The 230686-nt window shown below is 37.6% G+C and carries 193 protein-coding genes, 4 tRNA genes, 1 other RNA gene and 1 other annotated feature (1 of these 199 cut by a window edge); of the genes, 35 read left to right on the plus strand and 163 right to left on the minus strand.

The features are described 5' to 3' along the window. The 5 genes in view from BR73_RS0123605 to BR73_RS0123625 are tightly spaced (at most 44 nt apart) and all read right to left on the minus strand, a layout consistent with a single transcriptional unit that may run on beyond the window. Window positions 1-631, minus strand: partial view of a radical SAM/SPASM domain-containing protein gene (locus BR73_RS0123605; RefSeq protein ID WP_051685528.1) — the 5' portion only. Its footprint begins 290 nt before the window's first position; the window shows 631 of its 921 coding nt (coding positions 1-631); its start codon is at window positions 629-631; its stop codon lies off the left edge, out of view. Beyond that, entirely contained in the window at window positions 628-1563 is a 936-nt protein-coding gene (locus BR73_RS0123610) for a radical SAM protein (protein WP_051685529.1), read from the minus strand. Before BR73_RS0123610 ends, BR73_RS0123605 begins: the two co-directional genes overlap by 4 nt. A 44-nt stretch (window positions 1564-1607) precedes the next feature. Continuing rightward, the gene (locus tag BR73_RS0123615) at window positions 1608-2573 is read right to left on the minus strand and encodes a radical SAM protein (RefSeq protein WP_051685530.1); all 966 of its coding nucleotides are present in this window, start codon (window positions 2571-2573) and stop codon (window positions 1608-1610) included. 4 nt (window positions 2574-2577) lie between these two features. Beyond that, window positions 2578-3474, minus strand: a complete 897-nt coding sequence (locus BR73_RS0123620; protein ID WP_033168272.1) for a radical SAM protein — start codon at window positions 3472-3474, stop codon at window positions 2578-2580. A gap of 18 nt (window positions 3475-3492) precedes the next feature. Beyond that, window positions 3493-4119: a hypothetical protein gene (locus BR73_RS0123625; protein WP_033168273.1), complete on the minus strand. Its 627-nt coding sequence runs from the start codon at window positions 4117-4119 to the stop codon at window positions 3493-3495. 506 nt (window positions 4120-4625) lie between these two features. Here BR73_RS0123625 and BR73_RS27890 point away from each other — a divergent pair. Continuing rightward, a complete protein-coding gene (locus BR73_RS27890) occupies window positions 4626-5600 on the plus strand; it encodes a type II CAAX endopeptidase family protein (RefSeq protein ID WP_051685531.1) in 975 nt (324 codons plus the stop codon). 327 nt (window positions 5601-5927) lie between these two features. On the opposite strand, the gene BR73_RS0123635 is transcribed toward BR73_RS27890, so the two are convergent. Continuing rightward, entirely contained in the window at window positions 5928-6881 is a 954-nt protein-coding gene (locus BR73_RS0123635; protein ID WP_156034917.1) for an alpha/beta hydrolase, read from the minus strand. 97 nt (window positions 6882-6978) lie between these two features. On the opposite strand from BR73_RS0123635, the gene BR73_RS0123640 reads away from it, so the two are divergent. Beyond that, window positions 6979-8172 carry a S8 family peptidase gene (locus tag BR73_RS0123640; protein WP_081848856.1) on the plus strand — a complete coding sequence of 398 codons (1194 nt, stop codon included), beginning with the start codon at window positions 6979-6981 and terminating at the stop codon, window positions 8170-8172. Between the two features lie 120 nt (window positions 8173-8292). Here BR73_RS0123640 and BR73_RS0123645 read toward each other — a convergent pair whose 3' ends face one another. From BR73_RS0123645 to BR73_RS0123655, 3 genes are all read right to left on the minus strand, one after another. Continuing rightward, on the minus strand, window positions 8293-8757 hold the full coding sequence (locus BR73_RS0123645) for a hypothetical protein (RefSeq protein ID WP_033168275.1): 465 nt from the start codon (window positions 8755-8757) through the stop codon (window positions 8293-8295). 187 nt (window positions 8758-8944) lie between these two features. Continuing rightward, window positions 8945-9361: a hypothetical protein gene (locus tag BR73_RS0123650; protein WP_033168276.1), complete on the minus strand. Its 417-nt coding sequence runs from the start codon at window positions 9359-9361 to the stop codon at window positions 8945-8947. 117 nt (window positions 9362-9478) lie between these two features. Further along, window positions 9479-10015 (minus strand): hypothetical protein, encoded by a 537-nt coding sequence (locus tag BR73_RS0123655; RefSeq protein ID WP_033168277.1) that lies wholly within the window; start codon window positions 10013-10015, stop codon window positions 9479-9481. Between the two features lie 754 nt (window positions 10016-10769). On the opposite strand from BR73_RS0123655, the gene BR73_RS0123660 reads away from it, so the two are divergent. The 3 genes from BR73_RS0123660 (at window position 10770) to BR73_RS0123670 (ending at window position 12530) form a co-directional block, all read left to right on the plus strand. Beyond that, on the plus strand, window positions 10770-11021 hold the full coding sequence (locus tag BR73_RS0123660; protein ID WP_033168278.1) for a hypothetical protein: 252 nt from the start codon (window positions 10770-10772) through the stop codon (window positions 11019-11021). A 37-nt stretch (window positions 11022-11058) separates the two neighbouring features. Continuing rightward, window positions 11059-11376 (plus strand): hypothetical protein, encoded by a 318-nt coding sequence (locus BR73_RS0123665; protein WP_033168279.1) that lies wholly within the window; start codon window positions 11059-11061, stop codon window positions 11374-11376. Between the two features lie 341 nt (window positions 11377-11717). Further along, window positions 11718-12530, plus strand: coding sequence for a cell wall hydrolase (locus BR73_RS0123670; protein WP_033168280.1), 813 nt, complete (start codon window positions 11718-11720; stop codon window positions 12528-12530). Window positions 12531-12875: 345 nt separating this feature from the next. Here the strand turns inward: BR73_RS0123670 and BR73_RS0123675 are convergent, their stop codons facing one another. The 5 genes from BR73_RS0123675 to eno form a co-directional block, all read right to left on the minus strand. Beyond that, window positions 12876-13688: an ABC transporter ATP-binding protein gene (locus BR73_RS0123675; protein ID WP_033168281.1), complete on the minus strand. Its 813-nt coding sequence runs from the start codon at window positions 13686-13688 to the stop codon at window positions 12876-12878. Window positions 13689-13799: 111 nt separating this feature from the next. Continuing rightward, entirely contained in the window at window positions 13800-13952 is a 153-nt protein-coding gene (locus BR73_RS28925) for a hypothetical protein (protein WP_156034919.1), read from the minus strand. A gap of 15 nt (window positions 13953-13967) precedes the next feature. Beyond that, window positions 13968-14222, minus strand: a complete 255-nt coding sequence (locus BR73_RS29530) for a DUF6365 family protein (RefSeq protein WP_347463694.1) — start codon at window positions 14220-14222, stop codon at window positions 13968-13970. A 31-nt stretch (window positions 14223-14253) separates the two neighbouring features. After that, on the minus strand, window positions 14254-14883 hold the full coding sequence (locus BR73_RS0123685) for a hypothetical protein (RefSeq protein ID WP_033168283.1): 630 nt from the start codon (window positions 14881-14883) through the stop codon (window positions 14254-14256). A 773-nt stretch (window positions 14884-15656) separates the two neighbouring features. Continuing rightward, window positions 15657-16952 carry a phosphopyruvate hydratase gene (gene eno, locus BR73_RS0123690; protein ID WP_033168284.1) on the minus strand — a complete coding sequence of 432 codons (1296 nt, stop codon included), beginning with the start codon at window positions 16950-16952 and terminating at the stop codon, window positions 15657-15659. Window positions 16953-17351: 399 nt separating this feature from the next. Between eno and BR73_RS0123695 the strand changes: the two genes are divergently transcribed. Beyond that, a complete protein-coding gene (locus BR73_RS0123695; RefSeq protein WP_033168285.1) occupies window positions 17352-18386 on the plus strand; it encodes a LacI family DNA-binding transcriptional regulator in 1035 nt (344 codons plus the stop codon). A gap of 23 nt (window positions 18387-18409) precedes the next feature. Here BR73_RS0123695 and BR73_RS28935 read toward each other — a convergent pair whose 3' ends face one another. The 4 genes from BR73_RS28935 to BR73_RS0123710 all read right to left on the minus strand — a co-directional run bounded on the left by BR73_RS28935 (window position 18410) and on the right by BR73_RS0123710 (window position 21366). After that, window positions 18410-18583: a hypothetical protein gene (locus tag BR73_RS28935; RefSeq protein WP_156034923.1), complete on the minus strand. Its 174-nt coding sequence runs from the start codon at window positions 18581-18583 to the stop codon at window positions 18410-18412. Window positions 18584-18609: 26 nt separating this feature from the next. Further along, a complete protein-coding gene (locus BR73_RS0123700) occupies window positions 18610-19404 on the minus strand; it encodes an ABC-2 family transporter protein (protein WP_033168286.1) in 795 nt (264 codons plus the stop codon). Then, the gene (locus BR73_RS0123705) at window positions 19388-20179 is read right to left on the minus strand and encodes an ABC transporter permease (protein ID WP_033168287.1); all 792 of its coding nucleotides are present in this window, start codon (window positions 20177-20179) and stop codon (window positions 19388-19390) included. The genes BR73_RS0123700 and BR73_RS0123705 overlap by 17 nt, the downstream gene beginning before the upstream one ends. A gap of 185 nt (window positions 20180-20364) precedes the next feature. Then, complete coding sequence (locus tag BR73_RS0123710) at window positions 20365-21366, minus strand: ATP-binding cassette domain-containing protein (RefSeq protein ID WP_033168288.1); 1002 nt, start codon at window positions 21364-21366, stop codon at window positions 20365-20367. A 905-nt stretch (window positions 21367-22271) separates the two neighbouring features. On the opposite strand from BR73_RS0123710, the gene BR73_RS0123715 reads away from it, so the two are divergent. Beyond that, window positions 22272-24695: a glycoside hydrolase family 2 TIM barrel-domain containing protein gene (locus BR73_RS0123715; RefSeq protein WP_033168289.1), complete on the plus strand. Its 2424-nt coding sequence runs from the start codon at window positions 22272-22274 to the stop codon at window positions 24693-24695. Between the two features lie 18 nt (window positions 24696-24713). On the opposite strand, the gene BR73_RS0123720 is transcribed toward BR73_RS0123715, so the two are convergent. Next, window positions 24714-25619: an AraC family transcriptional regulator gene (locus BR73_RS0123720; RefSeq protein WP_033168290.1), complete on the minus strand. Its 906-nt coding sequence runs from the start codon at window positions 25617-25619 to the stop codon at window positions 24714-24716. A 99-nt stretch (window positions 25620-25718) separates the two neighbouring features. Here BR73_RS0123720 and BR73_RS0123725 point away from each other — a divergent pair, with 99 nt between their 5' ends. Next, entirely contained in the window at window positions 25719-27086 is a 1368-nt protein-coding gene (locus BR73_RS0123725; protein WP_033168291.1) for an MATE family efflux transporter, read from the plus strand. A gap of 95 nt (window positions 27087-27181) precedes the next feature. On the opposite strand, the gene BR73_RS0123730 is transcribed toward BR73_RS0123725, so the two are convergent. From BR73_RS0123730 to BR73_RS0123745, 4 genes are all read right to left on the minus strand, one after another. After that, window positions 27182-28927 carry a beta-galactosidase family protein gene (locus tag BR73_RS0123730; RefSeq protein WP_033168292.1) on the minus strand — a complete coding sequence of 582 codons (1746 nt, stop codon included), beginning with the start codon at window positions 28925-28927 and terminating at the stop codon, window positions 27182-27184. Between the two features lie 756 nt (window positions 28928-29683). Next, entirely contained in the window at window positions 29684-31300 is a 1617-nt protein-coding gene (locus tag BR73_RS0123735; RefSeq protein WP_033168293.1) for an extracellular solute-binding protein, read from the minus strand. Between the two features lie 76 nt (window positions 31301-31376). Beyond that, entirely contained in the window at window positions 31377-32279 is a 903-nt protein-coding gene (locus BR73_RS0123740) for a carbohydrate ABC transporter permease (protein WP_033168294.1), read from the minus strand. A 43-nt stretch (window positions 32280-32322) separates the two neighbouring features. After that, on the minus strand, window positions 32323-33288 hold the full coding sequence (locus tag BR73_RS0123745) for an ABC transporter permease subunit (RefSeq protein WP_033168295.1): 966 nt from the start codon (window positions 33286-33288) through the stop codon (window positions 32323-32325). A gap of 805 nt (window positions 33289-34093) precedes the next feature. On the opposite strand from BR73_RS0123745, the gene BR73_RS0123750 reads away from it, so the two are divergent. Further along, window positions 34094-34381 (plus strand): hypothetical protein, encoded by a 288-nt coding sequence (locus tag BR73_RS0123750; protein WP_033168296.1) that lies wholly within the window; start codon window positions 34094-34096, stop codon window positions 34379-34381. Window positions 34382-34539: 158 nt separating this feature from the next. On the opposite strand, the gene BR73_RS0123755 is transcribed toward BR73_RS0123750, so the two are convergent. Then, the gene (locus BR73_RS0123755; protein ID WP_033168297.1) at window positions 34540-35565 is read right to left on the minus strand and encodes a LacI family DNA-binding transcriptional regulator; all 1026 of its coding nucleotides are present in this window, start codon (window positions 35563-35565) and stop codon (window positions 34540-34542) included. A 269-nt stretch (window positions 35566-35834) separates the two neighbouring features. Here BR73_RS0123755 and BR73_RS0123760 point away from each other — a divergent pair, with 269 nt between their 5' ends. Next, window positions 35835-37082, plus strand: a complete 1248-nt coding sequence (locus BR73_RS0123760) for an NAD(P)-dependent oxidoreductase (protein ID WP_033168298.1) — start codon at window positions 35835-35837, stop codon at window positions 37080-37082. 425 nt (window positions 37083-37507) lie between these two features. On the opposite strand, the gene BR73_RS0123765 is transcribed toward BR73_RS0123760, so the two are convergent. From BR73_RS0123765 to BR73_RS0123815, 11 genes are all read right to left on the minus strand, one after another. Continuing rightward, window positions 37508-38383: a methionyl aminopeptidase gene (locus BR73_RS0123765; protein WP_033168299.1), complete on the minus strand. Its 876-nt coding sequence runs from the start codon at window positions 38381-38383 to the stop codon at window positions 37508-37510. 65 nt (window positions 38384-38448) lie between these two features. After that, window positions 38449-38778 (minus strand): AraC family transcriptional regulator, encoded by a 330-nt coding sequence (locus tag BR73_RS0123770; protein WP_033168300.1) that lies wholly within the window; start codon window positions 38776-38778, stop codon window positions 38449-38451. An 81-nt stretch (window positions 38779-38859) separates the two neighbouring features. Next, window positions 38860-39321 carry a peptide-methionine (R)-S-oxide reductase MsrB gene (gene msrB / locus BR73_RS0123775; RefSeq protein ID WP_033168301.1) on the minus strand — a complete coding sequence of 154 codons (462 nt, stop codon included), beginning with the start codon at window positions 39319-39321 and terminating at the stop codon, window positions 38860-38862. Window positions 39322-39381: 60 nt separating this feature from the next. Then, on the minus strand, window positions 39382-40788 hold the full coding sequence (locus tag BR73_RS0123780; RefSeq protein WP_033168302.1) for a GNAT family N-acetyltransferase: 1407 nt from the start codon (window positions 40786-40788) through the stop codon (window positions 39382-39384). Between the two features lie 129 nt (window positions 40789-40917). After that, on the minus strand, window positions 40918-42054 hold the full coding sequence (locus BR73_RS0123785; RefSeq protein ID WP_033168303.1) for a sodium ion-translocating decarboxylase subunit beta: 1137 nt from the start codon (window positions 42052-42054) through the stop codon (window positions 40918-40920). Window positions 42055-42866: 812 nt separating this feature from the next. Further along, window positions 42867-44774, minus strand: coding sequence for an ABC transporter ATP-binding protein (locus BR73_RS0123790; RefSeq protein ID WP_033168908.1), 1908 nt, complete (start codon window positions 44772-44774; stop codon window positions 42867-42869). A 50-nt stretch (window positions 44775-44824) separates the two neighbouring features. Beyond that, window positions 44825-46552 carry an ABC transporter ATP-binding protein gene (locus tag BR73_RS0123795; protein ID WP_033168304.1) on the minus strand — a complete coding sequence of 576 codons (1728 nt, stop codon included), beginning with the start codon at window positions 46550-46552 and terminating at the stop codon, window positions 44825-44827. A 17-nt stretch (window positions 46553-46569) separates the two neighbouring features. Next, on the minus strand, window positions 46570-47037 hold the full coding sequence (locus BR73_RS27895; RefSeq protein ID WP_051685533.1) for a MarR family transcriptional regulator: 468 nt from the start codon (window positions 47035-47037) through the stop codon (window positions 46570-46572). 136 nt (window positions 47038-47173) lie between these two features. Beyond that, a complete protein-coding gene (locus tag BR73_RS0123805) occupies window positions 47174-47890 on the minus strand; it encodes a DnaJ domain-containing protein (RefSeq protein ID WP_242860751.1) in 717 nt (238 codons plus the stop codon). A gap of 75 nt (window positions 47891-47965) precedes the next feature. Beyond that, entirely contained in the window at window positions 47966-48784 is an 819-nt protein-coding gene (locus tag BR73_RS0123810; RefSeq protein WP_033168305.1) for a DUF5685 family protein, read from the minus strand. A 185-nt stretch (window positions 48785-48969) separates the two neighbouring features. After that, window positions 48970-49365: a hypothetical protein gene (locus BR73_RS0123815; protein ID WP_033168306.1), complete on the minus strand. Its 396-nt coding sequence runs from the start codon at window positions 49363-49365 to the stop codon at window positions 48970-48972. Window positions 49366-50232: 867 nt separating this feature from the next. Between BR73_RS0123815 and BR73_RS0123820 the strand changes: the two genes are divergently transcribed. After that, the gene (locus BR73_RS0123820; protein WP_033168307.1) at window positions 50233-50487 is read left to right on the plus strand and encodes a YkgJ family cysteine cluster protein; all 255 of its coding nucleotides are present in this window, start codon (window positions 50233-50235) and stop codon (window positions 50485-50487) included. Window positions 50488-50574: 87 nt separating this feature from the next. After that, a complete protein-coding gene (locus BR73_RS0123825) occupies window positions 50575-51843 on the plus strand; it encodes a peptidoglycan-binding protein (protein WP_051685534.1) in 1269 nt (422 codons plus the stop codon). Between the two features lie 247 nt (window positions 51844-52090). Here the strand turns inward: BR73_RS0123825 and BR73_RS0123830 are convergent, their stop codons facing one another. Both BR73_RS0123830 and BR73_RS27900 read right to left on the minus strand, forming a co-directional pair. After that, window positions 52091-54301: a 3'-5' exonuclease gene (locus BR73_RS0123830; protein ID WP_051685535.1), complete on the minus strand. Its 2211-nt coding sequence runs from the start codon at window positions 54299-54301 to the stop codon at window positions 52091-52093. A 384-nt stretch (window positions 54302-54685) separates the two neighbouring features. Beyond that, a complete protein-coding gene (locus BR73_RS27900) occupies window positions 54686-55492 on the minus strand; it encodes an FHIPEP family type III secretion protein (protein ID WP_051685536.1) in 807 nt (268 codons plus the stop codon). Window positions 55493-56097: 605 nt separating this feature from the next. Between BR73_RS27900 and BR73_RS0123840 the strand changes: the two genes are divergently transcribed. Then, window positions 56098-57270: an iron-containing alcohol dehydrogenase gene (locus BR73_RS0123840; RefSeq protein WP_033168308.1), complete on the plus strand. Its 1173-nt coding sequence runs from the start codon at window positions 56098-56100 to the stop codon at window positions 57268-57270. A gap of 505 nt (window positions 57271-57775) precedes the next feature. Here the strand turns inward: BR73_RS0123840 and BR73_RS0123845 are convergent. From BR73_RS0123845 to BR73_RS0123895, 11 genes are all read right to left on the minus strand, one after another. Further along, entirely contained in the window at window positions 57776-58993 is a 1218-nt protein-coding gene (locus BR73_RS0123845) for a nitrogenase component 1 (protein ID WP_033168309.1), read from the minus strand. Then, window positions 58980-60389 carry a nitrogenase component 1 gene (locus BR73_RS0123850; protein ID WP_033168310.1) on the minus strand — a complete coding sequence of 470 codons (1410 nt, stop codon included), beginning with the start codon at window positions 60387-60389 and terminating at the stop codon, window positions 58980-58982. Before BR73_RS0123850 ends, BR73_RS0123845 begins: the two co-directional genes overlap by 14 nt. A 105-nt stretch (window positions 60390-60494) precedes the next feature. Further along, a complete protein-coding gene (locus BR73_RS0123855) occupies window positions 60495-61262 on the minus strand; it encodes a nitrogenase iron protein NifH (RefSeq protein WP_347463696.1) in 768 nt (255 codons plus the stop codon). Between the two features lie 86 nt (window positions 61263-61348). Further along, window positions 61349-62167: an ABC transporter ATP-binding protein gene (locus BR73_RS0123860; RefSeq protein WP_033168312.1), complete on the minus strand. Its 819-nt coding sequence runs from the start codon at window positions 62165-62167 to the stop codon at window positions 61349-61351. A gap of 39 nt (window positions 62168-62206) precedes the next feature. Further along, window positions 62207-63223 carry an iron ABC transporter permease gene (locus BR73_RS0123865; RefSeq protein WP_033168313.1) on the minus strand — a complete coding sequence of 339 codons (1017 nt, stop codon included), beginning with the start codon at window positions 63221-63223 and terminating at the stop codon, window positions 62207-62209. Then, entirely contained in the window at window positions 63223-64251 is a 1029-nt protein-coding gene (locus BR73_RS0123870) for an iron ABC transporter permease (RefSeq protein ID WP_033168314.1), read from the minus strand. Before BR73_RS0123870 ends, BR73_RS0123865 begins: the two co-directional genes overlap by 1 nt. Window positions 64252-64341: 90 nt before the next feature. Then, a complete protein-coding gene (locus BR73_RS0123875; protein WP_033168315.1) occupies window positions 64342-65403 on the minus strand; it encodes an iron-siderophore ABC transporter substrate-binding protein in 1062 nt (353 codons plus the stop codon). 90 nt (window positions 65404-65493) lie between these two features. Continuing rightward, window positions 65494-66324, minus strand: coding sequence for a helix-turn-helix domain-containing protein (locus BR73_RS0123880; protein WP_033168316.1), 831 nt, complete (start codon window positions 66322-66324; stop codon window positions 65494-65496). A 313-nt stretch (window positions 66325-66637) separates the two neighbouring features. Next, entirely contained in the window at window positions 66638-68332 is a 1695-nt protein-coding gene (locus tag BR73_RS0123885; protein WP_033168317.1) for an extracellular solute-binding protein, read from the minus strand. Window positions 68333-68392: 60 nt separating this feature from the next. Then, a complete protein-coding gene (locus tag BR73_RS0123890; RefSeq protein ID WP_033168318.1) occupies window positions 68393-69262 on the minus strand; it encodes a carbohydrate ABC transporter permease in 870 nt (289 codons plus the stop codon). Window positions 69263-69283: 21 nt separating this feature from the next. Continuing rightward, a complete protein-coding gene (locus BR73_RS0123895; RefSeq protein ID WP_033168319.1) occupies window positions 69284-70231 on the minus strand; it encodes an ABC transporter permease subunit in 948 nt (315 codons plus the stop codon). A gap of 368 nt (window positions 70232-70599) precedes the next feature. Here BR73_RS0123895 and BR73_RS0123900 point away from each other — a divergent pair, with 368 nt between their 5' ends. Beyond that, entirely contained in the window at window positions 70600-70980 is a 381-nt protein-coding gene (locus tag BR73_RS0123900) for a hypothetical protein (protein WP_033168320.1), read from the plus strand. Window positions 70981-71132: 152 nt separating this feature from the next. Here BR73_RS0123900 and BR73_RS0123905 read toward each other — a convergent pair whose 3' ends face one another. The 3 genes from BR73_RS0123905 to BR73_RS0123915 all read right to left on the minus strand — a co-directional run bounded on the left by BR73_RS0123905 (window position 71133) and on the right by BR73_RS0123915 (window position 75105). After that, a complete protein-coding gene (locus BR73_RS0123905) occupies window positions 71133-72767 on the minus strand; it encodes an ABC transporter substrate-binding protein (protein ID WP_033168321.1) in 1635 nt (544 codons plus the stop codon). Window positions 72768-73080: 313 nt separating this feature from the next. Continuing rightward, complete coding sequence (locus tag BR73_RS0123910) at window positions 73081-74019, minus strand: carbohydrate ABC transporter permease (protein WP_081848861.1); 939 nt, start codon at window positions 74017-74019, stop codon at window positions 73081-73083. Window positions 74020-74139: 120 nt separating this feature from the next. Next, on the minus strand, window positions 74140-75105 hold the full coding sequence (locus tag BR73_RS0123915; RefSeq protein WP_033168322.1) for an ABC transporter permease subunit: 966 nt from the start codon (window positions 75103-75105) through the stop codon (window positions 74140-74142). Between the two features lie 716 nt (window positions 75106-75821). Here BR73_RS0123915 and BR73_RS0123920 point away from each other — a divergent pair. Both BR73_RS0123920 and BR73_RS27905 read left to right on the plus strand, forming a co-directional pair. Further along, on the plus strand, window positions 75822-77738 hold the full coding sequence (locus BR73_RS0123920; RefSeq protein ID WP_081848862.1) for a nucleoside-diphosphate sugar epimerase/dehydratase: 1917 nt from the start codon (window positions 75822-75824) through the stop codon (window positions 77736-77738). Between the two features lie 122 nt (window positions 77739-77860). Then, the gene (locus tag BR73_RS27905; RefSeq protein WP_051685537.1) at window positions 77861-78199 is read left to right on the plus strand and encodes a hypothetical protein; all 339 of its coding nucleotides are present in this window, start codon (window positions 77861-77863) and stop codon (window positions 78197-78199) included. Window positions 78200-78623: 424 nt separating this feature from the next. Here BR73_RS27905 and BR73_RS0123930 read toward each other — a convergent pair whose 3' ends face one another. After that, window positions 78624-80327 carry a VWA domain-containing protein gene (locus BR73_RS0123930; protein WP_033168323.1) on the minus strand — a complete coding sequence of 568 codons (1704 nt, stop codon included), beginning with the start codon at window positions 80325-80327 and terminating at the stop codon, window positions 78624-78626. A 108-nt stretch (window positions 80328-80435) separates the two neighbouring features. Next, window positions 80436-81161: a hypothetical protein gene (locus BR73_RS0123935; RefSeq protein WP_033168324.1), complete on the minus strand. Its 726-nt coding sequence runs from the start codon at window positions 81159-81161 to the stop codon at window positions 80436-80438. A 743-nt stretch (window positions 81162-81904) separates the two neighbouring features. On the opposite strand from BR73_RS0123935, the gene BR73_RS0123940 reads away from it, so the two are divergent. Next, a complete protein-coding gene (locus tag BR73_RS0123940) occupies window positions 81905-85117 on the plus strand; it encodes a X2-like carbohydrate binding domain-containing protein (protein ID WP_033168325.1) in 3213 nt (1070 codons plus the stop codon). Between the two features lie 337 nt (window positions 85118-85454). Here BR73_RS0123940 and BR73_RS0123945 read toward each other — a convergent pair whose 3' ends face one another. The 10 genes from BR73_RS0123945 to BR73_RS0123990 all read right to left on the minus strand — a co-directional run bounded on the left by BR73_RS0123945 (window position 85455) and on the right by BR73_RS0123990 (window position 99574). Further along, window positions 85455-88385, minus strand: coding sequence for an alkaline phosphatase family protein (locus tag BR73_RS0123945; protein ID WP_033168326.1), 2931 nt, complete (start codon window positions 88383-88385; stop codon window positions 85455-85457). A gap of 48 nt (window positions 88386-88433) precedes the next feature. Next, window positions 88434-91526 (minus strand): HAD-IA family hydrolase, encoded by a 3093-nt coding sequence (locus BR73_RS0123950; protein WP_033168327.1) that lies wholly within the window; start codon window positions 91524-91526, stop codon window positions 88434-88436. Between the two features lie 43 nt (window positions 91527-91569). After that, window positions 91570-92607, minus strand: a complete 1038-nt coding sequence (locus BR73_RS27910) for a class I SAM-dependent methyltransferase (RefSeq protein WP_051685538.1) — start codon at window positions 92605-92607, stop codon at window positions 91570-91572. 15 nt (window positions 92608-92622) lie between these two features. Further along, window positions 92623-93873 carry an ABC transporter ATP-binding protein gene (locus BR73_RS0123960; protein ID WP_033168328.1) on the minus strand — a complete coding sequence of 417 codons (1251 nt, stop codon included), beginning with the start codon at window positions 93871-93873 and terminating at the stop codon, window positions 92623-92625. A 29-nt stretch (window positions 93874-93902) separates the two neighbouring features. Further along, window positions 93903-94688, minus strand: coding sequence for an ABC transporter permease (locus BR73_RS0123965; RefSeq protein ID WP_033168329.1), 786 nt, complete (start codon window positions 94686-94688; stop codon window positions 93903-93905). Window positions 94689-94708: 20 nt separating this feature from the next. Further along, window positions 94709-96073 (minus strand): hypothetical protein, encoded by a 1365-nt coding sequence (locus BR73_RS0123970; protein WP_033168330.1) that lies wholly within the window; start codon window positions 96071-96073, stop codon window positions 94709-94711. 13 nt (window positions 96074-96086) lie between these two features. Next, complete coding sequence (locus tag BR73_RS0123975; protein ID WP_033168331.1) at window positions 96087-96893, minus strand: glycosyltransferase; 807 nt, start codon at window positions 96891-96893, stop codon at window positions 96087-96089. Between the two features lie 43 nt (window positions 96894-96936). Next, window positions 96937-98061, minus strand: coding sequence for a glycosyltransferase family 4 protein (locus tag BR73_RS0123980; protein ID WP_033168332.1), 1125 nt, complete (start codon window positions 98059-98061; stop codon window positions 96937-96939). 132 nt (window positions 98062-98193) lie between these two features. Then, complete coding sequence (locus BR73_RS0123985; protein WP_033168333.1) at window positions 98194-98973, minus strand: NAD-dependent epimerase/dehydratase family protein; 780 nt, start codon at window positions 98971-98973, stop codon at window positions 98194-98196. Then, on the minus strand, window positions 98945-99574 hold the full coding sequence (locus BR73_RS0123990; RefSeq protein ID WP_033168334.1) for a sugar transferase: 630 nt from the start codon (window positions 99572-99574) through the stop codon (window positions 98945-98947). Before BR73_RS0123990 ends, BR73_RS0123985 begins: the two co-directional genes overlap by 29 nt. A 214-nt stretch (window positions 99575-99788) precedes the next feature. Between BR73_RS0123990 and BR73_RS0123995 the strand changes: the two genes are divergently transcribed. Beyond that, entirely contained in the window at window positions 99789-101621 is a 1833-nt protein-coding gene (locus BR73_RS0123995; protein WP_033168335.1) for an O-antigen ligase family protein, read from the plus strand. Between the two features lie 55 nt (window positions 101622-101676). Here BR73_RS0123995 and BR73_RS0124000 read toward each other — a convergent pair whose 3' ends face one another. From BR73_RS0124000 to BR73_RS29535, 7 genes are all read right to left on the minus strand, one after another. Next, complete coding sequence (locus BR73_RS0124000; protein ID WP_033168336.1) at window positions 101677-102414, minus strand: ABC transporter ATP-binding protein; 738 nt, start codon at window positions 102412-102414, stop codon at window positions 101677-101679. 96 nt (window positions 102415-102510) lie between these two features. Continuing rightward, window positions 102511-103287 carry an ABC transporter permease gene (locus tag BR73_RS0124005; RefSeq protein ID WP_033168337.1) on the minus strand — a complete coding sequence of 259 codons (777 nt, stop codon included), beginning with the start codon at window positions 103285-103287 and terminating at the stop codon, window positions 102511-102513. Between the two features lie 245 nt (window positions 103288-103532). After that, window positions 103533-105812 (minus strand): polysaccharide pyruvyl transferase family protein, encoded by a 2280-nt coding sequence (locus BR73_RS27915; protein ID WP_051685540.1) that lies wholly within the window; start codon window positions 105810-105812, stop codon window positions 103533-103535. 95 nt (window positions 105813-105907) lie between these two features. After that, on the minus strand, window positions 105908-108289 hold the full coding sequence (locus tag BR73_RS0124015; protein WP_033168338.1) for a CDP-glycerol glycerophosphotransferase family protein: 2382 nt from the start codon (window positions 108287-108289) through the stop codon (window positions 105908-105910). 192 nt (window positions 108290-108481) lie between these two features. Then, window positions 108482-110854: an Ig-like domain-containing protein gene (locus tag BR73_RS0124020; protein WP_033168339.1), complete on the minus strand. Its 2373-nt coding sequence runs from the start codon at window positions 110852-110854 to the stop codon at window positions 108482-108484. A gap of 730 nt (window positions 110855-111584) precedes the next feature. Next, window positions 111585-113069, minus strand: coding sequence for a threonine synthase (thrC, locus tag BR73_RS0124025; protein WP_033168340.1), 1485 nt, complete (start codon window positions 113067-113069; stop codon window positions 111585-111587). Window positions 113070-113519: 450 nt separating this feature from the next. Next, window positions 113520-114785 carry a cell wall hydrolase gene (locus BR73_RS29535; RefSeq protein ID WP_051685541.1) on the minus strand — a complete coding sequence of 422 codons (1266 nt, stop codon included), beginning with the start codon at window positions 114783-114785 and terminating at the stop codon, window positions 113520-113522. Between the two features lie 1135 nt (window positions 114786-115920). On the opposite strand from BR73_RS29535, the gene BR73_RS0124035 reads away from it, so the two are divergent. Beyond that, complete coding sequence (locus BR73_RS0124035) at window positions 115921-116745, plus strand: hypothetical protein (RefSeq protein ID WP_347463548.1); 825 nt, start codon at window positions 115921-115923, stop codon at window positions 116743-116745. Between the two features lie 165 nt (window positions 116746-116910). Here the strand turns inward: BR73_RS0124035 and BR73_RS0124040 are convergent, their stop codons facing one another. From BR73_RS0124040 to BR73_RS0124095, 13 genes are all read right to left on the minus strand, one after another. Then, complete coding sequence (locus tag BR73_RS0124040; protein ID WP_033168342.1) at window positions 116911-117807, minus strand: ABC transporter permease subunit; 897 nt, start codon at window positions 117805-117807, stop codon at window positions 116911-116913. Between the two features lie 2 nt (window positions 117808-117809). Then, entirely contained in the window at window positions 117810-118736 is a 927-nt protein-coding gene (locus BR73_RS0124045) for an ABC transporter ATP-binding protein (RefSeq protein WP_033168343.1), read from the minus strand. A gap of 1 nt (window position 118737) precedes the next feature. Next, on the minus strand, window positions 118738-121347 hold the full coding sequence (locus BR73_RS0124050; RefSeq protein ID WP_033168344.1) for a hypothetical protein: 2610 nt from the start codon (window positions 121345-121347) through the stop codon (window positions 118738-118740). Beyond that, a complete protein-coding gene (locus BR73_RS0124055) occupies window positions 121344-122576 on the minus strand; it encodes a HAMP domain-containing sensor histidine kinase (protein WP_051685542.1) in 1233 nt (410 codons plus the stop codon). Before BR73_RS0124055 ends, BR73_RS0124050 begins: the two co-directional genes overlap by 4 nt. Continuing rightward, window positions 122566-123267 (minus strand): response regulator transcription factor, encoded by a 702-nt coding sequence (locus tag BR73_RS0124060; RefSeq protein WP_033168345.1) that lies wholly within the window; start codon window positions 123265-123267, stop codon window positions 122566-122568. Before BR73_RS0124060 ends, BR73_RS0124055 begins: the two co-directional genes overlap by 11 nt. 646 nt (window positions 123268-123913) lie before the next feature. After that, window positions 123914-124297, minus strand: an RNA gene (rnpB, locus tag BR73_RS28040) — RNase P RNA component class A. Between the two features lie 110 nt (window positions 124298-124407). Beyond that, complete coding sequence (locus BR73_RS0124065) at window positions 124408-126081, minus strand: nucleoside kinase (RefSeq protein ID WP_242860752.1); 1674 nt, start codon at window positions 126079-126081, stop codon at window positions 124408-124410. A gap of 146 nt (window positions 126082-126227) precedes the next feature. Then, window positions 126228-126929: a class I SAM-dependent methyltransferase gene (locus BR73_RS0124070; RefSeq protein ID WP_033168346.1), complete on the minus strand. Its 702-nt coding sequence runs from the start codon at window positions 126927-126929 to the stop codon at window positions 126228-126230. Window positions 126930-127451: 522 nt separating this feature from the next. Beyond that, on the minus strand, window positions 127452-128540 hold the full coding sequence (gene rpoD, locus BR73_RS0124075; protein WP_033168347.1) for an RNA polymerase sigma factor RpoD: 1089 nt from the start codon (window positions 128538-128540) through the stop codon (window positions 127452-127454). 58 nt (window positions 128541-128598) lie between these two features. After that, window positions 128599-130383 carry a DNA primase gene (gene dnaG / locus BR73_RS0124080; RefSeq protein ID WP_033168348.1) on the minus strand — a complete coding sequence of 595 codons (1785 nt, stop codon included), beginning with the start codon at window positions 130381-130383 and terminating at the stop codon, window positions 128599-128601. 554 nt (window positions 130384-130937) lie between these two features. Continuing rightward, window positions 130938-131984: a deoxyguanosinetriphosphate triphosphohydrolase gene (locus BR73_RS0124085; RefSeq protein WP_081848899.1), complete on the minus strand. Its 1047-nt coding sequence runs from the start codon at window positions 131982-131984 to the stop codon at window positions 130938-130940. Between the two features lie 103 nt (window positions 131985-132087). Next, window positions 132088-132825 carry an SDR family oxidoreductase gene (locus BR73_RS0124090; RefSeq protein ID WP_033168349.1) on the minus strand — a complete coding sequence of 246 codons (738 nt, stop codon included), beginning with the start codon at window positions 132823-132825 and terminating at the stop codon, window positions 132088-132090. Between the two features lie 605 nt (window positions 132826-133430). Next, a tRNA-Pro gene (locus BR73_RS0124095) sits at window positions 133431-133505 on the minus strand. A 192-nt stretch (window positions 133506-133697) separates the two neighbouring features. Here BR73_RS0124095 and BR73_RS0124100 point away from each other — a divergent pair. Next, window positions 133698-134345, plus strand: a complete 648-nt coding sequence (locus BR73_RS0124100; protein WP_033168350.1) for an epoxyqueuosine reductase QueH — start codon at window positions 133698-133700, stop codon at window positions 134343-134345. Between the two features lie 113 nt (window positions 134346-134458). Here the strand turns inward: BR73_RS0124100 and BR73_RS0124105 are convergent, their stop codons facing one another. After that, window positions 134459-135520, minus strand: a complete 1062-nt coding sequence (locus BR73_RS0124105; RefSeq protein ID WP_033168351.1) for a GNAT family N-acetyltransferase — start codon at window positions 135518-135520, stop codon at window positions 134459-134461. 221 nt (window positions 135521-135741) lie between these two features. Between BR73_RS0124105 and BR73_RS0124110 the strand changes: the two genes are divergently transcribed. Next, complete coding sequence (locus BR73_RS0124110) at window positions 135742-136044, plus strand: hypothetical protein (protein WP_033168352.1); 303 nt, start codon at window positions 135742-135744, stop codon at window positions 136042-136044. A gap of 145 nt (window positions 136045-136189) precedes the next feature. Here BR73_RS0124110 and BR73_RS27925 read toward each other — a convergent pair whose 3' ends face one another. The 22 genes from BR73_RS27925 to BR73_RS0124220 form a co-directional block, all read right to left on the minus strand. Then, a complete protein-coding gene (locus tag BR73_RS27925; protein WP_051685543.1) occupies window positions 136190-136915 on the minus strand; it encodes a glucosaminidase domain-containing protein in 726 nt (241 codons plus the stop codon). After that, window positions 136905-137192: a phage holin family protein gene (locus tag BR73_RS0124120; RefSeq protein ID WP_033168353.1), complete on the minus strand. Its 288-nt coding sequence runs from the start codon at window positions 137190-137192 to the stop codon at window positions 136905-136907. Before BR73_RS0124120 ends, BR73_RS27925 begins: the two co-directional genes overlap by 11 nt. A gap of 410 nt (window positions 137193-137602) precedes the next feature. Then, a complete protein-coding gene (locus tag BR73_RS0124125; RefSeq protein ID WP_033168354.1) occupies window positions 137603-137914 on the minus strand; it encodes a hypothetical protein in 312 nt (103 codons plus the stop codon). A gap of 40 nt (window positions 137915-137954) precedes the next feature. Beyond that, a complete protein-coding gene (locus tag BR73_RS28945; RefSeq protein WP_156034927.1) occupies window positions 137955-138095 on the minus strand; it encodes a hypothetical protein in 141 nt (46 codons plus the stop codon). Between the two features lie 3 nt (window positions 138096-138098). Continuing rightward, window positions 138099-138419, minus strand: a complete 321-nt coding sequence (locus BR73_RS0124130) for a hypothetical protein (RefSeq protein WP_051685544.1) — start codon at window positions 138417-138419, stop codon at window positions 138099-138101. Window positions 138420-138432: 13 nt separating this feature from the next. Next, window positions 138433-139374 (minus strand): glycine-rich domain-containing protein, encoded by a 942-nt coding sequence (locus tag BR73_RS0124135; protein WP_051685545.1) that lies wholly within the window; start codon window positions 139372-139374, stop codon window positions 138433-138435. A gap of 9 nt (window positions 139375-139383) precedes the next feature. Beyond that, window positions 139384-140109, minus strand: coding sequence for a pyocin knob domain-containing protein (locus BR73_RS0124140; protein ID WP_033168355.1), 726 nt, complete (start codon window positions 140107-140109; stop codon window positions 139384-139386). After that, window positions 140109-140657 (minus strand): putative phage tail protein, encoded by a 549-nt coding sequence (locus BR73_RS0124145; protein ID WP_033168356.1) that lies wholly within the window; start codon window positions 140655-140657, stop codon window positions 140109-140111. The genes BR73_RS0124140 and BR73_RS0124145 overlap by 1 nt, the downstream gene beginning before the upstream one ends. Continuing rightward, entirely contained in the window at window positions 140650-141705 is a 1056-nt protein-coding gene (locus BR73_RS0124150) for a baseplate J/gp47 family protein (RefSeq protein ID WP_033168357.1), read from the minus strand. Before BR73_RS0124150 ends, BR73_RS0124145 begins: the two co-directional genes overlap by 8 nt. Next, entirely contained in the window at window positions 141705-142094 is a 390-nt protein-coding gene (locus tag BR73_RS0124155) for a DUF2634 domain-containing protein (RefSeq protein WP_033168358.1), read from the minus strand. The genes BR73_RS0124150 and BR73_RS0124155 overlap by 1 nt, the downstream gene beginning before the upstream one ends. Continuing rightward, on the minus strand, window positions 142087-142353 hold the full coding sequence (locus BR73_RS0124160; RefSeq protein ID WP_033168359.1) for a DUF2577 domain-containing protein: 267 nt from the start codon (window positions 142351-142353) through the stop codon (window positions 142087-142089). Before BR73_RS0124160 ends, BR73_RS0124155 begins: the two co-directional genes overlap by 8 nt. Next, a complete protein-coding gene (locus BR73_RS0124165; protein ID WP_033168360.1) occupies window positions 142343-143326 on the minus strand; it encodes a hypothetical protein in 984 nt (327 codons plus the stop codon). Before BR73_RS0124165 ends, BR73_RS0124160 begins: the two co-directional genes overlap by 11 nt. A 26-nt stretch (window positions 143327-143352) precedes the next feature. Next, complete coding sequence (locus tag BR73_RS0124170; protein ID WP_051685546.1) at window positions 143353-144267, minus strand: LysM peptidoglycan-binding domain-containing protein; 915 nt, start codon at window positions 144265-144267, stop codon at window positions 143353-143355. A 1-nt stretch (window position 144268) separates the two neighbouring features. Continuing rightward, on the minus strand, window positions 144269-146539 hold the full coding sequence (locus BR73_RS27930) for a tape measure protein (RefSeq protein ID WP_051685547.1): 2271 nt from the start codon (window positions 146537-146539) through the stop codon (window positions 144269-144271). A gap of 183 nt (window positions 146540-146722) precedes the next feature. Beyond that, complete coding sequence (locus tag BR73_RS0124180; protein ID WP_033168361.1) at window positions 146723-147151, minus strand: phage portal protein; 429 nt, start codon at window positions 147149-147151, stop codon at window positions 146723-146725. 332 nt (window positions 147152-147483) lie between these two features. After that, entirely contained in the window at window positions 147484-147960 is a 477-nt protein-coding gene (locus BR73_RS0124185) for a phage tail tube protein (RefSeq protein WP_033168362.1), read from the minus strand. 20 nt (window positions 147961-147980) lie between these two features. Next, window positions 147981-149291, minus strand: a complete 1311-nt coding sequence (locus tag BR73_RS0124190) for a phage tail sheath family protein (RefSeq protein WP_033168363.1) — start codon at window positions 149289-149291, stop codon at window positions 147981-147983. Further along, entirely contained in the window at window positions 149285-149494 is a 210-nt protein-coding gene (locus BR73_RS0124195; protein ID WP_033168364.1) for a hypothetical protein, read from the minus strand. The genes BR73_RS0124190 and BR73_RS0124195 overlap by 7 nt, the downstream gene beginning before the upstream one ends. 197 nt (window positions 149495-149691) lie before the next feature. Next, entirely contained in the window at window positions 149692-150114 is a 423-nt protein-coding gene (locus tag BR73_RS0124200) for a DUF6838 family protein (RefSeq protein WP_051685548.1), read from the minus strand. Further along, window positions 150095-150544 (minus strand): hypothetical protein, encoded by a 450-nt coding sequence (locus tag BR73_RS0124205; protein WP_156034929.1) that lies wholly within the window; start codon window positions 150542-150544, stop codon window positions 150095-150097. Before BR73_RS0124205 ends, BR73_RS0124200 begins: the two co-directional genes overlap by 20 nt. A 278-nt stretch (window positions 150545-150822) precedes the next feature. Continuing rightward, the gene (locus tag BR73_RS0124215) at window positions 150823-151317 is read right to left on the minus strand and encodes a hypothetical protein (protein ID WP_033168366.1); all 495 of its coding nucleotides are present in this window, start codon (window positions 151315-151317) and stop codon (window positions 150823-150825) included. Window positions 151318-151422: 105 nt separating this feature from the next. Then, window positions 151423-151749 (minus strand): hypothetical protein, encoded by a 327-nt coding sequence (locus BR73_RS0124220; RefSeq protein WP_033168367.1) that lies wholly within the window; start codon window positions 151747-151749, stop codon window positions 151423-151425. A 222-nt stretch (window positions 151750-151971) separates the two neighbouring features. Between BR73_RS0124220 and BR73_RS28950 the strand changes: the two genes are divergently transcribed. Both BR73_RS28950 and BR73_RS0124230 read left to right on the plus strand, forming a co-directional pair. Beyond that, window positions 151972-152880 (plus strand): helix-turn-helix domain-containing protein, encoded by a 909-nt coding sequence (locus tag BR73_RS28950; RefSeq protein ID WP_156034931.1) that lies wholly within the window; start codon window positions 151972-151974, stop codon window positions 152878-152880. Window positions 152881-152896: 16 nt separating this feature from the next. Further along, entirely contained in the window at window positions 152897-153598 is a 702-nt protein-coding gene (locus BR73_RS0124230) for an ImmA/IrrE family metallo-endopeptidase (RefSeq protein ID WP_033168931.1), read from the plus strand. Between the two features lie 124 nt (window positions 153599-153722). On the opposite strand, the gene BR73_RS0124235 is transcribed toward BR73_RS0124230, so the two are convergent. Then, entirely contained in the window at window positions 153723-154673 is a 951-nt protein-coding gene (locus BR73_RS0124235) for a sigma-70 family RNA polymerase sigma factor (protein ID WP_033168368.1), read from the minus strand. Between the two features lie 438 nt (window positions 154674-155111). Between BR73_RS0124235 and BR73_RS27935 the strand changes: the two genes are divergently transcribed. Beyond that, the gene (locus tag BR73_RS27935; protein WP_051685551.1) at window positions 155112-155738 is read left to right on the plus strand and encodes a helix-turn-helix transcriptional regulator; all 627 of its coding nucleotides are present in this window, start codon (window positions 155112-155114) and stop codon (window positions 155736-155738) included. A gap of 55 nt (window positions 155739-155793) precedes the next feature. Here BR73_RS27935 and BR73_RS0124245 read toward each other — a convergent pair whose 3' ends face one another. Both BR73_RS0124245 and BR73_RS0124250 read right to left on the minus strand, forming a co-directional pair. After that, the gene (locus tag BR73_RS0124245; protein ID WP_033168369.1) at window positions 155794-156483 is read right to left on the minus strand and encodes an ABC transporter ATP-binding protein; all 690 of its coding nucleotides are present in this window, start codon (window positions 156481-156483) and stop codon (window positions 155794-155796) included. Window positions 156484-156502: 19 nt separating this feature from the next. After that, a complete protein-coding gene (locus BR73_RS0124250) occupies window positions 156503-157669 on the minus strand; it encodes an FtsX-like permease family protein (protein WP_033168370.1) in 1167 nt (388 codons plus the stop codon). A 699-nt stretch (window positions 157670-158368) separates the two neighbouring features. Here BR73_RS0124250 and BR73_RS0124255 point away from each other — a divergent pair. Continuing rightward, window positions 158369-158740: a PH domain-containing protein gene (locus BR73_RS0124255; protein WP_033168371.1), complete on the plus strand. Its 372-nt coding sequence runs from the start codon at window positions 158369-158371 to the stop codon at window positions 158738-158740. 821 nt (window positions 158741-159561) lie between these two features. Here BR73_RS0124255 and BR73_RS0124260 read toward each other — a convergent pair. The 3 genes from BR73_RS0124260 to BR73_RS0124270 form a co-directional block, all read right to left on the minus strand. Continuing rightward, window positions 159562-159634 (minus strand) — tRNA-Thr (locus tag BR73_RS0124260). Window positions 159635-159644: 10 nt separating this feature from the next. Continuing rightward, window positions 159645-160277: an RNA polymerase sporulation sigma factor SigH gene (sigH, locus tag BR73_RS0124265; protein WP_033168372.1), complete on the minus strand. Its 633-nt coding sequence runs from the start codon at window positions 160275-160277 to the stop codon at window positions 159645-159647. 264 nt (window positions 160278-160541) lie between these two features. Beyond that, window positions 160542-160811 (minus strand): CD3324 family protein, encoded by a 270-nt coding sequence (locus tag BR73_RS0124270; protein WP_033168373.1) that lies wholly within the window; start codon window positions 160809-160811, stop codon window positions 160542-160544. Between the two features lie 318 nt (window positions 160812-161129). On the opposite strand from BR73_RS0124270, the gene BR73_RS0124275 reads away from it, so the two are divergent. Next, entirely contained in the window at window positions 161130-161948 is an 819-nt protein-coding gene (locus tag BR73_RS0124275) for an EcsC family protein (RefSeq protein ID WP_033168374.1), read from the plus strand. A gap of 108 nt (window positions 161949-162056) precedes the next feature. Here the strand turns inward: BR73_RS0124275 and rlmB are convergent, their stop codons facing one another. The 9 genes from rlmB to BR73_RS0124320 all read right to left on the minus strand — a co-directional run bounded on the left by rlmB (window position 162057) and on the right by BR73_RS0124320 (window position 169026). After that, window positions 162057-162797: a 23S rRNA (guanosine(2251)-2'-O)-methyltransferase RlmB gene (gene rlmB / locus BR73_RS0124280; protein ID WP_033168375.1), complete on the minus strand. Its 741-nt coding sequence runs from the start codon at window positions 162795-162797 to the stop codon at window positions 162057-162059. A gap of 151 nt (window positions 162798-162948) precedes the next feature. Continuing rightward, entirely contained in the window at window positions 162949-163407 is a 459-nt protein-coding gene (locus BR73_RS0124285) for a ribonuclease III domain-containing protein (protein WP_033168376.1), read from the minus strand. Continuing rightward, window positions 163392-164822 (minus strand): cysteine--tRNA ligase, encoded by a 1431-nt coding sequence (gene cysS / locus BR73_RS0124290; RefSeq protein WP_033168377.1) that lies wholly within the window; start codon window positions 164820-164822, stop codon window positions 163392-163394. Before cysS ends, BR73_RS0124285 begins: the two co-directional genes overlap by 16 nt. 187 nt (window positions 164823-165009) lie before the next feature. Beyond that, window positions 165010-165720, minus strand: coding sequence for a serine O-acetyltransferase EpsC (epsC, locus tag BR73_RS0124295; protein WP_033168378.1), 711 nt, complete (start codon window positions 165718-165720; stop codon window positions 165010-165012). A 261-nt stretch (window positions 165721-165981) separates the two neighbouring features. Continuing rightward, window positions 165982-166207, minus strand: a binding site (T-box leader). An 83-nt stretch (window positions 166208-166290) separates the two neighbouring features. After that, window positions 166291-167433 carry a GNAT family N-acetyltransferase gene (locus tag BR73_RS0124300; protein ID WP_033168379.1) on the minus strand — a complete coding sequence of 381 codons (1143 nt, stop codon included), beginning with the start codon at window positions 167431-167433 and terminating at the stop codon, window positions 166291-166293. 42 nt (window positions 167434-167475) lie between these two features. Further along, window positions 167476-168039 (minus strand): 2-C-methyl-D-erythritol 2,4-cyclodiphosphate synthase, encoded by a 564-nt coding sequence (gene ispF / locus BR73_RS0124305; protein WP_033168933.1) that lies wholly within the window; start codon window positions 168037-168039, stop codon window positions 167476-167478. 113 nt (window positions 168040-168152) lie between these two features. Then, window positions 168153-168226: transfer RNA gene (locus BR73_RS0124310), tRNA-Met, on the minus strand. Window positions 168227-168298: 72 nt separating this feature from the next. Then, window positions 168299-168371, minus strand: a tRNA-Val gene (locus BR73_RS0124315). Window positions 168372-168507: 136 nt separating this feature from the next. Further along, window positions 168508-169026 (minus strand): cytidine deaminase, encoded by a 519-nt coding sequence (locus BR73_RS0124320; protein WP_081848867.1) that lies wholly within the window; start codon window positions 169024-169026, stop codon window positions 168508-168510. Between the two features lie 355 nt (window positions 169027-169381). Here BR73_RS0124320 and BR73_RS0124325 point away from each other — a divergent pair, with 355 nt between their 5' ends. Together BR73_RS0124325 and BR73_RS0124330 are read left to right on the plus strand one after the other, a co-directional pair. After that, entirely contained in the window at window positions 169382-169819 is a 438-nt protein-coding gene (locus BR73_RS0124325; RefSeq protein ID WP_033168380.1) for an Rrf2 family transcriptional regulator, read from the plus strand. A gap of 369 nt (window positions 169820-170188) precedes the next feature. After that, entirely contained in the window at window positions 170189-171475 is a 1287-nt protein-coding gene (locus tag BR73_RS0124330; RefSeq protein ID WP_033168381.1) for an O-acetylhomoserine aminocarboxypropyltransferase/cysteine synthase family protein, read from the plus strand. A gap of 243 nt (window positions 171476-171718) precedes the next feature. On the opposite strand, the gene BR73_RS0124335 is transcribed toward BR73_RS0124330, so the two are convergent. From BR73_RS0124335 to kduI, 17 genes are all read right to left on the minus strand, one after another. Beyond that, window positions 171719-172468 carry a hypothetical protein gene (locus BR73_RS0124335; RefSeq protein WP_033168382.1) on the minus strand — a complete coding sequence of 250 codons (750 nt, stop codon included), beginning with the start codon at window positions 172466-172468 and terminating at the stop codon, window positions 171719-171721. 257 nt (window positions 172469-172725) lie between these two features. Continuing rightward, complete coding sequence (locus tag BR73_RS0124340; protein ID WP_033168383.1) at window positions 172726-173331, minus strand: HAD family phosphatase; 606 nt, start codon at window positions 173329-173331, stop codon at window positions 172726-172728. 126 nt (window positions 173332-173457) lie between these two features. Next, entirely contained in the window at window positions 173458-174987 is a 1530-nt protein-coding gene (locus tag BR73_RS0124345; protein WP_033168384.1) for an ATP-binding cassette domain-containing protein, read from the minus strand. A 1637-nt stretch (window positions 174988-176624) separates the two neighbouring features. After that, window positions 176625-178541, minus strand: coding sequence for a glycoside hydrolase family 13 protein (locus BR73_RS0124350; RefSeq protein ID WP_242860753.1), 1917 nt, complete (start codon window positions 178539-178541; stop codon window positions 176625-176627). Continuing rightward, the gene (locus BR73_RS0124355) at window positions 178519-179862 is read right to left on the minus strand and encodes a maltose ABC transporter substrate-binding protein (RefSeq protein ID WP_033168385.1); all 1344 of its coding nucleotides are present in this window, start codon (window positions 179860-179862) and stop codon (window positions 178519-178521) included. The genes BR73_RS0124350 and BR73_RS0124355 overlap by 23 nt, the downstream gene beginning before the upstream one ends. A 79-nt stretch (window positions 179863-179941) precedes the next feature. Continuing rightward, window positions 179942-180763, minus strand: a complete 822-nt coding sequence (locus tag BR73_RS0124360; RefSeq protein ID WP_033168936.1) for a sugar ABC transporter permease — start codon at window positions 180761-180763, stop codon at window positions 179942-179944. Window positions 180764-180879: 116 nt separating this feature from the next. Further along, window positions 180880-182217: a sugar ABC transporter permease gene (locus tag BR73_RS0124365; protein ID WP_033168386.1), complete on the minus strand. Its 1338-nt coding sequence runs from the start codon at window positions 182215-182217 to the stop codon at window positions 180880-180882. 409 nt (window positions 182218-182626) lie between these two features. Beyond that, window positions 182627-183538 carry a LacI family DNA-binding transcriptional regulator gene (locus tag BR73_RS0124370; RefSeq protein WP_033168387.1) on the minus strand — a complete coding sequence of 304 codons (912 nt, stop codon included), beginning with the start codon at window positions 183536-183538 and terminating at the stop codon, window positions 182627-182629. Between the two features lie 270 nt (window positions 183539-183808). Next, on the minus strand, window positions 183809-184636 hold the full coding sequence (locus BR73_RS27940) for a cell wall hydrolase (protein ID WP_051685552.1): 828 nt from the start codon (window positions 184634-184636) through the stop codon (window positions 183809-183811). 203 nt (window positions 184637-184839) lie between these two features. Continuing rightward, the gene (rfbB, locus tag BR73_RS0124380) at window positions 184840-185913 is read right to left on the minus strand and encodes a dTDP-glucose 4,6-dehydratase (protein ID WP_033168388.1); all 1074 of its coding nucleotides are present in this window, start codon (window positions 185911-185913) and stop codon (window positions 184840-184842) included. A 95-nt stretch (window positions 185914-186008) separates the two neighbouring features. After that, window positions 186009-186878 (minus strand): dTDP-4-dehydrorhamnose reductase, encoded by an 870-nt coding sequence (gene rfbD, locus BR73_RS0124385; protein WP_033168389.1) that lies wholly within the window; start codon window positions 186876-186878, stop codon window positions 186009-186011. Between the two features lie 78 nt (window positions 186879-186956). Beyond that, window positions 186957-187505 (minus strand): dTDP-4-dehydrorhamnose 3,5-epimerase, encoded by a 549-nt coding sequence (gene rfbC, locus BR73_RS0124390; protein WP_033168390.1) that lies wholly within the window; start codon window positions 187503-187505, stop codon window positions 186957-186959. 27 nt (window positions 187506-187532) lie between these two features. Next, the gene (gene rfbA / locus BR73_RS0124395; RefSeq protein ID WP_033168391.1) at window positions 187533-188402 is read right to left on the minus strand and encodes a glucose-1-phosphate thymidylyltransferase RfbA; all 870 of its coding nucleotides are present in this window, start codon (window positions 188400-188402) and stop codon (window positions 187533-187535) included. 394 nt (window positions 188403-188796) lie between these two features. Continuing rightward, window positions 188797-189108 (minus strand): L-rhamnose mutarotase, encoded by a 312-nt coding sequence (gene rhaM / locus BR73_RS0124400; protein ID WP_033168392.1) that lies wholly within the window; start codon window positions 189106-189108, stop codon window positions 188797-188799. Between the two features lie 132 nt (window positions 189109-189240). Further along, window positions 189241-190029 (minus strand): hypothetical protein, encoded by a 789-nt coding sequence (locus BR73_RS0124405; RefSeq protein ID WP_033168393.1) that lies wholly within the window; start codon window positions 190027-190029, stop codon window positions 189241-189243. An 89-nt stretch (window positions 190030-190118) separates the two neighbouring features. Further along, complete coding sequence (locus BR73_RS0124410; protein ID WP_033168394.1) at window positions 190119-190907, minus strand: gluconate 5-dehydrogenase; 789 nt, start codon at window positions 190905-190907, stop codon at window positions 190119-190121. A 119-nt stretch (window positions 190908-191026) separates the two neighbouring features. Then, entirely contained in the window at window positions 191027-191854 is an 828-nt protein-coding gene (gene kduI / locus BR73_RS0124415) for a 5-dehydro-4-deoxy-D-glucuronate isomerase (RefSeq protein ID WP_033168395.1), read from the minus strand. Window positions 191855-192246: 392 nt separating this feature from the next. On the opposite strand from kduI, the gene BR73_RS0124420 reads away from it, so the two are divergent. Then, complete coding sequence (locus tag BR73_RS0124420) at window positions 192247-193107, plus strand: helix-turn-helix domain-containing protein (RefSeq protein WP_033168396.1); 861 nt, start codon at window positions 192247-192249, stop codon at window positions 193105-193107. Window positions 193108-193657: 550 nt separating this feature from the next. On the opposite strand, the gene acnA is transcribed toward BR73_RS0124420, so the two are convergent. The 6 genes from acnA to BR73_RS0124450 all read right to left on the minus strand — a co-directional run bounded on the left by acnA (window position 193658) and on the right by BR73_RS0124450 (window position 200462). Beyond that, window positions 193658-196360: an aconitate hydratase AcnA gene (acnA, locus tag BR73_RS0124425; protein WP_033168397.1), complete on the minus strand. Its 2703-nt coding sequence runs from the start codon at window positions 196358-196360 to the stop codon at window positions 193658-193660. Window positions 196361-196856: 496 nt separating this feature from the next. Continuing rightward, window positions 196857-197288, minus strand: coding sequence for a flavodoxin (locus BR73_RS0124430; RefSeq protein ID WP_033168398.1), 432 nt, complete (start codon window positions 197286-197288; stop codon window positions 196857-196859). 17 nt (window positions 197289-197305) lie between these two features. Next, entirely contained in the window at window positions 197306-197599 is a 294-nt protein-coding gene (locus tag BR73_RS0124435) for a DUF2325 domain-containing protein (protein WP_033168399.1), read from the minus strand. A 640-nt stretch (window positions 197600-198239) separates the two neighbouring features. Beyond that, on the minus strand, window positions 198240-199439 hold the full coding sequence (locus BR73_RS0124440; RefSeq protein ID WP_033168400.1) for a DUF4097 family beta strand repeat-containing protein: 1200 nt from the start codon (window positions 199437-199439) through the stop codon (window positions 198240-198242). Next, window positions 199436-200122 (minus strand): permease prefix domain 1-containing protein, encoded by a 687-nt coding sequence (locus BR73_RS0124445; protein WP_033168401.1) that lies wholly within the window; start codon window positions 200120-200122, stop codon window positions 199436-199438. Before BR73_RS0124445 ends, BR73_RS0124440 begins: the two co-directional genes overlap by 4 nt. A 16-nt stretch (window positions 200123-200138) precedes the next feature. Then, window positions 200139-200462, minus strand: coding sequence for a PadR family transcriptional regulator (locus BR73_RS0124450; protein ID WP_033168402.1), 324 nt, complete (start codon window positions 200460-200462; stop codon window positions 200139-200141). 300 nt (window positions 200463-200762) lie between these two features. Here BR73_RS0124450 and BR73_RS0124455 point away from each other — a divergent pair, with 300 nt between their 5' ends. Next, the gene (locus tag BR73_RS0124455) at window positions 200763-201644 is read left to right on the plus strand and encodes a DUF4299 family protein (RefSeq protein WP_033168403.1); all 882 of its coding nucleotides are present in this window, start codon (window positions 200763-200765) and stop codon (window positions 201642-201644) included. A gap of 196 nt (window positions 201645-201840) precedes the next feature. Here the strand turns inward: BR73_RS0124455 and hydG are convergent, their stop codons facing one another. Beyond that, complete coding sequence (hydG, locus tag BR73_RS0124460; RefSeq protein ID WP_033168404.1) at window positions 201841-203259, minus strand: [FeFe] hydrogenase H-cluster radical SAM maturase HydG; 1419 nt, start codon at window positions 203257-203259, stop codon at window positions 201841-201843. Beyond that, window positions 203247-204329, minus strand: a complete 1083-nt coding sequence (gene hydE / locus BR73_RS0124465) for a [FeFe] hydrogenase H-cluster radical SAM maturase HydE (protein WP_033168405.1) — start codon at window positions 204327-204329, stop codon at window positions 203247-203249. The genes hydG and hydE overlap by 13 nt, the downstream gene beginning before the upstream one ends. A 629-nt stretch (window positions 204330-204958) precedes the next feature. On the opposite strand from hydE, the gene BR73_RS0124470 reads away from it, so the two are divergent. After that, the gene (locus BR73_RS0124470; protein WP_156034933.1) at window positions 204959-205276 is read left to right on the plus strand and encodes a transporter; all 318 of its coding nucleotides are present in this window, start codon (window positions 204959-204961) and stop codon (window positions 205274-205276) included. A gap of 118 nt (window positions 205277-205394) precedes the next feature. Here the strand turns inward: BR73_RS0124470 and BR73_RS0124475 are convergent, their stop codons facing one another. Then, on the minus strand, window positions 205395-206756 hold the full coding sequence (locus BR73_RS0124475) for an MATE family efflux transporter (RefSeq protein WP_033168407.1): 1362 nt from the start codon (window positions 206754-206756) through the stop codon (window positions 205395-205397). A 785-nt stretch (window positions 206757-207541) separates the two neighbouring features. On the opposite strand from BR73_RS0124475, the gene BR73_RS0124480 reads away from it, so the two are divergent. Beyond that, complete coding sequence (locus tag BR73_RS0124480) at window positions 207542-208657, plus strand: IS110 family transposase (protein ID WP_033164370.1); 1116 nt, start codon at window positions 207542-207544, stop codon at window positions 208655-208657. A 684-nt stretch (window positions 208658-209341) separates the two neighbouring features. Here BR73_RS0124480 and BR73_RS0124485 read toward each other — a convergent pair. Both BR73_RS0124485 and BR73_RS0124490 read right to left on the minus strand, forming a co-directional pair. After that, a complete protein-coding gene (locus BR73_RS0124485; RefSeq protein ID WP_033168408.1) occupies window positions 209342-210457 on the minus strand; it encodes a M20/M25/M40 family metallo-hydrolase in 1116 nt (371 codons plus the stop codon). A 122-nt stretch (window positions 210458-210579) separates the two neighbouring features. Further along, entirely contained in the window at window positions 210580-212022 is a 1443-nt protein-coding gene (locus BR73_RS0124490; RefSeq protein ID WP_242860768.1) for an aspartate ammonia-lyase, read from the minus strand. Window positions 212023-212412: 390 nt separating this feature from the next. Between BR73_RS0124490 and BR73_RS0124495 the strand changes: the two genes are divergently transcribed. After that, window positions 212413-212877, plus strand: a complete 465-nt coding sequence (locus BR73_RS0124495; protein ID WP_033168939.1) for an Lrp/AsnC family transcriptional regulator — start codon at window positions 212413-212415, stop codon at window positions 212875-212877. A gap of 51 nt (window positions 212878-212928) precedes the next feature. Here the strand turns inward: BR73_RS0124495 and BR73_RS0124500 are convergent, their stop codons facing one another. Both BR73_RS0124500 and BR73_RS0124505 read right to left on the minus strand, forming a co-directional pair. Continuing rightward, window positions 212929-213549 (minus strand): HD-GYP domain-containing protein, encoded by a 621-nt coding sequence (locus BR73_RS0124500; RefSeq protein WP_033168409.1) that lies wholly within the window; start codon window positions 213547-213549, stop codon window positions 212929-212931. A 94-nt stretch (window positions 213550-213643) separates the two neighbouring features. Continuing rightward, window positions 213644-213961 carry a cyclic-di-AMP receptor gene (locus BR73_RS0124505; protein ID WP_033168410.1) on the minus strand — a complete coding sequence of 106 codons (318 nt, stop codon included), beginning with the start codon at window positions 213959-213961 and terminating at the stop codon, window positions 213644-213646. Between the two features lie 359 nt (window positions 213962-214320). Here BR73_RS0124505 and BR73_RS0124510 point away from each other — a divergent pair, with 359 nt between their 5' ends. Then, entirely contained in the window at window positions 214321-215196 is an 876-nt protein-coding gene (locus BR73_RS0124510) for a radical SAM protein (RefSeq protein WP_033168411.1), read from the plus strand. Between the two features lie 157 nt (window positions 215197-215353). Here BR73_RS0124510 and BR73_RS0124515 read toward each other — a convergent pair whose 3' ends face one another. The 8 genes from BR73_RS0124515 to BR73_RS0124545 all read right to left on the minus strand — a co-directional run bounded on the left by BR73_RS0124515 (window position 215354) and on the right by BR73_RS0124545 (window position 225883). Continuing rightward, window positions 215354-216640 (minus strand): hypothetical protein, encoded by a 1287-nt coding sequence (locus tag BR73_RS0124515; protein WP_033168412.1) that lies wholly within the window; start codon window positions 216638-216640, stop codon window positions 215354-215356. A 92-nt stretch (window positions 216641-216732) separates the two neighbouring features. Continuing rightward, entirely contained in the window at window positions 216733-218922 is a 2190-nt protein-coding gene (locus BR73_RS0124520; protein WP_033168413.1) for a hypothetical protein, read from the minus strand. Further along, window positions 218919-219710, minus strand: coding sequence for an ATP-binding cassette domain-containing protein (locus BR73_RS0124525; protein WP_242860754.1), 792 nt, complete (start codon window positions 219708-219710; stop codon window positions 218919-218921). Before BR73_RS0124525 ends, BR73_RS0124520 begins: the two co-directional genes overlap by 4 nt. Before the next feature lie 11 nt (window positions 219711-219721). Beyond that, window positions 219722-221251: a DUF3502 domain-containing protein gene (locus tag BR73_RS0124530; protein WP_033168414.1), complete on the minus strand. Its 1530-nt coding sequence runs from the start codon at window positions 221249-221251 to the stop codon at window positions 219722-219724. A gap of 54 nt (window positions 221252-221305) precedes the next feature. Next, the gene (locus tag BR73_RS28955; RefSeq protein WP_156034937.1) at window positions 221306-221713 is read right to left on the minus strand and encodes a hypothetical protein; all 408 of its coding nucleotides are present in this window, start codon (window positions 221711-221713) and stop codon (window positions 221306-221308) included. 522 nt (window positions 221714-222235) lie between these two features. Further along, window positions 222236-223618 carry an ABC transporter permease gene (locus BR73_RS0124535; RefSeq protein ID WP_033168415.1) on the minus strand — a complete coding sequence of 461 codons (1383 nt, stop codon included), beginning with the start codon at window positions 223616-223618 and terminating at the stop codon, window positions 222236-222238. Continuing rightward, window positions 223615-224955: an ABC transporter permease gene (locus tag BR73_RS0124540; RefSeq protein WP_051685553.1), complete on the minus strand. Its 1341-nt coding sequence runs from the start codon at window positions 224953-224955 to the stop codon at window positions 223615-223617. The genes BR73_RS0124535 and BR73_RS0124540 overlap by 4 nt, the downstream gene beginning before the upstream one ends. Beyond that, the gene (locus tag BR73_RS0124545) at window positions 224942-225883 is read right to left on the minus strand and encodes an ATP-binding cassette domain-containing protein (protein ID WP_033168417.1); all 942 of its coding nucleotides are present in this window, start codon (window positions 225881-225883) and stop codon (window positions 224942-224944) included. Before BR73_RS0124545 ends, BR73_RS0124540 begins: the two co-directional genes overlap by 14 nt. 287 nt (window positions 225884-226170) lie before the next feature. Here BR73_RS0124545 and BR73_RS0124550 point away from each other — a divergent pair, with 287 nt between their 5' ends. Continuing rightward, on the plus strand, window positions 226171-227520 hold the full coding sequence (locus BR73_RS0124550) for an APC family permease (protein ID WP_033168418.1): 1350 nt from the start codon (window positions 226171-226173) through the stop codon (window positions 227518-227520). Window positions 227521-227649: 129 nt separating this feature from the next. On the opposite strand, the gene BR73_RS0124555 is transcribed toward BR73_RS0124550, so the two are convergent. From BR73_RS0124555 to BR73_RS0124570, 4 genes are all read right to left on the minus strand, one after another. After that, window positions 227650-227973 (minus strand): hypothetical protein, encoded by a 324-nt coding sequence (locus tag BR73_RS0124555; protein ID WP_033168419.1) that lies wholly within the window; start codon window positions 227971-227973, stop codon window positions 227650-227652. Further along, window positions 227966-228178 carry a helix-turn-helix transcriptional regulator gene (locus tag BR73_RS0124560; protein WP_033168420.1) on the minus strand — a complete coding sequence of 71 codons (213 nt, stop codon included), beginning with the start codon at window positions 228176-228178 and terminating at the stop codon, window positions 227966-227968. Before BR73_RS0124560 ends, BR73_RS0124555 begins: the two co-directional genes overlap by 8 nt. Window positions 228179-228392: 214 nt before the next feature. Further along, on the minus strand, window positions 228393-229928 hold the full coding sequence (locus tag BR73_RS0124565; RefSeq protein WP_051685554.1) for a L,D-transpeptidase family protein: 1536 nt from the start codon (window positions 229926-229928) through the stop codon (window positions 228393-228395). A 166-nt stretch (window positions 229929-230094) separates the two neighbouring features. Beyond that, window positions 230095-230559: a low molecular weight protein-tyrosine-phosphatase gene (locus tag BR73_RS0124570; RefSeq protein WP_033168421.1), complete on the minus strand. Its 465-nt coding sequence runs from the start codon at window positions 230557-230559 to the stop codon at window positions 230095-230097. Window positions 230560-230686 lie beyond the last annotated feature (127 nt).

Here is a 230686-nt window from a genome sequence, read left to right on the forward strand (position 1 = left end):
TATTAATAAAATAGTTGCCAATCCAACAGAATTTAGGGGTTCTTGTAGGCTTTTGAAAATAGCAGTGCTTGACAATTTTCTCAGCCTCTGGGCCATCAAAGGGCATCGTTTTTACTACTTGAATAAAAATTCGATCGGTATAAGCGCTAAAAAGACTGTTCATATACTCGATATCCGATTTTTCTATGTAAGTAACATTCATAATTACATTCTTTTTATGCTCTAAGCCAGCTTCTATTGCATTCTTTACCGTATCCGCATCAATATATTCAAGATGGAATCGGTCGGAACTTATGATTAAATTATTTAAATCCGGAAGTGTTTCCAGCACCTTATGGGCATTTACTTTGGTCCTTGCCCATGAAGCATTGGTTACTACCGTACTTTCCATACCTAATTCTTTGATACGTCTTACATAAACTTGTAAGTCAGGAAGTACAAGGAAGGGTTCCCCTCCGACAAAGCGAATTGATTTTATTCCGATTTCTGCTATTTGATCAATCCAATCCATTATTTCCGACCGCTCTACATCAGAAAGCTCCGGCTGGTCATCCTGTGCGACACAATGCCTGCACCCTGCATTGCATCTTGAGGTAGGACTGATGTATATCCCTTCTTCAAAAAATTTCATACTTCACGCTCCCCCTGGCTTGATTTATTGAAAAGCTGATCATCAAATTTGATATTCCTTAATATATCAATACAGGCATCACACTCACAGGTATAATATTTATGCATAAAATCATCGCTTTTGCCGCTGAACTCCAGAAGCTTTTTAAGACCTCTCGGGCCGGCTTTAACCATGTACTGATATAAACCGTCTTTTTCCATAAGCTCTGCTGCTTCTGATAAAGAAGTTTTATAGAGGTTTCCGTAATATAAGAAGGTTTCGTCACCCAGGCAGGCGTTACAGCATCCATATACATCACCGCCGGTATCCACATATAACTTTCCAGCTCCACAAAACCTCATTAACGAATCTATCTTCTCTCCCAGCATAAACCGTTCAATATTCAGTGTTTTTGCTGCTCCTATGGGCATTAATTGATTGGTATTAATAAAAATACAGTTCATCAGATCTTTGTAGATATTCCTTACTTTTTTTGCATCGGCTCTGCTGGCACAGGACGCATGAATGGATATGTCAATATGGAGCAACCGGCAAAGCTCAACAACATTACGCACCGCTTCTTCTGACACGTATTCAAGATGATATAGATCACTGCTCACAATTATACTTGTAATTCCAGGCAGCTTTGAGAGAAGTTCGGCTCCGCGTTCCCTGTCCCTGGCCCAGGAACCATTGGTGATGATACATAGCTTTCTTCCATGAATCCGGGCAATGTTACAGGCTTCTGATAAAACCTCTAATTCGTCAAAAGGTTCACCACCTACAATGGTTATTTCCTCAATTCCCATCGCCGCAGCCTCAGAAATACATTTATGAACCAACTCGGCGTCTATTTTCCGTGAATCCCTTAAGGTATCTGTATTACTGCAGTGCCTGCAACGCATATGACAGGTTGTACAAATATTAATAACAATCCCTTTCAGCTGTTTCATTAATTTATTCTCCCCTATTGCAGCATCCTGTGAACTTTTGCAGGTCAGGTATACAATACCTTTTCCAGCTCATTAACAAGCAGTAAGTCATTTAACACAGTAACGCAAAATTCGCATTGAGAACTGTATAGTTTCTGAAGATAAGGACCGGCATGCTCGCATTGAGAAAGTGCCTCCACCAACCCCTTGATACCTTTATTTGAAATCAAATTATATACTGAATTCGTTTCCTTCTTCCTGAGAATCGTAGCAACTTCGTCTGTTTGCAGATTTCCTAACCGCAGCTGCTTCGTATCCGTACACAGAGTAGACATGCAACAGGTAAATATATCTCCCTGGCTGTCCACATAATGCTCCTCCACATCACAAAAATCAGGTATATTATCCGTATCCTCCGGTGAAAACTCTCGTTCCACCGACTCCGATAGCTTTGCTGCTGCTCCAAAGGGCATAAGAATATTAATATTAACAAATACTTCCTTGGGAAGTTCCTGTAATAACCTCTGTAAAGAATCTGCTTCCTGTTTTGTGCAACATACTGCATTGACTGCCGTAAAAACAGAATTCTTCCTGCAGGCACTCACAGCATTCCTTATATTCTCTAATGATATATGCTCCATATGAAAAAAATCAGTACTGATCAGCAATTGTTTCATCCCATGCAGCTCAGATACGGCTTTTTCAGCCTCCTCCATGGTATCTGCCCAATATGCATTGGTAGTAACTCCCGGTAAAAGACCTTGCTCCTTCGCTTTATCAATAACTATTCTCAGCATATCTCTTTTTAGAAAGGGTTCTCCCCCGACAATATTAATTTTTTTATAGCCAAGTCCTTTTACTTTAGTGAGCCATTGCAGAAGCTTTTCTTCCCCGACTTCCCCTAATACGGTTTTACTACCAATGTTAATGCAATGCCTGCACCTCATATTACACTGATTTGTAATATTAAAATGAATTGTCTTGTTTTTCTTACGGATTTTATCGAGTAGTCCTCGCTCTATTCCAATCATTTAATCACCGGCTTTGCTTTCCAATATATGTATTTTGTAAGAAACCGCAATTTTTGCAGCTTAATCCGCCTTGAAATTCCTTATATTCTTTGTCATGTATGATATCCTCAAAGGGTGTTTCATAAATATTTCCTAACGGAAGTGACTGATATAAAGTTTCCGCACATGCGTAGACATTCCCATCCAAAGTGATATATGGAGTGATGCAGTCGTAAAACACACAACAGACATCAAATGGATTTACATATAACAGACCGTATTTATTTGCCAGTTTTTTTGCTTCTTGGAGTTTGGATAATAATTTATCCTTATGCTGATGAATGAATTGCTCCCTGCCTCTTGGTAATGAAAAATGGATTGCGCCAATTTTATGGACATATGCAAATTCTACAAGTTTTATGATTTGATCAAGATTATATTCATTAAGAGTACAATTTAAGACGTGATTTATTTTCTTATTATGTTTATTGCTATAATCACCCATGGACACTAAATTCTTTAACAGGTTGTCCAATCGATAGGTACCGCTTATTTTATTAAGTACTGGCTCATCTACTGCATCTATCGAATAAATAATCTGTTCCACATTATCAGAACGATACAGTCTATCATAGTCGATAATGATAGTGCCGTTAGTTACAATGCAGAATTTTTGATTGGAAAAATGCGATATTAAGTTGTATAAACCGGGATATAAAAAGCTCTCACCTATTCCGCATACTATAATTCTTTTTTTACTGCCGATCGTTGCAGCCAACTGGTTTAACAATTCAATTGGTATATCTTTATGCCCCTCTCCCTCTTCTCTCTTAGTGCAATATACGCAATTCAAATTACATTTGTAGGTCAATTCAAGAGCCACGGCATTTGGATCGTTCATAATTGCTTTCATATAATTCATAATCTCCCCCTAAAAACATTAGAAATAAACGACTGCAATTTTTTTTATTAATCTAAGTATCCGGTCTTTATTTTCCTGCCTTGTCTGATAGGAAAATCTCTCTAATACCTCTTTGAAGTGTCCGTACAAAACCTTGTTGACTTTCCCCTCGTTACAGAATTCCAACCCCTTTTCCAAAGCAGCCGCAACCAGTTCATCCTGACCGTTCTGGTAATCGAATAATGCTTTAAATATGTAAGTAATAATAAATTCCGGTCTGTTATCCGATGAAGTTTCCTGCAGTTTAAGCATTCTTTCAATGGATACCCTGCAACCATCGGCTTCCTGAAGGCGGTCATAGCACTTTTCATAGAGCATCACCTTCAGACATTCAATGAACCAGTCTTCGTCTTCCCCTGTTACCAGTTCATTATACATATCTAAAACTTGTAATAAACCTTCATGATATAAATCCTCTGTCATGAAGATCCTGGTTAAGGTATAATATTGATAAAAAGCATATGTTAATTTTGTGGTATAATTATATTCCTGGTTATGTACTAAATTCTCCAGCATCTGTTCAAAACTATATTTAGCACTTTTAAATTTAACAATGAAATGAACCCCTTCAATCGCAGATTCTTGTGTAGCAGTAAAACAAGACACAAATTCACCTCCCATAGATAAAATCATTTAATCAATAACTTTACTGTATAGCTGAATTTTGTAAATTGCATACTATATGTTACATAATTAACTAATTTAAGTTAATTATTTATAATCTGGTTAAATTATACAGCAGATTCTTTAACTAATCAACATTTTTATTAAACATTTTCCAAATAATGTTTTAGCTCTTATAAAAACTCAATAAACACCGGCATAAAAAAAGTATGAAAACTGCTGCTTTTAACCATTGTCTTAATGAAACTAAAAATAACTAATATAGTTTATTTACCAATTGTTACAAGGATTACTTTCCTGTATAATTAATATAAGTTTATTATGCGGTTTCTTTCAAGTATCAGATTATTTGGATTTTATTATTTTATAACAGCACGAGCTTTAAAAATTTAACTGAACATAGATATACCAGTATATCATCAATAGCTTTTAGGATAAAACAAGCAGCTAATTTTTACAGAAGGATAAAAGAATAGGAGACCTCCTGAATGGAACCTGATATCAATGTGACAGAGGTTAAAAAGAACCTTAAGAAAGAAATCAACTATACCGCCCGTTCACTCTTTTTATATGAACTTGTAATGTTTTCGACAGTTGTTGTATGTTCTGTGTTTTCAATATTAATAACTATGATGAGAAATAAGAATATGAGTGATAGCGATTATGATGCATTTATTGCTTCAATAGGAGAAAACGCCTGGTCCAGTATACTGGGAATTGCCCTTGGATTGATAGTTATTCTTATTTATCGAAAAAAAGAATTGCTTAAACATGATTTGACCGTCGTTCAAAACAAAATGACTACAAGTACCTTTGTTGGGCTTTTATTTATTTTCATGTCCGTTCAAACCCTTTTTGGACTTTTAGGTATGCTGGCGGAATTCCTCTTGAATACCTTTGGTTATACCATGTTAGGGCAGATTGAAACAGCCACTGCAACCAGCACTACCCTCTCCATGTTCTTATATGCCAGTTTTTTGGGACCGATAGCGGAAGAGATTGTTTTTCGCGGAGCTATGCTGCGGTCCTTTCAAAAGTTCGGAAAGCTTTATGCCATCGTAATATCTGCTATATTATTCGGCGTTTTTCATTCGAATTTCATACAGGGGATATTCGCTGCAGTGGTTGGTCTAATATTAGGCTATGTAGCCATGGAATATTCTTTTAAATGGGCGGTGCTCTTACACATAATAAATAATTTTATCTTTAGTGATGTAATGGGCTTCCTGATAAAAGGTCTTTCAGAAGATCAGCAGAACTTAATAACTACATTCATTAATTCAATTTTCTTTCTTGTGGGTATGATTATTTTATTTATTAATAGAAAGAAACTGTTTATTTATCTGCGTGATAACAAATCACCCAAACATCAATATAAATATACCTTTACCACCATATGGATCATACTTTTTATAGCGGTGAACATATTTTTAGCTCTCGATGGCATTGAGAAACTTACATGAGCAATTATATAATTGGAAGAAAGGCTGGATGAAATCCCTTGATTTTCTTCCAGCCTTTCCTTTATATTACATACCTTTAATTATATTTTCAGTATCTCTAATTCTTTTCTATACTATTATAATATTTCTAATCCGTCCTTATATATCATATTTATTATGCTTGTACCTTCCACAGATTTTGATATAATCCAACCTCTTTTACCAACTTCTCATGGCTTCCGGGCTGTAGGATATTACCTGCAGCAAATACGAGACAACAATATTAATATTACAGCTGCCTGCCTAAAAGGTAATCTGTCAAAATATATCTAATCGCTTCTTTAACGATTACTTACACCCTTTATTAATTTCTTTCAACATGTTTTTTATAGCATTAACTACATACTGAGGCTGGTCTTTCATAATATAATGACTTGTGTCAGGCACAAATATAAGTTTTGAATAATCCGACCAGGTTAGCCAGTCTCTCATGACTTCATCTGACATCTGTTGGTATTCTGGACCACTTCCGCTATCTGAAGGGTGAAGTATTGTAAAGGGTATATCTCTTAAAACATCACCTGCGTTCATTACCTGCTGAGAACTTTGAATTATCTCACTTAAAGTACCATCATTCTCTTGAAACTGTCCTAAAAATAAATCTTCCGCATCAGGAGCATACGTTCTAAAAAACTCGATGTTTTTTTGCATGGTAACTGCCGAGGTACCATCAACGCTAACAATCCCTGCTACTTCACCAGGATATTCCTTGACAAACTCTACCGCTTCTAACATTGCGACAGAATGAACAACTAATAAATATGGTCCATCTACCTCAGCTGCTTCTAGCAATGCATGCAGGTCTCTTGCCCTGTCTATAGCTGTTTTCCCAGAACCATTCTCAAATACCGACTCATCATAGGGCATGTCCTCACCATTAAGAAAAGAAGCAATATATTCTTCACTTAATGGATTTCTGTTAACACCCTTATCGCTTTGTCCCAAGCCGGCTCTGTCGTAGGTTATTGTTTTAGCATATTTAGCTATCTTTGATTGAATATTGCTCCATGTTTCATAAGTCGTATCTTCTGAATATGTATAAATTCCATCACCATATCCGGAATCAAAAATAACAGATACATTACTGTCATTACCCATAATTTTGGCATATAAGCTTTTGTCACCTATATCCACCAAGCCTTTATTTACCGCAGTCTTTGCCGCTACTGAAACAGTAGCTGTTAATATAAGGCTTGTTGCAAGCACCAGTGTTGCTATTTTACGAATAATATTCTTTTTCATTTTTCTTACTCCTTCTGCTATTGATGTAGTTAACTGTTCTGATATCTTATGCTTCATTATTTTACTTTTATTGGTTATTATAACACATTTTGGCGGTATGTCAAATTTCCCCTGGGCTTTCGATTTCGACCACGGGATACATGTGACCGGCATAGCTGCAGGAAACGGCAGAGCCAGCAATGGTCTGTACCGCGGCGTGGCTTCCCAGAGTGAGCTGCTGATAGTAAAGCTTGGTTCCTCCATCAGTAACTCTTTCCCAAGAACAACTCAGTTAATGCAGGGGATTGATTACTGCGTAAAACGCTCTCTGGCTTTAAACAGGCCTATGGCTATCAATATCAGTTTTGGCACCAACTATGGTTCCCATACGGGAAATTCTCTTCTGGAGACCTACATGAGCGATATTGCTAACAGGGGTCGTATAAATATCTGTGTTGGAACTGGAAATGAAGGCACAGCAGCAAAACATACAAGCGGAGTCTTAAGTATGACTCCGGGTGCCTCAAGAGAGCTGGTAGAGCTGGCTGTAGGAGAATATGAATTCACCTTTAATCTGCAGATCTGGAAAAATTTCTATGATCAGTTTGATATTTCAATAACTTCTCCTGGAGGTACCAGGGTAGGACCAATCCCTGAGCGGCTTGGAACACAGCAATTTCGTATTGGTCCCACAGAAATCTATCTATTTTACGGAAAACCAGTACCCTTTAACAGCCAGCAGGAAATTTATCTGGAGTTTATACCGGTGAATGATTACGTGGAATCGGGTATATGGACGATTGAACTGGTTCCGCGTAGTATCGTAGTAGGAAATTACGATATGTGGCTTCCGTCAGGAGGCGTATTAAATCCTCAAACAGCTTTTCTAAGACCCACCGAAGTAACTACTCTTACTATCCCCTCAACCGCTGTAAGAGTAATCTCTGTAGGCGCCTATGACGGCTCCAATGACAGCCTTGCTTACTTTTCAGGAAGAGGTTTTCCAAGGGGTGGTTTTCCCATTAAACCGGATCTGGTAGCGCCCGGTGTAAATATAAATTCCTGTTCGCCCGGAGGAGGTTATACCGTACGCTCCGGTACCAGTATGGCAACTCCTTTTGTTACCGGCAGTTGTGCCCTTATGATGCAGTGGGGAATCGTAGATGGCCATGACCTTTTTATGTACGGTGAGAAGATGCGTGCCTATCTTATTGCTGGGGCCAGAGAGCTTCCTTTCGAACCGGTGTATCCCAACCCAACCTTCGGCTATGGTGCCTTGTGTTTAAGAAATACATTTATGTTGACGCAATAACCAGACCATTTTGGCTTAATTATAATACACAAAATCCATGAAACACTGTCAAGGCAAAGGTTTCAGCCTTTACTGTGATTCATGGATTTTAAATAACATCCCTTTACTCCTTCTTCATAATTACGTTCCATCCGCAAGGTCACTAAGAATATCTTCATAAGAAGTATCAGGTGACCAGTACTTTATGGCAATATTGTCTTCTGTATGGTATATATAAGCACAGATACTTTTATTATCCTGCATCCAGATGTCTGCCTTGAGCTTTTTACTGAGACCTTCCTGCATCAGGTCAAAGGAATACTTTCGAAAAACTTCTCCTTCATAATGCCTTGGATCAAGACCTATCTGCACAGATGCAGCAATCTGCAGTTTGGTAATATCCTGATTCAAAAAGTCCTTAGATATTATCGGCGCAGTTTTGCTAAACTTATCACTGCCTGCAATATCCCAGCCATATTCTCTCAGGACCTTTTCACTATGCAGTACCGGATAGTAGGTTTTGTAAGTAAGTACAATAAATAGGCAGATTAATAAAACCGTTACACTAACTGCAAAGTATAATTTACCTCTGGATATTTTAGTCATACTTTCCTCTCTTTCGCCGTCTTAAGCGGCACCAATATGAAATTTCCTGTAATTCTAAACTCTTTCTTACCAATTACAATGTCTCTGCTGCCTATACATTAATCCCCGTTAGCACAAAAATTTCCAGCCCCTGCATTCTTAGTATATTATATTCTGGTTATCTGAATAAAATTATGTCCTTTTACTATCAGGGAGAAATAGTCCATATAGTAAAATACTTCAGATATATCCTTCCTGTTAATACTCTGTTCTCTGATGCACCTTCGAATATGTACCCTCCCCCTACCTGTTCTTTGAATTTAACTTGATACGTATCTTCTATATAAGAAAACAACGCTTCACTATCTGCCTTCTTCGTAAGAAATACCGTTTCTTGCTCTCCCTTAGCGCCGGCCCTTTCCGCCTGGGCATATTCATCGCCAATTGTCAGCATAAAAATAGCCTTAACATATTGGAGCGGATTTCCCTCCTGAAAAATCGTATCCTTCCCCATAACAAAAAGCGCGCTAAAAATCACAAGCAACAGAATAATCATGTCATGTTTCTTGAATCTTTTCATTCTGTTTCCATTTGTATTTCTGTTTAATTTCGTATTTCCGTACATCTATTTTCTCTCAATCTGCTGCTAACGCAGCATAAATATTTTCAATCATTATTTCTTTCAAAAAGAGGGCATTAAAAATACGGTATGCAGCTACCTGAAAGGTATTAAGAACTTAGTTCAGTTAATGATATTCTCCGACCAGATAAATACAGCCTCTTCACTTTTCGTACCTTTAAAATAAACATTCTCGTCAAACTCAACGTAGATCTGGCAGATAAATTCATAGGCATCTGCATCCTCTCCTCCTCCACCCTTACCAGGCTTTAAGGTTATCAGCGGTTTACGAATGCTTACAAAAACATCATTGCTATTGCGTTTATAGGATACAATGCTATAATTCTCCGCTAAAGGAGTATCGCTGCTGATCTTTAGGGTAAGCATTTTGTCTTTCTTAGAATATTCCAACACCTGAAATTCCAACCCCCTGGCAGGCTGGTAAGATAAATTCATATCAAAAATCAGATAATAAAGACTAGCCACTACAATAACTGCCAATAAAATAGCGAGAACTGCCTTTCCTAACCCAGCAACAAATGATTTACCACCATTATCTTCATTAAAATCATCAAGATATTCCCTGTTATTAATCTCATTATTCTTCTCAGGAATTATTTGCTTGTTAATACTTGAAGGTTCTGTTAAACGATTATACATAAAATTTACTCCCAATATAGATACATCGTTAACCTGACTACAATTTCTGTAATTATTATACTATTTCTAATAATTTCTAACAACATAAATTTAATGCTCTACAAGTTAAATAAAAACATTGAACAAATCAAAAGAATATATCTTCACAATTCAAGAGAATAATCTATACAAATCAAACATTTAAAGATTAAAAGAATAAATCTATACAAATCGAAATAATAAATCTGCACAATCAAAAGAAAAAATTTGCACAAACCTATATAATCTCCATACACTATATATGACAGCCATACCTAAAATACTGTAAACCATTAAAAATATTAGAAATCACACTAATTATATACTATTTTTCCTCTCCACCCTCCAACAAAAAACACACAACATACGCAACACGCAACAACCAACACGCAGAGGATTTATGGTTCTGTTTAGCAGTATTGCCTTGAGAGAATCCTTATGACACTTAAGTGACAGAAACTATGAATAGGTAAAACAGTGCCATTGTCTGAGCAAAATACACCTCCATCCCCAAAGAGATACAGCGAGTTTGGCACTTTTTTACCTGCCATGAATAGTTCCTGTCACTTTAGTGGAATAGGGATTCTTGAAGAAAATACAGCGAAACAGAACCACAAATCCTCGTCCGTTAGCATTTCACCAGCATTTTAAAAGCCCATTCCCGTTTTATATCCCAACTTGTCTAATTTCCACACATCATATATAATAGAAAAAACTGCCAAGAAAGGAGATTCCCATGCTAAGATTTTTAGTCAATATCCGTGACCTCAACTTTAACGAGGCTGCTGAAAAGTTTCTTCCCGAGGATCTGGCTGGTATTTTGCTTAAAGCCGGTATACGCATACTTCCTGCCAAAGAACAGCTTACCGCTTTCCTTATTAATGCAAACAGGGACAAGATAATCCGGGAAATCAATAAAAACACTGCAAAGAAGTCCCTTCCCCTTAAAGTAAATAATATTCAATTAAAATATCAAAAAGAGTTATAGAGCAAGGCGTGGCAAAACACGCAGATAGGAGCCAGCTATGTTAAAATTAGAAGTAACCTTTGATGAAATCAATTACGGTGAGTTAGTGGCAGGACTTATTCCTATGATACTTGAAAATCTGTCCTCCAGAGACGAGAAATCGAAAGAAGTCGTAAACCTCATTAACGGGTTGGGTGATGCCCCTGCCAGAATGCTTACGGCTGCCTTTTCCGAACTTCCCGGCCAGGATATTAATAAACTGCTCTCCGGTATTTTCTCTATCTACCGTGAGGATGTGCTAAAGATTATCAACGATAAGCTGAAGGAACAGAAATTAACCGGAGCAGTAACTGATATCCGCCTCCAAAATGTTTAAACAACCAATCTTAACAAATTTTTTTCTAATTAGCTGTTAGCTATCCCTTTATACAAGGAAGAAATATCAATTAGCCACGCTGCAGACTTACAGAAAGCAGTTCTGTCTAATTGACCTTAATTCCAGTATAAACGGGAAGTTTAACAGCTTTTTATAATTCTCCAGGGGTTCCCTCATATGACTACCCTCTCACCTTTTCCTTCCAAACTCTCCTGTTATCTGTAGTTCTGTTTAGATCTGGCTCTATTTCCAGTAATGACATATTGCTTAATTGTGACAATTTTATTACAATATTGTTAACCCGTTGACGCCAAGCTTTGGTCCACCAATAGGAGGCTTTTATGATAAAATTGAAATCTGTACGAGTTGTGTTAGCTGCATCTTTACTATCCCTTGTACTTTGCCAGGCAAATGTATCTGCCGCCACTTACAAGGTTGCAGCAAACGATTCTTTATATAAAATCAGTAAACTGTTCAAGACTACTGTATCTGCCATAAAGAAAACCAACAACTTAAAAAGCGATACAATACAGAAGGGACAGAAATTAACGATTTCCGCTAAGATATATACAGTAAAGCAAGGGGATACCCTTAATAATATTGCAAAAGCAAACAAGATTTCCCTTTCTAACTTAAGAAAAGCCAATAATAAATACAATGATACTTTAAAAATAGGTCAGAAGCTGATACTTCCAGGCATTAAAGCCACAGCAAAAACTACAGCTGTTGCAAAAACTACCGCTACTTCCGCTAAGGTAGAAGCTGCTTCATCAAAAGCAGTAATTAAATATACTCAGAAAGAAAAAGATTTACTGGCAAGACTGATTACTGCAGAAGCTACCGGACAGCCTTACAAGGCAATGGTCGCAATTGGAGGAGTCGTAGTTAATCGTGTACAAAGTAAAGAATGGCCAGATACCATAACTGCTGTAATAAATGATGTTCCAGGCGGTTACTATCAGTTTACACCCGTTAAGAATGGTTATATTAAGAAACCTGCTTCCGATATAGCAATCAAAGCCGCAGGAGAGGCCCTGTTAGGAGCTGATCCTTCTAAAGGTGCAATGTTCTATTTCGATGACAGTTCCACCAACGAGTGGTTATGGGCTAAACCCCAGACAGCTAAATTCGGTAACATGGTTTTTGTTAAATAATTTAAGCTTACAACGTAATAATCATAGATTTCCTTTCAATAAAAGCTGCGGCAGATTACTGCCGCAGCTTTCAGACTGTAGAGTCTACTATAATATTCTGAATTTTTAAATCTTGAAGAACTGAATTAACTAATTTCTAATTTACATATTATATTATTTATCTCCGCTTTCTTCATAGACATTAAAGAGTTTTCAAATAGTAGTTTAGGAGCTTCAACTCCAGGAATTAACACTGGCAATAATTCCTTTATTACTAATTCCTCTTTCATGAATTCTATTACTAAAGTATTACTTATCCATTATAGTGCTTCCATTGTAATCCCAATCCATATAAAAATGCACCCATCAGTCATTCCCCCTTGATATATTAATAAAATGTTCTTCCAGTGTTCCTCTGTCAATCTTGATATCTTGAATGCTAACTTCACTTTGCTTATATTGTTCAAGTATTTTCAACATTGTATCGCTGATATTATCTGAATCATATTGTTCAACCCCTTGGATTGTCTTAATAGTGATTGTAAAATGTTGACCAATTTCGGTAGTTAACTCTTCAGCAGTACCGATAAATGCAATTTCACCATTTCTAAGAATAGCGATTCGATCACATAAACTTTCTACTTCTGTCATATCGTGACTAGACAAAATAATAGTCTTTCCACGTTCTTTAAGCTTACGAATCTCTTCATGAAAGAATATTCTAGCCTCTACATCAAGTCCTGCTGTTGGTTCATCAAGGAACACGATTTCCGGGTCGCGTACTAAAGCAAGTGCTAATTGCAAACGATTCTTTTGTCCGGTAGACATTTCTCCATAACGCTTTCTTGCCAACTTAGTAATTCCTAATGCTTCAAGCATGGAATAGTCAATCTCAACTTTATTCCATTTTGCAAATAATTTCACTGCTTCCATTGCCTTCATATGTTCAGGAAGTGATGAAGTCTGTAATTGAATTCCCATTTTACCATTTACAATTATATTTCCGCTATCGTATTTTCTTAACCCCTCAATGCATTCCAAGGTTGTTGTTTTGCCTGCGCCGTTAATGCCAAGCAAGGCAAATATTTCACCTTTTCTCACTTCAAAATTCAAACCTTTTAAGACAGTATTATTGTTATAGCTCTTCTTAAGATTTTCTACCTGCACAGCATTATTCATTTTACTCCTCCTTAAGCCGATTAGTGCTGATTTTACTTTCATTATCCTAAGTCTTCCAGCCTATGTTTATATACTTATATAATTTATATTCATTTAACCAATAACAAGTATTTATTCTTGTGTAACGGCTATATTCGCCATAATATCTGTTGATTCTTGAGTTTTGGGTATAACATTTTCAATATTTTGTACACTCTGCATCCATTGAATTAAATCATTAATCAGTTTATTTCCACTTTCACATAAAGATCTTAACTTCTTCAAATTATGCTCCTCCATTCATAAAGATTCAATAAACAAAATAATTGATTCAATACTTGATAACTCCGACCACTCTTTCTTAAATTTATTAAGGCGGTCTAATGACTGTTCAAGACTCTGGGAAGCTGCACTTTTAACAGCCTCCAATATTTCATTATCATCAAACACTTCAATACATCTTGTCAGTTTATAAAAAGAATTATTTCGTACTGCAGGTTCCAGAAATGAATACCATCCTACTGGAAACATACGAAATGGATAGATAAAACTAATATTCCCAGTCTATCAAGTTTCTTATGACCTATTAACGAACGAAATTCTCCCGGTCGTTTAAAAATGAATTTCCTCCAAAGCAACTGGTATGCCACGAAGTGCAGCACGTATCATTGAGGTTGATATATAATTTGTAGAGACAAGTAATCTTTCTCCAGGTCCTACACAAATATATAAATCTACATTGAATAATGCATCCAACAATTCCATTTTTAAACTGTAATAAGTAATGCACATTATTACCACCAATCTCAACCGGAACTTTATACTTGTCATGAATCCACTTTACCAGCAGCATACCTCCATGCATCTCTAACCATGAGAAATCCGCTCCCATAGATATTCCGATTAAATCATAGACTGTAAAATCAATTCCTGATACAAGACGACTAAGCGCATTATCAATCTCTTGGTCACTCTCTCCCTTAAGATAGCTCATAACCCTTTGTGAGTCGTAGACAAAACTCCAAATCGTCAATGGTAGTTTACTGGCACATTTACTCAGTGTTACATTCAAGTCGTAGATTTCTGTACGTATTCCCTTCTCTGTGAGATACCCCTTGAGAACGCCAAGAGCTAAAGGTGGAATGTTAGATATTTGTTGATATGCAGATTCGTTTGGCGCTAACATTATTAATACTTGTCCATTTAAATTATTCATTATTTCTCTCCTTGTAGAAAATTGAAATCAATCCATGTTTTTAATATCCTGCAGAAGAACTTTACATAATGTGATTACAAATCATATCCTGCAAAAAGCTACTTTCATAATTAGAATGCTATTTAAAAGATTGCAATTAAGCATGCTATCTCGTATCGAAATAACTAGATGAATGAATGTCTACGAAGCAGTTTTGTATTTCATATATCCTTATTATAAATCCTACCATATCTTGTTAATCTTTCCAATGTTTTCCTAACTTTTTTCCTCTTAATATTTTATGCGCAGATATAATGCAAATATCGTGCATCTTTATCAGCAGATATTATTCTCTCACCTGTACAACGATTACTATTTTTTGTAACATGCAAAAAATCCCACAACCGTTTATTTCTCTTTGGTTGCGAGACTATAATTGTATCACTAATACCCAGGACCTTTCGGTACTGCGGGTCCGAATTTATCTTGGAAATCGTGCGGGGATTGTCATAATTATCATAGAACAGGGAGGGCTGACAATGGCTTCTGTTTTTCTCCATCCAATGAATCATACAACTTTTCAAATAATGCAAGACTAGTGCCATGCCTGGCACACCAAATAATCAGGACCACCAGCTTAGCTGGTGGTCCTGATTATAAATATCACAGATAAGTTTTACACCTATTTTTTTACATTAGAATAATAAACAGATTGTATAATTTAATGTTTAATAACTTATTATTTTAAATTTTATCATTTGACTAATTTACAGATGTAAGTATTTTTTATCTTATTACTTTTTGATGTTAAAAGCATCGAATCCAGGATACTGAGCACTTGTTCCAAGTTCTTCTTCAATCCTGAGCAGCTGATTATATTTCGCAACACGCTCACTTCTGCTGGGTGCTCCGGTCTTAATCTGGCAGGTATTAAGGGCTACAGCCAGGTCAGCAATGGTAGTATCCTCTGTTTCACCGGAACGGTGGGAGGAGATTGCTGTATAGCCTGCTTTGTGTGCCATCTTAATAGCTTCCAGTGTTTCAGATACGGAACCGATCTGATTCAGCTTGATCAGAATGGAATTACCGCAGCCAAGTTCAATGCCTTTTTTCAGTCTGCTGGTATTGGTAACGAACAGATCATCACCAACTAACTGTACTTTACTTCCAAGCTCTTTGGTAAGCAACTCCCAGCCTTCCCAGTCTTCTTCATCCAGAGCATCTTCGATGGAGTAGATAGGATATTTCTCTGTAAGCTCTTTCCAGTGAGCTATCAATTCTTTGTTTGTAAAATGTGTTCCTGCTTTGGGAAGAACATATTCTCCCTTTTCTTTACCTTTCCATTCACTGGAGGCAGCATCCATAGCAAGTACGAAGTCTTTACCGGGTACATATCCGGCTTTTTCAATTGCAAGCAGGATTAACTGAATTGCCTCTTCATCACTGGCAAGGTCAGGTGCAAAACCACCTTCATCACCAACGGAAGTAGCAAGCCCCTTTTCCTTTAATATCTTGGCAAGTGCATGGAATACTTCTGTACACTGACGAAGTCCTTCCTTGAAGCTTTCTGCGCCGGTAGGCATAACCATGAATTCCTGAACGTCAACAGTATTAGCGGCATGAGCACCACCGTTTAAGATGTTCATCATAGGAACCGGAAGTTTGTTGCCTGCACTTCCGCCTAAGAATTTATATAAAGGAAGTTCAAGTGCAGTTGCTGCTGCTCTTGCTGCTGCGATGGATACTGCGAGAATAGCATTGGCACCAAGACCTGATTTGTCTTTGGTTCCATCAAGAGCGATCATTGCTGCATCTACTGCATAGATATCAGCAGCATTCTTACCCTTTAAAGCCTCGCTGATGGGTCCGTTGATATTGGCAACTGCCTTTAATACACCTTTTCCGCCAAATCTTTTTTTATCCTCATCCCTTAATTCCAATGCTTCAAAGATTCCGGTGGATGCACCGCTTGGAGCTGCTCCTCTTCCTATTGTACCATCCTTTAACACCACTTCTGCTTCCACAGTAGGATTACCTCTGGAGTCAATAATTTCTCTGCCTGTTACCTTCTCAATTTCTAAGTATTTCATTTGGTGTTCCTCCTTTTATAATTAGTCGTCGTGGCCGTTAAGCCCTTCAGATGTTTCTTACATTTCCTATATAGACCGGCTGAGCCTGAACAGTCACATTTACCTTAGACCTACCCAAATACTACCACAAAAGAAAACGGAATACAAGATACAATTTGATAATGGTTATCAATAAAAACCATTTTAATATTACAGTTAATTGTTAAGTTCCTTTAGGTAAATGAAATTTTTTCCATTATTTTTATCTAACAGCTGCACAAAAACCGAAAAAATTCAGAAAATATTCTTGCTTTTTCTAGTAAAATATTATACACTAAACGTATCCTTAATCGTTTACGTTGGTCAAAATATACATATAAATTGTTATTATATTGAGAGAATTACTGGGAGGATTAGAGCATGGTCTCCATGAAAGATATATCCATTGCCTGTAAAGTATCCGTAGCCACCGTCAGTAAAGCACTGAATGGCCATAAAGATATTGGCGAAGATACCAGGGAACTGATACGAAAAACCGCCAAGGAAATGGGCTATTTTCCCAATTCATCAGCCCGGGCACTCAAAACCAACAAGAGCTTTAATATTGGCGTATTATTCATTGATGAAGCAAGAAGCGGCTTGACCCATGATTATTTTGGTAATGTCTTAGAAAGCTTTAAGGTGACAGTAGAACAGCAGGGATATGATATTACCTTCATCAGCGGCAGCAAGCAGCGTAAAGATAAGATGTCTTATCTGGAGCATTGCAGATACAGAGGTTTTGACGGTGTGATCATTGCCTGCATCGATTATGATAATCCGGAGGTTACGGAGCTGATACAAAGCGATCTGCCGGTTGTAACCATTGATCATATATTCAATGGAAGAACTGGTATCATGTCTGATAATATTAAAGGTATGCAGGATTTGTTTACATATGTCTATGAATGCGGCCATCGCAAAATAGCATACATTCACGGCGAAAGAAACAACTATGTAACCACCATAAGGCTCACTGCCCTTTACCGGACAGCAGAGGAATATGGAGTAGAGATTCCCGACGAATATATCAAGGCCTCAGCCTTCCGTGATATCTTTACTACTGCCGAGATGACCAGTCAGCTGTTAGAACTGCCTGATCCGCCAACCTGTATTCTCTTTCCGGATGATTTTGCATGTCTTGGAGGAATTAATGCCATTAAATCCAAGGGTTTAAAAATTCCAAGGGATATCTCCATAGCAGGTTATGATGGGATTAAGACCACCAAATACCTGGAACCCCAGCTTACCACCATCAGCCAGGACACTGATAAAATTGGCAGATATGCCGGTCTGAAGCTTATTGAATTAATCGAGAAGCCCAAAACAGCACTTGCAGAGTATATTAATGTGCCGGGTGAACTTGATAAAGGAGCTACGGTTTCCGTTATACACCCAATTGATGCTTTAAGATAAATTTAGTTACCTTATCAATTAACCTATCTCTTACCCTGCAGCTCTTTTACCCTTTCCCTGCTGCAGGGCTTTTTGTTCTTTTCGTCTTTTCTTTTAGTCCTTTTTTGTCCTTTTCTTTTTCTCCTTTTCTTTTTCTCCTTTTCTTTTTCTCCTTTTCTTTTTCTCCTTTTCTTTTTCTCCTTTTCTTTTTCTTTCAAAATTCTCCTGCTTCCAGGAAACTACATTATATCCTGGCACTCATGAGATTCCCCGAAGAATACCGCTTGAGTCCTTTATGGAATACCAGAAAGGCAAGAAGCACGATAAACATTGCGACAAACAGAATTCCCAACAGATAAGGCAGCTGGAAGGCAATCATGGTCTTTACCGGCAGGTAATTATAGAAGCCGATGGGAATGATGGTAAATAACATCACCTTAACCGCACCTTTGAAGATTCCGTCAGGGTAGGTAGAGAAATTCACCATAATACCTGTAAGGTTACCTGCTATATAATCTCCTCTTACAATCCAAAAGGAAAGACTGCCTGCAATAACAGCAAAAGCGGTAAAAATGAATCCTCCCGTTATGGTAAATAACGTAAACAAAAGGAACTTCCGTAAAGATATTCCTGTGAAAAAAATAAGAACAAAACCATATGCAAGGTCACCTATGGCAGAAATACTGGTTGTAGAGGTTATGGCACTTACCAGAACATTCTTCGGCTGCACCAGAAATGCATCCAGCTTACCTTCCGTAATCAGTTCTGAGAGGCTAAAGGCTCTGTGAAAGAATATATGAGCAAAGCCGTAAGCACTGGCAGAAAGTGCCCATAAGGTCATAATTTCCCTGATTCCATAACCGCCGATCTCTTTCTTTAAATGTAAGATAACCATCCACTGTATAATAAAAGTTGAATTGTTTAACATCATAAACAGGACATTCATGATAAACGCTGTTCTATTGGTCATCTCCCGCATGATATTATACTTAACTGTAGTAAGCAAAAGACTCCCTTGATTCTTAACCGCCGTTAACATTTAATTTTCTTACCCCCTTGCCATATGCCAAGACCATAATAAGTGTAAGTATGCACAGATAACTCCCCTGTACCAGCAGAATCTTAACTAAAACTTCTGCCGAAAAATCCACTATCAGTTTGGCCGGTCCATAAGTAACCGCATAAATTGGCAGCACACGTATCACAGGCTGCAGAAGATCAGGAAAAACTTCCACGGGAAACATAATGCCAAGAACAATCAACAGCTTATCATAAATCCACTGAAAGGGTAAGGCATCCTCCACCCAGAAGGATAAAATACTGATATTTATGCGGATAAGACTATTAATCAGTAACCCAAAGAACATTACGGGAATTACTGCCCCAATGGTCAGGAAATGAAATCCCGGAATACCTCCAAGAAGTATCAGCCCCAATAAACTTCCTGCTATTAAATAAAATAGAAAGCGAAAGCCTATTTCCCCTAAATACTTAGCAAGAACATGGAAAGGATAATAATATGGCTTATTAATCGAATAAGCTACAGTACCGCTCTTGATATCCCTGCTCATGTCTCCTGTTAAGGTAGCACTTCTGGTACCATACCACATAATCTCAGTAAATATGACATACCAGATCATCTGCTGCCTGGTGTACCCGGCAATGATAGCCGAGGGATCCGTATAGATATAATTCCACAATTGAAAAAATACGAAAATCATAAAAAAATAACTGATAAACCCAAGAATACTATTCATGGGATATTGAAGATTCTCCATAAAACTGACACGGAAAATATAATAATATTTTTTCATAACTCCTCCCTGACGAGTTCAGTATTTAAACCAGTACTCAATTATTTTAAATCCGAATTTCTTTGTACCTTTGTACCCTTTGTGCGGGGAGAGATAACAAAGGAAGAAGAAGCAGGAAGCCAATTTCTTCGTATCTTTGTCCCCTTTGTGCTGCACAATATGAGCCTGGCAAGTTTAACGATAGCTTAAGGCTGCCCTTTATAAATCTCTGTAATTATCTGTTCCAATGGTATATTAGCGATATTAACATCCAGGATGCTCTCCCCATTCATAAGGCTTAACAGCTCATTCACCTGGCAAATCTTCGTATCCACCTCCAGCTTCATCTCATTTTCTCTGACCTTAAGAATCCGAACTCCTTCTCTGTTCATTTCCCTTATCCGAATTTCATTCTCTGCATCAGCCTCCTCCTTAAACCTTATCTCCATCTGTTTGCGGTTTAAATACTGGTATTTTAAGCTGTCCATGGAATCATTCATTACTATTCGCCCGTCATTTACAATAATAATTCGTTTACATAATTTCTCGATGTCTCCCACATCATGGCTGGTTAAAAACACTGTTGTGTTGTATGACCGGTTAAGCTTTTTTATAAAGCTGCGGACATTCTCCTTTACAACCGGATCCAGCCCTATGGTTGGTTCATCCAGAAAGAGAATCTTCGGGCTGTGTATAAGGGAAGCTGCAATTTCACATCGAATTCTCTGCCCTAAAGACAGATTTCTGACGGGAGTATTCATAAAGCTCTCCAGTTCAAAGCTTTCCTTCATTTCATCAATGCGCTTTATGACCTCCTCTTTCTTTCGGTCGTAGACCTTTCCAAAGAACATAAAATTATCGTAGGGGGTTAGGTGTGTCCACAATTGCTCTTTCTGTCCAAATACAGTACCTATCTCATAGGCCAGTTTCTTTCTGTCAGTGGTTGGAGACAGCCCAAGTACCTTCATCTCCCCGCTGTCAGGGTAGAGAATACCTGTCAGCATCTTTATAGTAGTACTCTTACCGGCTCCGTTAGGACCGATAAAAGCAAGGACCTCTCCTTCTCCTACCTGAAAGCTAATGTCCTTAACCGCCTCCACTTCTTTGTACTCCTGCTTAAAAAATGAAGAAAAGCTTCCTCCCAGACCGCCTTTTTTCTGCTTTACCTTAAAGTTCTTGCGCAGTTCTTTCGCTGTGATTACATCCATTACCAAACCTCCCTTTCTGCCTCTTGTACTTACGCGTCTGGTTTGTCAGACTCTAACACTAACATGCTGCCACGATAGAGACAACCTTCCTTAAGCCCGTCATGTGCCTTCCACCTGACAGGGTTCTTTCTGTAATAGGACGCAAACATAATTTCCTATTATATAAAAAATGCCGCATATAAAATTCCCGAATAAGGAAAAATTATAATGCGGCATTGCTTTAAATATTCATTCACCGCATAGATACAAAAGAAAGCAGTCCTCTGTATCTATGGGATATCCCAGCTACAGAAAACGGCTTTTCATAATAATATATGGATAACATAGTGAATGAATAAACATGGTTTTTTTCTCCAGTAAAAGTTTTCAAGTAGTATAACATAGGGATTTATCAAATGCAACACCCATATGATAATTTTTCTCCTTTAAAGCTTGCTGCCTCTGCTGAAAAGTTCTTAAAGTTGCCTGTACCATGTTTTTTTAAGTAGTCCTGCTTCGGTTTTTCAGCATTAAGCTTTATGCAATATTGACAAATATCCATTTTTCATATTTTCATAAAAAATCACATTATCCACTGTTTATGAAACCGAATTCATTCTTTATTATAATGTATTCTAGGGAATATTTGTGCAATACCACGAAATTGCTTGAAAACTCATCAAAAAGTCGCTATATTACAATTTACACATTTATTAGCCATTGTATTAAGCGCTGAAAAAACTATAATAAAAGTATCATTTGTGTATGTATGTAAACACAGATTTACAAAGCATAGCTTGCTGATAAGTAATTTATACAAACCTGCATTATGCAAAGGTTGTAGTGTGAAAATAAAAGTCAATTTTCACACCTAAGTCTATGCCTGAGTTTAAACGCGTGCTAAAGCATGCAGATGGGAGCAAAATATGAATACACAACTATTAAGCAATTGGAAATTTCAATATAATGACTGCCCGGAGGCCTGGTATAAGGGCTATGATGACAGCAGCTGGGAAGGGGTTACCGTACCCCATGACTGGTCCGTGCATATGCCTTTTTCCAAGGAATATTCCAGTGGTACCGGTTATCTGGCAGGAGGAATCGGCTGGTATCGTGGTTCCTTTTATCTTCCGGAGGAATTAAAGGGAAAGAAAATCTTTATTACCTTTGACGGAGTTTATAAGAACAGCCAGGTGTGGTGCAACAGTTATTATCTTGGTAAGCGTCCCTTCGGTTATGCTACCTTTCGTTATGACATCACCGAGCAGGCCGTCTTTGGCGACACCCCTAATGTTATGGCTGTCAGAGTAGACCACAAGGATATTTCTGATTCCCGCTGGTTTACAGGTTCCGGTATCACCCGAAAAGTCACTGTCACTGCTGAAGAACCCGTTTACGCAGAGTATAACAGCATTTTCTTTACCACTCCTGAGGTTTCAAAAGAGGAGGCCTCTGTAAAGATAACCTCCACTATTATAAATGAAGCTGCTGAAGCTGCTGAAGTCACAGTGAAGCAAACTCTTGGTTTTCAGGCAAAAGAAGCTCTTACTGTCACCAGCTCCTTACGACTAAGTCCTAATGAGAAGAAGGAGATAACTGTAGAAGGTCTGCTCTCCTCTCCTATGCTGTGGTCAGTAAATGAACCAAATCTTTATAAACTTACTACTGAAATCAAAGCTCAATCGATTACGGGTACAAGCAGTACTCAGCAAAACTACGAATCCATGGTAGGAATCAGAAGTTTCCGTTTCACACCGGATAATGGCTTCTACTTAAACGATGAACCTCTGAAACTAAAAGGTGTCTGCGTTCATCATGATGCCGGTTGTCTTGGTGCTGCCGTTCTGCCCTCCGTATGGCTTAGAAGACTGGAGGCTTTAAAGGAAATGGGCTGTAATTCCATCCGTATGAGCCATAATCCTCATATGCCTGAGCTTTATGACTTTTGTGACGCTTTAGGTTTCCTTGTAATGGATGAAGCTTTTGACGAGTGGGAAAGTCCTAAAAATAAATGGTGGACGGGACATAATGTGTATCCTCCCAGACATCAGGGTTATGCAGAGGATTTCCCTCAGTGGCATGAGCAGGATCTGACCGATCTGATTAAAAGAGACAGAAATCATCCCAGCATCATTATGTGGAGCATCGGCAATGAAATAGATTATCCCAATGATCCTTACTGCCACCCTCTCTTTACAACCATGACCGGAAATAATGATAAAGACAAACCCTCTGCTGAAAGAGAGTATAACCCTAATAAGCCTAACGCAGAAAGACTTTCCGTAATTGCAGCTAATTTAACCAGGATTGTAAAAGCCTCGGATACTACCAGACCTGTTACTGCCGCCGTAGCTTTTCCTGAGCTTTCAACCTTCTTAGGCTACATCGATTCTTTTGATGTGGTAGGCTACAATTATAAGGAAGAGTGGTATAAAAGAGATCATGGACGTTTTCCTGAGAAACCTTTCCTTGGCAGTGAGAACAGTCACTCTTTAAGTGCCTGGAAAGCAGTAAGAGACTGCGACTATATCTCCGGTCAATATCTATGGACAGGAATCGATTACCTTGGAGAAGCTCACGGCTGGCCTGTAAGAGGCTCCTATGCCGGACTGCTTACAACCGCAGGGTTTAAGAAGACTTCCTTTTACCGCAGAAAGAGCTTCTGGCAGTCAGAGCCTACGGTATATTTAACAACAGCCAGAGCCGCAGAAACAGAGAAAGAAGCCACTACCGAATGGGAATGGAAAGAGATGTTCCGCAGTTATAATTACCTTACGGAAGAAAAGGTTGAAATAAGATGCTATACAAATCTTTCCGGTATCGAATTGTTCGTTAATGGTAAGAGCCAGGGAAGAAAAGCTTATGATGACAGTCTGGGTTATATCCCTTTTACCATTGCCTTCGAAGCCGGAGAATTAAAAGCGGTCGGTTATTCAACGGATAACGAAACGGAGGAAATCGCTGCAGATGTTCTTCTTACAAATGGTGCACCCTGCGATATTTCCCTTACAAGCTGGGAACCTTCTGCAGAAATCTTAGCCTTTAATAAAGCTTATGTAGAAGATATCCTAACCTTTGATGGCCTTATCTTAAAACAGATAGAGGTGACCCTCCTTGACGGTAATGGTCTTCCTTGCTTAACAGACAGCAGCTTATTACATGTATCCTTAGAGGGTGGTAAGATCCTTGGTCTTGAAAATGGTAATCTGGCTGATGTAAGAGAATATACTGCCTTAGAACGTCGTGCTTATAACGGAAAGCTTCTTATCTATGCGGCCCTTAGCGAAGATAACAAAGGGGTCCTTACCGTAAAAGGCAGCAGCCTTAAGACAAGAAGCATAACTCTGTAAAAGCTTTTAAGAATTACTTCAGCCTTCTCTGTTGTAATTAGATGGAGATACCCCTACCGCTTTTTTGAATACCTTACTGAAATAATATAAATCCGTAAATCCAACGGACTGACCCACCTCAGACATTTTCATGTTTGTGGTGGTGATCAGCTCCATAGCATGATTAATACGCACAGAATTCAGATAAGTAAAAATCGTTTTATGAGTCATTTTCTTAAATATGCGGTTTATGTAATCAAAATTACTGCCCGATATTTCTTCTATATCATGACTGGTAATCTTTCTGGCATATTCCGTGTTAAGATATTCCAACAGCTTTTGAACCTTATGATAGGATTTGGGCATAACAGAGGTGCTTTTCTGAAGTGTGTACAGTAAATAACTTCGATATATTTCTATAAAAGCCTCCATTACCTTTATGGAACACATAATTTTGTAATTGTCCATATGGTCTTTATTATGTTTTATGGCCTCATCCAAAAGACAGCTCACCTTAATAAAATCCGCCGTACTGTTAAAATGATAATATTTGGGCAGCAGCAAGACATCATTTTCTATGGTCTTATAAGAAAAAGGATCGCTTTTAAGAGAATCGTTGTGTCTTGACAAGATAAATTTAATAAATTCCTCTTCCGGAGGCATGGGAAATCTTCTGATATCTTCCTGTTTAAAATGCAGATAATAATATTCACAGTGAGAAGCCTTGTAGCCTTCATGGAAGTACTCTTTGTCAAGAAGAAGAAAATCACCTGTTTGAAGCACGTAATTAACATTGCCTTCTTTCAGATACATCTCACCTTTTTTTATTACATAGATGATATACTCCTCTGCCCTTCTTTTGTTATGTACAAAAGGCGGTTGTATGGCTGCTGTATTCATTAATCGCACTCTTGGAATCTGTCTGGAATTCAATTCATAGAACATATTACATCTGCCTTTCTTTTTACTATTATTTTTCCACAATCCCAACGCAGTATACTACAAAGTGGGTGGGTCAGAACGATGCAATGAAAGGATCCTGATATGGCTTTGTTTTCTTATGATAAACAGTTGAATAAAATTGAGACCCCCTCGGGTACCATAACTTTATCCTCACTGTTTCTCCCGTTTTTTATTGAAATGGTTCTTATTAATACCATGGGTACCATTAATACACTTTCCTTAAGCCACTATTCCCAAAACTCTGTTGCAGCTGTTGGTGCAGCAACACAGCTTATTAATATGATATTCACCTTCTATGGTGTGGTCAGTGCCGGCTCTTCCATCGTCATCAGCCAGAATCTGGGGGCAGGCAAGAAGGAAACTGCAGGTGATGCAAGTATTATATCAATCTTCTTCAGCGCTGCCCTAAGCCTGGTAATCGGAATTAGCCTTGCCTTGTCCGCCAGACCTATACTTACCATGATGAACCTGAAAGGCGAGCTTTTGTCAGATGCAATCCTATACTTCCGTATCTGCATCACCTTTTCCTTCTTTCAGGCAGTGTATTCCGCCTTATCCAGCATTTTCAGGAGTTATGGCAAGCCAAAAACAGCTGTTAAAATCTCATTGCTTGTTAATTTGATCAATGCTCTGTTAAATATCCTGGTGGTATTCAGACCTTTTGAAATTCCTCTAAGAGGGGTCTGGGGAATCGCAGTATCCTCTGTAATCAGCCAATGTTTTGGTATGATACTTATGTTCTTCCTGCTAAAACGCTCCGGTTTCTTTCCTCATTTTCACAAAGAAATCTTTAGAAAGCTAAACCTTATAACGAAAATACTCTACATCGGTGTCCCGGGAGGCATAGCCAATCTGTCCTATTCACTTTCCCAGGTGGTCTCTACTTCTATTGTAGCCTTCATCGGAACTGAAGCAGTGTCCACCAAAATATATCTGGATAACATATTCTTCTATGTGTATGTTATCGGACTGGCTCTGGGACAGGCAACCTCTCTTATTATCAGCCGTTTGGCGGGTGCCCGGAAATATACACAGGCTATGCAGCTGAATAAGCAGAATCTGAAAATAACCTTGCTGTGTAACATCTTCTTCTCCGTGGTTATTTTTCTGCTGGGGAAACCTCTGCTTGGTATATTCACGGACGATCCTGCCATTATTGCAGTCGGTCATCAGATTATGCTCTTTGACATACTGGTAGAAATAGGCCGGGGATTTAACCACATTGAAAATAGTTCCTTAAGAGGAGCAGGAGATGTCTTCTATCCTATGATAATTTCCCTCACCTCCTGTTGGTTCATAAGTATCCTCTTTGCTTATCTCCTGGGTATTGTTTTTGGTTTAGGGCTCTTAGGCTGTTGGATTGCTTTTGCTATGGATGAGCTGTTCCGGGGAATACTATACTTCAGACGCTTTCAAAGCGGTAAGTGGAAGGCAAAAACCATTGTTTAGCTGCCTCTTATTCTCCTCCAGATAGAAAAAGCACCATGTCATTCTACTTCGGTCAGAAAGCCATGGTGCTTCTTTTTTCTTCATATATTTAAGAACTATCCGATATCCGGCTCACTGCTCAGAAATATTTCATCTTTCCATTTGCCTTCTGTCTCAAACAGCACAATTTCATTCTTACCTTTTTTAATCAAAGGTGCTGGTATATAGAGTCTTTTCTGAGGGCCGATTTCCCAATACCTTCCCAGATTAAAGCCATTGATAAAAGCACAGCCTTTGCCCCATCCGGTAAAATCAAGGTAGGTGTCCCCTGCTTCTTCTGCTTCAAAGAAGAATCTATAAAACCCTGGTCTGCCTTCCTCATACTCCTTCTCATAATCTACTTTATCAATATCCTTTAAAGGTAATGTGTACATCTCCCAATCAAAGATAAGATGACCATTTACCTGAACACCACTGTCAATTCCTTTTCTCTGTTTCTCTAATCTGGGACCGAAATTCACACGTCCCATATTTTCTACCAGAATATCAAGCTGACTATTAGCCGATAACTCTATAGAAAGCTCACTCTCTGTTAAAAGTTCTCTGTCATAAAGCGTTAATACCGACTCCTGGTTCACAAATATCTGAGCTCTGTCGTTTGCATCGTAGAGTCTGATTTTTTCTATGTTTTTTTCTTTCTTGAGAGTTGAACGGTACAGGATATATCCGTAATTCTGACCAGCTCTTTCCATTGATACAGGATATTTACCGGTTTGTTTCTCCGTCAGATTATCAAGGTTTGCAAACAGACCGGTCTTACTGTGAAGTTTGACTGTACCATATTCCTTTTCTTTTATATCTGTAGTTAAGGTCACCTCCGGAAGTTCTTTGTATCTTCCGATGATTTCTTTAAAGGCTTCATATTTTGGTGTAAGCTTACCACTCTCAGTGAGAACTGCATCATAATCATAAGAAGTAACATCCGGGGTCAGCACATCATAATAATTGGAGCCGTTCATAAATCCGAAATTCGTGCCGCCTTCAAACATATATATATTGACATTTCCGGTCTTCATAATTTCTTCCAGGTCCTTCTTATTCTCTTCCAGATCTGAAGTCTGATGCTTGTCCACTCCCCAATTATCAAACCAGCCTACCCAGAATTCCATACACATTAAAGGACCGTCTGTATGCTTTTTAAGAATCTCAAACTGCTGTGCCACCTTGGAACCAAAGTTAGCGGTGGGATGTACACCTTCTACTTTTCCGCATTCCAGGGCATCTCCCCAGGGTCCGTCTGAGGTTACAAGAGGAACTACAGTACCTTCCTCTCTCATTACCTGTGCCATCCACTTAAGATATTCTGTATCATCCCCGTAATAACCATATTCGTTTTCTACCTGCATCATTATTACAGGACCGCCGTAATTAATCTGTAGAGGGGTCAGTATCTTAAACAATTCCTTGTAATAACTCTTCACATGGTTCAAGAAAGGCTCATAAAGTCCGCGCAGGCGCATACCATCCTCTTTTAGCAGCCAGGCCGGAAGCCCGCCAAACTCCCATTCTGCGCAGATATAAGGTGAGGGTCTTACAATAACCCAGAGTCCCAGTTCTCCTGCTATTTCAATAAATTTCTTTATATCAAGAATACCGTTAAAATTAAATTTCCCCTTCTCTTCCTCATGAAGATTCCAGGGCACATAAGTTTCAACAGTGTTACATCCCATGGCCTTTAATTTTTCCAATCTGTCTTTCCAATACTCAGGTACAACACGAAAATAATGTATTCCACCTGAAATTATTTGTATTTCATCTCCATTAAGGTAAAATTTATCCCTTATGTCAAACTTGTTCTGCATGCTAGATAACCTTCCTTTCTGCAACTGGATATTTCTTTATGTTAAGCAGCATTCACCTGTGTATGTTCTTGCGCTTATATCCTGATTTATGATTATATAAATATCTAAAAGTATTTTAAGATGTATAAAGATATTGGGATTATACTTCTGCTAACATATCTATAATTGACAAATTATAACGATGTTTACAACTTAAACTTAACTTTCAAAAATTACTTATTATTACACCAGTTCAGTGAAATTAATTACTACTGATGTATCCCATATTTAATGTATTTTCATATTTGTTGTATTCCATATTTGTTGTATTCCATATTTGATGTATTTCATATTCTGATGTATTTCATATTTGTTGTATTTCATATTTGTTGTATTTCATATTTGTTGTATTACATATTTGTTGTATTACATATTGTTGTATTCCATATTTGATGTATTTCATATTTAATGTATTTCATATTCTGATGCATTTCATATTTGTTGTATTCTATATTTTACATTCATATTTGATGTATTATTGTTTTTACCTCTTCCAGATACAAATAGGCTTGACATATGAGCTATTTATAACTGGAAGAAGCAAAAAATATTATTTAAGTGGAATTTAATATCACAAATATTTACTTAGTATAACATTATTCTACCTGTAAAGTTGTAAAGCTCCATACAAGCCACAAATTAACATTGCAACTTGTATGAAGCTTTTGGGTCAACTTATTTATTCACAGGTTACATTAATCAGTAACTCCGTAATTATTATTTGCCTAAATACTCTTTGTAAGCAGTTAACTGATCCTGAAGTACTTTATACACTTCATCATATCCTGCATCTTTCATTGCTTTTCTGAAATCAGCAACAGCTTTCTCAGGATCTCCGGCTTTACCGAAAGCAATAGCAGTTACATAACTTGCAAATACATCAGACATATTAGCCATATAAGATGCAATGTCGTCAGTTTCAAATACAAGCTGTGAGTAAGGTGAGTCAATTGCATAAGAATCATAGTTTGCAAAGATATCAGCTTTTCCTGAATACCAGGTTTCGTTATCAAGCTCTAAGTTATCATTACGTCCATACCAGAAGTTAGTACCAAGAGCATCAGTAGAATCATCATATCCTTCAGGACGGCCAAGTTTACCATCATCTGTTACTACATAATCTGTACCTTCAATACCATAGTTGAATAAACGGTAGATTTCTTCATCATTACGAAGTAAGTCATATACCATTAAAGCTCTTTCAGGATGCTTGGAGTTAGCACCTACTGCTAAAGCACCATGTGTGATAATAAGGTTTACAAGGTTCTTGCTTGGCTCTGAGAAAGAGAAGAACTGTACATCAGAACCGGGTTGTTTGATATCCATCTGAGGACGTACTGTTGTGTAGTAAGTCTGAGTATGATGCTGATCTGCACCAGTCTGACCTGCATAGAACTCTTCACGTGTATCTCCTGTGTAGTTGAGAACGTCTTCTCTCCAGTATCCGGCATCGCCCCACTGTTTCATCAGCTTAGCAAAGTCGATGTATTCCTGACCTTCCATGTAAGGAGAAACAAGTGTAAAAGGATCATCTTTGGAAGCACCGAAGAAAACAGGAACTTCTAAACCGTCAAGGAAAAGAGTCTGTGTATTGGACTGGAAGTAACCACCAGCTAACTGAGAACCAAATGCCTGGCCGCTTGCTGCTGCATCCCAGGGAATAACATCAGGATAGTTGTCTTTGATACCCTGGAAGTACTTACCAAGATCAGCAAAGCTGTTAACACCATTTGTTAAACCGAACTGTTTAGCCCAGTCTCCACGGTACATAAAGCCGTGATTTGTCCACTGTTTATAGTTATCTTCAGGTATTAAATAAATCTTACCGTCATATTTGCACATGTTCCAATGATCTTCTGAAACGGAAGCATAGGTCTGAGGTGCATAAGTCTTTAACATATCATCTGTTAATTCTAAGAAAGCACCTTTCTTGGAGTTAGGCCATGCATCTAACCAGTCAGTAGCTGTACCGATTAAGTCAATTGTGGAATCTCCGGATGCTAAGAGAAGGTTATACTGTGTCTGCCAGTCAGCCCACTCTACATAATATAACTCAAGTTCTGCGTTAACTTTTTCTGTAAGCTTTTTGTTAAGCTCTGTCATCATTGCTTCTAAGCGGCCGTTGGTAGGTTTGTTACCAAGTACGACGAATTTAATAACTTCATGTTTTGATGTATCAATTGCGCCGGTTGATCCGCCATCTGTCGGAGCAGTTGTTGTACCGCCATCTGTTCCCTGTCCGGAATTGTTACTTTTTGGACCACATGCAGCAAGGCTGACAGCCATGCTTAAAATAAGGCAGAGGCTAAGTAGTTTCTTAAATGTTTTCCCCATAAATTTCCTCCTGTTATATAATTAATATATGTTTACTTCGCCTTGCGAAGAAAAACACCACCGGGTTACTTGCTCTTTAGCCCTTTACGGCACCAACTGTGATACCTGCGATAAAGTACTTCTGTACAAAAGGGTAAAGTAAAATGATAGGACCAGTTGCCACAACCGCTGTAGACATTTTGAGCGTTTCCAGAGGAAGTGAAGTTACTACTACATTGGAACCTGCAACGGAGTTCTTTAAGGAAGCAACCTCGTTGACTATTTTATACAAGTGATACTGTAAGGGTCTGTATTCTACCTTAGCGGAAAGGAACAACATGGAGTTATACCATTCATTCCAGTAACCAAGAGCCAGGAATAAACCGATTGTTGCAAGGGCCGGTTTTAACATCGGCAGAATCAGCTTGACAAAGATGGTAATATCACCGGCACCGTCAATCTTTCCGGATTCGGTAATCTCAAAGGGTATGGCCTTAATAAAATTCTTCATAAGAATAATCAGCCAGGGTGACATCAGCAGCGGCAGGAATACTGCCAGGTAATTGTCTTTTAATCCAAGATATTTGGATATCAACAGGTAGAAAGGAACTAAACCACCTGAAAATAGTGTTGTAAAGTAAATATAGAAGGATATCTGATTACGGAAAGGGAAATCCTTTCTCTGCAGTGCGTATCCTGTCATGGAAATAATGAACAAACCAAGTAAGGTACCGCCTACTGTCATTAATATTGTTACCACATAAGAACCGAATAGCTGCTTGGAGTTTCTTAATACCAGTTCATATGCGTAGGTGGTGAAACCCTTCGGTATAATTGCAAAACCTGTTTTTCTGATCAGTCCTTCCGTACTGAAGGAAGTGGATATCATCAATATGAAGGGCAACAGGCAGGCTAAGGAAAACAGCCCGATAAATATATAAGCAACAGTTTTTATGATAATATCTGATGAACCCAGTTTAATTTTACTATTCTCTTGCATTTTGACCTCTTTTCTGCATTATTACTTTTAGCAACAACGAAATTTAGAATAATGAATAATCACTGTCAATCTTCTTTACAATCCAGTTACAGAAAAGTACCAGAGCAAAACCAAAAACTGACTGATAAAGACCTACCGCACTTGCCTGAGTAAAGTTAAAGTTATTCATCATGGTACGGAATACATAGGTTTCAATAATATCTGTTGTAGGGAACAGCATGGAGTTGGATGGTCCGATGATATTATAGAACAATCCAAAGTTTCCTTTTAAGATGCTGCCCATGGAGAACAGTAATAATATGATAATAGTAGGTTTTAAGCCAGGAAGAATAATGTATCTGATCTTCTGGAAAGCATTTGCACCGTCTACCCTTGCAGCCTCAACTGTTTCTGCATCAATACCCATAATTGCCGCAAAGTAAACGATGGAACCATAACCGGTCTGCTGCCATAAATGAACAAGTACTATGATAAAGGGCCAAACCGTCTTGTTGGCGTAAACTTTAATGGGTTCTCCGCCGAACTGTCTGATAATACTGTTGATAAAACCAAAATCATAATTTAACAGGTTATAAACTAAAAGACCTACAAGTACTGCCGAAATAAAGTAAGGCAGGAACATAAATGTCTGAGTGACCTTTTTAAAGTGTTTATTTCTAATCTCATTTAAGAGGATAGCTACAAAAATCTGAAGTGTATTTCCTATCAATATAAATGCCAGATTATAAAGGAGCGTATTCCTTGTCAGCATTGTAATCTTGCCGGAAGTAAACAGGAACTTAAAATTGTCGAAACCAACAAATTCACTGCCGAAGATTCCTTTGGCATAATTGAAATTGGTAAAGGCAATGTACGCACCTGGCATAGGTATGTAGGAAAATACCAGGAAAAATAAAATGGCAGGAAGACACATAAAGCAAAGTACCCTGTATTTCCATAAATTTTTGATAAATGATGTCTTTCCCACTGTCGATACACTAGCTGCTTCTGCTTTTTGTTTTCTTTTCATGCTTCTTCTCCTTATCCAACTTTCAATTCCAGCCTCTCTCCTTAATATCTGTAAAATCAGATATTAAAATTCATAGACGAAAAATATTCTCTGCTGCTTATAGCCTTGTATACTTTTCATAATAGCTTTTTAGGCATTTATACTGTATATCATATTATCAGCAATTCTGCCCTATTAATGCCTTATAAGAAACCGCTTTCATAGTGATTATTAAAAAAATGCGATTTATCTTCAAATAACATGTTTACCTCTATCGTGCTTTGTATTGTGCATTCTGTTGTAATGGTAGTTATTGAAATCGCTTTCATATCACGATTATAACAATAAGCTTTTTTCTTGTCAAGAGGTATATTTGTGATTTTTAACATTTTATTTATGAATGCTTTATAAATGCTGATATTTCCTTCACATATTCTACATTGTTAGTAAAATAACGTTTTACACTTATCAGCATAATAACCATTGATTCAGTATTTTTGCACTCTTATGATAGTAATATACTTTCTTTATGTTTTAGCAATTGCAGTTTATTCTTTTATTAACCTTATAAATCTTTGTTATTTTACTACAATAATCGATCAACAACAGGACAAAATTGTTGATATTTTCCATTAGATATATTATTATTTAATTACTATCGTAGTAGTTGCTTTTTGAATACTTTATTAGACATTAAAGGAGGAATCTATGAATAAGAAAAAAGTTTTAAATTTATTGGTTACAGTAGTTCTACATACTATTCGATGACACTATTACAGTTAACAAAGAAGGAGGACTTTCAAAGGATTCCTCTTACTATATACTTATGGAGGATGATATTCTGCCTATTGAAAATCAGTATTATGTGTTTAATGTTAGAGAACGGGTTGAAGATGGTTCCTATACGGCTTCCGGTATTAATACTACTGTTTTAATAAATGATGTTGATCTGGAAAAAGCTACAGATAAAGGAAACGCAAATACAATAGATCAAGATAGTATAAGCCAAGAAAATTCAACAGAAAAAGTAAGAGATACTCTAAAAGAATCAAATATTTATCAAACATATCAAGATGCTTACGCAAATCAAATACTTTTTGACCCCAATAGATAAATAATAATATAATCGAAATAATAAAGCTCACTGAATCTTAATTTAAGTTCAGCGAGCTTTATTTTATTAATAGTATGAGGTTTCTTCAATCAATTATTTGAAGTAAACAGTAATCATGTTTATAATATCTCAAAAAAGTTGCAATACTCTCATTACCACTATACATTCCTACAGGATTCACGGATTGTCAGATAAGTATCCACCGACTTTACCTTTTCTGTTTCACTGCCGCTGATTATATCAATTATCGTTTTCATCATTTTCTCAGAATGCATTTTCAAATTGTAGTTAACTGAGGTTAACTGAGGCGTTGCTATTTCAGAAAAGGACGTATCATCATAGGCTACCAAAGAAATATCAGCAGGAATTTTAATTTTCATTTCCTGACAGGCTTTCAGAATACCCATTGCTACCTGGTCATTCACTGCAATAATGACTTCCGGCAGATTATGACTGCTAAGAAGCTGTTTCATCGCTGCATATCCGCCATCTATATCATATTTACAGTCAATTATAAGTTCATCGGCCAACTCAAGATTATGAAGCTTCAGGCAGTTTTTTAAGGACTCCCTCTTTCTTACGGTAGGTATAACCGTATTACGTCCTCCCACCAGATTAACCTTCTTATGACCGCAGCTTAACAGGTAATCAATCAGTTCTTTCATTCCATGCTCTTTTTCTGTGTAGACCTTGTAGCATTCCGCTCCTGGAAATTCACCACCAACTACCACGGGCATCTTTTTCGCTGTTTTATTAATTAATTTCACATACTCTTCATCCGGTCTGATTTCATCGGCATTGCCCCCTACCTGTATAATAGCGTCTACATGCTTTTCACACAGATTCTTAAGATGGCTCAATTCGGAAGAAAGATCGTTCATAGTATTGCATAAAATCATATTATAGCCATATTGGCTGGCAACCATCTCGCACTCAATAAATATATTAGAGAAGTACGGATTGCGGATATCAGGAACCATCATTCCAATGGTTTTTGTTTCCTGTTTGCTCAGACTTCTGGCTAAGCCGTTTGGTTCGAAATCATATTTTTTAATGATTTCCTCAATTCTTACTCTTTTCTCTTCGCTAACCCTGGCATTATTTGTTAACACCCTTGATACCGTAGCCGGAGATACACCCGCTTCTCTGGCTATGTCATATACAGTTATTGCCTTCTCACTCATTACCTGACCCCTTATTATGTAACATTTTCATGACCATCTTCAGTAAATAGTCATTGCATAAGCAGAATTCAGCTTATATTTCTCCATTTTCGCTTTCGCACTGTAATAATAATATAATTTACATCATCAAGTCAAGTCCTTTAATTTTTCGCTGCTTTTCGTAAAGGTTTACTGGTTATTTTACTTCATATGTGATAGAATTACTATAGTTTCAAATTTATTACATGTAATTAAATTGTTTACGTTTTAAAATCTAAGAGGAGGACCTAATGTCTGATATAACAATTTCCGAAGCAAAAAGATGCCTGCAATGCAAACGTCCCTTGTGTAAAGAAGGATGTCCCGTTCATACTCCGGTAAATGAAGTGATTCATATGCTGCTTGACGGAAACATCGTAGAGGCGGGAGAAAAGCTGTTTCTCAATAATCCACTTTCCGTTGTATGTTCACTTGTCTGCCCACATGAGAAACAATGTGAAGGACATTGTATACTTAACAGAAAAGGCGACCCCATAAAATTCGGTATGATTGAAAACTATATCTCTGATTATTACCTGAATTATGTTGAAAGCCCTAAGGTGCCAAGATCCGGTAAAAAGGCAGCTATAGTCGGCTCCGGCCCTGCCGGAATCACCATTGCCATTATTCTTGCCTCCAAAGGTTACGATATAACGATTTTTGAAGCTCACGATAAGATCGGCGGTGTACTGCGTTACGGTATTCCGGAGTTCCGCCTGCCGAAATCTGTATTGGATAAGCTTAAAGATAAATTGATTGAAATGGGAATTAAAATCCGCCCCAACACTTTAATTGGACCTATTATAACGGTAGAAGATCTGTTCCGGGATGGTTATAGTGCTGTATTTATCGGAACGGGTGTATGGAACCCTAATACCTTAAGAATAAAGGGCGAGACACTGGGACATGTACATTTTGCCATCGATTATCTCAAGAGTCCCGATGCTTATTCACTGGGTAAAAGAGTCTGCATCATTGGTGCCGGTAACGTTGCTATGGATGTTGCCCGGACTGCCTTAAGAAACGGCTCCAGAGAAGTAACGATTCTCTACCGAAAAGGAGAAACAAGTATAGAAGCAGAGCCTGTTGAGATTGAATATGCAAAACTTGACGGCGTTAAGTTCAGTTTCTACAGAGCGCCTTTTGAGATTACCGATTCTGGTGTTAAATACCATGAAACAGAAGTAATCGATAAGGATGAAAAAGGAAAAGAGACGGTTAAAATTCTGGAAGATAATGAAGGACTCTTTCCCTGCGATTCCGTTATACTTGCAGTTGGCCAGAGTCCAAGAAGAAATATAGTTAATAATTCCAAGGGTATTGATGTAAATAACAGAGGTCTGCTGGTAACCGATGAATTTGGCCGGACCACCAGAGAAGGTGTCTTTGCTTCCGGTGATGTTGTTACCGGTGCTAAGACTGTAGTAGAGGCCGTTCGGGTATCTAAAGTCGTAGCTGAAGCTATGATAAAGTATATGGAGCAGACGTCTAATGCATAATTCAATACTTATAGGCAATTAAATCGTCAGTCAATTTCTTTCAGACACTCCAAGCTTTTTTACGGCGTTTTTCCCAGAACCAAACGTATAAACTTAAAGCATTGCAATACAAAAGCTCTCCCCGACAGAAATATTCATAAATGTCAGGAAGAGCTTCTTTCTACTTCTAATACGTTACTTACACAAAACACCTGTTTAGACTGCTTTACTAAAAAAATTCAGTGTTAAAGCATTGTTTCCATACAATTTCAGGGAATTACACAGAACAGAAAGAACGAATATGCCTATGGAAAGTCATTAGAATTCCTTTCTCTGGAGATTCCAGAGAATTAAGAACTCTTACGCCTTGGAATCGAAGCATGAGTTTTTCTGTTTTGTGTAATTTGCAGTCCCCTTGTGAAATATTACATTTTAACCTTTCACTCCTAATAACAAAGCACTTCATAACCTTCTTCAGTTACCAGCACCATAATCTCCCACTGTGCAGAGGGTGCACCATCTGCCGTGTAAACAGTCCAGTCATCTGCTTCATCGATAAAAATCTCATTTGTCCCCATATTCACCATAGGTTCAATAGTAAAGATCATTCCCGGAGCCAAAAGCATTTCCTTGCCTTTTCTGCTGACATAGCTTACCCAGGGTTCTTCGTGAAATTCAATACCCACACCATGACCGCCGATTTCCCTTACTATTGTATAACCATTTTTCTTAGCATGATCATTAACGGCTTGCCCCATATCTCCTAAAAAGCCCCAGGGCTTCACCTGCTCCAGCCCTTTTTCCAGGCATTCCCTGGCAACCTGGACCAGCTTCTGCTTCTCCTCACTGACCTCACCAATCATATACATTCTGGAGGAATCTGAGAAGTAACCATTATAGATAGTGGACACGTCAACATTAATGATATCTCCCTCTTCTAAAATGTCTTCTTCTGACGGAATGCCGTGGCATACCTGACTGTTAATGGAGGTACATACACTCTTTGGAAAACCATTGTAATTCAGGGGTGCAGGAATTCCTCCCAGTTGGAGAGTCTTCTCATGTACCATTCGGTTTATATCCTCCGTGGACATCCCGCTTTTAAGATTCTCACCAACATAATCCAGTACAGCAATATTGACCTTGCAGCTTTCCTTGATTCCTTCTATCTGCTCCGGCGTTTTTATTATTTTCCTTGGCGGAACCTTATGGCCGTTTCTTCTGTATACCTCAAGCTTATCATCAAAGCTTGCATGACAGAATTTGTATTTATTTCCACTGCCGCACCAGCAGGGATCATTTTTACCTATTTTTTTTTCCATACTAACTCCCATCTGTGTGCCTTTACACACTTACCTATCAGGATAATAAAAACATAATTTAGCTTTTACATCCTATCCGCATCTCTCCTGCATTGATTCGGTGTATATCCGAAATTGCTGACAAAAGCCCTGGTAAAGGCTGCCTGAGAAGAATAGCCGTATTTCACTGCTATATCCAAAAGCTTTTCTCTGGATTGGGTGATATCGGTAATAGCGTGGGTTAATCTTCTTTCCGATACATACTGTTTAAAGGTCATTCCTACCGCTTCATGAAATTGTGAGGAACAGTAATAATGGGAGTAACCGATAAAATCTGCCATTCTCTCCAGAGTGGGATCATTTGTTATATTTTCATCTATCCAGTTTACCATAGTTTCAATTACTTTTGCTGACATACACTCACTCCTTTAGTCTATTATATTATACCGGTCAGACATTTTCTTGATATAAGTTGCAGATTTTATCTATTTTTTATCTTATAAGGGAAGCAAATGCCCATACCCTTCCTTTTCCATTTCTTCAACAGGAACAAAACGAACTGCCGCACTGTTAATGCAATAACGCAATCCCCCCTTCTCCTTCGGTCCATCGGTAAATACATGCCCCATATGTGCATCTCCTAAACGGCTGCGTACTTCCGTCCGGTGCATTCCATGGGTGGTATCCGTTTTTTCCAGCAGTATCTCTGAGTCAATGGGTTTCGTAAAACTAGGCCAGCCGCAGCCGGATTCAAATTTGTCCCTGGAGGTAAAAAGAGGTTCGCCGGTAGTAATATCAACATAAATACCTTCGCGAAAGTTATTCCAGTATTCATTCTGAAAAGGAGGTTCCGTACCATTCTCCATAACAACCTTGTATTGAAGGGAGGTCAGGTTATCTTTTAGGCTTTCTTTGTCTGCTTTTTTATATTTTTTTGGGTTTCCATTATTCTTATCCATATGCGTTGTCCTTTCTACAATGACCATTGTTAATAAATATGTTTGTTTCTACTGTCTCTTCTATTGCTGATAATCTATAAATATCGGTACACCGGACATCCCTGTTTCACCATCAAGACTTGAAGCACCCTCTTTATTCCGACTTAATAAAAATACATTGCTTACGTTATCATAGTAATAACTTCCAGCCATTAAGTAGGAAAATCTGGCATTGACTATATCTGGATTAACACCGGAAAATATATAATAACCACCTTTATAATAAAATAGATCTATAAACCTTTCCAAAGAAGTATTATTTTTATCAAAATAACCAATTCTTATAAAACTATTTTTTTTATCTTTTGCTTTCTGCATGAAAGCTTCCATATACTCTACACCTTCACTTGTGATTCCGGTATAGACTCCTCCATCATATGTGACCCCATTATTGATTTCCTTGTAATATGGAATCTTATCCTCTATTGCCTGCTCCACGGAATAATCAGCGGGTATTTCCTTTAGTGGGATAGCATCTTTATCACCGCAGGCTTTCAAGAGCATCCCATAAAAACCATTACTGTAATTGTTATTTGCCACTGTAAATTCCTGGCTAAAGGTAAGGTAATTCTGACTCTCGTCCTTTATATAAGCTTTACCAAGATTAGAATCAAGATAAACTTTCTCGCCTTTTAACTTTTTAGAGATTCCTACCGCCTCCATTTCCTTTGAAGGCCAAATATAGTCTTTTAAAACTTCCGCAATCTTTCCTGCTTCTGTGGCGCCATAAGGCAGTTCGGTAAGAATGCTCCCCTCCTCCTGCCAATAAACTGTATTTCCAACAACAATCGCTGGATTCAAAGGAATCTTCTGATGAAAGACATTATCCCACATCCAAAAACCACCGGTAATCAGCATAAGGAAGAAGACTGTTAGCAAAGACCATTTAGCAATCTGCAGTTCCTTCTGTCTTCTTTTACAGGTATTACGGAAGCGATTCTTAGCCGGGGTATCCTTCTGCCATAGAAATCGAAAGACACTGACCAGATAATTTTCTTCCGGGTAATCCCCCTGATAATAAAAGCCTGCCTTTTCATAAAATTGTCTTAACTTCTTATTCCCCTGATAGCAGTCCAGATAGATATTTTTCTTGTGCTTAACACTAAATTTCTGTACATAGCGCAGGATCTTCTCACCAATCCCTTTTCCTTGATATTCCGGCAAGACTGCAATCCGATGCAGATAATAATCCTCTTTGCTTTGAGACTCATGATCAAAACATCTATCAAGAGGTTTGAGTGAGAATACTGCTATGACTCTTCCTTCTTCTCTTACAACATACTGTGACTGAAGGTCTTTTTCTATTTCTTCCCTATACCAGGGATAATTCCATTGAGGGATTCCTTTCTCAAGAAGTCTCAAAGTCACTTCATCAAGTACTGTAATAATATTATCTAAATCCCCCAGTACAGCTTTCTCTATTTTCATACCTCGTTCCTATCTGTATGCTTTTACACACCTAAAGTCACTGAATAAACCCCTTATATTTAAGGATATTCCAAGTAGATTATATCCCATCTTATGTAATTTACAATTTTTTCAAGTGCTTTCTTACAATTAACCGAATAAGGACAATAATATACCGGCTGCAACAGCAGATCCTATAACCCCTGCTACATTTGGTCCCATAGCATGCATTAGCAGGTAATTCCTGGGGTTGCTTTTCTGACCTTCAATTTGTGAAACACGTGCAGCCATCGGTACTGCCGACACACCGGCTGACCCAATGAGTGGATTGATTCTGCCGCCTGTAAGAACACTCATTACTTTCGCTATCAGCAGACCGCCAGTTGTACTGAATATAAAGGCAATTAAACCAAGCAATATAATCTTAACCGTCTCTGGTTGTAAAAATTTCTCCCCTTGCGCTGTTGCTCCAACTGTAACGCCCAAAAAAATAGTGACAATATTAATCATTGCATTCTGCACCGTATCCGACAGCCTTTCCGCTACCCCTGATTCTTTTAATAAATTCCCAAGCATTAACATTCCAATAAGGGGTGCAACTGAAGGAAGCAGTAAAATACACAGTGTAGCGACAATCACAGGAAAACATATTTTTTCAAGCTTTGATACTTTACGAGCCTGCTCCATCATTATTTCCCGCTCTTTCTTTGTCGTCAGCATTCTCATTAAGGGAGGCTGAATCATTGGTATAAGAGCCATATAAGAGTAGGCGGCCACTGAAATAGGTGCCAATAGTGCCGGTGCCAGTCTCGTTGCAAGATAAATTGCAGTAGGTCCGTCAGCTCCGCCTATAATTGCAATGGAAGCTGCTTCCCCTGGAAGAAATTTAAGTGTTATTGCCAGTATAAAAGCTATGGCAATTCCAAATTGTGCACCTGCGCCGATTAACAGGCTGCTGGGTCTTGCAATAAGCGGCCCAAAATCTGTCATAGCTCCAATTCCGAGAAAAATCAGCGAAGGATATATCCCAAGCTTTACACCTTGATATAAATAATAAAGTAATCCGCCTGGTTCTGAACTGCTTAAAGGTCCATTCATTAGACCTGTCAAAGGCAGATTAGCAAGCAGTATTCCAAAAGCAATCGGCAAAAGCAGCAGAGGTTCAAATTTCTTTGCAATTGCCAGATAGATTAAAACACATGAAATAACTAGCATAACGCACCCTTGCCAGGTTAAGTGGGTAAATCCTGATTGATTCCATAATTTTAATAATGCATCGATTAACATACTAACCTCTTTCCTGAAGTTCCAAACTATGATTGAATCTTCTCTAATGTGTATGTGAAATTTTATATATTATTTATTTTATTCTGCTCAAGGCTCTGTTTAATCCATTTAATAAAGCTTTATTTCTTTTGTTGCTTTTCGATGAAACATATAATAGCTGAAAAAGCTTTAATTACTACCCATAACATAATAAGAACAATAAAAACGATTAACATACAAAAAAATGCATATATTAAGCTATCTCCCACAGGCATCTTTCTTACCTCCTTTTCCCAAAATAGGTTTATAATTAAAAAAAAGCTTCCTGAAAGGAAGCTACCACCCTGAAGCCGAAACTTGAAACAGCATTAGCAGCTGCCAACCGGATAAAAATCTGTTTTTCTAAATAATACCTAAAAACTATACTAATTGTCAATCTTATTTTAATTAATTGCATTCCATCACACGAATCGCTGTATCCATTTACTTAGATAATTACTACAATTAATTATTACTGCCTCTAATTATTTCTTCCATCCTTAATAGCCACTCTGCTTCACACTTAATGCCTCCAACTCTAAGTAAACCATAGAGCAACAATCAGATGATAAGGGATTTATGTTTCCTCGTTTTGCTTGGAGAGATTCCTTCTGACACTTAAGAGTCAGAAACCGCGACCAGGTAAAACAGTGCCAATAGCTGAGCGTAATGCCCTCCATCCTCACAAACTAGCAGTGAGTCTGGCACTTTTTTACCTTCCAGGAACGGTTACTGGCACTTTAGTGGAATAAGGCTCCTCCCTTATCATCATCCGCTGCCACACCCAATTCTTTCTACGACAATTCAAACATCCCTGTATAAAGCTGATAATACTTACCTTTCTGACTTATCAGGCTCTCATGGTTTCCTCTTTCAATGATCTGACCATTTTCCAAAACCATAATGGCATGAGAATTACGTACAGTAGACAATCTGTGAGCTATTACAAATACCGTTCTTCCCTCCATCAGTCCGTCCATGCCTTTTTCAATAAGGGCTTCTGTACGTGTATCAATAGAGGAAGTAGCTTCATCCAGTATGAGTACCGGAGGATCTGCCACAGCAGCTCTTGCTATGGTAAGCAGCTGTCTCTGTCCCTGAGACAGGTTTGCGCCATCAGCTGTCAGAAGGGTATCATAACCCTTTGGCAGATGCTTGATAAAGGAATGGGCATTGGCTAATTTGGCTGCTGCCTTCACTTCCTCATCCGTTGCATCAGGTCTTCCATAACGAATATTTTCAAGAACCGTTCCTGTAAACAGGTGGGAATCCTGTAATACCATGGCAAGGGAACGTCTTAGATCATCTTTCTTAATCTTATTGATATTGATGCCATCATAACGAATCTTACCATCTGGTACATCATAGAAACGGTTAATCAGGTTCGTAATGGTGGTCTTACCGGCACCGGTAGAGCCTACAAAGGCGATTTTCTGTCCAACCTTTGCATAAAGGGATACTCCATTTAATACTGTCTTTTCCGGTACATAACCAAAGGTTACATTATCGAATTCCACTTCACCTTTTACCCTGGTATAAGTTATGGTACCATCCTGGTGAGGATGCTTCCAAGCCCAGATTCCAGTCTTTTCACTGGCTTCTGAGAGAGTTCCGTCACTGTTTTCTTTTGCATAGATAAGCGTTACGTAACCGTCATCCACTTCCGGTTCTTCATCGATCATATCAAAGATTCTCTCCGCACCCGCTAAGGCTGACAGTATGGAGTTAAACTGCTGTGACATCTGTGTAATGGGCATGGAGAAATTTCTGGTATATTGAAGAAACGCAACTACCGCACCAATGGTCAATTGTCCGCCAAGTGAGAGAATACCTCCAAATATTGCTGTTATTGCATACAGCGCATAAGAAAGGTTACCCATAATAGGCATCAATACGCTGGCAGAGGCATTGGCGCTGGTTGCAGCCTCACAAAGCTTATCATTCATTTCTCTGAATTGCTCTTTGGATTCTTCCTCATGGCAGAATACCTTAACAACCCTCTGTCCTTCGAACATTTCTTCAATATAGCCGTTTACTTCACCTAAATATTTCTGTTGTGCTTTAAAGCGTGAGCCGCTTCGTTTACCTATGTTCTTGATAATAAATACCATAAGAATTACCATAAGGATTACCAGTATGGTCAATTGCCAACTTAAGTAGAGCATCATGATGAATACACCTGTCACACTGATAGCAGATGCAATAAAGTTTGCAACGGTATTGCTGAAAAGCTCTCTGATCGTATCCGTATCATTGGTGTAACGGCTCATAACATCGCCATGGGGATGGGTATCAAAATATTTAACCGGCAGAGATTCCATCTTTTTAAACAGGTCCGTACGGATACGGTATAGAGTGCCTGTCGAAATACTGAGCATTATCCTGCTGTAAATATACGTTGATAAGATACCGGCCAGATAAATACCAGCCATAATGAACAGTGTCCTAATAAAACCCTGAAATAAGGAGCTGTCATATTCCTTTAACAGTGGTGCCAGATATTCATCCACCACTGTCTTCAGATAAGCAGTTCCTGCTATCTGTGCCAGGGAACTGATGGCTATACCTACTAACACCAAGCCTAAACGGAATCGATAAGCAGACATGTATAGAAAGATTCTCTTTAAGGTTTTACCTGCATTTTTAGGTCTGCTGCCGGGTTTTATCATCTTCTTATTCTTCTTTTTATCCTCTATTCCCATAGAGCCTTCTGTCAGAAATCCATTCTGTTGTTCTTTTTGTTTTTCCATCTTTATGCTCCTTTCTGCTGGGATTCATATACTTCTTTGTAGATTGCATTGGTTTCCATCAGCGCTGCCGGAGTATCAAAGGCATTCACCTCACCGTCATCCAATACCAGCACTCTGTCGGCCTCACTGACAGATGAGATTCTCTGTGCAATGATAATGGTTGTGGTATTCTTTAGCTTACTCTTTAAAGCATCTCTTATTTTCTTATCTGTTGCCGTATCGACCGCACTTGTGGAGTCATCCAGAATAATGATTTTAGGATTCTTAAGTAATGCCCTTGCAATACATAGTCTCTGTTTCTGTCCGCCTGACACATTGACACCACCCTGACCCAGCCAGGTATCGTACCCCTCAGGAAAGGAGGATATAAAGTCATGGGCTTGTGCTGCCTTACAGGCTTCAATTATTTCTTCTTTGGTAGCTTCCTTGTTACCCCATCTCAAATTGTCAATGATAGTACCAGAGAATAACACATTCTTTTGTAATACCATAGCAACTTCACTTCGCAGATGCTCTAAGGTATAATCTTTTACATTATTTCCGCCAACAAGTATTTCTCCCGACAGCACGTCGTAAAGTCTTGGAATAAGCTGTACCAGTGTAGTCTTTGATGAACCGGTGCCTCCAATGATACCGATGGTCTCACCGGGTTTAATGGTAAAGTTAGCGCCTGAAAGAGTCGTGTTCTCTTTATCCCTGGAATAACTAAAGGATACATTCTTAAATTCTATGGAACCGTCAGCAACCTTTAACTCCTTATCAGCCCCTGCATCTGTAAGGTCTATCTCTTCTGCCAGGACTTCATGAATACGTGTCATGGAGGCTCGTGAGATTACAATCATAATAAATATCATGGAAATTAACATAAGTGAGATTAGAATCTGTGAGATATAACTAATAAAGCTTGATAGCTGACCAAGTTCAAACTGACCGTCAATAACCATATTTCCGCCAAACCAAAGAATGGCTATCATACAGCCATACATACTTAACTGCATGATAGGGCTGTTTAATATAATCAGCTTCTCAGCAAAAACCTGAGCTTTTCTGACAGCGTCCGCAGAAGCTTCAAATTTCTTAATTTCCTGTGGCTCCCGGACAAAAGCTTTCACAACGCGGATACCAGTCAGGTTCTCCTGTACGTCTCCGTTCATTCGGTCGTACAACCCAAGCATGGCAACAAACCTTGGATGCGCTTTCACCAGAATAATTCCAAGTGCAATTCCAAGAAATGGAACAGCTACCAGGAATACCACTGACAGGCTTCTGTTAATGATAACTGCCATTATGGTTGCTCCAACAAGCATTACCGGCGCTCTGGCTGCCATACGGATTATCATCATAAAAGCATTCTGTGTATTTGTTACGTCTGTCGTAAGTCTTGTGATTAGCGATGAGGTAGAATACTTATCTACATTTGAAAAGGAAAAATCCTGTACCTTGTCAAACATAGTCTTTCTTAGATTCTTGGCAAAACCCATTCCGGCCTTTGCTCCAAATTTTGCTCCCATCCTTCCGAAATTTAAGGAGATAAGGGCCATAGCTACCATAAGCGCCCCCATTTTAACAATATAGCTGATGCCCCCATCTCCCAAAATACCTTTATCAATCATGCTGGCCATAACAAAAGGGATAAGAATTTCCATTACTACTTCCCCAATCATAACCAGCGGTGTTAAAATGGTGTATTTCTTATATTCACCAACACAGCCAAGTATTTTCTTATACATTGACATTCTCCTTCCTGCTATTTCATAAAAGTCTCTACATTCTGGATGCTCTTTTTTAGCAGAAGCCGAAACATATCTTTTTCTTCTTCCGTCATTCCCTGAACGATAACTTCTTCTAACTTAACCAGATAACTTCTTAAATGCAGGTATAGGTCTTTCCCTTTCTCCGTCAGCCAGACTTTTTTCATTCTTCCGTCTAACGCATCTCCGCTTCGTGTGACTAATCCGTTCTTCTCCATGTTTTGAAGAATATTAGTGACACTGGAGCGTTTCAGTTCAAACATAATCTCAACATCCTTCTGATTAGCCGGATTATCACTGCTATAGCTGTCAAGAAAACGCATTACCCTGACTTGTTCAAAGGTAATGCCGTGTTTTATCAGATTTTCATCTGCCAGATATTTTATATTTTTCCCGAGCTTTTGAATATGATATCCGTAATCTTCCGGACGTCCCTTATTACACATAGCTTTACCTATATCCATTTCTTTTTTTGTTATCTAATTAGTTAGATGTCTAACAACTATTCTATAAAATATTTTTTATAAAGTCAATACCTCATTCTTTACTATACTGCGGTAAGTACAGAAAGTAAGCAATTGCCCGGTGCATGTCGTACCGTCAATACGGCCTGCAGCAGCAATTACATAACAAGGTCATCCAGCATAAGGTGGTACAGACACTGCCTGCTCCCTGTGCTGCCCTTCCGTATCCGCTTCCCATATTTTCATACCAGATTCCGCCGCCTTCCATTCTCTGCAGCAGCATACGATAAGAGGGGTTTCCAGGATCTAGTGCAACTGCCTGTCTGGCAGCATTTAATGCCCCTATGTTATTGCCAAGTCCCTGATTGGCAACTGCGGTATAATAATACCAGATGGCACCCCTTTCCCCTATGGAATCCAGTACTGCCATAGCTTCCCTGTAATTACCTGCATTGATATAATTAGCCGCAGCCCTGAGTCTTCTCATATCCTCCGGGTTCTGATAGGAGGAGCTGCTGCCGGTATTCGCAGAACCAAAAGGACCGTAGTTCTGTCCGCCTGCTCCCTGGCCAAAACCTCCTGTTCCGAAACCTCCTGCCCCATAAGCCCCCTGACCATAGGTATTTCCACCGTATGCACTGCCGCCTGAATAATTACCATTTTCACGGTCCTTCATAATTCGGTCATAAGCTACCTGTATTTCTTTAAATCGCTCTTCTGCCTGAGCTTTATTGGGGTTATTGATATTGGCATCAGGATGATATTTGCGGCTTAAGGTACGATAGGCTTTCTTTATATCATCGGCAGTTGCATCCGGTGCTACTCCCAGGATTTTATATGGATCATATATCATAAATTACCTCCATTGCATATCTCAGGCTCACCCGGGATATTGCCAATTACTATAGAATACAGGAAAATCTGCCGATTATGCATCCTTTTTCGTTTCTCCCTGGGACCTCTCGAATTTGACCCAGACTCCTGCGTAAAGAATATTCCGAAGTATATCTGCATTCATCAATACCGGAAGCCTCTCAAACTCTCTGGCACATTCTGCCATCATAAGATTTAAGACTTCTCTTGCGGAAATCTCTTCTGTTTGCAAAAGAAAGGGGTTATAACTGCCGCTTTCCCTATCCTTATCCATATCTTCAAAGGCATCGCAGAGGTAGATGAACTTTCCAAGATAGAAACCGAGGTTTCTGACAGTCTGTGCCCACTCATCTTCCTGATATACAAAGATTTCACCTAACATTCTGCCGGTAAGACCTGATGCAAGGTCAATATCTGTTTCTTTCTTCTCTTCACAAAGCTTTAGGTCTTCCATGTATTTCTCAACTGCCTGTGCCTGTCTTGGATACTTGACTTTAAGTTTCTTATAATCTTTTTCCATCAGTTTGGCTAAGGAAAACTTTCCAATATGTTTATCATCCACCCAATCGTCCATAAGATTATGATATGCCAGTAAGATATTCATATCAGCTGCATATTCGGAGATATCATTCATCCTCATATTGTGTTTTTTTGTGGGATGAGCTACGCAGCGATGGCTTTCAGCCTTTTCCTTCGGTTCATATAAGCCGCTTAAGAGTACTACAAGAAAAGTCATATCATAGGTTAAGGTAGCCTGTCCCATTACACCATGATTCTTTTTTAGTGCCTGACAAAGACCGCAATAATAGGAATGGTATTTCTCAAAATCCTTTATTTTAAGTTCCGGTTTATTTATGGTGATATAACCAAACATGATGACTCCTTTGTTTATATATTGTTTATATAATATTGAATCAAATACAAAAACTGAAATGAGCTACTTCTGTAAGCTCATTTCAGACTTCTTCCATCTTAGTTTTCTCTTTGGCATTAGGGCTTGCTTGAATATTCTCCTACAGGGTGTCCCTGGCATTAATAAGCGGCCAAATATTTTGTAAGTTAGCTTTTTCTTATAAATTCTGCATGGCATTTGGGACAGGTAATGCAGATTTTCCCTTTGCCTTTTGGTATTCTGATTTTCTGCTTACAGGTAGGGCAGGAATATATATGGTAATTCTTATTTTTCTCTCTGCGGTTTTTAAAGTTCTTAAAATATCCGAGAAATTTCTCTTTGTGCATCAGATACTTCTGATTCTCGCTGTACCTTTTGCCTGTATCCTTTGAGAACATTCTGATATAACAAAGTATCAGCAATAGAAAGGAAAGGGATGATAAGATAGCATTTGTAAGAAAGGTAGACAAAAGCATTATAATAACACCTATCCATAACAAGAACTGGCCTAATTGATCCATCCCATATCTGCCAACCATAAACTGCCTGAATTTTTCTTTCATAATGACCTCCATCTGCTTCTTTGCGGTTCTATTTTAAGTTCCGTTCCTTTTAACAGCACGGAATATTGTTTATAATTAATTAATCCAGTTACAACCTTACAGTAGTAAATGAGTCTTGTCAATGGATTGAGGACATTCTTAATTTACTTTTTATACATATCAGACTTTTTTCATGAATTGGGGTGTGTTATACTGTGATTTGAGGGTTGGAGGGGGAGGTTTTCGCTAGGGGGGGGACGGCTAATTGAACCAAACGGAAAGAACTCATGCTTCAATTCCAAGGTATAAGAAGTCCTAATTCTCTGGAGATTTTGTGCTATAATATGAAACAGATAACTCGCTGCGCTCAGACAATCTGTTTCATATTATAGCACAAAATCTCCAGAGAAAAGGACTTCTAATACCTTTCCATAGGCGCATTCGTTCTTTCCGTTTGGTTCAATTAGCCTGAAATCCTGGAGAAACAAGACTTGATAATGCTCAAAGCATACAATTTAAAGATAATAAGTAGATCAGAGATACAAATGGGAGTTTGAGAATTACGAAAAACCTTATTCTCCTCCTGTTCTAATACGTGCTATGGTAAGCAGATGAGTGTTTGTTATATTAGTAAATACTTTATTTTCTTCCTGTTTTAATACGGTCCAAGGTACTCATGTAAGAGTTTGGTGTATTGTATAAAACTTTATTCTCTTCCTGTTTTATACCTACTGCCGCACACTAATAGGTGTTTGGGGAATTATTATAAATTTTAATTTTTTCTTGTTTTAATGCATGTAATTGCATACAAAATAGAGTCAGGCGAATTGTAAAAATTAATTTGCATCTTGCTATAATGCGTGCCAATGCACGCAGAAGGGAGTTCATATGAATTGCAGAATTGGCTGCGGTGCGTGCTGCATCGCTCCTTCCATATCTTCCCCCATACCCGGTATGCCTGATGGTAAGCCGGCAGGTGTACGCTGTATCCAGCTGACAAGTGATAATAAATGTAAGATCTTCGGTTTGGATACCAGACCAAAGGTATGCGAAAGTTTAACACCTACCGATGAAATCTGTGGTATTAATTCACAGGAAGCCCTTGCTTTCTGGGATAAACTGGAGTCCCTTACAAAAGGCTGAATCCCTGCATTTTTTTGTGTTTCCCTGCATATATAAAAGTAATTTGTAATATTCTTTTTATGGATGCATTTATAGCGGGAGAAGGCAATGGATAATACCGATAAAATTTTACTTCCTAAAAACAAAGGCCCCTACTTTGGTAAGCTTCAGGTACAGGTTATTTGTGAAGCAGGTTCCAGACCTATTGATATAGCTACCGTTAAAATTTATAACCGCGACGATCCCGATACTTTAATAGACACTCTTACTACCGATTATTCCGGCCTGACGAAACAAATCGACCTCCCTGCTCCTTCACTTGATTACAGCATGGAGCCTCCCGGTGAAAGACCTTATTCTGAATATATTCTTATCGTAACTGCACAGGGTCTCAAAACAGTTATTATTGATGGTGTTCAGATATTTCCCGAATCTTCCTCCAGGCAAAGAGTCGTTATGCCGCGTAATACGGATTCTGATGAAAGCTCAATGGTCATCGTGATACAGCCACATTATCTCTATGGAAATTATCCTCTTAAGGTTTACGAAGATGAAGTAAAGGAAATGCCTGAGTCGAATAATCTTCCCCCCATAGTAGTACCGGAGTTTTTGGTAGTACGAAACGGTATACCCAGTGATTTTAACGCAGAGGATTATTTTGTTGAATACAGGGATTATATAAAAAATGTTGTCTCCAGTATCTGTTATCCCAATTGGACCGCTGACACCATTAACGCCATTATTTTAACAACCCTGTCCTTTGCCATGAACCGCTTTTATACAAACTGGTATCAAAGACAGGGCTATACCTTTAATATTACCTCCTCTCCGGCTTATGACCAGCTATGGATCTATGGGCGTAATATTTATGATAATATCAGTGTTGCGGTGGATTACATGTTTAATTTATTTTTAGCAAGACCAGGGATTCTGCAGCCTATATTAACCCAGAGCTGTAGAGGAACCCTTACCGACTGCTCTAAAATGTTATCTATCTGGGGGGCAAAACTGTTAGGAGATACTGGTTATGATGTTATGTTCATCCTGCATTTTTATTATGGTGATGATCTGTATATCAGTTATACCGACGAGATAGCCAGTGTAATATATCCCTGGCAGGGCACAGACCTTAGTATTGGTTCCAGCGGTGGAAATGTTAACGCCCTACAGAAAATGCTGGATTTGATAGCAAGGGCCTATCTGGTCATACCAACCCTTGAAGAAGATGGAATTTTTGGACCTGTAACAGAACGTGCAGTGAAAAATTATCAGAATCTTGTGCTGCTGCCTGCCACCGGAATTGTGGATGCTGCTACCTGGTATTCAATGTTCAGAACCTATAGCCAGCTGTTAAATGCTGAACGGAAATGCGTGTAATAAAGGATATTGCCGATTTTGTGTAATCTTTTAGTTGAAATTACTCCGCGCAAAATCGGCAAATATAATTTATATATTGCTTGGAAAGTCCTTTCATTTCTTTGGCTGCCACTTCTTTAACCGACATTTCTATGACTGCTACCTTCTTTGACCACCATTTCTTTGATCTTCATTTTTTTATCTTCATTTTTTCGTTTCTTTGCCCTTTATTTTAGTCCATTTCTTGCAACAGCTTTTCAGACTTTTATTATACCAGAAGTTCTGCCAGTTCACCCATATAAACTATATGGAGTTCATGGAGTGCCCGTGTAATCGCTACATATAAAAGTTTGGCATCGGCATCACTCTTTTCATAATTGTTTACATCGGGGTTCCATAATAAAACACTGTCAAATTCCAGACCTTTGGTCATATGAATTGGTAATACCATGATTCCATTGGTAAAGTTCATCTGTTCCATATCCTCATTTAAAGGCTCAACCTCGATTAATTCCTTAAGCTTCTGATATACCTCCTTGGTCTCCTCTTCAGTTCTGCAAATAACCGCCTGTGTGGTATACCCGGTTTCTCTGCTGTCTCTTAGAATCTGAGCTGTTTTCTTTAGCATTTCATCTTCGTTTTTTGCTTTATATACCTCTACCTCCTTACCATGTCGTATTATAGGCTCAATATCATAAGTTTTAAAGGTACAGTGCTTTAACACCCGGCTGGCATAGTTTGAGATTTCTACTGTATTACGGTAACTTTTCGCAAGTACATAGAATTTATCTTTGTCTATAGAGAAAACATCGCTGCGCAGAGCTTCCCAGTCATTCATACCTGTATCAAAGTGAATATTCTGTGTAATATCCCCCATTATGGTATAAGTACAGCCGGAAAAAAGCTGTTTCATACAATAAAATACCGATACACCGAAATCCTGCGCTTCATCAACAATTATATGACTTACATATTCAAAATCCTTGGTTTCTTTGATCCTTCTTTTCAGATAGGCAAACATGGAAAGGTCGTACAGATCAATTTCTTTTTTCAGAAAACCCGCCTGCAGCTCTTTCACCACTTCCTCCTCCGGAAGCTTATGTGTAAATTCCTTATAAAGTTCCTTCTGCAGAAGACTTTCCATGAAATTCAGGTACATGGTTTCATAATCGAACTTCGATACTTTCTTTCCGAAATAGTCTTTGTATTTCTTGGTTTCTATGCTTATGATTTCTTTTTCCTGCTGTTCTCTTTCATTGATAAGCCTTATCTTACTGACCAGACGTTTATTTAAGAGCTCTTGTTTTTCCTGCAACGGCTTCTCTTTAAAGATTGTGAGAAAGTCCTTTATTTCTGTTTCTGAGTACACCTTCTTGCCATGATAGTTAATATCCTCTGCCTTAATGATTGTGGTTTCATACCAGTCCAGGTAGTATTCTAGGGCTTTAATAAAATCCAGAGAGCCTTTGTACCTTTTCAGGCGGGTTTTTATATGATTGTTTCTGTCTCCTATTGTACGGCTTCTGGCAAAAGGATTGGTAAGCTTGTACTTTTTCCTGAGCTTATCGAATTCCTTATCCAGAAGAGATATCAGAAATTCCTCCAGCGTCATCTGGTTAATATTATATACATCAAGGTTTGGCAGTACTCCTGTGATATAATTAAGCAGCATTTTATTACTGCCTATAATATAAAATTCATCGGAGCGGCATCTTTCTTTGTAGTTATACAAAATATATGAAATACGGTGCATTGCCACAGTAGTCTTTCCGCTGCCCGCAACTCCCTGTACGATAACGCTGTGCCAGGGTGTATCTCTGATAATTTCATTCTGCTCCTTCTGAATGGTTGCAATGATTTCCCCTAATACCACTTCTTTGTTCTTCCCAAGGTATTTGGTTAAAAATTCATCGTTGGCGATAACATCCGTATCATAAAAATCCACCAGGCTGCTATCCTGTATTTCAAAGGTTCTCTTTAAGTCCAGACCAATCAGTATTCTGTCTCCATAGGGTGACAGATAAGAACTCTCTCCAACATCACTGTCGTAATAAACACTGGATACCGGTGCTCTCCAGTCAATAATAACAATTTCTGTGCTGCTTTTGCTTACTCCGTTCTTACCAATGTATAAAGAAAAGTCCTTTTTTTCTTCCTCTAATTCCTCTCCGTTTGTTACGACTCCAAGCTCTCTGTAATCGATTCTTCCGAAAAAAGGCTTTTTCAAGGCAGCCAGATTCTTACTTAAGGATTTCTCCAAATCCGACTGCATACTAAGTCCGATAACCAGATCATTATGCAGCTCCGGATTATTGGAACGGTAATTATCATAGAGCTCTTTGGTTTCAGAACGGACTCTGGCTAATTCCGCACTCTGGGTATCTACATTAAACCTGATAAGCTCAACGCATTCCTTTAAATGTTCCTCTTCTCTTTCCCACTCACTTCTTAGCTCTTCATGTCTTTCACTATTTTCCATGATACCTCCTTCAGGTCTTTTGCGAACTAATGGTTTAAGTCCGTTTAACAGGTTACCTGTATCATATTAATGGAAAATTTTAAAAAATACTAGACTTTTATTTTCAATTATGGTATCATATATAATGAAGTATGCATAAAAATAAGCAACTAAATTATCTGACAATTCAACAAATAATTTGCCGCATTGGAACTAAGGTTTCAATGTTTTTTTATTTTATACCATTCCTTCAATAATCACTTTTAACAAACTATATAGTAAGAAAAAACTGCAAGAACACTAAATATCTTAGTTTTCCTGCAGCTCAGACAATTATACTGTTTATGATACTCTTAATTTATGATTCCCTTTAAATTAATAATTCCCTTTAATTTATGATTCTCTTTAATTTAGTCTTCTTATAATTTCCTCTCCCAATTCTTTCGTTCTCTTACCTCTCTCAGCCATATCATCCAGCAGCTCTATTATTTTAATCAGATTATGTATGGTTCCCTTTTTCTCATAAATATTAATTAAAATATTCTGAAATTGAATGAGTGAGAGCTTATCCGGTATCACTCCTTTTATAACCTCTGGATATTTCTCCTCCAAATTATCAACCAGTTGTTTTGTAAGCTGTTTATTTAATATCTTACCATAATTCCTTATACAGTTCTCTTCCAGAGCCTTGTAAATCTTCCCAAAGGCTGCATCTTCTTCTTTTTCAAAGGTGAATTCAAACAGAATTGTGTCATAAACCCAGATACGGTATGTGAACTGCCCTAATTCAGTATTATCACGAATCCTGACTTGAGGAATCAGTATACCAAAGGAAGCTGCTGCCCTTTTACGTATTTCATTTACCTCTGGGAAGCCTTTGCTGCTCTCTTCAGCCGCAGCCCCAAGGAGACCGGTACCGATTTCTAGCAACACCGGCTCTGCAAGCAGGTTATTCAGAATTTCCAGGGAGGGTCTTAAGCCGGCACCCTCACAAAAATCCACCTTATTCTCACCCTCCAGCAGATAATCAATGGAACAGTTTAATATACGGCAAAGAAATACTAACAGCTCAATATCCGGATATCCCATACCCCTTTCCCATTTGGAGACAGCCTGGGGAGTGACACCAAGGCGCACTGCTAATTCCTCCTGGGTATAATTACCGTCTTTTCTTAAATTCATTAGTCTTTCTTCAAATCCGCTCACAGCCATATCATTTTCCTCCTCAAGATTTATCTTTCCTGGCAATGATACCATTGTGTTCAAGAAATGTAAAACAACCGGATGTTTATCCTTAGCTCAACAACAGGTACTCAGTAGCAGAATACAAAAAGCTTTATTTTATGATGCTATCTACAGCCTTATATAACCAAATTATTGCTGGGGTGTGTCTGAAAACTCATTGTACCGTTCTGAAGACCCCACTTTGCGGTATACTGCGTTGCAATTTAGGGAACTAACACCACTACATCCCCAAAATCTCTCCTTGCTGAATTTCGCAAATTGCCTCCCACAAAGTGGAACCTCCAGCCCAGCACAAGCATTTTTCAGATACGCCCTGGCGTAAATATTCTCAAACAATATCATGGCAGAATAAGCAATTATTCATATAGATTCAAAAGGGCCTTGTTATTTTTATTAAATTATATACAAATATCCGGAAGAATATTGTTAAAATTTATGATTGTGTTAATTCTTTAACAATATTATAATAGATATAGAAATAAAAACAATGTGCCAGTTAACAGATATTACAATAAATAATATTATGTTGAAGCAACTGCTCACATTTGGCTAATAATAAGGAGGATTTTCATATGATGAGATACACACTGCCCAGAGATATGTATTATGGCAAAGGTGCATTAGAACAGTTAAAACACATTGAAGGTAAAAAAGCTATCCTTGTTTTAGGAGGCGGTTCCATGAAACGCTTTGGTTTTGTGGACAGAGTAGTTAATTATTTAACAGAGGCCGGCATTGAAACGAAACTTTTTGAAAATGTAGAACCCGATCCGTCAGTAGAAACCGTTATGAAGGGTGCTGAAATGATGCGTGAGTTCCAGCCTGATTGGATTATTTCCATGGGCGGCGGTTCACCAATAGACGCAGCAAAAGCAATGTGGGTATTTTATGAGTATCCCGAGACCTCCTTTGAAGCAATTATTCAGCCTTTCTCTTTCCCTACTTTAAGACAGAAAGCTAAATTCATTGCCATTCCTTCCACCTCCGGTACTGCTACTGAGGTTACTGCTTTCTCCGTAATCACTGATTATGCAAAAGGAATCAAATATCCTCTTGCAGATTTTAATATAACTCCTGATATTGCTATTGTAGATCCTGACCTTGCAGAAACCATGCCTAAGACTTTAACAGCTCATACCGGTATGGATGCTCTGACACATGCAGTGGAAGCATATGTATCCACTCTAAACAGTCCATTTACAGATCCCCTTGCTATCAAGGCTATCCAGATGGTATTTGAGTATCTGCCCGCTTCCTATGAAGGTGATATGTCAGCCAGAGAGCAGATGCATTACGGACAATGTCTTGCAGGACAGGCATTTTCAAATGCTCTTCTTGGTATTGTACATTCCATGGCTCATAAGACTGGTGCTGCTTTCTCAACCGGACATATTCCTCACGGCTGTGCAAATGCAATTTATCTGCCTTATGTAATCAAATTCAATGCAAAAACTGCTGAAAAACGCTATGCTGAAATTGCAAGAAGCGTAGGAATCACAGGAACAGATGCTGAATGTGTGAAAGCACTTTGTGATAAGATCGATGCGTACAACGCTAATTTAAGCATTCCAAAAACCTTAAAAGAGTTCGGTGTTAACGAAGCTGAATTTAAAGAAAAAGTAGCCAATATTGCAGAGCTTGCTGTAGGTGATGCATGTACAGGTTCCAATCCAAGAACTATTACTCCTGCAGAGATGGAGAAGCTCTTAACAGCTACTTATTACGGAACTGAAGTTGATTTCTAAAAAGATCCTTACATAAATTTAAATAGAATTCTCAATCTCTTTTAAGAATAGTAACGTCTTCTTAGAAAGCATAGCTTCCTCAGCCTAATAAGAGACGGAAACAATTTAAATCTATAGTTTAAGGTAACGTATATAAATAAAAATATCTAAAGGCTGCACCTTCCACTTGGGAGTTTTACCCGGAAAGAACTGGGAACCTTTCCGGGAACAAAGCTCCTAACTGGAAGGTGCAGCCTTTTGTTATATCATCATTTTATAACGATTTGAGTATCAAAATCTTATATCCATAAGAGCACAGGCAAATTTCATAAAATAGAAAGAACGAATACGCCTATGGAAAGGTATTAGAAGTCCTTTTCTCTGGGGATTTTATTTCCAGAGAATTAGGACTTCTTATACCTTGGAATTGAAGTATGAGTCTTTCTATTTTATGTAATTTGCCGTCCCCTTGCGAGAAACTTACCTTTTAACACTTAAATCTTTTATATAATGCTGCATATTGATATTACTGTATTTCCTCAAACCATCTGGCACATAAATTTAAAGCACCACGAAATCCTACATAAGGTGGTGTATGCGGGTTAAAGTTCCATTCATTTATGCTTCTTTCAGTAAATAGCTCAGAAGTATTTCCCTGCACTTTCTTCTGAACCTCCTTACGTGCCATTAGAATTCCTGTTCTCATATCCTCCAATACTTCCTGCAGCTCATTTTCTGTTTTAAAGGGAAGGTTATCCTGTTCATATTCTTTGGAATCGCACCAGAAAATTCCTTCTTTTATAGACAGTTCACCGCAGGCAAATTCTCTTAAGCCCTGAACCACATCTGCATTGCCACCGGCATGAAAGACTGCCCTGTCACCGAAGTATTCCAGCATATGTCCAATATTCTCAAATACTCTTCTACCTTCTCTTAGCTCTTCCTCGATAAATTTATGGTCAGCCGTCAGACCGGTCAGCTCTTCCAATTGCTTTATCCATCTCAGGGTTCCTTTATAGCCATAGGGTCTGCCAAGGAGATAAGGGGTTCCAAATTTTTTCTTTAATAGCTCTGCCCCTTTCCTGCCTTCGCTTCTGATTACAAGATTGACCTGTGCGGCTCCCATTGACTGGACGCTCTTTACGTCTGCTTTTGTTGACAATACACAGGATACTTTCATTCCGAAGGCTCCCTTAACGATTCTCTCTATTTCTCTTGCATCCTGCTCAAATAAATGCAGGTCAATACAGGAACCAATAATATTGCAGGTAAGCTCTTCTGTCTTATCAGCCTTTACCGGCAGATGTTTCAGAAGCTCATACAGTGCGGTCTCAATACCTTTATGATAATTATAGGAAAAGCTTCCGCATGGAAAGAATAATATAGGCAGATCCTCGTACTGATAGCTTAATTCTTCACAGATGGCCTCCATATCAATTCCAATAACTTCAGGTACGGAGGACGGTATCAGAAATACTGCCTCAGCTCTATACTCAGCCAATATCTCATCCAAAGCCCTGCCAATGCGGTCCGTGATACCAAGGGCAATATCCTTCTCATCAAGATGTGTAACGTATAGCTTGACATCTTCCTCATTATAGCCGGCCTGTTCAAACCATCTCCTGGCATATATCATATGCCCCATGGAACCGAATTCCAGCACAACTGCACCTTTAATGGTTCCAAGAGTCCAGAGGGCACCCATCCTTCCGGAGGGCAGCGGCTGCTGTTTATATAGACCCATGACTATCCCCTCCTTTTAGTTGTACATTTTCCGGTTGTTCTAATGCTTGCGGCTCTGATCTATGCGGCTCAACAACTGGCTTTGCTGCTGACTGCTGCCCGGAATTTATCTGCAATTTCACTGGAACTTCAACCACATCTTTAGCCAATTCCATGAGCCGGTCAAGCAACACAATACTTCGCTCATAGCCGGTCAGTGAAAAAATTCTTTGAACAGTTGGATTTATCAGTAATCTTGCCTCTGGTATATGTAAACAGTATCCAATGGAAAGCAGATTATAATCCACTGCCCAATGACCGATATTATTGTTTTCTGTTATAGTTACAAGATAAGGATCATATCCATGCTTTAGGATATCATCTTTCCAGGGAATATCTTTTTCATACAGATTCTCTACCGAAAGAAGTTTCGGCTCCATCCCTAACTCAGACAGATAGGCTGCAACAGGCAAAGCCAGGAGCTCCTGGCTGGTCATGATAAAAGAAATGCCCTTTAATACCTCTTTCGCCTGTTTTTCCCTCTCTTTTAACGCCAGGTAAGAAGAATGGAGAAATTCCTGCCCGTTATTTTCTATGTCCAGTTGTTTGAATAAATTCTGATAATCTGCTCTGATGGCTTCTGCTCCAAAGCTTTTGCAGGAGATAATTTCAGGCATATTAAGCTTCTCCGACAACAGACTTTGATTGGCATCCAGAAGTACATTCAGTGTACCCTTACAGATTTGTTCCGCGGCTTTAACGATAGTCTTCAGATTCACTTCTAACAGATTACATCCGGCTTCCTGAAGACAACTCTTAAGAGCCAAACCTTCTTTACCCAATAAAACGCCAAGAAGGTTTACGTTTCTTTCACTGTTATTTCTCTCCTCCTCTATCGGGGCTGCCTTCTTATAAAGCAGTCCTAAACCACTATATGTATCTAAAAACCCCGGATAATAGCCGTTATATTTAAAATGGGCTCCATCAACAAAGAAAAGCTTTGCGGTAATCTTACCCTCCAGCTCCTTTATAACAGCTTCCATATCTTCTCCAATTAAAGCAGGTACACAGGTCAGAATTAACATTATTATCTCTGCACCTTCCCTGTCCATTTCCTTAAGGGCTTCCAGCAATCCCTTTCTGCAGCCAAAAACCACCTCTCCCGCATCCAATTCATATACATAATGGAGCTCGCCATTTCTTCCTCTCTGATCGGTCATGACATAACGGCTGTAATACCCGCATTCTGCACTTCCAACTACGAGGGTGGAAACCCCGTTTATATTTCTTGTCAGGGATAAAGCTGTATGCATCGGGCAGTGCCTGCCGGGATCCTCAGGAATACCGGAAAAGGGTATAACCGTTCTTGCATTTATTTTGGAAAGAGGTAACCAGCCATGCTTGTTTCTTTCTTTCATTTCTTTTCTCCTACTGCTTCTTGTGCTATGTTTGGTTATATAGTTTATAAAAATTTAATTAAGTCATTAAAACCTTTGTAACGAAAGCGAATTACAACTCAGATGTTAAGGGAATATAATTCTTGATAACTTATTATATTCCTCTGCCAGGGCACTGTCCGGAAAAGCTGCCACTACTGTTTTTCCAAGGTCCTCAGCTTTTTGTATCATTGGATTTCGGTCAATCTTAAACAGGATATCTGTCTCGATTTCTCTGGCGGCATCTCTTACCAGCTCATCCTCTCTCTCAATATTCTTAGCATTAAAGATTAAGCCTTTAAGGGAGGCATATCCTCTCTTGCCAAAGCTTTTCACTGCGTAGGCAATGTTTGAGGCAGCATAGAGAGCCATCATTTCACCTGAGGTCACGATACAGACTTCTTCCGCATAACCGCCTCTTATTGGCATAGCAAATCCACCACATACAACATCACCTAATACGTCATACAATACAATATCCGGTTGATACCGTTCATAAGCTTCTAACTCGCTGAGTTTCTCAAAGGCTGTTATAATACCTCTGCCCGCACAGCCTACACCAGGCACCGGCCCTCCCGCTTCAACACACAGTACTCCCAGATCTCCCTCTACAACGATATCCTCAAGGGTAATGTCTGTATTATCTCTTAAAACATCCAGAACCGTCTGAATTTTGGTTCCTCCCGTAAGGTTTCTGGTAGAGTCTGCTTTGGGATCGCAGCCTATCTGCATTACCTTAAGACCTCTGGCTGCCATGGCAGCTGAGAGATTCGAAACGGTAGTAGATTTACCAATTCCGCCTTTGCCGTATATTGCTATCTTTTTCATAAAACCTCTTTTCTTCTTTCCACGTATGGTAATTTCTTCACTTATAGAAAATAATCTGTTGTTTAAAATTATAAAACTTCATCAAAGCGTGTTGAAAACTTCTTTAGGGTAATCTATGCACCTTTTTTTACTGCTTTCTTAAGCCTGTTTAACAGCTTATAGGAAATGCAGATAGGCCGTCCGGAATCCGGATCGTTTATAATATTTGCATCTATTTCAAATACCTCTTTCAGTATTTCCTTATTCATTACTTCAAAGGGTGTACCTGCTTTAATTACTCTTCCTTCTCTGAAAGCAATCATATGATCTGCAAATTTGGAGGCAAGGTTTAAGTCATGCAATACCATCAGAATGGTGCAGCCATGCCTCTTATTCAATTCCTCCAATAATTCCAGTATCTCTAACTGGTATGCCATATCCAGGTAAGTAGTAGGCTCATCCAAGAGAATAATTTCCGTCTCCTGTGCAAGTGCCATAGCAATCCAGACTCTCTGCCTCTGGCCGCCGGACAAATCAGAAGTTGCTCTGTCCTCCAGCCCATTTAAGCCGGTAGCATCAATTGCCCAGGCTACTATTTCTTTATCCTCTTTGGTCAGTCTTCCAAGACCTTTCTGATAAGGGAATCTGCCGTATGCCACCAGTTCCTCCACGGTCAGCCCATCGGGGGCCTGTGGTGTCTGTGGAAGGATTGCCATTTTCTTCGCCAGCTCCTTGGTGGGAAGTTTATGTATTTCTTCCCCATCCAGGTAAATACATCCCTTTTTTATCCCCAAAATTCTTCCAAGGGTCTTTAAAAAGGTGGATTTTCCGCAGCCATTGGGACCGATAATGGTAGTGACCTGTCCCATGGGAATGGAAATACTTAAATCTTCTATAATAACTTTCTCTCCATATGCTGCTACAATTTTCTCCGTCTGAATTCCGCTTTTCATATCAACCTCTCAATCTGCCGCTTAAACGGCATAAAATCCTTACACTTTTACGGTTTTCTTTCTCTCTTTTACCAGCAGGAATACGAAATAAGGTGCTCCCAGAAGGGATACCACGATACCCGTAGGTATTTCCGAAGGTTCAATGATAGTTCTCGCTATGGTATCGGATATCAATACCAGCAAGCCTCCCACCAGGGCACACACAGGAATCAGAATTCTGTGAGCTGAACCAACAAGCTTTCTGGATAAATGGGGAGCCATCAGACCCACAAAACTTATACTTCCGCTGACGGCTACACATGCAGCTGCAAGAGCTACTGCAGTAAAAAGTAATCTGTATTTCTCTTTTGCCACTCTTACACCCAGTCCAAAGGAAATCTCATCCCCCATGGTGAGAATGTCAAGATGTCTTGCCCGGAGCATTAAATATATAATTCCTAAAACAATCCAGGGCAGAAGGGCAGTAACAAACTTCCAGTTGGAATTCCAGATACTCCCTGCCTGCCATTTGGCCAGGAATTCATGCTGGGAATCGTCCAGTCGAATAATTATCATAGTCATTACCGAGTTAATACCTGCCTGTATTGCCACACCATTGAGTACTAACCGCATGGAGGATACACCGCTTGTCTTTCTGGTGGACAGTGAATAGATCAGACCTCCCGTAACCAGCGCACCTGCCAGTGACAGGAAGGGCAGTCCGAATACCGAACTAAAGGATACCGCTCCATTAAGTACTACATAGATAACTACCATAACTCCCGCACCGGCATTAATACCAAGAATACCAGGGTCAGCCAGCGGATTTCTTGTGATTCCCTGTATGATACAACCGGACAAGGCAAATCCTGCCCCTATTAATACTGCTACCATAATTCTTGGCAGCCGAAACTGAAGCACCACCAGATTTTCCTTTGCAGAACCTCCACCTGTAAGAATTCTTAAGATATCCGGTAAGCTTAAATCCGTATAACCGGCATTGATACTGATAAAGAACATAAGGGGAATTGATAAGAGCAGGAGCAGCAATATGTATTTCCTGTTATTCTTCTTCATTAGAGCTCTCCCTTCTGTCTTCTGGCAAAGTATAGGAATACCGGAACTCCGATTAAGGAAATCAAGGCACCAATAGGTATTTCACTGGGTGCACTTAAGGTTTTGGCTCCAATGTCTGCTATAACCAGGAGGAAACCTCCCATTACCGCGCTAAGAGGAATAATCCGTCTGTAATCCGGTCCTACTAAAAATCTGGCAAAGTGAGGTATCAGCATACCGACAAAGGTTATGCTGCCGGCAAGTGCCACAGAGGTTCCGGCCAGCAGAACTACTACAATAGTACCTACCGTTTTTACGAAATTCAGTTTAACACCTAAGCCTAATGCAACTTCTTCTCCCATATTCATAATGGATATCTTTCTTGAGAGAACAATTGCAATGATCAATCCACCGATTATTACGGGAACACTTACCTTTAACTGATTCCAGCTGTTACCGGATACACTTCCCATGGTCCAGAAATTAAGATTCTGACTCATTTTATTACCAATTGCTATGGCCTGGCTCATGGCTACCAAAAAGGTACTGACAGCTGCTCCGGCCAAAACCAGCTTCATGGGTTTATTTCCTCCCGGCACCAGATTACTGATGGCATAAACCGCCAGGGCTCCAATTGCCGCGCCGATAAAGGAACTGATTATTATCTGACTATAAGAAACATTTGTTACATATGCCAGGCAGACGGCAATAGCAAGAGCAGCACCGGAATTAAGCCCCATTAACCCTGCGTCTGCCAGTGGATTTCTTGTCATTCCCTGCATCACCGCACCTGCTACCGCCAGCGCTGAACCAACCAATGCTGCGCTTATTACCCTGGGAAGTCTTAAATCCACGACCATAAGGTGCTGTAAATTATCTGTATCAAAATGCAGCAGGGCATCCACTACTGTAGACAGCGGGATAGCCGCCGCTCCCAGCGTTATTGATATCACCATGGATAAAATAAGAAAAAAGCAGCCGGCTATAATTAAGAACATAGCCTGTACTCCTCTCTTCCCTTTCATTTCATTTTCAACCTTCTGTTTCATTTATGCCTCCGCATATAAAAGGGGCTGTCGAATAAACCTTATTGTTTTATTCGACACCCCTGCCTTTATACAGCTTTTTCTGATTTTTATTTATTCACTGCCCAGTAATGTCTCAATAATGGTATCTACTGTATATACAGTTGAAATTGCACTGGCAGCATGGCCGGAACCGTCAAGACGGTAAATATGTCCTTCCTTGGAAGCAGTTAAGGATTTCCATACGGAATTGTTATTGTTCAACTCCTCAAAATAAGCTTCGTCACCATCAAAAACATTGACAAACAGGTAATCAGGATTCATCTGGGCAAGTGCCTCCATGGATACCTGCTCATATTGAGTATTGGTTGTAAATCCTTCCGGCACATTTAATCCAAGACCAGTCTCACTGTCATATAAATCAGGGCGGTACGCCATGTAGTATTCATCTTCGCTCATTAAGGAAAGCAGCATAACAGTCTTACCGTTATATTTTTCCTGAAGTTTAACTCTTGCATCTGCAAGTTTCTGATCGATTTCCGCAATAACTTCCTCTGCTTTCTGTGCTTTACCGATTACTTTACCGATTTCTCTTAAGCTGAATCTCCAGTCCATTTTAACCTGAGGACCAAATACTACAACAGGTGCGATCTTCTCCAGATTCTCAATTGCCTCTTTGTTGTAGCTCTGCTGTAAGATAATATCCGGCTCTAATTCAGCTAACAGCTCCAGATTGATATCTGTATCTCCAAGATTCACTACGGAACTTAAATCGTATCCCTGGAAAGCATCCCAGGTCTTTGCATAGTTCTCAGCATTTGTAGTACCGATAGGCATTGCATCCAGAAGAATTAAGGACTCCCAGTGAGGCAGATAGTTGATTGCTATTTTAGTTGGCTGCTTCTCTATGGTTACTTCTCTGCCCTCACCATCTGTATATGTATAGGGATAGGTGGTTTCCTCCACCTGAAGCGGTGTAACAGTTGATTCAGAAGTATCTGCTGTCTCTTCCGGTGCTTCAGTTGCTGCCGGTTCTTCTGTTGCCGGTACTTCCGTTGCTTCTGCTTCTGTACTGTTGTTTGCAGCTGTCTGTGCGTTGTCATTGGCTTTACCGCATCCTGCTAATACCATAGCTGAAAGGGCTGTTACAGCCACTATCCTAAATAATTTTCTCATTATGTCCTCCATGTATCTATGAATATGATTGTCATTATCATCAGAAATATATCATACCCTGTACCAAAAGGAAATAGACATAATTTTAATTCACCATGGATTTTTTCCGAAGGTCTCACGGAAACTGCTTGGTGAATAATCTGTATACTTCTTAAATAAGCGGCTGAAATACAGCGAATCTTCTATTCCGACCATGGTACTGATCTCCGATACAGAGATGGTATCATGTATCAGCAGCTCTTTGGCCCGGTTAATCTTAAAACCGGTTATGTATTTTTTGGGGCACTCTCCCATGAGTTTTCGAAACAGATAGGAAAAACGTTTGACATCCATATCTGCCATTTCTGACAGTTCCAGGACAGTTATATTCCTGTCATACTGATTATTTATATAATCAACCAGTTCTTTTACGGTATCTTCGTCTGTATTTTTCTTTTTATCCATTCCATGGGACAGTAACTGCTCCATAATGGAATAAAGCAGGGCTTTGCTTCGAAATTCATTTAGAGCTCCCGGGCTTCTCCTTACCTGATGCAGTTGTTTTACCAGGGTCATCAGATCATTATAGCAGGCGGGACTTAAGTACAGCCTGCCATGTAGATTTTCAAGGTATTCTTTCACTTCTTTGGGCCCGCTTACATAATAATGCAGCAAAGCGAATTCCCATATCCCGTCTCCTACTACCTTTTTATCAAGCTCCATACTGGGTCCGGCATGAAGGACTACTCCCGGTTCCAGTTCATGTGCAACCCCTTTAAGGGTAAATACAGCTTTTCCTTTGATGGGAATAACAAGACCACAAACCTCTGGTTTTGTATAATTATCATATATTTTTGTAAAGGGTTGAACTGATATGATAAAAAAGTCGTCTACCTCGAAAATACCTTCTGAATAACTTTTTATGAGTTTATCTTTATCCATATTCACATTAATCCCCTGAATAGCTATTTATGCATTTGAGTTTCATTATCATTATATGGACATATTTCTAAATTGTCAAGAGATCGAAAGAGGGGGTTACGGCAAAACAAGGTAAGAATTCCCCAAAACCTAGGTAAGCCCTCTGACCTTTCTGTTATGTACTGTTGAATGATATATGGATTTCGTTTCAGAAGCATACTTTAATTGCACGTTTCTGTACTAAATCGATACTTGTGTCTTTCAACCTGTTCACAAAGGAATGTCTGAGGGCTGCTTCCTATAACACTTTTAAGCTACAGCAGTTTCTGTTACTTTATTTTTCAAAGGTCTTTTCCCAAGCCGCCTTGCGTTCATCAATAATTGCCTGACCGCCGGAATTTAAATAATCTACATATCCGCTGTCAAAGACAGAATCAAATTTACCGCTTTCAGCTACGATTGATTGGGTCAACAACGTATTACGTTTCTCACTGAGCGCTGTTCCCATTCCTTCTTCGGACTTAATTTCACCTACATTATATTTATTATCATAAACACCGTCATAGGTGGAAAGTTTGAAGGCTTTCTCAATATAGCTGGGATCCACTCCCACGTAACTTAAAGCAATGGATTTCACTGTCAGTTCCTCATTTCCAAGATCCAGTCCATTTATGGTTATGGTATAGTCAATGTTATTCTGGGAATTCATGATCTTTTCACCGGTAGCTGCCATTGTCTTTATACTTCCGTCTTCCATTTTTTCATGGGTAACGCCTTCTTCACCGGTCTGTAAAAAGATACGGTTTTCAAGGTTACTGATCCAATCCAGATATAACATGGAAGCAACCGGCTCATCATTGGTTGCAGGGAAGAAGATTTTTCGGTCAACAGGTCCCGGCAGGAACTTCGTATAAAGGCCTGCCTCATTCTTAAAGGGCATTACCGCTACATAACCTGCATCTTCTCCTACAAGACGTTTCAGATTATTGTTTATACTGTCTTCTCCGTTACGATAAGGGTAATCCCAGTTATGTATAAAAGCTCCTACATATCCTGCCTTCATCATGTTATCTTCCGTAGGATCACCGGAACCGTATAAAGGGAAATCCTTCCATACCAAGCCTTCGTTGTACCATTTGTTTAATACCTGTATACCGCTCTTAATGCCCGGATACAACAGCTTTCTGTCATCAAATCCATTAATGAATTTATCTTTGTCGGATATTCCATTTGGTACAAAGGAGGAAATCAGATGGTCTGCTCTCCAGCCGACATCAAAGCTGATGGAAAAAGGCACCATTTTATCTGCTTCTGCACCAAGGAGGGTTGAAGCATTCTCCTTAAAGGCTTTTAGCATACTTTCAAACTCTTCCAGGGTGGTGGGTTCTGAAAGCTTCAACTTCTTTAGCCAGTCTTCTCTTACAAAGGTATTGATACGGGCGGAATTGGCCAGTCTGGCCTCCAATGCCCAGAGTGTTCCGGCCTGGGGATCTTTATCCCAGTTGATATTCGTTTCCTGTAACAACCCCCAAAGATTTGGAAGTATATCTTTGTTATCATTTACATAGGAATTTAAATCGGTAACACCACCCATGTTGGCATAGGTCTGAATAGTAGAATAATCATAGGTAACACAGATATCCGGTGCATCTCCTGCTGCCAGCAGGTTGTTTATCTGCTCTACCTCTGTCCATCGGGGTACCGGCACAAAAGTTACTTCAACATTATGGTCTCTTAGCATACCCTCTTTGATAAAATCTGTGTAAAAATTATCTTCCGGTTTGGAGCCGCCGTCATTGCCGCGATCAAATACTTCCACCGTAATTTTTCTGGTAGTCGTAAATTTTCCGTCCACTATTTCAGCATTCTCTTCTTCTGCTTCTTTTGTCGGAGTTACTTCTCCTTTTTTATCCGTATTCGTTTCCTGGGATACCGCCGGCGTATTGTTTGAGTTCCCCTTTCCGCCGCATGCCGTAAGTGAAAGGACTATCAGTATACTTACAAGCAAAACAGAAATCAGCTTTTTCATTGAAACCTCCTATAATATATATAATTTGACTTATTACGTCCAACCATAAGGGTACCTTCGCTACTCCTTTACCGCACCTAAGGTTACACCCGATATAAAATACTTCTGCAGCCAGGGATAGACCAGCAATATGGGCACCGTTGCAAAGATTACCGTAGCTGCCTTTAAGGTTTCTGACAGACCTGGCGCACTAAAGCCTTCCTGGGTCGCAACCTCGACCTGCATCATATTGTTTAAAATATTATACAGAAGCAGCTGTATTGGATAAAACTTCCGGTTATTCATATACATTAAGGCATCTGAGAAGCCATTCCAGCGTCCCACCGCATAAAAAAGGGAAAGGGTAGCAATTACAGGAGTGGACAAGGGCAGATAAATTTTCACCAGCACCTGAATAAAGCCTGCTCCATCAATCTGAGCGGATTCTCTGAGACTGTCGGGTATTCCATAAAAGAAACTTCTCATTATGATCATGTTAAATACACTTAAACATCCGGGGATTATCAATACCATTGGGGTATTTAACAGATTCAGATCCTTTATCAGCAGATAGCTGGGGATAGCTCCGGCATTAAAATACATGGTCAGAATAATCACCGTATTAAAAAATGCCTTTCCTTTCAAATTATCGTAGATCAGAGGATACGCACATAATACTGTCATCAGCATGGATACAACCGTAAATACCACTGCTAATATTGCAGTCCATGCAATAGACCAGATATACTTGGCATCCACTAATACGGTTTTATATGCCTCCAGATTAAATCCTACGGGTATCAAAAGCACCTTATTGCGGATTAAGGCATCCGGGGAGCTTAAGGAACGTGCAAGTACACTTAAGAGCGGAACAAGGCATATTAAAATTACCACTACACATATTGCTGCAATAATCCAGTCACCTAATTTTGTAGTCTTAGATTTTATCATCTTAACCTCTCTCTCCTTTCTCTACCAGATTCCCCGTTCGCCAAATTTCCTGGCAATTGAATTAGCCATCAGAAGGAAAATTACGCAAATGACTGACTGGAACAGACCAACTGCTGTGGTCAGCGAGAATTGCAGACCTCTGATACCATAAGTGTAAACAAAGGTGGATATTACATTTGATACACTTATTACTAATTTATTCGTTAAAGCAAAGGGCCTGTCAAACTCACTGCCAAGAATTCTTCCAAGGCTCATAATAAGTAAGATTACGATGGTAGGTCTTAACCCCGGCAGTGTAATATGCCAGATTTTTTTCAGTCTGCTTGCTCCGTCAACAGCTGCGGCTTCATAAAGCTCCGGGTTTATACCGGTAATGGCTGCCAGATAAATTATGGTATTCCAGCCTACACTTTGCCAGATACCAAGGAAAATATATGTAAATATCCAATGGGTCGGATCGTTTAAAAACGGAATGGCTTCTAATCCCAGCTTGTTCAAGAGGATATTTACAAATCCGTTGGTAGGTGCAAACAGCTGCAGGGCAAGGCCGGATATGATTATCCAGGACAGGAAATGGGGCATGTATACAATCGTCTGGGTAATACGTTTAAAACGCTTAAATACCAGCTCATTTAACAGAAGTGCCAATATAATGGGTGCCGGAAAACCCAGTACCAGGTCAAGAAGGTTAAGAGTCAGGGTATTACGCAGGGCATAGAGAAAGTCTCTGTTTGAAAAGGCCTTTATAAAATATTCAAAACCGTGATTAGCAGCCCATTCCATGTCCCAGACATTTTGAACAATGCTGTATTTTTTAAAGGCAATCTGGATATAGATCATAGGAGTATACTTAAATACCAAAAAGTATGTCAGGGGAATTGCAAGAAGCAGATACAAGGTCCAGTAACGCTTTATATATGCGGCAGTCTTTCTGGTTCTTAAGGATAATTTATCTGTTGAAGTTTTCATTGAACACCTCTTTCTTTGAAATATACACATGCAGAAGTATCCCTGAGAATGGGATACTTTGTTTTATCTCCTTATGGTATTGGTTGAGGTTATTCGACTGTCTGATGGAAAAACATAGTAATATAACTATGTATCAGACGTTTTCTCGATAGTATCTTTTGATAGTGGTTAGAATGGAAACAGAATGCAGTGATTTTATGTAAATAATTACCATTTAGATTTATTATAACTTATAACCTTTCTTTTTACTTCTTAAATATTGCTATGAGCTTGCCACATATTGCTAAAACTAATTTAAAATCATAGTAACAATTACTATTCACAATTAAGGTATCTATATTTATTATGATAATGCAGCAATATTCTTTATGAAAAATATTCATTATCAAAACGCTGCAATATTCTTTATGAAAAATATTCATTATAAAAACGTCGCAATATTATTCATTATGAAAATGATTCATTATGAAAACATAGCAATATTTGTTATGAAAATTATTCATTATAAAAACGCTGCAATTATCATTATGAAAATTATTCGCTATGAAAACGCAGCAATATTTGTTATGAAAATTATTCATTATAAAAACGCTGCAATTATCATTATGAAAATTATTCGCTATGAAAACACAGCAATATTCTTTATGAAAATTATTCATTATAAAAACGCTGCAATATTTGTCATGAAAATTATTCATTATCAAAACACAGCAATATTTGTTATGAATAATGCTGCAATATTGCTATAAATAATGAAGCACCTTAAAGTATGTTCTGTAGCAGATTCACCTGTCTTAATGTTCTGCTGTGTATGAGAAAACAATACTTCTGTACGGACAAAAAAACAGCCCCATCGGCTGTTAATATTATCAGGCCTGATGGGGCTGTGGGTTAAAACTCTTTATTTTCCTTTTGCTGCAAGATAATCCGTTAACTGGGTATTAGCATCTTCTACTACTCCATCGATTCCGTTATCTTTTAATTTCTTGATAAACTCAGGTAATGCCTGTGCCGGATCAACAGTTCCGGTACTTAAGGCAAGCGCATATTCTGCAGCTACATTTGCCAGAGCAGCCATTTCAGTCTGCTTGTTTATAGGATCATATGCCCAGCCTAAAGCAGGTATACTCTTGGCAGAGCCATAATAAGCTTTGAAATCCTCCCAGAAGTTGATATCCTGACCGTCCAGAGGAGGCAGCTGGGTTACATTACCCATACCATTGGTCCAGGGTGTATATTCAGCACGTTTATCTGTAAATTCAACCTTACCGTCTTTTAAGTTATAATGTACACCTTCTACACCGTATTCTAACAGTGTGAAAAGGTAAGGATCTGTATTTAACAGGTTTAAGAACATCATGGCACGTTCCGGATTCTTGGAAGAAGTTGAAATTGCCATCATGGCACCCTGGGATGATGTTGTATCAACATATGCAGGTGTACAGGGAACCATATCAACTTTAAAGCCGCGCTCTGTGGTAGCCTGCACTTCATAACCAAGTGCATAACTCTGTGTTCCGATCAGATATCCACCGGTAAGCTGTTTTGCACTGCGGGTATCGTTTGCCTGGTTTGCATTACCCATAGCAGGATCAATATAACCGGCCAGGAAATATTCACGGGTCTTTTCTACGAATTTCTTATATTCAGGTGTTTCAAATTTGCTTAAGATCTTGTTGCCGTAAATGCCTTCAGCTGAAGGATCCTCAGGGTTCATATAATAGGATAACAGGTTGATGGTTCCAGAGTCACCGGTTACTATAATAGAGTTATTTACCATTCTCTCTAATACGGCACCTTCAACTAACAGAGGATAAAAGTCTGCGCCTTCTCCTTCTTTTACCTTCTTAAGGATATCTCCGAAGCTGTAATAATCTGCATTCTTAATATCATCAACAGTATATCCATATTTCTCAAGAAGAGGCACATTTATGTCCCAGCAATTCTGTGTTGCAATATCTTTATAGCCGGGTACTGCATATACACCATAACCGTCAGAACCATTGATCTTGGCACCATCTGTAAGTACGGTAGGCAGCTGTTTCCAAAGATCCGGCGCATACTTCTCAATCAGGTTGTTATTCGGATCATCCAGACGAACCCATGCACCTTTTTTTGCAAAGGCATTGTATTCATCAGCACTCCAGGAACAGGTAAAATAAATGTCTACGTCATCACCACCGTTAATGGCAAGAGTTACGTTGTCATTAAAATCACCCCAGGTTCCCCAGATAGGTTCAAGAGTTACATTGAGCTTTTCTTTTAAATATTCGTTGGCTTTTGCAAGAACTTCTGTGTCATCGGTAACATTACTTCCATGGAGATACCATTTTAAGGTAACCGGCTGGGAAATGTCTGCAGCAGCTGATTCCGTTTCAGTGCCTGCAGTATCTGTCTCACTGCCGGACTCCGTAGAAGAGCCCTTATTTGTACTTCCCGTGTCATTTCCGGAAGTCTTTTCGGTGTTGCTCTTTCCGCAGGCCGCCAGAGAAAATACCAGCACCAGGACAAGAAGCATTGATAGTACCTTTTTCATAAATATAATCCTCCTTTATATTCTTTATTATAGGAACAAAAAATCATCCCTGTAATCAACTTTATGACAGAGCTAAGTCTGCCTTTTACCGGAAACAAGCACAATTCCGATAATTTAAAAGGATAAGGAACCTCCATATCTTTATAACTCCCAACTGTACCTTGGCACACAGACAGTTATGAGGTTAATGATTTATCTTTTCATACAAACCCTTATGGGTATGCTATAGCACTCGCTTAAATCTAATATAATATCTACGGTTTGCCGGGATAACGCATACAATGCTTGTAAGGCTTGTGTTGGATTATGTCTTTTATCCCTTTACCGATCCCACTGTAAGTCCTGATATGATGTAACGCTGGAAAAACGGATAAGCACAGGCAATAGGCAGTACGATTAATACAACCAGGGACATACGTAAGGTATCCTGAGGGATGGAGCTCATGATCTTGGCTGCTTCAGCACCTATAATGGAACTATTTTTCACCAGGAAGTCCGCTTGATTCTGCATTCTCATCAAAAGATATTGAAGAGGAATATAATGAGCATCCCTGACGTAAAGCATGGGAATAAACCATTCATTCCAGAATGCCAGTGCATTTAACAACGCTATGGTGGCAATGCCGGGTTTTGATATGGGTACAATTATCTTAAACAAGGTATTGTACTCTCCGCTTCCGTCAATAGCCGCAGACTCAATTAATTCTGTAGGAACTGAGGACTGAAAAAAGGTCCTCATAATGATTATGTTAAAAGGGTTTACTAACATGGGTACAATCATTGCCGCATAATTATCACTTAAACCGAGCATTATCTTACACACCATATAGGTAGGTGCAAGTCCTCCGCCAAAAAGCATGGTGAAGAAGCTGAAGAAAGTGAAAAAGGTACGGTATTTAAAATCCTTACGAAACAGTGCGTAAGAATATAATACGCACATTAAGACACTAAGCCCGGTACCAAGAATTGTTACAAAGAAACTGTTAAAATAGGATCTCCATAGCTGATCGCCTAAATCGATCACATACTTATAGGCTTCCAGGGACCAGGTCTGCGGGATAAAGGAGAACCCGATGTTTCTGATACTGTCCTGGGAGCTGAAGGATATGATTACTACAAATAGAAATGGGATAATGCACATAAGGCAGAATAACCCCAGAATGATATTTATAATTACTTCAGCTGTCAGGCTAACTGAATTCAATCTTCTTTTCCTGCCGCTAATATTGACTGTATCTCTAGCAGAACTCATAATATTACCCCCAACCTGCCTTTAAATAAACCGGCAGGGCCATAACTTTCGCTTCAGAAAGTATACAGCATCCTTTCTTTCTTTTATCCAAATCTGTCAATCTCAGCAAAGTTACTTGTTTTAGAACAGGCTGCTCTCTTTGTCTACTTTTCTAACAATTGTATTAGTAACCATAATACAGATAAAACCGATGATATTCTGCATAAGGCTGGCAGCGGTACTCATGCCTTCACTGTGAGTGGACATTAAGGTACGGTATACATAAGTATCAATAACCTGTGTGGCAGGAAACAGAGGTCCTGAATTCATAGGAACACTATAGAAAAGTCCAAAATCCGCATTAAAGATCTTACCTACATTCATAATAAACAGGATGATTATCATTGTTTTCAGATGAGGAACCGTAACATACCAAACCTGCTGCCATTTACTGGCACCGTCGATTCCTGCTGCTTCATATTGTGAGGTGTCAATACCCGTAATGGCTGCCAGGTACAGGATTGTTGAATAACCGATATTCTTCCACAAGCTTGCCAGGGTCAGTATAAAAGGCCAATAGGAGGGGTTATTATACCAGTTAATAACCTCCATTCCGTGTGACTTCTGGAAATTTACGATTAAACCTCTGGTGGGGTCTAAAAATGCCAGGACAAAATAACTTGCTACTACCCAGCTAAGAAAATAAGGAAAGAACATTAAGGTCTGATATGTCTTTGCCAGAAATTTTTTCGTTATTTCATTTAACATAACGGCAAAGCTCACAGCTATGAGAATTCCAAGTAAAATCCAGAGTGCATTATATCCCAGTGTATTGCGTATCATTACCCAGGAATCCGATGTAGCGAACAGGAATTTAAAATTCTTAAAACCCACCCATTCACTATGCAGGATATTATTAATCAGCGAAGGGTCCTTGCTATATATTTTGTACTCCTTAAAGGCAATTACAATACCAAACATCGGCAAGTAACGCAGCAGAATGAGCCAAATGGCTCCGGGAGCTACCATACTGAGCAGCACTAAGGTTTTTTTATATTTGGTAAAACCTTTTAATTTCTCTCCTGCTCCGGCTGTTAACTTAAGCATATTTTGTCCTCCTGTAGTCTTTTATTGATATCTGACGCAAACCACTGTTTACACTAAGTTTACATGATTTATTCGTAATAGTAACGGTATGCATTTGTTATTATTTGTTTATATATGTGAATAGTGATATATTTGATTGATTAGTTAAAATATTTTTGTGCTTATTTAACAGAACACCAGGTAATTATTGTAATTCGTACCAATTTATTTGAAATTCCTGTGAATCGATTGTAAGAAATAAGAAAATATGATAAGATACTATCTTGTAGGTATTATATAGCAATTTGTTTTTAGAAATCTGTTTGGATAAACCAGAGAGAGCCTGAATAGTTTATGCCGGGCTGGATATTCCATTTAGCGGAATTTTTCGAGATACCTCAAGTGTGATTATAACTGCCGGGTGATGTTGGTTTTTATAACGCAGGAGGCTGCTGAATATGGCGTTCAATACAGTGCAATAATTCTCCCAAATATCAGGAGCGTGGTTTTTGGACTGCTGGGTAGTGCTGAGTTTTTAAGCCATCGTATAGAAGGCTGCTAAGTATGGAATTCAATATGGTGCAATGATTCTCCCAAATATCAGGAGCGTGGTTTTTGACTGCTGGGTGGTTCTAGGTTTTTAAACGCCGCATAGAAGGCTGCTAGTATGGCATTCAGTACGGTGCCCTAAATTTCAGTCACGCCCTAAGAAAAGAAAATAATATAAGGTGAAATAGATGAAGAAATTTATAGCAGATCGAAAGCTTTTTATAAGGAGACTTTTTCTTATAATATTGGATGCTCTGTTCATTAACCTGGCATCTTTTGTGGCGTTAATGATACGTTTTGATTTTCGTATCAGTCAGGTGCCGACTAATTATTCAGAAGCAGTTCTTAGTTATGTGTTTATTAATACCCTGCTGACTATTGGTATTTTTGCGGTTTTCAGGCTTTATAACAGTTTGTGGAAATATGCAGGTATTGACGAGCTTACCAATATTCTTTTTGCCTGTGTAACAGCTGGTGCTGTACAGTTAACAGCCATGCACTTTTTCTTAAAGATTCATGTTCCAAGAAGCTTTTACCCTTTAAGTACTCTCTTTTTATTACTATTTGTTACTCTCGGACGTTTCTTTTATCGTTATGTCAGAAGACTGTCCAGACGAAATTTTGGCGTGGTAAAGGAACGTATTATGATAATCGGTGCCGGTGAGGCCGGCAGTTATATCATTCGTGAAATTACCAGCAGCGTATATATAAACGGCAGTGTTGTCTGTGCCATTGACGATGATAAGAATAAATTAGGCAGCTATATTCAGGGTGTTAAGGTCGTAGGCGACAGAACTAAGATCCTTGAGTCCGTTGAAAAATATGAGATTACAAATATCATTATTGCAATTCCTTCAGCCAGTCAGAAAACCATCCGCCAGATACTGGAGGTCTGTAAGCAGACTAATTGTAAGCTTAAGATCCTCCCCGGCATGTATCAGCTAATTAACGAAGATATCAGCATTACGAAATTAAGAGATGTTGAAATCGAAGACCTTCTTGGCCGCGATCCGGTTAAAATTGATATGGACGAGGTTATGGGTTATGTTAGTGGAAAGGTCATATTAGTTACAGGGGGCGGCGGTTCCATCGGAAGTGAGCTGTGCAGGCAGTTAGCAGGCCATAAACCAAAACACCTGATTATACTTGATATCTATGAAAACAATGCCTATTCTATTGAACAGGAGCTAAAGAATACACATCCTGAGCTGAATCTGACTGTGCTTATTGCCTCTGTTAGAAATACCAAACGAATACATACAATAATGGACAGATTCCGCCCTGATATCATTTATCATGCTGCTGCTCACAAGCATGTACCTTTAATGGAGGCAAGCCCCAACGAAGCGGTTAAGAATAATGTTGGAGGTACCTATAAGATGGCAATGGCGGCTCATCTGTTTGGAGTAAAGAAGTTTATACTTATATCCTCTGATAAAGCTGTTAATCCTACAAATGTCATGGGTGCCTCAAAGCGTATCTGTGAGCTTATAATTCAATCTTTTCAAAAGAAATCCGATACCGAATTCGTTGCCGTAAGATTTGGTAACGTGCTGGGCAGTAACGGCAGTGTTATTCCTCTGTTCAAGGAACAGATATTAAGAGGCGGACCCGTGACGGTTACCCATCCGGATATTATACGTTATTTTATGATTATACCTGAAGCAGTATCACTGGTGCTGCAAGCAGGTGCTTATGCCAAAGGCGGAGAAATCTTTGTTCTTGATATGGGTGAGCCGGTAAGGATTGCTGATCTTGCAGAGAATCTTATTCGCTTATCGGGCTATGAACCCGGAAGGGATATTGAAATTGAGTATACGGGTCTTCGACCCGGTGAGAAATTGTATGAAGAGCTCTTAATGGATGAAGAAGGACTTACTACAACTGCTAATAAATTAATTTATATTGGAAAGCAAATTGATATTGATGCGGAGGATTTTCTAAAGAAAGTCCTGGAACTGGACAATGCCGCAAAAGAGGAAGCGGAGGATATCAGAGAGCGGATTATGGAGTTGATACCTACTTACCATCCAGAGAATGCAGGTGCTGAGGGTGGAAGCGGTGATAGAATTGCAATGACTTATGTGGCAGCAAGCAGAGAATAATTTATTCTACTTGCCGTCAGTGTTTTTATGAAAAATAATTACGTGAGAATTCTTAAGAATAATTCTTTTGCATCATTTCAGGCTTGTATGATACAATGTTTATGAAAGGAGGTAAAGATAAAATGGAAGCAGAATTAAAGAGTATGTTAACTCAGATAATGCAAGATGTCAGAAGTACAAAAGATGATGTTGCTTCTTTGAAGGAAGACGTTTCGGCTTTGAAGGAAGACGTTTTTGTTTTGAAGGAAGACGTTTTTGTTTTGAAGGAAGACGTAGGTTCCTTAAGAAAAGAAATGGATATTGTAAATTATAAGCTCGACATGCACAGTGACAAGATTGAGAGTCTTGAACTTCGAGTACGTATGTCAGAATCTAATGTCCGAAAGGATATCAAAAAGCTGTCTGATGAAAATGAGACTATCATTGAAGTATTAAAACAAAGTCAACTATTACCCCGATAATATAATTTTCAAAAAGCCGGCTGCTTCTCTTAACAAGTGCAACCGGCTTTTCATATCCTATATACCAAGTATATTTCATAATCTATTTCGTACTATTTAAATAACTATATATCCTAAATAACTATATCTGTCTACTAACTTTATCTGTTTTACTAACCTTATCTGTTTTACTAACTATAGCTGCTTTACTTAGACTTGTGTCAATAACGTAGACACAGAAGTTTAACTTCAGATGCCGCTTAGGCAATCTCATGAGCAGCCTGTGAGTCAAATAATTAATGGCACCATGAATCATTTTTCTATTGTAATAAGAATTCAATATATAACAACAATTAAACCTTATCTGCTTTACTAAACTTTATCTGCTTTCTAACGTTATCTGCTTTCTAACGTTATCTACTTTACTAGCTTTATCTGCTAAATACTACATCTGTGCATTGAACAAACTTTTAATCTTATAGATAACATCATCTGAATCAGCATTAATACTGGAGGCTTCATTTATATCAGAGATTGTTTTAAGCGCTTCAATGTCTGCGTTGTAACCTATGGTATAGATTGGAATACCGGATTCTTTAATTACCGGAGATACATAATCAATAGAGTTACCTTCGTTGGTTGCTCCATCACTTAAAAGAAACAGCATGAGCTTGGCATTGGGATTACTTTTCTTTGCCTCCAGCAGCATATTGACACCAACAGTTATACCATCATAGGAAGCTGTCCCACCTGCTGCCTGTAAGTCCTCTACCGCTCCTTGAAAATATGCTCTCTGATTCAAATCAAACTTTGCAATAGGAACTTCTACCACTACATCAGAACTATAGCTTACAAGACCTATACTGTTATTATCCTTAATATACTCTGCTCCGTTAATCAGACTCTTCTTAAGCTGTAAGAGAGGGTCGCCGTCCATGCTGCCGCTGGTGTCGGCTACGAATACGGCTATAATATCCTTTCCCCCGTCTTTGTTCTCTTTCCAAAGTTTCTGTGCTTCCAGAATACCTCTTCCGGTAGTATCATAGGACTCACCGGCATAGTCATTGTTTCCATTAAAGCCATATTCCGCCGCTAAATTCTGGGCTTTACTACCTGTAGCATATTTTATAAACTCCTTTATGGCAGCTGTTTTATCAGAAGAAAGATTGCCTACTGCATAAAGTGGATTATCATGTCTTATACCAAAAGGAATGAATTCATATTTGGAAAGCTCTTTGTCATTGATGTAGGTCTGATATTCCATGATCATACCCTCCAGCTTACCGGAGGAGGCACTGTCTCGCATCTGCATGGTGGTATAAGCTACATACGGTATATTATTCTGAAACTTAGTAAATCCTTCTTTTGCTGTATTGCTTAACATATCATTGGAATCAAAATTATGCAGGGTACTTAATAAGAAATTAAGGCCTGTTGCACTTGCCAGGGGATTGGTATAACCCATGATCAGGTTGTTATCCACTACCGCTTTAACAACGGTACTAAAGTCTGCTTTACCGTAGTTTTGCTCCAGTTTGGCTTTGGCGTCTTTGCTGATCAGGATACCGGCAACATTGCCAAGCAGCCTGTCTGCCGCAACCTCTACTTTTCCGCCCTGAGAAGCTACAAGCTCTCCCCATAGCTTGGAAGAAGGTGTATAAGCCTCCGGAAGATACTTACCGGAGATAATATAATCTGCTCCCTGGCCGGAGGATACATTTCTGACAGATACCGAAACTGTCTTCCCATCTATCTCTATGTTTTCCTTATTAAAATCCTCTGCCGTTTCGATCAGCCAGCCATCTTTGTCAGCTCCTGCCTTTTCCGGACTGGAAAAAATTTCAATATCGATATCTCCTGTTCCGGTTACGGTTAAGGGATATTTATCTATTTCCGGTAATTCGTCATACAGACTGGGCGGTGTAAGTTCCACCGAAGCTTTTCTTGGTGTGGAGGTAGTGACATTGATACTCTGAGTCAGATAATCAAGCTTAGCATTTAAGTCTTTCTCTGAATATGTTTTAAACGCACTGTCACTCTTCTCTTCTTTCTTGCTATTTCCACTTAAGGCACCTACGATTATCAGAACTATAACAAAAACAAGGGCAATACCTAAAATAAATTTGAATACTTTTTGATTATTTTCCATCTTTTGCTCCCATCTGCGTACTTTGTACGCCTACAAAATCAGTGGGAGTGAAAGGACTTCACTTTCACTCTGATCCTAGCTGTATATCTTTATGCACCTGCAATTTTATTACTGGTACTTTTTCTTTAAGTCTTCAAGCTGGCTATCTTCATTTCGTCGTAAATTCTGCATAGCCGTAATGATATCTGTAAGTTTACTGATATCAACTTCACTTTCAGATCCACTCATACCGGAGACTTCCGTAATTAATTTTTCAAACTCCATCAGAACCTGATCATTTTTATTAATATATTCTTCTATATATTCTAAGTTCTGTTCTACCAGGAAAACCTGTAATTTATCATCGAATATTTTAATCCGGTCAATGATTTTATCCGAGTTAAAGTCCAGTGAATTTTCCACCAGTGCTGCCATATCAGCGATGGCTCCGCTCTGTTCTCCCTGCAGCTCTTCTAAAAGTGATGAGAAAACATCCTTTCGTCTGTAAAAGCTTTCAATCTGCTCGATATTTCTATTAATGCTGCGATAAAGCCGTTTCATATAGCTGCTAGAAAATCTCTGCTTGCGAATGTATGCCGTGAACCAATATTTCTTCCTGCCAAGCTTTGTTACTTCCTTATCCTGTGTAATCACGTCGATGGGCACATCAAAGACCTGACGGTATATCAGTATTATAGCACCTGCCAATACTACAAACACAGCTGTTATAAAAAGGGCTTTGATAACATCTGAGCTGTTTGAAAAGTTCTTTATGATGATAAAAGCTATTGGTATTGTTAATATTCCTGCAAGTATTACCAATCCATACAGGGTAAGGTTCTTTTTATTCTTCATGTTAATCTCCATTCGCGTCTTGGTGAACTTAAATAAGAAGTGGAAATTGCTTTTTATTTCCGCATTAGCTCATATTACCTGCTGCATCAACTCGCAGATGCGGCACTGCCACAAGTCAGGGTGTGACAACTGGTCATGGAATCTTTTGGCTTTTAATAATCTTAATATTCTTTTCGGCAAAAGTCAATTATTGTAGATTAATATTTTGTTAAAATATACTATTATTATGATGTGAGATTGTGAAACATCATCATTGACAAAAGTCATGTTATTATGTAGTATTAAATTATATTTTGTAAATATTTAACACTTCTTGACTGCTTGTCACATTCCTAATTCTTTTCATCAGCATATGCTCCGAAGGATTACTAATTTGCCCGGAGTTTTCAACAACTTGCTTAATATCCCGACTAGATTATTACGCTATTATATTAATTAATCTCATTATTGCTTACATAATATCAATTAGTGTACAGACAGCTCAGCTTAACTATTTACCTTAAGCTTCCTTATGCTATCAATAGTGAGCATTTATTTATTACTGTGCATAATGGCACGCCATTTTATATATATTCAATACTATTTTTGATACAAAGAAAGGAGGAAATGAAGGTATTTCAGACTTAAAGGTTGTAGCCATTATACAAAAAATGTGGAGGGTATAGTACTAAAGAAAGACTTTTTTAGTACAACTAATTAAGGAACGGCCAATCTAATTGGCAGTTCAGAAAAGAGGGTAAAAAATGAAAGGAAAATTTAAGATTGCTATCGGCGTATTAACAGCAGCGGCTATGGTTATTACCACTGCTGCCTCACTTATGCTTCCGGCAGTGGTATCTGCTGAAGTAACAAGTGAATCCTACAACTGGCAGAATGTACAGATTGGCGGAGGCGGATATGTAGACAACATTATTTACAATCCAGGGGAAAAAGATCTTATTTATGCAAGAACCGATATGGGCGGTGCATACCGCTGGAATCCTTCTACTCAGAGATGGATTCCTCTAACAGATACCATCGGCTTTGATGACTGGAACAACTTAGGCTGTGACAGCCTTGCAGTTGATCCCGTGGACACTAACCGTGTATACATAGCGGCAGGTACTTATACTAACAACTGGACAGTTTCTAATGGCTGTATCCTGCGTTCTACGGATAAGGGAAATACCTGGCAGTTAACACAATTGCCTTTTAAAGTTGGTGCAAATATGATGGGCCGTTCCATGGGTGAACGTCTTGTAGTTGATCCTAAAAGCAACAATGTTCTATACATGGGTACCCGCAATGGTAACGGGTTATGGAAAAGTACCGATTACGGTGTAACCTGGAGCAAGGTGACTACATTTACAGAGGTTGGAAATTTTGCCCCTACAGATCTTGATCCCACAGTTTATGATAATACTCTTACCGGTGTGGTATGGGTAACCTTTGATCCCAGTTCAAGTACAGCCGGCTCACCCTGCAAAACAATTTATGTAGGAGTAGCCAATAAGGCTAAAAACGGCGAAGCAGCTAAAGATACAGTATTTTATACTACCAACGGCGGTTTAACCTGGAGTGCGGTTGCCGGTCAGCCAAAAGACGGTTATTTCCCTCAACACGGAGTACTGTCCTCTGATGGTGTTCTGTATATACCGTACAGCAACGGTGTAGGCCCTTATGACGGTTCAAAGGGCGATGTATGGAAATACAATACCAAAACAAGTATTTGGAGCAAAATAAGCCCTGTTCCTTCTACCAGTGATGACAATTATTTTGGTTACGGCGGTCTCTCAGTGGATGCACAGAAACCAAATACACTTATTGTGACAGCCTTTAACAGCTGGTGGCCGGACTCCAACATTTACCGTTCCACTGACGGAGGCAGTACCTGGACAAGATTCTGGGATTGGAACGGCTATCCTGACCGTACTCTTCGTTATACACAGGATATCTCCCTTTCCCCCTGGCTAACCTTTGGTAAACAAGCAGAACCTCCAATCCCTTCTCCTTTAATTGGCTGGATGATGGGCAATATATCCATCGATCCCTTTAACTCTGACAAAATGATGTATGGCACCGGAGCAACGGTTTATGGAACGGATAACTTAACCGCTCTGGATACCGGCGGAAAGGTTAATCTTACAGTAAAAGCTTTGGGAATAGAACAGACAGCCGTTCTTTCCCTCATAAGTCCTACAACCGGTACTGCACACTTAGTCAGCGGACTGGGTGATGTTACCGGATTCGTACATAACGATCTTACAAAAGTACCTAATATGATGATGATTACACCTAAATTCTCATCTACTACCAGTATGGATTATGCTGAACTTAATCCTACTAAATATGTAAGGGTAGGAAATACCGAAGCCGGTAACCATCCCCGTATAGGTATATCTTATGATTCCGGTAATAACTGGTTCGCCGGTACAAACAGTTGGTCTACAAACGATACAGACAGCACCGGAGGCGGTAAAGTGGCTATGTCTGCAGACGGAAATACTATTGTATGGGCACCCTCCGGAAAAGCACCTTCCTACTCTACAACTACAGGAAGCTCCTGGACAGCCTGCTCCGGTCTGCCGGTGGATGCGTTTGTCGCATCTGACCGTGTTAATCCCAATAAATTTTACGGTTTTTCCGGAGGAACTTTCTATGTAAGTACAAATAAAGGTGCTACCTTTACAGCTGCTGCCACAGGACTTCCTGATCCTTCCTCCAGTCCTTCTCCTGAAACAACACCTGTTAACTTCAAGGCTATGCCCGGTATTGAAGGTGATATCTGGCTGGCAGGCGGTAGTGAAGGTTATGATTATGGTTTATTCCATTCAACTGATTCAGGGGCTACTTTTACAAGAATAAATAATGTGCAGGAGGCTGATGTAGTTGGTTTTGGTAAAGCAGCTCCCGGTGCAAATTATATGGCACTTTATATTTCAGCACAGATTGACGGAGTAAGGGGAATCTTCCGTTCAATAGATACCGGTGCCAGCTGGGTAAGGATAAATGATAATAATCACCAGTATGGCAGAGTAAATATGTGTATTACTGGTGATCCGAGAATTTTTGGACGTGTTTATGTAGGAACGAATGGAAGGGGTATCGTATATGGTGATTCGACAGTAACACCTACTGTTACACCGACACCGACTACAACGCCTACTCCTACAACAACTCCTACGCCTACGGTTACTGTTACGCCTACCCCAACAACTACTCCTACACCTACGAATTCAGCTTCTATTTCACCTGTAACGGCAGCTTTTGATAAGAATACCACCAAGCAGGCGGATGTAACGGTAACGATTACTCCTAATGGTAATACTTTGAGTGCTATTAAGAATGGTACAACTGTGCTTACGGCAGGAACTGATTATACGGTATCCGGTAATACGGTTGTGATTAAGAAGGCTTATCTGGCAGGCAGGACTGTTGGAACTACCAGTTTGACTTTTGATTTTAGTGCCGGTACTGATCCGGTTCTTAGTATTGTGATTTCGGATACGACAAATAGTGGCAGCAGCGGATTGACAGTTCAGATGTATAATAATGGACTTGCTGCCAGCTCTAACAGTGTATCACCGCAGTTTAAGGTGATTAATAATGGCAGCAGTGCTATTAATCTGGCAGGATTGAAGCTGAGATACTATTTTACGGATGACGGGGCTACTTCACAGAGCTTCTGGTGTGACTGGTCTTCTGTTGGTTCTGCTAATGTAACAGGGGCTTTTGTGGATATGGCTACCGTTAAGACTACAGCGGATTGTTATCTTGAGATCAGCTTCTCCAGTGGAGCCGGAAGTCTGGCAGCTGGGTCCAGTGCGTTTATTCAGAGTAGATTTTCTAAGAGTGATTGGAGTAATTATACACAGAGTAATGACTATTCCTTTAATTCAAGTGGTACGAGTTATGGGGATTGGAGTAAGGTAACGGCTTACTTGGATGGTAGTTTGGTTTGGGGGGTGGAGCCGTAGATTTATTTAATCTCAGTTAATTATTTAAACAATTTACCACATAATTAAAAAACTCTATTTTACTAAGTAGAGTGGAATCATTGAATGTGTGAAGAAAAGTTTGTAAATAAATCCTCTATTATATTATTAGAGCTGGTAAGCTATAATGAGCTTCCAGCTCTTATTATATATATTTATAATTAATGCATTTTAAGAAATGACTAAATACTCCACTTCTTACTATAAAGATTTTGTAAAATAAGAATTTCATCATGTCATGGTTCTGTACTTTGTTATCACGGACAATAAAATGAACAGAACTTCTTTCTAAGTTCGCACTCAGGGCTATAATAAAATTTTAATATTCAAATAAATAATAAGAATAACCTTTTCCAAAAATATAATCATATTGCAATAATTCTTGTATATACAGAGCCCTTGTTTGCTCACCTTGTATAGGGTTACTAATACTTCCATCTTGATTAACAACAATTCCAGATGTGTATGCTGGAATTTTTTCGCGTGTTTTATTGAGATATTCAAAATATTTATTGGATTCTAAGTCAAAAATTTGTACTATATAAGGAAATATATAATTTGCACCTATAGTACCCATATTCAACTTAATCTCCTTATAATTAGACCATGCAACTATGGGAGTTAAATGTTCTTCATAAAATTTTTCGTCAGTATTAAGTCCATCTAGAAATCCAGTTAATTCAAACAAACTCTTTTTGTTATTTTCAATGGGATCTGTCATATGGTCTCCAAAGAATATAATTATTGTTGGTTCTGATATACTCTTAAAATAGTTTATCAGTTTATTTAAAGCTTCATCAGAAGCATGAAGACCTGCAACAAAATCCTTGGTACTACCCATATCTAAAGTTTCATTATTTTTTAGTGTGAATGATATTTCAGTCTCATTATTTAATTTACTATACATATAACCACCATGATTTTGCATAGTTACTGTAAAATTAAACCACGGATTACTAGATTCTTTCTTATGTTCCTCATACTGATTAATGATTTTTTGAGTTAGCTCATTATCAGATATAAAGTCACGAACTCTCTCTGCATCTTCATCGAAATCATTTATTGATAAAAATTCGTCAAATCCTATTAGTGGATAGGCAGAACTCCTATTATAATTTTGAGCATTATAGGGGTGTATTGCTTGCGTATCATACCCTAGGCTCTTCAAAAAATTAGGAATTGAAAAGAAACCCTTTCTAATATTATCTAAATAAGGAGTGCGATCTAATGGTAAAAAAGCTGTTGAAAAACCTGTTAATGCTTCGAACTCAGTATTAACAGTCCCCCCCCCAAAAACATTAGTAAGAATTTCACCTGAAATTGCGCTATTTTTAAGATAATTTATTGTAGGAAATACTTCATCATAAAATTGAATATTATTAATTCTAGTAATATCCCAAAATGATTCACTCATTATCATTATAATATTGGGTTTAATGTTAATTTTATTACTTTTCACCTTTAAACTATCGGTTAATTCATCTACAATTTCAATTACTTTTTCTTTATCATAATTATCAGGTGCTTTTGCTTTATATAAAAATTGTGTATTATCAATAAATGCTGTTATTAACCCATTTTCTTTATAATAAACATCCGCCTCATAAGTATTTATAACTTTGCCATTTAAGAACGAAGTTTTATAATAAAATAGCAATAATACCGCAAACATAATAAACAACATACTCTTAACCTTACAGTTAATACAATGATATTTTACATTAAATTTATGAATAGCAAATATACTTACTAAATAAATTATAAAAACAACAATAAAAGATTGTGGTATATGCAGTTTTAAATCACTTGCAATACTTGTCAAATCTTTAATTAAAGTAAAATCCCAAGGAAAAATTGGAGTTCCTCTATATTGCAATTTATAATAATTAATTATTGCTATACATATTAATGAAATACTAGTTATATAATATGCAATCCTATATCCTATTAATGTTTTTAATAATAAAATTATTAGTAATATAAACGTAAGTCCCCTTAAAAACTCAATAAAATACGTATTAATCCATATAATAGCTCTTCCTATTCCATTATACTGTATTACAGACACATAGAAAACACATATAAGCGATAGCAAAAATACGAATATAATTTGTGAACTATAATTAGAAAGCTTTAAACAAATTTTAGGTTCCAATAAGCTTAATAAAAAATACACAAATAAAAATATTAAAAGTGTAATTCCTATAAACAAGCTCCTATTTTCTAAAAAGTATAAATAGAAGATTTTATTTGAATGATAATTATATGTATAATATCCCCATTCTATATTATCATATAAGTCTAATATTTCATTAGTTCCATCACTAATATTAATGCTTACATTTCCTGCTCCAACTTCTTTTACAAACTTTACACTTAATGATTTAACATTTTCTAGATTTAATATCATTGTTGATGGAGAACTACTATTCATTGATTGATACATTGTATCTTCTACATTCCAATTTCCCATCTTTTTTAGCTCATATAAATTAATTGGTTTATTATTAACTATTATTTCCCATATTCGAACGTTATTGCTTAAAGCTAACTTATTTTTAGTTGCTAAAGATGTGATTTCTAAAGTTATATCTTTACTAATGTTATCGAAGGGTATTAACAATGTACTAATACAAAAGTAGGATATGATGACCATTACCATTACTTTAATAGAATATTTTATTTTTTTGAAAAAGGATATATTATTCTTTTTATAATTCAATATTATTAAGTTGAATAAAATTAGCAAAAATAAATATATAATAATATAGCAAAAAATATAAAAAGATATTATTTTTATAATTGGTATCTTATATTGAAATGTTTCATATCCCCAATCATTACTATAAAGATCAATTTTTGTATTAATATCATCTATTCTTATATCTACTATACCTGAACCTATTTCCTTTATAAATGTTATTGATACTTTGCTACTACATTTTATTGGAATAGTTAGCTTATTTGCATTATTATTATCAAAGGCAACAATTGTTTTATCTTCTTCATAAAAAAACCATTCATTTTTTAAGCTTATATTTTCCAGATCTTGTGGTATATTATCGATTGAGATTTCTTTAATTCTTATATTATTAGATAATGCATTTGAATTTTTATCTGATGTTGCAGTTATATTAATATTAAATTTATATCTAGGTTCTAACTCAAAAAAAAATGATAATATTATTAGTATCACGAAACCTGTAAATAGTATTGGAATTTTAAAATATTTATTATTTAATCTAATCATTAGTTCTCCATTCAATTTATGTTACATAAAATAGCTAAAATTATTGAATTAAGAATTTCTCCTAAAAAACTTTCTATATAGCCATCTACTTGTCCTAAAAATTATTTTATGATGCCTAAGTTTAGTCCATAATTTTATTCGTAATATATCCTTATCTAATATCCAGTATAAAATTACTCTTTTTAATTTACTATTGATATTATTATAATTTGGTTTGATGAGGGGGTTATAAGGAGCATTTATATGACCATAATCGGGATATCTATCTAGTTCGTTATTAATAAATTCTTCTATATTTATTTGCTCTTTAGCTCCGTAAACTAAATCTTCAAAATAAGAAGAGCTAAAAATCTTTCGATCATTTCTATTTGAAAATCTTAAATAACTCTCAAAAGGCATAGATACTTCTTGACCTTTAAAGGTAATATGAGACAAGTGACATCCAAATGCTCCCATAAAATCTTTAGCAAATTGTATTGCCCCTTTATGAAGTAGCCTTGTTATTAGTTCATCTTGATAATTTTTTTCTCTAAATTCAAATTTAGGAATTACATTAAAATTTATTATTTCAAAACCTATGCATGAACCAGAACTTTCAGATAGAATATGTTCGCGTATTAAACCTGTCATTACTGGAGAGTAGTCGTAAAAACTATCAATATTAAAATCTAACTTTCGCTTGTTATTAAATGATCTGTTATTATCAGAATGAATAAATAATACATCAATTCCTTTACCTAATATATAAGATAATGCCCCTTGTATTCTACCGCTATACCCCATATCAAATGCAATATCGTTTTCATTTATTCTTTTATAATATTCTTTTGCTATATTCAAAGAATTATTATGTTTATAATTATCATAAAATAATTCTATAAAAATATTAATAAAATAATTATACTCTTTTCTGTTATTAAATGTCTTGTAATAAAGAATCCCCTTTGATTTTAAAATATTTATAACATTTTGCTCATTTGTATGTTTACTACAAAATTCAAGTAGCTCCATTAAAGATTTTGGGGAGTGATTTCTATATTCTATGGGTAGATCAAATAAATCTAAAGTAGTCTTAATCATTCCAGGTAGTATAGCTCTTCTAGATATCTGTAAATATTCCGCTTCAGGTCCTTGAGTTATATAATTTTTATATTCTTTATAAATTAGCATAGGAAGGTAACCATCTCTAGCCATAAAATAAATTTTATTTTTATTTCTTTTATAACCTTCTATGTTTAACCACTGTGATAATCCAAGCATATGCATACCTAAAAGATAATAACCAATAAAATAAGGATCAATATTATAATCGCTATTTGTATTAAAACTTCTATATGGATTATCAAAGTACTTATTTGCAATAATTGCCAACATAGACCTAAATCCTAAAGACTCTAATGTCTTATTTGCATCTTGATAACCATTACTTAGCAATATAAAAGCGTTACCACAATTATTGGTAACTAATTTATCTATTTTATTTTCAAAAACTTCTATCCCTTTAGGCATAAAAACTGTGTTTATACCTGATGCTTTAGCCATATCAATATCACTATGCCAGGTATCACCAATATGTATAATTTTATTACCTTTTGTTTTTAGTTCTCGTAAGACCTCTTTATATAAATCTCCTGAATGTTTTGTTAACTTTTTATCAGAAGATAAGAATAATCTATAATAATCTTTATACCCGTTTTTATCTAATATTTTCTTAATAGTTTCTATATCTAAATACATATCTGATATAAAAATAATCTTTTTCTGCAAATAATTAACTAAATCATATATCTCTTTTGAAGCTTTTCTTTGTTTACAAAATTCTATCTCTAATAATTTTTCTTCATTCATAAGATCATCAGTAATCTTTTTATCTATATGAAATTCATTACTAATAGTATCATATATATCTTTTATATCTATATCTTGATATGAAGAATTAATAAAATATTGTTTTTCTCTGGCTCTTTTTTCTCCCTCTATTCTAATATTATAGAAATCTATGTTACTTGGAAATATTTTTTCAAATTTTTCATTTAATAATTTGAAAAGATCAGTAGGATTATAAAATGGTCTAGTAATGATAGTATCAAAAATATCAAAACTTACATATTCATATTGATTCTTAGATATTATCTCCTTATTATATTCTAGTCCACCATTCCAATCTGTAGTAATTGAAGAAAAGAAATAATCATCCGAACAACATTTTTCCTCGTAATCTACCAAAAAACTATTCAATATATTGATTGCTTGTTTTAATTCATTACCAGTAAATTTTTCTAGTAAACCTCTCCACATTCTCGAATATAATTTTCTAAACTCAGAAAATAAATTTATATAAATTGTATCAGCTTTTACTAATACAAAAAATTCTTCAACAAAATTAAAAACATTACTTATATCAGAGATATTTTTTTTAAATTTATTTATCGTTATATTATTATTATTAGTAGATGCATTGTCATTTTCACAGTAAAAATATGCTTCATTACTTATTTTAGTAACTTTATTAGCATAATAAAACAATAAGGTTGAAAAAGCTATGTCTTCAGTCATGATTATATGTTTATTCATATTTTTATAATAAGGATAACATTTATCCCATAAACTTTTCTTATATATTTTATTCCATATAGTATGCCATGAATAACAAAGACCTTTTTGGTTAAAATAAGCATCTTTAACCTGCTCTCCTAATAATGACTCAAATTCTAGACTTGAATTATGAAAATTATAAACATATTTACTTCCATCTTTTCTTTCATGTACAGTATTGCCTATAACTATATCAGCATCTTCGTCCATAGCATTAAACATTAATAGTCTATAAAAATCATAGGATATGTAGTCATCACTGTCTACAAAAGCAATATAATCTCCGGTAGCTGCTTCCGCACCTGACAACCTTGTCTGAAAAAGTCCCTTATTAGTTTTATGGGATATATACTTAATCTGTTTTTCTGTGTAATCTTTTTCAAGAAACTCATTTACAATTTTTTCAGCGTCTCCTGGTGAACTATCATTAACTATGATTAATTCAATATTTCTATAACTTTGGCTAAGAATACTATTTAAACATCTTTTTAGATATTGCTCAGTGTTATATACAGGTATAATAACAGATATTTTTTTCTCTTTCATGTAACACTCTCCCCTTTCTTCATAGTGTATATAAGGTCATATATTATATTTTTTCTTCAGTTTGCTTCTCAAGTTTCATTATATAATCATTTTTCTCTTGTATAATCAGCTTATATTCTTCTAGTATTTTATTCTTTTCCTCATCACGTTTTTCAAGTTCACAAATATAATTATCTTTCCCCTGAACGTTATTTTCATAATCTTTTAAAATCCAGTTTTTTTCTTCATCTCTTTTTTCTAAATCCATAATATACTGGTTTTTTTCGAGAACACTATCACTGTATTTATTTAAGTGATCATCTTTTATCTCTATTTGTTTGTATAAATCCTTTATATGCGTCTCATGATTTAATTTAATAAAATACTCTTTTCTTAATTCATTCTTATAGAGGACTGCAAGCTCGTTATTCAATCTTTGATACCTGTTAATATCGATATTTTTTATAAAATCTAAATACATCTCTTTAGATAAAAATAAAACACCTAATCCTAGGCTAAAATCAAAATTAATAGTATAAGGATAAATTTTTGATACTTCCAACCAATATTTATGAGATCCCATAATTTCATTATTAACCTTATCTTCACTTATATCATGAAAGAAGATAACACCATTATTTTTTACTTTTGGTATCCAGCTCTCAAAATCATGCTTGACATCATCATAATCATGCGAACCGTCTATATGCAATAAATCTATGGTATTATTCTCGAAATTTATCAAAGCTTCATCAAAGAACATTTTATATATATGATTATTAGTTTTAGTATATATTTCGTTAATTATCTTTTTGTAATTCTCATATATATTAATTTCTTGATAATCATGCTCTGTAAATCCATCCCCTTTCCAAGAATCAATAGCATAAAATTGAGAATCAATATTTTTATCTTTAATAGCTTGCAAAAATGAAAATGCTGAACACCCCCAATGTGTACCTAATTCTACGACCTTTTTGGGTTTATAGTAGCACATAAAATCATATGCAAAATATCTATGACCTGACCAGGGTGCATATTCTAATAAAGATTTATTTAATCTATCACATTCAAAGTATGGCTGATTATATATCCATTCCATTTTAATTCCTCAATTCTATATTCTATTTATACTAAAATTACTTACAGGACAATTAAATACACCATAAATCACCTTATCTTCAACAGAAGCAGTGACATGAATAGCATTATTTATCCAACATTCCTCTATTTGATTCAAAACTTCTACTCCATTGCCAATACCTAATGTTATAAAATAATTTCCTTCCCGTACTTCTGGCCATGTAAATTCTAGATTAATTAAACTTAAACCCTCATTTAGTCTAAAATCATTATATCCAGATGTTAGGCTAGTTTCACCAAATATTTCATTACTATACTTGTCCCTAACTTGAAAACCAACGATTAAATTATCTAAATTAATTATAGACTCTACAAGTAAATAAATTTTAAAATTGTCACCATACTTGCAATTCTCACAATTTATATTATCATTAACTGTATATAAATATTTCTTAATAATAACATTCATATTTCCACTATAATTGTTTTTATCAGGAACAAGGAAATCCTTAAAATCTTTCATATCTAAATCATAATCATTATTATGACTAATGGAATATTTACCATGTTTTATTTTAAAATAAGTCGTAATTGCTTCTTGTGCATTACCATCATACTTTATCTTACCTTTATCCATCACAATAATACGTTTACAAAATTTTGTCATTGCATTTAAATCATGTGATACTATTAAAACCGTACTTTTTCCAGCAAGTTCCTTTATTTTTTTATAGCATTTTTGTTGAAAAAAAACATCGCCAACACTTAAAGCTTCATCAATTATCAATACCTCAGGTTCTATAGTAATTGCTATTGCAAAAGCAAGTCTTACAAACATACCTGAAGAGTAAACTTTAACTGGTTGATTTATAAAATCTCCTATATCAGCAAAATCCAAAATATGCTTAAGTTTTTCCTCAGTTTCTTTTCTAGTATATCCCATTAGCATTGTGTTAAGATATATATTTTCTAAGCCAGTATATTCAGGATTAAATCCAGCCCCTAATTCTAATAATGCAGATACTTTACCATTTATAGATACATTACCTGAAGTCTGCGTTAAAACACCCGTAATAATTTTTAGTAGAGTTGATTTTCCTGATCCATTCAGACCTATTATTCCTACACATTCACCTTTATCTACCTGAAACGAAATATCCTCTAAAGCATAAAATTCTTTATGGTATTTATTTTTTTTTAAGGAAAAGACTTCTTTTAAAATATCTTTTTTATTTGAATATAAAGCATACTTTTTACTTACTTGATCTACCTCAATTGTATACATCCTAATTAAGTTTGTCCTTTCTATTAAATTTATAGTACATCCGCAAAGTGAGGTCTTAACTTTTTTAATAATATAATTCCGCATAATAGCAATACTATGGAAATTACTATAAAATATATAGTTTCAACAGGCTTATTAACAACTGAAATATGATAAATAAAACTATCTCTATAACCACTTACTATATAATACATAGGGTTTATTTTAACTAAATTTAATACCTTTTTGTCTATACCATCTATACTCCAAAAAATAGGAGTAATCCAAAAACCTATTTGCAGAATTATATTAATTAATTGAATTAAATCTTTAAAAAAAACAGCCAATGATGATAGTATAAATGCTAAACCTAAAGCATATATAACTAATACACCGGTGTAATAAAAGGCTTGAAAATTATATATAGAAATTCTAAATCCATATAAGCCAAACATTACAAAAATAAAAAAAATAAAAAATATATGAATTATTAATGCTGATATAACTTTTATGAGAGGCAATAATACAATATTAAACTTTACTTTTTTAACCAAATAACTGTATTCATTAAAACAATTTGCTGTTGCTGTTATAACATCTGTAAAAAAAATCCATGGTATATAGGCAGAGATAAACCACAATATGTATGGAAAGTTATTAATAGGCGTTGTTTTAAACCCCATTTGAAAGACAAACCAAAATACTAATATTGTAATTAAAGGTTGTATAAAAGCCCACATAATGCCTAAAAAAGAACCTGAATATTTTGCTTTAAAATCATTTATTGCTAATCTAAATAATATTTTATAATTTTTTAGTATAAATCTTCTTATCATACTTTACTCCAAATAGTAGTTTATCTAATACGTATCCATTGAAAACTTTGCCATATTATATAATTAAGTTTGAAAATCCATTTTATCAAGATATTCTGTCTTGAAATTGTTCCCCACATCCAATAGCTTTCTTTAACATTTTTTCTTTTTCCTCGATATATTAATCTATAAAATAATTTAACGGGTATAATATGATATATCAAATCCTTTATCTGAATATCAGCAGCCAATTTTAACATATATTTTTCTGATACATCATCACAGAAATGTATGTTTCCATATATATCCAGTTCTTCTTTGCTAGGTTCTACCATGAATAGCTTTATTGTACTATATGTATATCCCCTGAGTTTATCTTCTTTTAAATGATGATAATTTAAAATTAGATTGTTACAAAACTCAAGAATAATATAATGTAGTTGGACTGTCATAGAAGTTGGTTCGATTTTATTAAGAACTGGTATTATTATACCATTTTCTTCTCGATACCCCAGTGTTATGCCATGGTCAGCTGAGCATATACATTCAAATAAATTATTATTAAAAAAAACTGAATTTTTTAATCCGTATTTATGTGAAAAATAGAAACTGTTATATATTCCATCTAATTCATTCTGTTTTCCATATAAACCAAAATAATAACCTTCTAAATTAAGTTTTGGGTCTTTGCTTTGTAATAAAATACGAAGGGAACGCTGCATTGAACCTACCCACCCACTATCTACAATAGCATAATGTGAATACTTAAATAGTCCTTCCTGCTCAAAATACTTAATTAAATTGTCATATTCTAATTTTGATTTAGAATTCATAACTATATAAAACTCTTGTGAAGAGCATAATTTAATTCTAAAATCTTTTATACCTTCAAATGTTAATTGTTCATTTGCCTCACCATCTAAAATATTTAATTCATTATAAATTCTTTTTTTTTCATCATTTGTAAAATTGACTCGATCCAAAATTAATGAAATAGTAACATAAGCACTATTTAGAAACATTTTATTAATTGCTTCTTCTTGATTTATATAAAATAAAGGTATTCTAAGACTAATTCTACTACAGTATAAGTAATGTAATTCTATATCTATATTACACTTCTTCACAATAATACATGCAATTTTATACATAATTTGTCCATCGCGAGCCAAAAAAAATAAATGCTTTATACTGCTTTTTTCTGCTTTCTTTAGTATCCAAATAACATAGCTTATCAAAATTGGGGATATTGCACATACTGATGTATCATAGAATGTTGCATTTATATTATTATTTTTATTAGTTATCATTTTATATGCATTACTATAATAATCTATACTTTTATTCTTTTTTAGTACTGATAGATATGTATTTGTTTTTTTATTAACTTTTAATAATGGCTTCATTTTAACTCCTATATTAATATGAGATATTTTTTCTAATTTTTTGTAAACATTTAACAGGAATTAATCCAACTATTAGAGGTTTTATTATATATAAGTATCCTAGTGGTAACAATTTCAATTTTTTATAACCAATATATCTAACTTTTGCTTCTTGAATTCGAAATTTATATTTTCTCTTTTTTATAGATTGTATATCTTCTCGATAATAATATAGATACTTCTGTAAATTATATCCTCTAAAATTATGATAATATAATCGCATAAACATATCATAATCTTCAGCTCTTGTTGTCTCTCTAGCTATTCTATATCCATTAATTTTTTTTAATACTTCAGTTCTAATCATTATTGTTGGATGAATAAACGGAGAGTTAAATAAAAAATCTTTTCTATCAGGTTCCTTCTTTGGATTTCTTTTACCGATAATACTATCTGCATCAATAATGAAAGCGCTACAACCAACCATATCAAATTGATTATTATTTTCTAAAAATTCATACTGTTCTTTAAGTCTATCTTGAGCAGATACATCATCTATATCCATTCTTGCTATATATTTTCCTTTTGCTATACTAATACAATTATTTAATGTTGCAGCAAGTCCGAGATTTACTTTATTTCTAATTAATATTATTCTATCATCTTTTCGAGATATCATTTTTAGCAAATCATAAGTATCATCTGTTGAACCATCATCGCAAATAATAAATTCTATTTTTCTAATAGATTGGTTAAGTATTGAGTTTATGGATTTATTAATTAATTTAATACTATTAAAATTATACACTCCCATTATAACAGATATTATGATATCATTCATAACAACCTCCATGATCTTAATTAAGTAGTAGTTAATAGTATTATCAAAGTGAAAAAGAGCGATATAACTTCTCCATAACATTAATTACTTGATCAGAGTTGAATCTCTCTACAACTATTTTATTATAATTACCAATCGTTTTTCTTAGAATTAAATCCCTTTTAAGAATTTTAATGCCATTAGCAAACCCATAGTAGTCATTATAGTTATACACAAAACCTGTCTTCCCATTAATTGAATATTCTCTTGTACCGCGTGAATCGGATACTAGTAATGGCAGTCCAGCTGCCATAGCCTCTAATGCAGCCATGCCTAACCCCTCACGCTTTGATGGAAAAGCAAAGCAATCTGAGACTGATAGAATTTCTGCTATATCTTGTCTGTGCCCCAAAAATTTAACGTTATTTTGAATATTATATCTATTGGCAATCTTTTTCAGATAATCTAATCGTTTTCCGCTACCACATATTAAATAAATAATATTATTATCATTCATACTTCGCAATGCTTTAAGGATTACTATATGATTTTTATTCTTATTAACCTCTCCAACTGAACACATAAGAAACTTAGTTGGATCAACATTTAAACTGCTACATTTTTTTATTTTATTTATATTGATATTTCTATAATTTTCTATATTTAAACCTACTCCATTAATTTTAATTACTTTATTAGAATGAAATTTTTTTACTATATTATAATCTTCGTCATTAATAGTAATTATTGTATCTGTATACCTTGATAGATATTTTTCAATTGGATAATAGATTATCCAGCTTAAAATTGGTCCACCTTTGTAAAAATGTAAACCATGTGCTGTGTAAATAACATTTTTAATACCGCAAGCTCTGGCAGCTATTCTTCCTAGTGCAGCTCCCATCGGCGTATGACAATGTATTATGTCATACTTTTCGTTCTTAATAAGTTTTCTTAACTGCAAAAAGGCTTTTATATTCTCATAGATTCTATATGGAGAACGGACAAAATCTATCTGGTGTAATTTAACATCCATGTTTTCTAAATCTTTATTCTCACCATACACTGGATTTTTTATATTTGTTGCATAATGAATTTCATAATTTAAGTTTTTTAAAACTGATACATTATTACTCTCAAATTGTTTTAAAAAACCACTTATGGTTGAGATAATTAAAATTTTATTCATAAATATGCCTCGATTTTATATTAAACATTCTCATAAAGTACTAGAGAGTTATACTCATAAAATAACTGGCTAAACTCCGCTTACCTTTACTTTCTGAGCAGCATTATTAGCCAGTTTAATTGAATATAAGCATTACTCACTTAAGTAATAAAAATCTCCAAATATCTTTCTTAGTATATTGATCCTATTAATTATAAAAGCAAAAATAAATCCAGGTATAAGTATTGTATTTTTATTTATTGCTTTTCTCTCATCAACAACCGCCTTGCATGTATCAAAAAATTCGTCATCCTGCGGAAAATGAATTCCAACTAAATTATCTAAAATAGTCTGGGTTATAAACTGATTGAGTTTATTTATATTAACTACACTTCTTTTATTATGTATATCAGGAAAAATAAAAAAATAATTGGCAGCTTTTTTAAGCTTAGCATAATTCCCTTTACATCCATCACCATAAACTAAGGGAGGCCTAATTATTGTTACCTTAAAATTTTCACCTTGAAGACCCTGAATATCATTTTCAGCAGCTAATTTAGAAATTCCATAATATGTAGTTGGTTGTGGTATCGTATCTTTAGTAATGTAGCCTGTAATTTTTCCATAAACAGCAGCAGTGCTCATAAAAATAAATTGCTTGACTCCACTATTCTTAGCTAGCTTTGCTACCTTAACTGCGAGTCTGTGATTGACTTTATCATATAGTTCTTTCATCTTCTTGTTTTCTTTCTTATGAACTATAGCTGCTAGATGAATAACCGTATCATACCCTTTGAAATCTACCTTTTTCCATGAGCCATCTGAAGCACTGACAAGCATAGTTACAATACTATTACTACAATTATTTGTTATATATTCATGTAGCTTTTGTCCGATATAACTATTAGCCCCAATTATTAATACTCTTTTCATTATTATTTCTTCCTTCTATAACTCCTTCATTCACACCATCGTGTTTTATGACATATACAACTGTCTTAAAAATACAGATCATATCAAATAAGAAACTCATTTTTTTAACATAATCTCCATCATAATGAGCTTTTAATAGTATTGGAAGCTCATCTCTTCCGTTAATCTGTGCCCATCCTGTTAAACCTGGCCTTACATCATTAGCATCATTATTATCACGCTCAGCTATAAGGTCATATTGATTCCATAAAGCAGGTCGTGGGCCAACTATTGACATGTCCCCTTTTATAATATTAAAAAGCTGGGGTAATTCATCTAGACTTGTTTTCCTAAGTATTTTCCCAATTCCTGTTATGTATTCTTCTGGATCTTGTAGCAAATGAGTTGGCACATCTCCGGGTGCTGAGCTCTTCATTGTTCGGAATTTTAAAATGCTAAATATTTTTTTATTTTTCCCAAAACGTTTTTGCTTGTATAATATTTTTCCCCTTGATGTTAACTTAATTAACAGTGCTAATAATATAAATAGCCAAGATAAAACTATAATTAGCACAAGCGAACCAATAATATCTAATAACCTCTTTAAATATCTATTATACATAGTAAGTTCTTCCCATCTTATTAATAATATTATTATAATGAATAGCACTGGAAATTACAAGCCTTTTTGTCGAATGCTTACAATTTCAAAAACTTAATATTGAAGAATTCTACCGTTTTCCTTGTCAATTACCAGAAAAAGTATTAAAATATGCCTGTACTGTAAAAACATTACCATTCTATTTAATAATGTATTTATACTTAAGGAGTCTCTTATGGCAAACAAATCAAGCATTAATCATCAAACAAAATTAAAACAACATCCGAACACCTCTCCAAGCAGTAAATATTTTGTTATACCTATTATCTTAATACTCGCTGTTTTACCATTAATTATGCATTACCACTTAGATAACCCTGACATATCCTCTTATTCATGGGCATCACAGAATTCTTCCACCTTAGATTTCTTCCTTCATTACAAACAGATTTTTTTTCTTATAATATCGGCGGTGTTGTTAGTATTGATTATACTAAATCTAAGAAAATCAGATAGTAAAATTAAGGAACTAAAATTATTTATTCCCTTAATATTATTTGGATTTCTAACTTTACTCTCAACTATAACTTCAGAAACTGCCAAGTATGGTTACTGGGGTATATTTGATCAGTTTGAATCCGTATTTACACTAATAAGCTACTGTCTGATAGTAATTTATTGTTATCTTTACATAAAAAAAGAAGAAGATTTATCCTACTTACTCCATTATTTTATGATAGGCGTTTTAGTTATAGTATTTATTGGAACACTGCAGGCTATAGGACATGATTTTCTAGCAACAGAGATTGGCAAAAAGCTTTATCTTCCAAGAAACCAATGGAGCAATCTCGATGGATATACAATGTCATTTGGTAAAAATCGTACATACATGACACTATTTAATCCTAACTATGTTGGCGTATATGTATCCATGCTCATTCCATTTATTTTGTGTCTCCTTTTAACTGAGAAGACAAAAAAAACGCTGGCATTATATAGCATTATACTCTTAGGACTGATAATATCTCTGTTCGGTTCAGAATCCAAAACATCTATTATATGTATAATTGCGACTATACCATTTTTATTGTTCTTCTTTCGTGCAAAAATATTTACTAATAAGAAAGTATTTTTAATTTCTACTGGCTTGTTATTAGCAGGAGTATTGATTATTTCACTAATCAATTTTAGTTTTGTTAAGAACACATTTCAAAGCTTTACAAATATCACAAAGTCTACACCTAATCTAACTAATATTAAGACAGATAAATTACTTACTATTACTTATAAAAATAATATATTAAACGTAGATATGAAGCTTGAGAACTCCAATTATAACACTTACTTCTATGACGAGAAAGAAAGTATACTGGCAAGTCATACAGATGAATCCGGGCAAATTATTATAGATGATGAGCGCTTTCAAGGTATTACTGCTGTAATAGGATATACAGATAGCTTAGCAATATTACAGTTATATATAGACGGTAAAGACTGGAACTTCACCAATCAATTAGGAGATGATACTTTCTATTATATTAATAAATATGGTAGATTAGATAAAATAATTGAAGCAGATTCTGCAGTATTTACTGGATACGAGAATTATGCATCCGGAAGAGGTTACATTTGGTCAAGGTCTATCCCCTTGCTAAAAGACCATATTATACTGGGTGAAGGTGCTAATTCATACGTATTTGCATTTCCTCAACAAGATTACGTAAATCTCTACAATTCAGGGTTTGGAAACGATCTTTTAACAAAACCTCATAGCTTCTATTTGCAATTAGGTATTCAATCAGGTGTGTTAGCTTTGATTTCTTTCCTCGTATTTTATATAGTTTATTTTGTATGGAGCATACGGTTATATAAGAATACTGTTTCCTATACATTATTTACACGTACTGGTATTGCTGCTTTTATTGCTACCATAGGATTTATGCTGGCAGGTATCACAAACGATTCCTCTATGGCCGTTTCACCAGTATTTTGGTCCTTGCTCGGTATCGGTATAGCATGTAATGCATACAATACTTCTCAATCGCCAAATAGTAAAACAATGAAATAGCACAAAAAAGCTCCAGTAGATGTAAACTTACTGGAGCTTTAAATATTCACTCTTACTATTTCGTCTTCTCTTCATAAATGGCACTAACTTCATCAATAGAGCCATTAGCTATCAATTGTCCCTTTTCCAATAAAATAGCCTTATTACATATTTTCTTAACCTGTGCAAGGGAATGAGATACGAATAACACTGTAACACCTTTATCAAACATACTCTGTATCTTTGCTTCACATTTCTTTTTAAACTTCGCATCCCCTACTGACAATACTTCGTCCAATATCAATACATCCGGCTCCACAATAGTAGCAATCGAAAAACCAAGCCTTGATTTCATACCGGAGGAATAATTCTTAAGTGGTACTTTTATAAACTCACCTAATTCAGAAAACTCTACGATTTCATTGAACTTTTCATTTATAAAATCCCTGTGGTACCCAAGAACAGATCCATAAAGATATATATTCTCAATTCCTGTGTATTCACCTTCAAAACCGGCTCCAAGCTCTAACAAAGGGGCTATTTTACCTTTAACATTAACATTGCCTTCTGTAGGCTTCTGGACACCAGCTATTATTTTAAGCAGAGTACTCTTACCGGCACCGTTAAGCCCTAAAATTCCAAGACGATCTCCCTTTTCAATAGACAGGTCAATATCTCTTAATGCCCAGAACTCTTTATATTTTAATTCCTTTTTTACAAGCTTAATAAAATATTCCTTTAAACTGTCAACCTTTTGAGTAGACATATTATATTTCATACTGACATGATTGACTTCTACCGCTGTTTTAGCCATATTACCTCTTTCCCATATACCAAATAAGGAATCTGATATACGTTTATAACTCGTTGTAGTTTTTCTTTTAACATATTTTCACTGCAACTTCTACCACTAAACATGTAATATAAATTCGTCCTGCTTTTTATAAAACATGAGTAATCCGACAATCATAAATCCAGCAGTGTAAAGTAAGGATAACCCTAACGCTCTTGTATCCAATGCCTGTCCAAAGATTGCATTTCGAAAATTCACTACAACAGAATATAACGGATTTATATCAAGCAGCCATCCATATCCTGCCTGGATAATTCTTTCAGGCTTATAAAATATTGCTGATGTATACATAATTAGCATCATTACAACCGACCAGATATATTCCAAATCTCTGAAAAACACCGAGAGTGTAGCTAATATTAATCCTAAACCATAGCACATAACCGGTAATACTAATAACGGAATGACAGCTTGGAACAAATAAAGACTAGGCTCAACTTTTAGTACAATACTAACAATAAACAATATAAGCAAGGATATCAGGAATGTTATATAATCACTCAATATACATGATAGTGGATACATGTATTTGGGAACATAAACTTTCTTAATCATACCACTATTGGATCGAATCGACTTCATAGAGGTCTTAGTACTGTTTGAGAAAAAAGAATACATTAACCGGCCTGACAGTATGTAGACGGGAAAGGTCCTGTCAGTATTTCCAAACAGCGTACCAAATACGAGTGTTAATACCATCATTGTTAATAGGGGTTCAATCAAAGTCCAAACCACACCCAGATAGGAGCGTCTATATTTTAAGGTCACTCCTTTTTTAACAAGTTCTGCTAATAGAAATCTATATTTTGCAAAATTACTGAAATACTTTTTCAATTTACCACCTGTTTTCTTTCTTACTATATTCGTTGAATATATAGCTTTCATATAGGTGTAAAAGTAATTCAACTAATATTTACACCTATATGTTAAACTAATGGTTAATTCATTTTGATTATACTTTATACAAGTTGAGTTTAAATTACATTCCCATTCCAATTTTTAGGGACTGACTTAAGTTATTCTTCATAAGCAGCTTTATAGGAATTAATTCAACTTATATTTTTTATAGTAATAATTGTTTACTTCTTTTTTTTCTTCTTTAGATGATTAAAGGATTGTAACAAGCTGTCAATTTCTACATCGTCAATCTGGGACATAAGCTGATTTCGCTTTAGTACCAAATTCATCGGCTTCTTATGATTAGCGTTGTAGGCTTTCTCATAAGTACTTTCTTTCAGTACCAACTGCTCCTTAAAATGTTCAAAGAATTCTGATCCCTTAGAATTATTAAGCTTAATAATGGATACACCTCTTTGGTCCATCATTTCAGGATGCTCATTTTCAATTCCCCAATAGTCTCCTATGGTAATATCGCCGACACTTCCCTTTAATCCTGCAAATTCACAGGTATAACAGCATGGTCTTTGAATATTATTACTTAGGAAAGCTCTATTAAAGTTATTGCTGGCTGCCGGCTCTAATAAAACCTCACCAGATTCAAACTTAACCAGTATATAAGGTTTACTCCAGCCTCTTATTTTATTTCTAAATTGGAAATCGATTACTTTTGAATGATAACGATTTTCCAGGTAATTAATATACTTCTCAAATACTTTTGGTGAAGGAACACCATGGCATATGATATCCACTGTATACAGGTTCGGATAATCTTTACCCAGATAAGTCTTTAAACCTGCTATCTGGCATGGATTACCTGTAAATAATACAACCGTTCCAGCCTCCAGTAATTTCTTTACTCTTGGCTTCACATTTTCACTGTCAGGTGCAACATATTTTGAGCCGCAAAAAGCTCTGCAGCCTTCTTCTGTATCTGCAATGTCATATATGACTCTCATATTTTCATCATATCTAACACCTACTACCTTACCCCCTATAGAAAGTATATACCGGTACATAGGTACAAACATACCTCCGCTGGTACTTTCAGTATGAATATCTTCTGTTTTATGATAGGAGGCATAAACTACCGGGTAATTTTCCACCGGTTCTTCTTTTTCAAACTTTCTGTAAATACATACCTTTCTGCAAAGATTACAATGTATACATTTATCTTCATCTATCTCAGGATACCAGAAACCTTCTTTGTCCGGTACCATTGTAATTGCCGAAACCGGACATATATCCTTACAGGCCTTACATCCATAACAGGAGTAAACATCTTTGGAATCAAAGTACTTATCTTCATCTTTTACAGGTTTATTAGTAGTCTTCTCGCCAGCAAGTGACTTACTTAAAAAGTCTATTGATGTCTTTCTAAGCTCAACTTTAAGCTTCTCAACCTGATTATAATCGATGGATAATTCATTTAAATCGTTTGGCAGGTCTTTTGAAAATTCAATCAAGTGATTTCCAATACCTAATGTATCCAATAAGTGCCTCATTCTTTCAGGATTCTGAAAATGAGGTATCGTTATAAAATTCTTTTGATACATAATAGAGAAAACTGTAGCATGAAATGAATTTGTTACAACATATTCCGCATTTGCAATATATCCCAGGAACTCTTTCGGACCACCAGCAGTGAATTTATGCAATTCATTGGTAAAGCTATAATCTGATCGGTTATGAACAATAGGTAATCCAAGTCTTTGAGATATTTCTTCTGCCATTGCATTTAACCGCTTGTCTACTTTTGTTATATGAACATTATGCACATATATATATTGTGCTTTTGTCTTAGGATCATTCTTTAGCTGATCATATCTTTCCCTGTCAAGAAGTAAGGTTGGATCAAGTACAACCGAAATCTCCTTCTTCGTTAACTTCTCTATCGCCTCCTTTGCCTTTTCTTCTCTAACAGATATATAGTCAAATAGCCTCAAATACCTGGAAAACAGCGTATGTTCAACTTCCGGAATAAAGTCTTTTCCGATACTGGCAGCATATGAAATCCTCTTTATCTTCTCTTTTCCAAATGCCAGAAAATAAGCAGGATTAATGCCTTTTGTAAGTGAACCATTCCATATTTGATCGCTACCTGCAATCATAACATCAAAATCAAAATTTGCTTTATTTAAATCACCAAAAGCTGAATAGGCTTTTGTAGTATTTAAAGTATTATTTATAAAATGCTCAAATTTACGAAATCTTTTCACCTTATCTGTTTCAGTCTTATACTTCTTTAAATATTGAAGCATATGAACTACTTTATTTAATTTATAGCTTTTAAAGGTTTTTCTGGGTACATATAAACGGTAAAGATTATCAGTAGCGGGCAATCTGTAGTTTATAATGCTGACATCATGACCTTCACCTTTTAAATATTCCTGCAACGCCCAAGCCTGTAATACAGCACCATGATTATGGGCGCTGTTAAAGGTAATAATACCTATCTTCATACACTCACCATTCTTATCACAATTGATATAATAGGATATTCCAATATATTGACTGGTAACTATCTATGATTAAATTGTGGCTTTCCTTTCCCAAATTATTCAAAGAGACTTTCAAACTGATTGATTGCACGTTTATTATAAGCGTTATAATCGACATTCATTGCTTTAATTTCGCCCTTCATATAACGTATCATACCTTTCTTCAAGCCTTTTTCGCTCTTTTCTACAAGGCAGCCATTGAACTCTCTTAAAAAGCCCTGAGGTCCTCTTACATCTGTAGACATAGTAGGTATACCTAGCGCATCTGCTTCTAATAAAGTAAGCCCTAACCCTTCATAATGTGAAGATAAAATAAAGAAATCACATTTATTCAATACAGGCATAGGATTCTTCATCGATTTTATGATAATTATATTTGCTTCTGATTCTTTGGCATAATCCAGTGTTTCCTTATAAAGGACACCATGTCCGCCAATAATTATCAGATAAGTACCAGGATAGTCCTTGGAAAACTCTTCATATGCCTTCATAAGCATCATATGCCCTTTCTCCGGCGAAAATCTTCCTATACTGATAAACTTCTTGGCATCGCTGTTTAATATATCTTCTAACTCCGCCTGTGGAATATTGCATTTGGTATCTGCGTCAAAAGCTAAAGGCTGGTTCGCTTTGCTTCTAACCTCAAGATGCGCATGGCAATTATTAACTACTACTATATTATCCTGCTTTTCGCTGATTTTAACCGTAGGCGGAACTATATCCTGGGTAACTACTGCAACTTTGTCATATTTCTGATATGCTGAACGAAGAGTCAGGTAATGCTGATTACCCCTTGTTTTCATCTCAGCAATCATATCATTATGCACATAAATAACCTTTGGTCCTTCAAATCTTTGGAATAAGTTGGTTACTTTATGATCATAACCTGCAAATTGTATCAGTGAATCAATTTTAATTCTACCAAATTGTTTTATAAACTCTCGTTTATATAATCTATCCAGATATTTTTGAACAAACTTATAATCTTTGTTCTTCTTAAAATATAGAACAAAAGCTATAGCTTCCATTATAGTGTAAGCAGCTCCGCTGCTCATTGGAAGAATACCTACCTTATCAGGAATCTGCGATACTCTGGTCGGTGTCTTCTTAAGGGCTGCTTCATTAAAGGTTACGTAATAATTTCTCTTTTCTATATCTATATTATTAAAAAGATTCAGAAGTGAGGAGGTTAAACCATTCTTGGCTAATGCTGAACCAAACATCACCACATTTTCTTTGCCATTCTTTTTAAGTTTTTCTTCCTTACAGACTTTCTCTCCTTTGACTACGTGTTTACAGATACGTTCTGCTGCACCAGCTCTGTCATAGGTACAATATTCCTTTAGAAATGCTGTATCATCGTAATTCTTTGGAGTATTTAATTCATTTATCAATCCCTCTACTGTTTTAACCATAGGGAATGGGAATTCATTCAGAGGTACATAGATACCTCTTTCTTCTAAATAATCTGTTTCATCGTATGCAAATAAAATAATTTTATTTCCAGTGTTGGCATAATCAAAGAAAACACTAGAGTAATCAGTGACCAGACAATCACATATATTCATAAATTCATAGGAATCATATTGATCCGGATAAGGTTTTATATGGGCATAATTACTATAATTCATATTTCTACTTACAAATGGGTGTAATTTGACATAGAATACCTGATTATCAGTAAGCTGCTTGTCCAGGTCTCTCAGATAATAATCCGTAATAGCTAATAAATGGTCCGTATTCTTGCTGGTAACTGTTCCTCTCCAGGTAGGCATATAAATATAGACCTGCTTCCCATCAAGTTCCAATTCTTTTTTAATATTCTGACCGATTTCTTTGTTATAAAATATTGAATTTCTTGGGTACCCTTCATTGAGAATAGTCCCATCATATATCCCTTCCAGAAGATAAGCATCAACCATCTTCTTTTTCATAAACTCATTGGGATAAACCAAATAGTCAGAGAATAGAAAGTTTCGCTGAACATTACCAATAGCATATGCTCTATTATCTACATCTCTACCCATTTTCTTTAAAGGTGTGCCATGCCATGTATTTGTAATAATCTGGCCTTCCTTTTTTATAAAGCTTCTATTAAAAGTTGTATCAGTAAATAAGTATTTAGCAGTGGCTAAATACTTATAATATGCGTAAGAATTTGTTCGTACTAATTTTACATTTTTAATCCCGTAGTTGGACAACTGATTCTGTATACTCTCTTTTTTCTTATTTAATACAGATAAGACTACCTTATAATCCGAATAAACTTCCGTTCTTAATTCACGTAGTATATGGAACATGTTTCCCGCTAAATCGCTGCCGTTCTTTGATTCTATTAAAATAATGCGATTGTTGATTTTTCCATTATAAAAACAGTTGGAATAATAGGAATTTAATAAGATACCTTTACTTCTCTTCCATATAGACTTGAGTTTCATAGAATGTATTTTCTCTCCTTTAGAGGCATATAATTAATATTTACTAATTTATAACTAAATTGAATTCTAACATATATAAATTTAATATGCAATATTTATTAAGGATTCTTAAGGAGTTTCAGCAATAGAAAAACACCCTTCTGTGTAAAACAGAAGGGTGTTTTTATTTAATAATTCACTAAAAGTAAATTATTATTTTAAAGTAATAGATACGTTGTTAGCAAGAGGAACAACAACATCTACTGTATAGCTTCCAATTACTTCAGTTACTGTAACGCTCTTAAGAACAATATAGTTCTGAGCAACAACTGAATCTGTTGCAATAACAGTAAGAGGAGTACCTGATGCATTTTTGATAGTTAATACATCATTAGCAACAGTTACGTCACCTCTAAGTGTACTAGTTACTTTATCTACAGTTACGCTAGGTAATGTCTGAGTATCTGTTACCTGAACATAAGATCTGTAAACATCTGTACCTCTAGTTACTGTAATAGTGTAAAGACCGTTTGCAGCTTTTGTAATTTTATTAGTTGCATCAGCTGTAACTGTGTTGAATGTATAAACGTTCTCTGCACCAGGTGTAAGAGTAGAAACTATACCACCATTTGTAGCTACCTGAACTGCAGCTGTATCATAATCATAGAGTACATTGTTGTTGTAACGTGCAAGCTTGATTGTAACATCTTTAGATGATAAAGAAGTTGAGCTAGTAATCTTAGTGTCTACAGCATTTGTTGATACAATCAGTTTAGTTGTTAAGTTGCTTACATTTACTGTTCCAACATTTTCAACTTTTAATGTAAATCCAGTTTTCTTACCAGCAGCTTCAATTGTGTAGCCATAAGTTCCTGCTGTAGCTCCCTGAGCTGTAAATGTAATTTTACCATTTGCATAGTTTCCTACAGGAGCACCTGCTGTGTTAGGTGTAGCAGTAGCAACTGCACTATAATCGTTTCCATACTGATCTTTAACTGTAACAGCAACAACAGCGGTATCAGTTACAGCAGTAGTATTAGAGATAGTTGCATAAGACTTATCAAGCGCGATAGAACCAGCACTTCTTTCTTTAACAACTGTTACAGGTAATGTAAAGCTAGCTTTTCCTGTTGTAGCAATTACATATGTTGATCCTTCTTTAACAGGATATAATGTTCCATCAGGATCAACAGCTAAAATAGTTGCATCAGCAGGTTTGAAAGTAATATCACTTGCAGCAATATATTTGTTGGAAGAGTTCTTAACATGTAAGTTAATTTTGCTACCAACATCACTTAAAGAAACAGTTGTAACAGCATCTTTTGTCCAGTCAACAGCAGATCCGGAAGCAACGATTGTGTACTTCTCATATGCACCAATTGTAATTTCAGAAGGATCAACTGCAGTTATTGTTCCTTTAGCAGAAACAGTAACTTCTGCTCCATCTTTGTATGTCCAAGTATGGTATGTTACAGTAACAACAGCTGTGTTACCTTTTGCAGTAAGATTAATCTTCTTAACACCATTTACATCTGTAGTGTATCCACCTGATGTTTCAACATCAACAGATACTTTATTGCTATCAACAGATGTCAGTTTAATTCCATTAGCATCAAAGAAATCATACTCGATTTCTGTTTCAACATTGAAAGGAACCTGTGTGGTCTTAATGGAAACAGCAGCTACAGCGCCAACGCTTGCAGTGAATTTGAATTCTTTCTCTGCATAAGTTAAACTGTATTCTGCTTTATCAGATAATGAAAGATAAGTTGTAGCAGTTACAGTCTTACCATCTTCAGAGAAGCTGATTGATTTGATTGCCTGAATAGCATTTGTCTTAGCATCTTTTAAAACAAGATCAGAAGCTTTAACTTTGTCTTTTACATTAGCATTGAATGTTAATGTAATAGCATTCTCAGCAACCTGTTTAGCCTCAGTAACACCTACAGGTACAGTAACCTTTACAGTGTCAACTTTAGTCTTTGTGCTCTTGTTAGCAGAAGCCTTTGTAGCTTTTGCGTAAACAGTAATAGTAGCTTCACCAGCTTCTTTACCAGTTACAACACCACCAGTTAAACCAACTGTAGCAACAGCTTTATCGCTGGATACATAGTTGATAACGTCTGTGGAGTTTGAAGGTGTTAATGCTGCAGCTAATTTCTTTGTCTCACCTGTAGCTAATGTGAAATCATCACCAAGCTCAACAGATGTTGAACGAAGATTAACTGTAAGAGTTTTCTTGAAAGTGTTAAGAACCTTTCCAGTCTTCTTATTTGTAGCTGTAGCTGTGATAGTTACACTACCAGGAGCTTTTGCTGTAACAACACCGGTTGTAGCAGTGATTGTTGCAATTTTTGTATTACTTGATTTCCAAGTATACTTTACTCCAGATTTGATTGTGCTTAAGCTGTAATCAACTTTGGAGCCACCAACGTATAATACAGCTGGTGCTGCGCCGCCGCCCTGCTTAACAATTTTAGTAGCTGTAGCTGCCTGTGCAGAGATACCTGCAGGGCTAAAGCTTGCTACTACTAATGCAAGAGCAAGAGCAGAAGCTAATTTCTTTTTAAAGAAATTTTTCTTCATATTCTTTCTTCCTCCTTAAAATATAGGTTGGTTTGGTATTATATTTTTCAATATAATCATTCCAATAACAAGACGATTATAACAATAATTAGATAAAAGGTCAAGTCCTTTTAGCTATAATTTTACTTTTATGTAACCCCGTACATTAGGCTTAAAAACTGGGTTTTGCCTTATTTTTGACACAATCGGGAGTTCCTTACTATTTACTCCTTCTTTATCATATATGGCTTTATTTCCCAATTCAGCACTTGGCTACTTTCCATATCTTGTTATACCTTTATGGTTTGATTATACCAAAGTTCCGGATGCAAACTTTATTTGAAGTTTTGTGTCTCGTGAACTCTAGGTATATAATGCACTTTGTTTATGTCAATTTTATGTCATGCATTTGTCACAAATGGCTTTTTTTCAGGTGTTTTCATGTTCTTACCAACTTTTATAGATTCATGCATTTCAGGAAAAATATAGAAAATGCCCCAGAATTAAATTTGTTTTCTGCAGCATTTTCTATCTTATATAGTATTATTGAATAGAGAGGCAATACTATTTTTATATTATATCTATGGCTACAGCCTTAATCATTAAACGAATCAATTCCGTATCCTCTTAAAATAATATATGCCTCATCACACGAAATAAAAAAACAAAAAAATAAACAAAGCCATTTATTTAAGCCCCAAAATGGTCCTATAATAAATGTTGTGGTGTGTAAAATTATATACCGTTACAGTTATTTCAATATTCCCTCAACCACTTCCTGCATCTCCTCCGTCTTACACACCCTGTCATGAAGTACTTTGGCACTTCTGATTTCTTCGATAGCTGCTGGTACACTTACACCGGAGATTCTGCTAAGCTCATCCACCAATTCAAAATCTCCAAGACTACCGTACTTCGGATCTATGGCTTCCATAACACTTCTGGTGAATTTATAAGGACTCGCCGTTGATGCAATGATTACCTTTGTGTTATCAGAACTCTCTTCCTGATACCTCTCATATACAGAGGCACCTACTGCTGTATGGGTATCCAGTACATAACCTGTCTTCTCATAAACTGCCTTAATCGTCTCTGCTGTCTGAGCCTCTGTAGCAAAACCACCTGTGATACCGTCCATATTCAATTTCATTTCCGGCGTTATCACATACTCTCCTTCTTTAGACAATCCATTCATGAGCGCTAATGTCTTTTCACTATCCCTCCCTGCTGCCAGGTAGAGCAATCTTTCCAGGTTACTGGAGATCAAGATATCCATTGAAGGCGATGAAGTAAGGATGAATTCTCTCTTTCGGTTATATATCCCTGTATCAAAGAAATCAAACAATACCTTATTCTCATTGGATGCACACACCAGCTTATTTAGTGGCACTCCCATCTCTTTTGCAAAATAAGCCGCTAAGATATTTCCAAAGTTACCGGTAGGCACAGACACATTAATCTTCTCACCTTCCGTAATAACACCTTTTTTTAACAGGCTGGCATAAGCATATACGTAATAAACAATCTGCGGAACCAGACGGCCGATGTTGATGGAATTAGCAGAAGAAAAGACATATCCTTTTGCTTTCAGACTTTCTGCCAGTGCTTTATTATTAAACATTGCCTTCACACCATTCTGAGCATCATCAAAGTTTCCGTCAATTCCGACAACATAGGTATTATCCCCTTTCTGGGTCACCATCTGCTTCTCCTGTATCGGGCTGACACCATCCTTGGGATAAAATACAATGATTTTTGTTCCGGGGACTTCAGCAAACCCTGCAAGGGCTGCTTTACCCGTATCTCCTGAGGTAGCGGTCAGTATTACGATTTCATCCGTCACCTGATTCTTTTTTGCGGCAGTGGTCAGAAGATGCGGCAGTATTGATAGGGCCATATCTTTAAATGCAATGGTGGAGCCATGAAAGAGCTCCAGGTAATAGAACCCGCCGGCTTCCTTTAACGGTGCAATTTCAGTTGTATCAAATTTCTCATCATAAGCATTGCTTATGCAGCTTTTTAGTTCTTCTTCCGTAAAATCAGTAAAATATAATTTCATCACCTCATAAGCAGTCTGCTGATAGGTCATGTTACTAAGTTCCTTTAAAGAAACTTTTAATGCCGGTATGCTTTCAGGTACAAACAAACCACCGTCCTCAGCCAGTCCTTTCAAGATTGCCTGAGATGCCGTTATAGGAGCCGTATTGCTGCGAGTGCTTTGATACAAAAGATTCATAGTTTTCCTCCATCTGTGCATTTATTATATATTCAAATACTTAGCCTGTGATACAGCAAGTAATTTTATCGTAATAAAAATTTATGATTACAATTATAGGTTGAGCCTATAAGAAGCTGTCAAATATACGTAATTATCATATATACATAACTATCATATACGAATTGATGTTTAAGTATGCAATTATAAAAATTCATTATAAACTCTTATTTTCGTTGTATTATATCATTTAAACCACTGATGTACAATACCTTACTAAAGTAAAATAACGGTATAAATTAAACGGACACAAAAAAAGACGCTCAGAAAAGTGTATCATCACTTTCCTGAGTGTCCTCTTTTTCTCCTGTTCTATTGGTTGAATCCCCTTACACCTATTCCTGCACTACACCACTAAGTTTTATCTCTTAGCAGAATAAAGCTTACGAACTGACGTCTCGGTTAATTCAATTATTTGAAGAACTCATGTCCTCCGTACTTGAACAGGTATGTTAGGTGGCGGTCAAACCAGCTCATGCTGTTTTTATCGGCTCTTATTCTCGCCGAGAAATACAGCGCCCCTTGGGAGTAGTCTTCTCCCTGCAGTACACGATTGACTGCTTTTTTGGTACTTTCCGATATTTTCACGGAATAATATCTTCCGTCTTTTATCGGCGAAAACTGATAGGTGCTGCCGCTTCTTTGAAATACAACGGCTTTTACCGAATCAGGGAAATCCTTATTTTTAACTCTATTCAGGATGACGTTTGCGACCAACATCTTTCCTTTTATGTCCTCACCTGTTGCTTCAGCTTCAACGATTCTTTGAAGAACTCCAGTATCTTCTTCACTTAACTTGATTTTGTTTTCTGTTTTCTTTGCAGTATCTTTAATGGTTTTCTCTTTGGTTGAACTACTATCAACCTTACTTTTTGCAGCTGCCTGAACTGCTTTTTTCGAACTAGTGTCTTTTGTCTCTGTTACGCTTGCATCTGTTTCTTTCTTCGCTGCTGCGGCTTTTTTTACCGCAGTTGTTTTCTCTGTCTCTGTTGCTTTTTTATCAGTATTCTCAGTATTCTCAGTTTTCTCTGCTTCCTTTTCTGAAGCTGTATTCATTCTCTCAGCCGCCTTGTCTAATGCCGCATTCTTTTCTGTTGTAATTGCTTCAGCTGTTTTCTTTTCTGCTGCCATTATCTCAGTAAAGCTGCTTAGGTTGTCCGAGTTTTCTTCTGCCTGTAAACTGATTATATCTTCATTTGTCAACAGATTTAAGTTGGTTGTTATACTTAATTTCGATGCAAGGCTATTTTCTGCCGCTTTTTTTTCTTCTGCCATTAATAATTTGTCTGCTGTAATATCAGAATCGTTTTTTGCTTTTTTGGTTATCATGCTGTGCATGAAGGAAACATAAGGATTTACGTACTGGGTACCATAGGCTTCTAAACCGCCTTGTACAATGTACCCCTTAAAATATATAGGATTCATTCGTACAATTGCTTCTATCGCTGTTTCTTCGCCTACCTCTTCCGACTCCTTATTGGAATTTCCCGAAGTATAAACAGGAGCTTCCGTTCTGCTGGAATGTTCGTAGATAGTATCCGGGCTCAGTATCAGAAAGCATGAAAGGGCAGCATAAAGTACTACTGCTGTGATTCCCGCTTTACTTCTGCCGGAGAGTGGTAACATATCTTTTACCGGCTTAAGAGCCCTTTGAAGAAACGAGTGTATTTTTAGCATATATACATCCTCTTTTCTTTTTTGATCTTATTCCAATAAAATATCGTCTTTGTTATTCTATTGTCATAAATAGTCTGTGGACTGTTAACCGCTTAAAAGAATCACAGGCATTGTTTTCCGTTAAGAGGTTCTCATGAATTATATCATCTCGCCTTTTACTGTCAATAACTCTATGCAAACTTTGGAAGAAACGATAACCTTATTCAGGTCCATTTTCTCTTCATCTATCTTTATGCATAATATGTTCTTCTTTTAAGCATCCTCTTTTGTGCATTGCGCACAAACATTTTTTAACTAAATGTTAAGGACTTATTAAATATTTTAAACCATTTTTGGTACATTATTCATGATTGACATGATTTTTTTCTTTTTCGCACTCTAAAATCCCGTATTTTGTGGGTTTAGAGGCTTGTATATTGTTACATTTGTATTAATCTCGTTAATATTTATGTAATATTTAATATATGGCAGATGCTTCTCTTATCCCGCCCAATTATAGCTATTCAAGATATTCTTTACCTCCTCTCTTATCTTTTCTAATTTTCTATTTTGATAGAACAAACTTTCTCCTAAGCACCCTACACTCTTACTACATTTGCCTTATTGATTTTAGGAGTTTCTTCTTATACAATAAGTATAGCTATAAAGCTTATGTACACTTCATATTATTTCCCATTTTTTAACTTTCATACATGTACATTTGTATGGTATTATACCGGAATCATAATTTTTCTCTAAGAACTTGAAAACTAAAAGTTTCAGAAATATAAAATTAAAAACTAATATCAAACAAACAATAGAGAAAAGAAACCATAAGTAAACAATGAAAAAGAAAGAAGCATTAGAAAACATAACAAAAGTGAACCATTAGAAACATCATAAAAGAATGAGCCATTAGTAAACATCTCAAAAGAATAAACCATTAGAAAACATCTCAAAAGAATAAACCATATAGAAACATCACAAAAAGTAGAAAAATGCAAAGAAAAACATCAGAATAAAGTTCCCCCAATAAAAAGCATCATTGAAAATATCACATCACTGGTGCTGTACAGCCTCACTCTTAGTTGCGACTTTACACTACCCAATCTCGACAACAGAAAGCTGTAATTAATTTTTTTACATAAATCAGGAGGTGAAATCTTTGTCATCAAATCAGGGTTTAACAAAGGCATGTAAGAAAAATGGCGAAGTTTATTACCGGGCTGGAATTACTTATCGAAATAAGCACATCAGCCTTGGCAGTTTTAACGATATCACCTTGGGGAACAAAGCTTATGAAACAGCAAATGCTATTCTTAGGGAAGGAATGTATACACTTTCCGATTATGACAAAGCTTTCGGACTTCCTTTTGAGAAATGGGTTATTTTGATAAATTACAGGGATAATGGTATTTATATCAGGAATCCTATCTATCTTCGAAAGAATTACTTCTTATATTATATAGGAAAAGATAATTTTTATCTTTTTGATACGGACGATTTATTTTATTATGGTCATCACAAAATAATGATTCGTGGAGGCCATCTTTTTGTATCAGATTATGGTATGCAGGTTAGCATCCTCTCCCGTTATGGCATTAAGAATTATGCTGTTGCAGGCAAGGATTATAGATTTATCAATGGAAATGAACACGATTTAAGGTATAGTAATATAGAAGTAATCAATCAATACCATGGAGTTTCTTTCTCTAAATGGAAAGGACAGCCATGTTATGTTGCGAAAATCCATATAGAAGGCGATTATGTTGTAGGTCGTTATCCTACCGAAAAGGAAGCAGCCATAGCTTATAACAAAGCGGCTGATACCTTAAGACGCAGTGGCTTTTTGAAAAACTTTCCGATAAATTATGTAGCAGAGGCTGATGAGATTGAGTATGCTAAGCTTTATCACAAATTAAGGATTTCCAGAAATATCCGAATGTTTGCAGAGAATTTCAAAGAAAGGGCTGATAAGTAACTATTTTTAAGTTAATTTCTAAGAATTTAAAAAAAAGTTAAAAAAACACTACCTTTTTTATTTTTATATGTTATAATGAATATATATTATTCTTCTTCCATTTTCATATTCCAGAAATTAGCCATCGGTTACCTGCTCTCAGGAAGCCGATGGCTATTTTATTCTTCATCTTTTTCCTCTGCAGGGATTGAGGATTGCAGTTGATATGACCAATAATAAAATTGCTATTATAAGCTGTATTGCTGAACTTAGAGGAAACCAGATGTTTCTTAATGCCGGTGAAACACTTCCCACATGATCAAACAGATACGATACCTGGGTTGCTATTCCCGTCTGGTCTTTTAATACAGATAGAAAGTTAACTACAGGGTTGACCAATAATAGCAGCATCCAGTTTCCTATATCTGCCTGTACATATGAGGTTGCATTGTCCAGTGTATTGTTCAGATGCATTTGCATAATAAAATGAATTCCCATGGTTATTCCTATTGTTCCAAAGCTCAATATCAGAACACTTCCAAAGGTTCCCACTGTTGCAGAGGTGGATTTCTTAAACAATACGGAGAAAAATATTCCGATACTCCCCAAATAGACAGCTGTTATAATAATCAAAAGCAGGAACTCTGCCATATCTCTCAGAGTTATACCGCCTATTGTAAATACCAGCGCCATTACCGGCAGGCTGGTAAAGGTCAGGAACAGCATCATACTAATAGAAGAAAGAAGTTTTCCTCTTATTATAGAGCCTGCGGTTAATTTGGTAGTTAAAAGTATTTCCAGGGTCTGCCTTTCCCTTTCTCCGGAAACAGAACCTGCGGTTACTGCCGGCACCACCAGCATCAGCAAGAAGAATTCAACAGCAGTTATTATCGTATAGATTTCCAGAACATCTGAATATTGTACGCTGCCACCAAGTCCCTGTTTGTATTCAAAGGTCAGATACAATGTCAGCAGCCCGAACAGGGATAGCAGTCCGTTAAAAGCAAATATGATAAGATAGGTCTTAAAGCTTCTGGCATTTGTTCTTAGTTCTTTTTGGTATACCGGATTTACTCTAAGCATAATCAACTTCCCTCCTCATGGGTTATTTGCAGAAACAGAGCTTCCAGGCTGCTCTCTTCTCTTGCGAAAGAGGATATGACTCCTCCTCCCTGTATGATAGAAGTAAGCAGCGCTGCTTCTTCTTCCTGATTTCCCGTAAACAACAGGCTCACTACATTCTCAAGAATCGTTATCTTTTTCGTAAAAGGGTTATCCCTTATAACTCTTACCGTTGCCTCCTGATTATCTACCATTCGCAAGACGATAGGTCTGGTACTGCCTCTTGCTGAGGTAATCTCTTCAATGGAGCCGGAGAGGACCAGTTTCCCTTTTTCAATAATCCCGGCGTGTGTGCAGATTTGCGCCAGCTCGGGTAGTATATGGGAGCTGATAAGTATTGTCATTCCTTCTGCACTGAGCCTTCTTAATATATCCTTCATGATTACTCTTGCCCTGGGATCCAGACCGGAAGCAGGTTCATCCAGTATCAGCAGTCTGGGTCCATGCACCAGACATCTGGCAAGACAGAGCCTTTGCTTCATTCCACGTGACAGACTGTCAACATAGTTGTCATATTGGTCCTTTAGCTGGACAGAATCCAGAAGCTCCATGCACAAGGTTCTGGCTTCTTTTCCTGTAATACCGTATATTGAAGCATAAAACTCCATGTATTCAATGGTCTTCAGATTATCATATACACCGAAGAAATCCGGCATATAACCGATTCTTTTCTTAAGTTCTCTGTTATTCTCTAAGGCATTGATACCATCTATAACTACTTCACCAGAATCTGCTTTCATTAACCCGGCACAGATTTTCATGGTAGTGGTTTTTCCTGCCCCATTTGGTCCGACAAAGCCATAGATTTCTCCCGGCCTAATTTTAAGGTCCAGCTGGTCCAAGGCCAAATATTTGCCGTAGCTTTTTGTCAGTTTATGAATTGTTAACAATTTAATCAGCCTCCTTCCAATAGGAAATATGAGGTAAGACCACCTGATACTCCTGTAAAGAAGATTCCTGTCTGTAGCGAACGGTTAAGATATTATCTTCTGTAAGATAATCTGATGCTTTAATATCTATATCATAGATACCGTTAAATACTTCTTCATATCTTCCTGTATCCACATTCAAAAAGAATACACTTCCTCCAAAATTCTGAGTATATTTACTTAACACCTTCAGGTTCTGTGCTTTTGCAAAACTGAAATTTATGATTTTCTCCTCCGCTGGGAACTGATAGGTATGAATGATGCTGTCATTTGTCATATATCTGCCGGCATAATATCCATTCATTTTCATACCCTCTGCCTGAATATTATTATCTATGGTATACACATATTCTTTATCTGCCAGATGATGATCCACCTTAACAGGCAATTTAACAAGGGTAGTGCCTTCAGTCTTCATAACAGAAGATATTTGAGACAGCAGCTGATCACCTTCTTCTGCAGTCTGGTTGCTCTCCTGTCCGTTTTCTTTTAATCCGATAATACAATTGGAATATTCACCCTGTGTAAAATTATATTCCACCATTAGAGATATCAGTTGATTCAGCCTGGTATTTTCATTTCCGTCTTTTCCTTCTTCCGACAACTCTGTCATCCCTTTAATCAAGGAAGTACTATATAAATCATCGATGGACAGCAGATATGTCCCCTTCTCATTCCTTAAATTAATCTCCTGACCTTTTTTCAGATATCCAATATCGATTAATCTGCCATCACATATCAATATGGCATTGCTGATGTCATAATCGTAGTCATTTCTTAAGGTACCGTTTATTCCGCTGCCGGTATGGGTCAGCTGCCCACTAATACTCTCTCCCTCTTTCGTTGTTTGAAAGATTCCTTGAAAATACACCGGGTTAAATGCCGGATTATTTGTTACAGTCAGTTGTACTCCTTTACTTTCATAGCGAATAATCTTATCTGCATTGTCAAAGTCTGCCTTGGTCTCCAGACTATTTTCGGTTATATAAGGATTTGCATTTGTCATTTCCACAAGGTTAAATCTTCTGGTAAGATTCAATGTATAATCATAGTTATTTGGCATTGTCAGGGATAGGTCAATTTTGTCCATACCGGCATCTGTATAATCCTGAATTCGTATATACTCAGCATAAGGTTTTGTAATTCTTGTCTTTGTCCCTGCTACATAAATTATTATAGTGAAAACAACTACCATGACCGATACAATTATCAGTCCCATTCCCTGCTTCTTTTTCTTCTTAAGATAAAAGTAGGTAACAGGGCCGCTTATCAGCAGGTACACTGCAATTATGATAAAATATTTATAGGTGGCCGGAACTAATTTTTCCTTTGCGGAAGCAATGGAGTTCATCAATCCATCTGTCATATACCAGCCATAATACTCATTATCCAGCTGTAGATTGTTGTCTTCGCTTATATGCTCCGTTATCTGACTTATTATGGATAAGGCAATTGATTCCTTCTCCTCTGCCAGCCCTAAATCAAAGGCAAACAGTTGAACTCTGCCGCTACTAACCTTTGAGCATAACAGCAAGTCTCTGCCAGCTTCTTTTATCAAGCTCCTTCCACCGTCCAACCCAATGGTTGTAATCTGCTTTGCCGTGACTGTTTTTTGTAAGCCTGAAATCTTTTCCTCCGACAATTCCCTCTTTCTATACTCCAAATCCAATCCTGTTATAATTTCAGTCAGATTCTTCTTATTTCCCGAAGAAATCAGCCGCTGGTTACGCTCTGATAATTCTAATAAGAACATTCTTCTGCTCTTCTGGCAATCGAGAATATGCTGCTTTAAACCTTTTAGATCCTCTTCCTTTGAGAGCAGGCTTATATTCACAGCCTCGGTCTCATTTCCAAAAGCTATCTGAAAGTTCTTAAAAACCTCACTTACTTCCCTGTTATAATTGCCCGCACCCAAAACAAGTGTCCCCCCATTATTTACCCAGGTGGTGATTGCCTGAACCTGTTCCGTACTAAGCTTTGAAACATTAAAATTGTTGATAATCAGCACATCAAGCAGATCGAGTCCAAGGGGATTATCTGATAAGGTATCTTCCGTCAGATAAAACGTCTTTAGATTCAATCGTTCCAGATAAGCAAGATTTTCTCTCTCATCTGTCAAAACGCCTGCATAAACAAGCTTATCATAATTACCAAAGGAAAGCTGATAGGTATGTTCCAGAACGGTGCTCTTTTTACTCAGTAATTTTACCTGCAGATACCCTGTGTCATCTACTATAGGAAGTACCAGCGATACCTTTTTGGTTTCCCCCGGCCTGACCGTGACTTCTTCCTGATATAAGGTATTATCTGTGGATTTTGGAACCATAACCTGGAAAACTCCCGTAAAGGACCTTTCTCCGCTATTTTCAATTTCACCTGACACGAGAGAATACCGGCCATATTTCACCTTATTGTCATAGCCATAATTTACAGACATACTAATTTTGTATTTATCATTTGTTAAGAGCTGTCCATCCTCTACTTTCGCTCCTATTGCATTTTGAGGCGACACAAAAAAACATATCAGTAACAGACTGATAGAAAATGCCAGTATAACCTTTCTGCCCGTCATCCTTTCACCTCTTCCGTCTTAGGCAGTATATCAGCTTTTGGCAGAATAACCACAAACACCGTACCGTCATGGTCACTGCGTGCACTGATACTGCCGCCATGCATGACTATGATGTTCTTTACTATGGCAAGACCCAGACCGGTACCTCCCGTTTCACTGGATCTTGACTCCTCCAGCCGGTAAAAACGTTCAAATATCGCTTCAATATCCTTTTCCGGAATTAATTTTCCGTAATTAATTACCGATATTTCTATTGTATCCAGGTGCTCCAGAATCTCAATCTGGACACTCTTACCATCCCTGCCATATTTAATTGCATTATCTATGAGGTTAGCAAAAGCTCTGGCTAAAAGGTTACCATCTCCCCAGGCGGAAACCGAAGGGGTATTGGCTCTGAATTCATATTGCAGATTACTTTCCTGAAAACTCGGATAAAATTCCTCAGCCAGCTGTTCCACAAATTTGACCATATCTATAGGACCTGCCTCCAGAGTCACTTCACCGGAACTGAATTTGGTATAGGCAAATAAATCCTCTATAAGCTTCTCAAGCCGTTTTGACTTGGTGTAAGCAATCTCTACATAGTGTTTCTTGACCTCCATATTAATGTTATTCTCACCCTGGACCAAATCCAGGTATCCTATTATGGATGTAAGAGGAGTTCGCAGATCATGAGCAACACTTGTAATTAATTGATTCTTCGTATTTTCGCTCTTTCTCTCGTTCTCTATAATACGCCGGATGTCTCCGCCCATCTGATTGATACGGTCTGCTATCAATGCGAACTCATCATCATTGTCTATGGTTATTCTGGTATCAAAATTACCGGAGGAGATAGCTGTGATACCACCTGCTATTCTCTCGATATACACAGCGAATTTTCTGGTAAGCAGTAAAAAATATCCCATAAACAGTATGATTCCTATTGCTATTGCAATTACCGTTACCATAGCAATCATACCTTTGGTAGTTCCGCCCTCCAGGGTGGGACTTATTTGCTCTGCCGTATATCTGTTGTACAAGCTGTTATTCTGTATTAAATTGCTGTTGCTGCCGAGGGAAGCTCCGCCCTGAAGGTCACCGGGGATATCTGTTTTCCCGCCTGTCATATAATAAACAATGTAAATGCCAAAAAATATAACCGCTTCTGTTAATAGGGCATACACCAGACTTAACAGGCTATACAGGACTATTTCAAAACGAAAGCTCTTAAAAATACTATTTCTCAATTTTGTATCCTACTCCCCATACTGTTTTGATTATTTGCGCATTTCTGGAATCCATCTCTATCTTTTCCCTGAGTCTTCTGATATGCACCATCACTGTATTATTAGCCTCATACATCTTTTCATTCCACACTCTTTCAAAGATTTCATCGGTGGAAAAGACTCTGCCCGGATTGCTTGCCAAAAGATACAATATATCAAATTCAATAGGTGTCAGTTTAACATCCCTGCCATATGAAACAACCCTGTGATCCTCTTTGTTGATTACCAGATGATTAATGGCTATTTCCTTGTCTGCTTTATCTTCGTGAGAACTGGGATTGAACTTTGTAAACCGCCTGAGCTGGGATTTCACTCTGGCCGTAAGCTCCAGGGGATTAAAAGGTTTGATTACATAATCATCAGCACCTGTTCCAAGCCCTATGATCTTATCCAGGTCAGCTGACTTGGCACTGAGCATAATAATAGGTATGGTACTGGTCTCCCTTATTGTCTTACACATACTAAGCCCATCGGTTCCTGGCATCATGATATCCAATATAATTAATTTGATATCTTCTTTTTTCAAGATATCATAACCTTCTTTTGCATTAAACGCTTTAAAAACCTGATAACCGTCTCCGATTAAATGTATTTCCACCAGTTCAGCAATTTCTCTGTCGTCATCCACAACTAAAATGCTTGTCTGTTCCATTCTGATCTTCCTTTCTTTGAATCTTTTTACTATTCGAACACCCTACGGTATTGCATGGCCTTTTTCTATGGATTTGTTCCAGGACTTTTATACTCCATTGCTTATATGCTATGGCTTTTATTCCATGGCTTTTAATTCTAAAGCTTTTATTCCATGGTTATTATTCTATAGCTTTAATTCTATGGTTTTAACTTTTGATTCCATAGTTTTTAATCCTTGGCTTTTAATTCTATTGCTTTAGATACAAGTCCCATACTTTATCCATAATGCTCTGTTTCATATAAGTTAAGCTTTAGTTTAACCTTTATTTCCTGCAAAAATGCCAATACATGTTTGAGAACTCTACTGACCTCCCACTTTGGGGTGTCTGTGCAGCACTTAGAAACACCGCACCGCTGCCTCCAAAAATTGTGCCTTGCTTTCTGTACAGATTACAACAAACCGGAACACTCAGTCTTGTACAAGCAGTTTCAACGCCTTGTCTTTTCACTTAATTATTCATATAATGGTCACAAACTTTCCTTCAACTTATATATCACTATCTATGTTCACTCTAACATAGTTTATATGAAAAAGTCTTTACTTTTTTCTTAAAACTAAAATAAGCTGCTGCAAAATAGTCACTTAGGAACTATTCTACACCAGCTGTATGAGCAGCACTATAAGCCGAGTTCTGTATCAAATGGTCATCTATCTTTGCCACATGTTACCATGTGGCTCGCCGTAAGCGCCAGGAAATCCTGGTCTTATCAGCTGCGACCTACCCAAAAGCACGACGGGCCGCCGTATCGCTTTTCATTCGGTCTTGCTTCGAGTGGGGTTTACATATGCCCTGTGTGTTACCACCCAGGCGGTGGGCTCTTACTCCACCATTCCACCCTTACCGGGAAATCCCGGCGGTATATTTCTATTGCACTTTCCTTAGAGTCGCCTCCACCGGACGTTATCCGGCACTCTGCCCTGCGAAGCTCGGACTTTCCTCACCTATGGCCTTTCGGCAGCTTATAGGCGCGACCATCTGTGCTACTCACAATTTTTTATTTTAACACGCAAAAAACAGATTGTAAAGGGGTTTTTCATCATTCTTACTGGCAAACTCTTGAAGAATAGTCACTACAGCAGACAATGTGTTTACTCCAATCATACCTTAAAGCAGCTTCCGCCGATAAATTCCTTTAGTATAGAATGTTTTGGCACAACATCGCTGTTGACACCCAGAAAGTAGTCAAGGAATTTCAACATACGTTTGGCTTCCATGTATTCCTCTGATTCCCTTGAAACACCAAAGAGTACAGGCTCTGCATAGGATTTTAAGATGGCAAGCTCATATATCAGGGCAGAATTGAACATAATATCAGCTTCTTCCTGATAAGGAAAGATATTCTGTTCTTCCCCTCTTCTTACAGAAGGCCACATACTGATGGTTTTCGTTCCATCTGCTCCTCTGGTCCTTGCATCTCTTACCATTCTTCTGAGAAGACGTAAATCAGTGGTGGGTATACGATTGTGCTCATCAATATTTAGTGCTGTCAGTGCGCTGATATATATTTTAAACTTGCTTTCTTTGGGCAGGCTGTAGGAAAGCTTGTCATTAAGTCCGTGTATTCCTTCAATGACCAGTATATCATGAGGCCCAAGGGTTTTATAGTTTCCCTTATATTCTCTGTGCCCGGTCAAAAAGTTAAAGCTTGGCAGTTCAACGGTCTTTCCTTCTAACAGCGCTGACATGTCACGGTTAAAGCTCTCCGTATCAATTGCTTCCAGTGCCTCGTAATTTGGCTTTCCGTCTTCATCCAACGGCGTCAGGTCTCTTTCCACGAAATAGTCGTCCACGCCAATAGGGTGTGGAACCAATCCATGAGTCTTTAGCTGAATGGATAGACGGTGGGAAAAGGTGGTCTTACCGGAGGAGGAGGGACCTGCTATCATAACTAACTTCTTGCCGGATTCTTTTATCATGGCAGCGATTTCGCCGATTTTCATTTCCTGGAACATTTCCTGGGTAAGGATCAGTTCATTAAGCTTACCGGCTACGATTGCTTCGTTTAAGGCTCCAACGGTATCAATTTCCATTGTCTGTGCCCATTCATTGGATTCTTTCAGGGTTTGATATAATTTTTCAGGAAATACAAAAGGCTGAAGCTGTCTTGGTTTCTTTTTATCTGGCATAATAAGTATCAGCCCTTCATCCTTTTGGATCAGGTCAAACCACTGAAGCATACCGGTGCTGGGCGGCATATATCCGTAATAATAATCCTCAAAACCTTCCAGGTTATAGATATTGGTCTTTGAAACACGTCTGTAACGGAACAATTTTTCCTTGTCATACATTGCATAAGATTTAAAGAGTTCAATAGCATCATCTGTTCCGATGGTTTTCTTCACAAAGGGAAGGTCCTTCTCTATATAACTTCTCATCTTCAGCTTGATCTTATCCGCTAACTCTTTTGTCACAGGTAAATTCATTATGGGCTGGCAGTAGATGCCTTCTTTCAGAGAGTATTCCACATATACCTTATCAATATTTTCTTTTCCTACAATACTGTAAATTGCTTTCATAAATACCAGTATCATTCCTCTGGTATAGGTTTTGTGCCCTGCGTCTTCTCCGGTAGTCACAAAACGAATCTTACAGTCTTTTTGTACCTTTTTTGTTAACTCTCTCAGTTTATTGTTAACAAGAGCAAGAATAAAGTCACCGCCGTCCTTTGGTGTATCTTCACGGCTGATTTCTAAAAGGCTCGTTCCTTTCGGATATTCCTTTATAACACCATCTATCTCAACTTTTACGTATTCATCCATATTAATAACCATGCCTTTCTCACAGACTGCAATCCTTGGCTGCAGACATAAATTGTCTGTGTAATACAAGGAAAATATCACTTTGTACACAGTTAACCTGCATACAAAGTGAATTATCTATGTTAAACAATATATTCAGCTTCTTTTACCTGAGCACCTTAATTATTAAAATAATTAAGAGCTGCATGTATTAAGGCAAGATCCCTTCGGATTTCTTCCAGTCTTTTATTGCTTCCGGCGGTATCTGTATCCCTTAATGATTCTTCTACCTGTTCTTTTAAACGTTCTTCTCTTAGCAGATATTCTTCTACCAAAGGGCCGCCACTCTCTAGGAGCTTCTTTCCATATAAATAAAACAGCTCTTGATCATAGCTTTCCTTCACCGGGTCCTTTAATGCTTTAATAATGATATAGTATTTGTCATCTTCTTTTACCATTTTTTCAGACTCAATTCTATATCCACTTGTATGAAGATGCCTGCGTACCAGAAAGATTTCTGATTGAGGTTGAAGAATCAACTCCTTAACTTCTTTTAAAGCCGACTCACCTTCTGTTAATATCCGGACCATCAAGGCTCCACCCATACCGGCAATAACAACTGTATCCGCTTCACCGGGGTTTAACCTGGCAAGTCCGTCGGATAGTCTTGTTTCTATTCTGTCTTCCAGCCCTCTGATCTCAATATTTTCCCTGGCTTTACTTAAAGGGCCTTTATTAACATCCATGGCAACCACCCTGGGCGCGATGTTATTCTCTGCCAGATGTATGGCTATGTAGGCGTGGTCGCATCCTACATCTGCAACCCTGTTTCCTCCTGTAACAGAATCTGCAACAGTTTTTAAACGTAATGATAATTGCATGCTGTCTCCTGAATCGTTTTATATATTCTCTAAGTACTTTTGTTGCAGTACTTTCTCTCAGCCACACTTGTGCCTTCGTATAATGTCAGACTTGTACTTTCTTCTCATTTACACTTTTACATTCTTCTCATGTAGACTTGTACTTTCTTCTCATGTAGACTCGTACTCTCTGCTCATGCACACTTGTACTTTCTGTTCATGTAAGACTTGTATTTCTGCTTATGCACACTTGTACTTTCTGTTCATGCATACTGACTTTCTGCTCATGCACATTTGCACTTTCTTCTCATGTAGACTTGTATTTCTACTCATACACACTTATGCTATCTTCTCGTTTACAACTTATACTTTCTTCTCATTTACACCTGTATTTCCTTCTCATATGGGCCCCTACTTTCACATATATACTCGTGTTTTTTCTTTCTATTGCACATTAATCTTAATTTGTGCTTGCTGTACTAAGAAACGTTTCGGACGAAAATACAAGTTACCTCATCTATACTGCGTTATATTATAAACTCTTTATTCCAAATAGTCCTTTAACTTACGGCTTCTGCTGGGATGTCTTAATTTGCGGAGAGCTTTGGCTTCAATCTGTCGGATTCTTTCTCTTGTCACATTGAATTCCTTCCCTACTTCCTCTAAGGTCCTGGCTCTGCCATCGTCCAGACCAAAGCGCAGTCTTAACACCTTCTGCTCTCTGTCCGTAAGAGTACCAAGGACATCAAAGAGCTGTTCCTTTAACAGCGTAAAGGCCGCAGCATCTGCAGGCACGGGAACATTGTCATCCTGAATAAAATCTCCCAGATGGCTGTCTTCCTCTTCGCCGATAGGTGTCTCAAGAGATACCGGCTCCTGGCTGATTTTTTGAATTTCACGCACCCTGTCAACAGGTACATTCATTTCTTCCGATACTTCCTCCGGCGTTGGTTCTCTCCCCAGCTCCTGTAGTAACTGTCTCTGCACTCTTATCAGTTTATTAATTGTCTCCACCATATGCACCGGTATACGAATGGTTCTGGCCTGATCCGCAATGGCTCTGGTGATAGCTTGTCTGATCCACCAGGTTGCATAGGTGCTGAATTTAAACCCTTTGGTATAATCAAATTTCTCAACTGCTTTAATAAGTCCTAAATTTCCTTCCTGAATGAGGTCAAGAAACATCATCCCTCTTCCTACATAACGCTTTGCAATACTTACCACCAGTCTCAGATTGGCTTCTGCCAGTCTTTTCTTGGCATCTGTGTCCCCTACCTTCATTCTTCGTGCCAGTTCGATTTCTTCATCGGCACTTAAGAGAGGAACCTTCCCGATTTCTTTTAAGTACATTCTTACAGGGTCATCTATGGCGATTCCCTCCGGTATGGAAAAGTCTATCTCTTCTATATCCTCTTCGTCTTCTATCAGGATATCCTCTTCCTCCGTCATGCGAAGCACATCCACATTATTTAATTCCAGGAACTCATAGATTCTTTCAATCATAACGGAATCCAGTTCAAAATCAGCAAAAAAATCATTTATTTCCTGAAATTCAAGAACATTCTTTTTCTTCTTGGCAAATACCAGAAGTTCTTTTAACTTTTCAGTGAATTTAACCATATTCTCATCCATTATTTATCCATCCTCCTTGCTCATTCCAGTATGAAAATTCAGTTTAATTACTAGTATTTTAACCACAGTCCAGGGAAATATGCAATTTCTGTAAGCCCGTCTGCTCCTTTATGATACCCTGAAGTGTCTGAATATCATTTTGCTCAATGGCCTCCTTACTCTGCTTGTCCAGGCTGTTCTTCTTAATTCTTTGTACTGTTTCATTTAAAGCCTTTTCTTTTTCCTTGCTGCCCATTTCACTGCTTAGCTCCAGGCTAAACAGTGCCGCTGCTTCCTTTTGTTCTTCTTTGCTTTCAAAATGATTAAGAATCTTGGCAGGTATAACCTTACCCTCCTTCTCATATTGATCGAATAAAAGCTCGGCTGCCTGTTTGTACAAATCTTCTGTAAAATCCCTGGGTGTTATAATACCCTTGATTTTCTCAAAGAGCCTTAAATCATCTATAAGCCAGGTTAACAGTATCCTTTGGGACTGCCGCATTCCTTCCATGGGCAGGTTCTTATTTCTATCCTTAATAGTATGCTCTTTTGGTTTATAGCTGTCGCCGGTTCCAAGTCTGGCACCGTAACTATTCACCAGCTTGCGTAAATTGTCAAAACCGATTTCATATTTGGCTGAAACAGCCTCTATATAAATATTTCTCTCGATTTCCTCGGTAAACTGCAGCATTTTCTTTGCTGTTTCATTAAAGAATTTCGTTTTCTGCTCCGGGTCATTCATGTCAAAATCCCGCTCTGTTACCTCCACTTCAAAGAGAAAGGAATTTTTAGCAGTTTCTATCCGTTTTTGAAATTCCTCGGCCCCCAAGGCTTTGATAAATTCATCCGGGTCTTTATACGGCTTCATATCAATAACCTTTACCGTTAAGCCCACGTCTTTCAGGATTGGTATAGCTCTTAAAGCTGCCTTGGTACCAGCCGCATCACTATCGTAAGTTAACAATACTTCTCCCGTATACCGCTTAATAAGGTTAGCCTGTAACCCCGTAAAAGCAGTTCCAAGGGATGCCACTGCATTGGTAAACCCTGCCTGATGAAGTGCTATTACATCCATATAACCTTCGCAGATAAGAAAATTTGATTTTCTTGAGGTTCTTGCAAAATTAAGGCCATACAGGTTTCTGCTCTTATCAAAGAGTTTGGTCTCCGGTGAATTTAAATACTTGGGAAGTCCATCCCCCATTACACGTCCGCCAAACCCGATAACACGGCTATTCGCATCCATAATAGGAAACATGACTCTGTTCCAGAATTTGTCGTATACCTTGTGTTTCTCATCAAAGCTTACAAGTCCCGACTCCCTTAAAACCTCATCGTCATAGCCCAAATGTTTTAAATACTTATAAATGTCATCTCCTGTCTGGTTGGAGTATCCAAGTCCGAATTTCTTTATGGTATCCTCCGATAACTGCCTGTTTACCAGGTAGTCCATGGCAGCTTGTCCTCTGGGAGATTTTAATTGAAAGTAATAATACTTGGCGGCTTCTTTATTTATCTCTAACAGTCTTGCCTTTAAGCCTGCCTGACGTCTGGCTTCTTCACTGATTTCAGCTTCCGGCAGTGTTACACCGACTCTGCCCGCCAGATATTTGAGAGCCTCTACAAAGGTGTAGTTCTCATACTCCATAATAAAGGTAAATACATTGCCTCCTACACCGCAGCCAAAGCAGTGATACATCTGTTTAGAGACACTGACGCTAAAGGAAGGAGATTTCTCACTGTGAAAGGGGCACAGTCCCATATGGCTGCTGCCTTTCCGCTGTAATTTCACATAGGAACTGATTACATCTACTATGTCATTCTTCTGTCTTACTTCTTCTACCAGTTCTTCCGGATAAAACATGTCTTCTCCTTTTCCTTTTAAATGTAGATCATATATCTTATATTTGCTTCTTTGTAACTTGATTCACTGATTTATTGTAGTCTTGTACTTCAGCATTTCAACTTAAATAAATTATTTCATTTTTTCTGATTTAATTTTAGTTTAGCTTTAAGCTATAATCTGGTTTGTTTCATCTATTGTTCATTTATGATGTGATATTTTTATCTTAACTTTTTGTCTTATCTTTATGTCTAATCTTTTTATCTTATTTTTTTTCCTATTTTTTTTATCTTATTTTTTTCTTATATTTATATTTTTTTCTTATATTTATATCTTATCTTTTTGGGTCTTATCTTTGGTCTTTTCTTTGGTCTTATCTTTGGTCTTATCTTCTTATATAACCTTTTATCTTATCTTTTTCGTCTAATATCTTCTTTTGTCAAAACTTTTTATCTATCTTTTTATCTTATATTAAAAATTCTTCCATTATAATAATTTACCTGTTTTCTAATTATGATTTTCTACAACTAAAGATATCTAAACTATTTGTATTCTATCATTTTACATCTCTTAAACTAATATACACTCCAGAAACGAGGTATCGCAATCTCATTAAATTTAGCTACAGCATAACGGTCCGTCATCCCTGCTATGTAATCGCATACCGCTCTGGCTTCTTTTTCCTCTTTTTCTTTAATCATATTAAAGTACTCCTCAGGCAGAAGTTCAAGATTCTTACTGTAATATTCAAACAGATACTTTAACATAGTCTCTGCCTTTTGCTCTTCCCCTTTGGCTTTTGGATTGGTATATACACTGTAAAACATGTACTTTCTCATACCAAACATGGCTTTTTCTATTTCGGGAGACATTAAGATATCATCCTTGTCCTCGCTGCAGCTTACAATGTCATGTATTATTCTGTTTAACCGTTCTCTGGAACTGTGACCCAGAATATCAGTAAATTCCGTGGGAATATCTTCTTCGGAAATGATATGTCCTCTGATAGCATCATCAATATCGTGATTTATATAAGCTATTTTATCGGATAATCTGACTATTTTCCCTTCAAGAGTCTTAGGCACTCCATTGGTCTGATGATTAACGATACCGTCTCTGACTTCTTTCGTCAAATTGAGCCCCCTGCCGTGATTTTCAAGAAGTTCAACAACACGTATACTCTGCAGATGATGTTCAAAACCTTCTGCGCAAATAGAATTCAATGCTCTCTCTCCGGCATGACCGAAGGGTGTATGTCCCAGATCATGTCCTAATGCTATAGCTTCCGTCAGATCCTCATTCAGTCTTAAGGCTCTGGCAATGGTTCTGGCATTCTGGGATACCTCAAGGGTATGGGTAAGTCTCGTCCTGTAATGATCTCCTTCCGGAGCAAGAAATACCTGTGTCTTATGCTTTAATCGTCGAAAGGCTTTGGAATGAAGAATCCGGTCCCGGTCTCTTTGATAAATTGGCCTTAAATCACAAGGGTCCTCATACACATCCCTGCCCATAGAATTATCACTAAAGGAGGCATATTTACTCAAAAACTGATGTTCTCTTTGTTCCAGCTTTTCACGCATGCTTAATGTCTTTGCCATTTTTTCTTTTTCTGCTTCTTCCATACCTGTTCTCCTTTCTTTCAGATTAATGCTTATATTAATAATATTCCACCAAAACTTCCTGTTTCCTTTTTTTATTTTCAAAATTTTGCTTTTCCGGTCGAACTTAGCCCTTATATTCCCAGCCTTCATCCTTATGATAAATCATAAGTTTGCTCATACCACCATCTACCGTGATATTCTCTCCGTTTATAAAGCCGCTGTCTTCACTGCACAGGTACATGGCTAGCTTTGCGATATCTTCTGTCTTTCCGATTCTTTTTACCGGATGCTGCTCCTTGTCCTCTTTGGAAAATTCCTCTCCTGTAGTATCAATCCATCCAGGTGAAATACAGTTCACCCTTACTCTGCCGGCCAGGCTGACTGCCATAGCATGGGTTAGCGCCACAATACCGCCTTTTGCTGCCGAGTAACTCTCTGTATCCTCCTGGGACATGGCAGCTCTGGTAGAGGAAATGTTTACGATTGCACCACCTTCTCTAAAATACTCCATAAACAGTTTCGTCAGATAGTATGGTGCACCTACTCCCACCCGCAGTACTTCATCAAAGGCTTCAAAACTGCAGCCGGAGAGAAGGCCTTTGTTGCTGAAACACGCATTGTTTATAAGATAATCAATTTTGCCATACCGGTTAAGAACTTCTGCTACATAGAGCTGAATATCCTGTTCTGCTTTTAAGTCTCCCGTAAAATAAAAGTCGGGAGGATTTAAATTTAATGTATTCACTGTAAGTCTGTCCATAACAGCTATTCTGGCACCTGCTGCCTGAAAGTGCTCTGCCATACTCCTGCCAATTCCTTTGGCACCTCCGGTTATAACGACTACTTTGCCTGTAAAATCCATATATGCCTGCACCTCATTTCATTATTTCTTTTTAAATGTATTATAACTTAATGAATTGTTTGAACTTATTATACTATAGTTGTCTATACATAAGGTGGATATTAGATTTGCCTCTATCTTTCGAAATTTTTTGTTAAATATACTATTTAAAAATGACCTATAAGTTTATATTTTTGCCTACATAAAGTGTTTTAAAAACTACCATGCCAATTTATGTTTTTGTCCTTTTCCAAATATTAAACATATATGCAAACTTTTTGTTCCTAAGTCATGTCTTAAAACTCTCATATCTTAAAACTCACAATACTGTTCAGAATGCTCCTCTTTGCAGTATTCAGCTTTATAATTATGAAAACGCAACACCATTACCCATAATCGAGCCTTGCTGTAAGTAAGCATATATCCCACAAAGCGCAGTGTTCGCAGTGTTAAGCCTCGCACGATGAGTTTTCAGACTCACGCTGGAAAAGGCCAAATTCACCACACATGGCATAGTATGGCACATTATGCCATATATAGCATACTTGGTACAAAGAAAGAAGCAGCAGGATCAAATACAACTTCAATCCTACTGCTTCTTATTATATACCGCTTTAAATAAAAAATCGAGGCGACAAGATTTGAACTTGCGACCTCTGCGTCCCTAACACAGCGCTCTAGCCAAGCTGAGCCACGCCTCGATATTTGTGTGTGATAAGCTTTTTTATTTTGCTCTTGCGTCTCACAACAATATTATAATATAATATTCTAGGGAAAAAATCAAGTAGAATTTTCATATTTTTTAAAAAAATTTAAAAATTATTATTAAGTACAAAAAAAGCCCTAAAAAACTGCCAAAAACATACAGATTTAGGCGAATACGGAGGATATCATTGGAAAACATTATAAATTATCAAAAAGAGTTGGAAAAAACTCTATCAAATATAACCGCACAAGGCAGTACTCCCACTCTTCTGCTCCACAGCTGCTGCGCCCCCTGCAGCAGTTATTGTCTGGAATACCTGTCAGATTATTTTAATATTACCATATATTATTATAATCCCAATATATCAATGAAAGAAGAATATGACCGCAGAGTGGAAGAACAGAAACGACTGATCAGTGCTATGCCTGTAAAACACCCCATTTCTTTCCTTGAGGGCAGTTATGAACCGGAGCTCTTTTATAAAATTGCCAAAGGCAAGGAAAACCAGCCCGAGGGTGGCGAAAGGTGTTTCGGCTGTTATGAACTCCGTCTGAGAGAAGCAGCCAAATGTGCGAAGGAAAATGGATTTGATTATTTTACCACTACCCTCACTATCAGTCCTCACAAAAATGCTGCCAAACTAAATTCTATCGGTGAAGCTGTAGCTGCTGAATACGGAGCTGTTTATCTCCCCTCGGATTTTAAGAAAAAAAACGGCTACAAGCGCTCCATTGAATTATCAAAGGAGTTTGATTTATACAGACAGGATTACTGCGGTTGTATTTACTCTATGATTAGTTCCAGAGAGGGACGGGTGTCAAAAGACAATGAATAAGTTTTAATAATTATAAGACCAGCAGCAATACCTAAAATAAGCAATCCTTTGCTCAGCTGCTCCTAAGCATAGTAAGCTGCCTGGTCTTATATTTTGAGAATTTAACCTTTTCTCTAAATCTGATGGCTCTCAAAGAAATTAGTCCATTCGTGACAATCAAAATTTGCACCTAAACCATTGGCTTGTAGATAGCATATAAAGTCTTTGATTTTGATATAATCTATTATTGTCCCCTTCTGCTCCATAGCTGTTAGAAATACAATCACCCTTTTGAGATTATTGGATTTCAGGTAGCAGGTCAGGCAGTCCACCCATAATTCATTCTGAGTTTTTGACGCTTCTTCTAAATACATTCCCCACTCACACCACTCTCCTTCTGTTAAATCATATAAGTTTTCAACAGGTGGATATGAAGTATACGAATAATATTCATTATTGAACTGAAAACCCAAGGTTTCGGCTAAGGCTCTTGATCCTTTATTTGTTTCAACACATAGCCATTCTATCTTTTCGTAACCTTTTGCAAAACAGTCCTTAATAGTTGCAGACACGACTATTTTAGCCAATCCGTTTTTTCGGTATCTTTCATCTGTATTAATGCCGATAGCAATTGCCTTCTCGTAACTACAGTCACTAATAGACCAGCTTACAATTACTTTATCCTTGTGAATATAATACCCCGTACCATATTTCTCAAAATTCTGAGTTCTGCCCCATTCCTCTACCCATTTTAATAGCTTTTCTGTATTTTCATAACCGCTTTGTTTAATTACATTTACATCTACTTTTTCTAATACAAAGCCTTCTTTTAGAGCTGTAGTACATTCTTTAAAAATATCGCGAGTTAGAATATATCTGCGTCTTTTATATTTTCTGATATAAGGGTTCTTGTGTATGGTGGGTATAATATCGCTCCATTCCGGGGTATCAGGGGTCAGCTGATCCCAGAAATCCAGTTCCTCTGCTATCCTTGAATTAAATTCAGTATCAGTAATATCGCCTGCTACCAGGTTGCACTCACTGGTCTGTATTAATGCAGATGTTGGTTTTTCCAGGCTATTAACATAAATTTCACCTGGCATGATATAATGTATGACTGAAAATACAGACAGTTCATTTCGAGACTTGATGAAAGGTATAACCTTACTATACTCATTACTCTGTAGTTTAAACATTAAACTCTCCCTTGCGATACTTTAATATTTTACAATATTTCCGATTCGTGCAATAGTAAAATTATAATATGTAATTTCAAACACTTCAAAGGAATTTATGAGTATAGTTATTTTGTATGATCGAAGTCTCATAAGCACTTTGGCTTATTGCTATGTATTTTACTTTATGATATAAATTATGAAAATAAGAGATATAGGTTTCATGAAGGGAGGATTTATTTATGGCAAAACATGCAATTACCTCAAAGGTTAATGATGAATTGATCAGATATCAGACGGTTAAGGATTATCTGGACAGCCTGATTAATAATGACACTGAATTGTTATCTGTGGTTAAACATAACGGTGAAAGCTACTCTTTCAGTATAACTATAGACGAAAGGGAAATCTATTTTAAAGCAACCTTTGGAGATATCTACGAGAAATGTTTAGATTGTTCCGTTCATCATATTGCTGAACATGCAGAGAAATATATTATATCATTGCTTCGCCAGAAGATTATTGAGATTACCGGCACTGATTAGCTGATACCTTCGTCAATTTGAGATTAACACTGTAATATAACATATATTCCAGACAAGGAGCTTTGCACTATTGCTGTTTATTTGCAAAAGAGTGATGCTCCTTTTTGCAAAAGTAAACCCGTGTGTTCTCCTTATTACCTCTCCTCTAAATAGCATCTTTTACTTTTCTTTCATTTGCCAGTGCTGTTTTGGTATTTACTCCTACGCCCCAACCGGTAGCAGGCTTCCAGTTTAACTGTTTCCAGTATAATAACACCGCTGCTCTCGTCTTGGTTCCATAATCTCCATCCACTATCAGTGGTATATAGTCTTTTATACCTGACAGGCATATATTAAGGCTGTATTGCAGCCAGACAATGGATAAAAAGTTTGAATCCGGATTTATTGTACCTATAGGAGGTTTTGTATAAATAGCCTGAAGGTCATATGTCCATAAATCATTATCCCTAATCAGCGTGATTAGTTTGGACGTATAGGATACATCTGTTGCCCAGCCATCTTCTTTTATAAGGTAACAAGACTCACGGTAATCCGTTACTCCTTTCAAATTCTTATACCTGGCGTAATTGAGGAATTCATAATATCCCAGAATGCCTTCCGAGACGCTGACATACTTTCGGAATTTTGCCTTTACTGTATACCAGGTCTTATCATTTCTTTGTTCTTGCGTGGAATACTCTTTGAATGAGGTACCGCATGTGTTCGTCCATTTCATGCCAAAGTAGTTGTGACATTCTTTCGCAAGGCTGGATTTTCCCCAGTTTGATTCCAGAATTGCCTGGGCAATTGTCATGCTGGGTAAAATCTTGTATTGGGGATACAACTTTACAGCAGCAATTCCAAGCTGCATAATCAGTTCCTTATTCATCATTATCGGAGTCCTCCTTCTTTCCATCTTTTTCAAGCAGGTTTCTCATAGCTTCATAAAGTCCTGTACTTGCCAGACCACTAATCATACCACCAAGAATGACTGCCATGTTTATATTCGGGATATTAACCAGTACATTAATGATCGTACCTAATAAAAGCATTACTGCGGGGATATACTGGTTGTTAAATTTATCTATCTTTTTAAAGGTGTAGCCAATACATAAGCAAATGCCCAGGGTTATCAGGTTTATGTATTGTAAAAGAAAATCTAAATCCATAAAATATCACCTCTCTTTCATGTTTACATTTAGGCGTTTGCGAAACGCCTAAACCCGAATATATACGGTATATTTCTTTTGTTAGAAGATATAACTCCTAACCGATTTGTGGTAAAATTGAATTGTCCAGAAACAAATCTACCAAAATCCGAAAGGAGTTATATACCTATGATACATATTTTCTCCGCGGAACATTAGAATGGGATAACACTTACAAAATCATTACAAGAATAGTTATTGCTTAGCTGGACGAAGAACTCAGAACAAAAAACCTTCATGCAGATTTGTTCCTTTCAGGATACCTCAACTGCTTACAATTAAGTATAGTCTAAGCAGTAATTAAAATGTACTTTGTCAGTCCAAAAAATTTCTATACCCTATGAGTTTCGTAATCACTTGATATTTACATTCTAATATAAATTTTTAATACTCTGCTCCGTTAAGAAATCTTTCTGTTCATGCTTGATTTCTCTTGCAAACTTAAGGGCTGTCTCGGTTTCTCCGTTACAATGTCCATTCTTTAAAGCTGTTGCTGTAGCCTCTCCCAGTGCAATAGCAGCCCCTACACTCTTAATAAGCAGAATCGTGTTTTTCTCTCTGGCCGCTTCCTTTTGGGTGAATTCCACTTCTCTTTTTACCATTCTTCTTTCAACCCACCAGAAACAGAATCCAGTAATTGCGCTGGGAACACTTATGGCCATTAATAATGCTGATATATCCATCAACTCCTCCTCATTAAAAAAGAGAACCCTCCGCGCTCTCCTAAAATTCTTTCAATATTTCTTGTTTTTCGTTCTCTGATAACTTGGGATAATCCTCGATGATATCCACCGCTGTTCTATCCTCTAACTGTATCCTTGCTTTGATAGCATTAATAAATATAGATTTCTTCCACGTTGGCATACTTTACACCCCCAATACTTCTGCAAATGCAATATTAAGTGTAGCAACTTGACTCTCTAACTCTTCAACTCTTGCTTTTGCGATTGCTACCTCTTCGTCTGCTGTCGGGTTTCGTTCAACAAGGGTCTCTCTATCTTCCTTATAAAATTTACCATCAACATACATACTACCAATGCTAATTGGGAAATGGGTAGTATCTATCGCTATAGCGTCATCCCCATAATGAAATCTTGCGAGTTGATTCGCTATCTCAAAATTATCACAAACCACTATATTTTGTACCACTTCATCTTTGATTAAACTGAATATTTGATTACACCACATACTCTGCCCCTTTCTATTGCTCGGCCCATCTTACTATCACTGTTCCACTGGCACCATTTCTAGCATAATCATAAAGCATTTCAGGAGAACCGAATCCTCCTCCACCTGAATTGGGTGTTGCGGCAACAGCTGAAGTATTTACCCATCCAGCTCCACCACCTGCTCCACCTTGTGCTCTGATCAATGTGTTTGTACCATATCCGGCTCCAGCTCCTCCACCTGAATACAATGTTCCACCGGTTTCTCCAAATGCTCTTGTTGTAGTTCCTTGTCCATATCCATAGTGAGGTGACCTTCCGGGAACTGTTATCATATAGCCAAATCCCATCCAAAATCCACTAGAAAAACCGTTGCTTCCATTGGAACCTCCGTTTCCTCCTTTTGCTCCGTTATTGGATTCCCATCCGGCACCGCCTCCACCTGAACCACCATTTCCACCGATGCCAGCGGCATAGTTTTCATAATTTCCTGTACCTCCGTTCCATCCACTTGTGAGAACACAGTAAAGAGCACTTTCTCCCCCTCCAGCTGATAATCCTCCAAAGTACGTTGTACCAGCAACAACAGTATTTATAGACATTGGTTCAAGGTTTATCCAACCGCTTGTAGTAGCACCAGCACCTATTGTTATACCAATTTGTTGACCCGGAGTTACAGAAACATTAGCATAAGTAGCAGTCCTTCCTCCAGCACCACCACCTGCTTGGTAACCTCTTCCTCCTCCTCCTACACAGAAGACATCAACGATCCTTACACCATCTGGTACTGTCCAAACTTGTGATGATGTAAAAACTATTTGGCCGGCTGGAACAGTTCCCTGCCATGCCAACCTTGCAACACCGTTTACTCCTATGTATATCTTCTTTACCTTACGAGCTACATTGTTCACTCCTACATACGCTTTCTTTGCCTTTCTTGCAACATTGGAAACCCCTATGTATAAACCTTTTGACATACAAGCCTCCTATTCATAAACAAAGTAAAGCGAACCACTAGCCAAAGCAGATACTCCCGCTGTAAGGTCTGCAGTACCATAATCACTAGACATTTTTCTCCAAGGACCCCACCCTGTTCCACCGGAACTCCTAATATAAAATGCATTATCACCATGAAATCTAATTGCGATTTGAGCCCCATATCCCCCTGACGGGTCTGTATGTGGAATATAAATTACATGAAACCAATCGGTATCAGGAAAACCAGGAATGTTTGTTGATGATGCGATATATGGAGAGGGATATGTTGCAGATGTAAAATCTATAACCCCATACCATGCCGATTGTGCAAAGTGACTTGGAGGGTGTCCGCCTATTGAATCTGCATTCCCTCCATTAGCTGGTAAACTAGTGGGTATGGCAGGCAACCCTGTAATCATGCTTGCTGGATGAGTATCTGGGTGAACATAGTTGTTTGCGTTATCGGCCACTCCATTTAACTTCATCTTATCCGTTGGACTCATTAATCCTGCTATTGTAGTACTTGCATTACCATAGGTAGTATCTGTAAACTTTGCATTTGCAGGGACATTAGATTCCACGGTATGGCCGTTTACCATTATTGGGTTTCCTGCTTTATCTTGTGCTTCTTTTAGTTCTGTATCCAGGATATCCATATTAGCATTAAAATCCTGCACATTATAGAAATCATCTGGAGCCGGTTTCTTTAGTTTATAATATGTTGTTTCATCCATTAGCTTAATACCTCCTCTCTTAATTCTCCATATGTTTTATGGCGTAATTGTACATGTGTATATTGGTGCAATGTACTATTTTGGTTATACATTAGTAATAATGTTATAACAATATTACACGGCACCACCCGATCAAGCAGGTTACCGACCTCAGCATATTTTTTCTTGGCAGTTAAAGCCACTTTAACAGTCAAAGCATATGCACTACTGTCTAAAATAAGCTTATACCCATCTCTCCCACACAAAAGATTCAACTGCACTTCCAGATTTGTATATGTATACGGAAGCTGCTCATTCAACCTTGTCAATATCCTGAATTTCCGATCACTCAATGTATCTGTATCAAGTGCTTTTATCCCCAAGATACATTCCCATCTCTTAACCCCGTTTAATGTAGACTCATTAACAAACTGATCATCCAGTACATTTTCAAGTTCTTCCCATAGTCTTATAACCTCTGTGTTTTCCGCTGCTGAAAGAGCTTTAAATTCTTTTATTTCTCTCAGTACACCGGGAAGGTACTCTATCAGATTTATCTCCCTATCCAATTACCGTCCCCCTTACCGGAATAGCATCAGCGGTTAAAACCAGGTTAGATGCCTCTCCATTAATAGTTGTACCTGTAACATCAACAACTCCTGTAACATTCAGTAACCTTGACTCTAACTGAGAGATACGTATAATCAAGCTGTCATTATTATCCCATGTTTTACACAGTTCTAAGAAATAATTATCAATTACTCCTGTGATATAGCTCTCTACTTCATGAAAGGAGTACCCCTCCTGATATGTTATGTTAAACGTAAGATTGACCTTGGTCTCCGTAACAGTCTCAACCGTTACTATATGCCCGATTGGAGCCAAACCGTCGCCCCCGCCTCTATTTATAGTCGGGTCAACCATTGTCTGCACAGTATCAATTAAGGTTGTTGTTGCTTTCCCATAATCTGAATTAATGACTACCAGTTTTACCGTTCCTCCGCCATTCCACACAGGATACACTTTTACTCCGCCAACACCGGAAACAGCGTTTACTTTTTCGATATAATCCGCTTTGTTCCCGCCAAAGGATTTGGTCGAAAGAGTTGCATAATACCTGCTTCTGAAATCTTCGGTTTCCTCTTCGTCTTCACCGGGTATCAATATTTCAGTCAATGCAGCCGTTGTCAGTCCATCTATGTAGTCAATGGGTATCAGCATGCCAAGATTGCCATTCGGTGTACTTCCTGGAGTTTCACAGGTCAGTTTCCATATACCGGTTGATATCTTTTCCGATGCGGCATAATTATAATCTCCGCAGCTAAACCTGTCACCAACAGCTAGATCAATGTTAAATTCACCTTTCGCAACCGTATAAGTTGCAGCAGAAGGTGTAAGGCCTCTTTCAGCTGCCCTCTTAATCAGATATTCTCTGGACGCCGTGTCCGCGAAAGCTTCATTTAAGATTACATCCATTTCTATGTAGGTCTGTGCCAGCTCCACTGCTATCGGTGCCAGGGCATCAAAGATGATACTTCCTTCTCTTTTATCAATAGAATCCGGGATCTGTTCCAGCATTCGTTCGAGAATGGCATCATAAGTATTTGCTTCATACATTAGTAATCCACCTCCTTTTCCATCACTATATCCCCCCAATCAGTACGAACGGTAAAGGCCGCAGTTACGCTTCCCTTTTCCTCCGTAAAGTAAAAATCTTCAACTCCAAGTACCCTCTCATCCCGCAGCAGAGCTTCTGCTATTCTTCTCTGTAAGGTAGGCAGCACATAGGCATCCGGTTCACCAACCAGATCTTCAAGCTGTATCCCATAATCCTCGCTGTAGATTAGATAATCATCTCTCTCGGTACTAAGCCTTAAATAGATCGCCTGCTTTATTGCCTCCAATCCATCAACTTTACCCAGCATTCTATTGTTCGCTATATCAAGCCGGTAACTTCTACTGGGTTGCTCTACCACCTCAACTTCTGTATATTCAAAATCAGCCATCCGACACCACCTTATCCATTATGATATACTTCTGCCCACCCTGCATGCGAATCATTACTACTTGATCACCAACCACCAGGTTCTTTGCCTTATCCGTAATCACCAAAAATCCCCTTGTTATAGTACGTTTTTGCTCCAGATAAATGGTTAGGGGTGTGATGCCGCTTACTGTCCCATAAAGTACAACTGTTGGCTTACTTGCATCGACTGCTTCCAGGGCTACTCTCTTAAGCAGCGGTATTAATCCCTCACTGGCCATAGATACCACCTCCTAATAAATCCAGGTCCATAAAGTGACTGTCTTTGTTATAAGTATGCGTTACCCGGTTGACAAGCATGTAATCCTTAAGAACGATATCCCCCAGGTTCATATTAACATAAACTCTTGTTCCTGCTCTTACCCTGGTATCTCCAAACAGATTTTTAAAAGATAAGCTTCTGGTTTTTGTATTATAGAAATGAAGCAGTGTAGTAGCTTTCTTTCTTGTCGAGGCTTTTATTTGCTCAATACTGGTATTGGAATCACCACTGATTGATTCATAGTATTGTAAAACCCCCCACTTATCAACATTCTCATCACTTTGCTCTACAAACACCTCTCGGCTTCCTAAGGAGTCACTATTATAGACTATTTTGATTCGGTTATATGTGTTTGTATCAATACTGGAACTGTAGTCAAAATCCTCTCCGCTTTCATTACAGATTAAGATATCTAATGTCATATTTTCCATGCTTTTTAAAGTCAATTTTCCATGTTCATCATACATGGTATATAACAAGCCTTTGGCAGTCGTAGTTAAGGTAAGTGCCGTATTAATGATATCAAAGAGAGTCTGGTTATCTTCATCCCTGGAAGGTATGACATATTGCGTATCCTCGATCTCTCCTACCTGAAGGTTGAAATCTGCTGCCAGCAGCTTTATAACCTCACTGGCTTTTTTATTCTCATAGGTGTATGTATCTTTATTCTTCAGATACCTTAACTGATCATATGCTGTAACTTCAATGACATTAGCCTTTGTACGTTTCTTGGAAAATACAAATCCATAAAACACTTTTTCATCATCATATTGAAATGAAATAGAATTCCCTTCTGTAAAAGCAAGCGCTTCATCCTTTATAACAGAAAAAGTCAAAACTCCTGGCGTACCTTTTCTCTCCGTTGTCCACTTAACCCCATCCAGAACAGAAGGAAAATATAATTTATTATTGTTTTCAATAAATAATTGCATTCTTTTCTCCCCTCTTTTTAATTTCATTATGCATAACCGGTAGGTATTTTTTTAGTATAGATAGGTAACTTCTTCATAGTATCCGGTGTTATATAAAAGTACGAAATATCCGGCATTTTAGGTGAATTTTTTGCTGCTGATGGTGTAATCGTTTTAACTGTAGTTGTAGTAGGCTTCGTAGAGGTGTTCGTATTGGAGGATGAATTATTCTTTGTAGGTGCGCTGTTCTTTGAAGGATTCGATGCGGAAGCCGGTGCAGAAGATGCTTTTACATCCTGTATCTTCAGCACCTGACCAACAGACAGCTTATTGGGATTACTGATTCCATTTAATTTTGCGAGATTCCAGCACTTCGCACCATCTCCAAGAAGCTTCTTGGCTATCGCCCATAGAGTATCTCCTTTTTTTACAGTGTAAGTGTTCGGAATCGTATTCTTTGCCTTATTTCCTTTTTTTGAACTGCCTAATTCTTTTTTTGTCTTAATGTCTAATTTCTTAACCAGGGTCTCATACTTTATATACTCTTTTAATTCAATAGAAACATCCAAGTCCGGCGCATTGTCTTTTGATTCCGTAAACGTGTAGTTCTCTAACACTACCAGCATATTTGTCCACATAATATCCCGACTCATTATTTGTTCAGAACCTTCTTTGTATCTGTTTACTATAAACTCAAATGGTGTGCCCATAAATTTAAGCTTTTCAAAATATTCCAGATAATACCCTGCCGGTTGAAAAGAATTTTCATAAATAGCAAAAGGATACCACGTAGACAGGGGTAAGATTATATCAAACTTAATGGAGGTAAGACCCGGAGTTTTTATTATATTGACTTCACCCTCGTTCATTAAATTAACTGTTTTATTCTGATTATTTATTGTCGTTTGCAGCTTTGATGGAGGAATTGGCAGCAACACCTTTCCCATATAAAACTTATACATTCTACACCCCCTCTGCGGAACTGCTCATTGCTGTTTCAACTTCATTTTTTAAATATTCTACAATTCCGTCAATATCTCTCGTTCCTTTAATACTGTTATTATTAATCATGTCAACCTTAATTTCCGAGGTTGTAAATCGATTAATTGCATCTCGCTCTGCCACATCATGAAGATATTTCAGATCCTCATCACTTATATTCACTTTTTCAGCCATTTTACTTGTATTATCGGCAGTTGTTGATACATTGTCGTAAAGGTCTGTATTATTTGTATTGTCCAGAGGATTAACGGAAGGGTTAATCAAAGGGTTGGCGGAAGAATTATCTATAAAATTAGTGGAAGGGTCTTGTAATTCATTTTTCTTATCCTTTGAATTAAACAGATTGCTCCCCCAATTATACCCACCATCATAAGCCTCTGTCATATCAACCCTATAATTTATCTCTGGTGCGTTACGATTAAGCGTAATTGAATTCTCGTTTTTTCCCCACGAAAGGACAGTACCTTTCAAACCTTCAAGGCTAGCAGTCCAATCGGTACCAAAAATTGCATCGATTATTTTAGTTACGATCATCCCCAAAGACAGAAACCAGGAGATAATTTGTCCAATTAAATTTGCAACTGCACCACCCAAGCTGTCAAATCCACCATTTATTACATTAAAAATCCATTCGAAGATTCCGATGAAAGGTTCTACAAAAATGGTATAGAAATATTGAATCATCCCATTTATAGCGCCTATAAATACATTAGCAATAAGCGCTGCAAGCCACATGAACGCTCCTGCAATTAAACCAGTCGCACTTAAAGATGTACCTGCAAAATGGTTTATTGCAGCTACGACACCATAAATAATCGCTATAACAGCTATGATTAATAGTATAATCCAAGTCAATGGACAAGCTAAAAGCGCCGTATTTAATCCTTGAACTGCAACCATTTCAGTAAAGGTTGCCCCTGCTGCAAATGCCTGTTGCGTTGCTAAAATCCCCGCTCTCAGTGCTGCTGCCGCCTTTAAGCCATTTGATATGCCCTGCACAATATTCAGAGCAGTCAAAACTCCGGTATATATCACCACAGCTACAACTATACCGTAAATAAAAGGTGCTATCATCCCCCAATTGTCCGTAAAGAAGTTTCCAATTCCGGCTATTACATCAAAGAGCTGGGAAGCAACCATACCTATAGCCTGAAAACCAGTTATCAAATTGTTCTTAAAAGTCTGAAATGCGGTACTCCCCGTTATTTTCCCTATCTTTTCTAATACAGCCTGGAAAGCCATCTGACCATTGTCCTTAATGCTATTACTTACCTCCGCCCAGGTAATTGGTAGCTTACCAAACTGCTCTTCTACCGTTTGACCTGAAAGAAACATAGCAGCTTTGATTACATCAGCAGTCAGTAAACCTTCCGATGCCCAATCTCCCATAGATCCCTTTGCATGCTGTACATTTGTCATGTAATCTTCGATAGATGCAGCCAGTAATGGAGCATTCTGTAGGATATCCTTATATCCGTCTCCCTGAATACCGCCCGCACCCATTGCCTCTGATAGCTTCGACATAGAATTAGCCTGGTCTTGTGCACTAGCACCACCAACCTTATAATTCTTATTCATTAATTCAGTGAAAGCAATCAATTCATCCTCATTGCTAAAGGCACCTTTCGCTTTTGTACCAAGTTCATAGACCATATCAGCAGTATCTGCATAACTTGTTCTGGACCGCTCTGCAGCTTCAAAAACCTTCTGGGAAAATTGTTCTGAGGTTTGTAATCCTTTATTTATAGCATCCAACTTCATTTTCGTCAGGTTCATTTCATCAGATGCGCCCATTATCTTTTTGCCAGTATCAATAAAAGAAACTCCAATGCTTTTTGCTTTATCAACCAATGTAACGACTGATGAAGTACTATTGTTTAATGATTCTGTCAATTTATTCTGAAGCTTTATAGCTTCTTCGATAGGACTTAGAATCTTCTTTTGTTCATCGTTGGACGCTGCAATTTGTGCTTGCAATTTCGCTTCTGCCTGCGTACCCAGATTAACCTCACGAACGAAGGCCTTCTGTGTAGTCGTGCTGTGGTCAATGTTAGTTTCTATCTTATCTATGAAGACATTAATCATATTAAGGCCATTTAAAGCAGCACCGAAGCGGCCTCCGCTAAAGGCATCATCAAAACGCTGCCCTGTTCTTGCCAAAGCAGTATTCATGTTCTGCAGTGCTAGTGTTGCTCCATCGTATACCTCGATGGCGTTTTCTACTGACCCCATATCTCACCTACTTTCTTTTTGCTCTGGCTCTTCTATCCGCTTCCCGGTCAGCTTTGATCTTCTTTTCAACCGACGCGATGACAAAGGCCTTTTCCTTAAGACTTAGCTGCATGTACTCCCATGGTTTCCAATGGAGCTTCAGTATACAGTAATAAAGAATACTTGCCTCGCCGTCGGTTTCAATTAGTTTTTTGCTTCTTCTACCAGCTCTTCCGTATCCGTATTAAATCCGTTGATTTCCTGGACTTTTAATATAAGATCGGAATACTCTCCACTCTTAAGCATAACCTTTAACAGGTTGTCAGCACCTAATACACCATAGGAATTCTGTAACCCGGCATCGTTAAGCTCAGGATACACTACGCATTTCGCTGCCAGTTTACCAAGATACATATTACCATCGGTTTCTGTTGTAAACTGACCTTTTCTCCCAGGTACCGGCACTTTCCTGGTGCAGGCTTTTCGAATATCTTCGTCCTCTTTGGAAGAAATACAGCATAATTCCCACTCCACCGGCTTACCGGACTTTTTCAGAAACCTCTTTGATGCTACAAATTTCACATTTTCCTCTTTTAATGCGTTTTCCGCAAAAAACATACTTAATTCACTCATATTTATATCCTCCGATTATTGTAATAAGATAAATAGCAATCATATAAGGTGAATGAAGTATAATTACCTGCCAAAACATAAATAATCTCTTATCTATGCATTTAACTGCTTTGAAGGAATATACTTAAATTCAACTTATATTCAATATAAAATGGGAAGAGACTCCTGGTTCTCCTGCAATACACCGCTGAAAGACAATATTTATCTATCATGCCTGTAATGAACTATTCTTGTGATTAATACTTCACCTGCTAATGTGCAGATATCCTGTGTGCGGCAGTGAACCTGGCGCTCTTCCGTTAATTTACTTTAAACGCAACAGTCTCTATGACTTACATACGCATTCCTTTTATTACATCAAAACCTTTCTTCATTTCCCAATCTTCAAAGGTGAAGTCCATATCCTCCTCAAGATACTCACCATCGGCATCAAATTTTGCAAGTATCCCTCCATCCATATTACAACCTTTTAGTATAATTTCCTGGGTGCCAATAGTAGAAGTAGGATCAGAATTTATTATCTGTATATCAAAATAAATATCCTTTCCTGAGTTCTTATAATCATATAGTAATTTTCTAAAGATTGACGTATTATAATGGAAGGTTGCCGATCCGGTTCCCTTCCATCCTGTAGTCTTATTACCCTTTCCCGTCTTACCGAGAATCGGAATTTCTGATTTGGTCTTTTCCATTTTAGCTTCAAGATTGATAGCCTGCATGAAATTATATACTTGCGTTCCAATCGTTACATAGCATTCAGCCAGTGAGGCACTAATTGCGTCCTGAGCATTCATAATAGCATTCGCCATATTTTTTTACCTACTTTCTTTTAATTTACAGCAACTTCCATATACAGCTTCTTCATAGCTGCTACCGGGGTAACCGGGCAAGTTACAACAACTGAATCTTTCGCAGTACCTTGTAAGACAATAACTTCATCCTTTATAAATTCTTCAATTGCACCGATTTGTGATAATGCATCCATATAGCTAATAACATCATTCCAAAGCAGACTCTGGCCGGCACTGTTGTTCTGAATATTCCCTATGTATTTCGTGTTGAAAATCGCAGCAATGTCATTGCCTACCTGATCCAGTACTCTGATAACCTGGTTGTTCGAAAAATCCTTGCTCTTTTCCTCTGTAAAGGAGATCAGGGAATTGATATCATTTAAGACTCTGATGCTATCCCCTACCTTATGGAACAGCAGCTCACCGGCACCTATTCCCTGGGCTAACGCCTGCTGACTATAATTGGTATCAACCTTAAATTCTCCATTATAGGCCTTGTTTGTCAGATCTTTATTAACTTCGCAGGCTGCTTCCCTGCCGGCCAGCCAGTACATTAATGAATATACCGGGAAATCTACGTTATTATCCGTAATAGCATTTTTCAGATTGATTACACCTTCATCATCTGCTGCCATACGATATACGATTGTCTGAAATTTTACGCCAACTTCATTTCTCATACGTTTGGTAAAAGCCACAAACAAAGCAATTACTTCTGCTGCATCAGATGGGCAGGCCAGGATGTTAAAAGAATAACTTTCAAGCTTTGTTAAGAAATTCTGATAATCTGTACCTGTCACCGCCTCCCCATTGGTACCTCCGGTAAGTGGTGTTCCGGCTGTAACTGCAAGTTCAGCTGTTTTTACAGGCTCCACATAATCATTTGCCACCAGTTCAGATGCCGCTGCAACTGTCTGAGAATCCACCAGGGCAGTATCCAAATAAGTGGATACATCAAATTTGTCATTATCGTCTGCGTTTACGGCAATAACTGTCTTGAGACTGTTTCCTCTGACTCCTTTATACTTTGCTGTAACAAATGCATTGGAAGCTTTCACTCCCCCATTTAATTTGTAGAAATAACAGGTCTGAGCATGCTGGAATAAATCTCTTAAGCCCTTTAACTTATCACTTGTATAAGCGTATCCAAAGAGTTTCTGAGAGTTTGTCAGAAACTCTCCCTGTGTTACAGTAAATACCTCCCCATCTGTACCCCAATCGAGCACCAGTGGAAATGCTACAAACCCTCTGTCAGAATAGGATAATGAAGCATTGGCAGCACTCACAAAATTAATGTAAGCGCCAGGAATTACTTTGTTTTGCGTTGTAAATGTTCCGCCACCTAACATGAAATCACCTTACCTTTCAGGAAACCCTCAAGAATTTCCTCAACTTCCGATATTGAATAAGCTCTGTCCTCTGCCAACAGGGCATTGAGCAGATCTTTATTTTCGGCATATTTTTTACTTGCTGCTAACTGTTTCTTCGTAAATGTTACAGGCTCATTATTTTCTTCCTGTATGATTTTTGCTTTCGCCATATTAATAACCATACCTTTCTCATATTCTGCAAACTAAGTGCCACAGTCCCACTAGTCCCATTGCAGGCCTCATCTGCCTGCTGATTTGGTTTGCCACAAATCAGGGTGCAAATTATGTATTTCAACAATTAACTTGAGCACCCATGCAACCGAAAGCTCTCCTACAGTACTGCTCAAAATAAGAAGTGTGAAATGTTCTTTATTTCGTATTAGCTCCCTATTTCATTTTTTACATTTAAAGACTGCATTTTATCAATCTCTTCTTTGGTAGTGTATGCAAAGTAATTATATTGCACATAAAAATGCAGTATCTCTTCTGTAATCTCATAATTCATTTTGGTACCACGGAGCAGTTTTCCGTCTGACGTAATATACTCCAAGGCCGAAAGCCCAGGAACTATCTCTGCTATTTCGCTGTTTTTATTCACAGTACCGGGGTAATACTGGATATCAAAGGAGTGCTCCAGGTATAACCGGTTACTCATCATCTGTTTACGGCTTCCCTTTATCAGCTTCACCAAAAAGCAAGGCATCGTAAGCTCATTCTGGACCCCGTCCGTATAGATATGAATATCCTCTCCATAAGTTGCTTCCAGCATTGTAACAATGCCATTAACAATATCCTTTACCATCCAAGTCCTCCTTAAGAGATTTAATAAGCTCTTCTATAACCATGGGTTTCTCTTTCTTATCAAATTGAAATCCATCAAGACCTCTTTGCCTGTAAAGCAGGTAATCCGGATCCTGGATTCCTGCTTTACCGAATTGTTTGTTCAGAGAATATGATTTTATTGTATTGACGACATCATATTGAAGCTTTTGGATTGTCGCTTCCTGCTGCTTGATAATTTCAAGCAACATCTCTTTATCACTTTTACTCTCTCTCAGGACTTCTATGGCTGCCATAGCTGTTTTCAGTTTTTTCTTCGCCTGATTAAACTCTGATTTTGGTACCGCATTTCTAGGGAATTCTTCATTGATTTGTTTCATCAGGCCCTCCAGATCAATACGGCCATCATCATTTATCATGGCTCCTTCTATTAATTTTCGTATCCACTTCATCTTGTTTCCTCCATAGATAGTTATTCCCGCTCTCCGGGTATTGGGATCTGGCCGTTATACTCCGGCGGAGTTTTGATAGTTTTACGTCATTCCGGACAAAAGCAATACTTAATCTGCCTTCCAGCATCAGGGTGTCAGGAGCCAGCTGCTGCAATAGAAAGAAAGCACTCAACTGCTGAAGGCAGCTAAGTGCTTTATTGTTCAACTCTATTCCCTTATACTTTAATATTAACACATTTCTTATGTCCGGTTAATTTCGTCTTTATTTCATATTTGTTTCAGATGAGTTCCAATCCCTCTATCCCAAACAATAATACACTGACTTCTATGGTTATTTCATTTATCCAACGGCTTATAGAAGCTTTACTGGAACTATAAATCAATGCCGCATCATCATAGTTCATCTCGTCTAATATACAGCTTTCAAATGCTTCATACTTTTCTTGCAGCCCTTTTTTTTCATAATCTTCCTTTATAACTGCCAGCGCATTATCTATATGTGTCACCACAATCAAGCTTCTCATCTTACTTCTTTTAATGCTTTCCACATATAGCTCATCTGTCTTCGACTGATAATGGTTGAACTTATCATACTTTGTTATATCAGTCATTCCTGCCTCAACACTTTTTTTCAATTTACAGTAGTTCTTTAGTAATAACTTCGTGTTATGTAGAGCTTTCCTGTTTCTCTCAGTCCTCTGTTCTATACTGTATTCTTTAATAGCTTTTCTTATAGCTCCTTCAATAAAATCATCTGTCACTTGTATGTTCACCCAAACACTCCTCTCCAACAGGTATAGATAGCACCTGTTTTCAAACCAGACTTCTCTGTAATACTTCTTTTTCCTGTCTATCTGCAAATATTAGCTTTTATTCCTTTATCTTAAAATATTCTCTGTACACTTTGAACATATGGTATACCCATTTATTTCAACCAGCCCTTCTGTTTCAGAACACAGTATACAGCCAATATCCCGTTTATAGACTTCCACGTTTACCGTATTATTCACCCATGGAGCCCCCTTCCCAGTGATATTATTACGGCTTTTATCAGAATCAACCGGTTCGCCATACTTAACATATCTATTTAACCCTTCTAACGATATTCTTATATCTCTCCCCTTTAACACTGAAGCTTTCCTTATCTCAATAGGAATAATTATCCTGCTGGATTGGCTTTGTCTACTTTCCCTTAACATATCCATCGTAAATTACCATTCCCCCTTAATTGATATTATAATTTTTATTTTTCTAATTTTAGTTTGACACAACTTCGAATTTCCTATATAATATAGGTAATAGTTCATTCGCTATATTTCGTCAATTAATTAGAATATCCTAAGTACATGTTTTAATTATATATAGCATATCCTAAGTTGTCAAGTCTGTAATTAGATTTTCCTAATTTTATTGAAAGAGGTATTATTATGTATGAAATTTATGAGCTTTTATTAAGTGAAAAGGGTTGCAGGACTGCAGATGTAGCAAGAGAAACCGGAATTAACCAGACCGTGTTCTCAGAGTGGAAAAAGGGTAAAAGCACTCCTAAATCTGACAAGATGCAGAAGATTGCGGATTTTTTTAATGTGCCTTTAGAATACCTTCTGGGTAAAAATGGTATCGTTACCTGTCAGGAATGTGGTATGATGTATTATGCCTCAGATATAACCGAGTGCCGTACTCACGATGAATTTCATAGAAAATACTTGCTGGCATCAAGATTTTATGGTGACTTTTATCCATTACCAGTAATCGAAAACGAAAAGAACAAATACCTTAATCTAGCTTCTAATTACGATAATACCTTTGAGACCAGAGTAAATGCCTGGATAGAAGTGATACGAGCTTATTTTTCACGAAGCCTTTCCGGATGGAATTACGAACTGGAACACCCTACCTTTGATAACTATGCCGCTATGTTACTAAATACCAAAACCTTAGAGGACAGAATCAATGACACGGCAGTTTATACACGACTTGTAAGGATGTATGGTAAACAGAAGGGACTGGAGGAAGGAAAGACAAATTTTCTTGTGCCCCAGGCTGCCAGACTGCACTCTCCCTCCTCAAACGAAAATTCAGAAGATGAGAATATGCTGCTAAAGGAATTCAGTAAACTGAATGAAAAAGGAAAAAGCGTAGCCGTTAATCGTGTGACTGAGCTTACATATATACCTCAGTACACGGATAATGACCCCAGTATACCCAAAAAGAAAGAACGATACGTTCCAACAGAAGAGGATATTCGTTCCCTGGTTGCCAGAAATGGTAAGAAGATGACCAGAGAGGAAGCCATAGAGTTTATAACTGAAATGTATTCCGATGACGATGAATAATCAAAAAGGTGGTTCTATGGATTACAACATAATAAAATTAACAACCTTAGAGGTATTTCAAAAATGTAATATAAAGTCATTTCCAATCGACTGTACTGAAGTTTTGGAAGCATACGGCATGAAGGTTGAACCTTACTCTGCACAGAAACCAAGAAAATACGAAAAATGTATGTCTTTCAGCAAAGATGCCTTTACCTTAAAGAAAACCGTATATTACAACGATGCTCAACTACCAGGCAGAATATACTTTTCACTTGCCCATGAGATTGCTCACATTGCTTTAAAGCACTCAGAACCCAGGACTCCTATGCATGAAAAAGAAGCTGACACTTTCGCAAGTTACTTTATAGCTCCCAGAATCGCCATACATTATGCTGCTTGCAAAAACTATGTACATGTAGCAAAACTATTCGACATTTCCTTTGAAGCTGCACATTATGCATTTAATGATTACAGAAGATGGCACAGAAAATCGATCCATACTTTAGATGCACTGGATAAAACCATCTATAATCATTTTTATAATAAGGAGTATAACGGATTTGTTTACCGTATTGCTAACTGTCATTTTTGTGGGCAGGAGTTATATAATACGGAGGAACCACATTGTAAAAAATGTGAAAAGCTTTTTCATAGCTCTAATCACTATTCCTCTTATTCTGTCCATAATGATGATTTTCTGATTGCTGAATCAAACTGGCTATATGGAGAACATTAGCAAAAGAGGTGTTATAATATACCTGCCTAAGGCAGAATTATAACACCTCTTTTTTAACGCCTAACTCATGTTTCATCGATACAAGGGATTCATACCATTCCTGCATTGTGCTGCTAATAAGAAATTACTTAAGCTTAATATGCTGTTCCGACACCCATCCTCTTTGTTTCGCATAGTTCAATTCTTTTTCATCTAAACCTTCATAATGCCCCCATTTACATAATCTTTTGATTTTCTCTTCGGTAAAGGGCTTATTCTCATCCCATAAGCCTGTTTGAACAGCTAATCGTCTTATCTGTGCATTGCGTTTTATTAATTTAAGACTGTAATCTATGGACTGTTTTACAGCAGTTCTGCTTATATTGTAGTATTTGCCAATGTCCTCCATGTTCATGTTATCTATATACTTCATTCTGAGCAGCTGCATCTTCTTTTCATCCATAAGAATTTTATCAATTATAATCCATAATTCATCCTTTAGCTGCTGATTGGACACCTTTTCCACAACTTCAGTTTCTACATCAGCCTCGCCAGGTACTGTTTCAGAATAGCTTATATCCTCATCATCTCCATCAGCTACCACTCTATCCAGGCTGCTGACTTTATTTCTATACATAAATCTTTGAAGCTGTTCTACCTCTTTGACTGACATTAACAGCGTCGAGGCAAACTCCTCTTTGGTTGGCTGCCTGTTTAAATTATACATATAATGAGAAGATAGCTGATTATACCGATGAATTTTCTCCTGGGTATGAACCGGTACGCGAATAAACTGCCCACTGTCTTCCAGAAACCTTTTAATCGCTTGTCTTATCCAGAAAGGTGCATAAGACATGAATAAAACACCTTGTGTGACATCGTATTTCTCTACTGCTTTTATCAGGCCGAAATAAGCCTCATGCATCAACTCCTCTAATTCTATTATTGCGACGCAGCCATAGCTAGCTTTGCAGGCATAGCTATACTTTTTAACAATTGAAAATATGATACCTTGATTCATTCTATATAGTTTACTCATATTTCCGGTAACATCCTCGCCTTTCTTTATGAGCTCAATCAATTCTTCATTACTCATTCAATCAACCCCTTTTTCTTTTTTATGAATTGTAGATATTTTGCTTTCGTAAGTACAATAACTTATTTGTAATCTGACAGATGAATCAGCTTTTACTTCATGCTATATATATTAGTACATTGATCAGAGTACTCTTACTTGCCGCAAAAAAAGTTTCCTATGAAGAAACTTTTATAGTAAAATTTTTTCTATTCTGGATCCATTAACAAGACTGCTTATCTATGCTTTTAAAGTATACAATTCTTTTACTATTACTTTTTTCATAACTCACGTTAATACTTTAATTTTTATGTATATCCAAATAGATTTCGTTTCCTTATAAGAAACATTATAGCTTCAATATTTTCCACTGTCAAGAAACATTTAATAAAATATTTTAAATTTTGTTGCTTAATTAGAAATTTATGATATACTATAAAGAATATGGAGGTGCGTAACATGGGATTAAAAGAAAATTTAAAAGCCAAAAGAATTGAGTTAGATCTTACTTTGGAAGAGGTTGCAAGCAAAGTCGGTATCGGACGTTCTACGCTGCACAAATATGAAAATGGTACTATCCCTAATATTCCATCTGAAAGAATCGAGAGTCTTGCAGCGGCTTTAGGCACCACTCCCGCCAGATTAATGGGGTGGGATACCACAGAAGATACCATTATTTCCAAGGAATTACTAATGTCAAAAGAAGCTCTTGCTTCCATTAAGAATTTTTCAACCAATGTTGATTCCAAAACAGGTATTACTATGATGGATATTTTTAATAAATTAATATCGGATATAGAATTTATGAAATCTATTGACCTGCTCCTTACCTTTAAAACCAGAACCGAGAATGAGTGGGAGGAAATGGAGGCTGCTTTTTATAAACTAAGCAGTGAAGAAAAGCATAAATTAAAGGTTGATACATTAAAAGATTTTAGTTTAGATCGAATTATGGAGCGTATGCGTACTGCAGTGATGAATACAATAAATGCCGATATAAAAGGTTATTATAATATTAAAACCGAAGAGGAAGAGCTAAAAATCAGTATCCGCCAAGGTAATACTTCCATATTTCATGAAGGTTGAGCTTCTCAATGAGTCATGAAAGCACATAACAGAAACCTGACCGATACGAACAGGTTCAAATCCTGTTCGTATCGGTTACAATTCTGCCATCCTTTATCTCAATAATACGATCTGTTTTCTCTGCTATTCTGTTGTCGTGGGTGATAATAACAAAGGTGGTTCCTTTTTCTCCATTGATTTTGCGAAGAAGTTCATATATTGTCTCTGCAGAATCCGAATCCAGGTTACCGGTTGGCTCATCAGCAAGAATAATCTCCGGAGAATTCATCAGGGCCCTTGCAATTGCAGTTCTCTGCTGTTGTCCGCCGGACATTTTGGAGGAAGGATTGTTGATAACATCTTTAAGCCCAACCAGCTCCAGATACTCCTCCGCCTCACTCCTTCTTTTTTTCCCTCCCTTTCCATACTGTATCTCATAGGGCATCAGTACATTTTCCAGAGCAGTGAATTCAGGCAGCAGATAATGAAACTGAAAAATAAAGCCGATGGTCCTGTTACGAATTTCGGCCAGTTGGTCAGCCGGCAGCTTATTGATTTTAAGACCATTTACATGAATCTCACCAGAAGTAGGTTGGTCCAGGGTTCCCATAATATTAAGAAGAGTCGTTTTACCGCTTCCTGACTGTCCAATAATCGAATTAAAGGACCCTTTTTCTATATTTAAGTTAATATCATAAAGTACCTGGTTCTGGATTTCTGAGCCGTATATTTTATTAATATTTTTTAATTCCATAACATACTTCATCTTTTACCTCCTGGTTTCATTAATTATTGCGTATAATATCTACCGGATTTAGTCTGGCTGATTTTACTGCCGGCAGCAAGGAAGCCGCTACGGAGGACAGCAATGCCACCAATACAGATATACTAATAAATCCTTTGTTTAGATATAATGCAACGATTGGGGTACCATCAGGATTTAATGCAAAGGTACTAAATCCATAAGATAAGCCGAGACCAAGAACAATTCCAAACGCTGCCCCGAAGCCTCCAAGAATAATCCCCTGTGAGAGAAAAACATAACACGCCATCCGGTTTTTCATACCCATGGCCTTTAAAATGCCTATCTGCTTTGATTTCTGCAATACCGATATAGCAAGAACACTGGCTATTCCAAGCACAACAGATATAAGTACGAATATCTGTATCATATAACTTGATATACTCTGACCTTTCAATCCGCTTAGCAGCTGCTCATTCTGTTCCTTCCAGTTCGTTATGGTAACATCCCTTCCTTGTAAGGCAGTACTTATGCTATTACCTATGATATCTGCCGAAAATACCGATGAATCCTTCACCTGAATTTCTACAGAAGTAATTTTTCCGTCTTCTTTGAATATATCCTGAGAAGTCTCAAGATTTGTAATTGCCCAAGTCGTATTAATAGATTTCACCTTCAAATCATAAAAGCCTTTAATCGTCAGTGTAACCAGTTCTTTCTCCGGTGTAATGACGCTGATATCCTCTCCGGTATGAAGGTCATATTTATCCTTTATATCCGTTCCAAGAATAACTTCATTTCTTCCTACAGGCATACTTCCCTCTACCAGTTGCTTTTTTAGATCATAGATTTCATCTGCACTTGTTAAATCAAAGCCTCTTAAAAGCAATGATGCAGCATCCTCTTCTCTATCAAGAAAAACCGGATGATCAGAGACAGGAGAAATGGTAGTAATATCCTTATCCGCCGATTGTATCAATTTAATAATTTCATCATAATTATTTAATTTTTTATCTGCTGCATCCGCTGTAACGGTTATCTGTGATGCATTCCCAATTGTCTTATCCACCAGACTTTTTTGGAGTCCCTGAATAAGAGAACCGATAAATATCTGTACCGAAACACCTATGGAGATGCCTAAAATTATCAGTATAGTCTGCCCTATGTTTGATTTTAGAAATCTAGCACCTATTTTAAAACCAAGTCTCATTTATCAGCCACCTCATCACTACATATTTTTGATTTATATTACAGTCAGCATCACAACTTAATCCAGTATGATTCATTATCTGAAAAGTCATATCTGTTAGTTGTAAATTTTTAATATTAATATAACACAACTCATCATATCTTTCAATATAATTTGAATCAATTTAATTGTATTTAATTATTTATAGAGGGTAAATACTTCATGATGTATTATAATTATAACACTTGCCACCATTGACAAATTGTTCTATATATTTCATACTGTAAGTAAATCATTTCACAGGATGTTACGAAAAACATTTGTGAATTTTCTTTTTCTTGCATTAGCATTGAAGGATAATAGCATCTTTTTAACAGCCCAGGATTCATTACTAATAGAATAAAGTATTATCTTTAGTCAAGGTAAAGCTATACGTTAGAGTTACTCCTCTTTTAAAAGAATTAAGTAATTTAAAAGGTCCGAAAAGATAAGTTTTTTTAATCTCTTGTGCAAACCTACCACAACATAATATTAGCAGATTGAGTGTATTTATTGATTGAATGGGAATATTCAATATTATGCTTATATGACCTCAACTTGTAGTAAGAAATTAAAAAAAATCATATCCGCAAGTGACAGTATCATGTGCCAGGAACTGATTATAACAAAATATGAAACTCAAATGAGTTCATAATAAATAATACATAGGAGGATTTTGTAATGGATGTACAAAATACGTTATTATGGACATTTACAACAAAATGTCCGGTACCAGGTGACATTAACAATATGTTGATTGAGGGGGAAGAGGCTTTGCACGCTTACAAAACAATTAGAGATGTAGCTGTTTTTACGAACAAGCGACTAATTGTTAGGGATGCTCAAGGTCTTAGCGGAAAAAAAGTTGAAGTATATAGTTTGCCTTACTCTTCAATTGTTATGTATTCCACTGAGAATGCAGGGAAACTATTTGATATAAATGCAGAAGTTGAATTATGGACAAAAGCAGGACATATAAAAGTAAACCTAAATAAAGGTGTTGATATCAGAGAATTTGATAAAATTATAGCCAATGCAATATTAAAGTATTAACAATCCGTCCTGGCAACAATAGGACAGCTAAAAGATATAATATTATGGAATATGCTGAGTTTAAAAACACAACGTGATAAAAATAGCAGGAAGTAAGAAATAATAAATTCATTGGACATAATAATATGCTTATAAAGGCAGCCGGTAGGACGGTCATGCCATCCGTTTCGAGTCTTGGGAAAGGGGTGGTGCTTATGTACATTACATATGGTGATTTATTTACATTTGTAATTATGCTTGTAGCTATCATTACACTCGTTAGATAAAACAAGCACAAAAAATAGCCGTCCTGCTCTCTGGTAAAGGTTAGGACGACTACTTTGTACTGATTAAATTATTCTTTTGCCGGAATGGATAGGTGCCTCTATCCCCCGGCTGTCTTGATAAGCATATTATAAACCACATTTGAATGTGGTGTCAATTATATTATTATATTTATAACATTAACCATTAATATATCCACACCTTATCAAACATTCAAGGATATTATCCACAGATATAATGCAACCGTTGAGGATAATTCCTTAAAACGCCCTGACATACCTCTATTGGATTAAAGCATACCAGTGCCCTGTATATATTTCGGAAGATATTGCTATAAGAACAGTATCTGCAAGACTTGAGCATGCACAAACCAGTACCACAATGAACATATATACCCACAGCTTAAAGGAATCAGATAGAAAGGCCGCAGATAAGCTATTTCAGTAAAATTGAAACTGTTATAAAATAGTCACAAAATTATAAAAGGCACCCATTAATGGATGCCTTTTAACTTTCTAAAACCGTTCAAACCCTTGAATTTACCAGGTTTTCTAGAGAGCTCCCGACGAGACTTGAACTCGAGACCTTTACCTTACCAAGGTAACGCTCTACCGACTGAGCTACGGGGGCAGTTATTTATTCAATACAAATCCTTCAAAACTGTATTCAGCTTCAAACGGATTCGTTGCAATGCATTATCAATTGACTTTGGTTCTTTCTTTAATTTGTCTGCTATCTGAAGGTAAGAATAATCATGCAAATATAAATCCAAAACGGTTTTTTCAAACTGACTTAAATGCCTTACGAGTTCATATTCTAACATACTTGTACTCTCTTTGTCAATAACTAATTCTTCAGGATTTGAAATTTTATTTTGACTCATGACATCGGCCAGGGTTTCTTTCTCATCCTGATCTGCATTCTCACTGTAGGCAGGTGCGTATAACGAGACATAGGTATTCAAAGGAATGTTTTTCTTTCGATTGGAGGCTTTGATTGCGGTGTAAATCTGTCTGGAGATACAAAGGTCAGCAAAGCTGTAAAAGGTACTGTCTTTATCCGTATCATAATCTCTGATGGCCTTATAGAGGCCTATCATACCCTCCTGTATCAAATCCTCTTTATCCCCGCCAATTAAAAAAAGCGCCTTCGCTTTGTTTTTCACCAGACTTTTATATTTGGTGAGCATAAAGTCCATTGCATAGGAATCCCCGCCATGAATCATAGAAATGATTTCATCGTCACTCAACTGATCCCATATCTTATCAGGCATTTTGTCTTAACCTCCCCTGGTCTGTTTGAAAATGTCTATAATGATTGCTATTTTACAATCAGTGTAGCACAGGCCTTAGGAAATAGCAACCAGATAACACTAAAAGAAAGGTACTGCCTAATTGCTTAAGCAATACCTCTCCTACTCCTTAGAGTCTAAACACCTCTAATTTGTTGATCAATATAACCATCCCCTTTCCTGTTGGAATCGACCGGTCAACTGTATTATCTCATAGTTTTCCTCTGTAAACCAGGGTAAGAATGATTATATCTGATTTCTCTTATATATGATTTTTCTGATGGTATCTTCACTCAGATGATATTCTTCCGACAAATTCTTAACCGGTTCTCCCTGTCTGAATAAACAGGTTATTTCTTCATTTCTCTTATCAATCCATTCACGGGTGCCACTAATGCATCCCCACTGTGCCTTGCTGCTTCGTTTTGGAATATAAACAAGACATCCTTCAGCGTATTGCTGTACTTCCTTTAACAGTTGGTCCGGCAATACATCTGCTCCTTTTTTGTAATTCAATCAGCATTACCTCCGTTATTACATTACTCTCAACGCTACGAAATACTAAGCTTTTCATGTATAGCCACCTCCTTGATTTTTGTATTTTATATTAATAATTATCAGTATATCATAGGATTTGGAGAATTTCCAGTTTTTTATTCTTTTATTTGATCAAATGAATATAATTGAAGTTATTAAACCGCTATTATTTTATTTTATAAAACAGAAAAATTAATAATATATTAGAATTTAACAGAAAGTATTTATATATTATCTTTATTATCATATAATGGATTATTAGAAACCCAGACCGTAACAAATAGAAAGGATAAGCCTATGAAGCATTTATTAGAGGAGCAGATTAAAGAAATTAATAAAAAAGAAGAACTTTTCTTACAAGGTAAGGATAACACCTATTTGAATCAGAAAATAAATCCTCTCCTTGATAAGGTTCGGGATAAAATACCCGCAAATTTAAAGAGTACTTTGGATAAAGCTTTTTTTAAAGCCTTTGAACTGATCTACGAAAAAGGAATTGATGTTATTGAAAAGACCTATAACAAAAACAGCATACTGGTGGATTACGACATTAACAATCAGGCTGTCAACAAGAAATTGACCAAAAAGCATATCAAAGATCTGGATAACCCTTCTCTTATTTCCAGTCGTTTTAATTCCGCCTTCTCTGTTGTTGAGGGAAGTGTTCTTGGATTGTTTGGCATCGGCCTTCCGGATATACCGGTATTTCTGGGCCTTATTATTAAATCAATAAACGAAATCTCCTTAAGTTATGGTTTTTCCAATGATAAGGAGGAAGAGAAAGCCTATCTGCTGCTTTTAATTCAAGCCTCCCTGCTAAAAGGTAAAGAACAAAGAGAATTAAATATGCGTATCGACCAGCTGGCTTATGATATTGAAAACGGAACCGTTCCAGCTATCAATATAAAAAAGGAAATGAAAGCTGCCTCCTCCTGCTTCTCAGAGGCTCTCCTGACAGCCAAATTCATTCAGGGAACTCCCATTGTAGGAGCAATAGGCGGCGTTATCAATCATAGTTATATCAAGAAAATAACCGCATATAGTCAGATAAAATACAAGAAACGCTATCTGCTTAAGAAAGTCAATGAACAGTATGCCAATACTATAACAGACTAAGGAATATATCCTCGATGCTTCTTTACCCTTTAAATACCCACCCTTCAACCAAAAATCTCCTTAAAAAGCTCGTCTTAAGCTCTTTAAGGAGATTTTGTATTAATTTATTTATGCCATTCTTTGTCGTACAATTTCATAAGAGAGAATTCCCATTGCAACAGACGCATTCAGGGAATCGATATTTCCAAACATCGGAATCTTTGCCAGGTAATCACACTTTTCCTTTACCAGTCTTCCGACTCCTTCTCCTTCACTGCCGATAACAAGTCCGATTGGCCCTTTCAGATTCTGTTTGTACATTACTTCACCTTCCATATCCGCACATACGAACCAGAGCCCCTGTTCCTTTAACTCTTCTATGGTGGCTACAAGATTTGTTACTTTCGCTACGGGTGTATAATTGATTGCACCTGCTGAAGTTTTGGCAACCGTGGCTGTAAGTCCTACTGCTCTTCTCTTGGGGATTATAATACCATGAGCCCCTGCCTGATTAGCAGTACGTATAATTGCACCCAGGTTATGGGGATCTTCTATTCCATCCAGGAGGATTATAAAAGGAGGCTCACCTTTTTCCTTAGCGGCATTTAAAATATCCTCAATCTCTGCATATTCATAAGCTGCAGCATAAGCGATGACACCCTGATGCTTTCCGGTCTCTGAAAGCTGGTCAAGTCTTTCTTTTTTTACATAGTTTATAATCGTGTCACCTTTTTTTGCTTCTCTTAAGATGGACTTTACAGGCCCATCCTGACAGCCATCCAATATAAACAGCCTGTCTATGGTTTTTCCGGCACGAAATGCCTCTATTACAGCATTACGGCCTTCAATGGTAAGTTCCTCGTATCTCATGAATTCCTCTTCTTTTCTTATATTTATTTAAACTACACTCAGGGGGATATTTTAAACCACCGCTTCATGTTTATAAACAGCTTAAGTTATGCTTTTTATACCTACATTTCATCTGATAGATATCTTTATCAGCTTTTACAGGTTAAAATCATTATGCCTTTTCCATCGCTTCTGCATTTCCTCTTTCAATTCCCGCCTTTACGATAGCAAGGGCACGGCTAAGTCGGTCATCCAGATACAGATACCCAATCAGCGCCTCAAAACCTGTTGCAGAACGATATTCTGTTATACTGGCATTTTTGGCAGTGGTAAAGGACTTGGCATTACGTCCTCTTTTGTATACCGCCAGCTCTTCTTCTGTAAGCATGTCCTCAATACGATGAAACAGCTCCATTTGGGCAGAAGCTTTAACCATACTGCTGACCTTCTTATGAAGCTTGTTAACCGGAGCATTTCCCTGCTCCACTACCAGTGTCCTGATAACTAAATCGTATACCACATCTCCGATAAATGCAAGGGTTAAAGGAGAATAAGTCTTAAGATCCGTATCCGGAAGTGAGAAAGTCTCCTTTAAGATACTGATCAAGCCATTGTCTATGCTCTTTTCCATCTAACACCTTCTCTTGTATCTTCCAGTACAATACCCTTCTCAAGCAGGAGGTTTCTTATCTCATCCGCTCTTGCAAAATTCTTCTCTTTTCTGGCATCCTGACGAGCCTGAATCAACTGCTCTATCTCTTCTGCCAGCAGTTCTTCCTGTTTTAAGGCTTTAATTCCAAGTACATTTAAAAGCTTTGTAATTTTATCAAGGGCTTCTTTTAGGAATAACATAGATGACGCAGAACTTGCATTGGTATTTGCTATTCTTACAATTTCAAATACGGCGGTTACTGCATCTGCTGTGTTGAAATCGTCCTCCATGGCAGCCTCAAATTTTTCCTGATGTTTTTCTATATCTGCAATCAGCTCCTCTTCTCCCTGCTGCAGGGAAGTTCCGCTGACGCTTGCTGCCGCTGCACTTTCCACTTTACCTGTATTATCAATCAGATATTTAAGATTAGCTGCCGCTGTAAGTATTCTATCAAGTGCATTCTTGGAAGCTTCCATTAAATCCTGGCTGAAATTAATAGGACTTCTGTAATGGGCACTCAACATAAAGAAACGAAGTACCTGCGGATCATAGATCTCAGTGATTTCCCTTACGGTAAAGAAGGTTCCGGCTGATTTGGACATTTTTTTGTTATCGATATTTAAGAAGGCATTATGCATCCAGTATTTTGCAAACTCCTTGCCGTTGCAGGCTTCACTTTGAGCTATTTCATTCTCATGATGAGGAAATACCAGATCCTCTCCTCCGGCATGAATATCAATCTGCTCCCCAAGATATCTCTTGCTCATCACCGAGCATTCAATATGCCAGCCGGGTCTGCCCTGGCTCCAGGGAGATTCCCAGAAGGGTTCTCCGTCCTTCTTGGGTTTCCAAAGTACGAAATCCATAGGATCTTCTTTCTCTTCACTTACAGCTATACGGATACCAGCTTCCAGGTCATCAATGTTTTTCTTGGAGAGCTTGCCATATTCCTCAAAACTTCTGGTACGGAAATATACCGTGCCGTTCTTTTCATAGGCATGACCTTTTTCAATAAGGGAGGTAATCATCTCTACCATCCCCTCAATTTCTTCTGTGGCCTTGGGATTATAGGTAGCGGGCTCTACATTCAGTCTCTCCACGTCTTTTTTAAGTTCTAAAATGTAACGTTCGGAGATTTCAGAAGCAGGTACCCCTTCTTCAATCGCTTTCTTAATTATCTTATCATCCACATCAGTGTAGTTTGAAACAAAGTTTACCTCATAGCCCTTATATTCAAAATAACGTCTTACCGTGTCAAAAACAATGATAGGTCTTGCATTTCCTATGTGTATCAGATTGTACACCGTTGGACCGCAGACATACATTTTTACCTTGCCTTCTTCTAAAGGAACAAATTCTTCTTTTTTCTTCGTCAGGGTATTATAGATTTTCATGATAACCTCTTTTCTGTATATCCATTAACTTCCCGGATATTAAATATTTGTATTTCTTCATTTATATCACACCTGCTCCCAGTACCTGCAGCCACCGTTTTCAAATGCTGCACTGCCATAAATCAGGATGCTTCCATTACCTGCTGTGCTATTAATAATCTCTCTCAAGGCTCCTTAAGATAAATTCTTACAGCATACTGTTATCAAAGGATATCTCATTTTTAGGCCGGTTATTAAGTGCCTCCATCAGCTGAAAATTCAACTGGAGCTGTTTGATTTCCTCTGTTAATTTACTATTTTCAGATTTCAGGCTAAGGAGTTCCATAAACACCGGATCCGGAAAATGTACCTGATCCATATCTTCTCTCGGAACCTTCATATTATCCCGTTTTACTACATGACCGGGTACGCCTACAACTGTAGAATTAGGCGGCACCTCTGATAACACAACAGAACCTGCTCCTATTTTGGAGTTCTCACCTACTGTAAAAGAACCGAGTATCTTAGCACCGGCACTTATCATGACATTATTGCCGATGGTCGGATGTCTTTTTCCCTTTTCTTTACCGGTACCACCCAGTGTCACTCCCTGGTATAAAGTAACATTATCTCCTATAATAGCGGTTTCTCCTATGACCACGCCGTGACCATGATCGATAAACAGTCCTTTTCCGATAGTTGCACCGGGATGGATCTCAATACCTGTCTTCCTGGCTGTTCTTTGTGAATACCATCTGGCCAGGAAATAATGTTTATGCTTATAGAGTTTATTCGCTATACGGTATCTTATAATTGCTTTAAAGCTTGGATAAAGAAATACCTCCAGAGGTGTCCGGATGGCAGGATCTCTCTCTTTGATTATTTCAATTTCACTTTTAATATATTTTATGATACCCATTTGCTTCCTCCTTTTCAATACCTTAAAATAGAAACTATAAATATCTGTTGTACTATCTATGTAGAACAAAGAACTCTAATTGCCAGAACTGACATTGACACGCAGCCATATCAGTGATAATCCTTCGTATGCACTGCATATGCGTACCTCCGGTAAACTTAGTATGCATTAAAAATTATTTTCTAAAACAGATAAAAAATCTCAGCAGGGCTTTTTATGTAACAGGGCAAATTTTCTTTCAATAAAAAAACTCCGTCTCTAATTAGAGACGAAGTTATTCCGCGGTTCCACTCTATTATGCAGCTTAAATATATATTCTGCACACTTAATCGGATAACGGCCTATACCGGACTAAGCTAAACCCATGGTCTCACCTAATCAGCTCCCAGATGCACTTTATCCGAAATCAGGTAAAGGATGCTTTCAGCCGGTGACATCCCATCTCTGCTGCCTTCCTACGGATTACTTTTCTGTTCATAGCTTTTCTTCTATAATTAAATTACTATAATTAATTACTTCATTTAATCTATATATCATTCTATGCAAAAGCAGTAAAAATGTCAATTCCTATTATACAACATCATTAATAAAAACATCCTTATACAGGTTTATTTTCGAAAGGAGCTTCATAACCTCTTCTTTCTTCTCACTCTGTATCAGAGCTTTTGTTTCTTTGGCCTCTAACTGTCCATAGAACAACCTTGTAAGGTCTCCGATATCTCCGTACAGATGAGGTCTTTCATCGGAATCAACAACACAACCGCCATCTTCATTAAGGGTCAGCAGCATTCTTTTGTTGTTATAGCAAATTCTGTCATCTTTGGCTTCTATTATAAGGGCAACTTCTTCGGAAGCTGTTAAACCTTCCAGAAATACTTTTAAATTAACAATACGCATCATAATGGATGGCTTAAACCCATCAGCCTCAACTCTTATATGAGAAGAAAATTCCTGGCACAGGCATTGAAATACTTCCTTTTCAAAATCCGGCTCATAAAGACATTCTGCAATTTGCAGACCATCTTCTAACATATATGCCGCATAACCTACAGGTATCCCATTCTTTTTGATAACTGCAATGCCACCCTGCCCGCTTTCCATTTCACTCAAAAGCTTCTCATAGTACTTTCTGCTTCTTAAGATATAGTATTTACGGTATTTCTTAAGCAGTTCCTCGGTAAACTCTGTGAGTATTCTTCTTTCCTCCAGGTCAGACATCCCCAGCTTCACCAGCTCGGCTTCCGTACTTCCTTTGATATCCTGACCATATTTCTTAATTTTACCCATCCAGTCTTCCTGAAAATAAACACTTCTGAAATCATAGGGATAGTAGATACTCTCTGCGGCCGGCATTAGGTAGGTAAACGGTTTATCTTCCTTATACATTGTATCCAGGGCTTCATTTATTAAAAGCCCCATATAACCCTTTCTTCTTTCCTCCGCTTTTGTAGCCACTCCTACGATATAATCCGCTTTTACCTCTACCTCCCAGATTTCAAAGGTATACGGATTAAGATGAAGCATGGAACATAACTTCCCCTCTTTATAAAGAGTATAGATGCGATTATAGGGAACTACCCACTCAAAATAAAAGTCTGTATAGGAGCCTGAATCCCCGAAGCATTCCTGCCACAGCCGGTATACATCCTCTCTGACATTCTCAATTCCGTCTTCTTTTGCTTCCTCCAGGGAAGTATATATTTTGTACTCCATTCTTCACCTGCTTTCCCTGTAACAGTATCTTAAGCCAATCTCTTATCTGTTCTTTGAACAACCGCTGCAGCCACTGCAGCCACTGCTGCTTTCCTCGCCAAATACCCTGGTTCGTTCATCATAACGGTAATCTGCAACAGAAGTTAACAGGCATATGGAATTACTGGAAATTCCCTGACCTTCTCCTGTAAATCCCAGCCCTTCTTCTGTGGTAGCTTTAATGTTAATCTGATTTAAATCTATTCCAAGTACTTTGGATATATTCTCTCGCATTGCTTCAATATGGGGTGCCATTTTGGGCTGCTGTGCAATAATTGTGGCATCAATATTCTCAATGAGATAAAAGTTCTCCTCCAATAACTCCTTCACCCGTTCCAGAAGCACCAGACTGGAGGCTCCCTTATATTTGGAATCCGTGTCCGGAAAATGCTTTCCAATGTCTCCTAAAGCTGCTGCACCTAAGAGACTGTCCATAATGGCATGGGTTAATACATCTGCATCGGAATGTCCTAAAAGTCCTTTTTCATAAGTAATCTTAACTCCTCCGATGATTAAGTCACGGCCTTCAACCAGCCTGTGAACATCATAGCCTGATCCTATTCTCATATCTATCTGATTGCACCTGAAAGCTAAGAAAAGAGCCTGGTGCAACTACTCCTTTATATATTTTATATTATTTATATTACAAAAAAAGACTGTCGGTAAGACAATCTTTTTAATAGCGAAGGACGGATTTGAACCGCCGACACTGCGGGTATGAACCGCATGCTCTAGCCAACTGAGCTACTTCGCCATATATGAGCAAATGCCTTAAGTCTATAAACGTTATGATTATGACTTTATTATCTTTGCTTTTTCATAAAAATGGGACCTATAGGGCTCGAACCTATGACCCTCTGCTTGTAAGGCAGATGCTCTCCCAGCTGAGCTAAGATCCCATTCGTACATGTCTCTCAACAGGTACTTTTATATTATATTTGGACAGGCTTATTTTGTCAAGCACTTTTTATTTGTTTTGTTCTAAAAATTAAAAAAATTTAAAAGGTGCTGCTAAATTAAATCAAAATAATCAAATTATTTCTCTAAATCAGAGGGTCCAAAACCTAAAGGCAGTAATTCCTCCAGCGTGTACAGCCAATAATCATGCTCTGATTTCGCAAGAATTACAAGAAAATTCTTCGGATTACAGAATTCCATCATTACCTGCCTGCATACACCACAGGGTGAACAGTAATCAGTCAGAACTCCGTTCTTGCCACCAACTATGGCAATGGCCATAAACTCTTTATCCCCTTCACTTACAGCCTTAAAAAATGCTGTTCTTTCAGCGCAATTCGTTGGTGTAAAGGAAGCATTCTCTATGTTACAGCCTTTATACACTTTCAGACTCTTAGACAATAGAGCTGCTCCTACTTTGAAGCCCGAGTAAGGGGTATAAGAGTAATTTAAACTATCAATTGCTTCCCTTATAAGCATTTTGCAGGTATCTGCATTTATCACTCCTGCTATTTCCTTCTTCTCCGCGGGGACAAGCTGTCCTTCATGCCTGCAGGCAAGCTCATTTCCTTCCTTTGTGTTATTATGTTCTCCCATGAAATCATCTCCTTGGCTGCATTTTAGTATTCGTTTTAAAAGTTGAACTAATTATATATAGAAAAAACAAAATTTCACTTATAAGCTAATTTTATCATCAAATAAATCACTTTACAATAAATATTCTTGCAATAAAATATTCTTGCAATATAAATAAAAGAAGTATAGGATATATAAGAAAACATTTTTAACCGTTATGGGCAGAAAAATACCTTACTTATTCATTATATAGAAATATGACGAGAAAAATGTAATGAATTTTAAATACTGATTATAATATTTTGCAAAAGACCTTGAAATCCTACTATTCCAATGTTAATATAGGGTATAGTAACTTATCATGAAGGAGGTACCTATGAAAATATCAACAAAAGGCCGCTACGCTTTACGCCTTATGCTGGATCTGGCTCTTCATAATACTGGTGAATACGTGACAATCAAGAGTATTTCTGCTAGACAGGAAATCTCAGATAAATATTTGGAACAGATTATAACTCAACTCAGCCGAGCGGGGTTTGTAAAAAGTATTCGCGGTGCACAGGGAGGCTATCGTCTTGCCAAAGCTCCTGAAGAATATACAGTTGGTAGTATTTTACGACTTATTGAAGGTAGCCTTGCTCCAGTAAGTTGTCTGGAGGATGATGCAGATCCCTGTACCAGAAGCGGACAATGTGCAACCCTGGACGTATGGAAGCAGATGTATGATGCCATTAATAATGTCGTAGATAATATTACCCTGGCAGATCTTGTGGATAAGCAGAACAGCATGACGGGTAATGATTATGTAATTTAAACCGCTGTTTACCGTAAGCCTGCTTACGGTATAACCCAAATAGTAATTGTGAAATATCCTTTATTTCTCACTACTCCCATGGATATCGCAAGCCCTTGCGATACCGCTTAAGCAGATTAAAAGAATAACACAGTATTTAATCTGTTTACCTATTAATTATAAGATGGATTTAAGTCTTATCTGCTTCCAAATATTAAAACCTTTAGATAAAGCAGTACTTTTATATCTGGAAGCAGTTAACAGCTTAAATCAACTTATATATAACTCGCAGTTAATAATGAATTCATTTCGCTATATCAAATGTTTTCCTGTTAACTGCGTGTTTCATATTATACTCATATTATAATCAATAATGAAAGGTGGAGTTTTATGTCAGAAAAGCGTAAATATCATTTTGAAACCCTGCAGCTTCATGTTGGCCAGGAGAATCCCGATCCCGCTACTGATGCTCGTTGTGTACCCATCTACCAGACCTCATCCTATGTCTTTGCAGATGCAAAGCAGGCAGCCGGAAGATTCGGTTTGTCAGAAGGAGGTAACATCTATACCCGTCTTATGAATCCTACCTCAGATGTATTCGAGCAGAGAATTGCTGCACTTGAAGGAGGTATTGCCGCACTTGCAACAGCTTCCGGATCAGCTGCCATTCATTATGCTATCACTAACATAGCCCATGCAGGTGATCACATTGTATCTGCAGTGACTATTTATGGCGGTACATATAATCTGTTTGCACATACCCTTGAAGAATCCGGTATTACTACAACTTTCGTGGATCCCAACGAAAAGGACGGTTTTGCCAAAGCCATCAGACCAAATACCAAAGCTATTTTTATTGAGAGCCTTGGAAATCCCAATTCCAATATTATCGATATTGCTGCTATTGCCAAGGTTGCTCACGATAATCAGATTCCTTTAATCGTTGATAATACCTTTGCTACACCTTATCTCCTTCGCCCCATTGAATATGGTGCCGATGTCGTTGTTCATTCAGCAACCAAATTCATCGGCGGACACGGAACCTCAATCGGAGGTGTTATTATCGATTCCGGTAAGTTTGACTGGGAAGCTTCCGGTAAATTCCCTTACCTTACAGAACCCAACCCCAGCTACCATGGGGTAGTATTTACAAAAGCAGTAGGTGCCGCTGCTTATGTTACCAAGATTCGAGTTACCCTTATGAGGGATACAGGAGCATGCATCAGTCCCTTTAACTCCTTCCTCTTCCTGCAGGGACTTGAGACCCTTTCCCTACGTGTGGAGCGTCACGTAGAAAATACATTAAAAATTGTTGAATTCCTGGCAAAACACCCCAAGGTAGAAAAGGTTAATCACCCTTCTCTTAAGGATAATCCTTACCACGACTTGTACAATCAGTATTTCCCTAATGGCGGAAGCTCTATCTTCACCTTTGAAATCAAAGGCGGTGCAAAAGAAGCCACTGAGTTCATTGATAAGCTGGAAATCTTCTCTCTCCTGGCCAATGTTGCAGATGTGAAGTCACTGGTAATCCATCCTGCAAGCACTACCCATTCCCAGATGAATGAAGAAGAACTGCTTGCATCAGGCATCAAGCCGAACTCCATTCGTCTTTCTATTGGAACGGAACATGTGGAGGATTTGATCTATGATTTAAATCAGGCTTTTGGTGAGTAAACCGGTTATAATATAATTTGCATAGGTCAAAGTCAGTAAAGCTTATATGACCTGCTGGTTATACCACCCTTTTAGCTAGTGATTTATATTCAGACTGACAGTATAATAAAATCTACTAATTAAATTTATGATAAAAGGTGTAAGGATTATTATTCTCCTTACACCTTAATATTTACTGCTCAAGCAGGAAACTGAACTATGTGAAATTATACAGATAAACAATCTTTTGCTTGAACCATAACTTTATTTCTTCGGTGTTATATCGATTTCTTCATCTTTTATAGTGTCATACAGATATATTTTGCTGCCGTCTAATGCCACATAATAGATTCCTGCCAAGGTATTCTTTGTATCCCCTTTTTCATAGACATTAATACCATAGCATTCATTTCCTTTAATATTAGAAGGCCAATCGTCATAGATGATAACATACTCTTTCAATTCCTTGGATAATTGAAGGGTTTCACGAGGTATTTCACTTAACAGCTTAAGGGCCTGTTCTTTACCAATCCCCTTATCCGCTGTACCTTCCTCCTGTCCTTCTGCAGAACCTGCCTTATTATATAATGGATGCTCCGTAAATGGAGCTGTAGTTCCGTCACTATTATAGCAGAGAACTTCACCACTTAATTTATCCACGATGATATTTGGTTCAATTACATTTACACCGTCGCTCACTTCAAATATGTAATATAGTCTGTCACTTACATTCAGATGATCGTCCAGTAATTCAAAGTAATAGTTTTCCTCTCCTAAGATGGCTTCAATCTTTTCTATTGCCTGCTGGTCTGTAAGCTCTTCTCCATCCTCTTCTTCCTCAGGTTCTTCCGTAACGGCAGGAGTCGGTGTAACCTCCGGAGTTGTCTCTATAGTCGGGCTTGGGGTCACTGTAACTACTACCGGTTCTTCTTCCTTTTTATCCTTACGGCAGGACATCAACAGAACTCCTGCCATAGCAATGCATATTAAAAGAATGATTCTTCTTGTTTTCATTCTACTTTCCTCCAATCTTCCCGAAAACGGGAAACTGTTTATATTGCTGTATTAGTTGATTTTTAGTCTTTCTAGTCTCAGGAAGATAAGTCTCTTGTATGTAATATCTATATATATTTCGTTATAGTTATTTCGTAGAATATAGATTTATTAAATCCATACAAATATAGAGAGCTAGAGGGCAAACTTATCTTTTTATCTTTATTCCTTTATATCTATATTCCTTTATATCTTTACTTTTTTATATCTTTACTCCTTTATATCTTTACTCCCAATCTTCTCAAATCCTTGAGTGCCTGCTCATAATCTGTTACCAATACAGTGTGAAAGCCGAACTTTTTCGCTCCTTCTAAATTCGCTTTTGAATCATCCAGAAACACTGCTTTCGCAGGCTCAAAACCATATTTGGCTATCAGTGCCTCGTAAATCTCCGGCTCCGGTTTTATGTATTTTACTTCGTAGGAAATAACTCCTCCGTCTGCTTCCGGTATAAAGGTAAAATGTTCTTTCGCATAGGCAAAATTCCTTTCACCATAATTGGAAAGCAAATAAACCTTGTAACCATTTTTCTTAAGGCCTCTGATAAACTCCTTTGCATAAGGAAACTCAATTACTGTTTTTGTGATATCTTCAAAAAGTTTCTTAATTTCCCTTTCCACAGAAGGGTCTAACTCGCAACATGCTCTGATTATCTCAGCTTCTGGAAGTGCACCTCTATCCTGCTCTCCCCAATAACGGGAGAGTACGGTGGCTTTTGCCACCTTCTCTCTTGTTATGGCATCATAACCGCAGTCTCTCAGATAATCTTCCCATCTAAAAGCTGCGAGTACCTGCCCGATATCCAATACAACCGTATTTATCATCCTGTTCTCCTCTCTTTGTCAGAGTTTTTAAGACCTCATTTTTATTCATTGAAATAATCTACTCTCCAGAAAAAACCAAATACAAGATACTTTTGAAACGTAGTAACTTTATCATAAGCAGAGTACTTACTTCATCTTTTCCATGAGACCCTTTTCTGTCAGATTGTAGAGCTTCTCCGCAACTTCCTCCATATACTTTCTGTCATGGGTAACGCTAATAATTGCACCTTTGTAGGAGGCCAGTACTCCTCTGATTACCGGATTGGAAAGGGGACTTAAATTTCTGGTAGGTTCATCCAATACCAGCACCTCAACACCGTCCAGTATCATTTTTAACAGAATAAGCTTTGCCTTCTGTCCTCCGCTTAATTCACCAATGGTATGTTCCATTTCATCTCTGGTGAATTTCATGCCTCCCATATAGGTAAAGGCTTTGGTAATATCCTCTTTTTGTCCGCTGGTGGTAAGGAATTCAATGGGAGTCTTTTTATAATCTAATACCTCTTCATAGTTCTGTGGCATATAAGCAGCTTTAATATCCGTTCTATTAAGGAGCTCGGCAGCAATCTTACGAAGCAGGGTAGTCTTACCGGTACCGTTATCGCCAATGATTGCAATATGCTCCGGTCCCATTACCCGAAGATATATATCCTTTGACAGAATTCGCTCCTCTGTTCCTTCTCCTACCTTTAACTCTTCCAGTCTGAACTCAATAATACGCTTTCCTCTTGGAATCTTAATCGTGTCCGGAAAATCATAGAGAATGGCATCCTCCGTATCCGGAATCTCCAGAAAATCCTCTTTGTCTTTCTCATAACGTTTTTCCTGTGACTTAAGGCTCTTAATCTTCTTTTTAAGCAGTCTGCCTCCGGCAGGGTTTGCTCTGGTTATGGCATTTTGCTGGTGCTCAACCTTATCATATATCTGACGGAAGCGCTCCATTTTATCCTCATAATCTTCTCTCTGTTTCCTTGCTGTCATTTCCTGTTTTGCCAAAGAAGAGGACCTTTGGTTTTTATATTCATCATAGGACATAAAGCTAACAGTATAATGAGGCTCTGTCTTTCTCTTCAACTGCTCTAAATGAATTATAACATTAGCGGTATGTTCAATCAAGGTTTCATCATGAGATACATAAAGAACCGGCTTATCTGTACGGTTAATAAAGTCCTCCAGCCAGGTAAATGATCCAATATCCAAATCATTGGTGGGCTCATCTAACAGAAGCACATCCGGTTCTTCTGCCAGTAATTTTAGTAACTGCAGCTTTACTCTCTCACCTCCGGACAAATTTTTTATGGGTTCTTCGGATGCTATCATTACCGAATCAGGATTAAAAGCCCATATATTTTCATCCCGAATACTGTAAATATCAACATCAGCCAAATATTCAGCCGGACTCATCTTAAGCCATTCTTCATCTGCTTCCTGCTTTAAATACCCGCATCTTACACCGGAGGTCACCTGACCGGTATAATCACAATAATCCTCTATGAGTGTCCTATCATAAATGAACTTTAATAAGGTGCTCTTACCGTTTCCCTCTTCCCCTATAATTACGGCTTTCTGCCCACGGTTCAGGGTAAAATTAAAATCTTTGATAATACATCTGTTATCTTCTCGGTTCGTTATCGTTACATTTCTTATATCCAACATACACATTCTCCTCTCAAATCCTGCTTTATAAGTTGATGTTTTTCCGGCCATAATAGATTGTTAAATGACTATTTACAGAAGGAAGACGCAAAAACTTATTTTAACTTATAGCTTAATGTGCACTTCAATTATTTTTGGGCAATAAAAAAACATCTTCCCTCCGGAAAATGTTCACTAGCTGAAGTTATTTAATTATTATAATATCCCTACCTGCAATAAGGTATACTAATGCCTTGTAATATCGGCACTAATTGTGAGAGCTGCCAATCCCAGGAAACGATAATTATCAGACGGTCATAAACATTCCGTATAAAAAGTCATTATTCAATTGGCTGTGATTGAATGTTCTACTCATTTCTCTTTTACACGGAATACTCTCTACAGAGGTATTCTTATCCTTTCTGAATTTGTTCCAGTAACTTACAACAAAGGTATTTTAGCATAGGGAGAGGTTTTAGTCAAATGTTATTTTTTTAGTTGAATTTACCTTGGTTGGCTAAGATAGGGCGGGTTGGGGACGGACGATGATTTTGAGCACTGTTTGTGCGTTTTGTTGTTCGAGAACCCTTATTCCACTAAAGTGCCAGCAACTGCTCAGGACAGGTAAAATTGTGCCAAACTCGCTGCGACTTTATATAAAGGGATTTCGTTTGTTGCGCTCAGACAGTGGCACAATTTTACCTATACGCAGTTTCTGCCACTTAAGTGTCATAAGGAACCTCTCAATACAAAACTCCCAAACAGTGCTCAAAATCATCTGTTTATCTTTCTATTTCTGCTTAATTTTTTATTGAATTATGTACTTTTTCATGGTATCTTGAAGCTTCTCGTTGGCTATTATTGAATTTGAATTTTCATGATACTTATCTTCTGATTCTTAAAAATTGTTACTGGACTGTAGTAAAGTACATACATTTTTCAATGATATAGGCAAACAAATTCACTGGTAGTAATTGTAATTCCCTTTTATACAACTGAATTGCTGTGTTCTCTATTAAATCAGTATTCCGTTGATACGCAGAACTGTCTGCTAAGAAAATTCTCCGCTGAGGTCACCAGGGATTTAATATTCAAGTCACCGTAACGAAAATGAATAATACCTTCATAATAACTCTTTCTTTAAAAACCTGAGTTGCAGCCTTCCAAAGGATATTTTTTATTTTAGGAAAGCAGTAAACTCAGCAATTCATATTTCTATGGCATCTACCCCTGGTTCCATACGAAAATTTTCACCAACAAGACAAATACAAATTCACCCCAAAAATTATACAAGATTTTTAATTTGCTTTTATACTAATTACTTCTATACTTCAAATATAAAACGTCTTTTTATCCAAATAGTTCAGGCAGAATGCACAAAGCAGAAAGAACGAATGCGCCTATGGAAAGGCATTAGAAGTCCTTTTCTCTGAAAATTCTGTGCTATATTATAAAATAGATTGTTTGAGCGCAGCGAGTTATCTATTTTATAATATGTCAAGCACAAAATTTTCAGAGAATTAGGACTTCTTATGCCTTGGAATTGAAGCATGAGTTTTTTCTGCTTTGCGCATTTTGCCGTCCCCTTGCCAAAACCCTACCGTCATCCACCAGTACTATTCCATAACCCCATTTATACCTATAGATATATTATTCTACTAACCTTTCACAGTATATAACCTAAAATCATATGGTAACAACTCAATACTTTCACTTAATATTACCTCACTTGCACTTATAGGATCCACACAAACTAATCCGGTTAATTCTTCCGGCAGACTTATTATCTCGGAAGTCCCCTCATTGTGGAGCAGTATATAGAGGGTTTCTGCAGGCGTTATTTTTTTATAGATTATTGTGTCTGCTGAGGTATTACCTTCTATCCATTGGAAGTTTTCCGTACGAAAGGTCTCTTTTTCTTTCCTAAGGCGAATCAGGGTCTTAATCAGATTATAGAGTTCTTTATTCTGTCGTTCTTCCTCCCAGACCATACACTGCCTGTTGCTGTGCTCTCCGCCTCCCATTCCGATTTCACTTCCATAGTAGATGCAGGGAGTCCCGGGGTAAGTAAACAGGAATATGTATGCCAGTTTTACTATGTCCTGATTCCCCTGAACTACATGGAGTATCCGTTCGGTGTCGTGGCTGTCCAGTAGGTTGTAGAGGTTATTGGTTACATGTTTGGGATAAGCTGTCAGGAGGCTGCTGATGGCTTCTTTGAATTCCTTGCCATGGAGCTTCATACCGCCTTTTTCCTCTGTTCCGAAGAAATTCCAGACTGGAGTGGTAAATTCATAGTTCATAACGCCGTCAAACTGGTCTCCCTGGAGCCATGGATAGGAATTATCCCAATTTTCTCCCAGTATATATACTTCCGGGTCTATGGTTTTTACCTTCTTACGGAATGCCCTCCAGAAATCATGGGAAATTTCGTTTGATACATCCAGTCTCCAGCCGTCTATGTGATATTCATTTATCCAATATGCTGCAACATCAAGAAGATATTCCCGTGCTATGGGATTTCCGGTATTCCACTTGGGCATGGTCTGGGTATAGGCAAAGGTCCGATAGTTTAATTCTTCTTTGGGGCAATCCTGAGGCTGACCATTTCTTAGTTCTCCGGTATAATACGGTTTTTCAGGATCAATGATATAAAAGCAATCATAGTACCTGGAGTTTTTTCCGTTCTTTAATACATCCTGCCAGAATGGATGGTTAAAGCCACAGTGGTTAAATACTGCATCCAGCATAATCTTGATGCCACGATTATGGGCTTCTTTTACCAAACGGCCGAAGGTTTCATTATCTCCGAATTCCGGATCTATTGTATAATAGTCTGTTGTATCGTATTTATGTGAGCTTGGAGATTCAAAGATGGGATTTAAATAAATGCCATTAAATCCGGACTCCTTTATATAATCAAGCTTTTCAATTATTCCTGCCAGATTTCCACCAAACTTCTTATCATAACCATCATAGGCATCGCTTCCCCAGGGCAGGACATCTCTTTCATCCCCTGGAGTTCCGTTACAGAACCGCTCCGGAAATATCTGGTACCATACGGTTTCCGTCACCCACTCCGGTGCTTTGTATAAGTCTTCCTCATTAATATATGGATAATTATAGTAGTTACTTAAGTTGTACAGCACACTGTCTTCTTCTGAATAGGGTATCCGGTTACGGCTTCCTATCAGATATTTCTCGATATCATTGCTGATTACAAAGCAATATTTCGTTCTTTTCCAGTTGATATCCGGTATTTCGGCAAACCAGCAGTCGTGGTTTGCCGTCACCTGCTCTTTTACCATGGCAATATGTTTCACCGAGCTTTTATCAAAGTCGTAGATAGGTGTACCATCCCCCCTGGGTATCCAGTTAAAGGGATCTACTGCCAGCACTTCTGCTTCTTTTACTTCTCCCCTGGCCGTTTTCAGCCTGAGATGTAAAGTATTTTCATCATAGGCATAGGACAGTGCACTCTTGGGGTCATGTATAAGGGATGAAAATATCATAGCACTTTCCTCACTTTTCATTTCTATTCTTCTATTCTGCTTATTCGCTGGCAACCAGGGCATCGAAGTCCTTCTGTGCCTTTTGAGCTCCCTCTTCCGGCGTCAGCGTTCCGTCAAATACGGCGCTTAATACGCTTTGGGCTATTGTCCAGTAATATGATATCCGCTTGGTACTTGGCATTGGAACAGATTTGGTGAATTCTTCACAAAATACTCTTAACTGTTCGTCATCTTTTAAGCCTTCTACTTTTGTTATATCTTTGTTAGCGGTTATTTTATAGGATTTACTGTATAAAAGTGCTGCCGCTTCATCGCTGGTCAAAAAGGTTGCAAATAATTCTGCTGCCTTGGGATATTTCGTATAAGCTGATACATAAGCATTTTGAACTGCGCTGAAGGATCTCATGGGGTTTCCGTCTAAGGTTGGCAGTACTGTTACTCCAAAATCAATGTTTTCTTCCTTTAAGGATTTAATCAGCCAGGGTCCGATTGGATAATATGCCGTTTTTCCGTCTTTAAAATTCTGCTCTAACAGTGACATGGTTTCCATCTTCAAGTCATCTGCTTTAATAGGAATAATCTCTTTTAAAGACGCGATTGTTTCCAACCCCTTGAGAAATTCAGGGGTATCAAATCCCGGATTATCTCCCTCCGTACCATCGGCTCCAAAGAGCTGGAAACCATAAAGACTAAGGAAAGGAAACGCAGGATAACCGTCTGTTGGAACTGTCAGGTACCAGAATTTATTCTCGCCTGCATTGTTATAAGCTAAAGCTTCTTCTTTAATCTGTTCAAAGGTGGAAGCCGGTTCACCGGTTACCAGCGCTTTATTATAGAGCAAGGCATAGGTTTCAATTGAAACCGGGATACCATAGATTTTACCTTCGGAGGTCACTGTTTTAACAGCCGTTTCATTTATTCTATCCTTTACGATAGTAGCTGAGGTTTCACTGAGTTCAGCCAAAATCCCCGCATCTTTAGCCGTTGCAAAGGAATCATGGGCAGCCATGAAGATATCCGCACCATTACCGGAAGGTCCGTCTAACATCATTTTATTAACGGAATCCAAACCATTCTCCTGAACCTCAACCGTTACGCCGTATTTTTGCTCAAATAATTCAGCTACTGCTTTACCATACTCCAGGTAACCGGACAAAGTCCAAAAGCTCAGCTTAGCGCCTTCTTCCGGTATGATTTCTTTGCTTTCCTCCACTTTAGGGGCTTCCGTACCCTCCGGTTCTGTTTGATTCTCTGAACCGGTCACTGCCTGATTTTCCGTCTTATTTACTTCTTGTTCCGTTGGAATGTTCCTGCTGCAGCCACCTAATACTCCCGTAATCATTACTGCTGCCAGTAAAATGCTAAGAGTTTTTCTAAATTTCATATCTTCCTCCATTCTCCCGCCGAAGGCGGCACAAAATCTGCTTCTCTTGGTTATTGCTCTTTATAAAACTTTCAGAATATCAGCCTTTATCTGCTCCCGCTGAAACCCCTTGTACCAGATATTTCTGAAAGAGTATAAATATAATCGTAATAGGGACTGCTATTAATACTGCACCTGAGGCAAATACCGTAAAGTTGATGCTCTCTTTTCCGTTAATCAGCATAAAGAGTCCTACTGCCAGTGTCCTGCTCCTGTCCCCCGACAGCAGGATATTTGGCAGGATATAATCCATCCACGGCAACATAAACTGTGATACTGCGCAATAGGTAATAATCGGTTTTGACATTGGAAGGATAACCTTTCGAAAGGTTTGGAACCTGGTGCAGCCATCCATATAAGCCGCCTCATCAATAGCCTTTGGCACACCATCCAGGTATCCTTTTACCAGCCAGGTACTGTACGGAATCGCTCCCACTGCGTATACAATAATCAGGGAGATGGATTTACCCACCAATCCCAAAGTGAGAAACAAAGTGTATATCGCCGTCATGGACAAGAAGGTAGGAAACATGGACAAAATCATAATTGCCATTAACCCTGCCTTTCGGCCTCTGAACAGGAACCTGGACATTATCCAGGCAGTTATCATAATTAATAGTACGGATAATACCATATTGGCTAATGCAATTTTGAAGGTATTAAAGAACCATAAAATATAGCTGGTTTCTGAAAACAGCCGGTTATAGTTGGCAAATGTCATTTCCTTCAGTTTTATTGCAACCGGCGGTCCGCTGCCTCTCTGAAAGGAGGACAGTATAATCCACATAACCGGAATCAGGACGATAAAAGACATCAGGATAAGTTCGGCATGCAATAAAAATACAGTAAGCTTTTTCTTCATTCTTATACCCCTTGCATACCGCAAGCTGGCTTGCGGTACTGCCACAAATAAAAAGGTTGAAAGATTCTTCCGTGGCATCCTTTCAATATTTTATATTTTCTTTCAACCTTTCCCGCTTATAATTCTTTAAAGGATACGGTTCTCCTGAAATTCCAGAAGGAAACAGCACCTACGAAGATAAAGAGCAGCACGCTCATAACTGCCGCAATATCATACATCTGCTGGTTCAGCGTCAGTTTATATATCCAGGAAATCAATATATCTGTGCTGCCTGCAAATTGCATATCCGGGTTGTTGGGACCACCCTGGGTCAGGAAATAAATTGCTCCAAAGGCATTAAAGTTCCCAGCCATACTCATTATCAGATTCGCTGCAGTTGCCTGGAATACAAGAGGCAGAGTAATTCTTAAAAAGCTTTGGTACTTATTAGCCCCGTCAATCGCTGCCGATTCAAAGAGGCTCTGATCCAGATTTGCGAATACGCCAAGCATCATAACCATAAAGATAGGAAAACCCAGCCACAGATTTACAAGGATTACGGAAAGCTTTGCTATTAATGGATCGGATAAGAAGGGAATATTCTCTGAAATTAACCCCAAATTTAACAAAGCCTGATTTACAGGTCCAAACTGTCCATTTAAGAGGTTTCTAAAAACCAGCAGGGAAACCATCTGCGGAATTGCCCAGGGTAAAATGAGAATGGTCCGAAAAATATTCTTACAGCGTACGGCTGGATGATTAAGGATCAGTGCCTGGAGCATTCCAAAAAAATAGGTAGTCATTGTTCCTATAAAGGTCCAGAGTATCGTCCAGACTAACACTTTAAAAAAGGTATGAGACCAGATAGGCACTGTAAACAACTTTTTAAAATTGGCTAAACCTACCCAATCCAGCAGTTTTCCCGGCGGCAGGTGATCTCTGTTGTAATTTAAAAAGGCTGTCAGTACAGAGAATACAATAGGCATTACTACAATAAATAAAAATGCTATACCAATGGGTATTAATACAATATAAGCGAAATTTCTGCTGTAAAATCTTTTTAAATCCTCTTTTGTATCTGTATATGTACCGCTTCTGTCTATCTGCAGCCCGGAGGAGTAGGCATCCTTTATATTCCAGAAGTAAAGCAGCAGAAATAATATAATTACAAACAGAGCAATGACTCCCCTTATTAATAACATAGTCGAGTGATCACCGTATTTCCCTCCGGTTTTTACTCCTAAGGTAATTAGTCCCCAGATTCCTTTGGTAAAAAAACCTCCGTGAAGCCTTAATGAGAAATCTGAAATGAGACCGCCAGCATATTGAAGCCAATAGCCGCTAAACAATTCAATTCCTATAAACAGCAGCTGCATTATTAAAAAAAACAATCCTTTTATTCTTTGCCTGCATACCAGAAACTGGCCGCTGCCCCATATCAATGCCGAGAGACTTAACGCTTTATATTTTTTCACATCACACCTGCTTCCCTAAAATTTATCTTATGTCTGTTGATTTTTCTGCTTTTCAAAATAAATAATCTTTAATATTCGTATTGATTACGAATAAATTCAGGCTATTCATTTTTAATTACTTATGCGCTTAACCTACTGTAATTATAGACTTCATCATTTAATGAGTCAATTGAATTTGTGCATTTTATATATTTTCAACGAATTATACAAATATATTTTTGTATTATTTTCACTTAATTAACTTAACATATATTTGTTAAGTAAAGTCCTGTTTTTGCAGTTTAATATTTTTCATAACTTTCATACTTTTCTGTTTTTTGTTAAGTACTTAAAGTATTTTAACCATAAAAAAAGAAGAAACCGTATTTTGTTCAAAATCACGATTTCTTCTCTTATAAACGCCTTTACCTTACAAAGGTCTTATGTAAGTTATTCGCTCCACCTCATCAGGATTATCAAGGCGCAGCATCCGGTCCATTATTTCCACTGCCTTTTGGGCTTTCTCTTTGTTACTGATTACGATGGTCTTTGTGTCCGGTAACAGCATAATATCTTTATCCGAATTGACTACCACTGAGATATTACGGTTATCGACATAGTTTTCTACCTGCATACCAAGTATTTCTCCGATTATAAGCCCCTTTTGGTTATGATGTTCCTTAAGAAACTGAATCAGACTTGCATCATTATGGTTTACAAAGATGTTTTCCCTCGGTATTTTTTTTGCTATGGTCTGTAATACATTTTTATTGGCATGATCCTCCATAACAACATAAAAGCTGCTGCCCAGCTGCTCTTCCGCCTGTTTTAATACACTCTCATAACAAGTCAGGATCTTACAGAAAATGGGGTCCTCAATATATCCTTCTATAAAAATGGCAGGTACATAGTAGTGGGAGGCAATCGCTTTCATACTTTCTTCCTCCATATCCATGATAAATACCGCATCCAGCGAGCGTTTCTGCCCTATGGTAAAGTCTTTTTCCATTTCTTGCGTTGATATTAATACAACATCATACCCCTTTGGATACAGGCTTCGCTGTATTTCTCTGGCAAGATCATAATATTGATAGATCTTGCTCTTCTTATCCTGTCCTCCCAGATTAATAATAATTCCCACCAGGTAACTTCTTTGACTTGCCAGAGATTTCGCAGTCATATTAGGAACATACTTTAACTTATTGGCCGCTTCAAAAATACGCATCCTCGTTTCATGGCTGATTCTCTCTTTTTCCGAATAATTCAGCACATAAGAAACCGTTGCAGTGGAAACTCCAGCAGCTGCTGCTATATCTTTCATGGTAATCCGCTTCTCTGACATTCATAGCCTCCTCGAATCCTAACTTATGCGGTTAAGTATATCATTCCCTCCTTCACCTGTCAATTTATCGCTTTCTATTCCCTGAGACAAATTATCCTTCATGCATCTGCCATAAACATAAAAATGGCTCTAATTATAGTAATGGAGTGGGATTCAAAGAATCCCACCCCAACTATTAACACAGAGCCCAATAATTATATCGCTGAAATCAAAAAAAGCTGTTACAAATGTCCCTTTCAGAGACAATTATAACAGCATACATATTAAATTTTACTTAAACTGATGATTTCCCAGCTTATAGGTAGAACCGCTTAATCTTCCGCTGAAAAATAAATAACTTCCGAAACCTTTAGATTTACCGCTTACTGTGATACTCTTAATACCGCTTAATGCTTCTTTTGCAGCTTTAATGCATTCTTTCTCTCTTGAAGAGGTAAATTTGCCTGAATCGTATTCGGATAAAGCTTTGTTTAAGGCACCGTTTCTTACCGGTCCAAACTGATATTTCTGATATATTACAGATTTCACTGAATCAGGAAAAGCAGAAGCTCTTACTCTGTTCATTACTACAATACCAACAGCAAGTTTTCCGTTATAGCTTTCGCCGCCTGCTTCACAGTAAATTAATGCTGAAAGCAATCTTAAATCTGATTTACTGTAGTTAACAGTTGCTTTCTTCTCTGTTGTTTTCTTTGCTGCTGTTTTTGTTGTTGCCTTTGCAGTAGTCTTTTTGGCAGCTTTTGCTGTTGATTTCTTAACTGCTGCTTTCTCAGTGGTCTTAGTAGTTTTCTTCTCTGTTTCAGTTGTTTTATCTGCTTCAGCTGTTTTATCTGTCTGTGCTTCTTTATCTTCTGTTACTGTATCTGCAACTGTATCCTTAGCAGTGTCTTCCTGCTTGGGTTCTTCTGTTACCGTATTCTCTGTTACTGCTGTTTTATCAGTGTCAGCTTCTGTACTGGGTACTTCCGCTGCTTCTATTGTAGTGTCTGTTGTAGTTGCAATATTTTGATCTTCTTCTGCTGCATATGTGTATATATTAGCGAAACCTGCTAAAAATATTCCAGCTAACATACACAATAGTAACTTTCTGAATTTCATAAAGACTCCTTGTTATTGGCATCAGCCACATAATTTTTGCTTACAATTATTACAGGTTTTTTGTCAAATGTTAATGTCCTATAATAATCAATTAATAATTATGTAACAATTATATCATACCAAAATTAGGATTGCAAGCTTTTCTCTACTATTTTGTAATAATTCTGTAATGTTTTTGCCTTAAAGTTGACATCAGCAGGAAATTATTGGTACATTTCCTGGTAATAGCCCTGATATTCCCCGCTTGTTACCCTGTCCATCCACTGGCTGTTTTCAAGATACCACTGTATTGTAAGGCGGATACCATCCTTAAAAGCTGTCTCCGGCTCCCAGCCGATTTCATCCCTGATTTTATCCGGTGCGATAGCATATCGCCTGTCATGGCCTTTTCTGTCTGTAACATATTTAATAAGCTCTTCATTTATATGAGCTTTTCTTGCATCACCTTCCGGCAGCAGTTCCTGCAGGGTGTCAAGGATCAGTGCAATAATTTCTAAATTCTGCTTCTCATTATGACCACCCACATTATAGACCTCATGGAGTTTTCCTTTTTCCATAACCAGATCGATGGCTTTGGCATGATCTCTTACATACAGCCAGTCTCTTACATTCTTTCCATCACCGTATACAGGAAGTTTTTCCCCTTTCAGGCAGTTATTGATCATTAGAGGGATCAGCTTCTCCGGAAATTGATAAGGTCCGTAATTATTACTGCACCTTGTAATATTTGCCGGAAAACCGAAAGTATCCATATATGCTTTCACCAGCATATCAGCAGAAGCTTTGCTGGCAGAATAAGGACTGTGGGGATCCAACGGTGTTGATTCATAGAAATAGGTATCCCCTTCTTCCAGGGAACCGTATACTTCATCTGTGGATACCTGCAGATATTTCTTATCCTCTTTGTAGCCCTCTTCTGTCTCCCAGGTACTTTTTGCAGCTGTTAACAGGTTAAGGGTTCCCATTACATTGGTACTTACAAAGACCTCCGGGTTACGGATACTTCTGTCAACATGGCTTTCAGCAGCAAAATGCACTACTCTGTCAATGTCATACTTTTGAAATATTTCTAATACAGCTTCTTTATTTCTGATATCCTTTTTGATAAAGGTATAATTAGGATACTTTTCAACGGCTTTTAAATTCTCAAGATTTCCGGCATAAGTCAAAGCATCCAGATTGATTATATGTATATCCTTTCCGTAAGTCTCAAACATATAGTGAATGTAATTGGAGCCAATAAACCCCGCTCCCCCGGTAACCAGATAAGTTCTCATAATATCTCCTCTCTGTGTGCCCTGGCACACATACAAATCAGGATGTTGAAAACGAAAAGACTATAAAATCCCTCTTCATCATCCTGCATAATTCTCTAGGAAGACATTTCCATATATTCTCTCAGCGCAGATTTCCAGTGCTTCATAAAAAAGCCCATTTCTTTAAGCCGCTTTGTTTCAAGTACGGAAAATGCGGGTCTTTTCGCTGCTGTCCGGTAATCTTCTGTGGTAATTGGCTCCACATTAACTTTGATATCTGCCATATTAAATATTTCCAGGGCAAACTCATACCAGTTGGTAACCCCATCGCAGGCTGCATGGAATATTCCAAGCTCCTCTCTGTCCATCAGGAAAATCAGGGCTCTTGCCAGCTCAAGGGCACTGGTAGGTGATCCCACCTGATCACTGACAACTCTGATGTCCTTGCCTTCCTTTGCCAGACGGAGCATGGTTCTGATAAAATTCTTTCCTTCTCCGTATAACCAGGCTGTACGAACAATCTGATGGTTCTCACAGATACTCTTAACAAATTCTTCACCGGCAAGCTTGGTTGCTCCATAGACACTCTTAGGTTCTGTAGCATCCTCCTCAGTATAAGGTTCTTCTTTCTCACCGTTAAATACATAATCAGTAGAGATATGTATCAGCCTCGCTTCCACTGCCTGAGCAGCTTCTGCCAGATGCTTCGGGCCAAGGGCATTAATAGCATAGGCTCTCTCCTGGTCACTTTCACATAAATCCACCTGCGTATGTGCTGCACAGTTAATAATTACCTGCGGTCTTACGTCCTGTATCAGATTCATGACTCCCATGGGATTGGTTATATCTAATTTAATCGGGCAGTATGCCGATGATTCAGATAAGCTGGTATTAATCAGTGAATATTCTTCCCTGTCTTTTAAAAGCTGATTTACAGCACGTCCCAGCTGTCCGTTAGCACCGGTTATCAGTATTCTGCGTTCCATATATCCTTAACCTTTCCTTTTAGCTGATCTGTTTAAAATCTTAACAGACAGCATACTTCTTACGATTACTTTCTTATTTTACAATATGCTTTTAAGTCCGCCGTTAATCTTATCTTTTTCTGACAGGATTATTTCCATTTCAGCTTCAACCGGCCACTGGATACCAATGTCAGGATCATTATACATGATACCCTCCTGGTCCTCCGGATGGTAGAAATCCGTACATTTATAAACAAATTCTGCTTCTTCTGATAAAACAAGAAAACCATGTGCAAAGCCGCCCGGAACGAAAAACTGCTTTTTGTTCTCAGCGCTTAAGATTTCTCCGTGCCACTGGCCAAAAGTCTTGGAATCCTTTCTAATGTCCACCGCAACATCAAAGACTTCCCCTTTAATAACTCTTACCAGCTTGCCCTGGGGATAATTCTTCTGGTAATGAAGTCCTCTAAGAACTCCTTTACACGAAAGGGATTGATTGTCCTGTACAAAGACTTCTGTTATTCCTGCTTTGCAAAAATCCTCGTAATTATAGGTCTCAAGAAAATAACCTCTGTTATCTCCGAAACACTTTGGTTCTATTATGAACAAACCTTCTATACTTAAGGGTGTAAATTGAAACTGTCCCATTATCTTTCCTATTCCTCCCGCTGCTTGTTATAACCCGTTTGACACATCTACCAGGTATTTGCCATATTCGGTCTTAAGAAGTGGACCAGCCAGCTTAAGCAGCTGCTCTTTGCTGATGAATCCGTTCTTATAGGCAATTTCTTCAATACATGATATATATAGCCCCTGTCTTTTCTGAATGGAAGCAACAAAGTTTGAAGCCTCCAGAAGAGAATCATGTCCCCCGGTATCAAGCCATGCCATACCTCTTCCCATTGTCTCAACCTGCAGCTTTCCTCTTTCCAGATATACATTGTTTACTGTTGTGATTTCAAGCTCACCTCTGGCAGAAGGTTTAATTGTCTTTGCAATCTCTATAACCTCATTATCATAGAAGTATAGACCGGGAACCGCATAATTTGACTTAGGGTCCTCAGGTTTTTCTTCTATTGATACAGCCTGTCCCTGTTCATTGAATTCCACTACGCCGTAAGCTTTCGGATCTCTAACATAATAACCGAAGATTGTAGCTCCTTCTTTACGTTCAACCGCTCTCTTAAGGGTACCTGTAAAACTTCTCCCGTAGAAAATATTATCTCCCAGAATAAGAGCAACCTTGTCCTCCCCAATAAATTCTTCACCGATAATAAATGCTTCTGCCAACCCTCTGGGCTCCTCTTGAACAGCATAGGCGAATTTCATTCCAAGCTCAGAACCATCGCCTAACAGTTCTTCAAAAACCGGAAGATCTCTGGGAGTAGAGATGATAAGAACCTCTCTGATACCCGCCAGCATCAAAACTGACAGTGGATAATAAATCATAGGTTTGTCATAGATAGGAAGTATCTGTTTGGACACTGCCTTTGTTACCGGATATAATCTGGTTCCTGAGCCGCCTGCTAATATAATACCTTTCATCTTGTGCTGCCCTGCTATACTACGTTTTACAGCTTTCGTAATATAGCTTTCCTTTCTGAAATATTCGATAATTTCTTGTGTGCATCTCAAGCTTTCTTAAGATTAACGAATTTGAAGTATATACTGTCTCCGCTTTTATTCTTGTAATATTTTTCCATATAAATATCTCTATTGTATTATAATATACTTTTATATATTTTTGAACCTTTTTTTTGTATCACCAATAAGTTTTACACTTCAAAATCCCCCATAAAAGCAGGTTTTACTGCTGCAAAACGACAGCCTGGAGCTTCTGCATAATAGAATATCCGGATAAAGTTTATTACGTCTATCCTTCTAATTTCCTATGCAGCAGCCCCAGGCTCAGTGTAGAGTTGCTATGTAACTATGTCTATTAATCCAGATGAAAGAGGTTTACCAAATCCACAGCCACCGGACTGTTATCAGGGTTGGTCTCCATTATATCAGCCATATAATCCCACCATTTACGGTTGATTGCAGTATCTGCTCCCTTACTCCAAAGTTCCTCATCCTCTATGGTAATCACGCCAAATAAGGTGTTGGTCTCACGGTCAAGAAATATAGTGTAATCACTTCCACCATGTTCATGTATCATATCAATCATTTCAGGCCATAACAAATCATGGCGGCGTTTGTATTCCTCTTCCTGCCCCTCATACAGTTTCATCTTAAATCCCTTAATCATACAAAATACCTCTTTCCAGTTTATAATCACTCAGCTTCTATTTTAACCTGAACTCAAAGCATTTTCTATCACTATTTTATTATTGCTTGTATATGCTCAGTTTTTATACTTTTATAAGCAGAAAATGTCCTGTTAAGCTTCTCTTCCGTATACCTCTATCTGAGTAAGTGCAGGAAAAGGAGAAGGATCCTCTGCTTTGATAAGCTTATGGAGTAAAAGCCATTCTATTTTCTTACCGCCCAGAACTAGTATATGAGCTTTATCACTCTTTTCCAGTTTGAATTCTCTGCTGCTGCCATCTGAAAAGGTTAAAGTTACTCTCTGCCACCAGTTATCGTGAGGAAAATCTGCTCTTGTATAAAGGTGGATTTCCTCCGCCAGAATACTTCTGCCAAATTCCAGTTTAAATTCAGCATCATCTCTCATATTGATGCCCCAGGAGGAATATGGCCACTCCCCATGGGAATGATTTTCTATCACTCCGTCTATGGCATTCTTGGCAGCAAATACAGCTTCACCTCTTGTCTCCACATTAGCAGAGGCATGAGGGTAGCAGCCGGTGTCTCCATGCTGGTCCATTACGTTTACTGCCAGGTTGCGGTAGTTAGTAATTTCATCTTTTGCTGCTGCTCTGGCAGAAAGAAGATGAATATTTCCAGTAAAGGTTTTAGGGGCGAGGGAACGTCTGCCTTCTGTATCAGGAACCTGATAGACAATCTCATTCTTTGTTATATATACATACGCAGAACCTAAGGCATCATCCACTTGTACTTTCAGAAAGATATTTTTCTCCGAGGAAGTCAGGATTATCTGATCCCCTTCCTGGTATTCCTCTCTGTAAACAAGACTAATATCTCCTTCCCCTTCTGTAACTGCCCTGATATTTCCATCTTTATCAACTACTTTAAGTGTTAAAAGCATATTAAACCTCCGGTTATTGTATTCTGAAATCTGGAATGGTGAAAAGAGCTGCCACAAAAGCAGCAGCTCCTTCCTATGGGTATATTCTATTAACTTGGCTGTTTGCCGATGTAAGCTAAGATACCACCGTCCACATAAAGGATGTGTCCGTTTACAAAGTCAGATGCATCAGAAGCAAGGAATACTGCAGGACCTGCTAAGTCATCTGTTCTTCCCCATCTTGCAGCAGGGGTTTTTGCTATAATAAAATCATTGAAGGGATTTCCTTTTACTCTAAGTGGTGCAGTCTGAGGTGTCTCAATATAACCTGGTCCGATACCATTGCACTGAATGTTGAATTCACCATATTCGGAAGCAATATTCTTGGTTAACATCTTAAGTCCGCCTTTTGCAGCTGCGTAAGCAGAAACTGTTTCTCTTCCTAATTCACTCATCATAGAGCAGATATTGATAATCTTTCCATGGCCTTTCTTGATCATGCTGGGAATAACTGCCTTGGATACGATGAAAGGCGCATTCAGATCAACATCGATTACTGCTCTGAAATCCTCGGCTGACATCTCAACCATTGGAATTCTCTTGATGATACCCGCATTGTTTACAAGTACATCGATAACGCCTACTTCTGCTTCAATTTTTGCTACCATTTCATTTACCTGAGCTTCGTTGGTAACATCACACACGTAACCATGTGCTTCAATCCCTGCTTCTTTATATGCCTCAAGTCCCTTGTCTACAAATTCCTGTTTCAGATCGTTAAAGCAGATAGTGGCTCCTGCTTCTGCATAGCTTTTCGCAATAGAAAAACCGATTCCGTAAGAAGCACCTGTTATAAGGGCTACTTTTCCCTCTAATGAAAATGTATTTAATATACTCATTTTAAATCCTCCTTATAGTCTATTACTGCTGAATTAATCCTTATATTTATAGTGTTAGTGTATATTTCGTTTCCTACTCTTTACACGAAAATGCTTAAGCTGTTTTAATAATTTACTGCTTATTTAAGTGTTGTCATGGCTACCCCGTCCATATCGTCGAAATCCTGATTTTCTCCTAACATACCCCAGATGAAGGAATATGCTCTGGTTCCGCAGCCGGAGTGTATGGACCAGCTGGGTGATATAACAACCTGCTCGTTACGCACTACAATATGTCTTGTCTCTGTGGGCTCTCCCATGTAGTGGAATACAAGTGCATCTTCCGGAAGGTCTAAGTATAAATATGCTTCCATTCTTCTGTCATGTGTATGGCAAGGCATGGTATTCCATACGCTGCCGGGTTTTAAGCTGGTAAGACCCATTACTAACTGGCAGCTTTCTACCTGACCGGGTAAGATGTATTTTGTAATAACTCTGTGGTTGGACTGCTCTAAAGTACCAAGTTCAACGCAGATGCAGTTCTCGGGTTTGATATGAACCGTAGGGTATGTCTTATGTGCCGGTGCACTATTGTAATAGAATTTAGCAGGATTCTCTTTGTCTTCACTGCTAAATACCACTTCTTTCGCTCCCATACCGATATACATTCCATCTCTGCTCTCTAAGGTATACTCTGTCCCGTCAACGGAAATCTTTCCTTTTCCGCCTACGTTGATTACACCCATCTCACGGCGCTGTAAGAAATACTCTGCTCTGATTTCTTCACCGGGAGTTAAGGTCAGAGGTGCAACCGGTACAACAGCTCCGAAAATGATTCTGTCAATATGGCTGTATACGCTGGTGATTTCACCTGCTTTAAATAAATTTTCTACTAAAAACTCTTCTCTTAATCTCTCTGTTGTATAGTGTTTCACGTCTTTGGGTGATGCTGCTGTTCTAAGTTCCATAATATCATCCTTTCTATCCGGGTATACTTGTTATCCTCTGGTTACCTGTTAAAATTGTAAGTACAGGCACATGTTGTCTATTTCAGATATGCATCTTACGATTAAGTATTATTATTACAGGCTGCTGTTTATATAATATTAAGGTGAATTTCAGCTTTTCCCGCTTTCAGGTGTAATAATTCTGATACCTATTGAATTCTGCGTTAAAAACTTTATTCAGCTTATATAAGAGTATAGCATACTGATATTTCTGATTCTTGTCATTTACTATTCTAAAACTTGCTTATTTTGAACAGTACTGCTATAATAGTAATAAATCATTTATTATTATTGATTCCGTTATACCAAATTACTCATTATTGTGTTAATTCTTATGAAAGGAAGGTTCTGTCATGAAGGAATATACCTCCTGTAAGGAAGCCATTGATTTTTGCATTAATCAGAAATACTTTGCCGTTGCTCATCTATATCATGAGGAAAAGCCTATGAATATGCATATCCATGACTGTTATGAGATATATTATTCCATATCAGGCGGCAGGCAGTTTCTGATTGATAACCGTTTTTACAATATTCAACCCGGTGATGTTTTTCTGATCAATAGTTACGAAAGCCATTATCTGTCCCAGATAGACAGTATGGTTCATGAGCGTATTGTTCTATCCATTCATCCGGACTTTATCAAATCTCTTTCCACTCCGGCAACAGATTTGAATTACTGCTTTTCCTACAGGGACTCCGGCTTTTCCCACAGAATTCCCTTAGACAAAGAACAGCAGCAGCGATTTCTGTATTATATCTATAAAATTACCAGTCCGGCAGGTTTTGGTACGGATATATTGGAGCGGACTGCCTTTACGGAACTGCTTTTATTTGTGAATAAGGCCTTTTATGCTCATTGCCGCCTTGAAACGGAGGATGAAAATTTCCGTTACAGCAGACAGGTGGATCAGATACTTGAATACATAAATCAAAACATTAACGAACCCATTACAATAGAGCATCTGGCAAAGCAGTTCTTTTTAAGTGAGTCTTATATCTGCCGGATCTTTAAGGCAGCCACCGGAACTACTATTAACAAATATATTACTGCCCGGAGGATTACGATAGCGAAAGCACTTCTGGCTGAAGGTAAGACTGTTAACGAAGTTTGTGAATACAGCGGTTTTCATGATTATAGTAATTTTTTGAAGGCTTTTACCAAGGCTGTAGGGATTTCACCGAAAAAGTATTCTCAGTATAGTACGAAATAGTTTTCTGGCAAGGAAGCTGAAATTCATTCTGACAGATGGATTTCAGTTTCTTTTTTTTTGTAGGGGGGGGGACGGTAAATTGAATAAACCGGAAAAAACTCATGCTTCGATTCCAAGGTATAAGTAGTCCTAATTCTCTGAATATTTTATGCTTGACATATTATAAAGCAGATAACTCGCTTCGCTCAAACAATCAGCTTTATAATATAGCATAAAATTTTCAGAGAAAAGGACTACTAATACCTTTCCATAGGCGCATTCGTTCTTTCCGGTTTATTCAATTTACCTGAAATCGTACGTACGAAAATATGGTTTTGACTTTTGCTTATTTTTTTATAGCTTTGTCTTTATCTTTAGGTTTGTATCTTCTTTTAATATCTTACTTAATATCTTTTTTATATCACTTTTAATATTTTTTTAGTATCACTTTTAATATTTTTTTAGTATTTTTCTTGGTTATCTTCTTTTTTCTTCTTATACAATTGATTAGTATGGATTTAATTTCTATTTCTTTTTTAAACAATACTTTAGAGTTGAATTTTACTTATTCCTATTTTTCTAGTTTCCGTCTGGCTATCATTTGTAGTATACCGCCATTGCGGTAATAATCCCATTCAGCGGCTGAGTCTATTCTTAGATGTACCTTAAAGGAAAGCTTTTCTGTATTTACTGTTACCAGATTGTCTTCTTTTTCTTCTATTTGAAAGGTATACTGCTCTTCTCCGGTCAGTCCAAGGCTTTCTGCATTGTCTCCCGGTAAAAACTCAAAAGGCAGGACACCCATCATTACCAGATTAGATCGGTGGATTCTCTCATAGCTTTCAGCAAGTACTGCCTTTACTCCCAACAATGCAGTGCCTTTCGCTGCCCAGTCTCTGGAAGAACCCATTCCATAATCCTTCCCTGCTATTATTAAAAGAGCTTTTTCTTCTGCTTTGTATTTCATAGCAGCGTCATAGATGGATATTATCTCTCCGCTGGTAAAATGCTTGGTATAACTGCCTTCTTTTCCTTCCGCCAGCCGGTTGCGGATTCTGATATTGGCAAAGGTTCCTCTCATCATTACTTCATGATTTCCTCTTCTTGAACCATAGGTGTTAAAATCTTTCACCTCTACCCCAAGTTCAGCAAGATATTTTCCTGCAGGCGTGTTCTTTCCGATATTACCGGCGGGTGATATATGATCCGTGGTTACAGAGTCGCCGAACTTAGCCAGAACACTGAGTTTCTTTAGGTTGCTGTTTTCGTTTCCTTCCTTTGACATGTTATCAAAATAAGGCGGGTTTCTAATATAGGTGGAATCTTCTTTAAAGTCAAAGGTTTCTCTGCCTTCGGCTTTCAGCTCTTCCCATTTTTCGTTTCCAAGCCATACCTTTTCATATCTTTTAAGAAACATGTCTCCCTTTAATGATTTGTCCATTAATGACTGGATTTCTGCGGAAGCAGGCCAAATATCCTTAAGATATATGCTTTTTCCAGCTGCATTCTCACCGATGGGGTCCTTTTCAAAATCTATCAGTATGGTGCCAGCCAGTGCATAGGCTATAACCAGCATAGGGGACGCAAGGAAATTTGCTTTGATCAGGGGATGTATTCTGCCTTCAAAGTTCCTGTTTCCTGATAATACCGAAGCCGTAAGCAGGTTCTCTTCTGATATGGCTTTCTCAATCTCCGGCAGCAGCTTACCGGAATTTCCGATACATGTGGTACATCCATATCCTACTGTATGAAATCCCAGCTCCTTTAAATAAGGGGTCAGTAATGCTTTATTCAGGTAATCACTAACGATAAGAGACCCAGGTGCCAGAGAAGTCTTTACAAAAGCGGGTACTTTAAGTCCTGATTCCACCGCTTTTTTTGCCATTAGACCGGCTCCCAGCATTACATAGGGATTAGAGGTGTTGGTACAGGAGGTAATAGCTGCAAGAACGATATCTCCTGTTTTTAACTCCACTGTCTCTTTCTTTATAAGTTTTTCCTCTTGCTTCACAGACAATGCCGGCCTTAAAACAGATACCTTAACTTTTTTATCCAATTCCTCTTTTGGCAGACCATAACCTTTATTTCCCGGTGCTTCTGTCAGGCAGATCTTAAAATATTCCTTCACTTTATTGAGCGGTATAAGGTCCTGAGGTCTTTTGGGGCCTGCCAGGGAAGCGGTTACCGTACTTAAGTCCAGTGTGATTTCTTTCGTGTATTCCGGTTTTACTCCCTCCTCCGGCATAAGTCCGTTGATTTTTAAGTATTCCCTTACCCTGTCAGCCTCTTCCTGTTTACGCCCGGTTAGCAGCAGGTAGTTATAGCTTTCTTCATCAAAGGGAAAATAACCACAGGTTGCTCCGTACTCAGGTGCCATATTGGCAACCGTTGCCCGGTCAGCAAGGGTCAGGCTTTTAAGTCCTTCACCAAAGAATTCCACAAACTGTCCTACAACTCCAATGCTTCTGAGCAAAGCTGTTACAGAAAGTGCCAGGTCAGTGGCAGTTGCCCCTTCCTTCAGCGCTCCGGTAAGTCTTACTCCGATTACATTTGGCATTGTCATATAGGAGGGCTCTCCTAACATATTAGCCTCTGCCTCTATCCCTCCCACTCCCCAGCCAAGGACGCCAAGACCGTTAATCATGGTTGTATGGGAATCTGTTCCCACTAATGTATCCGGATATAATATTGTCAATCCCTCTTCTTCTCCGGCTTCTACTACAGAAGCCAGATATTCCAGATTCACCTGATGAATAATTCCCATTCCCGGGGGTACTACCCTGAAATTCTGAAAGGTATTTTGTGCCCACTTTAAAAATTCATATCTTTCTTTGTTTCGTTCATATTCTAATTCTATATTTTCAGAGAGAGCGGAATCCTTACCATAGGAATCTACCTGAACGGAATGATCTACTACCAGGTCAACCTTAACTCCCGGATTAAGTGCTCCTCCTACTGCCTGACCCATGGACGCAAGATCCACCATAGCAGGAACTCCGGTAAAATCCTGTAATAATACCCTGGAAGGCATAAAAGGGACTTCCAGTTTCTCTTCCGCATTCTTCTGCCATCCTGCAAGGCTGTAAATATGCTCCTCTTTTATACGATTATGATCCAACTGCCGGATTGCCCCTTCCAGCAGAATCTTTATGGTTATAGGCAGTCTATCTATCTGATAACCTTTTTCCTTCAGGCTGTTGATACTGTAATAGCCATAGTTCTTACCCCCAAGGGTGAATTGTTTTAGTGCCTGTTTTTTAATATCTTCACTCATATTGAAGCCTTCCTTTCTTATAAATTGGAATCTTACGCTACTGAATTGCAAATCTTGCACCATAGACACGAAGATTTATGAGTTATTTCATTTATGTGTCTTTTATTTCATGACCCTATTGATGTAATCCTTATCACTACAGATTTAGAACTATCACAAGTGAGAGTGGAAATATCATTCTTATTTTGGTATGGCGCAGGATGCTTATTCTCTTTTACCATTACCAATGAAAAATGTTATTGGGTCACTTTTCATAATAATATTTATTGTATCAAAATTAGAGTCTTCTTACCCTGTAGTGTTCTTATACTCATGATTTAGTTTTAAGTTCTAGGCAAACAGAAGTTCTTCTATCTATGTTAACATGTTCCGGTTGGAAGCACAAGGGCAGTCAACTGGTAAAAATAAACCAGCTGGTTAAAATTAATCCAACTGGTAAAAAAATAAGCCTATCTTACCTGAATATAACCAGGCTGATAGGCTCACAGCTTAATTTTTAGATTTCCGCCAGTTTCTTTCCTAAATCAAACAGTGCGTTAAGGGTATCATCATCGGGGTCGTTTAAGCATGTAATTCCTTCGCCTCCGACAATTTCAGCACCTGCGTTCTTTAAACGCTCCTCCCAATCACGCATCCACTCACAATTGCCCCAGCCATAAGAACCAAACAGAGCAATCTTCTTACCGGATACATACTGTTCCAGTTCTGCAACAAAAGGCTCCATGGTATCTTCTTCTAATACTTCTGCTCCCATAGAGGGGCAGCCAAGTGCATATACTGCTTCATCTTTCAGACTTGCTGCCTTTACCTGATATACTTCGGTAACCTGCGCTTCTTTACCGCCTGCCTTTACGCCTTCACCAAGCTTTTCAGCCATTGCTTTTGTATTTCCTGTACTGCTCCAATAAACGATATTAATCTTACTCATACTTAATCCTCCATATTTTATTTATTGCATTTATTGCAATATTCGCATAATATGTCCTTCAAGGCACATGCACTGCTGCTGTGGCTTCGCTCCACAATGGTGGAGTCTTTTTCCACTGCCTTTAATGCTGATACTACCATCTTATGAGATACCGTATTGGTAAACAGTATCAATAAATCAGGACTTCCCACCTGTGTCCTGAAATTTGCCGGCATCTGGGTAAATACCTTGGCCTTAAAATTATGCTGCTTGCATATTTCCTTGTAAGTACAGACCATGCGGTCATGTCCTCCTACTATAACAACGCTCATAAAATCACCTCTCTTTTCCTTTTGCATTCGGTAGGTAAAGTGATTTTATTATAAATAAGAAATCACTTTATAACAGAAAGCAAATTAGTCTCTATCTATCATATATTATATTTAATAATTGCAACTGATATTCATTTTCATTTAATATATTACAAGATTATCATAACTAACCTAATTTAGGCAAGCATTATTTTTCTAATTGATAATTTTTTTATATTTGTCCCAAATAAATAAATTTATCAGTTTATATAGAAGACATTCCTTATAAAAGAGAATCTTTTAAGAATTATTGCCACTAAAGATTTACCATTATTTTTCTTACTTTCTTGGTTTCAGACTCGCCAAGTCTCCATATGACCGATTTTTTAGATGGAATAATTTTTCCTTCTGCTTTTCTGTTAGCCTTTGCTTACATAATAAAAGGGCTGCTGCAAAACCAATGTAAAACTGTAAGAAGCCCCTTGAATTCCCTGTTATGCAATGTCTGAAGGATAATACCGATTTTGTGTCTCTAAAAGCAAACAAGCTTTGTACGATTATAGCACACGAAATTGGTAATGTGTCTTTCAGACAGTGCGTAAAGGAAAGTCAAGGGACTTCTTACAGATTATTGTTTAAAATGCAACAGCCTCCTCATTGACTATTTACTTTTAATTTTTATCTCACCACTGGTGGTTTCAACTGTTAACTGAATTAGTGGATCTGTTCCCACTGTGGCTGTCGCTTTCTTGTTATTCTTGCTATAGCTTATCTGATCATTAAAAAAGCTGATATCACCGCTGCCGGTATTGGCACTAAATTCAAAAGCCAATGAGGCCGGTATACGCATTATTACATCTCCACTGGAGGATTCTGCATTGATATCGTCTGTTATCGAAGAAATATCCTTACTAAATTCAACCTCTATCTGTCCTGAGGTAGAATGAAAATCTCCGGCTCCATTTGTGTTGGTGATACGGATGTCACCACTGGAGGTATATGCTTTGATATATCCTTCGCTATTCTCAAGCTTTATCTCTCCTGAGGTAGAATGAAGATCTTTTCTGCCAATGGTACCTTCTACCTTAATATCTCCGCTGGAAGTGCCTGCGTTTAAATCCCCTATGGAATTTTCAATATAGATACTGCCTGAGGTACTTGATATCTCTGTTTTACCACTGCCTCCGTATACCTTGATATCACCGCTGCTGGTTGATAATTTCCGATTTCCTTCTGCTTTCTTAAAGTTTAAGTTTCCACTGGCTGAAGAAATCGTTATATTCTCTCCGTATACTTCATTAAATTCTATGTCACCACTGGCAGTGGAGATTGTTATATCCTCTCCGGATACTTCATTAAATTCTATATCACCGCTGGCAGTGGAGGCCTCAAATTCCCTTACCTCTAAATTCAGGCCCGATTCTATGTTACCACTGGCACTACTGATATATATATTATTCTTATATCCCGCAGGCAGATATATTTCCATACGGCTGCTTCTGTTAAAGCCTAATACCGTGCCATTCCAGCCGTCCCGCTTACCCTCCAGCCTTAACTCCTTTCCGCTTTTCGTGATTTGGGTAAGCTCCTCCTTCTTCGGAGTAAAGCTCATATATTCTTTTAAGATTAGTTCGTCACTGTCACTTTCATAAACCACAACATCATCGGAGCTGTATTTAATCTTTAGGGCTTCAATTCCCTCCAGGCTAATAGTTTGTGTATTTACCAGCTCAAGATTGCCACCTATTGAAAAATTAGTCGTCCGTATTCCCCCTGTATGAATCAGAAAGATTAACAGACCTATCAAACCGATAGCAATCGCTGCATAGACAATGATCAGGACTTTAAAAAATGGTCTCAACGCTGCTTATCCTCCTTCAAACGGTAAAGCAATTCAATAATTGCATGTACACAGGCACCTACCAGGAATATAATCCAGGTTGCATACCAGTCAAAAGTTGCGAAACTTATACCAAAATATAGCACTAATATGAAAGTCCATGCTACGAACAGCACCGCGGTTTTTACTGATTTGCTCTTGTGGGAGCTGCTTTTCCATTCCTTGAATTCCTCAACTACCGTGTTATCCTTACGTTTATATTTCGGATACATATTGCCTATATATACAAGCATACAGGTTGGTATGATAGCCAACAACAGCATTACTATAAAACCAATCATGGTTAAATCAATGGGAAAATACATATAACCGCTCATTAGTCCAAGGGCTAAAAACTGAACCACACTAAAGATGTATAACCCCACCGCCGCAGTCTTTACCATAACAACCTTTTTATACTGTGCCTCCTGAATCTTGCTGTAATCAGTACCTACGTCCTCCAACCCTTCAAAAAGCTCCGAGACATTACCGATGGAATTAATGACCAGCATGCAGGCATCCTCCGGTTTCATACCTTCTGCTACCAAATCCTGATAACGTTCTTCCGAATTACCAAGCAATTCTTCCCTCAGCTCAAATGCTTTTCTTGTTTTGGGTGCTTCTTCGAAAAGCTTTTCAATATGAGCTCTCATTCTCTCATCCATATTATTCTTCCTCCATCTACTTTAATAAAGCATCAATTATTAATTTGGCATTCTCCCAGTCTTTTCTATAGTCCTGATATGCCTGGCGGCCCTTATCCGTAATGGAATAATATCTTCTTCTGGCACCCACTTCCTGGTCTCCCCAATAAGAGGTAATCAGCTGCGCCTGTTCCAGACGGCGAAATGCTGTATAAAGAGTAGCTTCCTTCAATTCAAACAAATTGTTGGTCTTCTCCATAATTTCTTTGTTGATCTGATAGCCGTAGCTGTCCCCCTCCAATAGATGTGCCAGGATAATCGGTTCCGTATGGCCACGAATTACGTCTGATGTAATCGACATATTGCTACCTCCTTATCTTGACTATATTATATTTATATATACCTCATCTGTCAAGGTATCTTTTTAAATAATATACTATATATATTGATTTATATAAAATCATGTAGAAGGCAGATTTCTATCCTGATTATTTAGTTTTTCAGAGCAGGTTATACTGTTATTTTTCAGAAATACTTAGCATATCTTAATACAATCTTAGGCTATTTATTTCCAATTTTTAATTGAGTAAATACCTTATAACTGCTACAATGGATTTAATCTCAGGCAAATAAATACCTACAAAGGAGATAACTTAACACTATGGGAGTAGATGTTACAATCACACAAAAGGGACTGTTTAAAAAAACTCTGCCCTTGGAAGTATTACTTGGCAGCAAATTAAAATATGGCAGATTCGATGGTTTACGCTTAATAGAAGGCGAGCTGGGCGAAGAAGGTTTTGTTGCTTATCTGCCGGACAGATTAGCGAGGGGTATCGGAATTGACTGGAACGCCCAGAAGAAAGATTCTGTATATCTGCGGCTTCCATTTCCCTCTACTCTGGAGGAAACCGATGCTTTTTACGATCTCATTCAAAGAATTAAGTCTCATTGGACCAATTGTAAAGTGGATGTAGATGGAGCTGTTCTGAATGAAAAAGTATTAGATGAATCCAGAAAAACCAATAGAGACTTTAGCTTAAAAGTACTGAAGAATTTTTGCAACGATGAAGAGAAGGAATCCTTAACTATATTTTGTGCCTTATGGCCCCTTGTTCTGGGTGAAAAAGAGAAAGCACGTTTTAGAGAGGCTGAGGATTTAAAGGATTTCAGTGATTATCTACATAACATGCAGGCAATAGACGTGTATTATGCCAAACCGGCAATTTATAAACGAAAAGAGGATTTTATCGGAATGTTTGCAATTACAGAGACAACCCCGAGCATCATTCCCGCCTCTCCTAAAGTACCCTTTGGCTTAGAGCTGCCTGATACCGGCAAAGAATCTGCTATCAGTGACTGGTATGTAACACTAGTGGCACTTTCAGATGAGCAGGAGCCTTATATTGTGAACTTTACAGATTTCATGAATGCACTGCCCGCAGATAAGCTTAACTATTATGATGCGGAAAATGTACTTTTGAAGGAACTAAGCTTAGATGAGATTGTTGCTATCGGAGAAAAATACAGAGTGGAATTGTAGTAACAGTTTATGTTTTTCTTATCTTTTATCTTTTTCTCTGAATATTTTGGCTATATGATAAAACGGATTGTTTGAGCGAAGTTAAGTTTTTATTTATAATATATCAAGCACAAAATATCAGAGAAGAAGGACTTCTAATGCCTTGAAATCATGGCATGAGAAGTCCTTCTTTGTGTAATTTGCCGTCCCCGGTGAACTAGAATCGGAAATCTCTCTTTCCTTCCTGAACCTGAACCAGGTAATCTTTTGCTATTGCCTTTACTTTCTCATTGGTTACATGTTCAAGTTCCTTTTCAATCAGCTGTTCTCCCTTTTTCTTTGTATCCTCTCCGGCATAGTCCTCCAGATACTCCTTTAAGGTCATAAGGGCATTGGGCTGGCAGCAATTCGCAATCTGGCCTGATTTCACCAGCTTCATAAAACGGTCACCGGTTCTTCCTTCCCTGTAACAGGCAGTACAAAAGCTTGGAATAAACCCTAATTCCAGCAGCCAGTTTACCACCTGGTCAAGAGTTCTCTTATCCTCTACATCAAACTGACTGGAATTATCCTCTTCCTCTTCTTCCTGTGCATAACCACCCACACTGGTCCTGGAGCCGCCGCTTAACTGGCTGATACCAAGTTGAAGCACCTTTTCTCTGGTTTCCCTGGATTCTCTGGTGGATACGATCATTCCCGTATAAGGTACGGCAATTCGAAGTACCGCTACAATCTTCTCAAAAATATCATCGGAGATGGAATTGGTGAAATCCTCCGGATCAATATCGTCAGCCGGACGTATTCTCGGAACACTTATGGTATGAGGTCCAACACCAAGAGCTGCCTCCAGATGTTCTGCATGCATCAGCATTCCAACAAAATCATAGCGGTAGAGATTAAGGCCAAAAAGTACACCCAGACCAACGTCATCGATTCCTGCTTCCATGGCTCTGTCCATTGCTTCTGTATGATATGCATAATTGTGCTTAGGCCCTGTGGGATGAAGTTTCTCATAATTCTCTTTGTTATAGGTTTCCTGAAAGAGAATATAGGTACCGATTCCTGCTTCTTTTAACTTGCGGTAATCTTCATGGGTAGTAGCCGCTATATTGACATTTACCCTGCGGATAGCACCGTTCTTATGTTTAATGGAATAAATGGTATTGATACATTCCAGAATATAATCAATAGGGTTATTTACCGGGTCCTCTCCGGCTTCCAGCGCGAGACGCTTATGACCCATGTCCTGTAAGGCTATAACTTCATTCCTTATCTCTTCCTGGGTAAGCTTCTTTCTGGCAATATGCTTATTCTGGTGGTGGTATGGACAGTAAACGCAGCCGTTGACACAGTAGTTAGACAAATATAAGGGAGCAAACATAACAATGCGGTTTCCATAGAACTTATTCTTGATCTCCTTCGCCAGCTGATACATTCTTTGATTCTCTTCCTCTAAGTCGCACTCCAATAAAACGGCTGCTTCCCTGTGGCTGATTCCCTGCATAAGCTCTGCCTTCTTGATAATACTGTCAATCAATTCTTTGTTGCTTTTATTTTCAAGTGCATAGGCTATGGTGTCCTTAATCTCTCCGTCATCAATAAATTCTTCTGCCTTTTTTGACATTACATTGTACATATATCTTCCTTCCCTTCTACTGTTTCAAATGTGTGGGGGATAAAATCGCCTTTGGCGGTTACTATCTCATGTCCGACGGTTAACATCCTTCTCTGAAGACAGGCTCTGCATTCTGCTGCTTCGTCTCCGGTACAGATCTTATTATCATAGAGCTCATACTGCTTTCTTACCCTGACCGGGGATAAATTAGGCATTACAACATTAGCTCCCCAGGAGATGCCTTCTTCCCTGCCTTTGGGATGAATCGTACCAAGGGCTGTAGTTGCCGGAATCAGACCGTTTGGTATCATAAGCCTGATAATGGCAATAAGTCTTAAGGTCAGCTCGTAAGAACCCTTGGAAAAATCCTTAAAAGGTGTGTCATGATGTGGGAGAAAAGGACCGATTCCAACCATAGCCGGCTCCAGTTCCTTAATAAAGGTTAAATCCCTGGCGATACATTCCGGTGTCTGATAAGGTGAACCCACCATAAAACCGGTGCCTACCTGGTATCCCAGCTCCTTCAGATTCCACAGGCATTGTTTGCGTTCCGCAAGTTTTAGGCTCTTCGGATGCAGCAGCCCGTAATGCTCCTCATCGGCAGTTTCATGGCGCAGCAGGTATCTGTCTGCTCCGGCTTCCTTGTATCTTTTATAAGACTCATAGCTTTTCTCACCAATAGATAAGGTTATTGCACAATCCGGGTATTTTTCTTTAATACTAAGACAGACTTTTTCAATATCTTCGTCCGTAAATCTTAAGTCTTCCCCGCCCTGAAGTACAAAGGTACGAAATCCCAGTTCATAACCCTGTTCACAACAAGACATGATATCTTCAAAAGTCAGACGATATCTGACTGCATTGGTATTACTCTTTCTGATGCCGCAATAATAGCAGTCATTCTTACAATAATTCGTAAATTCAATCAAGCCTCTTGTAAATACCTTGTTACCGTAGAATTCCTGCTTCACTCGAAAAGCATTTTCTTTTAGATACAGCCCATCCTCCTCAGACATGCCTCGTATCAGTGCCGCAAATTCTTCCTCTTTCAGGTTTCTGGTCTTTAATAAGATGTCTATTAAATCCTTCATGGCATCCTCCTATTTGGGAATTATGATTCATAATTCAACTAATCCTGTTTATGATTTGTTAGCCTAAAAAATCCTTACGTCCCAGGCGGTTGACCAAAGACATAAGGATTCTCATATAAGAAGTAAAGAATGCCCTAACGGTATCTCATACTTCTTTAAAATTATGATTCCAATGCCTTTTCAATCGGGACGAACCCTTTTAATCAGTACATACATTCTTTATTGGTAATTTGGATAAGCTTGAATCATTTAATGGACTACCTCTACTGCCAGCTTAGTTTCCTTTATTTCAGATACACGATTATTACTCATGCTGTGTTATCATCAATCTTTCCAGTAACTGCTGCACCCCATTCCTCTGCCTGAACAGCAGAAAATACCAGGCACTGTTTTCAAACAGTATTTATGCTGGTAATTCCAGACAAAAAACTTTGCTAAATAATTCACACTCTCAATTTATTATACTCCTTCTTTGTTATTTAGTAAACAAATTTTATCAATAAACCTTAGAGAAATAGCGGAAAGCTAACACCAAAAAGATTCTTTCGCATAAATTATAGTATAAATCAGAAAGGGGAATGTACTTGCAGCCGGAGCACAAATATAACAGCCCGTCGAATAAGGACAGTATGCAGAAACCATATTGCCAGAAGAAACTTACAGCCATGCAGCGTGCTAATGGTCAAGGCTATCGACCACCTCCCCCTGTACCCTTGATTACACCGCCTGATTTTACCCCTCCTATGCCCGATTTCAAAAACGGAGCCCGGGGTATGCGCGGTTGTATTGACAGAAATACCTACGTCTGGCTTGTAAACGGAACCAGTTACTGGTTCTTTCCTTCTTTTATAGGCAGGCAGACAGCCATTGGTTATCGCTGGAGAGGCTTTGGATGGATATATCAGCGAATCAGTCTTAATAACATTGTAACGTATCAGTGTTTCTAAATCAGAGACTTCATAAGTCCTCTGTCTGTTAATGACTCTTAAAAAGGTGCAGCTTATGCTGCACCTTTTCTTCTTTAGAAATCCTGTATAATAAATACTTATTTATAATCCAGCCTCTTTATCTGGTTACGTTTCTGACCCATTTCATAGATCGGTATCTCCAGAGGGATAACGGTATCTTAATAATTTCATCACTCATGAGAATCATATATACAACAATTATGGGCAGCTCAAAGACAAATGCAGCCAGTGCACCAAATAATATTGCTACTCCCCACAAGGTCGATGCATCCAATATCAGACCGAATCTTGTATCTCCTCCTGCCCGGAATACCCCTACTATCAGAGTTGTGTTTAGGGCCTGTCCAATAACAAAATAGGACATGACAAACATCATAAATTTGAGATAGGACTGAGCTTGTACACTTAAATTCAAATAATTTCCTACCGTGCTACCGGCTATAAGTATTATAACGCTTCCGATAAAGCCCAGACAAATCGTTATCCGGACCATCCTCTTCGCATACAGCTTTGCTAGTTCTTCTTTACCTTCACCAATTGCTTTCCCCAGAATTATTGCCGTAGCATTGGATACACCAAAGGTTACAACCGTCGCAAACTGCCTGGTTACCTGTGTTACAGAATTAGCCGCTACCACAGATTGTCCCAGATGTCCGATAATGGCAGCCGAGGCAGCTACACCAGCTCCCCATAGAAGCTCATTTAACATGACCGGTATGGAATATTGTAAAAAGTCTCTGCTTAACAGTTTATCTCTAACCATCAGATTCTTAAAGCGGAAATTTATAGTCTTATTAATCTTAAAGGCATAAAAGCTAACCAGCAGTACTTCTGAAATTCTGGCTATTAAAGTACCAATAGCAGCACCACGGATACCCATGGGTTCAAACCCAAAGAGACCAAAAATTAAAATAGAGTTAAAAACAAAGTTTACAATAAACGAAACCAGATAAACTATGGTGGAGATAATTACCCGCTCCACACTCCTCATGATATTGAGGTATATCATGGTGAATGAAACCATTACATAGGAAAAAGCTACTATCTTAAGGTATTTTGCTCCTTCTTCAATAACACCCTGTTCAGAGGAGAAAATATGCATTATCTGTGTTGGAAATATAAGTACTGCTGCTGTGAATATTAAACCGATACAAATAGAAAAGCGCATTGTAATGGCCATAACCTTTTCTATGGTATTGGTATCCTTCTTGCCCCAATATTGGGCTGTCAGTACAGCAGCTCCTGACGTTAATCCAAAAAATATGAGAGTCATTATAAACTGCACTTGCCCAGCAAGGGAAGCTCCTGACAGAGAAGTTTCTCCTACTTTTCCCAACATGATTACATCTGTGGAGGTCACTCCTACATTAATAAGGTTCTGTAATGCCATAGGAAAAACCAGAGAAAATACTAATTTGTAGAAGGTTCGTTTTTCCTGATTGCTATTTAATTCATTCATCTTTCATCCATCCTGTTCCAGCTATCCATGTTTACATGGAAGTTATACACAGGTTAACTGTGTTACACTTTATGCTTATTTTAGTCAATCAATGGACACGGTAACATTTTTGGAGACAAAAGTCAATAGGGGTAGGGGAATATCAAACGGGGGTTTTTGGGATGTCAAACGGGAGGTTGTGGCTGTGGACGATGATTAGGGGGCTGTTTGGCAGGCTTTTCTTCGAGAACCCTTATTCCACTAAAATGCCAGTGACTATTCCTGACAGGTAAGCCTGTGCCAAACTCGCTGTTATGTTGTGGGAGTGTAGGTTTATTGCGCTCAGACAGTGGCACTGGCTTACCTAGGAATATTCACTGGCATTTAAGTGTCATAAGGAACCTCTCAAGGCAACCCTGCCAAGCAGCCCCCCTAATCATCTGGTTACTTGCTTGGCTAGCCTTATCTGTTCATTGTGAAGGATTTAGTTAATAAGGTTGGATTGAAATTTATTATAGATTGTTTTAATAATGCCCAAAATTAAGAATTAGGGGTTACTGCTAAATCATATTTGCTTCGGTTTATATTTCTTATTTCATTTGCAATTTAGATTTGAAATTAAAAATCTTGTTTCTATACAAGTTCAGGCTAATTACACAAAGCAGAAAGAACGAATGCGCCTATGGGAAGGCATTAGACAATATGTAGTGACCACACATTTGCACCATCGTGGATTTACCTATATACTATTACTTGCTAAGAATAATGGTGATAGGAATTACCGCATACAAAAGGAGGCCACTACAATGAATAGTATAGTTTATATCGGAATGGATGTCCATAAGGAAAGTTACAACCTTTGCTGCTACAGATTTGAGGAGGATAAACTTCAGTACCACCAAAAGATAGCTCCTGATTATAGGCAGGTTCTAAAATATCTGGAGCAGGTAAGGGCTCGTTTTACAGACGATGTAACCTTTGTTTGTGGATATGAAGCAGGATGTCTTGGCTATACGTTATATCATCAGCTGACAGACCATGGTGTTAAATGTATCATACTAGCACCGACAACCATGGGAATAACTAATACAAACCGGGTTAAAACAGATAAAAAGGATGCAGGTAATATAGCCAGATGCCTCGCATTTCACACCTATAGTGCGGTGCATATACCAACGGAAGAGGACGAAGCGGTAAAGGAATATCTCCGTATGCGTGACGATAACAAGAAAGCATTAAAAATCGTAAAACAACAGATTCTGGCGTTGGTTCTCCGGCAAGGGTTTCATTTTACAGAGGGTAAAAACTACTGGACCCTTAAGCATATAGATTGGTTAAAATCTTTAAATCTGGGTGGCCTTATACAAGAAAGTCTGGAGGAATATTTTATTACCTACGAATATCTTACCGATAAAATTGCAAGGTTTGACCAAAGAATAGAGGAACTGGCTTGCGGTGAGAGGTATCAGGAAAAAGTGAAGAAGCTTCGTTGTTTTATAGGTGTAAAAACACATACGGCATTATCTGTTGTAGTTGAGACAGGCGATTTTGTGCGATTCGCCAAAGCAGAAAAATATGCTGCCTACCTGGGACTTGTACCCGGGGAAGATTCCAGTGGAGAAAAGCAGAAACGAATAGGTATTACCAAAGCTGGAAATTCTCATATCAGAAAGCTTTTAGTAGAATCGGCACAAAGTTATACAAGAGGTGCCATCGGACATAAGTCGTTAGATCTAAAGAGAAGACAGAAGGGAAATTCTGCACAAGTAATAGCCTATGCAGATAAAGCGAACGAAAGACTCCGAAGGAAGTTTTACAGGATGACATTAAAAAATAACACGAATCGAAATGTAGCAGCAACAGCAGTCGCTAGAGAATTGGCTTGTTTCATATGGGGTCTGATGACAGATCACATGGCATAAAAAGAGATATGTTATCTGGCAACTCCGGTCAAGGCTGCTTCGCACCGCTAAAGCGGCAAGAGACCTTGACAGGAGCCGCCGGATAACATGCAGGGTAGTTAAGCAGATGTAAGGCAGACTATGTCAGCTTTCCATCTGCCCAACCAACGACTGAGGACATATGGAAGAAGCTTTAGAAAACATTTATGGTTCGAGTTATCTACGGGACTTCTATGTGACATTGTAATAAAATACTTTGATTCACGCCATTAGACAGTAGAACTCACGGCGGACCATTGACCTGTGGTAACCAATCCACGTATAACAGAGTGGTCAAAGCCGGAAGCTGTTACGTCTAAGGCTTTTTCCATATGCTCTCAGACATTGGAAAACCCAAAAGTGATTTCTTCAAAATTTACACTTGACAAAAGTCACTACATAACAGAAGTCCTTTTCTCTGAATATTTTGTGCTATATGATAAAACAGATTGTTTGAGCGAAGCGAGTTATCTGTTTTATCATATGTCAAGCACAAAATATTCAGAGAAATTAGGACTTCTTATGCCTTGAAATCGAAGCATGAGTTTTTTCTGCTTTGTGTAATTAGCCGTCCCCTTGTGAAAAACTGCCTTCTAAAAAAGCCGGAATCTTTAATTCCGGCTTTCTCTGGCACTTTTATATATATTTATGTCCATTATAATTTCTTCATTTAGCTGAGGTTATCAATTTTATCACTATTTCTGTGCAGCGATCCAGGTCATCGATATGTGTGTATTCTTTGGTAGAGTGGACACTGTTCATTCCGCAGGCCATTACGATACCGGTAATGTTGTTGCGTACAAAATTATTGTTATCACTTCCGCCAAAGGTTTCTATATAGTTAGTCTTTATGGATAGTTCCTGGCAAGCTTTCTCGTAACGCTGTACTACCGGATCGCTCTCCAAGGTCTCGTAGGAGAGGCAGCCGAAGGTGGTCTCAAAGGTTAAGATGGCTTTTGCTTTGTCTGCGGCTTTCTGGAAGGCCTGTCTTATTTTCTCTGTTTCCTCCAGGGCTTTTTCATGACGAAGGCTTCTTACTTCTCCTTTCAGTATGCATTTTTCCGGTACGATATTTCTGGCGAGTCCTCCCTCTATCAGGCCTATATTAACGGTCGTTTCTGTATCGATGCGACCCATTTGTATGGCAGTTATTCCTTCCCCTGCTGCTTTTATGGCGTGTATGCCTGTTTCGGGAGCAAAACCTGCGTGAGCGGCTTTTCCGGTAAAGACTGCTTCTATGGACACTAAAGTGGGTGCTTTTAAAGCTGCGGTTCCTATTTCGCCGCTTAAATCCAGGACATAGGCTTCTTTTGCTTTTATTTTTGAATAATCGAATACATCAGAGCCTTTCAGATATACTTCTTCTGCTATGGGGAACAATACTTCTATACTGCGGTGAGGCAGTTTCTGCTCTTTTACGGTTCTAACAGCTTCTAAGATAGCTACGACACCGGACAGATCGTCTGCTCCCAACACAGTGGTCCCATCACTGGTTATGGTTCCGTCAGGGTGTACAACGGCTTTTTTATTTAAGGCAGGTTCTACTGTATCCATATGTGCAGATAGCAGAATGGGCGGTCCGTCTATTTCACCCGGTAAATATCCGTAGAGATTACCCGCATTTCCGCCGTATACTTTTCCTGCTTCATCTTCTGTTACAGCAAAACCCAAGTCTGACAGTTCTTTCAATAATACATCCGCCATTTCCCGTTCTCCAAAAGACGGGGAATCGATGGATACCAGCTTTACAAATTCATTTATGATACGCTCTCTGTTTGCCATATCTGTCTCCATTCCTGTATTCTATTTTAGGGCTTCATATTAAATCGAATCCTTTAAATCGAATCCTTGGCTCAATTTATGCTTTCGCTTCCTTATAAATGTATCACAGGTTATGGTATTCTTCAATATGAAAGAGAAATTTCCTTGTTTTCATATTTGATTTGAGGGTTTAAGGTCATTGGAAATAAATCAAAGATCTTTTCTATTTCTTTTTCTGATAATACTCCTTCTTCCCTTACAATGTCTTTCACTGATACGCCTTTCTTCAAGGCAGTTTTTGCAATTCTTGCAGCTTCTTCATAGCCTGTTACCGGACAGAGTGCGGTGGCTACGGACACACTGTTATCTAACAATGCTTTGCAGTGTTTCTCATTTGCAGTTATTCCCGTTATACACAGATTTGTAAGGGTAAATGCTGCCTGACGCAGAAGCTCCAGGGATTCAAACAGATTATAAAATACCACCGGTTCAAAGGCATTTAATTCCAGCTGACCACTGCCGGCTGCCCAGGTTACAGCCGCATCGTTCCCTATTATCTGAAAGGCTGCCTGATTTACGACCTCTGGTATTACCGGATTTACTTTACCTGGCATGATGGAAGAGCCATTCTGCAGCGCCGGCAGATTGATCTCACCAAAGCCGGTTCTGGGACCGGAGGATAACAGCCTTAAGTCATTGCTGATTTTAGACAGATTAACGGCACAGGATTTCAAACAGCCTGATACCTGTACAAATCCATCAAGATTCTGGGTTGCATCAAACATATCTGCTGCCTGTTTATAATTGTGAGTAAATAGCCTGTTTAAATTTGGGATGATATTTGAGTAATAATATGGACTGGCATTGAGACCGCTTCCGATTGCAGTTCCGCCAAGATTAAGAGTCAGCATCTCTTCCCCTGCTAATTTCAGCCTTACTATATCACGGTTAATTGCAGTGGAGAAAGCTTGAAAGGTCTGACCCAGACGCATTGGTACTGCATCCTGTAACTGGGTCCTGCCCATTTTAAGAACATGATCGTATTCTTCTGCTTTATTTGATAAGGCTTCGCTTAATTTCTTAAGTTCTGCCATAGCTTTTACTAAAAGTTCCAGTACGGTCATCTTACCGGCACTTGGTATAACATCATTGGTGGATTGTGCCATATTAACATGGTCATTTGGATGTATTATGGAATAATTGCCTTTTATACCTCCCAGAAGTTCGATTGCACGATTGGCTATAACCTCATTGGCATTCATGTTGGCAGAGGTTCCGGCTCCGCCTTGTATGGCATCTACAATAAATTGATCCCTGAAACTCCCCTTTATGATTTCTTCGCAGGCTTTTATAATACTTCCTGCCTTTTCTTCCGGTAGAAGCCCCGCTTCATAATTCGTTAATGCCGCAGCTTTCTTTATCTTTACCAGATTTGCTATGAACAATGGATTAAGAGGTCTGCCTGTCATTATAAAGTTATTTCTTCCTCTTAAACTCTGAACTCCGTAATAAGCATCTTTTGGTATAGCCATACTCCCCATTGAATCGGCTTCTATTCTCATAATTCTGTCAACCTTCCCTTTCATAATGTCATTCTCTATTTTCCATCTGGTTGATTCCCGGTCTAATATCTCTTCCGGCAAATTACACAGACTTTTATACTTTTTTCCAAATAGTTCATGCAAATGAGAATATCACCTTTTTCGATAACCGTAAATAGGGGTAAATGACTTTCGAATTTATAAAAATTATTTAAGGTAATGACAAAATAAAATAATGATTTTGGTCTGATTTATTTCGATTCTTCTTAGGACGTATTTGTAAATTTAATAATGTAGTTTATTGTCGTTTTGCGCAACTTCTTAATTTTTCTTAATATTATAATGTTTGAACGGATTCTTTCTTGCATTGAAGGTCTCTTTATTTTATAATATTAAGAAATGTAAGGAATAACTTTAATGAAAGCAGGTATACATATGGATCATGTAGACGAACATATACTGGAAATCTTACAAAAAAACGCAAGAACACCCCTTAAAGTGATAGCAGACCAGGTCTTCTTATCATCTCCTGCCGTTGCTGCCAGAATTGCAAAATTGGAGAAGGACGGAATTATCAAAGGATATCATGCAGAGGTTAACTGGCTTAAGCTTGGTTACCATATAACAGCTTTTATCAACCTGGAGGTTGAACCCATTCAAAAGGTTGAATTCTATCCCTTCATAAAATCCTGTCCCAACGTGATTGAGTGTAACTGCGTAACCGGACATTATGCCATGCTTATAAAAGTTGCATTTCCCAGTACCATGGAGCTTGATTCTTTCATCGGTCAGATTCAGAAATTCGGCCGTACCAGTACCCAGATTGTATTCTCCACAGCAGTAGAACACAGGGGGATTCATTGCACCATGGTGTCAGATGAATCCCCCCTTACAGAGTAGAGCAGTCGTTGTACTGCCATTATGTAATTGTAAATATATATTGCTGAACTATTATTCATTGTTTAACCCGATAAAGGGTTTGATTGCTTCTTCCCAATGCTCCAGAATATACTTCCCGATAAATGGGTCATACATAAAGCCCAGGTTCTTTTCAATCTCATTATAGCACTCTTCAGGTGATAATATTGAACGGTATCTCCTCTCCGTTGTCATGGCATCTATGGAATCACAGATGGCAATGATTCTGGAACCTAAGGGGATATCGTTTCCTTTTATACCCTCCGGATAACCGCCTCCGTCATAACGTTCATGATGATGAAGAACGATTCCGCTGATTTGCTTCATTCGTTTTGACTTATTTAAAATATCATATCCAATTCGTGAGTGCGTCTTAATGACTTCCCATTCTTCTGGTGTTAACGGCCCCTCTTTATTGAGGATAGCATCCGCTATGCCAATCTTACCGATATCATGAAGATGCGCTGCTATATGAATTTCATTGGTATCACTATTACTCAGTCCAATGATTTCACAGATTTTCTTAGCCAGCTCACTTACTCTCCAGGAATGATTCGCAGTGTATTTGTCCTTGGCATCCATAGCTCCAGTAATACACTCTATTATTTCATGGTAATCTATGTAGTCATCTGCTTTGTTGTCTGCTATACTCATCCTAACGTGCCTTTCCTTTGGATAATGCCTATCCACAACACACCAATTGTACTAAATTTTATCATATCAGGCAATATTTTTTTATGACTTTTCCTTATATTCTTTCAAATCTATCAACATCGGTTACGAAAATAATAGCTCCGCCAACATTAACCATAACCTGGGTAGAATAAAACTCTGCAGATCCTACGGGATTGGAAATAATCTGCTGTCTGGGTCCGCATTCTTTTTTCACCAGTTCTATTACCTCATCCACTTTCTCTTCCTCAGTACCAATCAGTAAGGTAGTATTACCTTCTCTTAAGAAACCTCCCGTTGAAGCAAGTTTCGTAACATAAAAACCTTTGCTGTTTAATCCGTCTGTTACCCTCGTGCTGTCTACATTCCGTACTATTACATAAATCAGTTTCATTGTAATCCCTTCCTTTCTATACGCTTTATTTTCTCAAGGGCTGTAGCATTACAATCCTATTATTGACTTATCCTGTTACTGTAAACATGGTATGTGAATAAATGTTCGATAATTTAATTAAAACTCTTAATCTAAATCTTAAAATATCTTATATATCTGATAATTTAAAAATTATATCTGTATTATATTATATTTTATACCGAAAGTAAAGTTTTAAGCACAACTTATACCTCTAAGTTTGTAAACCGGCTTAATATAAGTAAGTTAATATGCCTGCTCTGCTGATAACCTGACACACTGCTGTCACATTAAACCTGTTATAATAAATATCATTTATCAGAAAGGCAGCGGTCCCCTCAATGCATTTTAAAGAATATAAATCGATACTTTCTCCCCAAAATGGAATGAACATATACAGAGGCTGCACTCATGGCTGCATTTATTGTGACAGCCGCAGCACTTGTTACAAAATGGAGCATGCCTTTACTGATATCGAAGTAAAAAAGAATGCACCTCTTATGCTTCTAAAAGCCTTATCCAATAAACGAAAGAAAGCAATGATTGGAACCGGAGCAATGACAGATTCTTATATTCCTCTGGAGAAAGAATTAAAGTATACCAGAAAATGCCTGGAGGCTATTGACCACTATGGCTTTGGACTGGCAATCCAGACGAAATCTAATTTGATATTACGGGATCTGGATCTGCTGACCTCTATTAACCGTAAGGCAAAATGCGTGGTACAGATAACTCTTACTACCTATGATGAAGCTCTGTGCCGCCTCCTGGAGCCCTATGTCAGTACGACCAAAGAACGTTTTGAAGTATTAAAGATACTACGGGATAACGGTATCCCAACGGTAGTATGGCTGGATCCTATTCTCCCTTTTATCAATGACACCAAAGAGAATCTTATGGGAATTCTTGATTATTGCATTGAGGCAAAGGTTTATGGAATTATATGCTTTGGAATGGGTCTTACCCTGAGAGAAGGAAGCCGGGAATATTTTTATGAGAAGCTGGAGGAACATTTTCCAGGACTGAAGGAAAAGTATCAGAAGAAGTATGGCTACGCTTATGAGCTATCCAGTGATAACAACAAAGAACTGATGGAGATTTTTTATACCGTCTGCCGTAAGAACGGGATTGTAACCGGAAACGACAGACTTTTTGAATACCTTCATACTTATACGGAAAAAGAGGTCTATGATCAGCTTACTCTGCCATGGGAATAGCAAAACTACATATAAATCTTATTGAACTCTTATTATTATACCATAATAGCAATTGGAATAAACATTCTCATATCTATAGTATGGCTTAGCAAACATTCGTTTAATACTGTTTGAAGGTTGACAGTGAAGATAAGCCATACATGATATGATATTTAAACTATTTACTGTTTTTCTTAAAGTAATGCACTTCAGCTGGATTATCTTCTAAATAATCAGTATATTTAATCCATCCTAAATTCTCCAATGTTTGTCCTGAATCAGGAATGATTAATATTATTTTATCACCTATACAACCATAAGGGAAAATGCTAAAGTCTTTTAGCTCATCTATCTCTATCATTTTGTTGCTTATTGGATCATATACACTTAAAGACAATACCTTATTTCCGCTATTATTATACTGTGGGAAATAAATAATCGCATTATAGCGTGCTAAACTTAAATTACCATAACTTTCGTTATCAAAATTTTTTTCTTGTAAAAGAGCTTTTGTATTAATATCATAAGATGAAAGCATAGTATTATATTTTCCATTAGCCATATTAAACTGATAAGGCATTGCATTAATCCTACCTTTTGAAATTGCAAATTGTATATTATCATAATAATCAAAGGTCATCTCTGTATACTCATCTAAAAACAAATCCTCCGTATGTGTCTCTATGTTAACCTCCAAAAGAGTCACTCTCAAAGCATCTTTAGATTTTTTTTGCAAATCTTCTCGTGCCTCTATATCCGTAAGATCACCAACTGTCATAGCTGTTGTACTATAACTATATACATAATAAAGTTTATTTTGCTCAACACCGATAAAATCAATCAATACATGATATCCTTGCTTTTCAGGAAAATACCATATTTTACCACTTTTAATATTGACTTGGGCATACAGCTTCGTTGAATAACGTTCGCTTTCAGAATTTATTGCCTCCTGCGTATCATCATATTTTCGTAAGGAAAGAAATGTATAACCTTTAGTGAGCACCAATGAATCACAAGAGTCATAACCTTTAAAAGTTGCCAACACCTTTGACGTAGCTCCGTCAGTCGAAGATTCGTGCAGTGTTATAGACCATTTATAGTCCGTGTTGAAATCATATTTATATGTAGTGTAATATAATTTTTTTTCATAAAGAGTTATATTTTGAGCCTCAGTTTCATGAACTAATGAATAGGCAAAGCAAGAATTATCTTTATGTTGACATTGAGGTTTTGTGCAGAAAACAACCTCATTTGAGCTTTCAAAATCACAAAAGTACAACACACCATTTTCGCCGCCTCTCCTTAACAGACCGTATTGAGAGTAGCCCCCAAAGTAATTTGTATATGAAGTTACATTAGAATAATTCTTAGGAGCGTACCAAAAATAAGAGAGTGTTGATGCAATTAAAAAAAGAACTATAATTGAAAGAGTAACCATTATTTTTTTATTTCGTTTTTTCATATCTAAATCCTTCCCTAATGGCAAATTAATTCTCTCTATTAACAGCTTTCCCGTTTAAGAATAATTGTAATTCTCAAAAAGTATAATTATAATCACGCATTATTACCTCCTTTTTCGAACTTACTAAAAAGTCGAAGAACAGAGTACTTTCTTATTCCTCCAGAAAGATAATACCCTATATAAAAGACAAGGATATCAATTATTAGAAGAGGCAATATAAAATGCAAACCATGAAAATGGCTCGATAAAACAGATGACAAAAGGAAAAAGTTAACAGGATAATATCTCGTAATCCTTAAACCTATTATAAATAATAATAACGGTACAAGAAACACAACAAATAATGATATGGAGTAATTTATTATATTTTTACTGGTATGAAATGATAAGACAAACAAACAGATAAATATAATTACAAGAAATTTCACAAAATATATGTACGCCAATATCCCCCATAATGTAAATGTTTCAACACTTGAAAAAAGAGTTAATGATTGTGCCTGGGCGTTTAATAGTGGCAGTCCGTATACCCTGCTTATTCTAATAAAATCAGGCAGATATGCTATTAAAAATACAAAGATACTGACAATTAATCCTACCAATACCTTATTTACAAATATTACTCTTCTTCCCTTGCTGGTCGCTTCTATTAGAAATCTCATATCCCATTCGCGTATATATAATGCTGAGATTATGATAAGAAGAATAGCAACAAATGAATTTGTGGTATCATTTGCATGCGAATTGTCAGCAAATAATTCGTTATAGCCTGTTTCATATAGTAGACTCCCCTTAGATGGTAAACTTTCCAACCTATCTATCACTTTATTTATCGCTGCGATATCATTTTCCTTTCCTCCTGCAAGCCTAAGATTGCGTTCTTGTAATGCCCATTCAAACTGATTTGATTGTTTTACAGCCTCTTCCACAGTAAGTCGGTATGCTACCTCATCCGGTGTTATATTAATAGGATATATATATAGTTTAAATAGTTGCATTAAAAAGACAACTAACATTACAATCAATATTTTATTCATAACCATTAATCTCCATAATTCGTGGCGAAATAATGATACTATCCTTCCGCTTGTTAATGCATGTTTTTTACAGCTGTTATAGTAGACTAATTTAAACTGATATAAAGTAATAAATCGAAATAGTATACACAGTGCTATCATCCAGCAAATCAATGCTACATAAACAAAGTTTACAGGATAACCAAAAATGTTTAGATTTATATAGGTAGCTATATATACTGATGGTTGTAAAAAAAATAAGGGATTTATATATTTAAAGAAATTGAGTGCTGAAAATGGAGAAATAATATTATATAGCACTAAACATATTGCTAGAATCACAGCTGTATATAAAATTGCTTCCAACTGTCCCTTTGAGTATTCACAAACCAGCAAAATAATAAATGTAATGAGTGTGTAAATTGCCAATTTAACAACGTAAATAATAACAAGAGATTGCAAAACGTTGATTTTATATGGTGACGTTATATAAACGGATTGTATTGGACGAGTGAGATCTCCTAAACCATAATAATAATTAGAAAAAATTATTTGTACAACAGACTGTAATGATATTATAATAACACAAAAAATTACTGCAACATGAACCTTTGACTGCATTAATACCTTTCGTCCATTTACAGTAGAACATATAATTATAAAATGAGCTTTTTCACTTACCACAAGTTTTATACATAGAAAAAAGAGTCCGAAAAAGATAAGCAAATCCCACTGCGGTGATTTCATTATAGAAATAATACCAGCATTTTCGTCAACAGTCGGAGATATATCGGATAATTTTTCATAATCCTTTGCAGTTTTTAAAATATTCCTGTTATAGAAGGAAGCACTATTGGAAAAAATCGAAATTTCTGATAATCTATTTGCTGTTTTCTGAATGTCAGACAAATATTCTTTATAATTCAATATACTTTCTGCTTCATTATATACGTAATTGAATAACCTATATTCCTCGTAGCGGCTATCTGTAAAGCTAACCTTGATATTATTATCACTATTAATCAGGTTATTTTTTAAATGGTCCAACTGACTCTTATAGTAAGCTATAATATCAGGCTCTTTAGCTACTTGAGACTTTAGCATTTTATAACTGTCAGGTAAAAATAAAGTATAGCCCTTGTCGTCGGTAAACCTATGTTGTTCACTAAAGAAACATAATATAATACCTGCAACCATTAATAACATCATAAAAATAATATTACCTCTGGTTAAAACCCGTCTTAACTCGGCCACAAAGACATTCATTCCCACTCCTCCCCGAATAATGCCATATATAAGTCCTCAAGACCTTTTTTTTGTTCTGAAATAATACCTTTTTTTAAAAATTCATCAACAAGTACAGTCATTGATCCTTTTGCAAGCAACTCTCCATTATGAAGAAACAATATCTCATCAGCAATTGTTTCGACATCTGATACCACATGTGTTGCAATAAGAATAATCTTACCGTTGCTTACGGATGAAATTAATTTTCTCATACGAACGCGCTCTTTTGGATCCAACCCTGCAGTAGGTTCGTCTAAAATAAGAATTTCAGGACTACCCAATAATGCCTGTGCAATTAGAACACGCTGTTTCATACCACCAGATAATGCACCTAGCTTGTACCTTTTGAAAGCCTTTAAGTTAACCAAAGCAAACAACTCATCAATTTGTTTTTCTGCCTCTTTTCGTTTTAAACCTTTCAAGGCAGCCATATAGAACATAAATCTTTCAGATGTCATATTCTGATAAACTTGCTGTTGTTGTGGCATAAAACCAAGTTTTTTACGCCATTTTTCTCCCATAAAAATAATATTTTGTCCATCACATAATATTTCACCATTATCGGGTTTTATATTATCAACAAGAATATTCAGCAATGTTGTCTTACCTGCTCCATTTGGTCCTAAAAGAGCATAAATACCCGGAGTTAATATAGTATGAAAGTTTGTTAGAGCTTGCTGCTTTCCATAACTTTTATTAAGATTAGAGAATTCGACGATTATTCTGATCACCTTGTCTTTCTCACAGACCTGTCTGCTACTTCCCACAGTTTAATCTGTTAATTTCTTTGATATTTGCTTTTCCATTCTGCTAATTGACGGTTGACTTCCTGTACTAAATCATCAATTCCTTTATTTTTCAATTCCATTACAATCTTATTAATTGTTGATTCCCAGTTACTATCCAATCCTATCAATAATCCTGTCGATTGATCGTATTCACTATCTTTTGTAATTATATGACTTACTAAAGCATTTTTTATAATCGTATTAATATTATATATTTTATCTTCCCATCCCCGCGTATCAAAAGTGAACCCGGTCAATGATGACGTAACTGCTTTACTGATGTGATCCATATAGATTTGCTTTTTGTCTGATGGGTCATCAAATGCTGGTGAACAGAAGTAATACAGTCCAGTATACCATGGAAGTAAAAAGTTGAATGAATGAGCAGATGTTTCGACTACTCTTCCATCTTCTGTTCTCTCAAAATCCACACCTTCCTTCCCATACACTAGTGCATCTGCTAATTTTAGATCTGTAAGTGCAAGAGCAATAAGTTCTATTGCTTTGTCCGGATACTTAGATGTTGATGAAATACATAGTGCTGTACTCATTGATGGGACAATGGGACTGGTTGTGCGGTACAAATCATAACCTGAAATTGTTGTAATTCCATCAAATATTGATCCAAGTACCTGTACAGGCTTTTCTTCATAAGGTGCTGTAATATCTGGGTTAATATACCCTTCCTTTACTAATTGAGCTGCTTGGTGAATTGAATTAAGAAAAACGGGATCTTCGAATACATTAAATGCTCCTCGCTCTTCATCCACAGCGATGGCCGCATCCAAAAATGTGTAACCTAAAAATTCGATCCTCGATGCTAAATCATCGCTCAAACTTAAGGGATACTTGTTACCAATACCTTTTAGATCCGATAATAAATCAATACATTGTTCCATATTATACTCTGTGTCTGTCTTTGCTATTTTGTCATTCATAAGTCCATGCTTAACAAATATTCCACCTGTAGTTGATATACCATTTCCTATAGCCAATATACCATTAATTTTCCCATTAATACGAAGTGAATTCCAATAGGTATCACTAAATAGATTAAAGATAATTTTCCCCTCTTCAGTATCGATATAATCCTCGAACGGCAGAATAAATCCATTCTGGTATGCCTGCATATGACTGTTCGTAATTCCATCGGGATATCCACGATCTGTTGTATTTCCACTATAAAATAAATCAACATTTTTACCGCTCTTTATATAATCTGTTAATGCTTTACAATAATCCGTGGCTTTTCCTACTGTAATGTAATCAACAACAAAATCCATACCTTTTGATGATAGTATTTCATTAGCTGCATCCTCAAAGATTTTTTCATTCGTTCCTTGAAAAGTATAACTAGGCACAAGAATCGACAAAACATTTTCTTCAGTTTTTAAATCCTTATCATTACTAGTGTAATTGGTTGATTTGTTATAGAACAATTTTATAAAGAAGAATGCTGATAGTAACAATACTAGTGATAAAATAACAATGATTATAGCAATTTTCTTGTGATTCTTCATTATTTTCCTCATCCTCATTCGTAGTTGGTGGGTTTGGTAACTCCTTATAGGATATTATTGATTATGTAAAGCAGCAGTTTGGGAATAACCATTTACCCCTGCATAATGGGAAGAATCTGATGCAGCTGCCCGCGTATGTGTAGCATCAGGTGCAGTAGTACTAGTTGAGCAGGAAGAAGAACTAGCAGTTGCCATTGTTGAATTATAATTACTATTACTTGAAGTTTTAGTATCAGTAACGTTACTTGGTGTACACCATAGTGTTGTTAAACTAACTGATGTTCCCCCTGTAAAGGCGGTCGGTGCACTTACAGATGATGATGCTGTCGTTAGTCCACAGCTAAAAATATAGTTAGCTCCAGCAAATGTACCTGAGGATGTAGCTGCTAATGGTGTTACTGTTAGAAATAAAGTCAGCATAGTCACTATCGAAGCAATAGCTAAGATTTTTGATTTTTTCATAATAAAAAACCCCCAAATTCTTTATTTTTTTATTCCAAAAAGACGTTACCTTTACCCACACATAAGAGTTATAAATTCTGATTAAACATATATATTATTGTCTAAAAATAATTCAAAAGATAATAAATTATTAATAAAATTATATGTATTGACTGCTTGGGGGGGGGTCTACTACATTTAAAGTATTACACCAAACCATAAAAATGAATATACTACTATCCAAATAGTAACATGTACTATTGTAATAGTCAACATTTTTTTACATATTTTTTATTACTATGTAGCTCAGGTGTACAAAGAGACAAAAAGTTATATTTAACTATGTATGAATGTATAATTTAGTAGAAAATATGGGTGTAAATCTTAAGTAAATTTACATAAGATTTACACCCATATGAATGTTATTAGGAAACCCAGTTCATAAATTACAATATAGAAGAACAATTTTGTGTACCAACTTATTATCTACAAGTGAGCTGCCTTTTGATAATTATATTCTGCAAAACAACTTCTCAATTTTTCTTACTGCTTCCCGCTTATTACCCCTTTAATAGTTCTTAGAGTTATCTTCTGTCCGTTATATAAGATAAGTCCTTTAAAAATTCTTGCAGACAGATTTACCATTATTGCTGTAAACAGAATCATAACTGCCAGTAACAGCAATCCATGAGGTATACTTACCAAACCTGTCAGCAAATCCACAGGTACGATAAAAGGTGCTGTAAAGGGAATATACCTGGCTACTGCAGTAAAGCTTTCGTTTCCGCTGAGTGGTACAAAATAACTTAACATAAAACTAACTAAAATTGGAAGCATTATTATTCCCTGAGTAGAAGCCGCATCCTCCGGTTTTGACACCATACTTCCTGCAAGGGCTGCCAGTAAGCTGTAAAATAAAAATCCAAAGAAAAAGAAGAGGATTGAAATTATTACTGCCGGAAGGGACAATGCGGACTGTCCAATGGTATCCTTTAACAGGTCTATAAAGGTAATAACCGGATTCGTATAACCAGGATACATACTTCCGGCTATAAAGTTACCGCCGTAAAGTCCTCCGATCAAGGCAGCAATCCAGATCGTAAACTGCAGTACTCCCTGGGTTGCCACTGCCAGTACTTTACCAGCTATCAGCGCTTCCGGTCTTACCGATACCAGCAAGGTCTCAACCAATTTAGATGTCTTCTCACCGGATACTGATTTGCTGATCTGCTGTCCGTAGAAAATCAGCATGAAATACAACATAAAGCTGAAAGCCATAGGTGCAAGCATTTTGACAACCATATTTGCTATATCTTCATCTTCTCCCAAGCTGGAAACGGTATAACCACCCGGCTGTTTAATCAGGCTTACCTGATTTTCCGCCAAACCTGCTTTATCCATTTTAAACGCCTCAAAGGCCTGTATCAGCTGATTTAGAATTGAGTCAGCTTCACTGCCGGTTATAAGACTCTCAGGAGGCAATATTGTTTCCATTAAATAATTCCCGTCTTTTTTTGTTATATGAAGGAGAAGTGTTTTGTCAGTAACATTAGAAGATTTTGCTGCTTCTATGATATCTGAACCTTCATAGCTGCTGAATTTCACAGCTCCAAAAGCTGCATTGCCATTAAGCAGCTTTGCAAAATCAATGGGACCAAGTCCGCTCTCATCTAATACTATGATATTTTCCGTAAGCACAGCTGACAGGGGCTGGGATGAATCTGTTATCTCTCCAACGACCGGTGCAGGCGCAGCAGTATTCTCTTCCGGCTTAGCCGATCTTGCACCGAATATATTTACCAGGATAAGTGCTCCTGCAAGCAGTATCGCTACTAATACAGTTGTTAACTTAAAACTTACGGTATCTGCAGACTGTTTAAAGGAGAAGCCAAAAACTGCCTTGAAGCCTCTTAAATTAAATTTCATGCCTTTATACCTCCCTTACCCACTTTAAATAAATCTGTTGGCTTTATTCTGTTTCCGTTATGAAGAATCAGTGTCTCATATATACCAGCCACGAATTTAAACATCAATATATTCAGTATTATGAGCAGAAGAATAGCTCCTCCGGCGATAATATAATTGGCTTTTCCAATGAGTATGGCACCAGGCAGGATAAAGGGTGAAGAGAGAGGGAACAGAAACGCAAAGGTTACGAAACCATTGGTTCCGCTGCCCATTAGCATATTAGCTGCTATAATTCCAATATAAACACCTACCATTGAAGTAAGCGTTAACATGGTCATTCCTTCGTTAAGTTCTTCCATCTTGCTGACAGTGGCTCCTGCAAGACCAGCCAGTACTGCATAGAAGATCAGTCCAAGGGCAATGAGTATTAAACCTAATATAAGGTTGATAATGTTCAGGTTTTCAAAAATATTTGCCGGGACCAGCTGGTTCATGACCCCAGCCTGGGTATCTCCTGCCAGAGCAGCAGATATACGATTAGAAACAAACACCACTATCAAAAGTGATGTTATCTGTATTAACACAGCTGAAAGCATTGCCAGTACTTTTCCCACCATAAGTGCAAGTGGCCTGACAGATATCAGCAGATATTCAACAACCCGGTTTGCTTTCTCTGTTACTACGGAAGAAGCCACCTGGGAGCTTGCCATTATAGTTACCATCATTAGAAAGAAGAGAATTCCATAGATAAACCAGTATTCATTCATGGAAATCGCACTGTTCTTCTCTTCTGTAAAATTGCCGTTAGCATCCATTCTCAGGGTTTTTCCTTCGGTTCTGGTATGGAGGATATTATTCTGCTCCTCAGTAATCCCTGCCTGGCTCAGGCGGTATTTATCAAAAGCTGTGTATACTTTATCAGCAAAAGCTGACATTGCTCCATCCTTTACAGGTCCTTTGGCGGCTTTCTCAAAATTTAATTGATAGCCTCCGTTTGCTTCAGCTATCGTAAGTAAAACAGAGGTATCTTCTATTTCCTGTATCCGCTGAGCAACAGTATCATAGTCTTCTGTAAGGTTTACAAATTCCACATTTCTGTACGCCGGCTCCTCTTTTAAAGAAGTAAAATCCGGTTCCATAACCGTGGAAAGGTTGTGTATATATACTTTTTTTACAGCGCTGATCTCCTCGCTGTCCGTAGCTATATTACCTGTTAAATACTGAACTAAAGGCATAGATACCAACGCTAACAGCGCCATGATCAGAAAGGAAATCTGGTAAGCCTTGTTCTTTAAGGTCTCTCTAAGGGTAAAAGAAAACACATCCCTCCAACCGCTTACACTACTTTTCTTCATGAACATCTCCCACCTTTTCTATGAATATTTCATGGAGTGAAGGCTCCCTAAGTTCAAACTTAACAATAGGAATCTTATCCTCAATCAGTTTGGTTAAGAAAGCCATGGCCTGCTCCTCACCCAGTACCTTAAGCTGGTACTCTCCCGGTGTTTTATTTGTTATCTGTATTCCGAAGCTTTCAATATAAGAGGCAATCTCAACGTCACTCTTAACAAAGAGATTAACCCTGCCATAGCTTTTCTTTATGGTATTCAGGTTACCCTGAAGTACTGCCTTACCTCGGTTTAAGATAGTTATATCCGAACAGAATTCTTCAATAACCGGCATCTGATGACTGGACATGATGAGGAACTTATCTTTTGCGATTTCTTCTCTGATAATTCCCTTGAATAATTCCGTATTTACGGGGTCCAGGCCGCTTAAAGGTTCATCTAATATAATCAGCTCCGGATCTGATATAAGCGCCGCCATTAACTGAATCTTCTGCTGGTTACCTTTGGATAGCTGGTCTGCTTTATTAGCTTTGGAATTCTTCTTTCCCTTTACCTTGGGCGGGAATATATACTCTGCCACAGACAGTCTGTCTGACCAGTATTCGATTCTGCTTAAGGCAGTTTTCTTTGGAACATTTCTTAATTTTGCAAAGTATAACAACTGATCTAACAGGGAATATTTCGGATACAGTCCTCTCTCCTCTGCCAGATATCCCACATTGGCATTGACCGTATCGAGATGGTTTCCTTTCCAGAGTATTTCTCCTCCGTCTTTTGACAGCATTCCCAGAAGTATACGCAATGAGGTTGTTTTACCGGCACCATTGGTGCCTAGGAGGGCATATACTCCGGGTCTTTCGATGGAAAAGCTTAAATCCTCCACGACCAGTTTGTCACCATATTTCTTTGTTATGTTTTTGACAATCAACGACATTTTCTCTCTCTCCTTACCCTTTATTCATACCCATCTGATAAAATCTAAGACAGAAATCTATAAACTTCTTAGTAATTACTAATTATTTTATAAATAAATCCGGTAAAATAAGTCATCAGCTGGGTAATATTTCTTGTTAATCATATCAATAACCACTTGTTAATGCAATTAATTTTTGTTTATTAAAATATTAAGTTTTCATTAGAAGAAAGCTTTTGACAAAATTGATATATAATATTAAAATAGTACAGTATATTTATAAAAATAGCACAAATATAAGGAGTTATATGGAAAACAAAAGCAAGCAGCAGGAACATTACGGACTGTTTACAGCTACCGCCATGATAATTGGTATAGTAATCGGTTCCGGTATTTTTTTCAAAAGTGATGATGTACTCACTTACACAGGCGGACATGTAGGTCTTGGTGTACTTGTATTTATCATCGGTGCCTTCAGTATCATTTTCGGAAGCCTAACTCTTACGGAACTTTCTGTCCGTACAAAAAACAGCGGTGGAATCATCAGCTACTTCGAGGAATTCATATCCGTTAAGACTGCCAATGGTTTTGGCTGGTTTCAGACCTTTATCTATTTTCCTACCATTAATGCTGTAATTTCATGGGTTTCAGCAATTTATATCTTTTCCTTTTTAGGAATTGATGCAAGTTTAGAACAGCAGGTTCTGCTTGGTTTTGTTATTTTTACCTTTTTTTATGGTGTTAATATCCTCTCCTATAAACTGGGTGGATATATACAAAATCTAACCACCATTGTAAAACTGGTACCTCTCCTTGTTATCGCTATAACCGGACTTTTCTATCATGGACAGGCTGTGGAACTGCCTGCCGGAGCAGCAGTGGTCGATAGTTCTCCCATCGGTTTTGCCTGGCTTGCAGCCCTTGCACCTATTGCCTTCTCCTTTGACGGCTGGATTGTATCCGTAAATATTACCCACGAAGTGAAAAATCCTAAGAGAAACATGCCACTGGCACTTATTATAGGGCCTTTGACCGTACTGGTTGTTTATCTGCTCTATTACTTAGGCTTAAATAATATGTTAAGCCCGGAATACATCATGGCTACTGGAAATGAAGCTGTTAACAAAGCCGGAGAAATTCTTCTTGGTAACACGGGAACGAGACTTCTGCTCTTTTTAATTATTATATCCGTACTTGGTGTTGTTAACGGTATGACTCTTGGAAGTATCCGTATGCCTCAGAGCCTTGCAGCAAAGAAGATGCTTCCTTCTTCCGATTCGATTGCAAAGCTCCATCCCAAATATGAAATCTCAATACCTTCTGCTATCTGCGCATATATTACAGCGGCAGTATGGATGCTTCTTCACTATATTACCATGAAGAGCGGTATCCTGGGCGGCAGTGATATCAGTGAAATAGCCATCGTTTTCAGTTATATGTGCTATATGGTGCTTTATATCAAAGTACTTAAACTGAAAAAGACCAATGTTGTTACCAGTTTCTTCAAAGGTGTTATTTGTCCTATCTTTGGTCTTGCTGGTTCTACCATTATATTGATTGGCGGTCTTATCTCCAATCCCTTATATGTAAGCTTGTTTATCGTATTCTGCGGACTCGTGTGCTTCGCAGGTTATCTGTATTCAAAGAAACGGGCTTGATAACACCAACTTCGAAGCTGTATGATCTTTATACAGCTTCTAAGGCTATAAAAATTAATTAGCTATCATACCAACAGTCTGTACAGCTTATGAGCATAAATATTCTTCATTTTCTGTTTGTTTCGTAAGTTACAGCCGCTTATCGAAATATCTTAAGGAAAACAATTCTATCCCATTGCGTAAGCCAACAAAAAGCATAGCATAAATTAAAACCCGGTTAAAGGTAATGGATAATTGTATATCGTAAAATAGCGATACAATAGACCCTATTGCCACTATTACTATCAAAATACTATTTGAATGGTTTGCTGCGTTATTCGCTTTATTCTGTAGTAACTGCCAGCGCTCATCCTTTTTGTATTCAATTTCCTTTTTAGCCTTCCAGACATAGAGAAAAAGTGTAATGCCAGCAGCAACTAAAAGAAATACCAGAATAATAATTTGATCATTCATTGTTTTCATCCTCCTTGAATTCAAAAACCTCACTGATTGAAACTTTAAAAACCTCTGCAATTTTAAAAGCTAATTCCAATGAGGGAGTATATTTATACTTCTCAATTGATATGATTGCCTGCCGGGAAATTCCTAATCTATCAGCCAGATCGGCTTGTGTCCAATCACGCTCTGCTCTCAGGACTTTAATTCGATTCCTTATCAAAGTAACACCTCCTTGCCAAATTGTAATGTATTCTTTACTTTTTGTCAACAGTTAAATACTCTTACTACTGGTAATAGGTTACTACTGGAACTTTTGGTAAATTAACTTTTGGTAAAATTAATTTTGGTAAATTGGGTTCTCAACAATATTAAAAGCTGTATGGCCTATAACCATACAGCTTCTAATAATTAACTGAATACTTTCCTGCTGCTACTTATTCATTGTTACTGTTATCTGTATTCTGGCTGTCATCTGCCTTCTTGTTATCGGCAGGATCGGTTACCAGGTTCTCTTTATCGTCTTTGTTATAGCTTTCTGTTCCCGGCAGCTCATATACCACTACGGCTACTCCGCGTTTGATATTCTCAAACATTGTTTTGGCTGCTTTGGGAGGCATATTGATACATCCATGGGAACCGCTTGTCATATAGATCCTGCCACCGAAGGTTGACCTCCATTTTGCATCATGAAATCCTATATTTCTGTTAAAAGGCATCCAGTACTTTACGGGAGTGGAATAATCCTCACCGGTGAGTGTTGCATCATTTTCCTTATACTGCACGGGGTATGTACCTACAGGTGTTCCCCAGCCTCTTGACAGGTTACCCGATACAAAATCTGTTTCTACAATAAGTTTTCCTTCTTTATAAAAGTATAGATGCTGGGCTGTAAGATTTACCTCTACATAGGTATCTCCAATGTCATCGGAACCATATTGCTGTGCAGTCTGGAAATAAGCAGGTTCTCTCACCAGCTGCTGTCCTTCTTTTATGAAATTCAGCAAATCTGCTTTTTCAGTGGCTCTGTCAAGCCACCAGCCATAATCTCCGCCTTTTATTTCGATAACATCACCGTAGGAAGTCTTGAAAGTACGGGTTCTTCCAAAGGAATTATAATTCTTTCCTATGTAATCTACAAACTCTTTTACACCATCTTCGTTTAAATGGACTTTCATCTTATCATCTACGGACAGCCACTGGCTGATCTTCTCTCCGTCAAGTACTTCTGTAACATCTCCGAATTGATAGGTTATCTGGCTTCCTGCCATCTTATTAAGCTTGGTAAGGGCCTTCTTAAGGCCTTCGTTATCGGAGTAAACGGTTGGTTTTAAATATACCTCTGCATCTTCCAAGGACAGTTCCGGCTCTAATGTGATGATTGCTTCTTTCACAGCTTTATACATCTTATCCTTGTCAACCTTTGCACCATGCTCTTCTTTGACTAATTCATAGCCATTTTCACCATACTCAGAGATATGGGCATCTGTGGGCTCCATTTCATAATCCGGAGCGAAGGTTTTTAAACCTTCAAAATACTCTTTAAGCAGTTCATCGTCATATTCCAAGGCTGCATTGAGAGTTATATCATGTTTTTTCGTTAGAGAAGACGGCCATGCATAGGGATTCTGTGCTGCTAACAATTCAGAGAAATCTCCATCATATACAGTATGAAGACCTACATCCTCTCCGTATATCTTCTCTGTCAGCTCATTTCTTTCCTTTATAGTCAGTACATAGTCTTCAACTTCTGCGTTAATGGCAGCTTCCGCTTCGTCTACCGTCATACCGGAGACATTTACTCCGTTAATACTGGTTTTATTATAAAAATGATCTTTATAATAAAATGACAGAAACAGATATACCAGAATCACTGGAACGGCTATGGCAACTCCACCATAAAGAAGTACTTTTTTAGCTATACCGCTGCTTTTGGTACCATTATTTATTTTCTTATTTACCACTTCATTCATCTTTACACCTTCTATTTGTATATTCTATTTATCTGCATCCTAACTCATTCATACAATACCATAATAACATAGAAAGGTGTTAAATACTTGGCATTTTAATTACGTTTTCATTAAATGTATATTACGATAACAGACAAATAGAGACATCTTTTGCGTAACAATTTGGTCATATTTTGTTTTCTTTGCACAGATAAGCAAGCAACCTTTCACACCCTTCGTATACGTCATCATAAGTCTTATCAAAATCTCCGGTATACCAGGGATCGGCAATATCTCTGGGTTTATCGGAGAAATCAAGGAGCCTTCTTATTTTCCCCTCTTTATCGCTCCCAAAAATCCTTTCCATGGAAGTCAGATTACTCTGTTCCATACCAAGGATATAATCATACCGGCTGTAATCCTCTCGCTTTAGTTGAACTGCCCTTTTTTGTGAAGCATCAATTCCTGCTTCCTTTAGTTTATTTCTGGTTCCTCTGTGAACTCCATTCCCCACTTCTTCGCTGCTGGTGGCAGCTGAGGCTACAAAAAATTTATCCGAAAGTCCTTTCTGTTCCAGCATATCTTTAAACACATATTCAGCCATTGGCGAACGGCAGATATTTCCCAAACAGACAAACAGTACTTTAATCAACTTAATCTCCCATCTGCGTACTCAAACACGCTTATACAGAGGCGCGGTGAATTATTTTCTTTCACGCGGTTGAAAGCTTATCGCAAAGCCTTCAGACCCTTCTCCTATGTATAACTTATAATAAACT

The organism is Clostridium sp. KNHs205 (assembly GCF_000702945.1).
GTDB lineage: Bacteria > Bacillota > Clostridia > Lachnospirales > Lachnospiraceae > Anaerocolumna.

Coding starts and splice junctions, on each gene's coding strand:
- BR73_RS0123935 (WP_033168324.1), bottom strand. CDS start 81,161: ATGAAGAATAAAAAGAACCTTACCCTGTATGGATTGGTAATACTTGCA.
- BR73_RS0123805 (WP_242860751.1), bottom strand. CDS start 47,890: ATGATATATGATCCATATAAAATCCTGGGAGTAGCACCGGATGCAACT.
- BR73_RS0124090 (WP_033168349.1), bottom strand. CDS start 132,825: ATGGATTTTACAGGCAAAGTAGTCGTTATAACCGGAGGTGCCAAAGGA.
- BR73_RS0124545 (WP_033168417.1), bottom strand. CDS start 225,883: ATGTCGTTGATTGTCAAAAACATAACAAAGAAATATGGTGACAAACTG.
- BR73_RS0123620 (WP_033168272.1), bottom strand. CDS start 3,474: ATGAATTATATGAAAGCAATTATGAACGATCCAAATGCCGTGGCTCTT.
- BR73_RS0124500 (WP_033168409.1), bottom strand. CDS start 213,549: ATGAGTATAGCAGACAACAAAGCAGATGACTACATAGATTACCATGAA.
- BR73_RS0124490 (WP_242860768.1), bottom strand. CDS start 212,022: ATGAAAGGGAAGGTTGACAGAATTATGAGAATAGAAGCCGATTCAATG.
- BR73_RS0124485 (WP_033168408.1), bottom strand. CDS start 210,457: ATGGCAAACAGAGAGCGTATCATAAATGAATTTGTAAAGCTGGTATCC.
- BR73_RS0123685 (WP_033168283.1), bottom strand. CDS start 14,883: ATGAATAATTTAAATGGACAAGTATTAATAATGTTAGCGCCAAACGAA.
- BR73_RS27900 (WP_051685536.1), bottom strand. CDS start 55,492: ATGGCTGTGAGCGGATTTGAAGAAAGACTAATGAATTTAAGAAAAGAC.
- BR73_RS0123640 (WP_081848856.1), top strand. CDS start 6,979: ATGTCAAATTTCCCCTGGGCTTTCGATTTCGACCACGGGATACATGTG.
- BR73_RS0123915 (WP_033168322.1), bottom strand. CDS start 75,105: ATGCTTAAGTTAACAGCCGGAGCAGGAGAGAAATTAAAAGGTTTTACC.
- BR73_RS0123995 (WP_033168335.1), top strand. CDS start 99,789: ATGGCAAACAAATCAAGCATTAATCATCAAACAAAATTAAAACAACAT.
- BR73_RS0124565 (WP_051685554.1), bottom strand. CDS start 229,928: ATGAATGAAGTGGTAAATAAGAAAATAAATAATGGTACCAAAAGCAGC.
- BR73_RS0123795 (WP_033168304.1), bottom strand. CDS start 46,552: ATGTATAAGAAAATACTTGGCTGTGTTGGTGAATATAAGAAATACACC.
- BR73_RS0124540 (WP_051685553.1), bottom strand. CDS start 224,955: ATGAAGAAAAGTAGTGTAAGCGGTTGGAGGGATGTGTTTTCTTTTACC.
- BR73_RS0124330 (WP_033168381.1), top strand. CDS start 170,189: ATGTCAGAAAAGCGTAAATATCATTTTGAAACCCTGCAGCTTCATGTT.
- BR73_RS27890 (WP_051685531.1), top strand. CDS start 4,626: ATGGAACCTGATATCAATGTGACAGAGGTTAAAAAGAACCTTAAGAAA.
- BR73_RS0124515 (WP_033168412.1), bottom strand. CDS start 216,640: ATGAAAAAACGAAATAAAAAAATAATGGTTACTCTTTCAATTATAGTT.
- BR73_RS0123950 (WP_033168327.1), bottom strand. CDS start 91,526: ATGAAAGAGAAAAAAATATCTGTTATTATACCTGTATATAACACTGAG.
- BR73_RS0124180 (WP_033168361.1), bottom strand. CDS start 147,151: ATGAGTGAATTAAGTATGTTTTTTGCGGAAAACGCATTAAAAGAGGAA.
- BR73_RS27905 (WP_051685537.1), top strand. CDS start 77,861: ATGGAAGCAGAATTAAAGAGTATGTTAACTCAGATAATGCAAGATGTC.
- BR73_RS0123735 (WP_033168293.1), bottom strand. CDS start 31,300: ATGGGGAAAACATTTAAGAAACTACTTAGCCTCTGCCTTATTTTAAGC.
- BR73_RS0123610 (WP_051685529.1), bottom strand. CDS start 1,563: ATGAAACAGCTGAAAGGGATTGTTATTAATATTTGTACAACCTGTCAT.
- BR73_RS0124495 (WP_033168939.1), top strand. CDS start 212,413: ATGGATCATGTAGACGAACATATACTGGAAATCTTACAAAAAAACGCA.
- BR73_RS0123785 (WP_033168303.1), bottom strand. CDS start 42,054: ATGTTAATCGATGCATTATTAAAATTATGGAATCAATCAGGATTTACC.
- BR73_RS0123875 (WP_033168315.1), bottom strand. CDS start 65,403: ATGAGAAAATTATTTAGGATAGTGGCTGTAACAGCCCTTTCAGCTATG.
- BR73_RS0124325 (WP_033168380.1), top strand. CDS start 169,382: ATGAAAATATCAACAAAAGGCCGCTACGCTTTACGCCTTATGCTGGAT.
- BR73_RS0123760 (WP_033168298.1), top strand. CDS start 35,835: ATGTCTGATATAACAATTTCCGAAGCAAAAAGATGCCTGCAATGCAAA.
- BR73_RS0123860 (WP_033168312.1), bottom strand. CDS start 62,167: ATGAAAAGCGGAATTCAGACGGAGAAAATTGTAGCAGCATATGGAGAG.
- BR73_RS0124235 (WP_033168368.1), bottom strand. CDS start 154,673: ATGAGTAATGAAGAATTGATTGAGCTCATAAAGAAAGGCGAGGATGTT.
- BR73_RS0123830 (WP_051685535.1), bottom strand. CDS start 54,301: ATGGAAAATAGTGAAAGACATGAAGAGCTAAGAAGTGAGTGGGAAAGA.
- cysS (WP_033168377.1), bottom strand. CDS start 164,822: ATGAAAATCTATAATACCCTGACGAAGAAAAAAGAAGAATTTGTTCCT.
- eno (WP_033168284.1), bottom strand. CDS start 16,952: ATGAAATACTTAGAAATTGAGAAGGTAACAGGCAGAGAAATTATTGAC.
- rfbB (WP_033168388.1), bottom strand. CDS start 185,913: ATGAGAACTTATCTGGTTACCGGGGGAGCGGGGTTTATTGGCTCCAAT.
- BR73_RS0123705 (WP_033168287.1), bottom strand. CDS start 20,179: ATGAAAAAATATTATTATATTTTCCGTGTCAGTTTTATGGAGAATCTT.
- BR73_RS0124410 (WP_033168394.1), bottom strand. CDS start 190,907: ATGAGTATATTAAATACATTTTCATTAGAGGGAAAAGTAGCCCTTATA.
- BR73_RS0124190 (WP_033168363.1), bottom strand. CDS start 149,291: ATGTTAGGTGGCGGAACATTTACAACGCAAAACAAAGTAATTCCTGGC.
- BR73_RS0124420 (WP_033168396.1), top strand. CDS start 192,247: ATGAAGGAATATACCTCCTGTAAGGAAGCCATTGATTTTTGCATTAAT.
- BR73_RS0123720 (WP_033168290.1), bottom strand. CDS start 25,619: ATGTTCTATGAATTGAATTCCAGACAGATTCCAAGAGTGCGATTAATG.
- BR73_RS0124060 (WP_033168345.1), bottom strand. CDS start 123,267: ATGGAACAGACAAGCATTTTAGTTGTGGATGACGACAGAGAAATTGCT.
- BR73_RS0123665 (WP_033168279.1), top strand. CDS start 11,059: ATGTTAAAATTAGAAGTAACCTTTGATGAAATCAATTACGGTGAGTTA.
- ispF (WP_033168933.1), bottom strand. CDS start 168,039: ATGAGAATAGGATCAGGCTATGATGTTCACAGGCTGGTTGAAGGCCGT.
- BR73_RS0124245 (WP_033168369.1), bottom strand. CDS start 156,483: ATGAAGTATGTTATGGAATTAAAAAATATTAATAAAATATACGGCTCA.
- BR73_RS0124510 (WP_033168411.1), top strand. CDS start 214,321: ATGCATTTTAAAGAATATAAATCGATACTTTCTCCCCAAAATGGAATG.
- BR73_RS0123730 (WP_033168292.1), bottom strand. CDS start 28,927: ATGCAGAACAAGTTTGACATAAGGGATAAATTTTACCTTAATGGAGAT.
- BR73_RS28955 (WP_156034937.1), bottom strand. CDS start 221,713: ATGAAAAAATCAAAAATCTTAGCTATTGCTTCGATAGTGACTATGCTG.
- BR73_RS0123770 (WP_033168300.1), bottom strand. CDS start 38,778: ATGTCAGCAAAAGTAATTGAAACTATGGTAAACTGGATAGATGAAAAT.
- BR73_RS0124435 (WP_033168399.1), bottom strand. CDS start 197,599: ATGAGCGTTGTTATAGTAGGAGGACATGACCGCATGGTCTGTACTTAC.
- BR73_RS0123750 (WP_033168296.1), top strand. CDS start 34,094: ATGGAGGATGATATTCTGCCTATTGAAAATCAGTATTATGTGTTTAAT.
- BR73_RS0124065 (WP_242860752.1), bottom strand. CDS start 126,081: ATGGTTATTAATATGGATGAATACGTAAAAGTTGAGATAGATGGTGTT.
- BR73_RS0124275 (WP_033168374.1), top strand. CDS start 161,130: ATGAAGCATTTATTAGAGGAGCAGATTAAAGAAATTAATAAAAAAGAA.
- BR73_RS0124125 (WP_033168354.1), bottom strand. CDS start 137,914: ATGGATATATCAGCATTATTAATGGCCATAAGTGTTCCCAGCGCAATT.
- BR73_RS0124170 (WP_051685546.1), bottom strand. CDS start 144,267: ATGTATAAGTTTTATATGGGAAAGGTGTTGCTGCCAATTCCTCCATCA.
- BR73_RS0123740 (WP_033168294.1), bottom strand. CDS start 32,279: ATGCAAGAGAATAGTAAAATTAAACTGGGTTCATCAGATATTATCATA.
- BR73_RS0124505 (WP_033168410.1), bottom strand. CDS start 213,961: ATGAAACTGATTTATGTAATAGTACGGAATGTAGACAGCACGAGGGTA.
- BR73_RS0123820 (WP_033168307.1), top strand. CDS start 50,233: ATGAATTGCAGAATTGGCTGCGGTGCGTGCTGCATCGCTCCTTCCATA.
- BR73_RS0124155 (WP_033168358.1), bottom strand. CDS start 142,094: ATGGCTGATTTTGAATATACAGAAGTTGAGGTGGTAGAGCAACCCAGT.
- BR73_RS27925 (WP_051685543.1), bottom strand. CDS start 136,915: ATGATGAATAAGGAACTGATTATGCAGCTTGGAATTGCTGCTGTAAAG.
- BR73_RS0123710 (WP_033168288.1), bottom strand. CDS start 21,366: ATGGATGTAATCACAGCGAAAGAACTGCGCAAGAACTTTAAGGTAAAG.
- BR73_RS0123755 (WP_033168297.1), bottom strand. CDS start 35,565: ATGAGTGAGAAGGCAATAACTGTATATGACATAGCCAGAGAAGCGGGT.
- BR73_RS0123900 (WP_033168320.1), top strand. CDS start 70,600: ATGAAAAATATTCATTATCAAAACGCTGCAATATTCTTTATGAAAAAT.
- BR73_RS0123645 (WP_033168275.1), bottom strand. CDS start 8,757: ATGACTAAAATATCCAGAGGTAAATTATACTTTGCAGTTAGTGTAACG.
- BR73_RS0124320 (WP_081848867.1), bottom strand. CDS start 169,026: ATGGGAGAACATAATAACACAAAGGAAGGAAATGAGCTTGCCTGCAGG.
- BR73_RS0124130 (WP_051685544.1), bottom strand. CDS start 138,419: ATGTGGTGTAATCAAATATTCAGTTTAATCAAAGATGAAGTGGTACAA.
- BR73_RS29535 (WP_051685541.1), bottom strand. CDS start 114,785: ATGCTAAAAATACACTCGTTTCTTCAAAGGGCTCTTAAGCCGGTAAAA.
- acnA (WP_033168397.1), bottom strand. CDS start 196,360: ATGAGTGAAGATATTAAAAAACAGGCACTAAAACAATTCACCCTTGGG.
- BR73_RS0124205 (WP_156034929.1), bottom strand. CDS start 150,544: ATGAAGTGGATACGAAAATTAATAGAAGGAGCCATGATAAATGATGAT.
- BR73_RS0123850 (WP_033168310.1), bottom strand. CDS start 60,389: ATGAAAGAAAGAAACAAGCATGGCTGGTTACCTCTTTCCAAAATAAAT.
- BR73_RS0123865 (WP_033168313.1), bottom strand. CDS start 63,223: ATGAAGAAGAATAACAGGAAATACATATTGCTGCTCCTGCTCTTATCA.
- BR73_RS27940 (WP_051685552.1), bottom strand. CDS start 184,636: ATGAAATTCAGAAAGTTACTATTGTGTATGTTAGCTGGAATATTTTTA.
- BR73_RS0124370 (WP_033168387.1), bottom strand. CDS start 183,538: ATGTCAGAGAAGCGGATTACCATGAAAGATATAGCAGCAGCTGCTGGA.
- BR73_RS0123715 (WP_033168289.1), top strand. CDS start 22,272: ATGAATACACAACTATTAAGCAATTGGAAATTTCAATATAATGACTGC.
- BR73_RS0123880 (WP_033168316.1), bottom strand. CDS start 66,324: ATGGATAAAGATAAACTCATAAAAAGTTATTCAGAAGGTATTTTCGAG.
- BR73_RS27910 (WP_051685538.1), bottom strand. CDS start 92,607: ATGGAATGGATATATAATCAGCCATACTTTGAATGTGATAGATTAAAT.
- BR73_RS0123960 (WP_033168328.1), bottom strand. CDS start 93,873: ATGTATACAATTGAGGTAGATCAAGTAAGTAAAAAGTATGCTTTATAT.
- BR73_RS0124335 (WP_033168382.1), bottom strand. CDS start 172,468: ATGAAAACAAGAAGAATCATTCTTTTAATATGCATTGCTATGGCAGGA.
- BR73_RS0123910 (WP_081848861.1), bottom strand. CDS start 74,019: ATGAGTTCTGCTAGAGATACAGTCAATATTAGCGGCAGGAAAAGAAGA.
- BR73_RS0123615 (WP_051685530.1), bottom strand. CDS start 2,573: ATGATTGGAATAGAGCGAGGACTACTCGATAAAATCCGTAAGAAAAAC.
- BR73_RS0124165 (WP_033168360.1), bottom strand. CDS start 143,326: ATGCAATTATTTATTGAAAACAATAATAAATTATATTTTCCTTCTGTT.
- BR73_RS0124360 (WP_033168936.1), bottom strand. CDS start 180,763: ATGAAGAAAAAGCTTACTGTATTTTTATTGCATGCCGAACTTATCCTG.
- BR73_RS0124350 (WP_242860753.1), bottom strand. CDS start 178,541: ATGCCCTGGTTGCCAGCGAATAAGCAGAATAGAAGAATAGAAATGAAA.
- BR73_RS0123790 (WP_033168908.1), bottom strand. CDS start 44,774: ATGGGAATAGAGGATAAAAAGAAGAATAAGAAGATGATAAAACCCGGC.
- BR73_RS0123810 (WP_033168305.1), bottom strand. CDS start 48,784: ATGTTTGGTTATATCACCATAAATAAACCGGAACTTAAAATAAAGGAT.
- BR73_RS0124230 (WP_033168931.1), top strand. CDS start 152,897: ATGGATTACAACATAATAAAATTAACAACCTTAGAGGTATTTCAAAAA.
- BR73_RS0124455 (WP_033168403.1), top strand. CDS start 200,763: ATGGGAGTAGATGTTACAATCACACAAAAGGGACTGTTTAAAAAAACT.
- sigH (WP_033168372.1), bottom strand. CDS start 160,277: ATGCCTGATAAGATATGGGATCAGTTGAGTGACGATGAAATCATTTCT.
- BR73_RS0124050 (WP_033168344.1), bottom strand. CDS start 121,347: ATGACGGGCAGAAAGGTTATACTGGCATTTTCTATCAGTCTGTTACTG.
- BR73_RS0123905 (WP_033168321.1), bottom strand. CDS start 72,767: ATGAAAAAGGTACTATCAATGCTTCTTGTCCTGGTGCTGGTATTTTCT.
- BR73_RS0123635 (WP_156034917.1), bottom strand. CDS start 6,881: ATGAAAAAGAATATTATTCGTAAAATAGCAACACTGGTGCTTGCAACA.
- BR73_RS0123920 (WP_081848862.1), top strand. CDS start 75,822: ATGAAGAAATTTATAGCAGATCGAAAGCTTTTTATAAGGAGACTTTTT.
- BR73_RS0123765 (WP_033168299.1), bottom strand. CDS start 38,383: ATGGAAAAAAAAATAGGTAAAAATGATCCCTGCTGGTGCGGCAGTGGA.
- BR73_RS0123840 (WP_033168308.1), top strand. CDS start 56,098: ATGATGAGATACACACTGCCCAGAGATATGTATTATGGCAAAGGTGCA.
- BR73_RS27930 (WP_051685547.1), bottom strand. CDS start 146,539: ATGGGGTCAGTAGAAAACGCCATCGAGGTATACGATGGAGCAACACTA.
- BR73_RS0123725 (WP_033168291.1), top strand. CDS start 25,719: ATGGCTTTGTTTTCTTATGATAAACAGTTGAATAAAATTGAGACCCCC.
- BR73_RS0123990 (WP_033168334.1), bottom strand. CDS start 99,574: ATGTATAATAGATATTTAAAGAGGTTATTAGATATTATTGGTTCGCTT.
- epsC (WP_033168378.1), bottom strand. CDS start 165,720: ATGGGTATCATAAAATATATTAAAAGTGAAATTGAAATAATCAAAGAG.
- BR73_RS0124355 (WP_033168385.1), bottom strand. CDS start 179,862: ATGAAATTTAGAAAAACTCTTAGCATTTTACTGGCAGCAGTAATGATT.
- BR73_RS0124475 (WP_033168407.1), bottom strand. CDS start 206,756: ATGAATGAATTAAATAGCAATCAGGAAAAACGAACCTTCTACAAATTA.
- BR73_RS0124520 (WP_033168413.1), bottom strand. CDS start 218,922: ATGAATGTCTTTGTGGCCGAGTTAAGACGGGTTTTAACCAGAGGTAAT.
- BR73_RS0124185 (WP_033168362.1), bottom strand. CDS start 147,960: ATGGCGAATGCTATTATGAATGCTCAGGACGCAATTAGTGCCTCACTG.
- rpoD (WP_033168347.1), bottom strand. CDS start 128,540: ATGGATGAGAATATGGTTAAATTCACTGAAAAGTTAAAAGAACTTCTG.
- BR73_RS0124535 (WP_033168415.1), bottom strand. CDS start 223,618: ATGAAATTTAATTTAAGAGGCTTCAAGGCAGTTTTTGGCTTCTCCTTT.
- BR73_RS27915 (WP_051685540.1), bottom strand. CDS start 105,812: ATGAAGATAGGTATTATTACCTTTAACAGCGCCCATAATCATGGTGCT.
- BR73_RS0124285 (WP_033168376.1), bottom strand. CDS start 163,407: ATGGAAAAGAGCATAGACAATGGCTTGATCAGTATCTTAAAGGAGACT.
- BR73_RS0123695 (WP_033168285.1), top strand. CDS start 17,352: ATGGTCTCCATGAAAGATATATCCATTGCCTGTAAAGTATCCGTAGCC.
- BR73_RS0123660 (WP_033168278.1), top strand. CDS start 10,770: ATGCTAAGATTTTTAGTCAATATCCGTGACCTCAACTTTAACGAGGCT.
- BR73_RS0124015 (WP_033168338.1), bottom strand. CDS start 108,289: ATGAAACTCAAGTCTATATGGAAGAGAAGTAAAGGTATCTTATTAAAT.
- BR73_RS0123940 (WP_033168325.1), top strand. CDS start 81,905: ATGAAAGGAAAATTTAAGATTGCTATCGGCGTATTAACAGCAGCGGCT.
- BR73_RS0124555 (WP_033168419.1), bottom strand. CDS start 227,973: ATGAATGATCAAATTATTATTCTGGTATTTCTTTTAGTTGCTGCTGGC.
- BR73_RS28945 (WP_156034927.1), bottom strand. CDS start 138,095: ATGCCAACGTGGAAGAAATCTATATTTATTAATGCTATCAAAGCAAGG.
- BR73_RS0123870 (WP_033168314.1), bottom strand. CDS start 64,251: ATGAAACAGAAGGTTGAAAATGAAATGAAAGGGAAGAGAGGAGTACAG.
- BR73_RS0124480 (WP_033164370.1), top strand. CDS start 207,542: ATGAATAGTATAGTTTATATCGGAATGGATGTCCATAAGGAAAGTTAC.
- rhaM (WP_033168392.1), bottom strand. CDS start 189,108: ATGATTAAGGGATTTAAGATGAAACTGTATGAGGGGCAGGAAGAGGAA.
- BR73_RS0124470 (WP_156034933.1), top strand. CDS start 204,959: ATGCAGAAACCATATTGCCAGAAGAAACTTACAGCCATGCAGCGTGCT.
- msrB (WP_033168301.1), bottom strand. CDS start 39,321: ATGGATAAGAATAATGGAAACCCAAAAAAATATAAAAAAGCAGACAAA.
- BR73_RS0123845 (WP_033168309.1), bottom strand. CDS start 58,993: ATGGGTCTATATAAACAGCAGCCGCTGCCCTCCGGAAGGATGGGTGCC.
- BR73_RS0123970 (WP_033168330.1), bottom strand. CDS start 96,073: ATGAAGCCATTATTAAAAGTTAATAAAAAAACAAATACATATCTATCA.
- BR73_RS0123890 (WP_033168318.1), bottom strand. CDS start 69,262: ATGATAAAATCTAAGACTACAAAATTAGGTGACTGGATTATTGCAGCA.
- BR73_RS0124085 (WP_081848899.1), bottom strand. CDS start 131,984: ATGGAAGAAGCAGAAAAAGAAAAAATGGCAAAGACATTAAGCATGCGT.
- BR73_RS0124450 (WP_033168402.1), bottom strand. CDS start 200,462: ATGTCGATTACATCAGACGTAATTCGTGGCCATACGGAACCGATTATC.
- BR73_RS0123965 (WP_033168329.1), bottom strand. CDS start 94,688: ATGATAAGAAGATTTATACTAAAAAATTATAAAATATTATTTAGATTA.
- BR73_RS0124340 (WP_033168383.1), bottom strand. CDS start 173,331: ATGATAAATACGGTTGTATTGGATATCGGGCAGGTACTCGCAGCTTTT.
- BR73_RS0123675 (WP_033168281.1), bottom strand. CDS start 13,688: ATGAATAATGCTGTGCAGGTAGAAAATCTTAAGAAGAGCTATAACAAT.
- BR73_RS0124120 (WP_033168353.1), bottom strand. CDS start 137,192: ATGGATTTAGATTTTCTTTTACAATACATAAACCTGATAACCCTGGGC.
- BR73_RS0123745 (WP_033168295.1), bottom strand. CDS start 33,288: ATGAAAAGAAAACAAAAAGCAGAAGCAGCTAGTGTATCGACAGTGGGA.
- BR73_RS0123980 (WP_033168332.1), bottom strand. CDS start 98,061: ATGAATAAAATTTTAATTATCTCAACCATAAGTGGTTTTTTAAAACAA.
- BR73_RS0123985 (WP_033168333.1), bottom strand. CDS start 98,973: ATGAAAAGAGTATTAATAATTGGGGCTAATAGTTATATCGGACAAAAG.
- BR73_RS0124110 (WP_033168352.1), top strand. CDS start 135,742: ATGGCAAAACATGCAATTACCTCAAAGGTTAATGATGAATTGATCAGA.
- BR73_RS0124150 (WP_033168357.1), bottom strand. CDS start 141,705: ATGTATGAAGCAAATACTTATGATGCCATTCTCGAACGAATGCTGGAA.
- BR73_RS0123930 (WP_033168323.1), bottom strand. CDS start 80,327: ATGGAAAATAATCAAAAAGTATTCAAATTTATTTTAGGTATTGCCCTT.
- BR73_RS0124220 (WP_033168367.1), bottom strand. CDS start 151,749: ATGGATATGTTAAGGGAAAGTAGACAAAGCCAATCCAGCAGGATAATT.
- rfbC (WP_033168390.1), bottom strand. CDS start 187,505: ATGGGACAGTTTCAATTTACACCCTTAAGTATAGAAGGTTTGTTCATA.
- BR73_RS0123945 (WP_033168326.1), bottom strand. CDS start 88,385: ATGATTAGATTAAATAATAAATATTTTAAAATTCCAATACTATTTACA.
- BR73_RS28950 (WP_156034931.1), top strand. CDS start 151,972: ATGTATGAAATTTATGAGCTTTTATTAAGTGAAAAGGGTTGCAGGACT.
- rfbD (WP_033168389.1), bottom strand. CDS start 186,878: ATGGAACGCAGAATACTGATAACCGGTGCTAACGGACAGCTGGGACGT.
- hydE (WP_033168405.1), bottom strand. CDS start 204,329: ATGAAGGATTTAATAGACATCTTATTAAAGACCAGAAACCTGAAAGAG.
- BR73_RS0123885 (WP_033168317.1), bottom strand. CDS start 68,332: ATGAAAAAGCTGATTTCTGTTTTGCTTGTAAGTATACTGATAGTCCTT.
- rfbA (WP_033168391.1), bottom strand. CDS start 188,402: ATGAAAGGTATTATATTAGCAGGCGGCTCAGGAACCAGATTATATCCG.
- kduI (WP_033168395.1), bottom strand. CDS start 191,854: ATGGAACTTAGAACAGCAGCATCACCCAAAGACGTGAAACACTATACA.
- BR73_RS0124530 (WP_033168414.1), bottom strand. CDS start 221,251: ATGAAGAATCACAAGAAAATTGCTATAATCATTGTTATTTTATCACTA.
- BR73_RS0123895 (WP_033168319.1), bottom strand. CDS start 70,231: ATGAAAACTTCAACAGATAAATTATCCTTAAGAACCAGAAAGACTGCC.
- BR73_RS0123825 (WP_051685534.1), top strand. CDS start 50,575: ATGGATAATACCGATAAAATTTTACTTCCTAAAAACAAAGGCCCCTAC.
- BR73_RS0124445 (WP_033168401.1), bottom strand. CDS start 200,122: ATGGATGAGAGAATGAGAGCTCATATTGAAAAGCTTTTCGAAGAAGCA.
- hydG (WP_033168404.1), bottom strand. CDS start 203,259: ATGTACAATGTAATGTCAAAAAAGGCAGAAGAATTTATTGATGACGGA.
- BR73_RS0124405 (WP_033168393.1), bottom strand. CDS start 190,029: ATGCTTTTAACACTTAAAGTAGTTGATAAAGATGGAAATATCAGGGCA.
- BR73_RS0123780 (WP_033168302.1), bottom strand. CDS start 40,788: ATGAAAATAGAGAAAGCTGTACTGGGGGATTTAGATAATATTATTACA.
- BR73_RS0124000 (WP_033168336.1), bottom strand. CDS start 102,414: ATGGCTAAAACAGCGGTAGAAGTCAATCATGTCAGTATGAAATATAAT.
- BR73_RS27895 (WP_051685533.1), bottom strand. CDS start 47,037: ATGGATATAGGTAAAGCTATGTGTAATAAGGGACGTCCGGAAGATTAC.
- rlmB (WP_033168375.1), bottom strand. CDS start 162,797: ATGAGATACGAGGAACTTACCATTGAAGGCCGTAATGCTGTAATAGAG.
- BR73_RS27935 (WP_051685551.1), top strand. CDS start 155,112: ATGGGATTAAAAGAAAATTTAAAAGCCAAAAGAATTGAGTTAGATCTT.
- BR73_RS0124550 (WP_033168418.1), top strand. CDS start 226,171: ATGGAAAACAAAAGCAAGCAGCAGGAACATTACGGACTGTTTACAGCT.
- BR73_RS0124195 (WP_033168364.1), bottom strand. CDS start 149,494: ATGGTTATTAATATGGCGAAAGCAAAAATCATACAGGAAGAAAATAAT.
- BR73_RS0123700 (WP_033168286.1), bottom strand. CDS start 19,404: ATGTTAACGGCGGTTAAGAATCAAGGGAGTCTTTTGCTTACTACAGTT.
- BR73_RS0123670 (WP_033168280.1), top strand. CDS start 11,718: ATGATAAAATTGAAATCTGTACGAGTTGTGTTAGCTGCATCTTTACTA.
- BR73_RS0124200 (WP_051685548.1), bottom strand. CDS start 150,114: ATGGTAAAGGATATTGTTAATGGCATTGTTACAATGCTGGAAGCAACT.
- BR73_RS0124105 (WP_033168351.1), bottom strand. CDS start 135,520: ATGTTTAAACTACAGAGTAATGAGTATAGTAAGGTTATACCTTTCATC.
- BR73_RS0123975 (WP_033168331.1), bottom strand. CDS start 96,893: ATGAATGATATCATAATATCTGTTATAATGGGAGTGTATAATTTTAAT.
- BR73_RS0124140 (WP_033168355.1), bottom strand. CDS start 140,109: ATGGATGAAACAACATATTATAAACTAAAGAAACCGGCTCCAGATGAT.
- BR73_RS0124020 (WP_033168339.1), bottom strand. CDS start 110,854: ATGAAGAAAAATTTCTTTAAAAAGAAATTAGCTTCTGCTCTTGCTCTT.
- BR73_RS0124040 (WP_033168342.1), bottom strand. CDS start 117,807: ATGCTTAGAGTAAATCCGGTATACCAAAAAGAACTAAGAACAAATGCC.
- thrC (WP_033168340.1), bottom strand. CDS start 113,069: ATGAATCTTTTGTATCAAAGCACTCGCAGCAATACGGCTCCTATAACG.
- BR73_RS0124345 (WP_033168384.1), bottom strand. CDS start 174,987: ATGTTGGATATAAGAAATGTAACGATAACGAACCGAGAAGATAACAGA.
- dnaG (WP_033168348.1), bottom strand. CDS start 130,383: ATGTTTTATCCGGAAGAACTGGTAGAAGAAGTAAGACAGAAGAATGAC.
- BR73_RS0124250 (WP_033168370.1), bottom strand. CDS start 157,669: ATGAGACTTGGTTTTAAAATAGGTGCTAGATTTCTAAAATCAAACATA.
- BR73_RS0123815 (WP_033168306.1), bottom strand. CDS start 49,365: ATGAAAGAAAAATTCAGGCAGTTTATGGTTGGCAGATATGGGATGGAT.
- BR73_RS0124255 (WP_033168371.1), top strand. CDS start 158,369: ATGGATGTACAAAATACGTTATTATGGACATTTACAACAAAATGTCCG.
- BR73_RS0124430 (WP_033168398.1), bottom strand. CDS start 197,288: ATGAGTAAGATTAATATCGTTTATTGGAGCAGTACAGGAAATACAAAA.
- BR73_RS0123650 (WP_033168276.1), bottom strand. CDS start 9,361: ATGTACGGAAATACGAAATTAAACAGAAATACAAATGGAAACAGAATG.
- BR73_RS0124300 (WP_033168379.1), bottom strand. CDS start 167,433: ATGGAGTACAAAATATATACTTCCCTGGAGGAAGCAAAAGAAGACGGA.
- BR73_RS0124135 (WP_051685545.1), bottom strand. CDS start 139,374: ATGTCAAAAGGTTTATACATAGGGGTTTCCAATGTTGCAAGAAAGGCA.
- BR73_RS0124160 (WP_033168359.1), bottom strand. CDS start 142,353: ATGGCCAGTGAGGGATTAATACCGCTGCTTAAGAGAGTAGCCCTGGAA.
- BR73_RS0124070 (WP_033168346.1), bottom strand. CDS start 126,929: ATGCAATTATCATTACGTTTAAAAACTGTTGCAGATTCTGTTACAGGA.
- BR73_RS0123655 (WP_033168277.1), bottom strand. CDS start 10,015: ATGTATAATCGTTTAACAGAACCTTCAAGTATTAACAAGCAAATAATT.